This is a genomic window from Rhodococcus sp. IEGM 1318 (assembly GCF_033142465.1).
In the GTDB taxonomy this organism is placed as follows: Bacteria; Actinomycetota; Actinomycetes; order Mycobacteriales; family Mycobacteriaceae; genus Rhodococcus_F; species Rhodococcus_F qingshengii_B.
The window spans coordinates 112765-292517 of sequence record NZ_JAWLSC010000010.1 but is presented as its reverse complement, the minus strand read 5'-3'; the positions used below and the strand labels follow the sequence as shown (position 1 = coordinate 292517).

Sequence of the window (179753 nt, the reverse complement as noted above, 5' to 3'; positions counted from 1 at the left end):
GCGGCGACGGCGGCTTGGCGGGCGGGCATCTGGCCGGCGCCGGCGGTGAGGACCTGTCCCATGATGACGTAGTCGACTTGTTCGGGTGCGACTCCGGATTTGTCGAGGGCGCCTTTGATGGCGATGCCGCCGAGGTCGGACCCGGAGAGGTCTTTCAACGATCCGAGGAGTCGACCCATCGGGGTACGAGCTCCCGCAACAATCACTGTGGTCGTGTCGGTCATGCCAGTTCTACTTTCAGTTCGGTGCCGGTTGCGGCGACTACGTCTTCGACGCTGACATCGGGGGCGAGTTCACGCAAGACGAGGGGGCCTTCTTCGCTCACGTCGATGACGGCGAGGTTGGTGATGATCCGATTCACCACGCCCTGGCCGGTGAGCGGCAGGGTGCAGGCGTCGACGATCTTGGGGTTGCCGTCGCGGTCGTTGTGCTCCATGACGACGATGACGCGGCGGGCACCGTGGACGAGGTCCATCGCGCCGCCCATGCCCTTGACCATCTTGCCTGGCACCATCCAGTTGGCGAGGTCACCGGTCTTCGACACCTGCATGCCGCCGAGGACTGCGGTGTCGATGTGGCCGCCGCGGATCATCCCGAACGAGAGGGCCGAATCAAAATATGCCGCACCGGGATTGACGGTGACGGTCTCCTTGCCGGCATTGATGAGATCAGGATCGACGTTGTCTTCGGTGGGATACGGTCCCGTGCCGAGAATTCCGTTCTCCGAGTGCAGGACAACACGAACGTCCGAGCCCAGGTATCCGGGAATCAGTGTGGGAAGGCCGATTCCGAGATTGACGTACTCGCCGTCGATCATCTCTGCGGCCGCCCGTACTGCCATCTGCTGACGCGTCCAACCCGTCACTGTCACTGGTGCGGTCATCGTGATGTTCCTTCCGAAGCGCTGACGGTTCGCTTTTCGATTCGCTTGTTCTGAGGTCCGGTGTGGACAACGCGCTGAACGAAGACCCCGGGCAGATGCACTGACGCCGGATCGATTTCACCGGGCTCGACCAGGCGCTCCACCTGCGCGATGGTGATGCGACCGGCCATGGCAGCGAGAGGGTTGAAGTTCATCGCGGTCTTGTCGAACACGAGGTTGCCGTCGGTGTCACCGAGAACAGCGTGCACGAGTGCGTAGTCGGCGTTGATCGCCTCTTCCATCACGTAACGCTTGGTTCCGAAAACACGAGTCTCCTTCGGCGGCGATGCAATAGCGATCGAGCCGTCGGAGTCGTATCGCCAGGGCATTCCGCCGTCGGAGATGGGGCTACCCACTCCGGCCGGTGTGAAGAATGCGGGGATTCCGGTTCCGCCGGCGCGCAGACGCTCGGCGAGCGTGCCCTGCGGCGTCAGTTCCACTTCGAGTTCGCCGGCCAGGTATTGCCGGGCGAACTCCTTGTTCTCACCGACGTACGACGCGGTCACCCGTCGGATGCGTCCGGCGCTCAGCAAGATTCCGAGACCGTGATCGTCGACGCCGCAGTTGTTGGAGAACACCTCGAGGTCGGTTGCGCTCGTAGCTGCGATCGCGCCGATCAACACATCGGGGATGCCGCACAAACCGAATCCGCCGACTGCCAGCGTTGCGCCGTCGACGATGTCGGCGACCGCGTCCGCTGCGGACTCGTACACCTTTGCTGTCATGATCTCTCCCTGCCAGGCGTTCATTGAGTAGACACTCACTCACTTCGGTATCCAGTGAACTATCTCCAGTTCACAGGTTCAAGCAATCTCGAATATCGACAGAGAACTGATCGACTACTGACCATCTGAAGGAATTTCGTTCACTGAGTGGACGCTAGGATGAAGTCATGCCAACTCACGAGCAATCGCCGGCCATGGTCGCGCGGGTGGCGGCACTTCTGCGAGCCCTCGGCGCGTCCGAACCAACGGGCACTTCCACCACGGAATTGGGCAAGGCCACTGGCCTCGCTCGACCCACCGCACACCGACTGCTCACGTCCTTGGCTGCCGAAGGTCTGGTCGACCGTGACGCACGAACCGGTCGGTGGTCTCTCGGTCCGGAGTTGTACCTCCTGGGGGCGGCGGCCGGAAATCGGTACGACATCACCGACCGCGCTCGCGACGTCGTCGACGAACTTGCCCGGGTCACGGGGGAGAGCGCATTCCTGTCGGCACGTCGAGGCGACGAGACCGTCTGCATCCTGAGTCAGGAAGGCAGTTTTCCGCTGCGATCTCACGTGCTGCACGAGGGAAAGCGATTCCCGTTGGGAATCGCGTCGGCGGGGCTTGCCATCTTGAGCCACCTACCGGCGCGGGACGTCGACGACTATTTCGCCCGGGTGAATCTGGATTCGGAATGGGGTGAGATCCACAGTGAGACATCGATTCGAGAGCGAATCGAGTCGACGCGGGTCACCGGCTACGCCGTTAATCCAGCCCTCATCGTCGAGGGAAGCTGGGGGATGGGTGCCGCGGTGTTCGACCGCAACGGTCGCCCGGCCTGGGCGCTCAGCCTGACCGGAGTGGAAACTCGCTTCCGGCCCGCGCGTCATGCCGAGTTGGGAACGCTACTCCTCGAGCACGCTCATACACTGTCGAACCGACTGAAAACGCATGCAGTGAACTAACTTTCGGTAACCAGGCCTTGTGTAGTAGTAGTTTTTGCCTTCGTGCGCACATGCGCCTTCTCGCCTTGCGGGCCGAAAAGATGCAAGATTTCCACCACCTGTTCATCGGCAGGCCCGAACCAATGGGGTTCGGTAGTGTCGAACTCCGCGACTTCACCGGGGTGGAGGACAACCTCGTTCGCTCCCAGGATGAGACGCAGATCCCCGGCGAGGACATAGAGCCATTCGTAGCCGGCGTGGGTGACCAGCTTCGGTGGGCGCGGACCGATCACCTGCTTGAAGACCTGCACGCGGCCGGGATAGCGCGTCAGCGGAACGACGGCACTGCCGTTCCTGCGTCGGCTCGGGGTGAGGTGAACCCGGGGATCGCCTGTAGCGGGAGCACCGACGAGTTGGTCCAGCGCGACCCGGTGCGCTCGGGCAAGCGGCAACAGCATATCGAGGGTGGGACGACGCTTCCCCGATTCGAGGCGTGAGAGTGCGCTGACGGAGATGCCGGTGGCCTCGGACAGCGCCTCGAGAGTCAATCCGCGATCGCGTCGAAGCGTGCGCAGCCTCGGTCCGATATCGGTGATCAACTGCTCGAATTCAGCATCCATGCCGTCCATCTTTGCAGTTTCCGCAAAATCTCTACCGGCTTCGGACGCTGGAGAGCAACGATCCTTTCGATAGTCGAGTACGGCAGAGCACTTCGAGAGATGGAGTCCGACCATGAAACCTTCGAGCAGGATCGAACCGCAAGTGATCGGACTTGATGCAGGGAGGCGATGGGGCATCCTGGCGATCTGCTGCACGAGCCTGTTCGTCGTCGGTTTGGACACGACCATCGTCAACGTGGCCCTGCCGACGATCGGTGAGGGATTTCGCGTCGGAACCCGTGGTCTGGAATGGGTCGTCAACGCGTACACACTCGTCCTGGCGAGCTTGCTGATCTCGTCCGGCGCGGTGGCCGATCGTTTCGGCAGGAGACGAGTCTTTCAGATCGGGCTTGTCGTTTTCGGGGTGGCGTCGATTGCCTGCGCACTCGCTCCGTCCGTAGAGGTGCTGATCGCGGCGCGGATCGTCCAAGGCGTCGGCGGGTCGATGCTCAGTCCGGTTGCCTTGGCGATCGTGGTCAACGTGATGACCGACCCGAAAGAGCGGGCCAAGGCGATCGGGGTGTGGGCCGCGGTCTTCGGCCTGAGTATGGCGGCAGGGCCGATCGTCGGCGGCGTCCTCATCGAAAGTTTCGGCTGGCGATCGGTTTTCTGGATCAACGTGCCGGTGATCTTGGCCGTGCTCGCCTTGACTGCTGTGTTTGTACCGGAGTCCCGAGCGCAGCAGTCGCGACGTCTCGACCTCCCCGGTCAGTTGCTACTGGTGATTCTTGTCGGCGGGGCGGTCGCCCTTCTGATCGAGGGTCCGCGAATCGGATGGTTCTCTGCCGCGGCGACGGCCGGGTACGTGGTTGTTGCTGCAGCGTTGGCCGCATTCATCCGCGTCGAATCACGCAAGCGCGAGCCACTGATGGATCTCGCGCTCTTTCGCCGCAGACCGTTCTCGTCGGCTGTGATCGGCGCTGTCGTGGTGTTCGTAGCGTTGAACGCGACGCTACTGCTCGGCACGTTCTACTTGCAGCACTCCCGAGGTATGAGTCCAGCCCTGGCCGGCGCGATCACCCTTCCGATGGCTGTTGCGGCAACGGTCTGCGCGCCGTTGTCCGGAACACTCGTCGGACGCTTCGGCCCGCGGCTGCCGCTGCTGATCGCCGGTAGCTTCACGACGCTCGGCGGGCTGTGCCTGGTCTCGCTCGACAACAACACGGCGATTCCGATGCTGTTGGCCGCTTACCTGTTTCTCGGTATCGGATTCGGGTTCTCGAATGCCCCCATCACCAACACCGCCGTCAACGGGTTGCCGAGATCGCAGGCGGGGCTTGCCGGTGGAATAACTTCCAGTGCACGCCAATTCGGTGCTGCTCTCGGTGTGGCGCTGGCCGGTGGCATTATCGGCGGCAGTGCACCGGTAGACGTCGCACAGGCATCGAGGCTGGGATGGATCCTGGTTGCCGGATGTGGGATCGCAGTCCTGGCAATTGCACTCGTATCTCGGAATTCGGAGGAACTCCCCGGCTGATCACCCTCGCCAACCATCTCGCGTGGTCGTGTGAGCTTCACCCTGCGCGGGTGATTCCAAGCGCGTGCTCAACCGATAGAGATGGGGTGGTAAAGCTGCACTGGTGGCGGCGCTCCAGCAATCGAGCGCGGCCGCTGAACTGGCCAAGGCCGGGAAGGTCTCGCTGGACGGTGACGAATCAGTGCTGGAGACGCTGGGCGGGTTTGGACACCTTCGACCCCAGTTTCAATATCGTCACGCCCTAACGGAAGGGATAGTTATCGATGTGTACACGCTTGGTCTACTTGGGGCCCAACGACACTGTGATCACTGCTCGATCGATGGATTGGAAGGTCGACCTCGGAACAAACCTCTGGGCATTCCCGCGCGGGATGACCAGGGAGGGCTGCGCGGGTCCGAACTCGATACAGTGGACCTCGAAATACGGAAGCGTTGTCGCGACGGCCTACGACATGTGCACGACCGACGGGGTCAACGAGGCTGGGCTGTCTGCCAATCTCTTGTGGTTGGTCGAGTCCGAGTACCCGACCTACGACGGTTCGAGCCCGGGATTGTCGATCGCGGCGTGGGCACAATACGTCCTGGACAGCTTTGCGACAGTTCGGGAAGCGGTCGACGTATTGGCGTCAGAACCGTTCACTGTGGTGACCGCCGCCGTTCCCGGCGAAGACCGCCTCGCAACGCTGCACATGTCGCTCTCGGACGCTGGAGGAGACAGCGCGATCATCGAGTACGTCGGTGGGCACCCGACGATTCATCACAGCCGCGAGTACCAGGTGATGACCAATTCGCCGATCTTCGATCAGCAACTCGCCGTCAACGAGTACTGGAAGCAGATCAACGGAACCGTCATGCTGCCCGGAACCAACCGTGCCGCTGACCGATTCGCGCGGGCATCGTTCTATGTGGATGCGATACCGCAGACGGACGATCCGCGGTCGGCATTGGCATCCACCTTCAGCGTTATTCGGAATGTATCGGTGCCCCTAGGTATTTCGACTCCCGACGAGCCCAACATCTCGTCGACCCGTTGGCGCACGGTCGTCGATCACAAACGCACGCTCTATTTCTTCGAGTCGGCGATGACACCGAATACTTTCTGGGTGGACGTGGCTTCGATGGATCTCGCGGAAGGGGCGCCCGTCCGAAAGCTGGGGCTCGGTCCGAACGAGAGCACCGTCTATTCCGGTGATTCCACTGGCCGGTTCGAACAGGCGGAGGCATTCACGTTCGCGGGAGCATAGGGATTCCGCGGCCACAAAAATCCAATTATGAAACTTCTTGACATTTATGCTCTGTTCAGATGAAACTTTGTTGCATATTCGGGTTTCGTCAACGGAGGACGGCATGGGCATCACAGTGCAGACACGGAACGATGGTGCGCAGCTCAAACGGCGCAGGGCGCTCGTCGCCGGCTCCGTCGGAAATTTCATCGAGTGGTACGAGTTCGGTGTGTACGGGTTCTTCGCGACGATCATCGCGTCGAACTTCTTCAGCGCCGACGGCTCCGGCGACCTCGAAAGTCTGATCAAGACCTACGCGTCGTTTGCGCTGGCCTTCTTCTTCCGCCCAGTGGGGGCCGCGCTGTTCGGTCGACTCGGTGACCGCATCGGCCGACGCCCCACCTTGGTGATCGTTCTTCTGCTGATGTCGGGTGCGACGACGCTGATCGGTGTGCTCCCCACCTACGAGAGCGTCGGAATTCTGGCACCGCTGCTCTTGACGGTCCTTCGAATTCTGCAGGGATTGTCGGCCGGCGGTGAATTCGGCGGTGCAGTGTCGGTGATGACCGAGTTTGCTCCGCCCGGACGACGCGGGCTGTACGGCTCGTGGCAGTCGTTCACCGTCGCACTCGGACTGCTCGCCGGTGCGGGTATCGCAGCACTCCTCGCTACTGTCCTCGACTCGGGACAGCTCAGTGACTGGGGCTGGCGCATCCCGTTCCTCCTTGCGCTTCCGATGGGTCTGGTTGCCCTGTGGCTCAGGCTCCGCCTCGAAGAAACGCCGTCGTTCGAGCGTGCTCGATCAGTCCAGTCCGAACCGACAGCTGATGCAGCGGCGCCTGTAGTGCAGCCGACTGTCGGAGAGACAGCCAAGGCGATTCTGCTCGGAATCGGGCGGTTGATGGGGTGGTCTGCTGCCGGCTACACGTTCCTCGTCGTGATGCCGACTTATCTTCAGAGTTCGCTCAACGCGACTTTCCATCAGGCCCTTGTTGCTTCCGTGCTCGCCAATGCGGGCTTCGCGGTGACCATTCCGATCGCGGGTGGACTCAGCGATCGCATCGGACGACGCGCGGTCATGCTCACCGGCACCGTGATAATTCTGGTCTTGGCTCTGCCGCTGCTCAACGTCCTGCAGAACGAGCAGACGTCTCTGACAGCCAAGGGATTTGCAGTGTTTGCCGCCGGCGCCGCAGTGGGACTTGTTGCCGGACCCGGACCCGCCATGCTCTCCGAGATGTTCCCCACCTCGGTCCGGTACACCGGATTGGGACTCGCATACTCCCTGTCCAACGCGGTCTTTTCGGGCTGCGCCGGTCTGATCATCACGTGGCTGATCAAGGAAACTTCCAATCTCGACATTCCGGCCTACTTCGTGATGGCAACGTGCGCCGTCAGCGCGATCGCTTTGAGTACCTTGCGAGGAAATGCCCACAAGCGGGCACTCGTCGACTGACCGCAGCTTTTCCGAATGCCGAAACGATCCGAGTAAGGGATATTTCATGAGAGTCATCGGTCTGATGTCCGGTACTTCGTACGACGCTATCGACGCTGCCGCAGCAGATATCCGGATCGATGGGGACACTCTTGTGCTGACTCCACTGGGGATGGTCAGCGAACCATATTCCGGTGAGTTGCGGGCAGCCGTGGCTGCTGCGGTACCGCCAGCGTCCACCACTGTCGGTCAGATCTGCCAACTCGACACCGAGATCGGGCAGGCATTCGCGGCCGTGGCTGCGCGGGCGAACGCGGAACTGTGCGGCGGCAGCGCGGAATTGATCTCCTCACATGGGCAGACGATGTTCCACTGGGTCGAAGGAGCGCAAGTAAAGGGCACTCTCCAACTCGGGCAGCCGGCCTGGATAGCCGAGAAGACCGGATGCACCGTCGTGTCGGACCTGCGCTCTCGCGACGTGGCGACGGGTGGTCAGGGTGCACCATTGGTCAGCGCGTTCGACGTATTGTGGCTCAACGGAAGAACTTCGGGTTCCGTCGCGCTCAATCTGGGTGGCATCGCGAACGTCACTGCTCCGGGAGGCGTCCCGACATCGACGGCAGATGGTGCCGCAGTGTCGATTGCCTTCGACACCGGCCCGGCAAATGCGTTGATCGACGCTGCGGTAAGCGAATTCACGGCGGGGGCGCAATGGTTCGATCTCGGTGGGGCTCTGGGCGCAGCCGGCACACCGAACGTCGATCTGCTCGCACAACTACTGAGCGAACCGTATTACGCGCAGCCCGCTCCCAAGAGCACGGGCAAGGAATTGTTCCATCGGGACTATCTACTCGCCGCTCTGCGGGGCTACGAATCCTTGTCTCTGGCCGACATCGTCGCGACACTGACTGCACTGACCGCCCGGACCGTCGCCGATTCCGTAAGAGGACTGGCAGCCACCGAAGTGGTGGTGTCAGGCGGTGGTACCAAGAACCCGACGTTGATGGCGATGCTCCGTGACGAATTGGGCGACATCGCGCTTGTGTCTTCGGACGAACTCGGCGTCACCTCCGACATCAAAGAAGCATTGGCTTTCGCGGTTCTCGGCTTCCTCACCGCACACGGATTGCCCGGAAGCATTGCTTCGTGCACCGGTGCACGTCACGCCAGTGTGCTCGGATCTCTGACGCCAGGAAGCCGTGGGCTGCCTAGAATCACATCGGTGCCGTCAGCTCCGAAAACGATGCGAATCGAGGCGTTATGACTTTGGACCGGAGTGCTCCGGCGTCAGTCGACCTGCTTGCTCGTATTCGTGCATCACTGAGTAGCCTGTCGCCTGCCGAGCTGCGGATCGCCGAAATCATCGAAGCCTATCCCAGTCTGGCCTCCACCCTGACGGTCAACGATCTCGCCGAGCGAGCGTCGACAAGCACGGCAACAGTGGTCCGCACAGCCAAAAGGCTCGGCTTCGAGGGCTATCCACAGCTTCGTCTCGCGCTGGCGGCCATCAGCGGGTCCGGCGCCGGGGACACGATCCCGCTCGGTGTGGACATCGTTGCTGCCGACTCGGCCGGCGAGGTGATGGCCAAGCTCGCCGAGTTCGAATCCGAACAACTCAAGGGCACGGCGCAATTGACCGATCCTGCTGCGCTCGAAGAAGTTGTTTCCCGCATTCGATCCGCCCGCCGGGTCGAGGTGTACGGCATCGGCGCGTCAGGCATCGTCGCGCAAGACCTCACGTTGAAGCTCTCTCGCATCGACGTCAACTGCCGGGTTCATCTCGACCGAGACGCGGCCATGGTCAGCGCCAGCTTGCTCGGACCGGACGACATCGCAGTGGGGATCTCACATTCGGGTGAGACTTCGGATGTCGTCGAACCACTTGCCCTTGCCCGTCGTACCGGGGCGTCGACGGCTGCGATCACCGGTGGGGCACGATCGACGCTCGCCGTGCAGTCACACCACGTTCTACTCACTGCCGGTAGAGAATTCGGTTTCCGATCGGCTGCGATGGCAAGCCGCACCGGTCAGCTGTTGGTAGTCGACACAATTTTCGCAATGGTGGCGCATTCGCTGCCCAGCGCACTCTCTGCTCTACAACGAAGCCATGACGCCATCGCTTCGAAGCGGCACTGACGAGGAGTCGTCACTGTGAGATTTGATCTAGGAGGACTCGTCACAATGCAATTGGAAATGCTCTCCACCGAGCGACCCAACCCTCTCACCCGCGATCTCGACGTCATGTCGGTGTCGGGTCTGCTGACGGTGATGAATCAGCAGGACGCAATCGTGGCCGACGCGGTCGCGGCGGTGTTACCCGCCATCGAAGCCGCAGTCGACTTGATCGTCGCCGCTCGGGCACAAGGTGGTCGACTGATCTACCTGGGAGCGGGGACAAGTGGGCGTCTGGGAGTTCTCGACGCAGTGGAATGCCCTCCGACGTTCGGTACAGATCCGGGCGAGGTGATCGGCATCATCGCCGGTGGCCCGGGAGCGTTTTTGAACGCTGTCGAGGGGGCAGAAGACGATCCGCGGGCGGCTGGGGTCGATCTCGACGCAATCTCGTTGAACGCCACGGACGTCGTGGTGGGTCTGGCGGCCAGCGGTCGTACCCCCTACGTCATCGGGGGACTGGATCACGCCCGCGAACTCGGCGCTGCAACAGTGGCAGTCTCGTGCAACCGGAACGCGGCAATGAGTTCTCATGCCGGCGTGGCCATCGAAGTGGAGACCGGCCCCGAAATCCTCACCGGATCGACGAGGCTCAAGGCCGGAACTGCGCAGAAGATGGTGTGCAACATGCTCTCCACGGCCAGTATGGTTCGCTCCGGGAAGGCATTCCACAATCTGATGGTCGATCTTCGGCCGACCAATGCCAAACTTGTCGATCGTGCGAACCGGATCGTCGCGGCAGCCACCGGAGTCGATACCGAGATCGCTGCGGAGACCATCGACAATGCCGATGGTCATGTGAAGGCAGCGGTCGTCATGTTGTTGGCCGAATGCGACTTCGCCGAAGCAACCGAACTGTTGGACCGCGCTTCGGGTTCCGTACGCGAGGCCATCGTCGGAGCAGGCAAGAGCAGTGAGGAAGTCTGAATGGAAATCGTCATAGTTCCCAGTCCGGAAGACGGCGGGCGAATCGCTGCCGATATCGTTTGCGCCGCCATCGAAAACGGAGCGCGGATGCTCGGCCTCGCGACCGGATCGTCACCGCTGCACACGTATCGAGAGCTGATCAGGCGGCATCGAGAATCGGGAGTGTCGTTCGCGGCCGTGAGCGCGTATCTTCTCGACGAGTACGTAGGTCTCACGTCCGATCAGCCACAGTCCTACGCGCACACCATCCGCACAGAACTCGTGGATCACCTCGACATCGACAATTCGCGAGTGTTCAGCCCCGACGGCGGAGCCGCGGATCCCAGTGAAGCCGCCCGGCGCTACGACGCAGCCATTGCCGAAAACGGTCCCATCGACGTGCAGATCCTCGGAATCGGCCTCAACGGGCACATCGGTTTCAACGAGCCCTCCTCCTCGCTCGCCTCGCGCACCCGAGTGAAGACCTTGACCGAGAGAACCCGCGCCGACAACGCACGGTTCTTCGCGGACCCGGCCGACGTGCCGCATCATGTGATCACGCAAGGACTCGGAACCATCAGTGATGCACGGCATCTCGTCCTGATCGCGGATGGCGCACGCAAAGCGCCCGCGGTCCGGGCGGCGGTCGAAGGTCCGGTCTCGGCGTTCTGCCCGGCGTCAGTGCTTCAGCTGCACCCACACGTGACCGTCATCGTCGACGAGGCAGCTGCCGGTGAACTCGAACTCGCGGAGTTCTACCGCTACACAACCGAGCACAAGCCTGCTGAGCAGAGCTACTGAAAAGCGGGCTACTGAAAAGCGGGCTACTGAAAAGCGGGGGACTTGATCTCTAGCGCAGTTGAGCTCCTAGCCTCAGTGCATGATCAGTGTGAGAGCGATATCCCCGCTTGCGTCGCCCCCGGTTTTCTCACCTCCGCGCAGTGTTGCAGTCGTCGGAGCGGGGCCGGCGGGAATCCACGCTGCGAGCGCTCTCGCTGAACTGGCGCCCGGCACCAAGACAGACGTGTTCGAGCGTCTACCCACGCCGTACGGACTGGTGCGTTACGGTCTCGCGCCAGGGCACCCCGAGTCCGAGAAGTTCGTCCATTCTCTGCACACCGCGCTCGGCGCCAGTGTCTTCCGGCTGTTCTGCAACGTAGAGATCGGAAAGGACCTTTCCGTCGAGGCACTAGTTTCTTCCTACGACGCCGTGATCATTGCAACCGGCGCGCCAAAGGATGTGCCACTCGACATTCCCGGCGTCGACCTTCCAGGCTCTTTCGGTGGCGCCGATTTTGTCGGTTGGTACAACGATCACCCGGACAGTTCGCCGCGGTGGCCGCTGAACGCCGAATCGGTCGCCGTGATCGGGGGTGGCAACGTCGCACTCGACGTCGCGCGCATGCTCCTCTCCGAGGCTCAATCGCTACAGTCCACGGACGTATCCGCCGAAGTTCAGAAAGGTATCGCCGAAAGCTTCGTTCGAGAGGTGCACATCTTCGTCCGGCGCGGACCCGCCGACGCTCGATTCTCCCCGAACGAGTTGCGCGCTCTCGGTGAACTGCCCGGTGTCGATGTTGTCGTCGACGCTGCCGATGTCGCACCGGATCGGCATATCGAGCGAGTGACCAAACAGTTGGTGCATACCCGACTGGCTGTCGAGACGCTCCGAACTTTCGCGGGCGCTGCTTCTACCGACCGAATCGCCCAGCGCCGGGTTCACCTGCACTTTTACCGACAGCCGGTGGAGATTCTCGGTAACGGGAAAGTCGAAGCACTGCGCGTCGAGCGCACAGATCCTGACGGCTACGGTCACATCACCTCTTCGGGGGCCTGTACCGACTATCCGGTTCAAGCTGTGTACCGGGCAATCGGATTTCGCGGCACTCCGCTTGCCGGGGTGCCATTCGATCACGGACGCGGCACGGTTCCGCACCGGAGCGGTGCGGTGGTCGACGAGAGCGGTCTTCCCGTCACCGGCCTGTTCGTGACCGGATGGATGAAGCGAGGTGCCGTCGGGCTGATCGGTGCGGCGCGTCCCGATGCTCGCCAAACCGTCGAAACTATGCTGCGGCAGCTGGATTCGAATGTCGAACGTCGATCGGACCGCAGCCGGATCGCTGCATTACTCGCGGCCGGAAAATTGCTGCCCGTCGATTGGGACGGATGGCTTCGCATCGATGCCGCCGAACGTGACCTCGGTGCGGGGCTCGGGCGTGATCGCGTCAAGATCAAAGATCGCGAAGACCTTGTCCGCATCGGCGCGAAGCTGCCCGTTCACCCCGCATAGATTCGCTGGGGTCTGGGGTACTACCGGGGTTACGCTGAAGTGAGTCACCTCGATTCATCGTGCTCGAGGTGCGGAGCAGAAGTGTCATGAATGAACGTGGTGCGCAGGCCAGTGACGCGACAGTCGCGAGCGGGCCCCTGACCGAACGGGGCACCGTTACCGAGTTGCGCCCGTCCGCACTGCCAGTGGGGCATGACGGGCGCAACGGTGCCGACGGGCTCGGGCGCCTGGTCGGAGACTGGGAGGCGGGAACCCCGTCCGAGCTGAGCGACTATCTGCCCGATCCAGCCAAGATTCGCCGGGCCGCGCTGATCGAACTGGTCGGAATCGACATGGAGTACCGCTGGCTGAAAAGTGATCGCCTGAAGCGGCTCACCGAATATTGCGCCGAGTATCCGGAATTACTCGAAGAACCACTACCGGCCGAGCTGCTGTACGAGGAGTTCCGGCTACGGAAGCAGAGCGGCGAGGACGTCGTGGCGGCCGAGTACGTCACCGAGTTCCCTTTGCAGGCAGAGAGTTTCGAGCAGATGTTCGACCGCGATTCGATGGCCGGTCGCGAAGAGGTCATGATGTTGGGTCTCTCGGGTTTCGACGAGTTCGAAATCGGGCAGCACCTGGACGATTTCGAACTCGTATTGGAACTCGGGCACGGCGCATTTGCCCGAGTGTTCCTCGCCCGACAACTGTCGATGCAGCGGTGGGTTGCGTTGAAGATCTCACGCAACGTCGGAGTCGAGCCGCAGACCCTCGCCCAGCTCGACCATCCCAACATCGTCCGCGTCTTCGATCAGCGACTGCTCGAGGAACGCGCACTGCGAGTCCTGTTCATGGAATACATGCCAGGTGGGACTCTGCTCGACGTGGTCAAACTTGTGCGTGTGACACCGCAGGCCCAGCGGTCCGGACAACTTCTTCTCGACGCCATCGATCAAACTCTGGCGAAGAAGGGCGAGATGAAGCCGAGCGAGACGAGCTTGCGGAGCGAGATCGCTGCGATGTCGTGGCCGGAGACCGTGGCCTGGATGGGAATGAGACTGGCCGACGCCCTGGAGTACGCACGTGAACACGGCGTTCTGCATCGGGACATCAAGCCGGCGAACGTACTGCTCAGTGTCGAAGGAATCCCCAAACTCGCCGACTTCAATGTCAGCTCGAGCGAGGAGGTCTCGACCGAGGACGCAGCTTGTTTTGTCGGAGGCTCGCTTGCCTACATGTCTCCGGAGCAGTTGGAGGCCTGTGCCGTCGGGGTGCCCGGCACCCTCGACACCCGCAGCGACATCTATGCACTGGGCGTGATGCTCTGGGAACTCCTCACCGGGAGTAGGCCTTTCACAGACGACGGAACGGGGGAGAACCCACCGTCGCCCAAGAAGGCGCTCGAGGCCCGCCGGCGCGGAGTGGATCCCGCGGACGAGGCCCGGTTGCCGGACGACTGTCCGCCGGCGTTGCGTCGAGTTCTGGTGAAGTCTCTCGCGCCGGAGAGAGACGGAAGGTGGTCTGGCGGCCGAAAGCTGGCCCGTCAGTTCGCTCTGTGTCTGGACCGGTCTGCCCGCAATCTGGTGGACCCACCGGAAGGGAGCCCGCGTTCGACGTTGTGGAAATGGGCACTGCCGATTCTGCTGGCCGCGATCGGAATTCCGAATCTCCTGGCGGCGGGCTACAACTACTACTACAACAAGATGTTGATTATCTCGGGGCTCTCGCCGCAGGCTCAGCAGCATCTCGAGCAGGTTCATCTGGTCATCGGGGTGGCCGCGTTCTCCCTCGGCGCCGCAGCGGTCCTGTATTGGTGTCGGCTCGCGCTCACCGTGCCTCACGGACTGCGTAACGGTCAGACGTACAGCGCGGAGGTCTTGAACAAGGCGCGTACCGCTACGTTGAACGTCGGACACCGCGCAGTGGTGATCGCTTTCGGTCTGTGGGTCCTGGCCGGTATCGCATATCCAGTTGCGTTGCAGATTGCGGCCGGCGGTATTCCGCAGCGAGCCTACGTGCACCTGATGTCGTCGCTGGCCGTGTGCGGAGCCGTCGCAGTCGCCTATCCGTTCTTCATCCTGACCTTCTACTCGGTTCGATGTCTGTATCCGATCTTGTTGTCACACGGCGAGTTACGAAGCGACGACGGCCGCGATATACGTTCACTGGGTCGAAGCAGCACGAGGTACCTCGCGGTGGCGGCGTCGGTTCCCCTGGTGGGAATCGCGGGGCTCAGTTTTGTCGGTTCTGGTGCCGGTGAGGAACTCAACGCAACCGTCCGTGCGCTGTGTTTGGGCGGGATCGCCGGATTCATCGTTGTCTACCAACTGTTTCGACGAATCGAAAGGGATCTCCGAGCTCTGCTGCGCGTAGTGTCTCTCGAGGTGTCGGCGTCTCCTTAATTGCCCGACAACCGTGTTCGAGTTCGACCTATTTGGCAGTGCTCTTGCGTGGTCGGCTGCGACGAACTGCTTTGGCAAGAGGCGGAGACTTCTCTTCCGCTTCTTCCTGAGGGTCGTCGCGCCAGTGGATCTCGATTTCTATCTCGACTTCATTGCCGTCGACTTCGATCTCGAGTTCCCACCGAACCTGTTCCGGAACACTGATTTCGATCGAGTCCCCGCCCGATCCCAGTTCCACTTCCGATCCACTGGCGAGTGCTTGGCCGAGGGCGATGAGTCGGTCGGCGACTTCCTGCCGCGAGAGTTCTGACTTCCTCTTGATCTCCAATTTGGGCACGATCACTCCTGACCTCGGCGGATTCTCCCTTCACGGTAGTTGGAACAAACGGAAGATTGTTACCTTTTGACGATGTCGACCCGCTACCACGTCACCTCCGTCTTGAACCGTGCGTCGATCCAGCGGTACGGATTGGACTGGCGCCGAATGGGCGCAGCTCGCGGAATAGCAGGAAGTCTACGAGCAGAGCAGGAGGGATGCTTCCTCGCCGGTGACGAGGGCGAACGGGACTGGTTTGTCAGAATGAACAACACCGGCGGCCCGGTTGACGTATGGGAAGTCCACGGTATCGACGCTGCATCTCTTGTTCAGTCGCCGGAGGGGCACTACTACTTCCCTGGCGTCATCGCGGCCGCTGAACTGCGACTGGCACAACAAGACTTACCCCCAATTCATCTCCCATGATTCCCAGGCCCGTTCGTCCTGTTCGGAGCACAGACGAATCGGTCGGTAAATCCGTGTAGACGAGGATTTTTCGCGAAAGTCTGGGTTCAGTCCAGAAGATTGCGCAATAGTGGAAAGGTGCCTTCGACGCCGGATTACGCAGCCCGACTGCGTAACGCTGAGCTTCGCGTGACTCGTCCTAGAGTCACGGTGCTCGAGGTTGTGCATGCACGCCCACATGCAGCCACCGAGACGATTTTCGATGCTGTGCGGGCAGTTCTGCCGGCGGTGTCACGGCAGGCGGTCTACGACGTGTTGCACGCTCTCACCGACGCCGGATTGATACGGCGGATACAACCATCCGGATCGGTGGCGCTGTACGAGTCTCGCGTCGGTGACAACCACCATCACGTGGTCTGCAGGTCGTGTGGCGTCGTCGAGGACGTCGACTGTGCCGTAGGCGAAGCGCCGTGTTTGACGCCGTCGGCGCACAACGGCTTCGTGCTCGACGAAGCCGAGGTCATTTATTGGGGCCTGTGTGCCGACTGTTCGACAACTCAGAGTTTGCGATCACACCCGTGATCGAAGTCTGTTCTACTCGCTCATGGAGGGATTACCGTGTCCGATAGTTGCCCGGTTGCTCACGATGGAAACACCGAGAGCACCAGCGAAAGTGAAAACCCCGCAATCTCGTCTCCGACACCTACCGGGAACCGTCCGAGAACGAACAGCGACTGGTGGCCGAATCAGCCGGATCTGTCGGTCCTCCAGACTCATTCGTCGAAGTCGAACCCGATGGGAGCCGATTTCGACTACGCCCAGGAATTCGCCAAACTCGACGTCGAGGCACTCAAGCGCGACGTCATCGCGTTGATGACGGCGTCGCAGGATTGGTGGCCGGCCGACTACGGTCACTACGGCGGACTCTTCGTGCGTATGAGCTGGCATGCTGCCGGCACCTATCGCATTGCAGACGGTCGCGGCGGCGGCGGTCAAGGCGCTCAGCGTTTCGCCCCGCTCAACAGTTGGCCGGACAACGCCAGCCTCGACAAGGCACGGCGCCTGCTCTGGCCCGTGAAGCAGAAGTACGGAAAGCAGGTTTCCTGGGCCGACCTGCTGGTGTTCGCGGGCAACTGCGCCCTGGAGTCGATGGGGTTCAAGACCTTCGGCTTCGGCTTCGGTCGAGAAGACATCTGGGAACCCGAGGAGATCTACTGGGGTCCTGAGGACACCTGGCTCGGCGACGAGCGCTACAGCGGAGACCGCGAGCTGTCCGGGCCGCTGGGCGCAGTTCAGATGGGCCTGATCTACGTCAATCCCGAAGGGCCCAACGGCCAACCGGACCCAGTAGCAGCTGCCCGCGACATTCGAGAAACTTTTGCTCGCATGGCGATGAACGACGTGGAGACAGCCGCGCTGATCGCCGGCGGCCACACCTTCGGCAAGACGCACGGCGCCGGCCCGGCCGACCTCGTCGGACCGGAACCGGAAGGCGCACCCGTCGAGCAGCAGGGGCTGGGCTGGAAGAGTGCCTTCGGCACGGGTGTGGGTAAGGACGCGATCACCAGTGGTCTCGAGGTCGTGTGGACTCCCACTCCGACGAAGTGGGACAACACCTTCTTGGAGATTCTGTACGGCTACGACTGGGAGCTGACCAAGAGCCCGGCGGGGGCGTGGCAGTGGATTCCGAAGGACGGCGCGGGGGCGGGCACGATCCCGGACCCGTTCGATTCGTCGGTCGGACGTACTCCGACGATGCTGACGACCGACCTCTCCCTACGCCTGGATCCGACGTACGAGAAGATCACCCGGCGCTGGCTCGATCATCCGGAAGAATTCGCTGAAGAGTTCGCCAAGGCTTGGTACAAGCTCCTGCACCGCGACATGGGACCGGTCACGCGCTACCTGGGGCCGTGGGTTCCCGAACCGCAGTTGTGGCAGGACCCTGTTCCCTCGGCCGATGATCAACTGATCGGGGACGCAGACATTGCGATCCTCAAGAGTCGGCTTCTCGACTCCGGGCTGTCCGTCTCGCAATTGGTGTCGACCGCGTGGGCGTCGGCTGCGAGCTTCCGCAGCACCGACATGCGCGGCGGCGCCAACGGTGCGCGAATCCGACTGGAGCCGCAGAAGAACTGGGAAGTCAACGAGCCCGCAGCTCTCTCCGCGGTGCTTCAGACTCTCGAGCGGGTTCAGCAGGACTTCAACCAGGCAGGTGGAGCCAAGGTTTCGCTCGCCGACCTGATCGTTCTGGGTGGTACAGCGGCCGTTGAACAGGCTGCGAAGAACGCCGGACAGGACATCACGGTCTCGTTCACTCCGGGACGTACGGACGCAACGCAGGAGCAGACAGACGTCGACTCGTTCGAGGTACTCGAACCCCGGGCCGACGGATTCCGTAACTACCTCAAGGGTGGGGAGAAGATTCCGGCAGAGATTCTGTTGGTCGACCGCGCATACATGCTGTCGCTGACCCCGCCCGAGGTGACAGTGCTGGTCGGCGGACTTCGCGCGCTGAACGCGAACTTCGGCAAGACCGGCCACGGGGTGTTCACCGACCGTCCCGAGACGTTGACCAACGATTTCTTCGTCAACCTTCTCGACATGGGTACCGAGTGGAAGCCGTCGAAGACGGACGAAAACGTCTACGACGGGGTTGATCGTGCGACGGGCGACCCGAAGTACACGGCAACTGCAGTGGACCTCGTCTTCGGATCGAATTCGCAACTGCGCGCACTCTCCGAGGTGTACGCCAGCGAAGACGCCAAGCAGAAGTTCGCCGAGGACTTCGCCGCCGCCTGGACCAAGGTGATGGACCTCGACCGGTTCGACGTCAACTGATCCAGCAGATCGTCGACGGCGCCCCGCGAGCTCGTTCTCGCGGGGCGCCGTCATTTCACGCGCACGATAGCGTGGTCGTGTGGCCGATCAATTTGCGCTGGTACCAGCGGTGTACGTGATGTTCTGTCGAAGCAACCCGCTTCAACGCCCGGAGGTGCTGTTGCAATTACGCGAGGGCACGGGATTCATGGACGGATACTGGGCTCACGGTGCTGCGGGACACGTCGAAATGGGGGAGCCGGCACTCGACGCTGCCGTTCGGGAGGCTGCGGAAGAACTTGGCGTCGAGTTGCTCTCCTCGGAACTGAAGCCGCTGACCGTGTTGCATCGCTGCCACGCGGAAGGGATCGAACCGGTGGATCATCGAGTGGACTTCTTCTACGAATGCCGTACGTGGTCGGGTGAACCACGCCGGATGGAGCCGTTGAAATCTGCAGATCTGCGGTGGTGGCCGGTTGACGAACTCCCGGAGAAGCTGGTCGACCACGAGCGTTTCGTGATCGAAGCCCATCACGCCGGTCAGCTCGCACCCATCCACAGCTACGGTTTCTGAGCGAGTGAGGAACGAATTCAGGCTTCGCTCGCAACGATGACCGGGCACTGAGCTTTTCGAATCATCGCACTGCTCGTCGTGCCGAGACCGGCGTCGTCGAACGAGCCTCGCCCACGCCGTCCTACGACGAGAAGCCTTGCCTCGGTGGAGAGTTGTTCCAGAATGGCCTCCGAGGGGCCGTCGAACTCGATCTGACGGATGGCGACGCCAGGGTAGAGTGTGGCCCAACCCGACAGTTGCCACGTCAGCGGGGTCGGGTGCTGGGGCGCGTGCCCGGATGCGAAGTCTCGACGCAACTCGGCCTCGGGCGAGGCAGCATGTACGACGACAAGTTCGGTGTTCACTGCGTCGGCTTCCTTGAATGCAATTGCCAAAGCGCTTTCACTGTGGGCGCTTCCGTCCAAACCGACAACAACGGGCAAGGCTGCCGCAGCGATGCTTTCACGCGGTGTTCCGACTTTTGCGAACGAACATGTCGGGCCAGGTGCGGCGAGATCGCCCTGTGGGTTGACGATCAAGGCGGCCTCAGCTGTAAGCGCGGTGAGGATTGCAGTGTTCTCCCCGGAGATCAGATCGGTCCGGATCCGAAGATCTGGCGACACCGACTCGGCGATCTGAATGGCCTCCATGAACAGGCCGGTCGGCGACGCCGAGGTGTTCGGATCACAAGGGTTCGGAGCTACGAAAACGATTCGCATCCAGAGACTGTGGCGATGCGCAAATTCTGCCGCCCACGTGATCACGCCGGGGCGCAGCGGGGATCCGTCGATGCACACGACGACCGCTCCGTCTGCGGACCACTCCGAGGTGATGAGGTCAGTCGATAATTCGGGCTTCATCGTGAACTCCTCGAGTTGTGTCTGTCGAATGCGAACTTGCTTGCAGGACAGTGCCGAACAACAATCCTGCGACGACTATCGAGCACACGGCAGTCGTCAGGGGCAACCACACGAGCGTCGTGACCGCGAACATGAGGGCGATCAACGGCGCGAGAAGATGGCCGGGTTTCGCTCGGCATTCGTGTTGCTGATTTTCTGCCCAGGCTCGGTACTTCGTGCCGTCATTCATGTTGTTTCACTTCAGTGCTTACCCCGGTAACCGACTTGTGTCCAAGCAGTCCGACGTGCGCCTCGTCGCGCATTCTCTCGACCATGTGTGGGTAGTGCAATTCGAACGCGGGCCGCTCACTGCGGATTCGGGGGAGTTCGGTGAAGTTGTGTCGCGGTGGCGGGCAGGACGTCGCCCATTCGAGCGAGTTTCCGAATCCCCAGGGATCGTCGACGGTCACAATTCGGCCGTACCGATAGCTCTTGAAAACGTTCCAGATGAACGGAATCGTCGAGGCTCCGAGCACAAACGCGCCGATGGTCGAGATCGTGTTGAGAAGAGTGAAATTGTCCGACGGCAGGTAGTCCGCGTACCGCCGAGGCATACCCTGAGCGCCGAGCCAATGCTGGACGAGAAATGTTGCGTGAAAGCCGATCAGGGTCAACCAGAAGTGAATCTTGGCGAGCTTCTCGTCCAACATCCGGCCGGTCATTTTCGGGAACCAGAAATAGATTCCGGCGTATGTCGCGAAGGCGATCGTTCCGAAGAGGACGTAATGGAAGTGTGCGACGACGAAGTACGTGTCGGTGACATGAAAGTCCAAGGGCGGGCTGGCAAGAATGACGCCGGAGAGTCCGCCGAACAAGAATGTGACCAGGAAGCCGACGGAGAACAACATGGGCGATTCGAAGGTCAACTGCCCCTTCCACATCGTTCCGATCCAGTTGAAGAACTTGACTCCGGTGGGAACTGCGATCAGGAAGGTCATGAACGAGAAGTAGGGGAGGAGAACGGCGCCGGTTGCGTACATGTGGTGTGCCCACACCGCGATCGACAGTGCCGCAATTCCCAGCGTTGCGTAGACCAATCCGGTGTACCCGAAGATCGGCTTGCGGCTGAAGACGGGAAAGATCTCCGAGACTATGCCGAAGAACGGTAACGCCAGAATGTAGACCTCGGGATGGCCGAAGAACCAGAACAGGTGCTGCCACAACATGACTCCACCGGTGGCGGGGTCGAACAGGTGCGCTCCCAGGTGCCGGTCCACCCACAGTCCGATCAAGGCAGCAGCGAGCAGCGGAAAAACGAGGAGAATCAGCATGCTGGCGACCAGCGCATTCCACGTGAAGATCGGCATGCGGAACATCGTCATCCCAGGGGCGCGCAGGCAGACGATCGTCGAAACGATGTTGACTGCGCCGAGGATGGTGCCGACGCCGCCGAGCGTGAGACCGATGATCCACAGGTCGGCGCCCATGCCGGGGGAGTGGAGTTCGCTGGTGAGCGGCACGTAAGCGGTCCAGCCGAAATCTGCCGCACCACCGGGTGTTACGAATCCGGCGGAGGCGATCAGGCCGCCGAAGAGGTACAACCAGTAGCTGAATGCATTGAGTCGCGGGAAACACACGTCCGGCGACCCGATCTGCAGTGGCATGAGGTAGTTGGCGAATCCGAAGAAGACCGGGGTCGCGTACAGCAGGAGCATGATCGTTCCGTGCATGGTGAACAACTGGTTGTACTGCTCGTTGGACAGGAATTGCATTCCCGGAACGGTCAATTCCATGCGCATGAGCAGCGCCATCAGTCCGCCGATCAGGAAGAAGGCAAACGATGTCACGATGTACATCAGGCCGATCATCTTGTGATCGGTAGTCCTGAGGATCTCGACCAGTTTCGAACCCTTCGGAGCGGTTCGGGGAGTTGCGCCGACGTGGATATCGACCTCGTTGACCGGCCGGGGTGCTAGATCAACCACGACGGCCGCCTACGCGAATCGACGCGACGAAATACCGAGAATGCCTGGGACTGTGGAACATAACGCAATGATCGTGGCGACTGGGAACTCGGACGAGGGGAAAAGGTCCCTAGGATCGGAACAGAGGCATGGCGTAGATCACGTGGTCCGGTACGGTCGAGAGAGTTGTCTTCACGGGCGGAAAGAAAGCGAGATTGTCATGGCATGCCGTATCAGTGAACTGGTGCTCGGTTGCCGGGAACCCGAGGTGCTGGGCCGGTTCTGGTGCGAGGTCCTGGACTTCGTCGTGCTCGATCGAATGGACGACGGTTCGTTGGAGATCGGCCCTCGCGAAGGCTTTGGCGGTCCACAGCCGACGATCATCCTCAGTCGCAGAGATGAACCGGAGAAGGGCAAGCCTCGCCTGCATATCGACGTCAACACTACTGATCGCGATCAGGAGGCCGAACTCGAACGCCTACTGGGTCTCGGTGCGCGCCCGGCTGACATCGGCCAGACAGGGCAGGAACAGTGGCATGTTCTCGCGGACCCCGAGGGTAATGAGTTCTGCCTGCTGAAGGCTCAACTCGATCCACTCTGATGCTCAACGGCCATGGATCGGTATCGGACTTCGCCTGGGGCTCAGCGGAACACGCCAGACCAATTCGGTGACACCGTTCTCGCTGGTGATGTTGCTCGAGCCTCCACATTGACGAGCGCGGGTCGCAAGGTTGTCGAGACCGTGGATTCTGGTCGCTTGGTCGATACCCACACCGTCGTCGACGATGCTGATGACAAGCTCCTCGGTGGCCCGGATTGTGACGTCGATGGCGTCGGCATGCGCATGTCGTAGAGCGTTGCTCAGGCCTTCGCGCACAACGGCTTCGGCGTGCGGGGCAAGTCGAGCCGGGACGGAACTGTCGATGGTTCCCTCGAAAGTGACGCTGGGAGTGATCGACGAGTGGCCGGACAGACCGTTGACGGCGTCGAGTAGTCGCCGCCGCAGACTTGTGGGCGTGGACATCTCGCTCGTGTGGAGGTCGAAGACTGCGGTGCGAATTTCGCGGACTGTCCGGTCGAGTTGATCGACAGAGGTGTCCAATACGGTTCGAACTGTGTCCTCGTCGCCTGGGCGCTGCAATACCCCCTGCAAGCTCAATCCAGTGGCGAACAGCTGTTGGATGACGTGGTCATGGAGATCACGCGCGATTCGGTCGCGATCTTCGAGGACGTCCACCAGTCTTTCTTTCCGTTGCTGTTCTGCGAATTCGACAGTGACAGAAGCGATGTCTGCCATTGCCGTCAGCTGCTCGATCTCCTCTGTACCCCACGGGCGGTCGCTGCGGCGTGACGCGAAGAGAACTCCGCCGCCGAACGAGGTTCCGGAGAGGGGGAGTGCGATCACCGATTCGTCGCCGGAAACATTCAGTGCCGGAACGGAACTGCCATGTGGTGCAGAGATCGGCCGACGACTGCGCGCAGCGTCGTCGATCACGGTCCCGGACAGATCGACGGCTGAGCCGATCGCGGGGACAGGCTGGGAATCGGCAGCATCGGCGACGTGGACTACCGGCTCTCTGCCGAGGTCGTAGCGAACCACGCACACAAGATTTCCATCCGTGAGATGCCGCGTCGTCCGAACCACCTCCGCTAGCGTCTCGTCGCGGGATCCGCCGCTGAGCAGACGTGCATTGACGGCGGCGACGGCCTTGAGCCAGGCTTCTCGCGTCCGGGATTCCTCGAACAGACGCGCATTGTCGATTGCGATACTCGCAGCATTTGCCAGGATCTGGAGTACGGCCTCGTCACGGTCGTCGAATGCGGTCCGGTCCGAGCTGTCCGCGAGGTAGATGCTCCCGAACACCTCGCCCCTGACGAAGATCGGAACACCGAGAAACGTGTCCATCGGCGGGTGATTGGTTGGAAACCCTGCCGAGGACGGATGCGAGGAGATGCGGTCGGTTCGAACTGGGCAGGGTTCTCGAACAACCAGGCCCAATAGCCCGTGACCTTCGGGAAGACGCCCGATCTCGGCAACCTGACCCTGATCCAAACCGGAGTGGATGAATCGCGACAAGCGGCCGTCAGGGGACTTCACCCCGAGCGCGCCGTAATCCGCCTCGAGGAGATGCCGCGCAACGTCGACTATCTGTTGCAGGGTTTCGTCGAGTTGGAGCGTGGACCCGACAGTCAACACGGCACTGAGCAGCTTGGGAATCGCAGTCGGGTTCAGAGCAGCCACTTCGGCGCTTGCGGCGATGTCGCCGAAAAGGCTGAGTATGAGCGCGTCGCGGCTACCTGGCATGGTGCGTGCCCGTGGTGGCGGAGAAGGGCGAGCCGGACGGCGTCAGCAGGTGAGTAGTCGCCAGGCCCGAAGGATCCGGGTGAGAAGTGCCCGCACGAAGCTTTGTTGCCAGAACTGCAGCCTGCGTTCGACGTTCGAGACCCAGTTTCTCGAGGATGCGTGAAACGTAGTTCTTGACTGTTTTTTCCGAGAGTTCTGCGTGCGTGCTGATCTCTCGATTGCTCAGTCCCTTGCCGATCAACTCGAAGATCAAGAGTTCCTGATCGGTCAACAGGGTTGCCGCAGTCCCCGACTCCTGCTCGGATCGGATGCGCCGCACTAAACCGATCACCGCCTGGGTGTTCAACAGCGATTTGCCGGAAGCAACCGTACGGATCGCTGAAACCAGGTCGTGGCCGCGAATGTTCTTGAGGACGAATCCACGCGCGCCGGCGATCAGGGCGTCGAGCAGTGCGTCGTCGTCGGAGTACGACGTGAGCATTAAGGTGGCTGCGTCCGGGTAGGTCGACGCCAGTTCTCGGCACAGTTCCACACCGTTGCCGTCGGGAAGTCTGACGTCCATGACAACCACGTCGGGTCGGCATTCGGGTATTCCGACCGAGGCTTCGCTAACACACGACGCCTCGCCCACAACATTGAATCCCGATACCTGATTCAACAGGTCTGCCAATCCACGACGGACGATCTCGTGGTCGTCGACCAGATAGATGCCGATCGTCACGGTGGTCACCTCTTCCAGCTCACGCCTGCCATCGATGTTACCGGACGGTAATGTCCCGACAGGATCGGGTTGTCCGACCGATGTTCGACAAAAAACCCGCGTCGAAGGGTGCGAGACCGAGTGTCGATTGCACAGGGTCAAAGGTCCCGACCGTCACGAGATCTGAATCACCACGATCTCGCGAGGCGGCGGGCGAGAGCTGAATATGATTGCGCCGGTGTCTGTTCGAGCCCGTCAGTCGACGGGAGCGAGTTCGACGGAGACGTAGACACCCTTGCCTTTTCGGTGTGCGAGTGCCTCGCCGGGGCGATCGATACCGTCCAGTTGGAGAACGATCGGACCTTGTTCCGGATAGAAATTGCGCCACCAACTCTTTTTGTCCGGCATGGCAACGCCGATTGTCACATGGTCACCTTTTCGTTTGTAGGACACGGGCGCGCTGAAGGTGCGACCGGACTTGCGTCCGACGTAGGTGATGACGGTCATCGAACGGCCCAGTAGTTTGCCTACGATCGGAGCACCGATCAGTGGTTGGACCACTACGTTCACGGCGGCGGATACACGTTGGAAAGTGTTCACGAGAAGCCCTTTCACGACGAATGCTGCACGAATTCGAATCCTGCACGGAAATGGTGTGTGCAGTAGTTCTATCCTGCTCGACCGGGATTGTCGCGTGGGCAGAAATTGGTACAAACCGGTGTGCCGAAGCGAGTAGCGTGGGGTACGTCGAGGGTCATTCGAATATGCGCGGTCAAGCCATGTCGTCCTCGACGCCAACCCGGTCTGTGGTCGAACGGCCGAGAACTGGAGCGCCTGTATGGCGTCGAACCCGTCCGATCTGTCGAATGCACGAGGGCAATCCGAGTCGACTGACGAGGATCAGAAAACACCGTCGATCTGCCCGGCGTGTCAGCACAGTATGGAATCCCACGATCCGCTCGGGGTTCGCTTCTGCGCAGTGACTGCCGACCGCGGTCTCGATCGAAAGTGCATCTGCGCTGCAGATCGCGAGGAAATTCAGCACTACTCGCGATACTGATCCGTCTGGGCATCACGTCCATTCCTTCTCAAGATTCGACTGTCACCTCGACGACACTGCCTGCGCCACTGAAACGCGCCGCGGGTGAACCGCACTGAGGGACAGATTCAGCGTCGTCGCGACCACTTGCCGCGCAGAAGCATCAGGGCGGTAAGGGTGAGGCCCCATCCGATTGTGGACAGTGCGACGCCCACGCCTGCCTGTCCGGTGACATCGGTACTGGCGTCGATACTGAACGCTGTGGTGAATCCTGCAGCAGTGCCGGCAGCTGCAGTCAGACCGCCCGCCTTCATCCATCGCGAGCAATGTGCGGAACCGAAACACACCAGAATCACTGTCAGTCCACAGGCAACGACCTGCCAGGTGGGGAACTGTGTCGGGGCAGGCAGGCCGGGGCCGCGGACTCCGCCTTTGTAGTCGGCTGACCAGCTGAGCCAGCCCACGCAAGACAGACCGCCCAGTGCAAAGGCCAATAGGCCGGTGCGCCACAGTCCTAGTGGGCCCGATCCCGTGTGCCCGGCGCCGAGGGCGGTCGTGGAGTGCTCCGGGCCAGTTCGTTCGGAACGCCAGATTGTCCAGATGATGCTCGCGCCGATGATTGTGGGCACGCCGACGAAGATGAATACAATCCAGAGAAACTGTGGCCAGGAAAACTCGAGATCGACAGTCATGATCGGAGTATGCGCGTACTTCGAATCCCGCGCGCTCATCTATCAATCTGGCGAGTTGCGAGTCAACCTTCCTCGACCTTCTCCACGTGTGTACTTGTAGGGTCCAGGTCGATATTCCGCGCGTTGATCAGTCGAAGCCTGGGAACCGGATCGCCCGTGGTGTCGTCGATCAAGATCGAGTGTGGCTCACCGTCATCGAAGGCGTGGCGCTCTCCCCACTGTCGCAGGCTAGTGATCACGATGAACAGATCCATACCGCGTTCGGTCAGGATGTACTCGTTGCGGGTACCTTGCGCGTTCGGTTGGACTTCGAAGATTCCCTGCTCGACAAGGACTTTGAGCCTGTCCGTGAGAATGTTCTTTGCGATGCCCAGGTTTCGTTGAAACTGACTGAATCTCGATGACCCGTCGAAGGCGTCACGCACGATCAACAGCGACCATCTGTCGCCGATGATGTCGGCCGCTCGGGCCGTCGGGCAGTGCGGGTCCGTCCATTGTGTGCGATCCGGCATCGAGTTCCTCATTGGTTGCGTTTTGAAACTGTATTGACGTAGCCTTCAAATGGTATCAAAACGCAACCAAGTTGAGGTGGAAGTGACTGCACGTCATGCTGTCGAGAACGCACGGGGCAGGTTGAAAATGCCTCGCGGACTTCGCCTGTTGCTCGCAGTGCTCTGCGGGGTCTCGGTAGCCAATATCTACTACGCACAGCCGCTCCTCGGGCAAATCGGCTCGGATCTTTCCATTCCTCCGGCCGGCCTCGGTTTCGTAGTCGCACTCGCCCAACTCGGTTATGTGGTGGGGTTGATCGTGTTGGTGCCACTGAGCGATCTCGTGAATCGAAAGAAATTGATCGCAATCCAGATCGTCTCTGCTGCAACGGGAACGATGCTTGTTGCTCTGGCCACCACGAATCTGCAGCTGTTGATCGGGATGGCGGTCGCAGGCACGTTCTCGGTAGTTGTTCAAGTCATAGTTGCCTACGCTGCGGCAATCAGTGACCCGGACGAGCGGGGCGCAAACATCGGTGTCATCACCAGCGGCGTTGTCGTCGGAATCATCCTCGCTCGGACTGTCGCCGGCGCAGTTGCGGATCTGGCAGGCTGGCGGGCGGTCTACGCGGGATCCACTTTCATTTCGGTACTGGTCGCGGCCGTCGCGTTGACGATGCTGCCGAAAGATCCTCGTTCGCAACCCGATAGGCGTTCGTACGTGCGCGCAATGGGGTCTGTCGTGACATTGACTCTTACGAACCGACTGTTTCGCACCCGGGCACTGATCGCCTTGTTCCTTTTCGCGTCCTTTGGTGCTTTGTGGAGCGGAATGGCCCTGCCGTTGAGTGAGGAACCATGGCGGTTGTCGACCACGCAGATCGGGCTCTTCGGAATCGCAGGATTGGTCGGAGCATTGGGCGCGGTCGGTGCCGGCCGGTGGGCCGATCAAGGCAAAGCGCAACGCGTCACCGGGGCGTCGTTGGTCGTTCTCTTGCTGTCGTGGGTATTCAACGCGCAGGCGACGCACTCGCTGGTGTTACTCGTAGTCGGTGTTGTTGCGTTGGACTTTGCCGTGCAGGCTGTTCATGTCACGAGCCAGAATCTGATCGTCGCGAACACGCCGGAATCGTCGGGGCAGATCATCGGTAGTTACATGGTGTTCTATTCGTTGGGCAGCGCGGCTGGGGCGGTTTCCACCACTATGGTTTTCGACGCGGCAGGGTGGGGCGCTGCAAGTTTTCTCGGCGGCGCCTACGCGTTTGCGGCCTTGATCGCATGGACGGTCGATCGCTTGCGGACTCGCATTACCCTAGGGAGTTGGGAGCCACGTCCTGGCCGCGACGACCAAGGCGTTCACACCGATTGTCAGGGTCGGCTCGATCACGGGGGCGTAGTGCGGAGAGTGATTCGACGGCACGGTTCGCAAAGCCGGATCGGTCATGTCACCTGTCGTGAACAGTGAAGGGTCAGTACCACCCAACAGCCAGTACGACAGTGGCGCACCGGCATTGGTCGCGAGGACACCGACGTCTTCACTACCTGCGCCCGCGCCGGGGTCGAGAATCTTGTTCGTTCCCAACCATTCGGCAAAAGCATCGAGGGTCTTGTCCAGCGCTGCCGGATCATTGACGACGATCGGAAAGCGCTCAGTCTCGGTGATGGTCGGTGGGGTGGGTGCACCGGCGGTGGCCGCTTCGCCCCGGACGATGCGGTCGACGCTGTCGAGGATGCGTTGACGCACACCGGCGTTGTAGCTACGGATGTTGAGTTGGAGTTCCGCTTCACCGGGAATGACGTTGGCGGCATCTCCAGCATGAATGGAGCCGACGGTGAGGACCGCCGTCGCAGTGCTCGGCACTTCGCGTGAAATGACAGTTTGTAGGCGGAGCACGGTTTCGGCTGCCATGACCACGGGATCGACGGAGTTCTCCGGCATCGATCCGTGCGCGCCTTTTCCGACCAGTCGCACACGCAACGAGTCCGATCCCGCATACGAGGGGCCGGCGTGCCCGGCGATCGTGCCCGCCGGTAGCGGCGATACGTGTTGTCCGAGAACGATGTCGGGCCTCGGGAATCGCTCGAACAGTCCGTCGTCGACCATGGCTTGCGCACCCGCGCCAAGTTCCTCAGCCGGTTGGAAGACGAGGACAAGAGTGCCAGACCAGGTCCTCGTATCCTGCGAGAGGATCCGGGCCGCACCGAGTAAGCAGGTCGTATGCAGGTCATGGCCGCACGCGTGGCTGACCGAGACGGTCTTTCCCTGATCGTCGGCCGTTGTCACGGTGCTGGCATAGTCCAATCCGGTTTCTTCCCGAACCGGGAGGGCGTCCATGTCCGCACGCAGCAGCGCTGTGGGGCCCGCTCCGTTCTTCAGGACTCCGACGACTCCGGTAGTCCCGACGCCGGTAGTCGTGTCGAATCCCAGTGCTGTCAAATGTCCTTCCACCAGCCTGGATGTTCGATGCTCGTGAAATCCAAGTTCCGGGTTGCCGTGGAGGTCTTTGTACAGGTCGATCAAATCCAGATCGACTGCGATTGTTTCGTGCAATGACGAGGTCATGGGCGTCCTCTCGGTAGCGTCTTTTCAGGCTAACCGGGATGACGGGTCGGTAAACAGGAGCTTAGGCACCACCGCGTCCGTGATGCGGAGTTCTGGTGCTACGGCACGTAGAACGATGTGACACCTGGGGTGATGATGGATCCGGCAACAGACATCACGGCGACAGCGACTTGACCGGTCCCGGTCTGCACGATCGCCTCTGCCGGGACTCCGTTCAGACCGTCCGAGAGCCGAGCGGATCCCGAGGCCCCGGTCGAAAGGTTCAGCCAGCGTACTTCGGACGAGAGCAGGCATCCCCAGCGGTCTTCCTTGCCGCCGGTGATCGTCACCGTGCCGGGTTGTTCGTCGACTACAGCTACGCAGCGGACGGCGGGCGCGTCGAAGCTGCCGTTCGGGTTGCCGTACGGCGCAGGGTTGATCTGAAACGGAATGGTCACCGAAGCGGATGCGAGGGCTACCGGCGTCAGAGCCGAAACGATCACGACGGATGCGCAGACGCTCAGTCGGCGAACGAGATTCATCACGGAAGCCTCCAGCCATATCCAGGTGATTTGCTTGTATTCCCCGACATAACGTCTTGGTCGTAACTTCCCTTCTTGCACCGCTGTATTGAAGACGACAGCCTCACCATATCCGGTTGCACAGAAGAATTCAGGTACTCGTCGCTATTCGATACAGTAGCGGCCTCAGATGCCGTCCGTCGAGCCGATCGAGGGGATCAGAACGCGCGGGTTCAAGATGTTGTTGGGGTCGACAGCATTCTTGATGGTCCTGTTCAGTTTGCTGACGACGTGATCGAGCGAATTCGAAAGAGTATCTCGTTTATCCTGTCCTACACCATATTCTGCCGTTGCAGAACCTCCCAAGTTTCTCGTCAGTTCATAGATCTCTTGTCGTGCTGCAGAGGCGGCTTCCGCGGCGGCCTCGTCTCCGATGGGGTAGTTGAGGACTGGGTGCGTGAGCTCGTCAGCGGCGTGGGTGTAGCTGACGATGGTGGTGCTGTAGCGCTTTGCGATGTCGGCTATACCGTCGGTGAGCTCGGGGAGTCTGTCGATGGGTACCGCGACGTCGTCGCCGATGACCACCCCTTTCTTCTCGAAGGCTTCGTAAACGGCATAGCGGGGGCGGATGAACAGTTCGCCTTCGTGAGGGTCGTCGGTAGCGTATGTAGCTGTGGCTCGATGCTTTTCGCAGAGAGTGCTCATCAATTTCATCTCTGTCTCTGCGCCGTTACCGGCGTCGGATCGCCCGATCAGTAGTGCTCCGGCATCGGTGTCCAGTTCCATGTTGAGGAAGTCTTCCGCCACCTTGATGGCTGCGTTGTCGAGGATTTCGAGTTCTGAAGGGCGTATGGAACTTGTGATATCTCGGGCAGCGGCGACTGCGTCGGCCATGAGTGGAAAGAAGGCCACCAATGTGTGGGGAGTCGGAGGCTGGGGGATGAGTCGCAGCGTCAGTTCGGTTATCACACCGAGCGTTCCTTCACTGCCGACGAATAGCTTGGTCAATGCAAGCCCTGGGCTGTCTTTGATCCGTTTTCCGCCCAGGTCGGCGACGGATCCGTCAGGCAGCACAACCGTCATACCCAGGATGTAATCACTGGTGACGCCGTATTTTATGCAGCACGGTCCGCCTGCGTTGGTGGCGGCATTACCGCCGATGGAACAGATTTCATAAGACGACGGGTCTGGTGGATAGTACAAACCTTCGCGCGCGGCAACAGCCTTGACGTCATTGGTGATTGCCCCTGGTTCGACGATCGCGGTTCGTGACGAGACGTCCACTCGAATAGATTTCATTCGCTCGAGGCTGAGGGTGATAGCGCCGTCGACGGCGGTGGATCCGCCGACGACGCTCGTGCCGGCGCCCCGTGGAATGACCGGGACATTGTGACTGTTGGCGAAGCGCAAGGTCTCCTGGACGTCGGCTGTCGTCGAAGCACGTATGACGGCGATCGGCGTGCCGGCTGCGGGATCGAAACTCCAGTCCTGCCGATAGGACTGGAGTAGATCTGGATCTGTGATCATCGCACCCGGCGACAATCGCTGGGCGAGCGTGTTCAAAGCGTCGACATTGACCATGATCTGGCTTCAGCCTTCCGATCCGAGATGTGAAACTCATTGTGTCCAAGGCATGTCCGTGGACCTAAGAGTTGAAAGTTAGTATCTCGAGTGCGGTTGAGATCCACCGAATGTGGCGCACGTCATATGTTGCTGAGGTCGGTCAGTACCTGATCGAAGGCGCCGGCACGTCCAGGTGTCACTACCTTCTGAAACAGTGTCAGGACACATTCGTCAAGGGTGTCCGTTGCCGTGAGGGTTCTTCTGGTGACGATACTTCTACCGGACCATCGCCCACGTTCCATGTGAGCCAATGCGATTCCGTCACGCCGGGCTGTTGCCTTTCGGCCCGATGAATGAACGAAGAGGTATCTTCTGCCCGCGATATCGACTTCGCACAGCTTGTTCTTGCGGCGCATGGCCTTTGGCTTCTGGTCGATCAGGGTCCCGATCGTTCCGTCGGACAATCGAAGTGATGCAGGTCGGCCTTTGCGGAATGTGAGCCTGGGTCGATCCTGCTCGGCTGTTGACGGTTTCCTCTTCCGCCCGTCGGCAACGCTCTCCAATCCGTCGTCGGGTGCGGGAATCAGTTCGCCTTGGATGCTCCCCGACGGATCGAATATCGATACGGCCGAACTACCTTCGGCAAGGTTCACGAACCAGCCGGTCTCGGTAGGGGAGTTCCATTTCATGCAGATGATTATCCTTCATCAGTGCCGAGGAACATCCGCAGATAGTCTGAGACGCGAATCGCGGTCAGGATTCGACAGTCACTTCGACGACGCCATCGTCGCTGTTGAAACGAACCGCCGGCCAGTACCCGTCCATGAAATGCAAACCGCACGAGTCTGTCAGACCAAGGACGACGTGGTTGTCGGGAAAGACCTCGACGGACTCGAACACCAAATCGCGCAGTGCATCGATCACTTCGTCCTGTGACGGAGCTTCTTCGCTGAATTCGCTGACAATCGCTTCGACAGCCAGACGATGAAGAGCCTGGTGCTGCTCGAAGACGTGGCGTAGGCGGGGAAGCATGCCGCGTACGGCGTCAGGCTCGAGTGAGTGGGCGATAAATCCGACGTCCCGCCCGTCGAGGCTGCAGGTCAGGCTGTAGTAGTCGTCGTCCAATCGCTCACCGTCGGACAAGATGTAGTGCCCGCGGACAAGGGTGCCGAGCGTTTCGTCAACGATGCCGGAGTCTGTCGTCACGAGAGCAGCCTAAAGGTCGACGAGGGCAAGGCGTAGTTCTGCTGAGACGGCCACAACGCCCGAACCGTGGCAAGAGCTGTTTTCGCCAATCCACTCGCAATGTCCCGCTGACTGGGCATCCGGAACCTTCTGCGCCGCGACTGCCTTAGCGTTCTACGTCGATAACCACGTGAAGGGATTTGTTCAATGGCTAAGAATCAGGCACCCCCCGCGACACAAGCCAAGGACATCGTTGTCGATCTATTGGTCATCGGGTCCGGTACCGGCATGGCTGCCGCCCTCACCGCGAACGAACTCGGCTTGTCCACGCTGATCGTGGAGAAGACGCAGTACGTCGGCGGTTCGACGGCGCGGTCCGGTGGGGCGTTCTGGATGCCTGCCAACCCGATCTTGGCGAAAGCCGGTGCGGGCGACACCGTTGAGCGCGCGAAGACATACGTGCGTTCGGTGGTCGGTGATACTGCGCCTGCCCAACGAGGAGAAGCCTTCGTCGACAACGGTGCGGCCACCGTCGACATGCTCTACCGCACGACGCCCATGAAGTTCTTCTGGGCCAAGGAATACTCCGATTACCACCCCGAACTGCCGGGCGGTAGCGCCGCCGGACGTACTTGCGAGTGCCTGCCGTTCGACGCGTCGGTACTGGGAGCGGAACGCGGTCGCCTGCGCCCCGGTTTGATGGAAGCCGGACTGCCGATGCCGGTGACGGGTGCGGATTACAAGTGGATGAACCTGATGGTGAAGAAGCCGAGCAAGGCTTTCCCTCGCATCATCCGCCGCCTGGCGCAGGGCGTTTACGGCAAGTACGTACTCAAACGTGAATACATCGCGGGCGGTCAGGCGCTCGCCGCCGGCCTGTTCGCCGGTGTGGTCCAGGCCGGTATCCCGGTGTGGACGGAAACGTCGTTGGTTCGGCTCACCACCGAAGATGGCCGCGTAACGGGTGCAGTTGTGGTGCAAGACGGACGTGAAGTGACGGTGACCGCTCGGCGCGGTGTCGTCCTGGCAGCCGGCGGGTTCGACCACAACATGGAGTGGCGCCACAAGTACCAGTCCGAGAGCCTCGGTGAGCATGAGAGCCTGGGCGCAGAGGGCAACACCGGCGAAGCGATCGAGGCAGCACAAGAGCTCGGCGCAGGTATCGGATCGATGGATCAGTCCTGGTGGTTCCCCGCGGTGGCAAGCATCAAGGGCCGCCCGCCGATGGTGATGCTCGCAGAGCGTGCGCTGCCCGGCTCTTTCATCGTCGACCAGACCGGTCGTCGATTCGTGAACGAGGCGACGGACTACATGTCGTTCGGCCAGCGCGTGCTCGAACGGGAAAAGGCTGGCGATCCGGCCGAGTCGATGTGGTTTGTTTTCGACCAGGAGTACCGCAACAGCTATGTGTTCGCAGGCGGTATCTTCCCCCGTCAGCCGCTTCCGCAGGCGTTCTTCGAGTCGGGCATCGCGCACCAGGCGAGCAGTCCGGCCGAACTTGCCCGCAAGGTCGGTCTCCCCGAGAATGCGTTTACCGAGTCCTTCCAGAAGTTCAACGAGGCCGCTGCTGCGGGTAGCGATGCGGAGTTCGGTCGCGGCGGCAGTGCATACGATCGGTACTACGGCGACCCGACGGTGTCTCCGAACCCGAATCTCCGGCAGCTCGACAAGAGCGCCCTCTACGCGGTGAAGATGACGCTCAGCGATCTGGGCACCTGCGGCGGTGTGCAGGCGGACGAGCATGCACGCGTGCTTCGTGAGGACGGCAGCGTCATCGACGGCCTGTACGCGATCGGCAATACCGCGGCCAACGTATTCGGTCACACCTACCCGGGCGCCGGCGCGACGATCGGCCAGGGACTGGTGTACGGATACATCGCGGCCCATCACGCAGCAGAGAAGTAGCTCAAACTATAGATGCACTAGCTAGTAGATCGACCTGACGGGAGATCAGCGCGCGTTTCGATGCCGGAACGTGCACTGGTCTCCCGTTCGGCGTGTAGCAGCATTGCCAGCTGTATGTCCCATCTCGATAACGCTGACGTGCCGGGTGGCCGAGGCGCGGTATCGTCTCCAGAAGTGATGTGAGGCACTGGGACTCTTTCACCAGATGCCGTGGAATGAAGTGGCGCCTGATATCGACCGGTCGGGTCGAAAACGCAAAAACAGGTATGTACCCAGGTAATTCAACCGTGGTGTGGAGCGTCGTGAAGCGACAGCGTATGAGGTGATTCCTCATCCGCAACGCAAGGATCTCCATGTTCCACCCCATTTCCGACCAACCGGGTAGACACCCACCCTGTCGATCTTCGAACAACATGCCCTCAGTTCGGTCCGGCATTCGTCGTCCTCGATCAACGATCGATTCAGGCACTGCCTCGATGTAGAACCCGTATCTCCTGTGCTGTCACCAGGAGATACAGACCTGCGGGTCTATGCGCGCGATCGCGTTCGAGAGTGGTCACCGTACTTCTCTCCATGGCGCAATCCGAAAATCTCACTCCAACGGAGTCTTGGTGCGATGCACCGCGTAGCTCAGCACGTACTGAGTGCTGTCTGGCGGTGGAACCTGCGCCGGCTCCGAGCACATCAGTCAAGGAAATTATGAGTAAGCACAGAAAACACAAGCCTTCCAGCACAAAACGATTCATCGCCGTAACTGCAGGACTGGGCGCCCTTGTGGGGGCCGGAGCAGTTGTCAATGCAGGTACCGCCGGTGCGCAAGGCTGGTCGGCGAGTTGCAGTTGGGAGTGGCCGGTAAGCGGATCACTTTCGCAGGGGTACCACGCAGGACATGACGGAGTCGACTTCGCTGTCAACGTCGGCACCGCGCTCCACGCGCCCACATCGGGCACAATTTCTGTTGCCGGACCCAATGATCCGGGTGGATACGGAACGTACATCCAGTTGGAAGCGGACAGTGGCGAGCAGATTCAGATGGGCCACCTCTCCGAAACATGGGTCGGTGTGGGGCAACACGTCGAGGTAGGCGACCAGATCGGGGCAACGGGTAACACCGGTAGCTCCACCGGTCCACATCTGCATCTCCGCATTCACAGTGGAGGCGCAGTCGATCCCATGTCCTTCCTGGGTTCGATCGGCGCGTGCGATACCGGGTCGAGTATTGTTCCCGCGCCCGCGCCCGCGCCCGCGCCCGTGCCGGCACAGGACGTAGCACCCGAATTTGCACCGGAACCGGCGCCTGCGCCCGTTGTCTACTCTGAGGCATCCGAATCTGCACCGGTAGAAAGCATTCCGGAGTCGGAGACTCCAGCGTCCGGCTCAGAGGTAGTCGTTGCAGCCGGTGATACATTGTTCGACCTCGCGGCAGAACGAGGTCTCACCTGGCAGCAGGTGTGGGACATCAATCCACAGATCGCCGATCCCGATCAGATCTTTGTGGGCGACGTAATCAACTTGTGAGAGTGAATAATTCGATACTGATCCTGGGATGAGTCAACGATTCGTATACGACCGGTTCCAGTACCCGAGTTAACTCCGAGTTCCAGTTGGTGCGCGTGAGCGCTGCAGCCGGGCCGTGCATTTCACGGTCCGGCTGTTTGCGCGCTCCGAGAAGTGATTCCCACCGAAGTGCTGATGCGTGGTGGTTCGCTTCTTGGACAGCCGCAGCCAATCGCTGGGGATTTTGCCGATTCTATTGAATCCGTGAACCGGTCCACGATCACCTCCCTACGTCGACGTTGGTCAGATGAGGACGTCGATAATTTACGGGCGCAATTGCTCGATCAGTCGCAGATCGTCAAGCCGCCCCACACTCTCGTCTCCCCACGGGCGGGGACCGACGATGGTCTGGTAGATGTGCGCGGCCTGTCTGCGGGTAGCGGTGGATTGGACATCCGGTATCTCACGTTGGAAGGGATTGATCTCAGTTTTGCTCGGGGTGTGATCTCCGTCTTTGAATCCGAATTATCCGACTGCCGTTTCGATTTCGTGGCACTGACCGGACAATCCAGGTTCAGCCAGGGCAGTATCCGAAAATTCCGAGGAGACTGACGATCTCCTACGGCTCGGCCTGCATCGGCTTCCGCTCGCCGAGTTTCCGAGGTTACGGTCGATGGCTACGATCATGGCTCACTGCGACGGGCAGGACGAACTCGAGCGCGGCCTGGCAATCCTTCTGGAGGGTCTGGCGACGGCTTCGCCGCCGTCGAGTGCAGAAGCCTGACCACTGCCACGTTGGGTGGCGACATGAGACGACCTCGACGGCCACACAATTCAGGGGACCGACGAGGCCGGTGAACGCCAGTGAGGTCACTGACGTTTACATATTAACCGTACGTGTCACGGTTGGAGGGCGGCGGCGAGCTTCGTCCTGGGTGTGTGAGTGTTTCGTCCTGCTTCGCCCATTTCGGGCGGTTCTTCTCTCGAGTGCCGGCTGGTATGCGCAGATTGCACGGTGAACGACCTGCAAGCTGCGCGTGTGCAAAGACGCCTGAACGGCGCCTTCCGTCCGCCAGGATGAACGGACGGAAGGCGCCGTATCAGATGCGGGTGCCCGCATCCGTCGAGATCGGTCTGGGCCTGTCAGGGTTGAAATTCTTCATTGTGGGGATTCTCCGGCGGGCTGGTTGCGAGTATGCGTTTCCACCACTTTTGCCGCTGCGGGTCTTCGTTCCAGACGACCGGTTCGGCCAGGGTGGTGGCGGGGGCCATGGTTGTCGCGGACATAGTGGACCTCCTGGGATGAACGGTTCTTGTGCAGGCGATTTCGCACAATGCGCTGCAGAATCCTGCGGTGCGATCCCGATGTATGGGTAGCGCTACAGGCCGAACAGGTCAGGCCTCGATCTGACCCTGAGCTTCTGACTCGGAGTTCGCAGTGCGGGACGGCGGCCCCGACGAGATTTCGATCCGCCTCGGTTTTGCCTTCTCGGCGATCGGCAAGGTCACGGTCAATACGCCGTTGTCGTACGAGGCGACGATTCGCTCGGAATCGATGTCCTCACTGATGGACAGCTGCCTTCTGTACGTACCCGTGAAACGTTCGCCGGCCAACCACGTCACTCCCTCTTCGGAGAGGGCACTGCGGTGCGCGGTCAAGGTCAGGGTCGAGCCGTCTACCTGTACGTCCACCGATCCTGGGTCGACGCCGGGAAGATCGGCGTGCAGAACGTAGTGGTCATCGATCTTGTAGAGGTCCATTGGCATGAAGCGTGGACTTCGGTTACTACCGGTTCCGGTAGCAAGCAAGGATTTGGTGATCGCGTCGATGTCGGTGAAAGGATCGAAACGAAGCACAGCAACACACCTCCCGTAACGTCGAAGAAAGGTCACCGTCACCTCGACGGCGACCGAACTCACTGTGCGAGAACATGATAACCAACGAATCTGGCACTCTGCAACCTTGAGTGCCAGATCTTTTTCGGTGAACTTCGGTCCGATTTTCGGAAGTATCCGAAAGGGCGCGATCAGTTCGCCAGGGATGTCAGAGGGTCCGGCGAAACACCTTGTTTTCGTCTACTGTGACGGCACCGGATGCGATGAGTCGTTCGAGGTGTAGCTGAGCTGTCCGTCGTTCGACGGCGTCGACGTACGGGGCCGATACGTGGGGGCGGTAGACGAGTCGATGAGCGACTATGTCTTCCAAGAGTTTTGGTTCGCCGAGGAATTGGAGGAGACGGTCTTCGCGGCTCAGTAGTTTGTCGCGGTAGGCAGACAACCGGCGACGGAACGCGTCGCTGCCCTCGACCACGCCTTTCTGGTGGAAGGTTCCGTACCAGCGTGCGTCGATCGTTGCGACGTGGTCGATGGAGTCGAGGAAGTCGTTGACGCTGCTACCCAGGTCGCCGTACATCGGGCCGAAGGAGGTGAGGTCGATGTCGGCGACGTAGAAGAAGCCGTCGGGTTCGACGAGGACCCCGCAGTGTCCGCGGGTGTGCCCTGGCAAATGAATGACTGTCGCAGTGCGGTCACCGAGGTCGAAGACGTGGCCGCCCGCGATCCCCGACACGTTCTCGTGGGTCGGGGGTATGCCGTATTGCGTAGCAATCGACTGCTGGACCTCGACTCGTTCGTTCGGAGGAAGGCCGTAATTGGCGAGCATCGTGTCGAGGGATGCGACTGCGGGTGCGTCGAGGTGGTGCGCATAGGCCGGGGTGTCGAAATGGCGTAGTCCGGCGATGTGGTCCTCGTGGCCGTGGCTGACGAATACGAGATCTGCACCTACGGGATCTCGGTCGAGGGATAGCGAGGGGTCGATGACGAGCGTGCTTTCAGATCCGTGCACTACCACGGTGTTTCCGTAGGGGACGGCACCACCGTTCTCAGGAACCAGTACCGAGACCTTGCCGAATTCTGCAGGTGTGAACATCTTTCGCCTTCCTCGTGACGATCGTGTCGTGACGACACCGGCTTGTAGGCTCGAATCAGTGGAGATGTTGTCGAGACGTCTCGACAGTATCCGTTGCCCAAGCGGCGAGGTGCATCGGATAGTGGCAGTAGATCCAGTCAGTGTGCAGTGCTGGCTATTTCGTCGAGAGTCCGTTCGACGGCTCGGGCGATCTTGCTTGCAGGTGGGAGATGCTCGGCATCGGCCTGAATTCCGATCCAGAATGTGTCGTTGTAGGACGCTGCGGTGAAGCCGACGCGGACATTGCCCGCCAACGGGCCCAGAGGCCAGAGTTCGACGAGCGCTGCCCCGTCGAGCGTGAGCGGGCCGCTCGGTCCATGGACGTTGGACACGACTGCACCGATCATGTGCTGCCGCTTTGCGAGCTTGTCGAAAATGCCGGCGATACGCGGTGACCGAAAGGTTGTTCCCGCAGCGCGTGCGGAAGGTTTGGCCGCAGCGGTTTGCTTCGCGACGATCGCGACTGTGCGTTGTGGGTCGGTTTCGCGAAGTGGGAGGTCGATGATCATGAACCCGACGGCATTGCGTGCGCTACCGATCGCTGTGACTGCGACGGGTACCGATACCGCAATCGACGTGGGGATGGGCTCGCCGCACTCTTGGAGGATGAATCGCAGTCCGCCGCCCACCGCAACGAGATAGGCATCGTTCAAAGTTCCTCCCGCTTGCTGCGCGGCATGCTCGATCAGAGAGGTGTCGACGTTGACGAACGAGATCGATCTCGTGGGACCAATGGCGCCCAGCAACACCCGTGATCGGATTGGCCGGTGCAGGAAAGTACCGATTCGAAATCGGAGGAGGTCGAGGGAACCGGCGGCCTTCGGAGGGATGTTTGGCACGGGAGCGCCCGGGTCGATTCTTCTCGAATCAGGCGAGGCGAACAAGCGCTCGAAAAGGTCGCTGGCTCTGGCGCCGTCGAGAACCGCGTGATGCACTCGGATGACGATGCCGCACAGACCCGGTCGAGCTGCAGGAACGAAGGCGATGTGCCACAACGGTCGGGTGGTGTCGAGGGGTTGCATCACGAGTCGACCACAGACGGCTTCGAAGTCGGGTTCTATAGGCCCGCGTTCGTCAAGCGAGAGATGGAGGTCGAAGTCGATGTCGTTTTCCGTCCACCACCATGACCCGTTCCGCATAACCGGTCGTTGCCGCAGTAGTGGCTCCTGCGCGATGTGAGCGGCGAGTGTGCGGTGAAGTCGCACTAGATCAGGTCGACCGTCTCGATCGACGAAGCCACCCGGAGAGAGCAGTCCGGCAATAGTGACCAGGTACGGCTGGACATCCACACCGAGCTGGAAGCTCGCAGCGTCGACGGGTGATATCGGCACGTCGGGTGTGGTGTCGACCATCTGCTGAGCCTAATCGAGGTGACACGGTGGACGGCGCTGGTTTCGGCTAGCGGATCACCAAGTCGTGGTCGGTGGCGCTGAGCGTGATCGCGGCAATGTGGTTTCCGCGCATCCAGTCCTGCACGAACGCGTCCAGAGCGGGGTTCGATGCCCGATCCGCGTACGCGTCCGACGGGATCTCGATTGCCCCGACGAGGTGGCGCGGATCGGCATCGAGGCCGGATGCGCGGGGAGCCATCCGTAGTCCGTCGGCGGTGTGCAGGACGACCGGAAGAACCGTGCCATCCGGTGCAGTCACGGTCGCGGTCCGGGTGGTGGCGACCGGGTCGAAATGGTCCACGTCCAGTCGGTATCCGGACGGTTGTGCGTGCTGGCCGATCGCGTCGAGCATGCGCGGATCCACCACAGAGTACGGAAACCCGATGTCGATCAGAGCCTGACCGTCGATGGCACCGTCGCGGGCGGGCAAGGTCGTGGACAAGTGCCAGGGGGCAGCGGGGGACAGAGTATCCGTCGACCGGTCTGTCGGCCCGTTTTCGATCAGTGTGCCGAGGAGGGACGCGCCGGTCGGCGTGAACTCCCAAGCATCCCCGACGAGATCCTTGTGCCAGAAACCGGATTCGGCGCCGCGGCGGCCCTCGACACGCAACTCACGCCGGTTCGGGCCGGGACCGAGTGAGTGCACACTGATCGCGGATGTGACTTCACCGGGAATCTTGGGCTGGTGCACCCAGTCGGGCGCCGGAAGTTGGATCGCGGCGGTGCTGCGGTCCAGAGTTTCGGCCACGAGGTTGGGTGCCGACGGCTTGTCCGACTGATCTTCCCAGCTGTAGCGGAAGAAGATCGAGTCCGATCCCGAAGAATCGAAATCAAATGTGCGGGTGTATATGTCGCCGTACTTGTTCATCACGAAAGTGGTTGATCCGGCCGCCGACAGCGAGTCCGCCTGGAATCGCCCGCCGAGCGGGCCGCCGATCTCGTAGCTGTCGTCGTTGGGCAGCCACGGGTCTGCGTAGGTTATTCGGCTGCCGTCCGCGGTCAGCGTGGGGATCATCGTCATCTTAGCGAGCCCGACGAAGTGAATCCGTCCTGCGATGTCGGTGAAAGTTTGATTGTCCCAAGGCGACGAGACGCTCAGTGCCCACCCGTTCGGCCGGTCTCCTGGAAGTTGTCGACCTGTGCCGCTCCACAGGGGCGCACCCCACGCTGAGGTCCAGTTCCATACCAGCGGATCCTGGGAGGCGTTGTCCATCGTGTAGATCCAGCCGTTGTCGTCGACCGCGACGAGTTCGTCGTCGTCCAGTGATATCCCGACCAGTCGTCCACGCAGGCACTCGGGCATCGGCACGAAACGCCACGGTTCAGCCGTTGATGCGCCTGGCTCTCGTGGCCGAGCGAGTAAGTCGTGGTCGACGAGCGCGAAGTCCCAGAAACGATTGAATTGGGTAGTTGGCGTGCGGATCTCGACCGAGCCGGGGGCGGTTGAACTGGTGAATGTCGGTAGGTTTGCCAACCCGACTCGACCTCCACCGGAGGGCGCACCTGGTGGCAGTTGGGCGGTTCCGAATGGTATGCAACTGGCTGGCCCGGGTTCGGTGGGCGCGGCGGCGGCGAGGGGAGTGGACCACAGGAGGGCGGCGGAGAGGAGGACGCCGACGCTCAGTAGTCGCGGTCGGCACGGGTGCGAAACTCCACTCGCGGTCTCGTTCACCGTCCGATTGTCGCACGATTCGCGTTGTTTGTACGGATTGTGCAGATTGTCTATGTGTGCCGGTTGTGGCGCAGAGTGCCGATCGCTGTGGTGGATGTTGTGGGTGGAACGAGAGTGCTTGTACTGCAAAGGCGTTCGTCATGTAACTGAGTTTGCCATGACCTGCAGATACGGTGGGGTGATGAGAAGGCCGAAGTCGTTGGGTGAATGGTGGTAGCTGATCCTCCGGCGTCCGCCAAGCCCCCTGGGCCGATTCTTCTTGCCTTCACCGTTATTCCGCTTGTTGCGTTGATCCGCGAGCATTACGGTTGGTGGCCTTCGCCGTTCGGGGAGTTCAGATGGTTGGATCCCATCCTCGTCAGCGCTGTGGCTCTGCTCATCTCGAGCGTGGTCGGTCTGGTGTGGGCAATCCGTACCCTCTATGTCCTCGGCCAGGACCGACGGTGGTCGTGGTGGATCCTGCCCTCTCCGGTTGCCATTATCGCCGTGGTCGCTGCGGTGTTGTTGATGCCACCAGCAACTTTCCTCGACAAGAGCGGCGAGTTCGAGACCATCGCGATTGCTCTGCTGGAGCAGCCTGGATCGACTCTCGAAGAGCTCGAGATCGGCCAGTTCGATATCAGTAGTGCCCATGTCGTACGTCCCGGTGAGGTCTACTTCATCGACAACGACAGCATGTTCATCACCTCGAGTGGGCGGGCGTACGCGCCCAGCGGCCCACCATCGGGGTTCGATGATTTCTCCGCAACTCACCTCGGCGGACCTTGGTACGAGTTCACTGCGGTGTGGCGTGACTGATAAATCGAGTGGCCGGTGACGCTTGCCTCTAGCTACCATCGCGGTGTGGTTACGTACACGGTGAAGCCCCATGGGTGTGAGGGGGTTGTCGGCGTCGTCTTCGCCGGCGACAGATAGCGCACTTCGGACCCGACAGCACTTGGTGCTGATCGGGCCATGAGCTGTACCCACCTTCACCGAGCCACGATTGGTATACACCCATGATCATTTTGACCGATACATCTATCCGTGCCAGCCTCGTCAACGCGAGTCGCAAGGAGAAGTCCGATCTCACCTTGCCAGACGGCTTCGGCACCATCGACTTCGACGCTCTCGACTATCTGGGCTGGCGAGATCCCAAGATGGGCCGACGCGCCTACGCGATCGTCCCGACACTCGACGGGGAGACCATCGGAGTCTTGCTCGTTCAAGCGGAGGCCACTCCGCGGTCGCGCGCCCAGTGTTCTTGGTGCCGAGACACGCGACTTCCCAACGAGGTCGTCTTCTACGGCGCCAAGTTGGCCGGGCCCGCTGGTCGACGTGGCAGCACGGTCGGAACACTGATCTGCCGAGACTTCCAGTGCTCGGACAACGTTCGTAACGACCCCCCGCTCCCTTATGCCGGCTACGATGCCGCCGCTGCGCGCCAGGATCGGAAAGATGAACTGGTGCTGCGGGCTTCGAGTTTTGTAGAGCGGGTGGCTCGGCAGTAGAGCGGACAAATCGGGGTCTGGATAGCACCCTGTTGCGACGCTCGTCCCCCTTCCTGGCTCAGGGAGGGGGACGAGCTGTCTAGACGGCTTTGATCCGAGGAGCACTCCGAGACGGCGCGACATGTGACGTCGCACATGATTGCGCGGTCACGGCGTTGCGCGACGCAATGTTGCCCAGGCTCCGGCGATGCAGGCGATGGCAAGAGCCAGGGGGAGTAGTGCCATCGGTACAACTCGGGTGGTGTCGGCGAACCACGAACCGATCGCCGGCCACCATCCAGCCCACGTGATCAGGATCGCTGACAGGCCGAGCAAGCCGAAAAGTCCGGTGAGGGAGGCGAGTAGGCCGGTGGTCCTCCACCGCTGGTAGATCGCACCTGTCAGCATTGCGATCGAACTGGTCAGCAGCAGCGTCGCGAACAGCGCGAGCAACTGTACGGCGGTGTTGTCGGTGAAATAGCGTGCGATGCCGAACATGCGCATGTGCACACCCCAGCCGTGGGTGGCGGACTCCACCACGGACAGCAGTTGCAGCGCAATTGCGAAGACTGCGGACTGTGCCAGCGCCATTACCGCTGTGGCAGTGAAGAACTCGCGTCGAGTCACGCTCAGTCCGAGCGCGAATGGGAACGTCTGCGTCATCGACTGGAGGTAGAACGCCAGCACGAAACCGTAAACCGAGAACACACTGCCGGTGAATCCTTCACCCTCATCGTTCCCGACGATCGCGTAGATAGTGAAGCTGATCAGGAACGAGATCAACAGGATGCCCACCGGCCAGGCGATCAGCAACGGCCACGCGACTGTGTGCAGTTGTAGGACGGAACCGATCCTGGACCGAGTGGGCGCCTTCGGGACCGTCCGTGGCTCTGTCGTTGTGATGCTCATGCGGTGATCTCCTTGCGCTGCGTCGAAGTCGCGATGACAAGTTCCTGCAAAGATGCCGGTTCCACTTGGACTCCCGCCTCCCGCAGTCGGATTCGCTCGGTCTCTGTCACATCGGCCTGCAACATGATTCGGCTGTGGGCGCCTAGTGTCTCCCGGCGCAGGACCCTGCCGGACGCGGCAACGGCATCCACCGCATCAATGGGACCGGACATCACTACGGCGCGGCTACGCAGTGCATCCGCGTCCTCGTCGACGACAATCCGGCCGCCGTCGACGACAATCACGTGCTCGAGCAGATTGGCTACCTCGTCGATCAGGTGAGTCGAAAGCACCACAGTGCGAGGATGTTCGGCGTAATCGGCAAGCAGACGATCGTAGAACAGTTGGCGTGCAACGGCATCGAGGCCGAGATACGGCTCGTCGAAGAGCGTGAGCGGTGCACGGGAAGCAAGCCCGATGATCACGCCCAATGCTGACCGCATGCCGCGCGAAAGCTTCTTCACCTTGCGGCAGAGGGGAAGTTGAAAATCGTCGAGCAGTGTCTCGGCGAACGCGTGGTCCCAATTCGGGAGTAGATGGCCGGCGGCGACGAGTACGTGCTTGACCTTGAGGTCTTCGGGGTACGTCTGGCTTTCCTTGACGAAGCACACGTTCGCCAGTACGTCGGCATTCTCGAAAGGGGCAGCCCCGAATATCTCGACGTCGCCGCTGGTGTGCAGGTCCTGCCCGGTCAGTATCTGCATGATCGTGGTCTTGCCTGCGCCGTTGCGGCCGAGCAGGCCGTAGATCTTGTTGCGGCTGATCTCGAACGAGACGTCCGCGAGCGCGTCGACGTCCCCGTACTTTCTGCCCACCGAGCGCATCGAGGCGACGAGTTGAGTTTCGTCGAAACGCCTGACGTGGGACTCGCTCGTTGTCGTGCTTGCGTTCATCAGTCCGCCTTCCGGTCGTCCAGCATGGATTTGAGTTCGTCGAGGGAAATCTGGAGGCGGTCGGCCTCCGTGACCAGCGGCTCGATGTACTGGCGTGCGAACGCTTCTCGGCGTCTGAACCTGAGTGCATCGCGGGCGCCGACAGTGACAAACATTCCGATTCCGCGTTTCTTGTAGAGAATCCCCTCGCCCACGAGTTGATTGAGGCCCTTGGCTGCAGTGGCCGGATTGATCCGGTGGAACGCCGCCAGTTCGTTGGTCGACGGCACCTGCCCGTCTTCGGGTAGTGAGCCGTCGATGATCGAACTCTCGATCTGCTCGGCGATCTGCTGGAACAGTGGTCGTCCGTCGTCGATCACGATGATCGGCGCTCGGTGTTCACTGGTTCATTACTCATGTAATGAACCATAGAACGTCGTGGGGCATGTTGGCAATGAGATCGCGGAAACTGGCATCGATGACTTGGGTCTCCGAGCGCTACCCATCGGGACATTCATCGCAGAGGCTGATGGAACAGGCTGGTTGCAGACCAGCTACGACTTCCAGATCCCCGACCACGCGGTCGAAAGCGCAACCTCGAGTACGCCACCGTCAAGGTCAACAAAGCCAACCGAGGCAACAGCGGTGGACAGTTCCGCCAGTGGTCGCAGGGGCGACGACCCCGCGGGGCCTTGCACCACAGGCATTGAACTTCTGCGGAACCGTGGAACGCCCGTTGTAGGTGGTCGACCGCGGGACGGGGCACCTTCGGGTGGCCGGTGGCTATCGCCTCAAAGAATTCGGCTACTGCATCGAAGACGGCAACTATGTCGTGGGGTCATTCTGCATGGACGTTGTAGATGGGGAGTTCACTACGCGTTGACGCAAACACCCGTCAGCATCGGCAACCCGCCATCCAACGTGAAGCAGGCGAAACCAGCGGCCTCGGCTTCGGGTCGTAACCCGCAGTCGTAGAACAGAAGCCGGACCGCATGCCGCGGTCGGGCTGTTTTTCGTCAACCCAAAGACGGAGTCGTATCCACCGCAAGTAGGGACTTAGCGCCCCTTTTTGGTGTTTCTGTACTGATTCGCAATCCCGATACGTACGCTTCCGGCCAGGGAATCGGACACTCGACCAACAGGGGTATCTATGCCGAATGTGACAGTGAAGTTCGGGGGTTCAGACCCGGAAACAGCAGACCTCGCACGCCGGGCACTGCAACCAGTACTCGACAGCATCTACCGCACATACCGCAGGAAACCACTCCCATTCGTCGAAGCCGCACTGAAACGCGCAGGCCGAGGGAGCTTCTCACAAGCAGGAATTGAGCGATTCGCCAATTACATTTCAAGAGGCGACCGACCGATCCTCACCAAATAGTGCGGCCGCCAAAGTCCGCAGCGCTTCCACCGGCTACCTGTTCGACGACCTAAATTGGTCGGTGCCAACTAGGTACAGGTCCATCGTGGTCAACATCGGAGACAGCTCCCGCCCGCGTCCGGGATCGGTAGCTGCCTCAACGTGGCAAGGGCACTCGAGCCAACAGACGTATTCGATCAATCGGAGCTGAGAAGGCTGATTGAGCAGATGCACATTAATCGACCTCTGTCGTGATTCCCCTTCCTTCGGTCTTGGTAGTTGTGTCTTTCGGTCAAAACCCCTGAGTCCTTCGTTGTCCAGAGACTGTTGGAGAACTGCGCAGCCGTCAACGCTGGGAATGCTCGGGGGTAGTACCGCGTGCGCCAAGCAGGAAACGTGATGTCGGACACGGGGTGACAAAGGTCCTTTATGCAGGTCGGACGTCTTTCGTGATGTGTCTGTTATTGGAGTTTCGAGGTATTTCGGCTCCGGGGTATTCGGAGGTGTGGCGGCCAAACGGGACGATTGGTACTGTCCGGTAACTTGTTCAGTTAGTTATCGGTTACCGTCAGGTTGCCGTTCGAAGCTCGGGAGCAGTCCATGGGAATCGGTCAATCGAATCGCGCAGCACGTCCCTGTGTGAAGTCTTTGGTTGGGGCTGTAAGTGTTTGTGCTGCAAGCGGTGTCGTAGCGGGGATCGTCTTCGGTGGAACCGCCTCGGCGGCCCCGACGGCGTTGGCAGACAAGTATGCGAGCACGGTCACCGATGACGGCTGGTCGTTGGATCTTGCTGCTACCAAACTGTCGGCGAATCCGGTGCCGAATCTGGCGACGACGGCGTTCACCCGTGAGGGGTTCGTGTCGGCGAAGGTGACCGGCACGATCGGTGGTGCGGGCGATTCGGCGGTGAAGACCGGTTATGTCGAGCAGGGGTTGCAGATCGGCTGCCAGATCGATGTTTCCTCTGGACTTGGATTGGGGCTTGGTTTTTCGCTCGGCCCGTCTGTCGGTGTGAGTATCTCCGGGGTTCCGTCGGCGAACGTGGGTGTGAATGCGTCGGTGAATCCGAGTATTCAGTCGACGATTGCGCCGGGCACGATCACGACGATTCCGTTGGGGAAGAAGGATCTCGAGTCGTCGAAGGCGTCGATCACGGCAGAGAACGTGCACGTGAAGGTTGATGCGTGCATGGGGCCGGTGACGATCCGCTCGTACGCGCAACTCTCGGTGTCGACGGCGACGTCGGACAACACGTTGTTCGTGTACTCCGATCCCACCTGGCTCTGACCTCTGATCCCGGGGCGGTCACGCGGGGATATCTGCTCGACAGCCGCGCCTCAACTGACTGTTTTCTGACTTCGTTGTGCGCCTTGACATCGACTTAGCGCGCCATTCGATCTTGTCGCATTCAGATCCTCTCTGAATTCATCTGTCCTGCTGCCGTTCTCGTTTATTATCTGGAGTTCATGTGATGGCTGTCCGTAGTGCTGATCATTCTCGGCCTGATCCGATAGCTGATCAACGAGCTGCTGTCGGTCGCGACCGCAACGCTGGCGATGACGACTGGGATCCGAACAGATGTGTACAGATGAGCGATGACAAGCCTAAGCCTCCGAAATCGGTCAGTGAGGTGCTCGAGTCCCTAGGAATGGACCGGGATCAGTTGCGGGAGATGGCGAAAGATGCGATCGCGGATCTGACTCCGAAGAAAGGAAGAGGCGCTGCGTGGGAGAAGGTGCTGGGCGCGGCGGTGCAGAAGCTCGGGCCCAACTGGACGATCATCGGTAGCGGTTTGCGAGCGGAACTGCTGCACACGCCAGTTCGGTGGTGGTTCGACACCGTCGGGATCGATCCGATCCCCAACAGAGAACAACTGACCATCGGCCATGTCCGGCTCTTCGAACCGCTCATTCCTCGTGCCATCACTCTGAGGCAGGACATTCCCGACAGTAGGCTTCAGGACCAGGAGTTCCGCCGACTGCAGATCGACATCTTCGACACCGTCTCCGCTGCGGCAATAGTGACGCAGTGGGCTCAGGGCCCGGCAATGCAACTATTCGACACCAAGCCGGCTGAGCTTTTCTCGGCATTTCTGGAGGAGAAGTATCTGGTCCGAGACCAGTCGCGTAGTACCAGCTGGAGGTTTCTGGCGGCGTATCGCGTGATCACCGACACCGGGTCACCGCTCGAGGTCGTCGACAGCCAACTCGACTATCTCCGCAGCCGGGCTGCCGACCCGGCAGGTCCACTTGTCATGTTCTGGGAACAGTTTCGTGAGGTGGCTACTGCCGGTGATCGAGAGAGGACACTGCGGTGGCTCGACGAGCATCGACGTGCCACGGTGCGTGAGCACTACCCGTTACCGGATTCGGTGTTCGCCGACGTTCTCGAAGACCTGGGCGACGGCTAGCCATGTGAGTGCAAGAATCTCGAATTTGCTTCGACCACAACACTTCAAGGGGAGAAATTAATGGACCGCTGGGTCGTCGTCCCGGAAGAGCCAGGGTTTGTCGGGGATCGCACAGTTATCGACACCGCAACCTTGCCGCCGACCGTGGAGAGGGCGCACTTCGTGTTCACGCGGCAACCTACCGACGGACTGATCGGTGCGGGCCCGCTGGTGTTGGTGGACCGTGAGACCGCGGAAGCGCTTGAGGACAACGTCTTCGGTGAAGTGTCCCTTCATCCGGCGGACCTCGATACGGACCCGGCGTCGGGGCTGTTGCAGGTTCCCGACTTCGTGTGGTGCCAGGTCCAAGGGCAAGCGGGGATGCTCGATATCGGCCTCGCCGAGGACGGCCGCCTGGTGATGTCGGGGCAAGCGTTGCTGGTGTTCCACTCTTTCGGTGGCGGCATCGACAACGCCACCATCTCCGAATGGCTCGGCTGAACCACTCGCCTGACGAAAACACGAACGAAGCGCACCTTTGCGGTACTGGCGGGGGCTCCGGAGCAGAACGAAACCTGTGTGGTGGCAGTGCGTCGTGAATTCGATTTCGTTGCGCACGAACTCTTTGTACGGGCTCGCGCAAGAATACTGCGGTCACCGCTCGATGCAGGCACGATCTAGCACTCGTCGGCTGGACGGGAACTGTGAGAGGCGAAGGCCATCGTGAACGTCGAGAAGGAATTGAGTAGCTTGATGTCCGAATGTGATTTCGGTGCAACGTATTCTGCCACTTGCGATTCTGCTCAGGACCCGCGGCAGGACCGGCATGGCATGCAATCGCGAGGAGAACCGAAGCATGGATGACCAATACCTCGATTTCCACTTCCTTGCTGATGTGAGAGATTCACCGATCATTGATTGGTTCATCGGCAAGTTCATCATTCTGCTGGCGATCGTGATGTTCTGGCTTCTCATTTGGTTGATCCAGAACGGATGGATCCGTCTTCGTGGGCAGAGGTCCAATCTGAAGACGAGGAAACTGCTGGTCGCGATCGGGGTTGTCACTGCACTGTTTGCCATCACCGTGGTGGCGGACAAGTCACGAGCGCGAATGGACCCAGAGGAAGCCGAGAGACAGGCTCGGTCCGAACTGGTTGGACAGGTCGAACAGAAGTGGGACGTGAGGTTACTTGATCCTTCTTCTGAATCAATCCCAGGTCGCCCTGACAGTTTCGGCAGAGTTTCTGTGAATGCGGCTGTGGGGTCGGACCAGTCTCCAAAGAAGTGCGAGATGACCAATCTGTATTGGCGCAGTGGAGCAAAACAGAGCCTTGGCGATTTCGACCTGAGGGTCACTCTCACCTGTGATGGATTGCCCGCACCTTTGAGAGATCCATCATGACGTGGCAGCGAAGTTGCACAGGACGGATTGTCGTCGGGGGTGGAATGTGCAGGTACTTCCACCGATGAGAAGACATGACCAGGAACCCTTTCCGCGAGGCGGAAGAGAACAACCTTTACGGCGCAGGAGCTTTTGACGGATGCCGAGTTCACCGAGTTCCCGCGACTGTCGTTTACGTGCGTTCTGTCATCCCAGATGCCCTTTGCCACGAGCCAAGCCGAGCAACTGCTGATGTGAGAGCCGAGGAACTGCCACCAATGCGCGAGGGGCAATTGGTGACGAACACCTGCTGAGGGCCCTGCGTCATGACTCGTATCGGACCCTGATGCTGCGGCGCCAGCACAGCAATGGACACCGATTTAGGCCGGGTGACGACCTGTCGGACGGCATCAATGAACTGCAGAATTCAGAGACGCGGTCCTCTAGCACCCCCATTGGCGTTGGATTCAGATTGACTGATCACTGAATGGAGGAGGTTGTGTACCTGCGGTGTACCTGTCACAGGATTTGGGACCCAAACAAGCGAAGTGCGCTGCCCCGAAAAAGGGCTCTGAACTGCGGAGAATCTGTGGAGCCGATGACGGGAATCGAACCCGCGTATTCAGCTTGGGAAGTCGGCCAGGAACGTGCGCAGCGGTTCGCTGAAGTTCGCTGCAGCCCATTTGAACTGGGAAAAGTGTTCACCGACGTTCATGACTGTTCAAGCAAGTTCGCCACCCTTAGTGACACGGCTGTGACATCGCTTTCGCTATGCGCGGGGGAGTATGCCGCCGAGCTGCGGGCAGTAGCTCTCGATCGACGCTCGGACGAATCTCTCGGTAGTGGGTCGGTCCTCGAATAGGTCGATTCCTTGAATCTCGCCGAGATCCATTGATGCGGTGACTAATTGATCAAATTTCTGGCTGTCTGGAAGGTTCAGCATTGGCACCTGATCGCAGTAACCGCTTGCGGCAGGCGTTAGCAGCTGCACCTTGTCCGGCGCGGGGAACATTCCATTCGCCTGCAGGCGGAGCATGAACTTCTCGTCACTCGTCAGAATCTTGACGCTTGTGGGCGCCGCAGCCGAAGTGCTCGTCACCGCACCAGGCTGGAGTCCCTCGTGATCGCTCCCACATCCCGTGAGCAGTAGAGCGCCGGCACCGAGTACAGCCACGAGTATCTTGTTCATCAGCAATGCATACCAGACCGGTCAGACTGTAACGGCGGCATGGCGAGATTGACGTCGGCGGGCACACCTAGCATCGCCAGTCATGGAAATGCCATGAGTGATGACAGTCAGCGAAGTGCAGAAGGCCTCGCGCCGCGGCGAGAACTGGGTACGCGGAGCCGCGAACACTGGAGCCCTGAAGGCGCTACCCAGACAAACGGGCCAGTGGTTCCGATTCCTCGAACAGGATGTCATCGACTGGATCCTGCGAGGAAGTCCCGAGTTCCCGCCGCACACTCGCAAAAGGCGGTAGGCCTTTTCCGCGGCGCCACGAAAAAGGGTGCGCACTAGTGCGCGCCCAAGGGTGGTCACTAGTGACACCCCTGACCGTGGTTGAAATACGGCCAGATGGGCGGAGGGGTACTCGCTAGTGAGTATCCTCGGCATTTTTGTGGGAGCGCGCAAAAAGGGATGTGTCGAGATTCGACACAACTGGCGTGTCGAGATTCGTCACACACGGCCCGTCTCAACCGTGGTGATACGACCACAGTCGGACCTGAGGTCAGTTGAACTGAGAGCAGGGGGTTGTCACGATGGCTACCCCTGTCGGATCGGAAGCCTTATGGGGTGTGTGGAGCTTTTCTCTATACCTGGTGTCGGTTGAACCGAGGTCAGGCAAGGTTGCCGAGATGGGCAGAGAAAACTGGACCGCAGACGATCACGAGCAGTTCGCCAAGTTCATGGCTGCCGCCCCAGAGGAATTGAGTGCGTATCAGCTCGAAGTGTTGCGCCGGAACTTTGCCATAGCAGCGAAGCGGATTGCGGAGCGAGAACATCGACTCTCCGCCCAGTAGGCGGAGAGTTACCCGAAGCAACTCACCTTGCCTGGCACGTTCTTCTTGCGCGGGAGTCCTTCACGATGAAGGTCTCCTATGAGGGGACTTACCAACTGCCCGAGCGTGACACGATGTCACTCGCAAATTAGTCGTGTTGATACCAACACGACTCAGCTCACTTCGCCACGGAGGAACCGATCGCAGTCGTCGCGATGGATTCGCCAGTGACCATTCGGTGCCTTGCGCTGATACCCGAGAAGGCGCTCGGACTCAAGATCCTTGCGGACGGTGACAGGATGCCGGCGCATGTACGCCGCGGCCTGGGAGACGTTCATCCAAGGGGTGTCGATGTTCTCAGTCATGCTTATGCACTTTATGGTCACTTTGACTGCCGAGATTCTGTTTCCTCACTACCTCCTTAGCCTCGATCCGGGCCTGCGCTGCCCCGAAAGTCCTTCGAGCCACTGCGATCTGATCGGCGTTCCAGGGAGGGAAGGTCGCTAGCACCATCTCGAGATGTGCCGCGTCTTCTTCGGTCCATGGGGCACGCTTCGGCAGTGATGGAGTCCTCATACGCAAAGAGCATGCTCTTCCAATGCAGCCGGCGAGTGGGTATGACGCAAGAGAAGTTTTCCGAGCTTCCTCGGAAAAGGCCGGAGAGCGGCCACTCGCTGCTGCCCTCAGCAACGCGTCAGGCGCGCGAAATGAGCGAGGGGTACATATAGACTGTCTTCGTTCCCAGCGCCGAGGCGTAGCGATCCGCCACTAATCAGTTCTTCCGGCACGTCCAGGGTTATGAGCTGTGAGCAGGAATTACACAGATGTTGTTGCGTGCTCCAGCGTCTCGGTTCGAGTGATCATTAGGTCTACAACGAAGTTGGTGAGACCTTGAGTTGGACGAACCGCTTCATAGGGCGTGCCAATCCGCACCTCTAAATCCACAGCCTCCGCCGCATCCCACATTGACTCGGAGAATGACGGCTCATCACCCCGTTTGGGGATCCTGAACGGACGAGCGCCGAACCGCTTATCGTCTTTGCGCCACACATAAGCGTTGCGATCGCGGAGGTTTGATCTAATCCCCTCAATCAGCCCATGATCGTTGGGCGTCTCGAAGACCTTCTGCGCTTCGTCGTCAGTGAGGTGGATAAACACGCCCAACTGGTCAGGAAAATCCTCATGGAACATCCACAGCAGCCGTGCCCCCGTGGCGATCCTCGAAAGTGTGATCGACGGCATGCCGTCCCAATGCTGGATGATGGTCGGTTGCTGGGGAGGCACTTCACTGACCCAGCGCGGAGCACTACTCGTCATCTCGGCACCTCCGTTCAATCTCAAGCGTACTCAGTTTGACACGCTCTGGGTGTGTCCACCAGGCGCGATGCGCGTCCTCGGAGATAAGCACTGGCTGGCCCGCCGGAATTGCGGCATCGATTTCCTCCATGTTCCCGTACACGCTCACATGGTCGGGATTATGCGGCGACGGTGTTTGAAGTACGTAGTAGCCGTTCTCGAGGAGTTTTCCCGTGATGAAATAGCGAACCGCCTGTTTGCGTTTCTCCCTGTCTGGCACCGACATTCGGCGTATTCGCATTGACGCTTCATCGATAGTGAGCTTGCCGAGCAGCATGGAAACATCGACTTCGACATATGGATCATTCGAGGCCGACCGCCACTTGGGCATATCGATGAATTTCCAAGTGCCGTCCTTCAATCGACTGCCGAAATGGGTCAGGGGTGATTCTGGATCGGGCACATCGAAGTGCCGCGTTTGAGGTGCATCCCAGCGCGTGCCCTCAGTCATTTCCATCCTCACTGTCGATGTCGTAACCCTTCTCATACCCAGGAGGAGTCTCTCGGGTCTGGTTTCACGTCAACATCCCGCGTCGAGATAGTGGGTTCAGTGGCATAACAAGATGATCCCACTCAGTGGCGAGGAGGTAGTGAATTGGGTCTCTTTTAACCACGCTCCTGTGAGGTGTGGAGAGAAGTGACTAGGTCGGCATATGGCGTAGGCGCCTCGATCCGCGTGTTCGTTCGGTGATTCCGAGAGCCCGTAAACGGACATGGTCGATACTGCCGGGCCAGCGAGAGGACTCGATTCCTTGGCCCAGTGCCCACTGATGCACCGCGTAGTCCCGTCGACCAGGCGGGTTGTCCCGGCCGTATGCATCGGGCATGGGCCACGGCTTGAGGTGGTGTCGTGTGAACCATCGCAGAGACGCTTCTCGGTCGAACCAGACCTCATGCTCTTCGAATGTTCCGAGCAGTTCGGGAGGAACAGCTCCCGCGGCCCCAACTGCATGGGCGCCGGCCCGGGCTCGGCGACGCTCACTCATGACTGCCCCCGGACTGCTCGACAGCCCAGCCGAGCGCGGCCATAGCTTTGGGAGTCAACCCGAGTGCATCGGATGCATGTCTGGCCTCTTGGGCGATCCAGGCAGTGCCCTCGCCTTTGAGCAGCATTGACTCGTACGCAACGAGCAGGGCGACAGTTCCGGTTGCAGTCTCGTCCCACTGGGTCGCCTGAGGAGACTCCCAGAGCTCCGTCCACCGAGTCTTCTCGTTGTCGGACCACTCACGGCCGGCGGGAATGGTCGGTACCGGGAGCTCGCACCCCTGGCTTGGTAGCACCACCAGAGCGGCACGCTGAGCGCCTGTATTGGGTCGACGGTGCGCTCGACTGTTGGGCTTGGTCCAGTTCTTCTGAGGAGGCATCAGGGGCCCTTTCTCGTGGGTTCGTTCGAGTTGTTCGGTACACAAACCTGCTTCTCACCTCCCCCGCGGCGGGACGGTTTTCCCCGTTTGGGGATGACCCCCCACCCCGTGCGTTTGCGCAGGTCAGAGGGATCGTTCGCAGGTCGAACGAGTTGCATCGCCGCAGGTCAGGGCATTGACTGACATTGAATGAAAGGGGACTTTGGAGTTGAAAGTCTCGTCGTCTCGGATTGGCTTGCGGCCGACCGCCGGTGCCCCACTGTCGGTTGGCCGGCACCCGAATCGTGTGAGGTCATTTTGACCATGCACCCGATTGCATCGCAGTGAACGAGGAGACCATCCCAGATGCCCTTCGTCACTCGTCGGTCGTGATCGACAACCACCCTCCGGGTTCGCGGAGAGTGGCTGTCCATGGTCACGCAGGACCTTGAGGCGCATGATCAGAACCGAGACCCTGCACCGAGTGCTCTGGTGTTCTCGATCTGACGGATGCGGCGTGCGTTCTCTTCAACGTCGCGGGTGGTGATGTTGTAGACGCTGGATGGTTTGCTGGCCACAGTCATCAGCCGATCAACCTGAGCAGTCAAGGCACTGATGTCCGCACTACCGCCATCGCCACCCTTGGTGCCGCGCATCAGCGCGAAGTCGCGACTGAGATTCAGCCGCTCGTCCGCGGTGAGCATCCACTCCTCGGCGCCCGACAGGTTCAGTGCCGCAGTGCCGTGAGGAACCGGTCCACCGCCGTCGCGTAGGACAGTCGGCAACCGAAGTGCTTCGGCCACTCGCTTCTGCCAATCATCTCCGCCGATTTTAGAAATCATGGATTCCCAATTAGGAATTCCCGGAGTCACGGGAAGTTGTGCCTGAATCTCCGCAGTGCTGAAGGTCGGAGTCGCGGCGGCAGCGATGGGTGTCGTCTTCGTTCCCATCAACCCTTCCCAGTCGGTGGTGAACCAGTGGGAGTTCGAGATGGACTCGGGTAGCTGTTCGACCAGGGCGCCGGCGATGATGCCACCGACGTCGGAACCGAACTGCTTGAAGCGATCATTGAGCGAGAACGTCTTACCGTCCTTGGCTTCGGTCGCATCCTTGCGCGCCTGTTCGAGTCGGTTCTGTGCCGAGTACACGGCGATGTCGGCCTTCTCCTTGTCCAGTGATGTGGACGTGGTGTCGGCGTACGTCTTGTCTCGGGACAGCTGGGCGTCGAGTACAGCGATCTCCGCATTGCGGATGCCGATCGCATCCTCGGTCATAGCTCCAGTGAGAGCGGGAGCCGCAGTGATCGACGTTGCCGATCCGGCACCGTCTCGCTTCTGTTCGAGTTCCTTGACCTTCAGTTCTGCGCGTTGAACTTTCAGGTCCGCCTGTTGCCGATCGGCCTCAGTCTTCTTGTCATTGGCGTAGACGGCATCTCGATCTTCCTGAGCCTGGATGATTGACACGCGTGCGGACTCGAGAGCGAGGGCATCTTTCTCAGTCCAGGGATCCTTCGCGACTCCAGCCGAGTACGACGCTCCGGAACCGCCAGAACCTCCAGTGAGTGCCATCTGCAGCGCCGGCGAGAGTGCGGCGTCGGGAAGATGGAACTGCGCAGGGAACTGACTGTCGTCATAGCCAGCCGCATTGCCGCCGAATGTCGATCCGGAGTTACTGCCACCGTTCTCGACATCAACCCGAGAGCCGTCCTTCAAGAACAAGGTGCCGGCCATATGCTCCTGGCTGACACCGATCCGGAAGTGACCTTCACTGCCACCGGGCTGCATGCCCTGCAGGTCGCCGCCCAGGATCGAGTACGTCGTCCACAGTCGGCGAGGCTGCTGCCCCATGCCCGTTGCGGCGATGTGGGACATATACATCGAGCAATCCCACGGCCCGTAGTTGTAGCCGATCCCAGCCTTGGCCCGGGCGAAGTTGATCATGTTGTCGAGACCGTCAGAGCCGATAGCTCCACCGTCTGCGAACTTCCCAACCTTGCCCTGCGCCAGTGCGGCACGGAATCGGAACACTCCGTCTTGGCCGCCCAGGCTGTCGACATCTTCGGTGGTGAGCATGTGCTCGCCGGGCATTGCCAGGATGGGAACGGAGTCCTTACCTGGAACGCCGCCCTCGATAGGCCCACCGAGTGCTCGCCCAGCTGCACCGAAGACCCCGAACGGGAGTGGAGTTGAGTAGGCCGGTGTCGACGGGAGTCCGATTGGGACCTGAAGGTTGTTGATACCCGTCTGCAGAGCGTTGATCTTGTTCCAGGCGTCACCGTCATTGATCTGGATGTACGTGCTTTTGTTCGGGGGAATCAGGTTGAACTGCGTGATCAATGCCGCTACTGCTTGCTCGGAGTATCCGGCGTGTAGCAACGTCTGGGTGAAGGCATCGATTTCGCGTTGCGCTGCCGCTTCCGCAGCCGCTGCCGCATCCTCGTGAGACTGACCCTGCTGGATGGCCGATTGGTAAGCGGCGTTGGCTACCCCGTCGAAACCCGACATGACATTCTTAAGCTCGGAATAGAGTCGCGACCCCGCTGCCGTCGAGGTGTCGATGTTGCCGGCCGCGTCGACAACCCCGGTACCAGCTTCGCGCGCTGCCTCGCCGAATCCACGCATTGCATCATTCATCTGCTGCTGCGCGTCCTTCATGGACAGCTGATCCCCACGAAGCTTGGCCAGGCCGCCATTGAGAATGTCGATCTTCGAGGCCGCCCCGCCTGTCGATTCGCCGAAGGCTCGCATCGTGCTCGACATCGTGCCGAGAGCTGTGGCTGTACCTGATGCGTCGATGAACCCCGCGGATAAATCGAGACGTCGCTGAGACTCGGCCAGCTTGCGGGCTTCCTCGTCGAGCTTCTTGTAGTCCGCCAACGCGTTTGCCGCTTCGTTGGCCTTGTCCTTCGCGCCGCCGATGTTGAAGAGAGATCCCAGGGCTGAGGATGCGAATCCTTCGGATCCCTTGCCTACGCGCTGCTTGTTCACCTCGGCTTCGATCCGAGCCTGATCCTCGAGAACTCGGAGAGTGGCCTGCATTTCGGAGCGAGATCCTGCGAGGCCCTTCGCCGCTACACCGCCGGATACTCCAACCGCTTCGAGGTACTCGACCAGCGAGCGTCCGGTACCTGCGAGCTTCGAACTCTCCAAGGCGTTGGCCGCTGCCCGTTGCGTAGTGGCATTGAGAGCACCGTTGGATTCGTAGAGCGCCTTGCCGAGCTCCTCAGCAGACTGCTTGAGCATCCGGTTGTGTTCCGCTGCCTTGCGTTGCGCCGCTGAATAGACGGAGAACGCCGCGATCGCTGCACCGATACCGATCATCCATGGACCACCAACGGCGCTCATCAGATTCGAGCCCATGGTTTTGAGGCCGGTTCCCGCCGCAGCCAACGTGCCGATGGCGGTACCGAATCGCTGAGCTCCCGTCGAGGCCGTCACGAACGACTGTCCGATACGCGAGAGGCTTCCCGATCCGGTCGAAAGCACCTGCATCGAACCGGCAAACCGCCCAACCCCAGCACCCGCCTGACCCGATAGCGTGGTGAAGGCTCGGAAGTTTCCACCCGCAGTCTGCAGTGAGGTGCCCAGATTTCGAACCGTGCCGGGAAGTCCTTGGATTCGAGTTCCGAGTCCGTGTGCGGCGGTTGCCATCCGGCCCATGTCGCCGACGCCTCGGGCCATGAATGCACTCGTAGCCATTGAGGCAACCTTGAGGGCAACGAGTCCGACCGCAACGGATTGGATAGGGCCTGGGAGAGCTCCGAACGCACCTGCCGCGGTGCTGACAACACTGACCAGAGGCTGGATGGCGTTGAACGTGGTTGAGATGACCCCCGTTGTGAGGCTGAGGGTTCCCTGCAGGGTGTCGACGACGCTGCCCGATTCCATTGCGCCTTCGGCGATGGACTTGAGTCCGTTGCCGACACTGACACCCATCTCGGCCAGCGAACGCCCCGTGCTGACGACGTTGTTGAATGCGCCCTGAAGCATCGGAAGGTCTGTCAGGGATCCACTGATAACTTCGTTGAATCCGGCCATCAGGCCGTTGGAGTTGTGCATTGCCGCGTCGAACTTGTCGAGTCCGCCGTCGACCAGGTTGACCACAGCAGTTCCGAATCCTGCGAGTGGTCCGTCGATCAAGTCGTAGAGCTGAAGCTGGAGACGCTCGGACGTGTTCTGGATACGCTCGAAAACGCCCGGCAAGCCCTGATTCTGGGCAGCGGCAAGCTCAGCGGCAGCGCCTTGGCGGCCGATTGCTTCGCGCATGACGTTCCAGCCCTCAGAGCCCTGCTCTGCAGCAACGCCTGAGAGGCGCATCGCGTCAGACCCGAACAGAGTCGCCGATGCCTGCTGATAGATCTCTGGCGTCAATTCGCCAGACGCTTCCTTGAGCTGGCCGAACAGCGACTCCATGCCGACGAAATTGCCCTGGGCGTCATACACGCTCAGGCCGAGAGTTTCCATCGCGGCCTGAGCAGGCTTGCTCGTATCCGTCAAGGACAGCAGGGTCGACTTCAGCAGCGTGCCGGCGTCAGAACCGGTGATACCGGCATTCGCGAGAACGCCGAGAGTCGCCGCAGTCTCCTCGATCGAGAGCCCGAACTGATTGGCCACCGCACCGGACTGCTGAAGTCCGGCAGCGATATCCGTGATCTCAGCACTCGACGCATTGGCCGCGTTCGCCAACACGTCAGCAGCAGTCGCCGCATAGTCAGCATCGAGGCCGAACGCCTGAAGGGCCTGGGACTGAATTGTCGCAGCCTCGGCCGCATCAATCTGTGCGGCAGCCGCCAACTGCAGCGTTCCCTTGGCTGCCTCCATCGACTGATCGACCGAGAAGCCACCCTTGGCAAGCTCCGTCATCGCCGCAGCAGCATCATTCGCCGACGTAGCCGACAGCTCGACATCATTGCCGAGTTCCATCGCCTTCTGTTTGACGACGTCCATCTGTGCCGCGGTCGCACCCGAGACGCCCGACATCGAATTGAGCGTGCGAGTGAACTCGTTACCCAAGTCGATGACGGACGCGAAACTTACAGCCGCACCGGTTAACGCAAGGGCGCCGGCGATCTTTCCGGCAAAGTTGGATGCAGCATCACCGGCACCCTCCAAGCCCTCTTCGAACTGGGAGTTGAACTCCGATAGATCGGCTGCAACCTCGACATCAATTCTTCCGCCTGCCATGGCATTACCTCGCAAACGTCAGGGGTTGATTCTGATGAGAGTTCATGTCAGAACCCCCGCCGGCGGAGGTAGCCCTCAGCCGAGGGCTGGGGAGCAGATGAAGCTCCAGAGCTGTTGTCGCCGAATATCGCGTTCCAGGTGTCTTCGCCATCCGACTCCGAGGGAGCCGCAGACTTTGGCGGGCTGCTGAGCCACGATTGAACTCGGCCGACAGCTTCTCGTAGGCCGGGGCATTCGAGCGTGGCATCCGGCCAGTCCGCGTAGGTTTCGAACAAGCGTTGCACCGAGCTACGGTCAGGGTCCGCCGCCGCAGCGTGCCGGACGCGGTATGGGAGTTTGAGCAACGATTCCGGCGCGATCCCGGATGCTGTGAACTCGGGCAACGAGGACGTTCCGGCGAGAAACATCTTCGGCGCGGGTCCGACGTCGCGAAGGGCGAGCGAGTACACATTCGGATTGATCGACTTGTACTCGTCTTCGAGCGCAGTCGGTGAGTAAGGATCGATTTCAGCGACCTGGCCGGGCTGGACCAGTGAGCCGATCGTGATGAGAGCCATGTCGCGGTTCCTTCGAGTCAGAGTTCTGCGCCGACGCGAAGCGCGTCGGTCGTTGAGTCGTCATCGGCGCCACCCGCTCCAGCCATGGAGAGGAGCTCCACAACTGGAGCGGGGGCGAAATTCGATCGCTCAACGAGCTCGTTCTCGATGAAGTGGTCCACCAGGTCGGGTGGGCACCACTGCGGCACAGGGGATCCGCGGTACAACATCGCGCCGTCACGTGTCCGAGTTGCGGAGATGTAGACACATGCTGACTTGACGTTGTACTGGTTCATTACGCTGCCCTTCCGGATTCCCTCTGCGCCTGCTGGTATGCGAGGACTGCAGTGCGATCGAACATCCATTGACGCGAGGCGAGTTGGCGGGCGTCGAGCGTTGCAGACAAGCGTTGAGCCTGTCGCTGCGATATCCGCAAGATCTTCGCCACCTCTCGTGTCCCGATGTTGTCTAGATCCGAGTGTGGTTGAACCGCTATCGATGTCGTGTCGCGTTGTCCGGTTCCGGACAACGCGAGGAGCTCTCGTGCAGCGTCGTCACACGCCCTGAGAAGTGCCGCGATCTCAGGAGGCGGCGCAATCCCTTCCCTCCGATGTGCCGCGATCAGAGACCGGACGGCACGCTGAGTATTCATCACGGCAGAACCTCGCAGAAGGAGACTTGCACCGAGCACCTGGACCGCAGGGGCAGCCTGCGGTCCAGGAGGATTCATCGCTGGGCCTCCCGATCGGTGACGTCTCGGCGCATGTAGTCGAAGGCGGCGGCTTTCACGTTCGAGTCGATAACGTCGACAATTTGGCTCGGAGACTGACCCATGTCGTTCAACTTCCGGACAAGAGGGTCGAAGCCGAAGTGCATTATCAACGCGATCACGTGACTTGCGGTCGCGCTCCACTGCACAGTGCCGACCTTCTTCTCGGCCGCATTCAGGTGCGCGGCCACCTTGTTCGGGTTTTGTGTCGCGTCGAGGATGTCCTGAAACAACTCCCATGCATCGGCCCGAACCTGGTCGAAGTCAGTCACACCATCGGGGAGCCCTTGGTCGTTGAGATGGAATCGTGTGTCGGGTGTCTTGTCGGTCATTTTTCCTGCTTTCGGGTGAGTTGCTCTGCAACGTCGACTAATTGATTGGCCAGTGCTATCGCTTGTCGCGGTGTCACGACGACGCCGATGCCCGTGTGTCCAAGGGTGATTCGCAGCCGGTTCTTGTTATTCCGAGCGACAGTGACGGGGCCGTCGACGTCAAGGTGCATGCGTGGCACTACAACGTCTTTCGCGCATTCGCGGCCGCATCGGACAAGCTCTGTCGGAGATTGACCCCTACGCCGTCGCAGACTTCGAGGGTGGGCTCGAGCACGTAGGAAGTCATCATCTTGAGCGCAGCGGCGGTCACATACCCGAAGAGGTCCGCCCCAACCTCGTCGAGGTATCGAGCACTGATCTCGGCAAGTGCTTCTTGATCTGAGCTATTGGATGCCATGTCGTACATCAGCTGGATCGCAGATTGAGTGACCACGTCGAAATCCATGATCGCCGTGGGGATGCCGTCGTCTCCGATAATCATGGCGCTCTTGGGCATAGGTCCGGTGGGGTTGATGTTGTCAGCCATTGACGTCGCCCTTCTGGTCGAGTGCGTTCGCCAGCGTGGTGAGGGAGAGTGCGAGGAGTCTGGCTTCGTCGGGCTCCAACGTCCAGGGGCCGAACTCGATGCAATTACCCGTCAATCCATCGGAGACGAAGACCGCGGTGATTGGGATGGTCTGCCATTCCTCCAATTGGGGTTGATACAGGCTGTGGTGATGTCGTTCGACGAACAATCGAGGTGCATCTTCGAACGTCGGGTGTGCCGGGTCTGAGGGCAGTTCAGTCCATGGAGCGATTGGCTCTTCGACTGGTGGGCGTGGCCGGAAATGGAACGATTCGGTCATGACGCTGCCTTTCGTGGGGTGGTTGGCATATGGAGAGTTCCTGCCCAGATACCTGTTGCTTCGGGGCCTTGTTCGCGTGCGGCGGTATCGCACGAATCTCGGACCGAACAGCGGTGACAGATGCTGCGAGCCTTGTGATGACGGGCTTCCCTTTGGTCGGCGCTTTCGCTGGCGTCGTCCGGGAAGTCATCAAAGAGTGGTGCCAATCCGACGCATGCGGCGCCTTCGAGCCTTGGATCTACGAGAGCTTGAAGAAGTTCTGGGATGTGCGACTGCCGGCGTCGACTCATGCGGACCGAACCTTGTTCAGGACACATTCGAGGTGTCTGACGATGCCCGCGGGGAGTCGTTCATTGCACTCGGGGCAGAGCCTGATCAATGACGGGGTCCCGGTCCTCAAGTGGGGAATTTCCACAGTCGGCTCATTCACGGGAGCGTGAGCCGACTGTAATTTCGTTCCAGTTGGCTCATCGAGTTTGCGCAGGTCAGCCCCAGTTGGCTCAGTTGGCTCAGTCAGCTCATGTGAGAGAGTTGAGTGATCCGGTTGAGCCGACTGCACGGGCAGCGACCAGACCGACGTTCGAGGGAATCCCTCGAAGGCGTAAACCACCCCAAGCTTCTTCGCCGCGCGCTTGATGGTCGGTTCCGAGATGCCCTTCTTTCGGGCGTCATCCTTGACCTGTTTTGCGGTGGGCTTACCTTGCTCGGTCAGGTAGTCCTCGAGCCATGCTTCGGCTTCGGATCGGTCGTCTCGGTCGCTATCGTCGGCGCCTTGAAGTAACTCTCGGGCATCGCGAGTGGACTCTCCGAGCCATTCGATCCGGCCGACTTCTGCGTCACCGTCTTCAGTTGGAATCGTTGTGGATACGATCTGCGCTTCCATCGACCGTGTTCTCGGTGCGAGATTGCCTTTGGTGTTGGTGACCACCAAGTGCCCGCTGTCCTCGTCGAGCGCTACGGAAAGAACCGAACGCGCAACTTGGGACCATGCGATCGAGCCGAGGATCAACTTGCCCGTATCCGCTCCGTCGCGCTTTCCGAAGTGACACAGGCCGAAGACGACACAGTCACGTCGTGCGGCCAACTGAGCCAGCGGCTCCAGATACTGACGGACCGCTCGATCGTCTTTCCCTGAGAGCTCGGCCGACATGCTTGACGTGGCCGCATCGAGGACCACCATGGCCATGTCGTATTTCGTAACCAAGTCTTCGAGGGCGAGCGTGTCAAGCGGCAAGATCAATGTTCCGGAGTCACTCATCTCCGTCTGCACATCGACGAAGAACACCCGATCCATGTCTGCCCCGGCTGCTTTCAGCCGCGGTGCGACAGTGAACTCCCTGGAGTCCTCGGTGTGGACGTAGAGGACATTCCGGGGTGCGCCGAACAGTTCCCCTTCGAGCGCGCCGCGAGTGATCGCCGCGCAGATGCTGCCCGCAATCGTCGACTTGCCCAACCCTTCACGCCCCGCCAGCAGGGTCAGCGAGCCTGTCGGGATCCAGTCCGGCATGATCCAGGTGACTCGTCGAGTCTGAACCTCCGATCCTCGTGTGACTTTGAGTCTGCGACCGCGACCGCCGCCCATATCTATCGGCTGAAACTCGTCGAGTCCGCACCCTGCAGCTATATGATCGGCAGCATCCTTGCCCTGTGCTGCGTGAACGACGACGACCCCGTCTGCGAGAGGTTCGAGAATGTCGTAGACCTGCTGAGCATGCTTGTCGCCCGGAGCATCATTGTCGGCCACGATGATCACCACGTGACCGGTCAATGGAGTCCAGTCGAATCGATTCGCCTTGCCGGCGCCCATCGCGGAGCACACCGCGACTGCACCTATCGATTCGAGTGCATGGACGTCCTTCTCGCCTTCGACCACATAGACCGGTGATCCAGTCTGATGCTGGTCGAGTCGCTCGACACGGTAGAGCGCAGTGCCGGAAGTGTTCCCAGCCTGCCGAAACTTCTTAGCAGGTGACCGATGAACAGTCCGGCCGTCACCATAGGAGTACGTCACTCCCTTCGGATCGTCGAACAGGGCAGCTGTGGTCAGCCCAAGCGCCGCAAGGACCTGCTCTTTGTCGTCGGCGTGGCTGTTCATTAGGACTTGGCCGGAGATCTGCCGGAAAGTGACGGAGCGATCACTGTCGGAGTGTCCGGGAGCCTGCGCTGATGCGCTGTCACCGTTGTCTTTCCAGGCAAGCCCATTCTCTTGCCAGCGCGCACGAAGTACGTCGAGGGCTGTCATGCAGCACCACCCTGGATGACTGGTTTCGCGGTGCGCCGCCAGACCCGGGCTGGCGAATCCCAATCGCCCGGGATCGCCCTTGGCCCGTAGCTGTAGAACTCGATGTACCCGTGCCGGTTAAGTTCTCGGATCACTGCCCCGAGCCGGGATGGCTTGTCGTCGACATATCCGGGTAGATCCTCCGCGAATTGCGCGGCCGTAAACTCTGCACCAGTGGAGAATCCAGAGAGCCGTTGTAGTGCCAGCGGCATGAGGTCCGGGTGGGAATTGAGCAACGCGTGAGCGATGCCACTTCGAGTAGAATTGTCTTCAGGCATGAGGCATGCCTTTCTTGTGAGGCGGGAGAGCTCGACTTCCTTTGGGTGGGGAGGTCGAGCTCTCCCGAATTTCGTCAACAGTGATGCCGCGCCAGGCGTTGACTAACTAATGCAGATCTCAGGGACCTTGTGCCGAATTCTGTTCCATCAGAGTCCTTCTCGAATCTCGGCCGCAGTGCGGATCTCGGACTCATCCCGGACGAGAGTGCGGATCTCTTCGCCTTCTGCTTCGCCAAGGACGAGAGCGAGTTCGGTGATGAGGTCTACCGACTCCGCGATCGTGAGTGTGAGGTTCATGTGCTGCGCGAATTGGATGTTGATCCGATTGCGTTCAGTGAGAGTGACTTCCAGCGGTTCGATCGTCGTGGCACTGTGGTTCACGTGAGCCATGTCAGGCCACCTCCCCGATATCGTCCTTGGCGCCCGTGGCGAGGTCAGCCAACAAGAGCAGTCCCCGTGCCATCCACACCGCTTCCTCGACCGTCAGGGAGTACTTCCACCGACGCTCAGGGTGGACAGGTTCTCCGTTACGGCCCCATCCGTGGCGTTCAAAGCTAATCCGGGGTGCACTCTGCTCGGGCTGCTGACTGACGTTCATTGCGATGTATGCCAGTCGCCATGTTTCAGTCTTCTCTTCAAGTTTTGCCAGCTGCAGCGAGCGAGGAATCGTCAACGGGCTTGAACGCCACTCGGACTGGCTCGGTTGTGCGACGTCCCCCTCGTAGCAATCAATGGCGTCATGGTCAGGGTCGGACCAAGCCGGCCTGTCGCGATCAAAGGCTGCAGTCGGGACGTAGCCCTGAAACTCCCTGTGCCGTTCCATTTCCTGTTGAAACTGCGCGCACTCCGCCTTGGCGGCATCAAAATTCTGGTTGCTCATCACGCCACCTCCGCAAAACCGGCACCGTGCGAGAACCGCACAATGAGGGCCGAATCACCGAGAACGGCTGCCAACTCCTCAGCCTCGTCGAAAGACAAACGGAGCGAGCAATTCCCGGCTCCGGGAAGCGTTACTTCGATGCCACCATTTTCGGTGACACCAACGCCAACGCGCTGCTTATTGCCGAGCGAGTCGCGGTGTGACCCGACTCTCACTTCACTTTCGAAGACATTGGGCACTACAATGGTGGACATAGATACTCCTTCGTAAGGGTTGGGGTTCTGAACGGCATCGGCTGCAAATGGGAACGCAACTCCCCGGCGGCCGATGCCGTTTCTTTTTGCTTCGACGAGGCTCAAGACGCAACGCTCGCGTCTGACTGAGATTCCAAGTAGGCGATGAGCTCTTCGATTGCAGTCTCTGCGACAAGTCGTCGCCGCCCTACCTTGATTGATTTGAGTTTGCCGGCCGCGATGTACCCGTAGATGGAAGTGCGCCCAAGGCCGGTTCTGCCGCACACATAGGGGATGGGATGTAGCTGTGCCATGACTTCTCCAGTCTTCGCAGTGCGCAGAATATTTGGAAGGATCTGCGCTGAACGCAAGCGTACGCGCCCGGTTCCCCACGCGCAAGAAGTCGTCTAGAATCTTCGTATGGCGAATACTGGCGGAGGGCAAAGTCGTGAGGTTCTGTGGACCGAGGAATTCGTGCGACGGTTCGGCGCTGCCGCGAAAGAGGTGCGCGGAAAGCGGAGCGCGCAATGGCTTTCGGACCGCACAGCGGAACTGGGGCAACGAATTTCGCCCACAGTGATCGCCAAGTTGGATTCGGGCCATCGGGGGAATGTCTTGCATATATGGGAGGTGGTCCTGATTGCGCAGGCGCTTAATGTGCCCCCGGTAGCGTTGATTTACCCGGACTTGATTGACGGCCCAGTGGAGATTGTCCCAGGGGCCGAAGTGCCCACAAATGATGCGATCCAGTGGTTTACCGGAGAGCGTCCCATGATGCTCGGTGGAGATCTAGAAAAAATGGATCGAGAGGAACTTCGGAGCGCGCGAGCCGCGATCGAAGAACTTCGAAGCAATGCGGCGGGGCTGGGCGTCATGCGCGAATTGCGAGCTGCTCAAAAGGCTCGTGACGAAGCAATGGAGCGGTTGTCGTTTGCCATCGAGCGAAGCAAGAAGGGGTACACGGAGGGTTTAGACACTCGGCGTGACATTGCCAAGGATGCAGAAGCTCGCGTCGAGGCGGCTCTTGCGTTGGTTCGGGAGCGTGGCCTCCGATTCGATGGGGAGTCTGGGGGTGGTGATGAGTAGTCGCAAGCGGCTCCCTCCGGGAATGAAGAAGGTGACCTTGGCGAGTGGAGCAATACGCTATGAAGTCATCCTCGACGCCGGGATCGACCCCGTCACGGAAAAGCGTCGACAGACCCGTAAGCGCTATGTCAGCCTTGATGAAGCGAACGATGCATACGCAAAGATTGCTACCCAGGTCAATGAGGGCACGTACGTAGCTCGATCGTCGGTCACGGTCGAAAAGGCTTGTGCTGACTACGTTGCCGGGCGTCACAAGCTTCGGCCGACGTCGTTGTCGAAGCTCGAATACGATCTAGGGCCATTGCGTGAGCGACACAGCGAAATGTTGTTGCAGTCGCTCACCAAGCGGCACATTGACGACCTCGTTAAGGACTTGGTGGCAGGGGGCACTAAGACAGCAAAGGGTCGCATTCGGAAGCCGTGGTCGCCAGCAGCGGTAAATAAGGTGACTGCGACCGTCGCGCAAATGCTCGAGGACGCGCTCGCGCAAGGGCTCGTGGCTCGCAATGTCGCGGCGAAGGTGGATCGCATTCCGGCCGCGCACAAGGAAATGGACACTTATTCACCGGCGGAGGTAAAGCAACTCCTTGCTCAGGCGGATCAAGATCGTAACGGCCAAGCCTGGCATCTCGCGCTCTCCGGACTGCGGCGCGGTGAAATCGCGGGTTTGCGATGGACCGATATCGATTTCGTCAACAACACGCTCTCGATCGCTAACAATCGAACGAGCGCAGGTGGGAAGACGGTCGAGGGTAATCCGAAGTCGAACAGTTCACGTCGCACGCTCCCGCTGACCGGGACGCTCAAAACCGCTTTGGAGGCTGCGAAGCTCCGGCAGAAGCGCGAACGGCTCGCGTTGGGGCCCGATTATGGTTCAGGCGATTACGTAATGAGTAACGAGGCGGGGGAGCCGTACAACCCAGCTGTGCTGTCGAGGTACTGGGCTCAGGCTGCAAAGGCAGCCGGAGTCCGGCACATACGATTGCACGATGCTCGGCACACTGCGGCGACGACACTGCATCTCCAGGGCGTCCCAGTCGCAGTCATTGCTGCATGGATCGGACACTCGGATGCGAGCTTCACAATGAAGGTCTACGCGCACTCACAGAACGACGCGCTGAAGGATGCAGCGAAGGTTCTCGGAGGCGCAGTGACATCGCTGTGACATTTCGTAGCGATCGAACAACTGTGTGACATGAAGAAAGCGGCTCCAACACTGGTCAGAACCGCTTTTCTGTGGAGCCGATGACGGGAATCGAACCCGCGTATTCAGCTTGGGAAGCTGATGTTCTACCATTGAACTACATCGGCGTCGCAGCGACCGGGCGTGTTTTCACCGCCGACCAACGTGCGTTCCGAACATTATCAGACGAGCTCTCAAGCAGCGTGTCCCTGGCTGTCATTGATCAGATGGCGCGTGTCGAAGTCGGTACGATTGGTGGATGTTTTGTCCACAAGTTCTGCGCGGGAGAGCCTTTCGGTATGGATAGCTCGAGGCAATGTGAGGCAGGGGCACGGCGGGGGAGTCCCGAACTCACCCATCGCGCTTCGTCACCGCAATGTGATCGCCCCGGCGATGGGTCGGCACTGCCCGCGGAACCGGTAACCTCTACCTGTGCTGCTCTCCGATCGTGACATCCGTGCCGAAATCTCCGTTGGACGTCTGGGTATCGACCCTTTCGACGATTCCATGGTGCAACCGTCGAGCGTCGACGTGCGCCTGGACGGTCTGTTTCGGGTTTTCAACAACACGCGGTACACGCACATCGACCCGGCACTTCGCCAGGACGAGTTGACCAGCCTGGTCGAACCGGCAGAGGGCGAGCCGTTTGTGCTTCATCCCGGCGAGTTCGTTCTCGGTTCGACTCTCGAAGTGTGCTCACTGCCGAACGACCTGGCCGGTCGCCTCGAAGGTAAGTCGAGCCTCGGGCGCCTCGGCCTGTTGACGCACTCGACCGCCGGTTTCATCGACCCGGGATTCAGCGGCCACATCACACTCGAGCTGTCCAATGTCGCAAACCTGCCGATCACGCTCTGGCCGGGAATGAAGATCGGACAGCTCTGCCTGCTCAAGCTCTCGAGCGCTGCAGAGTTCCCGTACGGAAGCTCCGAGGCCGGATCCAAGTACCAGGGCCAGCGCGGCCCGACACCGTCGAAGGCGTACCTGAACTTCAACCGCAGCTGAACGAACGAGCTTTGGGGGGAGTCGCATGATCGGAATTTTCTACGGTCTGGTTTTCATGAACTTGTTGTTCGTGACCAGCACCGTGTGTTTGATGAAGCCGTCGAAAGCCAGTGTTGTTGCGACCGCCTGTGCAGGGGTGGCGTGGCTGTTCTTCAATGGACCGATGGAAGGTCAGGTCTTGTGGTCGTTGAACAGGGAACACGGTTTGACGGTCTCGGATCTGATGTCGCTTGTTGCCTTCGGCATCGCCGTCCGGGGATGGAATCAGGTTCGTAAAGTCCGTGAAACCGTCGACGCAGACCGTTTCTGACCTGCACGCTCATCTGGATTGACCGCCACGATTCGGACAGATGTTTCGACCTGGAGCACAACAGTCGTCGAATCGGGCACAATTACTGGTTATGTGGTGGATTGTCGGTGGCGTACTACTCGTATGGGTCGTGTGTTCCATTCCGATTGCCATCCTGGTCGGACGCGGTATCGCGCGGCGGGACCGCGCAGAGTTCGACGGGCGAAATCAACAGTGGGCCGACGAGGTTGTCAGGTCGATCGAGAAGCAATCGGATCAGGCCAACGCCGATCGGCGTAAGCCACCACTGATCAGCTGACCAGCTGGACTTTTCCGGAGGTGAGTTGGGCATGGAACTTCCATCCGATACTCCCGACGACGTCGTGGCCGCGGCCGCCGGCGGACCCAGGGTTCCGCAGTTCGATCCCACGGTGGGGATTTCGGTAGTTCCGCCTGGGGGCGATGCTCCCCACCGGTTGGTAGTCATCGGCGATTCGCTGTCGCAGGGATTTCAAAGCGGGGCGATCTTCAATACCGATCTGTCGTATCCGGCGATCATTGCTCACCAGTTGGGCCGGCTCGACCAGTTCCGCTTTCCCCGTTACGGCGGCCCGGGCGGGCTTCCGCTCAACATCGAACTGTTGCTCCGCACCCTCGAGGAGCGCTTCGGCCCACGGCTCGACCTCTGGGAGGTTCCGCTCGCACTCTTCGCTGCACGTGCGTTCACGGACCAGGTGGAGGACTACTGGGAACGCGGACCGGGCAGCGAAGCCCCGACGTTCTCGGCAATCAACCACAACCTCTCGGTGTACGGGTGGGATCTTCGTGACGCTCTGACCAAGACGGCGCAGGGCTGTGAGGATGCTCTTCGCCAACCGCACGACGATTTGATCAGCCAGATCGTCGAGAACAACGGTGAGCGCGCCGCACTGCGAGTTCTGCCGCGAGGCTCCGACGCCGAGAAGCGCATGACGGTGTTCGACGCAGCAGCGGAGTTGGGCAAGGAGGGCATCGAAACTCTGATCGTCTTCCTTGGTGCCAACAACGCGCTCCGCACCGTCACCGAACTCCGAGTCGAGTGGAGCGGCAACAACTTCCGTGACCCGGACGGTAAGCGCGACTACACGGTGTGGCAGCCCGAGCACTTCGCGTCGGAGTATGCCGAGGTGCTCGCCGCGATCCGGAAGATCAACGCGCAGCACGTCATCCTCTGCACCGTCCCACACGTGACCATCGCACCGATCGCTCACGGGCTCGGCGGAAAGATCGAAATCGGATCACGGTATTTCCCGTATTACGCGCGACCGTGGGTGCGTGACACAGACTTCGACCCACAGCACGATCAACACATCACCGGCGCGCAGGCGTGGGCCGTCGATACCGCAATCGACATGTACAACGACGGTATCGAGCAGGCAGTCGCAAACGCCCGTCGAGTAGGGAAGGACTGGTACCTCTGCGACATCGCCGGGTTGCTCGAGCGCGTGGCTTCACGGCGCTACGTCACCGACGTCAATGCGCGGCCGTCATGGTGGACGCCGTACCCCCTCCCCAAAGCGTTGACCGACCTGCAACCCGTGCCGGACTCGCTGTTCCTCTCCGCCGACGGTCACGGTGGTCGCGCTTCGGGCGGACTCTTCTCGCTCGACGGCGTTCATCCCACGACAGTCGCGTACGGGGTGATGGCGCAAGAACTGGCGAACATCATGGTCACGGCCGGAGTCCAGTTCGACCGCGTGCAGGTCGATTTCGACCGTCTCGTCCGACGCGACACCTTGGTGCGCACTCCGCCGCAGAATCTCGATTCCACGCTCGGCGTCATCGGCTGGGCTGACGAGCATCTCGGCTTCGCCAAACGTGTGTTCGGCCTCTGATTTTCAGCTTGCCTTCGACATCGTCGGTGCAACGATGCGTTCCGCGTACTCCCGCAAGAGCGCCACAAGTTCTGCGTCGTCGACGGAAAGTCTGCCGGTCGGACCTATCGCAGCCAAGGCGCCGACCACACACCTTTCCGCGTCGTGGATCGGGACGGCGACGGCGGAGCGTCCGACACGAATCTCGTCGACCTCACGGGCAGGCTCGCCGCGCCGGATCCGAGAGAGTTCGAGTTCCAACTGGTCGCCGTCGGTGATGGTGTGTGCGGTGACCTTTCGCAATGGGGCCTCGGCCAATTCGGGTCGGCTGGCGAGGAGCAGCTTCCCGATAGCCGACGCGTGAACGGCTGTGACCAGCGTCCGTTCGCCGCTGAGCTCATGGTCGGGATCGCGATCGACCAGTCGAATTCTGTTCTCTGCAAACGACGCGAGGTAGACGCCGAACCGTAGCTGCTCGCGAAGTTCTTCGAGGAGCACCGAATTGTCGACGGGGGTGGGTTCGGCGGCAGCCCCGGCCAATTCACGGGTGCGTCGGCCCAGCGCGAAGCCGGAGAGGTCGGCGATCCGAACCAGGTAACCGTCGGCGACAAGGATGTTGAGCAACCGATACGCAGTGGCAGGTGGGATGTCGGCCAGGGCGGCAATGTCCTTGGCGGTGGCTCCCGATCCGAGCCTGGCCGCCGACTCGAGGAGGGCAAGGGCGCGCTGAACCGCTCGGGGTTCGTGCCCACCGAGGTCGCGTGGTCGGCCCACCATCAGCGAGCGCCGGCAGTCGGCTCGCCCACCAGCACGATGTTTCCGGCTGCGTCGGTGGCGAACACCCCAGCTCCTGGTAGTACGTCCTCGGTTTCGGGACTGTCGAAAGCTCCGACATGCAGCAGACTTTTGGGGCTTCGGCGTCGCAGGTAGAACTGCCAGAGCGTGCCCGAGGTCAGGATCACGAGCACAGCGATCGGTGCAACGTACGCATGGTCGATCGTGTTGGCGTAAACGAGGTAACCGAGAACTATCGCACCGGCACCACTTCCACACGACGCGGCTGTGAGAACACCGGGAGTGTGCTCTCCGATACGCGTCAGGAAGACAACCGATGCGATCGCCACCAGTGCATAGGCAACGATGACGGCACCGCGAACCGTCAGTCGAACGTCGTCGAAAATCTCTCCGCGTCCAAGGATGGCAAAGGCTCCGCCGCCCACCAGAACTGTGCAGACGACGACGGTCAGCGCGAAGTAGGGCGTGCGAAATGCGCTGTGAACCGAGGCGAACCGGCGGGGGAGTAGGCGTTCGACGCCGAACGAGTAGACCAGACGCGACGCAGCATTGGACGACGCCATCGACGACGCCAGCCACGAGCACCCCAGACCGACGTTGAGCGCGATGACGACACCTGGACTCACACCCGTCGCTGTTCCGTGGAGATAGGCGTTGACGAGGGTGTCGCTACGTCCCGACCAAGCGGCCCAGCCCGCAAAGATGAAGAGCGATCCACAGATGATTGGTGTGAGAAGGACTGTGCGGGTGACGGTTACCAGCGGACGACGAGCTTCGGGGCCGAAGAAGGCCGCGCTCTCGAATCCGGCGAGAGCGAACACGGCAGCCAGGGCGGTGAGTAACAGCCCGTGGCCGGAGGTGGGCGGAACGATCTGTGCTTGTTGACTTCCGGAACCGCCCAGAATCATGAGCCCGACGATGAACAGAAGTGAACAGCTTTCGACGACGAGGATCGCGAGAGCGGCAAATCTGACACTTCGAACGAGGGCGCCGAGAATCAGCAGGGCTATCCCCAGATAGAGCGCGATGACGTGAAAAGTCTTGTCCACGTGCACACCCGCGAAGCCGAGCAATGCGATTGCGGCCTGTCCTCCGTGATAGAGCGTCATCGCCGCGCTGCCGACGTACTTGACCAGCATGGCGGTGCCGGTGGTCAATGCTGCCCGGGTGCCCAGGCCACGAAAGACGAAGCTGTGCAATCCGCCCGACGCAGCCATTCGGCGGGTGAACTGCGAAACGCAGAAGGCTATGAGCGTCACCAGCACGGTGGCCGCGATGATGGTGATCATCCCGCTCAACAATCGGCCGTGTGTCAGCATGGTGACGGGCAGAACGACCATCGACACAGCGGGGGCGGTGGTTGCCACCGACTGGGCCAGCACTTCGGCGCCCGAGAGTTGCCGACGGCCCAACGCGCGCAGCGGTGATCGCGCCGGGGGTTGCTTCTCGCGCGTGGTGAAGGACCGCGCGATGGCTTCGGTGAGAGCGGACATGTCGCGTCACGCTAGTCCGGTCCTGTAACGCCGATATTGCGGACATGCTTCCGCTGATCGCACTCGGGTGAGAGAGCCCGATGCTGATGCTCGCAGGTTTCTCACTCGACCCCCACTGACTGTTTCCTGTGCGTCAAGTTCCGGACCCAACGCTCCTGAAGTCTGTGTTCAACACCAACCACCCGGGTCACCGGGAGCACACTGGGGAGCTCGAATGCCATACACACGTAGATCTTTCATGCGCAGTCTGGGAATCACCGGCGGCGCGGGCCTGGCACTCGGTGCTATGTCGTCCATCGGCCTGGCGCCGGCGGTGGCGTCGACGCCGAGGCGATTTCAGGCACCTGCCGCGGGTGACCTGATCGGAAAGGTCAAGGGAAATCACTCCGTCGTGATCCTCGGCGGCGGACCGTCCGGTCTGTGCTCCGCCTACGAACTGCAGAAGGCCGGATACAAGGTCACTGTCCTCGAAGCGCGCAACCGGCCGGGTGGTCGGGTGTGGTCGATCCGCAACGGCACCGAAGAAACCGACCTGAACGGCGAGACACAGACCTGTACGTTCTCCGAGGGACACTTCTACAACCTCGGTGCGACGCGTATTCCGCAAAATCACAACACCATCGACTACTGCCGCGAACTGGGCGTCGAACTGCAGATGTTCGGAAACCAGAATGCGAACACCTTCGTCAACTACACCGGCAACAAGCCGCTGGCCAATCAGTCGATCACCTACCGAGCAGCCAAGGCCGACACCTACGGATACATGTCCGAGCTGCTGCAGAAGGCCACCAATCAGGGCGCTCTCGACCAGGTCTTGAGCAAGGAAGACAAGGAAGCACTCTCGTCCTTCCTCACCGACTTCGGTGATCTCTCCAGCGACGGCCGCTACGTCGGATCCTCGCGTCGAGGGCACGCCGTGGAGCCGGGCGCCGGCCTCAACTTCGGAACCGAGATCGAACCATTCGGGATGAGCGAGGTGATCCAGGGCGGCATCGGGCGTGCATTCTCCTTCGAGTTCGGTTACGACCAGGCCATGACGATGATGACCCCCGTCGGCGGCATGGACCGGATTTACTACAAGTTCCAGGACGCGATCGGCATGGACAACATCGAGTTCGGCGCCGAGGTCAGCGGCATGAAGAACGTGCCGGAAGGCGTCACCGTCGACTACGTCGTCGACGGCAAGACCAAGTCGATCACCGCCGACTACGCAATCTGCACGATCCCGCCGCACCTGATCAAGCGGCTGAACAACAACCTGCCCTCCGACATCCTGCTCGCGTTGGATGCAGCCAAGCCGTCGTCGTCGGGCAAGCTCGGTATCGAATACTCGCGTCGGTGGTGGGAGACCGAGGACCGCATCTACGGCGGCGCGTCCAACACCGACCGCGACATCTCCCAGATCATGTTCCCCTACGACCACTACAACTCCGACCGCGGCGTCGTCGTCGCGTACTACAGCTCGGGTAAGCGTCAACAGGCTTTCGAATCGCTCACTCACCGTCAGCGGCTGGCGAAGGCCATCGCCGAAGGCGCAGAAATCCACGGCGACAAATACACTCGCGACATCTCGTCGTCCTTCTCCGGAAGCTGGCGCCGCACCAAGTATTCGGAATCCGCCTGGGCGTCGTGGGCCGGCGCGGGAGATTCCCACGGCGGCATGGCAACTCCCGAGTACACCAAGCTGCTCGAACCCGTCGACCGGATCTACTTCGCCGGCGATCACCTCTCCAACGCCATCGCCTGGCAGCACGGGGCCTTCACGTCCGCGCAGGACGTCGTGACCCACCTGCATCAGCGTGTTGCGCAAACTGCCTGACGTGCTTCGTTTTCCATCACTTTTTCTGGAGGTCCAATCATGAATTCTCGCAGCACCAAGGTCCTTGCAGCGGCATTTGCCGCCACTGCGCTACTGGGGTTCGCCACGGCCTGCTCGTCTGACGAGGCGGACGCAGAGACCACATCGAGTTCGTTCGTCTCGAAATCGATTCTCGAAGCGGGGCAGGCAAACCCGATGATCGCTCAGGGTGTCGCGATCGGCGGCGACACCGCGATCTACAAGACCAGCGGCATCGGCCCGTCGGCAGGAAACAAGGCGGCGCCGGAAGGTTCGCCGGAGTCGTACATCGACGGTCAGTTCTCCGGCGGTGTTCTGCCGGCCGGTGTCACCGTCACCGAGGCGCAGGGCATCAACGTACTCAAGAAGATCCGCGACAACCTCGAAGCACAGGGATTGAGTCTAGAAGACGTCGTGACGATGCGCGTCTTCCTCGACAACGCGCCGGGATCGGACAAGGCCGACTACACCGGATGGAATCGCGCGTACCGCCAGTTCTTCGCCAATACCAATCTTGACACGGGTGACACGGAGTTGGTGCCGATGGGCACTGCCGAGCCGATCGCTCCGATCGAACGCAACAGTGCCCGGCCGACCCGCTTCGCGCTGGAGGTTGCGGGACTGCCGGTGGCCGGTTGGCTCGTCGAGGTAGAGGTCGACGCGGTGTACCCCGAGGGCAAGGAACCCGCCTGATGGGCGCGCTCAGCCCGACCCACTGGGCGATCGTCGCAGTAGTGCTCGTGGTGCTGTTCGGTTCGAAGAAGCTGCCGGACGCCGCCCGCGGCCTCGGTCGGTCGATGCGGATCCTCAAGACCGAAGTCGGTGAACTGCACTCGGATACGGACCTCGCGTTGGAGAAGCGAGACTGACCTCCGTGCGTGGTTGAGGAGTCCCCGCACTCCTCAACCGCGCACAGGTGTTCTAGATCAGACCTTCGGAACGAGCTACCGACGGTGGTGACGGCGGACCCTTCACGAAGACGTCGATCAGCACGTCCTCGTCCTGGTACGACGCGAACTGCGCCAACCCCGGCGTCTGGCGCACAGCCGAATGAACGGCGTCACCGTTCTGCGGATACTCCGGTACGACGTGACGCCAGTGGGCACACAGCAGAGTGCCGCCAGGCTCGAGATGCTCGACGACCTGCAGCATTGCGTCGACGAGTTTGTCGAAGGTCAGGTAATAGCCGACCTCGCTGATGACGACGAGGTCGAAGGTCTCGCCGGGCCAGTCGTCACCCAAAGCCCAGAGGCGGAATTCGGCGTCGCGACCGGCAAGCCGCGCACGAGCACTCTCGAGTGCGGCCGGGACGATGTCGGTGGCGAGAACGCTGTCGCAGCGCTCGGCCAATTTCTCGGTGAGGACCCCGATCGAGCACCCAGGTTCGAACGCGCGACGGTATCGGGGTTTCGGGAGCATCGCGATACTGAGCGCGTATTTTCGCTGCTCGTACCAACGAGATTCGAAGTCCCATGGATCGGATTGTGCGGCATACATCTTGGCGAAGTAGTCCGCGGGAAGTTCACGATCGGTCATACGAACACCGTTTCGTACGGTCGCAGTAAGCGTTCCATCACGTGTCGGGGGAGTATGGGTGCATCCGCAGGGTGATCGGAGAGTGGTGCGATCTGTGATGTGAACTCTTGGGCAGCAGCAGATTTTGCAGCCTGAACATCAGACGGCAAGGTCACTCTTCTGACTCGTTCCCACGGGACTGCCGCATGATCCGGCGCGGCCCAATGCCACGCCCAGATGGGGTACTCGATCAATCGTGCTCCAGTATCCGCGCACGCCCTTGCCGCAGCGTCCCCGGTAGCTTCATGATCCGGGTGGCCGTCCCCGCGCCACGTCGAGGCGCACCAAGTATCGGCCGAGGAATCACCGAGAATCGAGCTGAGGCGGTCGGTCAACTCTCGCCGGTTCTCGCCAATCCTCCCGTCCGGGATGCTCAATCGAACCGGTGTGGGAATTCCGAGCACACGCGCTGCTCGATCCGACTCGGACCGTCGAAGTTGTTCCATCTCGGGCTGAGTCACCGTAGGTGAGTCGGGATGTGAAGCGCCGCCGTCGGTAACGGACACCACTTGAACATTGATGCCGGAAAGTGTTGCCAGGAGCGCGGTTCCACCCAGTCCGAGGATTTCGTCGTCAGGATGGGGAGCGACGACGATCAATCGCGAGCACCCGCTGAGGTCCAGTTCCGGAAAACTGCGTCCCCACGCCTGCCATGTCGATTCGGGGGTGCCGCCGTCGTCGACGGGCTTCTGCGCGAACAGTTTCGAGTTCACCACGGCCGTTTCCCCTTAGCCGCAATCCGGCCCAGTTCTGCGTGATCCTTCTCGGCGTGGCTCTGCCGCAAGTAGACGGTGAGGTCGGCGACGCGGGCGGCATGCTCGGCGTCCATGCAGAGCGGTGCGGCCCCGAGAGCGCGTCCCACCCGATCCAGGGTCTCGGTGGCGGCGCGTTCGACGATTGCCCGCACACGCAGTGCCCGTTGCATGGCCTCGGCGTCTTCGTTGAAAGGGTCGGCGTCGATCTCCGCCGCCGCGACTGCGAGCGCGTTGCGCGCTGCGGCCAGCGCCGCGTCGACCGCACCGAGGTGCGCGAGTACATAGGGATCTTCGCTGCTTGCGGCCTTGTCGTACAACGGATCTGCAACTCCACACGCACCGCCGTACCAGCATGCGGCCACCCCTATCGCGCCGTGCCAGAACCCCGGCCGGCTCAGATAGTCCCCTGCCGTGCCAACCGGTATTGCCGGAACCATGTCGAAGTCGACCGCGCTGGAGTCGCTTTCGGCCATACCAACGGCCTTCCATGAATCGGGAACGGGATGTACCCCAGGTAGTCCGAGCTCAACCGCGAAGAGCGAGGGGACACCGTCGACCAACGCGGTGATCAGTGCATGTGTGCAGGTGTTAGCGCCCGAACACCACAACTTGCGACCGGTGAGCGTCCAGATCCCCACGTGCTCAGATGCATTCACGACTGGTTCGGGTGGCTCGGCTGCCCACACGCCCCACAGCTGTCCCGGTTCGGGATCGGGGCCGTCGAGTTCGGTGAGTATCGCGACGGCGTCGGTGTGAGCCTCGGCCATTCGGCCGAGGACCACGTTCTCTCGAGTGAGTTCTGCCAGGGAGGTCCATCGTGCGGCCGTCGCGCCGCCGCCGGGCAACGGCAAGTACAGTCCACCTGCGTCCAGGAGTGTGTGTAGTCGTTTCATCGTGCCAACTCCGCTTCTTCGTTATCGGCGGTCATATCACCCAGGTTACGGATATGTCCGGCAAAACCGCCCGGAGTTCGGCCGTCGAGACGTGCAGACGTGGTGACCGCAATATCTTCTGCCCACGCGATACAGGCACCCGCCTCGCTCAACCGCCGGACGAGATCGACGTCCTCGTCTTCTTCGAGATCGGAGAATCCTCCGACGCTCCAGTACATGTCGGCGCGGACACCGAGGTTGGCACCGTGGACGTGACCGTGTCGACCGTACGGATGCTCGTGATACATACGTTCGTATCGTTCGCGGACAGAGTGTGGATGACCTTCCCAGTCGGCGATGCGCACGGTTCCCGCGACGACGTCCGCAGTACGCGCATACTCCAGTTGGCGCGCAATCCACGTGGGGCCGACCACCGAATCGGCATCGGTGGTGGTGAACCACGCTGAGGCACCCAAATCTAAGCCGAACGCGGAGAAGCCCGTCGCTCGCGAACGTCCGACGTTCTGATGCTCGACGCGGAGTACTTCCACCCCGTCGGGTATGACCCCCGCGGTTCCGTCCGAACAGTTGTCGAGGACGGCAACAAGTCGGACGGGGACAACGCAAGCCGATGCCGCTGTTGCGAGTGCACGAAGGCAATTAGGAAGGTCTTCGGCTTCGTTGTGGGCGGGAACTACGACAAGAACCTGGTCGATTGGCACAGTGACGATCCTTTCCTCACCCTGGTACGGTCGGGTCTTCTTTCGTCCCGGTTCTCAACAGATAACCACATTTCAGACGAGTGCCGCCGCTCGACCGCCAGCAGTCGCGCAGGTCGAAACCTGTTTCGGTGAAACATCTCTGGATACGTTTGGGAGCGGTACCTTCGGGGTACCAAACGGGGTTTTGCGACTGAAGAATCTTCAGAAACTGCGGTGGCGCACCGAATCGATGAGCATCCGTGCAACGTCGTGCAGCTTGACGTTGGTGTGCTGTGATTGCTGCACGAGGCGCCTGAATGCTTCCTCGGCGTCGATACCGTGGACGGCGATCAGGACGCCCTTGGCCTGCTCGATCTCGGCCCGAGACTCCATGGCGTAGTGCAATTGTTCGATGTGTTCGTGTGCCTGACGCCAGCGTCGTGAATCTGCGATCGCCGCGCCCGCACCGGCGGTGAACAATTTCATCAACTCTTCGTCGAAGGCCTTGAACTCGGTCGATGCGAATCCGTAGACGTTGAAAGCGCCGAGAAGTTCGGCGCTCCCTTCGCCCATGGTGATCGGCACGGACAAGTAGGACCGGACGCCTTGTTTGCGGGCCTCGACGGTGAATTCCGGCCATTCGGCTTCGTGATCACCCACCTTTGCCCGGACCGACGAGACTGATCGCGCGGCGTCCACACACGGACCACGATCGGCGGAGTGCTGGGCGTCGTCTATCCCGGAGAGATAGTCCGCGGTAGATGCAGCAGTTCGCGGGCCATCGGCCGACAACACGGTCACGCTGACTGCGTCGGCGTCCGGCAGTGCTTTGACCGCCGTCTCGGCCAGACGTTGGAGCATGGAGTCCAGGTGCTCGTCCGTGTTCAGATTGGACCGGAGTCCGGCAATCGCCTCGGCGAGGGTGTCGAGCGAATCTGCTGCGGAAGCAAACGCCGCGGCTCCCTGTGGAGTGTCCGCATTGCCTGTCATGACTCAGGTCTACTCCGCAAACTGCGGCGATGTGACCGTTCCAGGCGGTCGATACTCCAATGTTGCATGAAATTCGAGGTTCCTGGGTAGCCGCATGCAGCGATGTGCGATGTCGCCCGAAAAAGAGGAGCCGATGATGATCCTGCGTTTACCTGGTGTGTATCCACCGCAACACGACACGTCGTTACTCGCGGATGCACTGCTGTTCGAGCACCTCACCGCTCGCAGTCGGGTGTTGGATCTGTGCACGGGGACCGGCGCCCTCGCCGTCGCGGCATCTGCGGCAGGTGCAGGCCACGTTGTCGCAGTCGACATATCTCGCCGAGCGTGCGCCAACGCTCGTCTCAACGGAATCCTCAACGGAACCTTCATCGATTCCCGTCGTGGCGATCTCACCGAGGCCGTGCACGGCGAACTCTTCGATCTGGTGATCTCCAACCCGCCGTACGTCCCTGCAATTGCAGATGATCTCCCTACCGCTGGAATCGAACGTGCTTGGGACGCAGGCAAGGACGGACGCGCCCTCATCGACAGGATCGCGGCCACCGTTCACGACGTACTCGTCCCCGGCGGCACACTTCTTCTCCTGCAGTCGGTACTGTGCGGGGTCGACAAGACCGAGGCGATACTCGAGGAACACGGTATGGCGGTGGAGATTTCGGCTCGGAAGTACATTCCTTTCGGGCCCGTGATGCGTGAGAGACGCACGATGCTCGAGGCGCGAGGGTTGATCACCACCGGTCAGGAAATCGAACAACTGGTGGTCATTCGCGCAACGAAGTCTCACCCTTCTCCCAACTCGATGTGAGATGTTCACCGAGAAGATCGTCGAACGCGAGGCAAGTTGCGGCGCCGAACAAGATGTCGCCGGCGCGGTGTGGCTGTGAAGAAGCAAGACCGCCGGCAAGCTCCCGAACGGCGATCTGTTCATGGACGGAATCCGCTTCTACATGCTCGTCGTAGAACAGGGTCGCGTCCGAACCGAATCCGAGTCGGCGCAGGCCGGCGCTGTACCGCTTACTCGGCAGCGCCGACGTGGTCTCGACGGCGCACAGGTGCCCGACCAGGGTGCCGAGATGTCGGCGATGAAAACCGAAGAGCGAGAGAGCATTCAACGACGCCAAGGTCACTGCGGGAACGGCATCGATGTAGTGACCGTAGCGGTCCGAAAGACCGACGGCCCGCATCGTGTCGGCAAACAGACGCGAATGCATACGCTCTGCGCGGCCGCCTCCGTACTCGTCGCTCTGCACCTCGACGAGGGCTGCCTTGACGGCACCGGAGAGCCGCGAAATTCCAAGGGTGTGCACATCCGCTTCACGGAGCTGATTGAGCGAACGGTGAATCAGCACCTCCGCGAACTGATCGACCGTGGCGTCCTTCGCCATGAAGGCCGCAAGACCGGGTCCGGCACTGGGCGCCGTCATCGCCCACAGGTCGGCCACCACGTCGCCAGACGACGGTACAGTCCCCACGAGTTGCGCGATGGCGGACTCGAAGTGCGTTTCGAGACGAGACCGCACCGCGAGCAGGTCCGGATTCCACTCCCACTCGTCCGCGACGTTCTCGATTCCCTGCAGATGAAGCTCGTAGAGGAGCGCCAGCGTCAACTGGGCGTCATCGTCTCGAAGAATGTCGTAGGTGAGGTCGGTGGATCGTGCGTCTTCGTACGCGTCAGCGGCAGCCTTCAGCTCCCTCGGATCGGCGGAGGAGAGCAGAATGGAAACGAGAGTGGCGCTCAGTGGGCCGCGAGCCTGCGGAACGGGCATGGAAGTAGGCACGCCAGTGGCCGAATCGAGAAGTGAAGAGGACATATGACCGCGTTTCCCGAATCGTCATCTGCCGAAACACCGGATAGTTCCGGGTGCAACACCACCATAACCGCCTGCTCGGACGGACCGCTGCTGGTACGTGGTGACTTCGAGTTGCTCCGCGACGACGGCACTCCGATAGAGAACAAGCGCTCTACGGTCGCTTTGTGCCGATGTGGACGGACCGCCATTGCGCCGTTCTGCGACAGCTCCCACAAGAAGAAGCGGGCGCGAGCGAGTTAACCGGTACCGAACTCGGCACGCGTCCGACCTGGAAACCAAGTAGACCCAGAAACCAAGAAAAGGCTGGATGCCGGCACCGTGCGGTGCAGCGTCCAGCCTTTTCAGTCTGAATTCAGACTGGGATCGAGCTCAGATGGCGCGAACATTCTGAGCCTGGGGGCCCTTCTGGCCCTGTCCGATCTCGAACTCGACCTTCTGGCCCTCGTCGAGGGACTTGTAGCCGCTGCCCTGGATCTCCGAGTAGTGAACGAACACATCCGGTCCGCCACCTTCCTGCTCGATGAATCCGAAGCCCTTTTCACCGTTGAACCACTTGACACTGCCCTGAGCCATAACCAAATTCTCCTGGATCCATCGAGCCGAGCCCTCCCATCGAGAGTCCGGTCTCACACCTGATCCTGCCATGCTCTTCTTTTTCTGTCTCCAATTACATGCATGGCGAGTTGCAGTATTTGGCGGGTTTGTCCCGTCGTGGGGCCGCGCCGGAAGCAGGTGATTGTTCAACTATGCGCGTCTACCTGCTGTGATGTATTCGTCGCTTCGATACTGCGCGAAATGACAACACCTGTGTTAAATCTGGATTCGCGGCGCAGAATGTCACCCCGATGCTCAGGACGGGACCAAATACCCAACTCGATCGGGGTCGAGATCAGTCCGATTCGTCGGATTTGGTGTGCCCGTCGAATGTCACGTGGATGTTCTCGTGCGGAACCGCGCGTTGCGCTTTTGCTTGATCGGCGAAGGTGCGCCGATCGCCTTCGATGAGCTCGGTATTGTCGGTGAACGGAGCCAGCAACGCCCGCGGATGGAGTTTGTCGACTCGCACGACGTTGATTTCCGCGCACATGACGATCGAGGCGGCAGCCAGGAACAAGAAGGCCAACAAACCCAGAACAATGGCAAAGACGCCATTGGTGGTGGAAGCACCCCGCACCACGGACGTCACGTAGAGGGCACCGAAGGACTGAAGTGCTTGCCAGAGAACAGCAGCGGCGATCGCTCCGGGTGCCACATCGGCCACAGACAGCGGCCTCGCGCAGGTGAGCCGGAAAGCGACGATGAAGATACCCGCGTTCAAGACGACTGCCGCGAGGGTCAGTAAGAAGCTGAACGAACCGCCCAGATGAAGCGCGCCACCGATGCTGGAGACAGCTGTGGTCCCCAAGATCGCGAGACCGATGGTGCCGAGCAGCAGTAACCCTTGAAGCCGCCCGCGGATGGGATCCGGTCGCATGTTTCGGGGCACAGACCACACCGTGTTCATCGCATTCTGGCAAGCCAGAGCGACACCGAGGCCACCGTAGAGGCCGCCGACGATTCCGATCACCAGACCCGTGACGCCGCCACCGATCTGTTGCGCGTTGCCCAGGTCGTCACCGATAACCGGGAACTGATGCAGTGCCGAGTCCAAGATCTGTTGCTGAAGTTCGGGGTTGTCCGACAGCACGAAGCCGAGAATCGTCGAGAGCAGGAGAAGCAGCGGAAACAGCGAGACAAATCCGTAGTAAGCGATCAGCGCGGCGAGATAAACACCTTGATCGTCGAGGAACTTGTAGAGGACCGCTATCGGGAACCCCAGTGCCGGATGCTTCTGTTGCAAGGCATCGAGGCGCTTGGCGATTGTCATTCTCGGTCTCTCTCAGCTCGTCGGACAGCCCGACGAACCTTAGTCGCTGCGAGCGCTCAGCGCTCAGCGCTCGACGTCGGTGCCGGGCGTGCCGTCAGGAGACTTCGAGCGACTTCTCGGCTTCGCGGAGCGCGCGCATGGCGGCCTCGACAGAGTTCGTAACCGGAAATTCTTCTTCCGCCCGCGCTGCCCGAAGCAAGCGTCGAAGTGGGTGTGACCCGATAACGGACCACTGGAAGTCATGGGTTCGCGAACGGGAGTTCAGCTCGGCGAACAGTTCGAGGCATACCGCACCGACGAACAGTGAATTGGACAGGTCGAAGATGACGCGAGTCCACTCCGCAGCGTACGAGCTGAGAAGTTCTTGTACTTCGGGCGCGGAGAGTCTGTCGAGATCGACATTGACCTGGATCAGGACTGTCGAGGGTGCTACCCGCCAGGCAGCGAAGCCTTGTGTTTCCAAGATCGGCCCCAATTGTGTTGAGGGATCGATGGAATCAATCGAAGTGTGGTCGAGTTCATTCAGATTCATGGCAGATCCGGTCTGTGTGCTTTCATCGAAAGGCTGACGACCGATCTGGCGGCGCGGAAAGTGAACGCGTCCAGCTGTGGAAAGCTCTAGAGCTCAATGGATATGCGCAGGACGGATACGCGCAGAACGTACTCACCTGATCCAGAGCCTTGATGCGAACCGAGCGCCAGTGGCTTCAACCCCGGCTGTATTCTCAACCTCGGTACCGCTCAGTGTAGCTCGAGGGTGAAAAACGGTCCAGGCGTGGAGTCGAACATTAAGCGGTGCAATGTTTTTGGCTATACGCTTCGGTAGGGTGGGGGTCAGTGTCACCGGACGAAGGGATTCAGATGAACGACCGCGATGCACTTACGGCTATCTCGACCAAGCTCGACACGCTGATCGGAGCAGAGACCAACGGTCTGCGGGACGAGGTTCCGCCCGGTTCCAGTCTGCAGCGCACCGAGCAGGACGGTGAGCACGGAAGGTGGGGTCACGATTATCGCCTCGCCAACAAGTATCTCGAGGCTCTCGACATCGGCCAGCCCGGGCTCATCGACCGAGACGAGATGGAACGTCTTGCACAGGAGTACATCTGATCCTCGAGACATACCGTCAGAAGATTTCGCCCATCTCGGTGCGTAGCTGCTTCAGCGTCTGAGTGAGGATTCTGGACACATGCATCTGGGAAAGACCGACCTTCTCGGCAATCTGAGACTGGGTGAGATGACCGAAAAATCTCAGAACGACGATCGTGCGCTCCCGCTCCGGTAATGCCAGGAGCGCGGGCCGCAATGTCTCGTGATTGTCGATCCGACTGATCGCTTCGTCGTACTGACCCAAGGTGTCGATCAGAGTCAGTCCGTTCCCGTCGCCGGCGGATGCGGTGTCGAGCGGTGCGGTCCGATACGAGTTGCCGGCTGTGAGCCCCTGTTCGACCTCGTCCGGCTCGATGTCGAGTTCTTTCGCGAGTTCCGCGACGGTCGGAGCACGCCCGAGAGTCTGGGACAGCGACGTGAGCGCCCGGTTCAGGGCAAGGTGTCGTTCCTGAAGACTTCGCGGGACGCGAACGGACCAGCCATGATCGCGAAAATGCTTGCGTACCTCACCCATTACCGTCGGGACGGCGAATGACAGGAAATCCGATCCCTTTTCCACATCGAATCGCTGCACGGCCTGTACCAACCCGACGCGCGCAACTTGCTCCAAGTCCTCGAAAGGCTGGCCTCGCCCCTGGTAGCGGCGTGCGACGTGGGTGGCGAGCGGTAGGCACAATTCGATGATCGAGTTGGTGATCTTTTCTCGGGTCGGATCATCAGGCGGAAGCGAAGCCATCGAGACGAATAGTTCGACAGCTAGTTCGTACTGGTCCTTCTTGTCCGGTGGGACAGCGGTCACGCACGCTCCTGGATCAAGCCCTTTTCAAGCGTCATCGTCAGGGTAATGTGACCGTCCGCGTCGATCTCCGATTGTTCCAAACGGACGGAGTCGACCAGTGCTTCGAGAACGAACCATCCGAAGCTGTGCGACTTGTCGGGAATTTCGGAGTGCGCAATCACTGAAACGACGGTCCGAAGTGTGCGACCGAATGTCTCGAAACGGCAGGTCAAATCGCTGGACGGTATCGCATGGCCGATGAGGATACTTGCGACTTCGTCCATCGCCAGAGCGAGATCGGCTGTCCCATCGACATCCAATCCGGTGTTGTTGGCGACCGTGCGGGTGATTCCACGCAGAGTCGGAAGTTGAGAGTACGACGCCCGGACACGGAGCGAGGCGATGGAGTCGTGAGTAAGTTCGGCTTCGGTCGAACTCGACAGAGGGATCAAGGGACTTCCTGTGGGTAGATGTGGCGGTATTCCGGCAGAACGAGGCAAGGACCGGTAGCGGCCATGCGTGCCGACCATCTCGACCCCAGAGGTGTTCATAGCCTTCGATTACCCTTCGCCCGGCGAACTAACCCTCATTATCGAACTCGAAGATGAATTGTGAGACACATCACCTGTGGTGCACTCGTACCTGATCCCATCTTTCATGTGCGGCTCGTTCGGGTACTTCCGCATCATGGACACCCATGCAGAAAGACAGATCCCTGTGCACGTTCGACCGGAAGGCGTCACGGACGAGGGAGTGAAAGCGGCCGGTGTGTTGCCGAACGCCCTCGAAACGGTGGAGCGTGCGCGCGGTGCTCTGTACGACTTCCATCAGCTGATCGGGCACGCGGATTTGATGCTCGACGAGGTCGTCGAGCTACTGCGCACCAGCGGCAACGACGAACTGGCAGGTCAAGTCGAGGACGAGCTGATGGGCCGGAACGTGGTCGAGGGGCGTTGGACTTTCCAGCTGGTCGAGGAGTTTGACGAGAACTACTGGTCGTTCTTCCGCGAATGCGAGAAGGTGGTGCGCGACCGACTGGCCGGTGGAGTGCCGCATCTCTTCGAATCCGAGATGAAGGAGCGTCGACGCACGCATGGGCGTCGACACCACGAGGCGCGGCCCTGAGTTTCCGCACCACCAGTTCCTGCCCCAGAAATTATTGCTCGGTCGAGCTCGACACAGCACTGACCAGTGGTGCAGTTCGCGCTTTACGCAACGATTCTCGCTCGGTGGCCGTCATCCCGCCCCAGATGCCGTGAGGTTCCCCGGTCTGGATGGCGTGCACCAGGCATCTCTGCACGACGGGGCATCTGGCACACACCAGCTTCGCCGAACTCTCGCGCTTCGCCCGCCTCGATCCGCGCTCGTTCGTGTCGTCGTAGAACAGAGCAGGGTCGGTGTCGCGGCAGGTGCCGGACAGTTGCCAGTCCCACTCGTCGGCAAGGGGCCTGGGAGATGTGTAGGAGCGCATGAACATGGACGTTCCCTTCGCTGCGTGACGAACTCGACTCGGATCGAGGCCCGGGTCGGGCGTTAGTGCAAAGCTCGGTCCCGCCGGTGCATGGTCTGCGCCGGCGGGACCTTCGAGGCTCCTCCCTCGAGAGGGAGGATTTCGGGGGTACCTCTGGTCGGTCATTACCCAGCCGTACAAATTTTGAATCCCGGTCGTCAGGAATTCTTTTGATCCACGGCTCGTCTTTCTGCTGCGGCGACAAGACCGCCGGATCGTCTCTCTGCTGCGGCGACAAGACCGCCGGCGATGTCGCGCACCTTGACGTTCCACTCTTGCGACATCTCCACCAGTAGGTCGAAAGCTTGGTCCGCTGAACACTCACGCTCGGCCATCAGCAATCCCTTGGCCTGCTCGATCACGGGCCGAGAATCCAAAGCTCTTCTCAGTTCGTCATTTTCCGCGCGAAGGCGGGCGAGTACGTCTGGCGCAGAACTGGACTGCTGAGCCTGCGGTCGTGAAACCTCGTACACACGATGAAGCACCCCGATCACCCGGCCGTCGTCATCGGTGACCGAGGAATTCACCGTGTTCCAATAGCGCGTGACAAACAGCCCGGAACCGCGCTCGTCGCGCACGTCGTACCGTTGAGTTGGCAGCGCATCACGAGATTTGGTTCGCATCACCCGGTCGAACGACATTGTCAACGAGGAGATTCCGTCGGCAAAAGAGTCGGCGGGGTTGTCTGGAAAGGCCTCGAACACTTCCACTCCGTGCAGCTGATCCAAACTGCGATCGGACATGGCAAGGTATTCCTCGTTTGCTCCCCGGACACGAAAATCGCTGTCCACGAGGAGAAGAGAAGAAGTGCTTGCCGCAAACCGATCGCTGCGGGCGATCGAGCGGAGAGTGCTCGAACTCATGATTGTGTCGTTTCTGTCCTGTCTTCGACGGCTGCGGCGCCTGGTGGTTCATAAGTAGTTGATTGCGAGGACCCCAAGCGCAGTGCCTGCCACGATCGATCCGAACAACAAGCGCTGCTGCAGTACGAACATCTGATACTCGCGACGGGTTTGTGCTGACGTGCCGCGCGAGTCCGCAGACATGCTCCTACCCTTTCCGGTTCTGGGGGCGCGATTTCGGCCGACCCCCGATCGGCCGAAATCGAGGACGGTGAATCAGTTCTGGCGTGCCTCATTTGCGGCATCCTGCTCGGTGGACGCGCCTTCGTGTACGAGGCTGCCACCGGAGTTCTCGAGGTGCGCGCGAACGAACCACTGGAACTTTTCCAACTGTGCGGTCTGGCCGATCAGCATGTCTTCGGTGATCGGGTCGATCTTTCCGACGCTTTCGATTGCGGCGCGACTGTCTGTGATGACCCCGGTGTAGACGAGGTCGAGCGCCGCGAGGTGAGCGCGGGCATCGTCGCGGCCGACGGAGTAGTCGTCCCACGTCCGGTCGCGTTCGATCGCTCCTGCGGTGCCCTTGGGCGAGTTGCCAAGTGCCGCGATACGTTCCGCCACATCGTCGGCGTAACCGCGAACCAGCTCCACCTGCGGGTCGATCATCTCGTGCACGCCGATGAAGTTGGGTCCAACGACGTTCCAGTGGACGTGCTTGAGCGTGAGGTGCAGGTCGTTGTAGGCGCTGAGGCGTTCCTGCAGGGTGTCGGCGACGGTCGAGCCGTCTGCGCTGCTCAGCCCCGGTACGGTGAACTCGGACATATGTTTTCCTCTCGTCATGATGGGGATCGCCCTCCAATGGGGCGGTCGCGCGCCATCGTCAATCGGATCGCGGGTCGGTCAGGTTCAGTGCGCGAGTGCGACTGGTTCCTCTGTCACCGGGTCGCCGAACATCATCGCGATTCGGCGCTTGACCTCTACGGTCGTCAAAGTCGCGCTTGCGGCAGTGATTCCGATGCCGGTGTTGCTCTCGCCCTGTGTTGGCGGGATGTCGATCGTCGTCATCTTGCTCCCGGTGAAGAGTGTGCCGTGTGGGAGTCAGCTGAACCACCAACTCCGACGTCTGGGTGTTCTGCAGCTTCGAGTGCCGGTTATGGCGCTTTCAGGTGCTACAAAATCTATATCAGCCAATGTAGATAATTGGCAAGGTTGCGTCGTTCCAACTGTAGAAGCAAGTTGTGTGCCGATTCTCGACGAAAATGCGCTTCACCTGCCCTTACATGCTCTGTCGGCTCCGCGATTTTTGCCGCAAGTGGTCCTGGACACCTTTGAATCTATGTCGTCCGCGTCAGATTCACTGCGCGATGGTGCTAAGGTCGGATAACGCCGACGAAGGCAGCCGACACCGAACTAGGAGGTTCCAGTGACGTCGGAATCTCAGACCCGGGCGCTGCGTGGCGTGTACGGGATCTCAGTGATGTCAGAACTGTCCGGAGTGGGACCTCAAACGCTGCGCCTCTACGAGCGAAGGGGCCTGCTCACACCGACGCGCACGGATGGCGGTACGCGTCGGTACAGCGAGGCTGATCTGGATACGCTCGGACGAATCACCGCGCTGATCGACGACGGAGTCAATCTTGTCGGAATTCGTTTGATCTTGTCTCTCGAAGCCGAGAACGCCGTTCTGGCGGCTCGGATCAGTCAGTTGACTGCGGAAGCCGATTAGTTTCCGTGGGGTGCGACGGTGCGTCGGTGCGCGCAGGGTCGCCGAAATCTGCATCTGCGACGATCTTGTTGCCGGCACGTTCGATCTGCTCCAGCGCTGTGTCCAGGGCATCGACCAGCCATTGATGCGACGCCTCTGCGAGCAGTTGATCGGGAGTGTCGGCCAATTCGGACTGAAAGAATCTCACCAGCCACAAGTCGCCCAGATCAGGCTGATCTGAAAGCCCGGCAACGGTATTGGTGGCGAGTAGGTATCGGTTGTACTCGAGATCAACACGAATAGCGTACTCGCCGAACAGATTCACCACATTGGCCGGCCGATGAGTGGCGGCGGCGAGCGCAATGAGAGCGTCGTTGTAGGTCTCTGAGTACTTCATCGTGAGGGGCATGGTCGGCCTGTCTTTCTGGGCCGATGCAGCATTGCACGGCTATGGCGAGGAGATCAGTTCGCAGCCGCTGCTTGACGATGAACTGAAACCAATCCTAGCTCGAGTATCTGCACACCCTTGACTCAAGCCCTCGGTGGTCAGTTGTTGCGCGCAAAGTCCGACTCGCGCTCCGTGACGAACTGATCTTCCGGGCGCGGTTCAGTCGGGGCAAGTGCGGTCAGGAACGATTCGGCCCACTGATGCACGTCGTGCGACATGACCTGGCGATGCAGGGCAGCCATGCGGTGACGGCCCTCTTTCGGATCCTGATGAACTGCGGTCAGGATTGTATTCTTCACGCCGTCCAGATCATGCGGGTTGACCAGATATGACTGTCGTAATTCCATTGCAGCGCCGGTGAACTCGCTGAGAACGAGAGCGCCACCGAGGTCGCCGCGGCACGCTACGTACTCTTTGGCCACGAGATTCATCCCGTCGCGCATCGGAGTCACGAGCATGACGTCGGCAGCGACGAACAGCGCGATCAGTTCTTCTCGGTCGACCGGCTGATACAGGTAGTGAACGACGGGGCGGCCGATCTGACTGTGGTCGCCGTTGATGCGACCCACCTGTTCCTCGATGACACTGCGTAGATCGATATAGTGCTGCACGCGTTCACGACTGGGCGTAGCGAGCTGCACCATCGTGTACTTCTCCGGGTCCAAGCGGCCCTCGTCGAGAAGTTCCTTCAGGGCCTGCAGCCGCAGGTCTATGCCCTTGGTGTAGTCGAGGCGATCGACTCCCAGCAGGATCTTCTCGGGATTGCCGAGCTCTTCCTTCAATTCGCGTGCGCGGCGCAACACCGATTCGCTCTTCGACTGGCGCTCGAGTTCGGCGGAATCGACGGAGATGGGAAATGCTCCCACCTTGACCACGCGAGAATCGAAATCGACATGCCCCAGCGCACTTCGCACACCGACGCCTGCGGTTGTCGTCTTCAAGCCGAGTAGTTTGCGGGCCAAGAACAGGAAATTGTTTGCGCCACCGGGTAAGTGGAAGCCGATCAGGTCGGCGCCCAGCATCCCCTTGACGATCTCCTTGCGCCACGGCAGCTGCATGAAGAGCTCGACGGGAGGAAATGGAATGTGAAGAAAGAACCCGATAGTCAGGTCCGGCCGCAGCTCACGAAGCATCGCCGGCACGAGTTGCAATTGGTAGTCCTGCACCCAGACGGTAGCTCCGTCCGCGGCGCAACGTGCGGTTTCCTCGGCGAACCGCTGGTTGACCGCGACGTATGTGTGCCACCACGATCGCTCGAACGTCGGAGCCACCAGAACATCGTGGTAGAGCGGCCACAACGTGTCGTTGGAGAACCCCTCGTAGTACTCGGCGAGGTCCTGAGAGGTCAGTTCGACGGGAAAGAGGCGGAGGCCGTCCACAACTATGGGATCGACCTTCTCGTCTGCGACGCCCGGCCAGCCGACCCAAGCGCCGTCTCGCTGCCGCAGGATGGGTTCGAGCGCGGTGACGAGTCCACCCGGACTTCGCTTCCAGTTCTTGCTTCCGTCCTCGTCGGCTGCAGTGTCGTCGTCGGCTGCAGTGTCGTCGATTTCCAGATCGACGGGCAGTCGGTTGGCGACAACGACGAATTCGGAGAGCCTTTCGAGATCGTTACTCACGCCGACATCGGCTCCGCCAGGGTCTCGTCCATGATGGCGGTAGCGGACAGGTAGGCGACCGCCTCGGCCACCGAGTCGGTGAACACGATGTCGGCATCCATCTTCAACAGGGACAGCGGGCGCCTGACGGGGTGCGCTGCGATCAGTGTCCACGGGACGCCGAGCCTTCGAGCCTTGGCCGACAGAGTTTCGATGATGGAAAGACCTCCGACGGAGATGAACTGGACGTCCGAGCAGTCGACTACGAACGGGTGACGCTCGCTGATCAGATCATCGACGCAGGCAGCAAAATCAGCTCGGGACTGGATGTCGATCTCGCCGCTGACCACCAGTGACTGAATGCTTTCCGCGGACGTGACGGTGAAAATCGGGGGACTGTCGGCACGCTCATCTGTAGTTCTCGAAAACTCGTTCATCGAAACTCCTGACGGATTGCTCGAAACGGTTCGTTCGAATCGGTCTGGTTCGAAACGGCCTAGTTCGAAACGGTTTCTTGCGAAACCGGGAAACGGCACGGGAAGCAACACGCGAACCGTGCACGTCTTCAACGGCTGGGTGCTCAACCGTGCTGAGTGCCTACCTTACCGCATCACGAAACCGCAGGTGAAAAGCGTTAGATCCGTGAGGATTTCAAGGCCCCGTGAGCGCGGGCTCACGGGACCTTGGTCCCGATGATTCGGGCCGGGCGAGATCAGGCGGTGTCAGTCGCCGGACCGGTGGTTGTCGCCCCGCCCTCGTCGGCCCACGTAGGCTCGCCCGACGGATCGGTCTGAACGTCCTTGTGTGCGGTGTCGGGACTGGTGCCGGGATCGTGGTCGGTGCCGGTGGTCCGCGGCTCGTCCGTCTGATCGGTGTGGTCGGTGGGATTCTGTTCGCTCATGGTGTCTGCGTTCCCTTCGGGAAGTAGTTGTTCATGTACTCGTCGTTTCCTGCTCACCCGCGGGGGGTACTCAGTAGGGGGTAGTGCGTCAGGTCGAATCGACAACCAGCGAAGTCAGCTGTCACCGAAGCAGGAGATTTCACGTGAACCATATGACCGTGACGACCGAACACCTGCGTGCACTGCTGGGTAGCGGCCCCCATTCGGAATTGGTAGCGGTCGGGGGCGAGATCGAGATCTACGTCCCCGATGAAGAAGGGTTCGGCCTCGAGGGTATCTCGCTTGTCACTCGCGAGCAGTTGGCCGAACGCCTGCCTTCCTCGCCCGACAATCCCGACGAAGGCGAACTGCGTATCGCCGCAGAATCGTTGAGCGAGATGATCGCCGAACTCGGCGGCTGAACTCCCTGCGGCAGCCGACTTCAGATCTGCGGGATCGGATCCGGGGGATACGGGTTCGGTGGCGTTGGAGTGGGCGGCACGGGTGGCGGATTCAGCGGATCGGGTGGTGTCGGCGACCCGGGGTCGGGAACAGGGCCCGGATCCGGGGGTGGGGGAGTGGTCATGAGTGCCGGGTTCCCAAACACGTGCTGAACAAACACCTAGTGTTCGGAACGGCTTTTGGTGTTTTCCTCGGCAAGTAGATCGTCCACGATGTCGGTCACGGCGATGTGGACGCTCTCTGCAGAGAACGGTAGTTCCATATTGCCGAGGATCATGTGAACGACATCGACGACCGTGAATCGCACCCGATCCGACAGCTCGGCCAGATCAACTCCGTAGGGCGCAGCCAGTTCGATACGTAGTGAACGTATTTCGTGGCCGTCGACAAAGAATTCGATGCTGCTCGGTGAGCAGTGGTGTCGAGAACGTATCTCTGCGGCGAGGTGGGTGCGGAGTACGTGATCGCTTACCGACACCGTGCCGAGACGTGGACCCTCGGACGCGTGTGCGTTCAGTGGCCAGCCCGATGCCGAGGTCGATCGGAGCGCCCGGATCACCTTGTCGCTGATTCGATCCCAGCCTGGCTCCGGGGCATTTCGCAGGGCCTCGGATGCGTGGGCCATCAATGCGTCGGTTCGTGATTCGGTCATCGCCACCTCGTCATTCGTTCACTCAGGTTAGCCCGTGCACGGTGGTGATGCCCACGCACCGCATCCGGAGTGAGTCTTAGAATCTTTCCGATTTGAACGAACGTGAGCATCTCCACCTCTCGCAGCGTCCAGGCCGCACGCTGGCGATAAGGCAATTCCCCCAACGCTTCCTCCAGCGCCTCCAGGAAGGCGGAGTTCGAGGTCGTGTCGAATGGACCGGCTTCGGGAGACGGTACAAGAGGGTCGAGCAGCTTGTCGTCGATCGGTTGAGCTCTCTTGATTCGGTAGCTGTCCACGATCTTTCGGGAACAGATCGCGAAAAGCCATGTTCGCATCGACGATTCACCACGAAACGAATCGAGTTGACGCCACGCGGCCACGAAGGTGTCCTGAACTACTTCGAGAATGTCGCCTTCGTCCGCGAGCATTCGACGTGCATAGCGGTGGAGCGCTGGTCCGTAGTGGTGCACCAGTGACTCGAATGCTTTTCGGTCGCCGAGTATCGCAGCGTCCACTGTCGCGGTGTCCAGGCCGTCAGGCGCTCCCGTGAGCCCCTGTGTGTGCGGTAACGCCACAGTCGCTCCTCTCACAGAAATGCGGAAACTCGGCTGCGTTCGAGGATTGTTCGTCCAGCCGGGGCGTTGGATGTTACGGACCGTAACTAATAAATGTCAGTGACGCACGTCACCCGACTGGGACATTCGGTTTCGCCTTCGAGTCACGACTACACAGGTAGATCGATCAACAGGAGGAGATGACAATGGTCAGCACGCAGGTTGCGACAGCATCTACGAAGGATGTTGCATCATCGAATGACTCGGCTCTGGTGAGCTCGCAAGGAAAGACGTCGATCGCCGACACCGTTGTCTCGAAGATTGCCGGCATCGCCACCAGAGAGGTGAGCGGTGTGTACGACGTCGGCGGCGGAGCATCCCGGGTCGTCGGGGCACTGCGCGAGCGGATTCCCGGCGCGAGTGTCAACCACTCCCAGGGAGTATCGGTCGAGGTCGGCGAAAAGCAGGCAGCGGTGGACATCGACATCGTGGCCGAGTACGGCGTATCACTCGCGGACCTGGCCACCGGCATTCGCCGCAACGTCATCGCAGCGCTCGAACGGATGACAGGTCTCGAAGTGACCGAGGTGAACATTACGGTTCACGACGTTCACCTCGACGAGGGCAGCGACGACGAAGCAGGCGAGCCCAAGACCACCCGGGTGCAGTGAGTTCCGAAATCGCTGACACCGTCGCTGAGGCCGTGACGGCTGTACCCGGCGTCGCATCACTTCATGCCGGAATGTTCGGCGAGGTCGGCACCTACCTTCCCGGTCGTCGTGTCGTCGGCGTGCGGGTGACGGAGTCGTCGACCGACGTCCACGTCTGCATCTTCGCCGACGCCGCCGTTCGAGAGACCGCTTTACGCATCCGCCAAGCCATTTCGGGACTCATTTCCGGCCCCGTGAATGTGACAGTGGAAGACGTAGTAGGCCGCCCGCACAATGCCTGAGCGTTCCCGCGGTACAGAGCCTGATCGACGTTCTGCACGACGAGCGGCGATCAGGAAGCACCACCCCGATGCTGGGGGATCAGCCGACGCGCTCAATAGAGCGCTCGAACGCATCGACCGGGACTTCGCATCCCCGATCGATGTGGGTGTCCGTCCGACGCTGCGCGGCACGATGCGACAGATAGTCAGACCCGTTCGGGCCCAGTACACCCGGGTGCGCGCTCGGCTACCGGGCGCCAAGACCTATACCGAGATCTGACTCGCACATTTGAACATCATCCACAACGGAGGATTCACATGACCACCTCGACTGTCGGCCTTCTGGCAGGACTACTTCTCGGAGTCGCAGCTGCTGCAGGCGGTTTCACCGGATTCCTCATCGCGCTGGTTCTCGGCGTGGTCGGTTACCTCGTCGGTGGTCAGCGTGACGGTGAGTTCGATCTCGGTGTGATGCTGAAGGGTCGCGGTCGTGGCTGAGACAGCTCTGCCGGAGTCTGTGCTTGGCGAGCCGGGCGAACGCGGATCACTGACGATTCGAGACAGAGTCGCGCAGAAGTTGGTGCTCGAGGCGACTCGCGGAACGCCGGGGGTGCGTCACCACGCCGGCGGCATGGACAAACTGACCGGGCGTGAATTGCCGAGGGCGCGAGTGCTGGTGTCCGGCAGGCGGGTACGAGCCAAGGTGGACATCGCGATCGAGTGGCCCGGATCCTTGTCGGTCATCGGCACCGCGGTGCGAGACAATGTGAGGGCCCAGTTGGAATCGGTCTCGGGATTGGACGTAGACGGCGTGGACGTCTCGATCGTGAGCGTTCTCCCGGCATCGACCAAGGGTGATGCGGGAAGGAAAGTGCAATGACTTCGGACAAGGTCGTACTACCTACCGCCTCGAGGGTTGCGGCTCCGGTTCCTTTGGCGACGCCAGGGTCGGCGTTCACCGGATTTCTGATCGCAGCGGCGGTACTTGCGCTCGGCGTGGTCGGGATTCGAGACGCCCTTGTGGACCTAGGCGCGATCACTGGGTCGCATTGGATATCAGGGGCTTTCGAATATGTGGACGGGCTCGCCTACCAGGGCTGGATGTTGCCGGCCGGAATCGCAGCCGTCGTCCTCGGCCTGTGGTTCGTGATCCTCGGACTCAAACCGCGGCGAAAAACTGCCAATGCCTTGGTCGGAGTCGTTGACACGTGGATCGATCCCGCCGATGTAGCAGCGATAGCGTCGGTACGCGTCGAGTCGCTGACTAATGTTCGCTCCGCTTCGTCACACGCGACTCGGCGCAAGCTCGAAGTGAAGGCCTCGGTCACGCCCGATGGTGCCGCGACCGCGGAATCGGAAATCCGTGCCGTGCTGGGGAACTTGGCCCAGACGTTGTCACCGTCCCCTCGAATCAGGATTCGCATCCAGACGGGGGAAAGATCATGACCCGAACGGCGACGGTGATAGATCGCGTGGCGACGTGCATCGCAGGACTACTCGCGATAGCGCTGGGAGTCGCAGCGATCCTCTGGAATCTCGACGTGATCAAGGATCTGCCGGAGCGAATCGACATCCCGTGGGCTGAAGATCTCGGCGACCGCTCGTGGTGGCCGTGGGCCGTCGGGGTAGGGGGAGTTCTGCTTGCCCTCCTCGCGTTGCGGTGGTTGATCTCTCACGTGCCGCTTCGGCGGGCGAAGGAGATCACGGTTCCGGGGTCGAACTCTCACAATTCGATCACCGCGGATCTGGGTGCGGTCGCCGAAGGAGTGACTGCATCATTGGAGGACTTCGACGAAGTATCGGGTGTCCGAGGAAAAGCGTTGGTCGACCGCGGAGTTCGAACAATCGATTTGCGGGTGACCTTGAGACGGAGCGTCGTATCCGGATCGGAAACGCTGCCCGAGTTGGTTTCTCGGGTTGCCAACACAGGCGATCAAGTCCAGGCGGTAGTCGGCGATTCGTCCGTCGCGACCAGAATTCGCATCGCCGTGAAAAGTACGAAACACGATGAGCCGAGAACTCTCTGATCAGTCGAGGTTTGAGCCACGTGACGACCGGGTATTGGTAGACCTCCCGATCGTGCACAGAGCCATGGATGTTGCTGTGGCACTGTGTGTCACGGTGCTCCTTGCGAGCGTCACTTCGATGGCGATCGCGATCGTAGTGACGCTGATCATGTGTGCGTCGGTGAGTGTCGTTTCTCGTATGTGGTGAATCGCCAGCCATTTTGGTTCTGTCGTGAACACCTGATAGAAAGGTAAGCAGACAATGTGGCTGCTACTGAGTGCACGATCCCCCGCGTCGTGCGGCGGAGAGTCCGGTTGTGTGCAAACACAACCCGCGATCACGGTCTAGTTGCGCGGGCCGATCGCTCGGAACCCTCCCTTCACCGGCAGTCTCTCATTGCGCCGTCCCTCATTACTCTAAGGAGTTCAAATGCTTCCTCTTGGTATCATCGCCTGGATCATCATCGGTGGGCTGGCGGGTTGGATCGGCAGTAAGATCATGAAAACCGATGCGCAGCAGGGGATCTTCCTCAACATCGTTGTCGGTGTGATCGGCGGCCTGATCGGTGGTTTCCTGCTTCGAGTCTTCGGCGTCGATGTCGAGGGTGCAGGCTGGATCTTCAGCTTCCTCACTTGCCTTCTCGGTGCAGTCATCTTGCTGTTCCTGGTCAAGGCAGTCACCGGAAAGCGCTGACACATTTGTCCACGCAGTTCGAGTTCGACTGAATCCACGGCCGAATCCCACGGCCGAACGCACGACCGAATCCACACCGAATTCAAGAAGGAGAAACACATGTCTGACTTCATCGACAAGGCAAAGCACCGCGCTGAGGATCTCATCGGCGAGGCGAAGGAAAAGTTCGGGAATGCCACGGGCAACGATGATCTGGCGGCCGAAGGTGTTGCCGATCAGGGCGAGGCAAAGGTCAAGAAGGCCGGAGACGCTGTCAGTGACAAGGTCTCGGATATCAAGGACAAGTTCACCAGCTGAGTGAGCTTCGGCGCGGTTGATCGGCAAGTTCGGTCAACCGCGCTTTTTTGTGTCTCCTCGACCGTTACGGCTACCGCGATACGCGAACTTCCGCGTTTCCGCGAGCCACGCCGGAAGCATGCGCATGTGGGTCGGCCTGTTCAGAATCGGATCGAAGGAAGGCTGGAGGCAATCCGGGTGGTCCGCGACTTCGTCGAGGCAGAGGTGTCCGATCGGAATCAACTGACGTTGAATTCTCGCTAGGTAGACGGAGAAGTGCAGAGGGGAATGATCGACGGCCGCCTTCAGTGCGGGCAGTGAAGTGCCGGTCGGGTGGACGCCGCGCGGTGTCACGATCAGCCACGCTGCGGCGCCGCCCGCGCGTGAGTAAGGAACCAGTGTGCTGTATCTCGCGCCGTTCCATGAGAATGCCGGAGCGGGAAACATTTTCGAGAAGGTAGAAAGTCCTGATGTTGCGAGAAGAATGTCCCACGGGATTTCATCGGCGCCGACATCATGCAATCGAAGAGCTAGGCCGAGTACGTCTGGTAGGTCCCCCGGTGTTCCGAGTGCCTTCGACATTCGAGCGCTGACGGTAATCGTCGACGATTCCGATACCGGCCACCAGGGAGTGGCCGGTTTCAATGTTCCCTTCAGTTCGAGCCCGTAAGGGTGGAAAGCCCTGGCCATGCGCAGCGATGATGCGAATTGGAACGGTGCGCCGATCAGTGTTCCGATCGCGTTCTTGCCGACGGGAATGATCGAATTAATCGTCACGGCATCCTTATCTGAGAACTTTCCACCTGCGAATCGCTTAAACTGGACGTACGTTCAGGCGTATGGACGGGCTTTCGTGCGGATTCTTTCGGCTTCCCAGTGGCGGTGATTGCTAATCATGTGACGCGCCGTAACAAAAGTCTCGCCCGACGGGATAATTAGCCAAACACATAAATTGGTCGTTATGGTTTGTTTGTCCGTAACGGTGCGATCGGACCTGGGACCGTAGCGAACTGGCGAGATTGCTACTCATGATTTGTGTTTGGTGATTGCGCGGAAACAAAAGATGTCGAGGAGACACACTGATGGGCCACACTCGAACCTGGCTGACGCGCGCGCTGGCAATGCCGGTGGCTGTCGCGGTGGCTGTATTACTTCCGCTCGGCAGTGTGGCCTCGGCCCAGGATTTCGAGGACGACTCCGACACTTCGGTGGCCGCTGGCGCGACAACCCCGATCTCCTTCACTGAACTCGGGCGGGGCACAGACATCGTGTTCTCCTCCGATGACGCGCCCGTGTTGGTGACCGTGCCGGTGCCGGACGGACTGACCGCAACTGCCGTGACCGGTATCCTGACCGCTCCGACCGACTTCAGTCGGGGTTGGCTCGAAGTGACTGCCGACGGCCGGCTGGTGAGCCGCGTCGATTTCGACGCAGGTCAAGCCGGAACCGGTCTACCGATTTCGGTTCCGTTGCAAGGGCTCGAAGTAGTCGACCGTAGCGTGACCGTGTCGATGATCGCTCACCTCGTTCCCGTCGACGACCGTTGCTACGACCGAACGAGATACCAGCCCCTCGCGCTGAGGGATGCCTTTGTCGCCTACGACGGTACCGAGCAGCAGCCGAGAACTGTGGCGACGTTCTTTCCTCCGATTTTGAGGAAGGCAACCATCTACGTTACGGACGGCTCGTCGGGGTCGCAGCAGAGTGCGGCTTTGCAACTGAGTGCAGCGATTGTCAACAAGTACGGAAGTCAGCCCCACGCCGTGGTGGTGGAACAGCTGCCGAACGGCCAGAGCCTACCGTCCGCCGAGCCGGGACTGTTCGAGCGAGCTGTCGTGCTCGGCAACAGCGGGGACGCCGGAATCGATCTTGCGGCGACTCCCAATGGTTCACCCGTGCTGCGGATTTCGGGGGACGACAAGACCCTCGTCCCTCAGGTCAGTCTCTTGGCGGCGAACTTCGACGGCTACTGGGCGGCCAGCAGAGCGCTGGCGTCGCCGGACAACACAGTCGCACAGATTTCCCAGGACGCGATCACCGTCGGTCAACTGAAGCTCGGAACGTTGACGGCCTCCGGTCTCAATCACATCGAGGTCGACGTTCCGTTCAGTCAATCGCAGTTGGGGCGTCCGATGAAAGACGTGTCGGTACGAATGATCGGTTCCTATGTGCCGCTGCCTAATTCGCGAAACGGAGAGCTTTCGATCTCGCTCGGGGATACGAGACTTGCCTCGCAAACGGTGAACGAGACCGGGCGCTTCGACATCGGGGTCGATGTTCCGAACGAACTCCTGCGGCGCGATTTGACGTTCGAGGTCTCGATGGACGTGACTGGCGACTTTCAGTGCGGCACGAGTAGTCCTTCTTCCCTCACCGTCGATCCGGCAAGCACCATCACCTCCTCTACCGGATTTCCGCCGACGCCAGGAGGATTCCAGGCCTTGCCGCAGTCGATGCTGCCCACGCTCGACGTCGGTTTGAGTCGAGGTGATTTTGCAGATCTCATTCGGGCTCAGCGCCTCGTTGTCGCGATGCAGCGGTTGAGCTACCTGCCGATGCAACCGCGTGTACTCCCGTTCGGCGACGCCGCGACCAGTTCGCTGCCGGCGTTGTTGATCGCGGCGGACGGAACCCTGCCCACTCCGGTTGCTCTCCCCATGGACACGGCAGATCAAGGGCTCCTGCGCTTGCAAGGCCTGGAATTCGGTGGGCAATACGGTGCCTTGCAGGTGGTTTCGGGTTCGCATAACGAAGTGGTAGCACTGACGTCTGAAGGTAATGCGGCCGACGCCGACGCTCTGCTCAACTGGTTGGAAGGTGGGAAGGACAGATTCGCAGAACTGACGGGCGATCTACTGGTGGCGCCTGCGGGCGGCGAGCCGTTCGACATCGGAGTCAACGTCTCACCGTTGGGCACTGCGACATCCGCCGAAGAAGAGACCGGCCCGAGTGCAGTCACGATCGGCTGGATCGGATTCGGGACCGTGGTTCTGATCGCTGTGGCCGTCGGCGGTGTGCTCGTGACGAGGCGTAGAGGACAGTGACCGTCACCGATCGCCCGGCCCCGTCCGTCGCGGTCCACGACCTGCCGGGCCGCAAGCCCTGGCGGATGTTTGTTGTCCTCTTCGCGATCTACACCGCGTTGGGTGTGTGGATGAACGCCGGCATCGGCTTCATCTTCACCGACTCGCTCAGCCGTGTTGCCGCGGTGTCGGCAATGCTGCTCAGCCGTGATCCGCACTTCGCGGCGATCGGATTCGTGTTCACCCCGTTGACGGCGGCCGTCCAGATTCCGATGGGCCTGATGGGCCACTGGTGGCCGGACCTGCTGCGGTGGAACATCACTGCGGTCGTGATGTCCGCGGCGTTCATGGCTGGTGCGGTGATTCAGATACGCGGGATCAGTCGCGACCGTGGGTGTGCGCGATGGGTCACCGTCGTCCTTACCGTGCTGTTCGCTGTCAATCCGATGATCGTCATGTACGCGGCGAGCGGAATGAGCGAAGCCCCGTTCCTGTTCTTCGTTCTGTGGGCGACACGTCGTTTGATTCGGTGGATTCGCAGCGACGACGTACACGACCTCATCGGTGCCGGCCTCGCATTTGCACTGGCGTACCTCACCCGATACGACGCATTGGCACCGCTGTTCGTCGCGGTTGTGCTGGTGACTGTGGTGAGTTGGCTTCGTTTTCAACCGACCGAGGAGGAACGGGGCGAGGGCGCGGGACCTGGCTTGCGGCTCTGGGCAGCGGCACTCGACGGTGTCGTCGTGATGATGCCGGGATTCCTGGCGTTCGTCTTGTGGTCGTTTGCCAGCTGGCTCATCACGGGTCAAGCGTTCCAACAGTTCTCGTCGGTGTACGGGAACAGTTCCATCCTCGAGCAGGCTGGGGCCGGAACCGACCCGCCGATTACACGCCTTGCTTTCTCTATTACCGAAATGGCCGTACTCGGGCCGGCGTTCCCGGTGTTCGCGGTCCTGGCAATCATCTACGCACTCCGGCGGCGGGACGCCGAAGTGGTCGTGCCTCTTGTGCTGTTCGGCGCGATCCTCGGCGCTCAGACACTGCTCTACGTGATGGGTTCGACGTTTCCCCTTCTGCGCTTCTACATTTCGATCATTCCGCTGTGCTTCGTGCTGGTCGTGCTGATCGCTCCGCGCGGCGTTCCGGTTGTCACGCGCCGACCGGGGTCTGCTGCGTCACGCTCGGTGACGACGTACCCTGAGCAGTCGGGACCCTCTCTGCCCCTTGTGATCTCTCTGTGTTTGCTGGTCGGGTCGACATTGGTCACGTTTGTCGCGATGGGTAATGCCCGGCTCGCAGTGCTCGAGCATTCCATTGCCAGCGCGATCATTCCGGGCCGGAAGAACCTCGAGGAGCAGACGAATCTCCGCACGTTTGCGGCCGAGCGTCGCATCGCCAAGTATTTGGACGACTTGGATCTGCCGGAGGGTTCGGTTCTGCTCGACACCGTGGAGAGCTATGCCGTCGTGGCGTCCTCGAACAACCCTCGGCAGTTTGTCGTGCCTTCCGATGCGGACTTCGTGCGCGTACTTAACAACCCCGCCGAACATCACGTCGAGTACATCCTGTCGGTTCCGAATACCGGTCGTGGCGTTTCGGACGCCGTCAATCGGCGCTATCCGACGATGTACGACACCGGCGCCGGAGGGGTCGGAGCGCTGGCGCTCGAAGTATCCAACGACGGCGGCATGGACCCGTCGGCCTGGCGTTTGTATCGCATCACCGGTGAACGCCAGACGGGTCGATGAGGCAATTCGTATGGGAGGATTGTCCGTATGACGTGGATGGTTGCAGATGTCTTCTGAAGAAGTGCGTCCGCGTGAGCGTGGCACAGTCCGGCGCCGTGTCGCTTCCGCTGTAGCCGGTGTTGTGGCCGTCGCGGCGGTGGTGGGGATGTTCGTGATGCCCGCGGGAGCCGATTCTCCCAAGCAGGTTCGGGTCGGAGCGTCGTCGAACGGACTGACACTGGACGGACAGCCGTGGTGGCCTACCGGGCTCAATGCCTATCAGCTGGCCACTGATTGGTCGGTGAACTTCGGCTGTGGCGCCATGGTCGACCTCGACGCGTACTTCGGTTCGCTGCCACCGAACTCCGTCACACGCTTCAACGCCTTCCAAGCTCTTGCGGTGAACAAATTCTCCGGAGAGACGGATTTCGGCCCGATGGACGCGGTGTTCGACGCTGCGGCGCGGCACAACCAGTTCACGATTCCGGTGCTCTCACCCCAGGACAGTGGGTGCGATGACGGGCAATTCAAATCCAGGGATTGGTACACCGACGACTGGAAGGTCGCGAACCTGATCCCGGGTCGAGCCACCATGAGCTTCCAGGACTGGATGCACACCGCCGTCGACCGCTGGAAGAACGAACCTTCCGTCGCGGCGTGGGAATTGGTGGGGGAGCCGGAGCCAAGTCTGTGTACCGACGCGGCCTGCAATTGGTGGACGAGAACGTGTCCGTCTGATTCCGCGCAGGTGTTGCGGGAGTTCTTCGACACGGCAGGCGCCGAGCTTCGCGCGATTGATCCGAACACTCCGATCACGGCGGGATACGTCGGGGGCGGTCAGTGCGGCACTGCTGGTGACGACTACCAATACGTGAGCGAGTCCGACTTCGTCGACGTTCTGCAGTATCACGACTACGGAGCGGACGGGGTACCGCTTCCGGGCGATCAGTGGAACGGACTGGCGCGTCGCATCGAACAGGCGACGACCGTCGGGAAGCCGTTGTTGGTCGCTGAGACAGGCGAATTGGCGGGCAGTTGCGAATCACTGGCGACCAGAGCCACGAATATCGAGACGAAGCTGACGGGGCAGAAGGCGGCCGGCACGGCGGGAGCCCTCCTGTGGGCCTTCGTTCCGGATCCACGTCCGAACGAGTGCACGATGGACATCGGGCCTGACGATCCACTCTTCGACGTGATCACCTCACTGGCAGGTTAGCGCGGTCTCCGGTCGACCTCTCGCAACGATGCCATCCAGTGGGAATGTTGTCACGATTTGATAACAACCTGAACCTGGCATTGTGACGTGATAACCGTATTTCGTTCGTATTCAGTGGCATTCACCTGCGGATAACCGAACTTCAAGGCCGGTGGAGTCGCACGGGACCATTTGCGCGGCCCCTCCAGGACCTACGTCCGGGTCGACTGGGGACGGTCCGGTCGAGGTGCTGAGCTCGTAAGTTGCGTCGTACCTGTCTCTTTGGCCAGTAGCTATGTCCCACCGTGGTCAACGTCGAAAAAGGGACACAACCGTTCGCCGCGGTAACGGGTAGTGAGCGGAGCGCGGTGTGCACCTCGTAGAAGTGACAACGAGGGGTGGTGTGTAGCTCTCGCGCGCAACGAATTCCGAGTTCGAGTCAACTTGCGACGGCATCGGTCGCCCGGTAGACCTTGTGCGCAGGCTGTACATGCGGTGTGAGCCTCGGTCGTCTAAATGAGGGGACGACCGCTGCATGCGCGTAACGGTAAGTGTGTGAAACATCGCGTGAGCGGAGAGGTGAACGATGACAGGGTGCGCTGAACGGTCTTTCAAGACTGCGGTGGTGCCGGCTGCTGGGATGGGGACTCGTTTCCTCCCGGCCACCAAGACGGTTCCGAAAGAGTTGCTCCCCGTGGTCGATACACCCGGGATCGAGCTGGTCGCAAGCGAAGCGGCGCAGGCAGGCGCGGAACGTCTGGTGATCGTCACTGCGCCGGGCAAGGCATCGGTCGTCGGGCATTTTGTCGAGGATCTGGTGTTGGAAGGCAAGCTTGCGGCCAGCGGAAAGCATCATCTGCTCGAGCGCGTGCGGCGTGCTCCGGGCCTGATCTCGGTGGAGCCGGTTGTGCAGGAGTCTCCGCTGGGATTGGGACACGCTGTCGGTCTTGTCGAATCGGTGCTGGATGCGGACGAGGACTCGTTCGCGGTGCTGCTTCCCGACGACCTGGTTCACCCCTGCGGCGTTCTCGACACGATGGCGAAGGTGCGTGCCGAGCGCGGCGGTTCCGTGCTGTGCGCGTTCGACGTCGCACCGGATCTTGTTGGCGCATACGGAGTGTTCGACGTACGAGCACCGGCAGAAGGCGATGACCCAGACGTGCTCGCAGTCGTCGGCATGGTCGAGAAGCCGGACCCTGCGGATGCCCCGTCGACACTCGCGGCGGCCGGACGCTATCTCCTCGATCGAGCCGTGTTCGATGCACTCCGGCGAATCTTGCCAGGTCAAGGTGGAGAGCTACAACTGACGGATGCGATAGCGCTGTTGATCGCGGAGGGCCATCCGGTTCACGTCGTCGTCCATCACGGTACCCGCCACGATCTGGGTAACCCGGGCGGTTTTCTGCGAGCTTCTCTCGACCATGCGCTCAGCCGCACCGAGTACGGACCGGAATTGAGAGTCTGGCTCAAGGAACGATTGGATCAGCCCGATCCGCAGCTGACCTACTGAAGAATCCCGCCCATGACACCAGAGGTCGAAATATGTTTTGGTGCAAGAGAATCCGCACCATTTCTGCGTGCGTGCATGTGAACGTCGGTAGCCCGGGCTCATTCGGGCACACTCGCGATCATCTCCTGCTCCAAGCTAGATGCGATTCTGGCAGCTCAGTGTTGATCGATACCGCTGTGTTGATCGATACCGCGGCGGGCGAGTTCGTCCACCAGGGCTTGCGTCGCGATCGAATTCAGAACCGACGGTGGGGTCGTTCCCGGCCGCGCTTCTTCAGGAGTCAGATAACCGGCGGCTACGAGCACCTCTGTAATCGGAGCACCGAAGACCTGACATGCCGTCCGCATCGTGTCCTGCGTGGGAGGGCGCTTGGCCGAAAGCCATCGACTCAGTTCGGAAGGTCGAATCTTCAGCGCACGCGCAGCTTCCTGGATGTCGCTGAACGAGCGAAGTTCCAGTTGATGCTCGACCCATGCGGAGAAACCACTCATAGCGGTCATATTGCCTGAGCCGAGAGGTATATGCCACTTCCTTTCGGCTACAAGTCGAGGACATTCGGATATCTGTCATGTCGTGGCAAAGTTTTTCGCCGGCGATTCGCTTATTTGCAGTTACGCGACGGCGCTGACGGGGACTGACTTCTTCTCTGAGCGGGGATTATTCAGTCGGCCGTTGGTGAAGGGTGAAATTGAGGGTGAAATGCAAAAAATTCGATTGTCGGAAGCAGGAACTCAATGACAACGCCGAGTCAGGTCAGACTTGAAGGCCTTCGTGATGGTGTCGCTCCGACGGCAAGGCGAACAGCCAGAGTTCCATTTTCGCCGACCACCGTCATTTGGATGGCGATTGCGATCGTAGTTCCGATATACCGCTCGTTGCCCGGCACCGTCACACAGCTATGGGCGATGGCGGTGCTTGTGGTCATCGTGGCCTCAGTAGCGCTGGGACGAGTCGCTCGGCCGCAGTTTGTCAGCATCTGGTTGATGGCCGGCTACGCAGCCCTCGTCGCGACGGTAACGGCGACGCGTGGCAGTGATGTCACCGGAAATCTCTATGTTGGAGTCCAACTTTTCATTGTTCTCGGGCTCGGGATATTTGTGATGGTCGCCAATGTCCAGCGTGATCCGGCTTTTGTCAGGCGTGTCTGTATTGCGTTCATCGCAAGCCAATCGGTTTCTGCTCTGGTCGCCGCCATCCAACTGGCTGGTTCATCCGTCTTCGGATTCGGTGTTGTGAACGGTCGTGCTCCAGGGCTGGCAGGTCATCCGAACGTTCTGGGCATCATGTCCTCACTTGCATTGATTCTCTGCCTGGGGGCTGCGGTGCGAAAGGTAGAGAATCGGCTCGTTCTGGTGCTGATCTCGATCGTGAACGCGGTGGGACTGCTGGCGACCGGTAGTTTGAGTTCGTTGTCGGCCTGCGCGATCGGATTGATCGTCGTGGCGATTTCTTCGCGAGTGAAGATCACCACCATCGCCAAGAGTTTTGTCGGTGCCGCCATTCTTTTCTGGATCGCAATCACCTACACCGAGTTCGGTAAGCACCTGGAGACGCCGGCCGATCGATACCTCCAGGTCACCGGCCAGACCAAGGCTGTCAGCACGCTCGAGATCCGCAACGACACTTACGGATTCGCGTGGGACGCGATTCGTGCGCATCCGCTGTCCGGAGTCGGTTTGAACTCGGCGAATGCTGCCTCGTTCGACAATGTCACAGTCGTTCACAATGTTTTCCTACGATCCTGGTACCAAGGCGGGGTGGTGCTTGCCCTTGCCGTGGCACTGATCATCTGCGCGACGGCACTGGTCGCGTTCAGATCGATGAAGTCCGGCAAGAACGCTGCCGCGGCCGGCGTGCTGGTCTCGATGATGACATTCGCTCTGACATCGGCGTTCTTCGAGCAGGCGTATTACTGGCTACCAGTCGTTCTCGCCTTTGCATGTTTGTCGACGGAGAGTGATCGGACAGCAAGCTCCAAAGCTCAACCCGCGCAACAAGTATTGATCGGGAATTGAGGTTACGTGTTCAAGCCATGGAAGGTCTTCTCCCAGTAAGACGGGTTGCGTATCAACTGATATGTGCCTTTGATGGCTGCGATGCTCATCAATACCCAGTAAAGCGGAGCGGTCAGGCAAGCTATCAGCAGCATAGGATTTCGCGTCTCTCGGCATGCCACCAAGTTCATGTAAAGGACTGCGGCGTTACCGAACACGAGTGACACGAGGGCGGGAAAATAGACGTAGTTGGGAAACACGTCGTGGATGACCTCGGGTTGGCCGAGGATCCAACCCAGACTGATCAGCCAGAACGCCATGTTCAGTGTCGCCACAATGGGCGTCCCCGCCATCAAGATGGTGAAGCGTAGAAATCCGACCGTGCCGAGTCCGCGCCACAGTTTCAACGGTTGACGCATATGAACCAACCAAGTCTGCAGGTAACCCTTGTACCAGCGTGAGCGTTGGCGGATCCAGTTGATCGTGTCGCTGTTGGCCTCTTCCAGCGTCGTCGAGTTCAGAACTGCGGTCCGGTAACCGCTCTCGGCGATGCGGACTCCGAGGTCTGCATCCTCGGTGACGTTGAAGGGATCCCAGGCGCCGATCTCGTCGAGCACACTTCGGCGAAGATGATTGGACGTGCCTCCCAAAGGAATTGGTGATTGACTCCGCATCAGTCCCGGGAGGATGAAATTGAACCAGAGTGCGTAGTCGGCCGTAAACCATGCAGTCAATAGATTCTGAGTTCCATTGTGAAACGCTAGTTTCGCCTGCACACACGCAGTATTCGCTGGAAGCTTCGCGAAAGTCGCTATTACGCGGCGTAACTGAAGAGGATCCGGAGAGTCTTCGGCGTCATAGATGGTGATTATCTCGCCGGTTGAGAAGTGCAATCCGTAGTTGCAGGCTTTGGGTTTGGTACGTGGATCTGCAGCGGGAACCTTCAAGATGCTCACCACTTCATCGACTCCGGCGGCAGTTGCAGCGTCGATCGTGACAGCGTCATCCTCTTCGAGGAGCAACAGCACTTGCAATTTGGCCGAGGGGTAGTCGATCGCGCGCATGGCGGAAATCAGGTCCCCGACTACTTCCGGTTCGTTGTACGCCGGAACAAGGATTGTGTAGTGCGGGAGATCTTCATCCGAAAGTGCGCTTGCCTCTTGATCGCTGATCGTCACGATCGAGGAAGCATCCAAACCTCGTGTGAACAACACAAGTCGATCCACCATCGCCCACACGTACCCGAGCGTGCACACCAATGTGAGAACGATGAGCGTGGGAGTCAGGAAGAAGACAAGACACGCGATTGTGATCGCGAGAATCGCGAGCAGGATGTTGCGCTGCCATGGATAGAACGCAACTGATGCCGATGAAATCGGTTTGCGCTCACGCAGTCCGTTCACAGCGTCGTGGAGTGCGGCTCGTTTGAATTGCTCGGAGCTTTCGTCCTCAACCGAGAGATTGGGAATTACCACTTCTGTGCCTCCACGACAAGCCTTCCGAGTGACTGGAGCATACCGAGGTCCTTGTACTGAGATTCACTGTCCACCGTCGATATCCGGCCTCTGAGTAGAACGGCCAAGGTGTTGCTTCCATTCGACGCCATCGATGGTTTCGGTTCGGGGAACAAGGCATTCGGTTCATGATTGTCCACTGTCAAGAGTGTGACGCGCTGTGCGGCACCGTCGCCACGTGTCCACACGAAATTGAGGTTGCTCCAGGTGAGGAGGAGGGAGTCGTCGACAACGGTGTACATTTCTGCGACCACCCCACGGCTCAACTCAACTCGTACCGGCGGGCTGACACGTGCATTCTGGAGATCATAGGTTGTGTTGCTCGGATAGACAGCCAAAGTGGATGGGCGACGCACTTGAACAACGTCCATTTGGACGGTGCGTGGGCGCATCTGGCTGTCCCATGCAGGGTTGGGTGTGTCGGCACGAATCGACTGGCGAGTGAGTGCCGAAGTGGAACCGAAGTACTTTCTCGGCCAGTCGTATTCGTTGGTCGAGATTTCACGCCAACCAGCGGGGACGACGAGTCGTGGGTCGGATGTCGCAGGCGGCCCTACCGAGACCGGAACGTTCTGTGCGGTGGGCACTGGCGTAAAGAACATCACAATCGCTGCGGCGAACACCACCAGGATCGTCCAGTTACTGGTTGACGTCGAAGGATTCCGGAGCGGACGCTCGAACGGCTTCCAAGACTTTCCGCGTCGCTCGTACAGGTAGAAGAATCCGCCTACCAGCAATGCGCTACCTAATGCCGGTAGCAGCTGGATGCTGAACAACGGCGCAGTCGGGTACTGACGGGACAGGTAGTAGACCAAGCCTGCACCCAAGACGGACGAGCCGACGAACCCGGCGAATCCCCTCTTCCACGTTCGACTGACGGCGATCGTCGTGGCGGCCGAAGCGACCAGCACCATGATGATGCTGTAGTCGAAGCGTGTGCCGCCGAGTTCAGTCGCCAACGTGCGGTAGATGAGCGGAGCCAGAAGGATCGGGACAACCCATACTGCCCAGTAACGATTCACTGGACGTAACCCGAACATGAGAACCGCTGCGCTCCAGACAAATACCCAAGCCGCGATTACATCGATATGCATCAATTCGTAGTTCTCGGCAAAACGTGGCATGAGGAGTGCCTGCAACCCCAGCGACACCAGTAAGCCGATACCGCCGACAATCTTGTCCGTCTCACGATCATGGATCGGGAGGTCCGGGCCTCGTCGTAAATCTGTTCCGACGGCAGCTATCAGGCACAGCAGGGGGAGGACGAAAACGTATCCGATGGCGGTGCCACTCGCAGTGCTCCTCCACAAATTGGTCCAGGTAGGCCAGAAAGCAAAGATTGTCGCGGCTGCAATCATCAGCCAACGGACAGTGAGGCGGGGGACAATTCCCGACTGCGTGCGTAGGTCGCGAATCTTCAAGATATGTAGTCCTATTCGAACTGGTCGTCTACTCGGGCTGCGCCGGACGTGTCGGCCGGCGTGAGCATGTGTCAACGAACCCGACTTTTGTCGACCTTACGTGATCGGTTACAAGGTGCGAATTCCTAACACCCCGATGTGGACGGCTGGAGCCGGGTAGAAATCTCACATAGTGAGACGAATGAAAAATTCATTTCAGCGGTCGGTTTGTCGTGAACTGGACAGACGACCTGATCTTGTTTCGGGGGCGCTACCTGTATCAGCAAGGGCTGTATGGCTATTCGCCTTCGAATTGCACATCGAATCGGCAGTAGGGACCAAGATCCCTGCCGGGGACGTAGGTCCCCAACAGCGGAGGCACCTTCTGTCGGCGAAAGTCATTGCGTCGGTTACCGATGGAAATGATCCTCTATTCAGGCGGTATCGGTGAGGCGGTGCGCTGTGGCAACCGCCTACTGACGAGTAAGGTCCTTCTGTTTGCTGCACTTTCGACGAAGTAACGCGAAAGTTGCTTCTGAATCGATCTTTCGCCCCGTTGTTCCGATCGAGCGGCGCCCGAAAGGCAAGTCGCAAAGCGGTTGCGCTGCGGTCAGATTGGAATGCGCGGGGGCGTGCGCGGCTACGGGCCTGAACTGGGGCGACTTTGCGTTTGATCCTGCGCGCAGACAGTGCTGAAATGTAATCCACTCGGAGCGTGAGAGCGTTCCGATTCTCGAGGAATTGCACTTAACGGATCGAAGCGAGCGATTTGCTGTTTCAGCGTATTGCTCGATCTGACGAATCACGCTCAACACCTGTCAACGACGTACGAATTCAATGACGCACGGATTCCACGAATGAGGAAGGGACTGATCACGTGACGGCGCTCGACGTGTCCACGCTGGGCAAGAACAAGCACACGCTTCCCCGTGCAGTGCCCGACCTCCGCCGCGGATCGACTTCACGGCGGGAATGGGAAACGGCATACCGCAGGAGACTGTTCCTGGGCGACTCGGTGATCATCGTGGGGACAGTTTTCCTGGCTCAGTGGCTACGGTTCGGCGGGGACGGCCGTGCGGTGAGCTCCGGCATCCTCGGGCAACTGAGTTACACCGGTGTGTCAATTGCGTTGGCGGCAATGTGGTTATCGTCTCTGGGCATCTTCCGCACTCGATCGATCCGTGTGATCGGCAGCGGCCCCGAAGAGTACAGGCGAATTTTCGTAGCGACAGTTCGCCTCTTCGGACTCATCGCGATTGTCAGTCTTCTGCTGCAGTTGGACATCGCGCGACTCTATCTGGCCTTTGCATTCCCGGTTGGGCTGACGGCGCTGATGGCAAGCCGCTGGATCTGGCGAAAGGTCATCGCGCGGAAGCGGTCTCGAGGCGACTTCCAGACATCCGTGTTGGTTGTAGGAAGCCCCGTTGCAGTCAAGAAACTGGCCCAAACCTTCGAACGAGCTCCCGGCGACGGTTATCGGGTAGTGGGCGTTTGCCAACCGAGTCAACTAGGTCGTCGGGACAGAGTCATAGTCGTCGACGGCAACGAAATACCGGTCCTCGGGGACGAGCACGACGTGACTGACGCGCTCGACTTGGTCGGTGCCGATGCTGTGGCGGTCACTGCGACGGAACACCTCGGGTACGACGGTATGCGGAAACTGGCCTGGGATCTGGAGTGCAAGGACGTTGATCTTGTTGTGGCACCTGGAATCCTGGACGTTTCCGGTCCCCGGCTTTCGATGCGGCCGGTGGCCGGTCTTCCACTGATTCACGTCGAACGTCCGCGCTACCACGGTGCGCAACGGTTCGCCAAGACGGCATTCGACGTCGTCTTCGCGTCTGTCATTCTCATCCTGATCAGTCCGGTGTTGATCGCGACGGCGTTGGCAGTTAAGTTCACCAGTCGGGGTCCTGTGCTCTATCGGTCAGAGCGAATGGGATTGGACGGGGTTCCTTTCCCGATGCTGAAGTTCCGATCTATGGTTCAAAATGCCGACGCGCAGGTCGACAGTCTCCTGTCGGACAACGAGGGCGCCGGCGTTCTGTTCAAGATGCGTGACGATCCTCGGGTTACCAAGGTAGGACGCGTCATTCGAAAGTTTTCAATAGACGAGTTGCCCCAGTTCGTCAACGTGCTCCGTCGCGAGATGAGTGTGGTTGGTCCCAGGCCGCCGTTGAGGCGTGAGGTAGAGGCGTACGACGGGGCCGTGAAAAGGAGACTGCTGGTCAAACCAGGGATCACCGGTTTGTGGCAGGTGAGTGGGCGCTCGGATCTTTCGTGGGAAGAAACCGTTCGACTGGATCTGTCCTATGTCGACAACTGGTCGATGGTTGGGGACGTCATGATCGTCGTGAAAACGCTCAAAGCCGTAATGGCAAGTGACGGCGCTTACTGATCGGTTCTGTCATTCTTTTGTATTCAAATCGCGAATCCGATTGACTATTCCCGGTGAATGCAGCCTGGGATCCGATGTAGAGGGAATTGCGCAATGCACACTGGCCAATCGGTCGTACTCGATGAGAACTTTGGGGGAACCGTTTCGATGTCATCGTCGAAATATTCGATGTACTTGGCGGTAATTCCAACGTATCGGAATCCGTGCATCGAAGTGTTGCGCGAGATGGAAAATGGTAATCTCCGCATTCTTGCCTCGGACTACGGACTGGATCCTACGGTTCGAACTGGTATCGACAAGGATTTCTATGAGCGAGTTCGACGGATCGGAATCTTCGGTGGCAAGGTTCTTCTTCAGGTTGGCTCCTGGAGAAATCCGCTTTCTGCTTCTGTGACCATCCTGGATTTGAACCCTCGGAGTCTCACGGCGTGGGGTATTCTAGCCCTTCGGCGAATTATGCGACGCCGTACTTTGGTTTGGGGTCACCTTCATCCCAGAGAAGGGTCTTCATCGAAGACGGCTTTTCTTCGACGGACGATGCGCCGGTTGTCTCAGGGAACTATTCTCTACGGATACGCCAGCGTAGTCCCGGCCAGGCGCGAGATACCGGACCAGCCAGTGTGGGTAGCGCCGAATTCTTTGTACAAGCGTGCTCATATCAACGTCGAGAACGCCACTGAATCACGTAAATCAATAGTCTATGTCGGTCGATTGGTTGCCGAGAAGAACGTGGATCAATTGATTCCGGCTTTCCATCGATCGGGCCTCAAAGACAAGGGTGCCGTCTTGGAAATCGTAGGTTTCGGAAATGCTACGGAAACGATAGAGAAGCAAATTTCAGATTTCGGTCTCGAAGAATCCGTTGTTCTACACGGACGTATCGAAAGCCCCGTCGAGCTTGCCGAAATCTACGCACGATCAATCATGTCGGTCTCTCCAGGATACGTCGGATTGAGTGTCACTCAGAGCCTGGGATTCGGAGTTCCGATGCTGTATCCCGAGGATGCCCCGCACGCCCCTGAGATCGAGCTTGCCGTAGTCGGTCCGATGCAGAGCTACTCGCCGACAACCGAGGAATCGCTGGCCGTGGCACTACGCGATTACTTTCTGTATCTGGACTCCAATCCCGTATCGGCAAGGGAAATATCAACGAAGGTTGGAGAACTCTATTCCGCTGAGTCGATGGCATCGGGTATCTCTGCCGCGTTGAGAGGGCAGGTCGTTGAATTCGACAAAGACGGATGGCCCAAGGAGATGGTCGCACGATGAGTAACCGATCCCGCCTCCCGTCAGGGGTTAGGCGAGCCCTTCGAGGATTCATGAACGGGCTGGCAATATCGAACGGCAATGTTTCAGTAGGACGTGACTTCAACGCCGGCCGTGGGGCAATCATCAGTGCGCCTCACGGATTGAATATCGGCGATAATGTCAGTGTCGGGCCTCGGACTGTTATCCAGGTAGACGGTTCGATCGGATCCCACGTCATGATCGGAATGAATGTCTACATCGTAGGGCGTGAAGACCACGCGATCGACGAAGTGGGTATTCCGATGCTCGCCTCGACGTGGGTGGGGGACCGAGAGCCTGGCGCTCGTGATTCTGTCGAAATTGGAACAGATGTATGGATAGGCGCTTGTTCGGTGATATTGAGCGGTGTGACGATAGGCGACGGTGCCGTGATCGGAGCAGGTTCGGTCGTGACGAGTGACGTCGAGAGTTTCTCTGTGAATGTCGGAGTTCCCGCACGGAAAGTCGGCGAAAGATTCGAGAGTGATACGCAGAGAAGTGCACACCTGCAAGCTGTGCACGGACTGTCGTCCTGAGTGAGCTGAAAAGGGAAATGAGCACGATGGATAATCGGGGAAACAAAATCCTGATCGTGGGAATCAACTATTCCCCTGAGCCAACCGGTATCGCTCCTTACACTGAGGGCTTGGTAAATGCGATAGCGGATGCTGGTGCTGACGTCAGGATGGTGACGGGGTATCCGCACTATCCATTCTGGAAAAAGATGGATGGTTTCTCGGGACTGTCTTCGGTCGAGAAGTCAGAGAATCTGACAGTGCACAGACTCCGTCACTACATCCCTCGGAATCCCAGTTTCCTGCGAAGAATCCTGATGGAGGCAAGCTTCGCTCTGCGGGCGTCCTGGGCGACTCTTTTCCACCGGGCAGACCTCGTTCTGTGTGTAAGCCCAACACTTTTGTCCTCAGCGGCCTTTGTCATCAGGACCAGGCTCTTTCGGTCGCGCACACCCGTGGTGCTGTGGGTGCAGGACTTCTACGGACTGGGCGCTTCCGAGACCGGCCAACTAAGCGGTGGATTGTCGTCTCTCGTCGATCGAGTCGAGTCTTGGATCTTGCGAAAGTCCGATCAGGTTGTCGTGATCCATCCGCGGTTCGCGAAGCATGCCCAGGAGAACCTCGGCGTCGATTCGAGCAGCATTACGGTAATCAGGAACTGGACCCACCTCGACCTCACCCAGTCTGCTTGCGCCCGAGAGGATTCGCGAAGACGATTAGGATGGGGGCCGGACCAGAAGATAGTTCTGCACGCCGGAAACATGGGTGCAAAGCAAGGTCTCGAAAACGTGGTGGACGCCGCGCGTTTGCTCGATGCACGGCAGTCCGATATCAAATTCGTGCTGATGGGAGACGGGAATCAGCGAGCCCATCTCGAAGAGTTGTCCAAGGGATGCGCGGGGATCGAATTCATGGATCCTGTTGGCAGCGAAACCTTCACCGACGTGCTACGTGCAGCGGATGCGCTACTTCTCAACGAGTTGGCCGATCTTCGCAGTATGGCTGTTCCGAGCAAACTCACTTCGTATTTCGCCTCAGGGGTGCCAGTCGTCGCGGCTACGTCTGCGGATAGTGCGTCAGGCGAAGAGATCGCCCTGTCAGGGGCGGGAGTGCGCGTCGACGCCGGCAATCCGGAGGCATTGGTTCGTGAAATCGAGATGTTGGTGGCTGACCCCGCCCGTTCGGAGCAACTCGCGCGAAACGGGAGGGAGTACGTGCACGAAGTACTGTCTCCCGGTTCTGCCACTATCGCGTTCGGCGAACTGTTCGACCGACTTGTCAACCGAGCGAGTTCGCCGACTCGACTGACGGAAGCCCGAGCGCGGTGACCCATCCACAGCTCTCCCTCGGCGAATTCACCGGGGCAGGATATGACAAGGGACGTCCGGCGTCAGTGCAGATCGCCTGGCTCGCGGTGGCACCGCTCTTTCGGGCTTGGTTCGTGCCGGCACGCATGAGGGTCGCCATTCTCAGACTGTTCGGCGCTCAGATCGGTGAAGCAGTCCTGATACGGCACAACGTGAAGATCCATTGGCCGTGGAAGCTCTCGATCGGCGACAACACCTGGGTGGGTGAGGGAGCGTGGATCCTCAATCTCGAACCGGTGAGCATCGGGTCGAACAGTTGCGTCTCGCAGGACGTTTTCCTGTGCTCGGGCAGTCATAGCAGGAAATCACGGACTTTCGAGTTCGACAATGGACCGATCGTCATCGGCGATGGCGTATGGATTGCGGCCAGATCCACCGTCCTCCGTGGTACGTCGATTGGTGACCACTCGGTGATTGGCGCGAATTGCCTTGTCATATCGGATGTTCCGGCGAGTGCAATTGTCCGTGCCCCGGTCGCGGTGATCGGACGAGCATGAGAAGCACACGGCCGCTTTGCGCTGGAGTCGTACAGTCGTTCCACCACTTGGTTGGTGCCACGTGAAGGTGATGACGAACCCCCTGGTGGTGCAGTTCACCGGAATCGCCGGCGGACGTCTTGTCGGCGCGTTGATTCAGGCACTGAGCATGGTTCTCCTCGCTCGCATCTCCGGGCCGTCCGGCTTTGGAATCTTCGCTGCGGCTTATGGCGTCGGACTGGTGCTTCAAACCGTTCTGAACTTCGGCTTCACCCCATTTCTGGTTCGAATCCGTGCGTTGGGTGACCAGGAACCTCTCATAGCTTCGACTTTGGAGTTCTCGCGCCGCGCCAATCTGGCCGTTGGGGCGTTGCTGGTAATGATCGCGGCTGTGGCCTCGGCGTTCGAGCCGAGGCTTTGGTTCGTTGTGCCATTGGCAGTGTGGGTTGTCCTGGACAATTACGTCGAGACGCTGCTTTCGCTACCACTCGCTGACGGGGATACCTGGCAGAACGCCGTATCATTGCTCCTTCGACGAGCACTTGCCCTCGTCTTCGTCGCGGCCGCTTGGCTCTCGGGTGTCGATGCAGTGTTCTGGTATTCAGTGGGTCTCGCGTTCTCCTCGATGATCGCTGTCTTCGTGGCCATTCGGCTCGGACCGGTAATCACTCGTATCAGATCGAGGCGATCGTATACGTCGATTCTTCGTAAGTCATCGCACTTCTGGTTGAATTCCGTTGCCACTCAGACGCGTAACTTCGACGTACTGCTGGTTGGACTCGTGACATCCCCGGCAGTCTCCGGAATCTACGGCGTGACGAGTCGTATCACCACTCCGCTGCGGCTGATTCCCACTTCATTTGCGGCAGTTCTCATGCCTGCAGCGGCGCGCTCGACGACTGGGCGAATCACCCAGAGCATTCTGCGACCCGCGATGTATGTGTGTCTTGCCAGCGCGGTGATCTTCGGTGTGATCGCGGCAGTCATACCTGTAGTCGTGCCACCGGTATTGGGCGCTGCATATGTAGACGCGGTACCGGTAATGCAGGTCGTCTGCTTCAGTTTGATCTTCGCAGCGATCTCGTCGCAGTTGAACGCAATTCTGCAAGGCACGGGCAGAGTTGAAGTTGTCTCCTACATAACTGTTTTGAGCACGTTGATCTGCCTAGTCGGAATCGTGGTGGCGGCTCCCTGTTACGGGGCGCTCGGAGCTGGATGGTCGCTCTCGCTCAGCTACGTACTTCAAACCGTATTCCTGACCTGCGTCGTTGTCGTTGCAATGAGGAGGGATCCCCATGCGTAGGTTCTTCATGAGTATTGCGGCAGCCCAGGGGAATCTGGGAGACATCGAGATACGCCGAGCAGCAGTCGATTACATGCGCGGCCTGGGATTGAGCCCCGTAGTTTTTTCGGGCAGTATGAGCGCGGAGTACGTCGATGCCTTCGATTGGGAACCAACCGACGAGGTCATGAACTCGGGCTTTCGTTTCTGGCGAGCAGTATTGGCCGATACGGTGCGCCGCAAGCGGGCAGTGATCGTCATGGCGCCAGGGCCTGCAGTTCTGGGAGCTTCGGTCGCGAGCGTCGTTAAACACTCGTTACTGGTGACAGTCTTTGCGGTGCTTCGCATATTCGGTACACGAATCCTCGTTTTGGGGCGATCGATCGAGGTGCGAAGCTCCGTCGCGGCAATACCCGAGAAGATTCTCGTCGGCGTCGCCGACGTCTACGCGGCACGTGATAAACGGACGTGCGAATATCTGCGAGGTAAGAGCCGGTTCTATCCCGATCTCGCGTTCCGGGGCAGCGCATCTGGCGTAGCGAAGTCGGCGGGCCAAGGATCTGCGGCCCGAGAAATAGCCTTGCTTTCGCTTCGGCATGACCGACCGGTGAACTACGCGAACCTTCGGTCGATCCACAATCAGGTGTCGGCAAATGGTTTGGATCTGATGGCCTGTTGCCAGGTTGCCGAGGACGACAACCACAACCGTGAAGTTGCTGCGACGCTCGGAATTCCCTACGTGGGGTGGGACGATGACGTGACCCATCGGCAACAGGAGTTCACTCTCCGTGCCCTGTACGAGCGCGCGGCTGTGACCATCAGTGACCGACTCCATGTTTTGATCCTGAGCGCTCGCGGTGGATCGATACCGGTGATGTCGGGCAGCAGTTCGGTACCGAAGCTGAGGGATTCGCTGGAACCGGTACTCGCGCCGCAGGCATTGTGGATGGACGACTCGACGGGTGGCAGCTTGAATCTCGGGCACGACGAATCTGCCCGAATCTTCCACGGAATGGATTCCGCTGCCGCGGAACTGGAGGATTTGAGATCGCGGATCAAGGAGGCAGTAATGCCGTGAGGGTTTCTCAGTTCTGGTTGTGGGGTCGGTACTCCCACACAACACAATTCGGCCGATGACTATCCGCAGACGAGTATCTGCTTCGAGGACGGGGTTTCAAGTGAAACGCGCACTGATTACCGGAATTACAGGCCAAGACGGTTCCTACCTGGCCGAGCTGTTGTTGAGCAAGGGATACGAGGTCCACGGACTTATTCGTAGGTCGTCCACGTTCAATACATCTCGCATCGATCATATGTATGTAGATCCCCACACCCCGGATGCAAAGCTGTTCCTCCATTACGGAGATCTCAGCGACGGGGCGCGTTTGGTCACCCTTCTCGCACAGATACGGCCGGACGAGGTCTACAACCTCGCGGCGCAGTCCCACGTACGGGTGAGCTTCGACGAGCCTGAACATACCGGCGACACGACGGGAATCGGGTCGATCAGGTTGCTCGAAGCTGTTCGAATGGCAGGGCTCGAATGCAGGTTCTACCAGGCGTCCAGCTCCGAGATGTTCGGTGCAACACCACCTCCGCAGGACGAGCAGACCCCCTTCTACCCTCGGTCGCCGTACGGCGCTGCGAAGGTCTATTCGTATTGGATCACGAAGAACTATCGTGAGGCATACGGGATCTTTGCCGTGAATGGAATTCTGTTCAACCACGAATCCCCCCGCCGTGGTGAGACGTTCGTGACCCGCAAGATCACGCGAGCAGTCGCTCGAATCAAAGCTGGCCTTGAAAGTAATTTGTACATGGGCAATCTCGATGCAATTCGTGACTGGGGATACGCGCCGGAGTACGTAGAGGGAATGTGGAGGATGCTTCAGGCTGACGAACCGGACGATTATGTTCTCGCGACTGGCGGCAACTATTCGGTCAAGGACTTCCTGACGGTGGCCTTCGAGCATGCCGGCCTGAACTGGGAAGATCATGTGCGCTTCGACGAGCGCTATCTCCGTCCGACGGAAGTCGATGCGTTGATCGGGGACGCCGGAAAGGCCGAGCAGAAGCTCGGTTGGAAAGCGACAGTGCATACCCCCGAACTGGCTCGAATCATGGTCGACGCGGACATCGAGGCGTTGACATGTGAGGGCAAGCCTTGGATCGATCGTCCGAACTTGGTGGATTGGGAGCACGCTCGATGACAGGAGGTTACGTGCAGCGGCCGCTCGATCGGAGCGAGAGTGTGTTCGTCGCGGGCCATCGTGGGCTCGTCGGTTCAGCGATATGGCGCCGTTTGGAAGCCGACGGTTTCGATCGCCTTGTCGGTCGCACGTCTTCCGAGCTCGATCTTCGCGACCGCGGTGCAGTATTCGACTTCTTCGCCGAGGAGAGGCCGAAGAACGTGGTTCTCGCGGCAGCCAAAGTGGGCGGGATCTTGGCGAACAGCACACTGCCGGTGGACTTCATCTCCGATAACCTTCGCATTCAGGTGAACGTGATGGATGCGGCGGCCGAGTTCGATGTCGAGCGCCTGCTATTCCTCGGGTCATCCTGCATCTACCCGAAGTTCGCTCCTCAACCGATTCGCGAAGAGTATCTGCTGACCGGTCACTTGGAGTCGACCAACGATGCGTATGCGATCGCAAAGATCGCCGGAATCCTGCAGGTGCAGGCTGTTCGCAAGCAGTTCGGGCGTCCGTGGATTTCCGCGATGCCGACCAATCTCTACGGTCCCGGTGACAACTTCTCTACCAAGGGCTCTCATGTGCTGCCGGCACTCATCAGGCGCTTCGACGACGCGCGCCGTGAGGGAGCGGCATCAGTTGTGAACTGGGGCAGCGGGACCCCACGGCGTGAGTTTCTCCATGTCGACGACATGGCGGATGCCTGCCTTCATCTGCTCGACCACTATGACGGAGTTGAGCACGTCAACGTGGGTACAGGCGAGGACCAGAGCATCGCGGAGATCTCCGCGATCGTGGCGGACGAGGTCGGGTTCGGCGGCGAGATCGAATGGGACCACACGAAACCTGATGGAACGCCGCGGAAGCTGCTCGACATCGGGAAGCTTCGAGATTTGGGTTGGCAGCCCAGGATTGACTTGTCTGAGGGGATCGCATCGACCGTGGAGTGGTATCGACAGAACGTCGATTCGATCAGGACATGAAGTACTACAGGATTATTCGACGTAAACCCGACTTCGACAGGCAGACATCGTTATGACTTCTCGTATTGCGGTATTCGGCACCGGCTATCTGGGGGCGACACACGCAGCATGCATGGCCGAGTTGGGTCACGAGGTTCTCGGGGTCGATGTCGATCCGAACAAGCTCGCTATGCTCGAAGCTGGGGAGGTTCCTTTCTACGAGCCAGGGCTCGAGGAAGTGTTGCGCCGCAACATAGCCGCGGGACGTCTTCGGTTCACGTCTTCCTACGAGGAGGCTGCAGAGTTCGCGGACATCCATTTCCTCGGTGTGGGTACGCCTCAGAAGAAGGGGGAGTTCGCGGCCGACATGCGTTTTGTCGATTCGGTGATCGAGACCCTCGCACCGCTCTTGACCAGGCCGGCTGTCATTTTCGGGAAATCGACTGTGCCCGTGGGTACTGCCGAGCGATTGGGTGCGCGGGCGCGTGAGCTGGCGCCTGCAGGACGAGATGTCGAGGTGGCGTGGAACCCGGAGTTCCTCCGGGAAGGCTACGCGGTGAAGGACACGCTTCACCCGGACCGGCTTGTACTAGGGGTAGACCGCAATCGACCTGGACGTGCAGAATCGGTTGCACGTGAAGTGTACGAGCAGCTCTTGAACGAAGGTATTCCCTTTGTCGTCACCGACCTTGCCACTTCGGAGTTGGTCAAAGCATCAGCCAATGCCTTTCTGGCGACCAAGATCTCGTTCATCAATGCGATCTCGGAGGTGTGCGAGGCCTCGGGTGCAGATGTCACGGTACTTGCCGATGCCATCGGTCACGACGAGAGAATAGGCCGGCGATTCCTCAATGCCGGGATCGGTTTCGGTGGTGGCTGTTTACCGAAGGACATCCGTGCTTTCATGGCACGCGCGGGTGAACTTGGAGCAGATCAAGCACTGACCTTCCTGCGTGAAGTCGACAATATCAACATGCGCCGTCGTACACGGATGGTCGAACTGGCCCGTGAAGCGTGTGGCTCGCTGCTCGGAGCCCGTGTGGCGGTTCTCGGTGCCGCGTTCAAACCTGACTCCGACGACGTTCGTGACTCGCCGGCTCTCAACGTCGCGGGTCAGATTCAGCTGCAAGGCGCTGCCGTCAATGTCTACGACCCAAAGGCAATGGGAAATTCGAAGGCTTTGTTCCCCACTCTCACCTATACGTCGAGCGCACTTGAAGCGTGTGCAGGGGCTGACGTCGTCTTGGTCCTGACCGAATGGACCGAATTTCGAAAATTGCTGCCGTCGGACCTCGAAACGATCGTGCGCAAGAAGGTGATCATTGACGGGCGAAATTGCCTGGAACCGAGCACCTGGCGCGACGCCGGGTGGACCTATCGAGGGCTCGGAAGGCCGTAAATCTTTGAAACCAGCCGTAAATCGTCGCAACCGTCAGTGGTCTGCGCCTGGTGCGAATCCGCCTTCGGGTGGATTCGCCAAAGCTCGGGACCAAGGTCCGTCAACAGATTCGCTGCGGCGGCGCGGCGCGGCGGTCTCGTCCCGCCGATGGTGTCGCGGTGTGGAATAGTGCCTTGTTCTGCTGGTGTGCAGCAGCTTTCGGCCCAGTGATCCGTGAATGCATCTGGATGGACTTTGGTCCTCGTCGCCAATTGGCCGTGGGTGATCCTCGCTCGGACGGCGGGATCGAATGTTGCTGCACAGCTGCGCCGAATTGTTGTTGCGGTGGTGAAAAGGTTAATGACACAGTAGAGTTCAGTCCAGCTGTTCGTAGTATTTGCTCCCAATTCGGACTGAATGCATGCGCTGGGGTAGCCGCAGGGCGGTCTCGGCAAGCAAGGCCGGAACTGGAAACGTGGGAGAGGGCCCTGATGTCCACTACCTCGAGCCCGTCGCTACGCCTTCATGTATCGGCTGCGTCATGACGTGCCATGTGCGAACGCGAACCTGCTCGTTCCGGACACGAAATCACACTATGTGTTTGCGATAGAAGATTGGCTGCCTCGTTCAGCCTGGATTGAGTGCAGCGGCTCGACAAGCGGCTGTCGATTACTACTCGAAGACGTGATTCGTGTTCGAGCCGAAGGAGATTCGACGATGGATGTACGGGACTACCTGAAGATTCTGCAGGCACGGTGGAAGATAATCGCTGTCGTCACTGTAGTCGTGATCTTGGGTGCATTGGGCGCCTCGTTGATTGCCACGCCGATCTACCAGGCTTCCACGCGCCTGTTCGTGTCGACCTCTACCGGAACAACCGTGAACGAGGCTTATCAAGGCAACCAACTCTCGCAGCAGTTGGTCACTTCCTACGCGAAGCTCCTTACCGGCGAGACGCTGGCACAGAGGACTATCGATTCAGTCGGGCCGGATCGGCTCGGCGGGCTATCTGCTGCGGAGATTTCATCGAAGGTGACCGCCACATCGGCACCGGAGACAGTACTTCTCGACTTGAGCGTGAAAGATGCGTCGCCTGACCTGGCTCGAGAAATTGCAAATGCGCTGTCGGACGAATTTGTCGTCATGGTCAAAGATCTGGGTACACCGGCCAACGGGGGCACGGCGCCGGCGCGCGTCGTTGTGGAGCAGCGAGCACAAACTCCGGCGGAACCGGTCTCGCCGAAGACGTCGCGGAACGTGGCACTGGGCGCCGCGATCGGGCTTCTGTTGGGGATCGGGTTAGCGGTGGTGCGTGACCGCTTGGACAACACTGTCAAAGAACGAAAGACAGTCGAGGACATCGTTGGTGCGGCGATGGTGGGAACAATTCCGTTCGACAAGGAACGTGAAGTTCATCAAGCGATCAACTTCCACGAAGGCAACTCCGCCAGTGCCGAGGCATACCGTGAACTACGTACCAATTTGCAGTTCCTGGCAGTGGATCGCCCCCCGAGTGTCATCGTCGTCACGAGTTCGCTTCCGTCGGAGGGTAAGACCACGACCGCCGTCAACATCGCACTCGTGCTGGCCGAGGCGGGCAAGAAGGTATGTCTCGTTGAAGGTGACCTGCGTAAGCCGCGGGTGTCGAAGTACCTCGGACTGATCGGAAGCGTCGGGCTCAGTTCGGTCCTGGCCGGGCAAGCAGATCTGGACGACGTGCTTCAGGTTACGAGCAATGCGGACCTGACAGTTCTTGCCTCGGGTCCGATTCCTCCGAACCCGAGCGAATTGCTGGGGACTGACACTGCCCAGGCAGTTTTCGCTGATCTACGCAGAAGGTTCGACTACGTCATCATCGACGCCTCGCCGTTGCTTCCGGTTACGGATGCTGCAGTTCTGTCTGCTCTGGCTGACGGCGCACTCGTCATTGCTCGTCATGGTTCGACGAAGAGGGAACAGTTGAGCAGGGCGGTGGGCAACCTCCACAGCGTGGGTGCGACGGTTCTTGGCACTGTCATAACGATGACCCCACTGAACGGTCGCGGGGTTTACGAGTACAAGTACTACTACGACTCCGATCCTGTTGTCGCTGACGTACCTCTGGGAAATTCGGCCAGCGCCGGTGCCAGTGCAGTGCGGGCTCCGTCGACAGTCAACTGATCGGATCCAGTACTGACCTTTTGGTTTCACCCGCGTCCGCGCTAATGGGCCCCCGAGCATTGCTCGGGGGCCCGTTAGCTTTGCAGCGGTTCTGCTAGCCCCGGATGTGTGGACTTCACACACTGCCGAGAAAGCAGATCCCGACCACAGTTGATCGCGGTGACGTCGCTCAGCCCTCACCGAAGCGAAGTCGGCTGAGCAGCGGGCCCACGAGATCGGCGATCTGAAGTCCGATCTCGTGAAAGAGGCTCTCTTCCTTGCCCATCGGATCCGTGACGTCCTCGGGCTCGGTGGCACGAAAACGCGGTCTGGCGGCGGCGAGATCGTCAACACTGCCGGCGTCCGCGAGCGAGGCCAACCGTGCGGCCTCTCGAAGGGTGAAGGTGCGCTTCAGTCGCGTTGGAGCCATCGCCAGGACTTTGTCCCGGTGACCTTCGGTCATCGTGAGAATGAGATCTGCATCCGCAGCCAGCGCCGTCGTCAGTCGGCGGGCTTGAAAATTTCCGGGGTCGCCGCCGAGACCCGCGAGCACCCGTGCCGCAGTCGGCTCGATCGGGTGTCCGACCATCGCCCGGGTGCCGGCACTCGAAGCGGTGAATCCGGTGGCCCCGGCTTCGGCGGCGTAGGCACGCGCGAGGCGTTCACCGGTAGGTGATCGGCAGATGTTTCCCGTACAGACAAAGAGAACGTGCATGGCAGAAGCATAGGTCGCAGGCGCGACGCACTCGTCGTACGCCCGATGTTGGTTTCGCGCCCACCTGGCGTACGTGTGTCGGAAAGTTCGGGCGCATACCAACAACACATGAAAATGACCGTGTTCGGAACGGGATACCTGGGGGCGACCCACGCAGTGTGTATGGCCGAACTGGGTCACGACGTGTTGGGCGTCGACATCGACCAGTCCAAGGTCGACAAGTTGTCTCGGGGGGAGGTCCCGTTCTTCGAGCCGGGTCTGACCGAAATGCTCGAGAAGAATCTGGAGTCGGGTCGGCTCCGGTTCACGACGTCCTATGCCGACGCCGCGGATTTTGCCGACATCCATTTTGTCGGGGTGGGGACTCCGCAGAAGAAGGGGGAGTACGCCGCGGATCTGAGTCACGTTCATTCGGTGATCGACATGTTGGCGCCGTTCCTTCGACGGCCTTCGCTGATCGTCGGCAAGTCGACCGTTCCGGTGGGCACGGCTGCGGCTCTCGGCGAGCGACTGCGGGCCACTGCGCCCGCGGGTGGCGCCGTCGAGGTGGCCTGGAATCCGGAGTTTCTGCGTGAGGGGCACGCCATCGCGGACACCCTGAGCCCTGATCGGTTGGTTCTGGGGGTTGATCGTGATCGACCGGGAAATGCCGAAGGTGTTCTTCGTGAGGTGTACGCCGAGATGTTAGGTGTGGGGGTGCCGTTCCTCGTGACCGATCTGGCGACATCCGAGTTGGTCAAGGGGTCTGCGAATGCGTTTCTCGCGACCAAGGTGTCCTTCATCAACGCGATTGCGGAGGTGTGTGAGGCCACCGGTGCCGATGTCACGATTTTGGCCGACGCTCTCGGGTACGACGCTCGGATCGGCAGGCGGTTTCTGAATGCCGGGTTGGGGTTCGGCGGTGGTTGCCTGCCGAAGGACATTCGGGCTTTCATGGCACGCGCCGGAGAGTTGGGCGTAGACCAAGCGCTGTACTTCCTTCGTGAGGTCGACAGCATCAACATGCGACGACGTACAAAAGCAGTGGAACTGGTGACGGCAGCCTGCGATGGTGGTTTGCTGGGAGCTAACGTGTCGGTGCTCGGGGCCGCATTCAAGCCTGAATCCGACGATGTGCGCGATTCGCCTGCGCTGAACGTTGCGGGAATGATGCAGCTGCACGGGGCGGCAGTTACCGTCTTCGATCCGAAGGCGATGGACAATTCTCGCCGACTGTTTCCCACCCTGCACTACGCAACCTCCACGTCAGACGCTTGCATGAATGCCGATGTCGTTTTGATCGCGACCGAATGGGACGAGTTTGCCTCACTGAAGCCTGCCGATCTGGAACCCCTCGTTCGTCGACGCGTGATCGTCGACGCCAGAAATTGCCTCGATCCGGAACTCTGGCGTGCTGCAGGTTGGAACTATCGCGGCTTAGGTCGATAGGTCGAACGTCCAGGTAGCGAAATAGTAGCTGCGATTGGGCGTGGGATGCGATGCGCGAACCTCGTAGCCCATCCCTAGTGGGTAGACTTCCGGCCGGGGAATGACGGGGTCTGCTGACAAGACCCGTCCACGGTCGACGAAGGTGGATCATGAACTTGGTTTTGGGCGTGACGGTGGGAGCCAGCGCTGTGCGTTTGGCGCGCCCGGGGACGCCCGACCACAGCGGTCCGGTGTTTCGATCGAGATCGGTTGATCGGGGGCGGGACGTCCCGGAGGACATCGCTGCAGAAGCGACCCGAGTGGCGTTGTCCGAGAACGCCGAACTCAGCAGCCATACGGTCGTCGTCTACCGCGATCAAGCGCAAGCCGGTGCACTCCAGTCCGCGTTCGAACAGAAAGGCATCGACAACTTCGAGCTGGTTCCCGAAGTATCAGCGACGCTCCGGATGCTCGAGGAACCCGGCGCATTGACCGATCAGAGCACGCTGGTCGTCGTCGACATGGGTAGTTCGGGATCGACGATCAGTGTTGTGGACAGGCATACGAGATCGACCGTGGTGACCGCTCGGTCGACTCGGGTCAGTGGAGACCACTTCGACGACCTCGTCTACTCCGATCAGACCGTGCGTCGCCGAATTGCGACGCCGGCCGACCCGGGCGGCGACTCCGAACTGCAGGCGCGATGCCGACTTGCCAAGGAACAGCTGTCCACACGGAGCGCGGTGTGCCTGCCCGGACCCGGTGGACTTCTCTTGTTGTCGCGGGAAGTTTTCGATTCATTGGTCGTCACGTCGGTGGAGGCTTTCGCGCGAGAGATACGAGAGGTTATCGCAACGTCCGGCCGTAACCCGGACGCGATTGTCCTTATCGGCGGCGGCGCGCGCATCCCGATCGTGCGAGCGATTCTCGCGGCGTGGCTGGATTGCCCCGTCATCGCGCCCGAGCAGCCTGAACTGGTGACAGCGCAAGGCGCTGCGCTGATCGCGGAGTTGTCCATGGCGCCGTCGTCACGCCCTGTCGCCGCGCCGGTTCAGGTCCCCGCGATGGCGCCGATCTTCGCACCTTATCCGATTCACACACCGGCAGAGGTGCCCCTCCCGGTACAGGCGTTCAGCCATGGGGGAGTCGCGACGCTCCCCGAATTGGGACGACCGAAATCTGTGCCTGAGGTTGCTGTCGAGGCGAAGTCTGTTCCGCAGGAACAGATCTCGAGTCCGTACGCTGCGGAACTGCCGCAGCCGCGACCGAACCGGCACGAGCAACGATTCGACCAGAGTGCAGATTTTGTCGTCGCAGACGGTGAACCGTCCACGGACGGGTTCGGGGCCGAACGGGACGCCGATACCGAGGCCGTGATGGTTGACGCCCAGGCGTACTCGGCAGTGCGCGAAGACGAGGGAGTCGGAGCGGGAACCGCACACCCGTCGTGGCTCTCCGGAACCCAGACTGTGGAATCCACGTCCACCGAACCGAGGAATTCACTGCGTTTTGCAGGCCTCGGCGCCGGTGTGATCGCGGCAGTCGTCATCGTCGGGTTGGGGTTGGGCTATGGAGGAAAGGTCTTCGGAGACTCCGAGGAAGCTGGACCTGTGGCAACCGAGGTGACCACGCCGGCCCCGACGACCACGACTACGCCGCCGCCGTCCACAACGACTCCGCCTCCGACTACGACTGAGGAAGCCCCACCCGTCGTCGAGGCACCGCCGGTTGTGCAGGACACCTACGTGCCGCCCGCACCCGCGCCCGCGCCTGCGCCTCCGCCGCCCGCGATCTACATTCCCGGGCTTCCGCCGATTCTGTTGCCGGTTCTTCCTCCGATTCCTGGACTCTGAGGCCCGGTTCTCAGCGTTTGGAGTGGCGTCCACCCGAAGTCGAACCGGCTTGGACCGCACTGCCGGGGGGACGTGCGAGAATCACGGCGATGGCAGTGGTGAGCGGAACCGAAAGAGCCAGAGCTATTCCGCCGACCGCGGACCGTACGATCTCGATCGCGACGGCATCACCGACCAAAACGTCCTGAAGCGGGCGCCCGCTGACACTGAAGAGCAGCAGCAGTGGCAGCGCCCCGCCTGCGTACGCGAGAACCAAGGTGTAGACCGTGCTGGCGATGTGATCGCGTCCGACCCGCATCGCACCACTGAAGACTTTTCGGCGGGACGCATGCTTGTCGAGTTCGGCCAACTCGAATGCCGAGGACGCCTGGGTGATGGTGACGTCGTTGAGAACGCCCAGTGAGCCGATGATGAATCCCGCCAACAGCAGGCCGGTGATGTCTATGTGCTCGATGTACGTCTGAACATTGGTGTTCTGCTCTTCGGACAGTCCGGTGAGATGCGTCAGTTCGATACAGAGGTAGGAGAGAACGGCAGCGAGCACCATCGCGGCGAGGGTGCCCAGCAATGCCGAACTGGTTTTCAATGAGACGCCATGCGCCAGATAGAGAACCGCGTACAAGATCACCGCCCCGGCGACCAGTGCAACGGGTATTGCAGGCTTGCCGTCCAGTAGGGCGGGGAGGAGAAATCCGACGACAACGCCGAAGGCGATCACCAAGCCGACGAGTGCGCGCAATCCGCGCCACCGCGCAACGGCGATGATGACCACGGCAAACGCGACGACGATCAGCGCCAGCGGGAGTCCCCGCGAATAGTCCTCGAAGGAGTACTGCGTATTGCCGTTCGGGTCCGTCTGACGCACGAGGCGAATGTGATCACCCACGCGAAGGTCCGGCTGACCGGCGCCCGGAATGACCTCGAGTAAGGTCTTTGTGCCGGCATTCGGCCCGGATTCGATATCGACGATGCTCCGCTGGCATTGATAAGCCGAGGTGGGCGGCGGCTGCGGTGCGCCGACGAATACCCTTCCAGCGGAAGAACTTCCGCAGTCGCCGAGGTCTTGCATGGTGACCGTGCCCGCCTCGGTTTCCACCGAGCTGCCGTCGGCATTCTGAAACGGGAGCGGGACCGGAAAAGAGTTTTTGTCGGGCCACAGCGCGATTGCTGCCGCGACGACGACCATGCCGATGACGACGAGCAAGCCGATGACGACGCGGGATGCGGTGGGCCCGATCTGAATGGGTCCGCCGTGGCCGTGGCCGTGACTCATCGGAAACGGAGTGTCGGACTGGGGATTTGCACCGGTGCAATGTTATCGGCTCCGAAGCGAATGGTCAGCTTCTGAGGACAGTGTCGATCAACGGCAGTGTCGATCAACGGCAGTGTTGATTAACGGCAGTGTCGGCACAGACAATATCCGGGATAGAAGTACCGGAGAGTGAAACTAGGATTGGTCGAGCTGGGTGGCGGGGAACAGGGGGGGTTGTCCCCGCCACCAACCTGGTATCCACAGGGGGGGAGGGATACCAGGTGCTCGCGGCACCGAAGTGCTGATATCTAATCTACCCAATTTCAAACCGATTTGGCGTGTTGTCCAACTACCAATTTCACAACGAATCACGTACCGGTTGGACCGTTTTCACATCAGGGCAGGTCACTAAATAGTTCAAGTGTCAATCAAACCGCGTGGTTTGCGAAATATGTGACCAAGGTCGCACAAATGCCCCGCCGTTTTACGTTTACGGGGCATTTGTACAACGAATTGTTTACTCGATTTCGCCCGGATTCGGCCGGAGAATCTACTGCTTGTAGCTGGTGAGGAAGTTGCCGAATCGCTCGATGGCCACGGCAAGATCTCGGGCCCACGGAAGCGTAACGATGCGAAGGTGATCGTGGTTCGGCCAATTGAACCCGGTGCCCTGAACCATCAGGATCTTCTCCTGGAGAAGTAGGTCCTGAACCAACTTCTCGTCGTCGTGGATCTCGTAGACGTTCGGATCCAGGCGAGGGAACGCGTAGAGGGCGCCGCGAGGTTTCACGCACGAGACACCAGGAATCATGTTCAGCCGCTCCCAAGCGACGTCGCGCTGCTCGAGCAGGCGGCCGCCGGGCAGGATCAGATCCTCGATGCTCTGGTGTCCGCCGAGGGCGACCTGAATGGCGTGCTGTCCGGGAACGTTGGGGCACAGCCGCGTCGACGCCAAGAGATCGAGCCCCTCGAGGAAACCGGCCGCATGATCCTTCGGCCCGGTGATCGCCACCCAGCCGGAGCGGTATCCCGCGACACGGTAGGCCTTCGAGAGGCCGTTGAAAGTCAGGCACAGCAGATCAGGGGCAAGCGTCGCCAGCGAGATGTGCTTTGCGTCGTCGTAGAGGATCTTGTCGTAGATCTCGTCGGCGAGGAGCAGAAGCTGATGCTTGCGCGCCAGATCGACCAACTGCTGCAGAACCTCCATCGAGTACACCGCACCCGTGGGGTTGTTCGGGTTGATGACGAGGAGAGCCTTGGTCTTGTCGGTGATCTTGGATTCGATATCGGCGATATCGGGATTCCAATCGTTCGCCTCGTCGCAGAGGTAGTGGACGGGTGTGCCGCCGGACAAGCTCGTCATCGCGGTCCACAACGGGTAGTCCGGTGCTGGGATCAGCACCTCGTCGCCGTTGTTGAGGAGGGCCTGCATGGTCATCGTGATCAGCTCGGAAACACCGTTGCCGAGGTAGATGTTGTCGACGTCGAGCTCGGGGAAGCCGGGAACCAGCTCGTATCGCGTCACGATCGCGCGCCGCGCCGACAGAATGCCCTTGGATTCCGAATAGCCCTGCGCGTAGGGCAGAGCAGCAATCATGTCCCGCATGATCACATCGGGAGCATCGAATCCGAACGGTGCCGGGTTGCCGATGTTGAGCTTGAGGATCCGGTGCCCTTCCGCCTCCAACCGGGCGGCGTGCGCGTGCACCGGTCCACGGATTTCGTACAGGACGTTCTGGAGCTTCGACGACTGCTCCAGCTCGCGCTGCGGCTGACGATGGCGGACGGGTTCTGGTGTGCTCACGAGTTACATGATCCCACCACTGTGCAAGTGCATTGTCGGGGACTGTGCAGTGCATTGTCGGGGACCGCGTCGCACGACCCGTTGGCTATTGTCGAGCGATGACCCCGAGCGAGCAGATTGCAGCCCCGTACGGATCGTGGACGTCGCCGATCACAGCAGCTGATCTCGCTGCAGGTGGGCACCCCGTCGAGGGCGGACGATACGTCGGCGACGAGATCTGGTGGGCCGAACTCCGGCCGACCGAGAGCGGTCGGACGTCGATTCGTCGGTCTGGTCTCGACAACCAACCCGTCGACATTCTCCCCGCGCCGTGGAACGCGCGGACCAGGGTTCACGAGTACGGCGGTGGCGCCTGGACCGTCACGGAGTCCGGGAAACTGGTCTTCAGTGAATTCTCCGATCAGCGCGTGTACGTCCTCGACGGCCTCACTCCGCGGGCTCTGACGCCAGAGCCGGCGTCGCCGGCCGCGCTGCGGTACGCGGACCTGCAGATCGTGAACGGCGAAGTCTGGGCGGTTCGGGAATCGCACGCTGTTGACGGGACGATCACGCGCGACATCTGTGCGATTCCGCTGGATGGCCCCGGTGAGATTCGCTCGATCGTCGGCGGATCCGATTTCCTCTCCTCGCCGAGGCTTTCGCCGAGTGGAACCAAGATCGCCTGGATCGCGTGGAATCATCCCCAAATGCCCTGGGACGGTACCGAACTACGGGTCGCTTCACTCGTCGACGGCGTCGCGCAGGCGTACTCCGTGCTGGTCGGTGGACCCGAAGAGTCTGTCCTGCAACCGGAGTGGATCACCGACGACGAGCTCTACGCAATCAGCGATCGCAGCGGCTGGTGGAACATTTACCGAGTCGGCGCGGAGATCACCCCGATCTGCCCGGTGAATGCGGATTTCGGTGGGCCGCAATGGCGATTCGGCGCGCGCTGGTTCGTCGAACTCGACAACGGACACCTTCTCACCGCACGCACCGTGGGAACCGACACACTGGCGGTACTCGACCCGGCGTCGGGAGAACTGCGCGACATCGCGATCGCCGGCGTCACCAGCATCGGCCTCATGCAGGTCCGTGGAGACCGGCTGCTGCTCACCTCGGGCGGAGCAAAGCTGGCGGGTGCGCTACGTGAATTGAACCTCGGTACCGGCGAACTCGAAGAAATTCGTTCGTCGGTCGAAGGATTGCCCGAGTCCGCCTATCTTCCGGAAGCGCGAGCCGTCGTCGCCCACGGACAGGGACGAGAAGTGCATGCCGTCGCGTATCCGCCGCGCAGTCCGCGGTACAAAGGTCTCGACGGTGAACTGCCGCCGTACGTCGCGTTTGTTCACGGTGGCCCGACGGCACACGTTGCACCGGCACTGAACCTCGTCTACGCCTTCTTCACCAGCCGCGGAATCGGCGTCGTCGACGTAAATTACGGAGGGTCGACCGGTTACGGACGTGAGTATCGCAACCGACTGCGCGGAGAGTGGGGCGTCGTCGACGTGCAGGATGTCGTCACCGCCGTCACCGGGTTGGCCGAGCAGGGGCTTGCCGATCCGGCCCGCCTTGCCATCGAGGGCGGATCTGCGGGTGGATGGACCGTGCTGGCCGCACTGACGACGTCCGACGTGTTCGCTTGTGGTGCTTCCTATTTCGGCGTAGCCGAACTGGACCTTTTTGTGCAGGAAACTCACGATTTCGAATCGCGCTACGTCGACGGTTTGATCGGCCCGCTGCCGGAATCTGCCGACCTGTATGCGGAACGTGCTCCGCTCAACAACGTCGACGGGTTGAACTGCCCGGTGTTGCTGCTCCAGGGTCTCGACGATCCGATCGTGCCACCCTCGCAGGCGGAGCGATTCCGGGATGCTCTGGTGGCCAAGGGCATCCCGCACGCGTACCTGGCCTATGAGGGTGAATCTCACGGATTCCGCAAGCAGTCGACCATCATCAGCTCACGTAACGCCGAGTTGTCCTTCTACGGACAGGTGCTCGGATTCACCCCACCCGGCATTCCGGCGCTGGAGCTGTGGGAGCCGGCTAGTACCTGACCGGCCCGCGCGAGAAGGCCGCCGTGATCCGACCTGTCACGAGCGACGGAGTCGACAGGTCGGACCAGTTCCACCTCGCGACCTGCCAACCTGCGTCACGGAGCCGGTCTTCGCGGAGTTTCTCCTTCCAGCGCACGTCCTCGGCGCTGCGACCGGCGGGCACCAGTAGGCCGTACTTGATGCGGCCGTCGAACTCTCCGACAGTGCGCTGTTCACGCCACAGGAAGTCGACGCGACCGACCAGCCCGCGAGCGTCGTGGATTCGACCTGTGACTCGGGGAGCGGGCTTTCGGCCACCACCTCGCCGACTCCGGGACAGGTGGACGACATCGAGCGGAGTGCTCCAGAGTTCGAAACCGTGCAGCACCGCAGCCGAGATGTGGCTGACAGCGGCACCGGGTGATGCTGCACCGGCCACGGCCTCGACTTGCAATCGATGTCGTCCGTTGGCATCGAGGCGGGACAGTTGGTCCGGCCTGCGGATGATATGTGTCTGTTCCCCCATGTCGATCGGTCACCACTTGTCCACAGTGCGAACTGGTTTCACCTCACTGGAGGGGGTGTTTTGTTAACGGAAACGGTGGCCGGTTCTCGACGTTGCGCCCGGGCATTCCTTGCGTTCGGAGCGTTTGCGTGCCACGCTGTAGAACTATGACTACAGGAAAGGCGGACACCGCCACCGTCGCGTGAGCGCCGCACCGATTCGCTCGTCGGCATCACGTCGAGCGACATTGCCCGAGAACTTCAATCTCTTCGATGAAGACAGTCAGGCCCTGGAAAAGATCCGCGACGTTTGGCTCGAACGCGGATTGTGTACTCGTCCCGCCGATCGATCGACCGCGGAATCTTCTGTCGTGCAACTGTATCGGCGATCCGGGCTCTCAAAACCGGAGTTTGTCTGGGTCCCGTCTCCCCGTGCCGGTTCGGACCTGATTGCGACCGAAGAGCTGTTGACCAAGATGTCTGTGGACGGCACCGGACTCGACTGCCCATCTGGGTATATCGCGAGCATGTTTGCGGCATCGCGCCGACGCATGGACGCGCGAATCGAACGTCGGAGAACTGACTGGCAGATAGAACGCCGGCAGAGGGAACGCCTGATCAGGGCATCCGTTTGGGAATCGTTGCACACCACGCTGTTCGACGGCGTCGCAGCTGCGATACGAACGACGTTGACCCCGGTGGCCGGCAGGGTGACCTGGTACGGACAGCAAGAAGCCCATCGAATCGCGTACTACGAGACGTTCCGTCGATATGGTCTTGCGACATTCGATTCGGAAGATCGTGAGCTCCTGGACGTGCAAACGGCGCTGGCTGACTCGACCGGGTGGTGGTGGGCGTTCGACAATGTGTGCATCATGGCTGAACGACCCACCGCCTTGAATGCCGAACCGATTCCGGGCAGCGTGCAGGGAGCGCGGCGGTTGCACCATTCCGATTCCCCTGCAATCGAATTCGGCGACGGCACAAACGCGTTCGTTCTGCACGGGGCGATCGTTCCCGACTGGGTGGTGCTCGACCCGACCGCCGAACGGATCGCGCAGGAGCGCAATGTCGAGATCCGCCGATGTGCGATCGAGCGCATCGGCTGGGATACCTACATTGATAGTGCCGGACTGACGCTGGTCGACGAAACTGACGATCCCGGCAATGCAGGTTGTCTCCTGCAGCTCTATGCGTCGCCGGAAGGCTGGGGCCGAAGTGGGCGAATCCTACTCGCGGTCAACGGCTCTCTCGAACGCGATGGGCATCGGCGGCGATACGGACTTCACGTGCCGGGATGGTTCACGTCCGCGATGGATGCCGCCGGCTGGACCTACGGTATCACCGGTGCCGACTATGCATGCCTCGTTCGCCGAACCTGAACGTCAAACCCCCCTCAACCTCAAACCCCAGGTGATACATATGAACTCGAACATGACCTTGTCCGCTCTTACCACCCTTACCGGCCTCGATGTCTTCGACTATCTCGAGAAGGAAGTGTCCATTCCTGTGGTCGACGGTCTTCAGGCACAGGGCGATCTCATCGTGATCCCGTTCTCGCTGCTTGCGAACATCGTCGCGCCGTTGCCGTGGACTCGATCCGTGACTGTTCCGCTCTCCGGAGTGGAACTGCTGCGGAGCGCGGCGGGCGGCAACCCTCACAGCTTGGTTGCAGACGCAGGGGAGTGCACCTGGTCGACACCGGTGAAAGATGCTCGGGGCCTTGCGCTCGGCGTGCTCGACACCCGAGTGACCGCGTACCTCATCCATCCGGAGCACGGCGCGACCGGTATCGGCCCGGGGCGTTATGTCATCGGACGGCAGCAGGAAAGGGGAGTCGGGCGTGCGCGCGGTGCGGTGATGCTTGTCGCTGATTGACACGCCGGCCTCGAGTTTGGCGGGGGAGTGAGCACCACTTGCATAGGGCGAGCACCGGTTTCCGCGTGCTGCACTGTGTGCTGGGTCGAGGGAAAGGGTGCTCGGTCGGCTAGGGGCTCCCATACAAACGCGAATGCCCCCACCATGACGGTGAGGGCATTCGCGTGTGGTGCGTCTACTTCTTGCGGCCGGGAGCCTTTGCGCCGGCCTTGAATCCGAGCCCGCCTGCCTTGGGAGCGGGTGGCGCGGCAGCAGGAGCCGGAGCTTCTGCGGGTGCGGACGCCTCAGGTGCTTCGGCGGGTGCTTCCGCCTTGACGGGTTCGGCCTCCGCGGCCGGTGCCGGGGCCGCAGCGGGAGCTGCCTTCCGGGCACCGGGGGCCTTTGCGCCCGACTTGAATCCGAGTCCGCCGGCCTTGGCAACCGGTGGAGCCTTCGGGGCTTCCGCCTCGGCGGCCGGAGCCTCTGCAGGTGCAGCAGGTGCAGCAGGTGCAGCAGGTGTAGCGGCGGGTGCTTCGGGTGCAGCGGCAGGTGCTTCAGAAGCAGGGGCTGTCTTCGCTCCAGGCGCCTTGGCTCCGCCCTTCATCTGCAGTCCCTTGCCGCCGGGAGCCTTGGCGCCGGAGGCCAGGCCAAGGCCCTTCGGCTTGGCGACGGGTACAGCAGCTTCGGGTGCTGCAACCTCAGCAGTGGGAGTTTCCGCTGCCGGTGTGGCCGCAGCCTTCGCTCCGGGTGCCTTGGCAGCGCCCTTCATCTGCAGTCCCTTGCCGCCGGGTGCCTTGGCTCCGCCCGCAAGACCGAGGCCCTTGGGCTTCGCCGCAGGTGCGGCGGGTGCTGTGGCTTCGGCAGCGGGAGCTGCGTCGGCTGCAGCGGGAGCAGCCTTCTTGGCGCCGGGAGCCTTTGCTCCGCCTGCCATTCCGAGTCCCTTGCCGGGTGCCTTGGCCCCGGGAGCTTTCGCGCCGGGTGCCTTGGCAAGGCCCTTCATGGCCAGGCCCTTGCCGGCGGGTGCGGCCTTGGCCTCCGGAGTCGCGGCTGCTTCCTCGACTTCGGCGACCCGATCCTGCTCGACAGTTTCGGCCTTTGCCTCAGCAGCGACCGGTGCCTTCTCCCGCGGGATCACCTTGATGTTCTCGGTGAGCTTGGTGGGTTCGAGGCGGGTGACGGAGTTGAGCATCAGCTGTGCGACGTCGACAACCTCGACGCCTTCGCCCTGGCCTTGCTCCTGACGGGCAGTGACGCCGTCGGTGAGCATGACGCGGCAGAACGGGCAACCGGTGGCGATCTTCTTGGGGTTGGTGGAGAGCGCTTCGTCGACGCGGTCGACGTTGATGCGCTTGCCGATGTTCTCTTCCATCCACATGCGGGCGCCACCGGCACCACAGCACATGGAACGTTCACCGTGACGCGGCATTTCGACGAGCTTGGCGCCGGAGGCTTCCATGAGTTCACGGGGAGCGTCGTAGACCTTGTTGTGGCGTCCGAGGAAGCACGGGTCGTGGTAGGTGACGTCTTCGCTCACGGATGCAACGGGGATCAGCTTCTTCTGGCGCACCAGACGGTTGAGCAGCTGGGTGTGGTGCACGACCTCGTAGTCGCCGCCCACCTCCGGGTACTCGTTGCCGAGCGCGTTGAAGCAGTGCGCACAGGTGACGACGATCTTGCGCTTGCGCTGCTCGATACCGTCGAAGACCGAGTTGAGCATCTCGATGTTCTGCATTGCGAGCTGCTGGAACAAGAACTCGTTGCCGGCACGACGCGCGGAGTCGCCGGTGCAGGTTTCGTCGGCGCCGAGAACCATGAACTTCACTCCCGCGGTGGCGAGGAGTTCAGCGACGGCCTTGGTGGTCTTCTTGGCACGGTCTTCGTAGGCGCCAGCGCAGCCGACCCAGAAGAGGTACTCGTAGTCCTCGAAGCTGTCGGCGTCCTTGCCGAAGACGGGGATCTCGAAGTCCATCTCGTTTATCCAGTTGAGACGGTCTTTGGAGTTCTGGCCCCAGGGGTTGCCCTTGTTCTCGAGGTTCTTGAACAGTCCGGCGAGCTCGGAGGGGAATTCCGATTCGATCAGGACCTGGTAGCGGCGCATGTCGATGATGTGGTCGACGTGTTCGATGTCGACGGGGCACTGTTCGACGCAGGCGCCGCAGTTGGTGCAGCTCCACAAGGTTTCGGCGTCGATGACCGGGGCCATCTCACCTTCGACGGTTTCACCGACGAGCTTGCGGTCGGCCTCGAGGCGTGCGGCCTCCGGGATCGCGGCGAGGGCGGCTTCCTTGACGTTGCCTTCGCTGTCGACGAGACCGATCTCGTCGCCGCCCATGTCCTTACGTCCACCAGCGAGCAGGTACGGGGCCTTGGCGTAGCCGTGATCACGGAGCGACATGATGAGCAGCTTGGGGGAGAGCGGCTTTCCGGTGTTCCACGCGGGGCACTGGGACTGGCAGCGGCCGCACTCGGTGCAGGTGGTGAAGTCGAGCCAGCCCTTCCAGGAGAAGTCTTCGATGTTTCCGGCGCCGAGGGTGTCGGTGTCGGGGTCGACGTTGTCCATGGTGAGGGCTTTGCCCTTGGACATCATGGGCTTCGCGGCGCCGAGGGCGACGGTGCCGTCGTCTTCACGCTTGAAGTAGATGTTGAAGAACGCCGAGAAGCGGTGCCACGCGACGCCCCACGTGATGTTGCGGCCCACGATCGCCAGCCAGATCATGCCGGTCATCAGTTTGACGAACGCGAACACCGAGATCATGACGGGGCTGGCGGGAAGCAGTTTCGCGACCTGCATGGTGAAGAAGTCGGTCCACGGGTTGGCGTGGCCGTAAGTCGCGATCTTGCCGGCCTTGACCATGATCATGCCCAGGCCCTCGAGCAGGACGATGCCTTCGATGACGTAGGCAGCCTTGAAGTTGGAGCCGCCGAATCGGGACAGGCGCGCCGGCAGACGCGGGTGGTTGAGCTGACGGATCACGATCAGCGTGGTGATACCGATGACGGTGCCAAGGCCGAGGATCTCGTCCCACAGGTGCCACGCCCACGTGTTACCGAAGATAGGCCAGTGGAACTCCGGGTTGAACGTCTGGCCGTAAGCCTCGAACCAGAGCAGGAATCCGCCGAGGAAGCCGACCATGACGAGCCAGTGGGCCCAGCCGACGCTGCGGAACTTGTTCATGCGCGTGTGCGCGATGAACTCGATGATCATCTGCTTGAAGCGAGGGAAGAACGGGCGCCATCGATCGGGTGCCGACTGGCCGATGCGCACGGTGTTGAACATCCTCAATGCACCTGAGAGGAAGATGTACCAACACACCAAGCTCAGCAGTGCACCAATCGTGCCCAACGTAATCGTCAGGGCATTCATGTCGCGGCCTTTCGTTTCAGGGCGACGCGTCGGCCACCTCGGGACAGCCCACTGATACTAACCTGCGTTATGTTACCCGCCAGTAACTAGCATTACCAGCCTGTAGGTACCGGCTGGTAACCGCTCGTGGCCTGGAGAGATCGATCTTCTGCGTCGGACGGGCTTGGTCAGACGCAGACATGTCTGGTCGTCACGTTAGGCGGTGCCCATCAGGTGTCCATCTGTCAGGCAGCCCTAACTCGGGTTCCGAGCAGGTGAGGACAACCGACCGACTGTTATCGTTACGCCCGTCACGCACAGGGGAAACGGGTGGCGTGAGTCATCGACTTGCGCCCGCCCGATCCCGGGGAGGATTGAAAATGTTCATTCGTAAAGCTGCGGCCGTCGCAGCGATGACCATTGCCGCTATGGGCATCGCTGCAGGTACTTCTTATGCAGCTCCGGAGACGTCACCCGACGTTTCGTACACCGCCGAGGTCGTCGACCAGGCTGTCGTCACCACCATCGACGCTGGGGCATTCCGAGTATCGGGTGACGGAACACACGTCGATCTGCAGAACAGTCAGGGCGCAACTCTCGTGAGCCTGCCGCTCGCGTTCAACCTCGGCGACGTTCAGTTCCCGTTCGACGAAACCGTCAGCGAGGACGGCAAGACCCTCACCCTCAAGCCGAACCTGGATCCGGCCAGCTCCAAGCCGAAGCCGGTCGCTGCCGAGTTCACTCCGGTGGCTTCGCCTGACGAGGATCAGAAGGCCATCGAGAAGTTCCAGTCGCAGCTCGGGCTTGCCACGCAGATCGGTAGTCTCACCGGCACGATCGTCGGTGCAGTCATCGGTTGCATCGTGGGTCTGGCCGGCCTGATCGTCGGCTGCTTGCCCGGAATAGTCACCGGCGCCGGTATCGGTGGAGTCGCCGGTACGATCCTCGCCGGCGGCGGAACCGCCATCGTCGCGGGTATGGACCTGATCAAGGTCCTGAACGCTCCCGCGGGAACGACGCTCTTCCAGTAAGCAACTCTTCCAGTAAGCAGCTGTTCCAGTAGAACGTCACAAACGCGGAAACGGGCGCCACACCTTCTGAAGGTGTGGCGCCCGTTTTGCTACCTCAGTTAAAGCATGCGATCAGTAGTCGCGAACCTTCAGGCCTGGATTGGCCGCGAGGATGTCGTTGATCGGCGTCGCGTACTGCGTCGGTGCTTCCTGTCCGAACAATGTCTCGACCTGTGCGATCTCGCACAGGGGGGAGGTGGCGACGTTGGAGGCACTCGTGATGCCCACTGCCAATGTTCCGGAGACGATGGGGCCACCGCTGTCACCCTGCAGGACGCAGATGTTGGTGGTGAAACCGTTGTCGAGCGTGTGATCCAAAACCTTGGCGACGCGGTTGACGCCGGTGACAACGCCGCAGCTGAAGCCGGTGGTCGACCCTGCCTTGCAGACCGGGGCTCCCACAACAGGATCGGCTGTACCGGTGATGTTGACCGAACGGTTGAACGGGACCCGCACGCTGTTGTTCTCGAAGCGGTACTTCGCGTTGTCGTCGATGTTGATGATCGAGTAGTCGCGCCCGTCGAAGCTGCTCTTGGCGAAGTATCCGACGCGGGGCCCGGTCTGGTTGTTCACCATAGGGAAGACCTGGCTGGAGTTCGAGGTGCCGGCAGCGGCGCGGTTGGGATCACAGTGGCCGGCGCTGATGTTGACCGTGCGTCCTGAACCGTCGGTGCCGTTGAAGCCGAACGAACAACGAAGTCCGGTGTTGCCGGAGGTTGCGCCGAAGGCGTCTCCGCCCAGTGCGGCGTCGCCGGTGGCGGATCCGGTTGCGGGGATGAGGTCCGCGACGATCGGGGGAACCAGCAGCGGAGCAGCGGTGTGTACAACTGTCCGCTTCAGGAATTCAGGCAATTCGATGCCGGCGGCAGGATCGGCTGTAAGGGCAACTCCGTTGCCGACTACATCGACGGCAATGCCACGCACGAGGTCAGCGACCTCGGCAGGCTGCGAATCGAGCCACGTGTTGAGCGCGGAGAGCTGACCCTGCAGAGCCTGCTCGCTCTGAGCGACGTCCTTGACCTCGAAGCCTGCCTTTTCGGCGGCCTCGCGGGCAGCGTCCTTGTCGCGACCATCAGCGAGAGCGACGACTCCCTTGCCGAGGTCGTCGAGCCACACGCCGGCAAAGGAGTCGGGGAACTGGACGCGCGCGATGGCGGCGAACTCCGCGAGCTTCTGCGCGAGTTCGGAACGCGAGACGAACTGGTCGGGCGTCAGTGCCAAGTCATGCTGTAGAGCTTCGGCGAGTTCGACGGGCAGATGGGCTGCCTGATCGGATACCCCGGATTCGTTCGGTTCTGCGTTCGCGACCGCGGTAATCGGTCCGAGGAGCAGCAGCGCGGCCGAACCGAACACTGCGGCACGACGTGCGATGGAGCTTCGCATGAGGGCCTTTCCACTTCGTTGACCGCGTACCACCCCCCTGGGAGCACACGGATACGGCTCACGGACTTGTGGTGAGCCGATCACAGTCGACCATGACTATATGGGTTCGAACGCACTAATCCCACCCGTTACAGGAGCACACGGCGCTGACCCCGGCCGACGACAGCACTGTGCCCGCCGATCGAGAAACGGATCGGCGGGCACAGTGAGTGGATCAGGGTTGGTCAACCCGCAGTGCGAACGCGGATTCCGGAACCGACGCCGCCACCGGATGCGCGATCTGCCGCGTCGAGAATATCTCCGACCGGAATACCGAGATTCGAGGTTCCACCCGAGGTCGCCAGTACCAGGTTCGCTTCGTTGCAACTGGGGGCGCCGCTGCTGTTCGAGCCGCTGGTGATGCCCAGCGCCAAGGTTCCGGAGACGATGGCGCCGCCGCTGTCGCCGGCGAGGGTGCACGCGGTACCGGCGAATCCGCGGACGGTTCGCGAATCACTGTCGGCCATGACTAATTGTGTTTCGACTCGATCCGCCGCCACGACGCCACAGGTGAAGGAGGACGTCTGGCCCGACTTGCAGATGGGGGCGCCGATCACGGGACGTGCTGTTCCGGTGATCGCCAGGGTGGTGCCGTTGGCGCCGCGGACGGCAGCGCGATCGAGGCCGGCGTCGATGCCCGACTGGTCGAACTTGATGACCGAGTAATCGAGATCGCCGGCGTTGTTGCCGACGGAAGACTGTGAGAAGGCGCCGATCAATTGACTGTCGTCGACGTTCGCGTGATTCGGCAGGTAGACCGGCGACTTCGAACCCTCAGCCGGATTGCAGTGTCCAGCACTGATATTGAGTGCGTTGTTCTGATTGTCGACGGCGTTGAACCCGAACGAGCAGACCGAGATGTTCTCGGTCGGCGTCTCGCGAATGGGGCCCGTCGACGTGATGTAGGTGTCGCCGCCGAGCGCTCGGGGGTCAACCGATCCGCCACCGTCCGGGCTGAGAACGATTTTGGTGTTTTCGAGCAGGGTCGGAAGATTGAGTGCCTGCCCGACGGGGCTGTTCGCGACGTCGATGACGACCTGGTTGTTCAGGACGTCGATAGTCGCCGAATTGACTGCGCGTGAGATTTCCTTGGGCAGCCCGGCAATCCATCCGTTGACGTCGGCCAGTGTCTTCTCGAGAGTATCGGCGGAGACGGGGGCGACGTGCGTGCGGTAACCGTCGTCGGCGGCGATGCGTGCAGCTTCGGTAGTGGTGACGGCTACGACGGGTTGACCGTCGAGTCCCATCCACGAGCCGGCGTAGTCGCCGGGGCGCTCGGACTTGAAATCCTGGGCGTACGCACCGAGCTCCTGAGCTTTGGCAGCGCGGTCCAGGTACTCCTGCGGGGAGATCTTCAGATCGCGTGTGATTGCCTCGACCAGCTCAGCCGGAAGCTGGTCGGCTTCGAGCTGTTCGACATGCGTGTCGGAGGCGGGCTCTGCCGATGCAATCGTGATGAATGGAGCTGCGAGCAGTAGTGCCGAGGCGCCGACCACAGCAGTACGGATCGCCAACGAGTTACGCATGAAATCCCTTCAAGTCCCCGGCACCAAGCCGGTAGGTACCGCACCCACCATAGGGGAAAAATTTTGACGAGGAATATGTGCCTTCCCTCGAACAGTTGAATCCTTCTGTTTAACTTCGCATTCCGGGTCTCGGGCCACTGGCATTGCGGGCATGTCGGGATTCGGGACCACCAGGTCGGGTACTTCCGACGGGAGCGAGGTCGCTGATTGCGAAACCGCTCCGGACGGACTCGCCGCGGTGGCGGGCGTGGTGCCGGGGGACATGGAGCTTGTGCGTCGAGAATTTTCGGGTGCCGGAACCGCTCGGCATGCGTGCTCCATTTCGTGTGAAAACTCTCCTTGAGAGGAGATGCGCAGGCCTTTGCGCAACATGCAGCTGACTATTTGTTCGTCGGTGTCATGCTTCGAAGGATGGTGAGCAATTCCGAACGAGACTGTGCCCCGACGCGTCGCTTGATGCGTGCGACATGGTGCTCGACGGTTTTGGCGGAGATGTAGAGACGTTCGCCGATTTCCCGATACGTCAGGCCGACGACGACGAGTTCGGCAACTTCTTGTTCGCGCTCGGTGAGAACCGACGGTGGTGTCGCGCTGTCGGCCGAATCGGTTGCATTCGTCTCGGCCGTCGACGTTGTGCGTAGCGAGCGCGCGACGTGGAGCAAGGCCGTCGCCGATTTGGTGTCCGGGGTGCGCAGCGCTGCTTCGCCGGCGAGGCGGGCCGCGTCCCAGGGGAGTCCGATTCGGCTGAGCGTTCGCGCAGCGGCTTCGACTTCGTCTGCGTTCACCGTGCCCTGCATGAGTAGGAGCCACTGGCGTCCGGCGGTCGCCAAACCGGATGCGTAAGTGTGGGTTTTTGCTGATTCCGCGAGTACATGCGCGTGTGGAAGAAGGTCGGCCGGCGACTGCGCGAGGATCGATGCCTGGACGCCGTACCAATGAAGCGGCGAAGACCACAGCGGCGGCTCGCCGAGGGCACGGAGGAGTGAGCGCGCGTCGTCGACAAGATGCTCGACCTGCTCGGCCTCGTCGAGTCGTACTGCAGCAAGCCACAGTTCGCCGATGGGAAGCAAATTGAAGAGATCCACGCTGCAGGACGAGAGGGCGCCTGCCGCGCCGGACCAAGCCCGACGCAATTGAGCGAGATCGCCGGAGCGCCGAGCGAGACCCACGATCAGAGCATGCAGAAACAGTGCGTCACGTTCGCGGAGGGGACCGCGGACTACCTCTTCCGGTAAGTCTTCGACAGCAGTGTCGTTCCCACGGATCATCGCGATCCAGGCACCGAGAATGTGAAGTCGTGCCCACGTGTGACTGCTTGCGTCGTCGGCGGTGATCGCGGCGGTGACAACAGCGGCGGCGCGTTCGTGGGCACCGTTGTGCAGGAGCGCCAGCGCGACGAGTGCCGGGGCGGAATCAGGCTGGAATTGCGAGGTGTCGGCGCCGCCGGGGAGGGAGAGCGCGCGTGACATTGTGTTGAGCGCACCCGGTGCACTCACCGTTACCGATTGCATCAATCCGTTGGCCAGAGTGGCAGCGCCGACCGTGGTGCTCGACGGTGATCCGGTGTGCCCGGTGAGCGCCGCGTTCGCGTCGTCGACCTTGCCGATGCCTAGGAAGGTGATTGCGGCGAAGGGGGATTCGCTTCTGGTGCGCTCTGGCCCGAGCCAGGCGTAGAGATCTGCAGCAGCGCCGAGTTGACCACAGCTAGCGGATGAAGCTGCGCGGATCCGCACTGCCGTCGCCAGTTTCGCGGTGTCGAGATCGGGTTCGGCGATGACGGAATCTGCCAGGCGGCACGCAGTGTCGAGGTCACCACTCCGAGCCGAGACCTGGGCGTACAGCAGCGTGTCGGCCAGGTCGAGAGGCTCGATCGAATGCACACGACGAAAGAGATCTGCCGCGACCGCCGGCATGCTGGCGTCGATTGCGTCTCGTAGTACGGCCGTGAGATCACGGTGGCGGATGCCGGAGTCGAAAAGTCTTCGTGCTGTGTCGATGTCGAGAGTTCGCGCGTGCGCGCGTGATTCGACGATTCTGATCAGCTCGCTGCGGATACGCCCTGTGCTGGTCGACTCCGCCAAAACGCTCGCGACGAGAGGAGATCGCGACCCGAACAGTCCGGTCGCCAGTGCACGGTCGAATGCGGCTGTGAGGCTGAACTTCTCCTGTCCCAGATCGAGTTCGAAAGAGTCGATGTCCGGGACGGCGAGTGAAACCTCCAGGATCTCCCGCTCGATCGGATGCAGAGCGGTGACCTGATGGAGAAAATGTGTGCGTATGGCCGGCGCCATTTCCGGGCGGCCCGCCGAGGCGGCGGCGAAGTACGCTTCGACGGCCCCGAGGGAGCCCCCGGCAAGGTGCTCGAGCGTCAGCACGGCACGGTCGTCGAGTGGGACCCTTCGCTCTGCGGCGATCTTCCGAATATCGGATCGGTTCAACGGGTTCAGGTGAAGGACGGTACCGAAACTCGAGATGTTCGCGTAGATCGGTGCAAGTGGAGGATCGATCCGATCGGAGGCGATGACAACTCCGAGGTCGTCGCGTTGAACAAGCTCGTTCAGGGCTCGGATTTCATCGGAGGTCAGAGCCTGCGCGTCCGCGATCACCACAATCGCATCGGCCGGGGCATCATGTGCGAGCGTGGTGACCACGGGCTTGTCACCCGATTCGATTCTTTTCCGCACTGCCCTCGACACTTGGGGCCGAGCGCTGGCGTCGGTCCCGGTGAGGAACAGGCGCAGTGGCGATGCAGTCAGATCAATGCCGCGCAAAAGTCCTGCGATGTAAGACGATTCGGTGCCGCTGTCACGGTTCATCGAAAGCCTGCCGGTCAGCGGATCGGCGCGGTGACGCCGCCGACGACACCACCGACCACGTTTCCGACACCACCGACGACGTTTCCGAGACCTCCGACCACGCCGCCCACGCCGTTCCCGACGCCGTCGACCAAACCGCCGACTCCGTTGCCGATGCCGGTCGCAGCATCACCGATGCCGGTTCCGACGCCAGCTCCAGGTGCGGGCGCGGGCGCTGGTGCCGGGGCGGGAACCGGTGCGGGCGCCGGGGCGCCGGGTGCGGCAGGTGCAGGCGCCGACTGGGCGGTCTCGCCCGGTGCGGGCGCAGATCCAGCTGGTGCGCCGGCAACCGGAACTGCCCCTGGTGCCGTCGTGGAGCCGCCTGCGGCGGCAGGAGAACCCGGCTGATTGTTCTGACTTCCGTTGTTCGCAGTCGTGGATCCGGTGCCTGCCGCTTCGGCTGCCGTGGTGCTGCCGGGAGTAGAGCCTGGGGTGGTCGAAGCAGTCGAGGAGGTGGACTCGTTGGTGGTGTTCGCCGAACTGGACGGGACGTTGATCTTGTCCATGGCTGTTCCGATTCCGAGCCCGCCTGCGGCGAGCACGATGAATGCACCAACCACCGCAGCAACGACGCCCACCCTCGACGAGCGTCGAGTCGCCGTGTTCTCTTCCTCGGTCGGCTCGGCAAGGAGCGGAGTGGAGAAGGCCGGAACCGGCGCGGGCTTGCGGGTGGGCTCGGCGGGGACAACAGGGACAGCGAGTGCCGTGGTGGCTGTCAATTCCGCAGCCAGCGTCGCTGCGCCGGACGCCGCGCACGACGCCGGATCGGCGTCGGCGATCACCGGAACACGAAGCTCCGCAGACAGTAGTTCGGCGACAAGGGGAATGGACGAGCTTCCGCCCGCCAGAACAACCTGATTGACATCGCTGGACTCGACGCCTGCAGATCGCAGGCTTTCGCGAACCAAGGCCACCGATTCGGTGAGGGCGGGGCGAATCAGATCCTCGAGCTCGGAACGAACGAGACGAACGTCGCTGACGGCGCCGGGAAGTGCCACGGGGGCAACGGTTTCCGTCTCGGTGGAAAGTTCCTCCTTGGCTGCGCGAGCATGCTCGCGCAGAGTTTCCAGCGCTTCAATCGTCTGAGGAGCAAAGGGATCAAGGGCTGCGAAGTGATCCGACACCGCATCGAGCAGGTGCACGGTGACGAGATGATCGAATTCGTCGCCGCCGATGTCCTCGCTGCGCAGAGGCTTTCCGAAGATCTCGCTTCGTCCGCCGGTGGTGGACATCATCGTGACGTCGAGCGAACGGGCGCCGAGGTCGTAGACGACGGTCAGACCGTCGTTGACAACAGTTCCGGAAGCGGCGAGCCACGCCATGACGGCCGCGGGTTCGGTGACGAGAGTCGCCCCGTGAACCCCGGCGTCATCCAGCGCGGACTCCATGGTGCGTGCTGTGTGGCGGTTCCACCCCACAGGGTGAGCCAGGACGACCGTTGGCCCTTCGTCGCCGCCCGCCTGGCCGACGAGCGCGCCTACCGCTGTTGCCGCGAGATCCTCGCCGCGGTACTCGGTGCCGTCGGCGGCAAGTATCGGAATCGGGTCTCCGACGCGCTCGACAAATCCGGTGATGACGGATCCGTCGTCCAATTGCAGTGCACTGGGTAAGCGGACCTGTTGCGCTTCACCGGTCGAGCCGTCGCTGACAGCTACGAGAGTGGCCGAACCGATGCTGATGCCGAGCCCTGCCGCCATGAACGAACTCCCCTGGTCGTGGGCGACAGAAGGACTGTCGCGGTTGTCTGCGATGTCGGTTTCAGGACCAAGATCGTTACCGGATTGGAGGCGCCCCGACGAAGTAGGGGGCCGATCCCCTAATCGGGGCAAATCCCCTAACCAGGCCAGTCGTGGCCCGTAGGGGACTTCCCCCTCCGCCCCCGTAGAAGAGGGGGATGCTCCCCGTTGGCCCCGGTCACAAAAGTTCTTAGCGTTGATTCCACTCGCTACCTCTGGCAGCGCACCAGTTTCCGGAGCACCGGCAACATCACGGTCAACGAACTTCAGGAGAACCCGCCATGGCAACGAACGCCGTACTCGAATTCATCCTCGGGCTACTTCGCGACGACGAGGCAGCTGCCAACTACTGCGCCAACCCGACCGAGGCTCTCAACGCTGCAGGTTTGTGCGACGTCAGCCCCGCCGACATCGTCGCTGTTGCTCCGCTGGTCGCCGAGTCCGGACTCTTTGCCGGTGGCGGCGCCGACCTGTCCGCGATCGTCAACGCCGGCGCGTCCGCTGCCGGTGCGATCGGCGGCGGACTCGGAATCGGTGGTGGACTCACCGGTGGTCTCGGTGGCGGTCTGGGGGGCAGCCTGGGTCTCGGCGCCGGCGCGGGCCTCGGAGTCGGCGGCGCCCTCGGCGGCCAGTTCGATCTGGTCGGCGACTTCGCGGCAGCCCTCAGTGCTGCGCTTGCCCTCGGCGGCGAGATCAGTGCCGACCTCGGTGCAGCCTTCGGCGCCGTGATCGAAGCCGGCCTCGGTCTCGGTGGCGCACTCGATCTCGGCGGCGCACTCGACCTCGGTGCACAGCTCAGCGCGGCTCTGGGCGGCGCGCTCGGAGTGACCGGCGACCTGACCGCGGAACTGGGAGCAGCGCTCGACGCAGCAATCGGCGCAGTCGGCGGACTCGACCTGACGGCAGGGCTCAGCGGAGCCCTCGCACCCGTCTTCGCCGTCGGTGGCGACCTCGGAGCCGACCTCGGACTGGCTCTCGGTGGACTCCTCGGCGGCGCAGCGGACCTCAGTGGTCTTCTCGACATCGGCGGCGAATTGGGTGCAAGCCTGACCGGCGCACTGGAATCCGCCCTTGCCCTCGGCGGCGGCCTGGACCTGGCCGGCGCTCTGACGGCTGACCTCAGCACGGCATTGTCCGGCGCGCTCTCCGGTGTCCTGGGAGCAGGCGGCACGATCGGCGCCGATCTGGGTGCATCGCTCGGCGGCGTTCTCGGCGCGATCACCGACGTCAGTGTCCTCACAGATATCGCGGGCGGGCTCGATCTCGGTGCTGCACTCAGCGGCGCCCTCGGCGGAGCACTCGGCGTCGGTGGAGACTTGGAAACTGCACTCGGCGGAGCACTCGACGCAGCAATGGGCCTCGGCGGCGGACTTGACCTCGACGCAGTGCTCGGCGGCGGCGCAGACCTCGGCGCGCAACTCAGCGCGGCACTCTCCGGCGCTCTCGGTGCCGGCGGAACGGTCGGAGCCGACCTGGGCGGCGCACTCGGCGGACTGCTCGGGGGAGCACTCGACACCGAAGGTGGACTCGGCGCCGACCTCGCGGCGGCTCTGGGCGGCGGCGCGAATCTGTCGACGGCCCTCGAAGGCGTCCTCGGTTCGGCACTCGGCGTTGATGCCGGGCTCGCGGGCGGCCTCGGCGGCGCACTCGACGCAGCACTGGGCGCAGGCGGACTTACCGGAATCGACCTCGGTGGTGCACTCGGCCTGGGCGGCGAAGCAGGCTTGGCTGCCGGTGTGGCGGCGGCTCTCGACACCGCTCTCGCAGGTGCAGGCGGCCTGGGTGCTGTCGGTTCGGTGGGTACAGACCTCACCAGCGCGCTCGACGGTGCACTGGGCGCAGGCCTCGGGGCCGGATTGGGCGGCTCTCTCGACAGCATTGTCGGTGCCGAAGGGGCCCTCGGTGGAGCGCTGGACACGGCACTGAACATCGGCGGAATCGGTACCGGTGCGATCGGCGCCGATATGCCTTCCGTCGACCTCGGCGCAGTGAACCTCGGCCCGATCTCCGCTGAACTGCCTTCAGTCGACCTCGGAAGCATCGCGGCGGACGGCCTGAACCTCGGCGCTGTGACCGGCGATCTCGGAGCAACTGTGGGCGGCGCTCTGGACGCAACAGCAGGTCTGGACGCAACCGCAGGTCTCGATGCAGCCACGAACGCGGCGGCCGGCTTGGGTGGGTCGCTCGGCGGTGCACTGAACGGTGTCGCTGACCTCGGTGGATCCCTCGGCGGAGCCGTCGGAGCCGTCGGAGCCGGCGGAGCCGTCGGGGCAGTCACCGACGTGACCGGTTCGATCGGAGCAGACGCAACCGCCGCTGCCGGTGGCACCGTCGACGGTGGCGGTACCGTTGGCGGCGGTGGAGTCGCTGACCTGGGTGGATCTCTCGGTGGAGCGGTCAGCGGAGTGTCCGACCTGACGAGCTCGTTGACCGGTGCGTTGAACCCGTGGTCGTCGATCGATGCGACCGACGCTTTCGGTTCGGGTTCCGCTTCGGGCCTGAGCGCCGATACCGAACACTCGCTCTTCGCCGAGGATTCGGTTGCAGCACCGGTCGATCACATCGACCCGGTTGCGGTTGTCGATCACCTGCATCCCTGATCTGCTGACGCAGGAACTGAAGTCGGTCAAAATGACCTGATGTAACAAATCCGGCCCTGCGTGCGCTATGCGTTCGCAGGGCCGGATATTCGAGTCGGGAAGAATTGCGGGTCAACGTAGCTCATGAGTGATTCAGCGAGTCAGGTAAGCCACCGGAAGGCGCGCGTCGCGTCGTCGACGGCGTCGTTGCTCGAACGAACAGCTGTAGTGGCGAAGGATTTCGGGCGCACGGATCTGGTGCGGCGACTCGAGAACGCCCAGGTCAGAGTCAACGACCCGCGTATTCGTATCGTGGTGGTCGGCCCCCTCAAACAGGGCAAGAGCCAGTTCGTCAATTCGCTGCTCGGCATCGACGTCTGCTCGGTCGGTGACGACGAGACCACTGCCGTGGCGACGGTCGTGCAGTACGCGGAGACCGCGGTTGCCGAACTGATTCTCGCCGATCCGGGCGCGGCGCCCATCCGGGTACCACTCCCGCTCGAAGAACTCATGGGGATCACCCCGGCCACACCTCGCGCCGAAGGGCGTGAGGTCTTGCGCGTCGAGGTCGGTGTTCCCAGTCCGCTGTTGGCCGACGGTTTGGTGCTGATCGACACCCCCGGCGTGGGTGGTCATGGAAATCCGCATGCTGCAGGAACATTGGGGTTGATCACCGCGGCCGATGCCGTGTTGATTTTGTCGGACTCCAGCCAGGAGTTCACCGAACCCGAGCTTGGATTCATCCGCCAGGTCGTCAATCTGTGTCCTGCGGTGGCCGGGCTGATCAGCAAGACCGATCTGTACCCGCACTGGCGGCAGATCCTCGACGCCGACCGCGGACACCTCCAGCGCGCCGGGTTGGACCTGCCACTCATTCCGATCTCTTCGGTACTGCGCTCGCACGCGCTGAGGCTGGGGGACAAAGAACTCGAAGCGGAATCAGGCTTCCTGGACCTCTATCAGTTCCTGCGGGACAACGTCGTTGCGCGTGCCGAATCGAACACTCGACGCGCGGTAGCGATGGACGTGCGTTCTGCGGCAGCGCATCTGACGTTGGAGATGGGCAGTGAGCTTGCGGCGCTGAAGGATCCGTCGACGGCACAGGCGGCGGTCGCGGGTCTGCAGCGCGCCCGGGCAGCGGCCGAGGAACTGCACAAGAAGACCTCACTCTGGCAACAGAGCCTCGGCGACGGCATTGCAGACCTCGCCGCCGACATCGATCACGACCTCCGGGACCGGTTGCGCCGGGTCACCCGCCAGGCCGAGGAGACTGTCGACGAAGGCGATCCCGGTAAGGACTGGGACGTAGTAGGGGAGTGGCTCGAACAGGAGATTGCCACCGCTATCGGAGACAACTTCGTGTGGGCTCACGATCGAGCTCAATGGTTGGCAGAGGTTGTGGCGCAGCACTTTGCGGAGACCGGCGACGTCGCGCTCCCGCATCTCGACGTTGCCGACACCGACGGTTTCCTGGAACCGGTTGGCGCGTTGGCGGACCTCGAATCCGGACGAATCGGCATCACTCAAAAGGTCCTGGTCGGTATGCGCGGCTCGTACGGAGGCGTTCTGATGTTCGGCTTGATCACCACGATGATGGGCATGGCTCTGGTCAACCCGATCTCCATCGGCGCCGGGGTCCTGCTGGGTACCAAGGCTTATCGTGAAGACAAGCAGGCCCAGGTGCTCAAGCGTCGGGCTGAGGCGAAAGCGGCTATCCGACGGTTCGCCGACGACGTCAGTTTCCAGGTGGGCAAGGAGTCGAAGGATCGCCTCCGCCTGGTGCAGCGGCTGTTGCGTGATCACTTCACCGACATCGCCGAGCAGGCGCTGCGCTCGATCAACGAATCCCTTCGCGCCACGCAGGAAGCCGCGCAGTTGGAGTCGAGCGAACATGCCGCTCGTATCAAGCGTCTGGAGACCGATATGCGCGTCGTCGCGGAACTCGACGCCGTTGCCGGAACGCTGATCGGCGAAACTCCCGCTTCGGCAAAGGTGACCAACGCATGAATGCCGTGACCGCCGTGACCGCTGTGGAGTCGGCACACGCACTGATCGATCACGCCAGACGGGTCTACGCCGATCAACCACAGACGCGCGCCCAGTTGGAAGAATGTGCGGCCAGGCTCGACGAGCCACTCCGGGTGGCGCTCGCCGGTTCCCTCAAGGCGGGTAAGTCGACGCTGCTCAATTCGCTCGTCGGACAGGATATAGCGCCAACCGACGCGACCGAGTGCACGCGCGTCGTCACCTGGTATCGGAACGGGACAACGCCGCAGGTGACCGCGACGGCCGAGAACGGCGCCGAGTTCAACGTGCCGGTGACGCGCCGCGACGGCAGGCTCACCTTCGATCTGGGCGAGTACACCGCAGGCTCGGTGGACCGCATCGACGTCGACTGGCCGTCTTCGGCTTTGGCTCGTACGACGATCATCGACACACCGGGTACCTCTTCGCTCTCGACCGAGGTTTCGGCCCGCACCTGGGACATGCTTGTTCCTGACGGCGGGGCACCGGGCGCGGATGCAGTGGTCTATCTTCTTCGGGCCCTGAACGCCAGTGACATGCAGTTTCTCGGGAAGATCGCGGATCACGTGGGCGGAGAATCCGGGCCGCTCGGAGTGATCGGTGTTCTCTCGCGTGCCGACGAGGTCGGCGCAGGCAGGCTCGACGCGTTGTCTTCGGCGAAGGACGTCGCGGCACGATTCGCCGAGGAGTTGGAGCGAACGGGCCTGTGCCAGTCGGTGGTTCCGGTGGCAGGTCTGCTCGCGCTCGCTGCTCGGACGATGAGGCAGAGCGAGTTCGCGGCCTTCTCGGCGCTCGCGCAGGTTCCATCCGAGGATCTGAGCCTGGCACTGCTCTCCGCGGATCGTTTTGCCAGGCAGGACAGTCCACTCCCGGTCGATGCGGCGATGCGGGCGCAGTTGGCCGATCGGTTCGGGCTCTTCGGAATTCGCCTCGCCGTGACATCGATCAAGCTGGGGGCCACTGATTCACCGTCTCTGGCCGCCGAATTGCTGGAGCGAAGCGGCCTCGATGAACTGCGTCAGGTGATCGACGTTCAATTCGGGCAGCGGGCAGATCAACTGAAATCGCACACTGCGCTGGTGACGCTGGGCAGGATACTCGAGGCCGATCCGAGTGAGGAAGGCGATCAGATCGCGGCGGAGGCGCAACGGTTGCTTGCCGATGTTCACGGCTTCCACGAACTTCGCCTGCTCGGGCGACTTCGTTCGGTACACACAGATCTGCCACCCGACGACCTGGCACAACTGCAAAGGCTGATCGGTGGCTACGGAATCCGGGCCAGCGACCGACTGGGCTGCGAACCGGAAGAATCGCCGGAGGTGCAGCGTGCGCGGGCTACCGCGGCCGTCCGGCGATGGCGCGAGTTGTCCAGACATCCGCTATTCGACAGATTCACCTCGCGCGCCTGCCTGGTTGCTGCCCGCAGCGCCGAGGGCGCCTTGGCTGAAATTGTGCCCGAATAGGGACCCGTTCACTATGCGAGCGCCGGACGAGGGTTCTATCTTGAGTTCGGGATGATCCGGACATAACTCCCAGGTTCGGGTCCCACCTCGATGGGAGCACGCGCATGGCGAGTGACATCAAGTCCGCATCACCGGATCGAGCCACCTTCGTCCTGGGGACGCTCATCCTGGTGGCTGCGGTCGCGAACCTCAATCTCTCGGTCGCGAACGTCGCGCTACCCGACATCGGGCGGGCTTTCGACGCCAGTCAGACGCAACTGAATCTGATCGCGGTCGGCTACTCGCTGGGCCTGGCCGGAACGGTGCTCTACCTGGGGGCCTTGGGAGACCGATACGGTCGCAAGATGCTGCTGGTCACCGGCATGGCGCTGTCCATTCCGGCGTCGATCGTGGCTGGATTCGCCGGGAACTTCGAAGTGCTGTTCCTCGCTCGGATAGTCGGAGGCGTCTCGGCAGGTCTTGCATTCCCGACCACGCTGGCGATCATCACGGCGCTGTGGGCCGGACCGGCACGGACCAAGGCGATTGCCATGTGGTCGGCAATCGGTGGCGCGATTTCAGCACTCGGTCCGATCGTCTCGGGCGCGTTGCTCGAGCAGTTTCACTGGGGATCGGTCTTCTTCGTCACCCTTCCGTTGGCTCTTGTGGCACTGATCTGCTCACTGATGTTGGTGCCTGCTCACGTCAACGAGACGACCGAGCGAGTCGATCATCTCGGCGGCATAGTTTCGATCGTCTTCATCGGGGCGCTGGTGCTGTCCATCAACTTCGCGCCGGTCAAGGGTTCGGGCACGATGGCACTGGTGCTCGGGGCGATAGCGGTCGTCGCGGGTATCGGGTTCTTCCTGCAACAGCGACGCGCGGTCAATCCACTGTTCGACCTTCACGTAGCTGCGCGCCCAACTTTCTGGGTCGCAGCCGTGGGTGGGTTGGTGGTGTTCGGTTCGCTCATGGGCGCGATGTTCATCGGCCAGCAGTTCCTGCAGAACGTACTGAGTTACTCGACGCTGGCAGCCGGTGCGGCCATCATTCCGGCGGCCTTGGCGATGGTGATCGTTGCGCCGCGTTCGGCGACCATGATCGAAAGGTACGGCGCCCGCGTCACGCTGCTCTCCGGCTACCTGTTCGTGGTTCTCGGGTTGTTTGTCGCGCTTTTCCTGTGGAACGAAAGCACACAGTATTGGCAGGTCGCGCTGGCCTATGCGCTTGTCGGGATCGGCGTCGGCCTGGCTGGCACACCGGCATCGCGTTCGCTGACCGGATCCGTTCCCGTGCACCGCGCGGGTATGGCGTCGGGAACCTCGGACCTGCAACGAGACCTGGGCGGCGCCATCATGCAGTCGATTCTCGGCGGGATACTCACGGCCGGGTACGCAAAATCGTTGGGGAATGCGATCTCGTCCTCGCCGAACGCATCCGAGGTGACTCCCGAAACTCAAGCCGCGCTCACCAAATCTTTCTCCAGCGCTGAAGTTCTCGCGGAACGCTACCCGCAATACGCAGACCAAATCATGACCGCCGCCAAAAATGCCTTCCTGGACGGGGATACACATGCCTACGTCGCGGCAATCATCATCGTGTGCGCCGGTGCCGCAGTGGTGACCTTCTTCTATCCGCATCGCGAGCGTGAGCGTGTCCTGCTGGCGCAGTACGCGGCCGAATCCGATCTCGCCGCGGAGAAGAGTTGAGCACGCTCTGGTACTGATGAGGGATGCCACGACTACTTCACATCGATTCGTCTGCCGAACTCCGCAACTCGACCTCGCGTGACCTGACCGCACTGTTCGCTGCGCAGTGGTCGGAGATCAGCCCGAATCACACGACGGTTACGTTGGACCTGCACCGAGATCCCTTGCCGCACCTCGCGGACGCGGCCCTGCACTACGCACCACGCTTGCGCGTCGACGGAGAGAGGCCGGACGCCGACGCAGAAGCACTGCAGGCTCGGGTCATCGAGCAACTCGCCGCGGCGGACGTAGTCGTGATCGGTGCACCGATGTACAACTGGTCGATCCCGTCCACGTTGAAAGCGTGGATCGATTACGTACACGTCCTGGGTACAACGGTGCCTTTCGACACTCGCACTCAGCCCATGGCAGGCAAGCCAGTGGTGATCGTGTCCAGCCGCGGAAACACCTATGCGCCGGGTTCGGGGAACGAGGCAAACGATCACACCGTCCCGCCGCTCGTTCAGGTACTGGGGGTGTCGATGGGAATGGATGTCTCCGTCATCAATGCGGAACTGACTTTGGCGCAGCGTATTCCGGCGATGGCACCGCTGATCGAGCAGGGTGAGGCGAGCCTGCGCGCTGCCCGGGAATCGCTCGTCGAGTTGGCCCGTACCTTAGGGGTTTGATCAGGGCGCCTGACCAGGTTCAGGCGAGAGTCGAGATCATCGACGCCACGTCTTCCGGCTCTGCGTCGTAACCGGGGAAGTAGCAACACACTTCGTCGGCATGCTCGCCGAACCGCCGCCGAATCTCGGTCGCACATTCTTCCGGGGTGCCGACGACTGCGAGTGTGGTCAGCATCGGATCGGTGATCAACGAGGCCATGTCGGCATAGCCGCCTCGCTTCGACAGGGCGTTGAGTTCCGGCTGGACCTCGCCCCACCCTTCGACGTCGAGCACCGGACGGTATGCGGGCGTCGATCCGTAGAACGAGAGCAGTGCCCGGACGCCTCGGGCGGCCGCGGCGAGTTGATCGTCGCTGCGGCCGACGCCGACGATGACCTGCGGGATGACCGTGAATTGGTCTCGGGTGCGCCCGGATTCGCGAAGGCCTGTATCGACGGCAGGAAGTGTGCGCTCGAGGAAATGTCGCTCCGAGTGGAACGGCATGACCAGTAGTCCGTCGGCAACCTCCGCGGCGGTACGGGTCATCACCGGCCCGAGTGCCCCCATCAGGATGGGCGGCGGCCCATAGGGATTGGGTCCGGGGTCGAATGTCGGCGGCATCAGAGTGTGGGTGAAGAACTCGCCGCGGAAGTTCAGCGTCGAGGCGTTCTCCCACGCCGTGAAGATCGCTTTGACCGCGGCGACCGTCTCCTTCATGCGGGCCGCTGGACGCGACCACGTTGCGCTGTAGCGTTTTTCGATGTGCGGTTTGATCTGCGATCCGAGTCCCAGCCTAAAGTGGCCGCGACTGAGCAACTGCAGGTCGTTGGCCGAATGAGCCAGATGCATGGGACTGCGGGGGAACGCGATGGCGACGTTGGTCATCAGGTCGAGGTCGACGGCCGAAGCGGCTTCGACGAGTGGGAAGAACACGTCGTGTGGCCCCTCGAACGTGAACAGGCCGCCGGCGCCGGTCTCCGCGAGTTCACGGCTGCGAGCAGCGCCTGCTCCCGGCGCCGAGTCGAGTTGTACGTGAATCTTCATCTGCGTGTTCGCAGCCAATCGCTGACCCCGGGAGCAAATGGCGCGATCGCCGCCACCGCGACAAGGACGCAGTAGAGAATCGGACCCCACGTCAGGACTCCAGCGCCGATATCCGCTGCGCCGTCGACCAGGGACATGAAGCCGAGCCCGGCCGCGACGCTCAGGGCTCCGACGATCGCCGTCATCACCCGCCCGGCGTTATTGCGTGCGCGGAGGAGTTGAAGGCTCAAAAGTGCGAGCAGGACCAAAACGAGAGCGCCGCCGCCGCTGCCTGCCAGCACGACGGTCACGGCGTCGGAGATGTCGGTGGACGAGTATCCGGGGTTGTCGCGCGCAGTCGATTCTTCGAGAGCGGATCGGACGTCGTCGAGGCTGGTGACTACCACTGCGGCGATTCCGGCCAGGACGACGAACGAGCCGATCCAGGCAGAGGTGGACAAGGTCACGGCCTTGGGTATCTCGTCGTTCGCTGCAGGTCGGAGCGGCCGAACCGAGACGTCGGGTCGCTCGGGTGCCGGGCGCGCCGGCGCCGGTCGAGCAGGTCGAACGGGAGAATTGTCGGGATCGGTCACCGGCCGATCGTAGCCATTCGGAGAGATTCGGAAGTGATGTGGCGCACTTTTTCGGCTTTTCGGGGAAGGCGGGAACAAATCTACGTGGGCTGTAGTTGACTATTTCGACAAGCTTGAGCGCCCTCGGCTCAACTTCAAGTTGACTCCCGGCCACGGTCGGAGGCAAACTTGAGCGGAGGACGCTCACCAAGCGAAAAACTCGCGGTCATGTTCGAGATCAACCACTCGGGCAGAGAACCGCAGAACGAAAGGTAGGAACACTATGGCTCGTGCAGTCGGTATCGATCTCGGTACGACCAACTCGGTAGTTGCAGTGCTGGAGGGCGGCGAGCCCGTAGTGGTCGCCAACGCCGAAGGCTCACGTACCACCCCCTCGGTGGTCGCATTTGCCAAGAACGGCGAGGTTCTCGTCGGTCAGCCCGCGAAGAACCAGGCAGTCACGAACGTCGACCGCACCCTCCGCTCCGTCAAGCGCCACATCGGCACTGACTGGAACGTGGAAATCGACGGCAAGAAGTACACGCCGCAGGAAATCAGCGCCCGCACGCTCATGAAGCTCAAGCGTGACGCGGAGGCTTACCTCGGCGAAGACATCACCGACGCCGTCATCACCGTCCCCGCATACTTCGAGGACGCACAGCGTCAGGCAACCAAGGAAGCCGGCCAGATCGCCGGCCTAAACGTCCTTCGTATCGTCAACGAGCCCACCGCGGCTGCACTGGCATACGGACTGGACAAGGGTGACACCGAGCAGACCATTCTGGTCTTCGACCTCGGTGGCGGCACCTTCGACGTCTCCCTGCTCGAAATCGGTGACGGCGTCGTCGAGGTTCGCGCAACCTCCGGTGACAACCACCTCGGTGGCGACGACTGGGACGAGCGCGTCGTCGCTTGGCTGGTCGACAAGTTCAAGGCTCAGAACGGCATCGATCTGACCAAGGACAAGATGGCCCTGCAGCGTCTGCGTGAGGCTGCGGAGAAGGCGAAGATCGAGCTCTCCAGCTCGCAGAGCACCTCCATCAACCTCCCGTACATCACGGTCGACGCGGACAAGAACCCGCTCTTCCTGGACGAGCAGCTCTCCCGCAGCGAGTTCCAGAAGATCACCTCGGACCTGCTCGATCGCACCCGTGCGCCGTTCCAGGCAGTGATCAAGGACAGCGGAATCGCCGTCAAGGACATCGACCATGTCGTGCTCGTCGGTGGCTCCACCCGTATGCCGGCAGTCTCCGATCTGGTTCGTGAACTGACCGGTGGCCGTGAGCCCAACAAGGGTGTCAACCCGGACGAGGTCGTCGCCGTCGGCGCCGCACTCCAGGCCGGCGTGCTCAAGGGCGAGGTCAAGGACGTTCTGCTCCTCGACGTCACGCCGCTTTCCCTCGGTATCGAAACCAAGGGTGGCGTGATGACCAAGCTTATCGAGCGCAACACCACCATCCCCACGAAGCGTTCCGAGACCTTCACCACCGCTGACGACAATCAGCCTTCGGTGCAGATCCAGGTCTTCCAAGGTGAGCGCGAAATCGCTTCGCACAACAAGCTGCTCGGCTCCTTCGAGCTCACCGATCTGCCGCCCGCCCCGCGTGGCGTTCCGCAGATCGAGGTCACCTTCGACATCGACGCCAACGGCATCGTGCACGTGACGGCGAAGGACAAGGGCACCGGCAAGGAAAACACGATCAAGATCCAGGACGGCTCCGGTCTGTCCAAGGAAGAGATCGAGCGCATGGTCAAGGACGCCGAGGCTCACGCCGAGGAAGACAAGGCACGTCGCGAAGAGGCAGAGGTCCGCAACCAGGCCGAGTCGCTGGTCCACCAGACGGAGAAGTTCGTCAAGGAGCAGCGTGAAGGTGAGAACGCGGGCAAGGTCTCCGAGGAGATCCTGACCAAGGTCGAGGCAGCGGTCAAGGACGTCAACGACGCCCTGGCAGGCACCGACATCGCTGCAGTGAAGACCGCAGTGGAGAAGCTGGGCACCGAGTCGCAGGCTCTGGGCCAGGCCATCTACGAGGCTTCCGCTGCAAACGAGGCCGGAAACACCGACGGCGCAGGCAATGACGACGACGTCGTCGACGCCGAGGTTGTCGACGAGCCCACCGACTCGGACAAGAAGTGACCTCGGACAACTCCGAGAACAACCCGGTCGACCCCGAGACCGGTGCACAGGGAGAGGCGGCGGGGGAATCCCTGCCGCCGCTCGACTCGGAAGACACAGGGGTAGTTCAGGAAGCAGAGTCGATCGTGGAGGAAGCATCCGCCACCGATCAGCTCGCCGAACGAACTGCGGATCTGCAGCGACTTCAGGCGGAGTTCACCAACTACCGTCGTCGCGTCGAGCGTGACAAGCAGGTCATCAAGGAAACCGCGCGGGCTTCGGTCATCACCGAGCTCATCGGAATTCTCGATGATCTGGATCGTGCTCGGGCACACGGTGATCTGGAAACAGGTCCGTTGCGTGCGCTCGCGGACAAGCTCAACACGACCCTGACGGGTCTGGGTTTGACCGACTTCGGTAACGAGGGTGACGATTTCGATCCCGCGCTCCACGAAGCGGTGCAGCATGAAGGCGAAGGCCACGACCCCGTACTCGGGACGGTCATGCGCAAGGGTTACAAGCTCGGCGACCGGGTCCTTCGGACCGCGATGGTGGCCGTGACGGACCGGGTGGGCGACAAGCCTGCTGACGGTTCAGAGGAAGAAGCGAAGTAAGAGTGAGAGGAGGAGACGCCCAGTGAGTCAACGGGAGTGGATCGAGAAGGACTTCTACAAAGAGCTGGGCGTCTCGTCCACCGCCACGGCCGACGAGATCAAGAAGGCGTATCGCAAGCTGGCCCGGGATCTGCATCCCGATGCCAACCCTGACGACGCGAAGGCCGAAGAGCGTTTCAAGACAGTCAGCGAAGCTCATGCAGTGCTGTCCGATCCGGAAAAGCGCAAGGAGTACGACGAAGCCAGGCGTCTGTTTGCCAGCGGCGGCTTCGGTCCCCGCGCGCAAGGCGGCGGCGGATTCAACCCCGGCGCCGGTGGTTTCGACATCAACGACCTGTTCGGCGGCGGCGCCGGAGGACAGGACTCGGGTCTCGGAGACATCTTCGGCGGATTGTTCAACCGTGGGGGAGCGGGCCAGCGCACAGCTGCGCCCAACCGTCCGCGTCGAGGCAAGGATCTCGAGACCGAGACGACGCTCGCTTTCCGCGAAGCAGCGCTCGGTGTCACCGTCCCACTTCGTCTGACCAGCCCGACGTCGTGCACCACGTGTCACGGCAGCGGCGCAAAGCCAGGCACCAGCCCGCGAGTGTGCCCGCATTGCAACGGAACCGGAGTAGTGAGCCGGAACCAGGGCGCTTTCGGATTCAGTGAGCCGTGTGACGACTGCCGGGGAACCGGCTCGATCATCGACTCGCCTTGCGAGGACTGCCACGGTAGCGGCGTCACCAATCGCACACGGACCATCACGGTCCGGGTGCCTGCGGGTGTCAGCGATGGTCAGAAGATCAGACTCAAGGGCAAGGGCGAAGCGGGACTCCGCGGAGCTCCGGCGGGTGACCTGTTCGTCAACATTCGCGTCAAGCCGGACAGCGTCTTCGGCCGCAACGGTGACGACCTGACACTGACGGTTCCGGTGAGCTACGGCGAGCTGGTACTGGGAACGACACTGTCGGTGCCGACCTTGGACGGCCGTGTCGGAGTGAAGGTTCCGGCCGGAACGGTGGACGGACGCATTCTGCGAGTTCGCGGACGTGGCATCCCCAAGCGTCCCGAGGGAGCCGGTGACCTTCTGGTCACCGTCAAGGTATCCGTCCCGCAGAAGTTGGACGACCCGGCGATCGAAGCGCTGAAAACCTATCTCGAAGCCGAGAAGGCGAGCGGGTTCGATCCACGGGCCGGGTGGGCCGGTGCATGATGACCGAGCGACCGCAGAATCAATGGGATACGACGGTCGATCCTGACGCTCAGATCTTCGTGATCTCGGTGGCAGCCGAGTTGGCCGGGATGCATGCGCAGACTTTGCGTAACTACGACCGACTCGGGTTGGTCACCCCGCACCGAACCACCGGTGGTGGGCGGCGTTACTCTCCGCGTGATGTTGCGCTTCTTCGTGAAGTGCAACGGCTTTCGCAGGACGAGGGCGTCAACCTTGCCGGAATCAAACGGATCATCGAACTGACCAACCAGGTCGAGGCTCTGCAGCATCGCGTCCGCGAATTGGCCGAGGAAATCGCGAAAGTCCATGCGGGCTATCGCCGGGACCTCGTGCCGATCCCGCGCAACAACGCGTTGGTGGTTTGGAAGCCTCGCAACCAACGCTAGTCGGAACTCTGGAAACACGGCCCCATGCCTAGCGGGATTCACCTCACCGAATCCCGCAGGGCGTGGGGCCGTTTTGGTGTTTCCACCCAGCGGGAATCGTGCTGTCGAGACGGCTCGTACGTGCATAGCGTCCGCTTCCATGACTTCTCTTTTGCGCGTTTGACGTTATCCAGATCACATTCTATGCTCCAACCCAAGCAACTGCTTGCTAGATCATCAAGCGGGTGCTTGGTTGGTTGGTGCTTGAAATCAGGCGTGTCCACCAGCCGATCCTTCTTTCGTCAGGTATTCGCCTGACGTTCGGTGCATACATGTGTTCTAGGAGTGCAGACATGAATCGTCGGCCCATTCTTGTTGCGGCAGTAGCCGTGACGGCTCTGGCTCTTGCAGGGTGTAGTGGTTCCTCGGAGTCCGACGGTGGCGCGGACTCGCCTTACCGAGTGCTGCTGACCGGCGGGATCAGTGCGCAGGGAGTCCTCTCGGCGAACTCGCAGACCTCGCTGCTCGCCACCAAGGCGGGCGTTCAGGTCCAGAACGAGGCCGGGGGAATTGGTGGCCGCCAGATCGAGCTCACCACGGTGGACGACGCGGGTGATGCAACGATCGCCGTCACCAAGCTGCGCGAAGCCATCAACTCGGGCAACAAGCCTGACCTCTACCTCAACTCGGGTCCTTCGTCGATCGCTGCTGCGGTTCTCCCGATCCTCAAGCAGAACAACATCCTCTCGTTGAGCATGGCACCCTCGCCTGATTCGACGGACCCTTCGAAGTTCCCGCTGAACTTCGACCTGGCTCCGGGCGCAACCGACACAGCTCGCGGAATTTCCGAGTATGCAAAGACCAAGGGCTACAGCAGCGTCGGAGTGCTGCACGGCAGCACCGCCTACGGTGAACTCTTCGGTGAAGAGATGACCAGTGCACTAGAGAAGGTCGGTCTGAAGGCTGCCGGTAACGAGGAGTACGACGCTGCAGCGCTGGACATGACGGCTCAGTTGCAGTCGCTCAAGAATGCAGGTGCCGCGGCCATCGCCTTGGATGCGTACGGTGCTCCTCTCGGATACGTGTTGCAGAGCCTCGAGCGACTCGGCTGGGATGTGCCGCTGGTCGGAAACACCTCGGTGTCTGCCACCAACCTGATCGCGAACGATCCGCCGGCCGGTGTGCTTGGTACGCCCCAGGTGAAGCAGAACCTTGTGACGCAGGTGTTCACCAGCACGGTGTTCGATCCGAACAATGCGCTCGTCACCACGATGGTGGACACGATGGCGTCGCTGGGCTCCATCCCGTCGACACTCATCCTCGCGGACAACTACGACGCCTTCCCTCTCGTCGCGGCAGCCGCGGAGAAGGTCGGCAGTTCGACCGATCCGAAGAAGCTCGCCGAGGCGCTGGAAACCTCGGAGGTCCAGGAGAATGCCAAGACTGCCTTCCTCTCGCGCTACAACTTCAGCTCCGACAACCACGGCCCGAACCCGGACACCAGTGAGTTGAAGTTCATCAGTCCGACGAAGATCCTCAACGGTCAGTTCGGAAACCCGGCTGCGTCATGACCATTCTGTGGTCCGGTTTGGCGCTCGGCGCGGTCTATGTGTTGGTTGCCATCGGGTACAACATCGTTTTCGTTTCCTCCAACACTTTCAACTTCGCTCAAGCTCAGCTGATGATGGTGGGCACCTTTGTCGCCTACACCGGTCTGGTGACTCTGAAACTCCCCGTTCTCGTGGTGGCCGTCATGGCTACCGTGACCGTGATGCTCCTCGCCTCGGTCGAGGAGATAGTCGCGATCAGACCGGTGGCTGATCACCAGAACCAATTGGTGACGACGTTGGGCGTTGCGACTCTGCTCAACGGCGCCACCCAATTGATCTGGGGTAGTGAACCTCTCACCGTTCCGTTCTTCGGATCGAACGAACCGATCACCTTGCTCGGCGGCCGTACCTACCCGGTCGAGATCGCACTGCTGGTTGCTGCGATCGCATTGGTCATCGGGTTGAGTTACGTCTCGAAGAAAACGATGACGGGTCTGGCTCTGATCGGTATCTCCGAGGATCGTGAAGCGGCGATGCTGCGCGGAGTCAACGTACGACGGTTGGCGCTGGGTGCTTTTGCCTTCTCGGGTGCATTGGCCGGTGTCCTCGGACTGTTGGTCGGTCCCAAGACGTTTGCGGTTGCGACGTTGGGTGCCGCACTGGCGCTCAAGGGGTTCGTGGCGTTGGCGATCGGCGGGTTCGGCTCTCTGCCAGGCGCTTTGATCGGCGGGTTGACCGTCGGTCTGGTGGAATCGTTCACTGCCCTGTGGGCGGGAAGTCAGTACAGCAATATCGCCGTATTCACGGTGCTGATCGTCATCTTGATGGTCAAACCTGCCGGCTTGTTCGGCAATGTCCGAGAACGGGTGGTGTGAGATGGTAAGTGCGTGGCGGACTTTCCGTTCCCTTCCAAGCTGGATCATCCCGCTGGTCCTGGCCGTGGTGATCTTGCTGCTCCCGGTCCTCGGACTCGATCTGTCGACATCACGGCAGATTCAATTGGCCTGCATCCTGGCGCTTGTCGTCAGTGGTCTGAACCTGAGCCTCGGCTTTGCCGGTGAACTGGCTCTCGGTCAGGCCGCGATGTACGCGGCGGGTGCCTACACCGCAGGTCTGATGTCCCAGGCCGGTCACACCGACATCCTGCTCCAGCTTGCTGCTTCCGGAGCTGTGGCACTGGCTGTCGGCATCTTGACCGGTGTTCCCGGTCTGCGCCTGGGCAACTGGTCCCTGGCGATGACGTCGTTCTTCCTGGTGCTGCTGGTACCGGACGTACTGGCAATCTTCGGCGGCAAGACCGGCGGCCGAAACGGCCTCACCGGTATGGAGCCGCCGACGCTCTTCGGTTCCGAACTCGACACCCAGCAGTACTACATGGTGGTAGTCGTGGTGACCGTCCTCTGGTTCGCGGTGATGCGCAACCTGGTGGTCTCGCGCCACGGCATCGCGTTCCGCACACTCAAGCAGTCGCCGGTTCTGGCGTCGTCGCAGGGTGTATCGGTGTTCCGGATGAAGCTGCTCGGTTATGCCATCGGTGCGTTCCCGGCCGGTCTGGCGGGTGCGCTGTTCGCCAACACCGACCTGTTCATCTCGCCGGAGGCCTTCGGGTTCACCTTTGCCACAGCAGTTCTGGCGGCGTCGATCCTCGGCGGTGCGGCAAGTGTGTACGGCGCCGTAGTCGGTGCCGCGATCATGCAGCTCGGTCCCAACCAGTCGACGGCATTCCAGGAGTATTCGCTGATCTTCTACGGCGGCTTCCTGATCATCGGCGGTGTGCTGCTCTCCGGTGGTTTGACCAAGGTCGGGCGAGCGATCGTCTCGAAACTCGATCGCAAGGCCGGCTTGGGCGTTGTCGCTGTGAAGGGAAACAGCGGTGGAACACCGGAACTGCCGCCGATCAACGGTGCACGGTTGGTGGTCGACGGAGTGTCCAAAGCGTTCGGTGGCAACCAGGCACTCAATGCGGCAACTCTGACTGCAGAAGCCGGTAAGGTCACTGCGTTGATCGGGCCGAACGGTTCAGGCAAGACGACCATGCTCAACATGATCTGCGGGTTCTACACCGCGGATGCGGGCGTGATCACGATCGGTGGCACGGTCGTCTCGCAGTCGTCGCCGCACAAGGTGGCGCGTGTGGGTGTGGCGCGGACGTTCCAAACTCCGACGATTCCGGAGAACATCACGGTTCTGGAAGCTGTTGCATCCGGACGCTATTCGGTGCACTACGCGTCGATGGCGTCGGCCGTGCTTCGCCTGCCCAGCTTCCGCAGGATCGCGAAGGCCGACATCGTCGAGGCCGAGCGTGTCCTCGAACTCGTGGGGATGTCGCACCTACGCAACGAGATCGCGACGTCGCTGCCCCTGGGGATGCGTCGCATGCTCGAGGTTGCTCGCGCCGTCATCGCCGAGCCGAGGGTCGTCCTCTTCGACGAGGTGGCATCCGGACTCGACGAGGACGAACTCGAACGCCTGGCAGACCTGATCCGGGTGCTGCGTGATGCCGGGGCCACAGTGGTGTTGGTGGAGCACAACTTCCGCCTCGTGCTCTCGTTGGCCGATGAGATCGTGGTGTTGGCTCAGGGACAGGTGATCGCTACCGGTGACGCCGCGACGATCGAACATCACCCCCGCGTGTTGAGCGAGTACCTCGGAGTGAAGTCCGGCGATGAGGAAGCGCTTCTCGAAGAAATCGGCGCAGTAGACCATCAGACCAGTGAGGTGAAGTGATGGAACCGATTCTCAAGGTCCGGAACCTGCAGACAGGGTACGGCGATCTGCGCGTCGTCTGGGATGTGTCGTTCGACGTCTATCCCGGTCAGGTGACCGCTTTGCTCGGACGCAACGGAGCCGGCAAGACGAGTACGCTCCGCGCCCTGTCCGGACTCAACAAAGTGGCCTCGGGGACCGTCGAGATGGACGGCGCCGACATCACCGGAGTTCCCGCGCACAAGCGGGTGCGGCAGGGGATGGCGTACGTGCAGGAGGGCAAGCGGGTCTTTCACAAGCAGACCGTCGAGCAGAACCTCCTGCTCGGCGGCTACACCCGCAAGGTGAAGCGCAGCGAACTCATGGAGTCCGTCGAGTCCATGTACGAGATGTTCCCGATCCTGGGGGAGAAGCGCTCGCTTCCCGCCGGTTCCATGTCGGGCGGTCAGCAGCAGATGCTCGCAATCGGCGCAGCGCTGATGGCGCAGCCGAGGTTGCTCCTTCTCGACGAACCTTCGGGCGGTCTCGCTCCCGTGATCGTCGGTGAGGTGATGGACCGCGTCCAACAACTCAAGGAAACAGGGCTGGCTGTCCTACTGGTCGAGCAGGCAGTCGAGGCCGCGATGAGCGTCGCCGATCACGTGACGGTCCTCGACATCGGCAAGGTGGTTCTCGACGCCGACGCCAAGGACATCGACGACCTGGCAGTTCTCAAGGACGCGTACTTCGGACGCGTCTGAACAGCAGTGAGGTACTTCAGCCCGGCCGCCTCGGCCGGGCTGAAGTCGTTTCCCGCTCCGTGGCACAGGTACTAGCCGGCTCGGGGCCCTCGATTTACCGTCCTGCAAACAACTCCCGCGAGAGGCAAACTCGATGACCACTGCTCCCGACGTGCTTGCCCCGGCAAAGCTCGGCCCGGTGTCCCTTCGAAATCGAATCATCAAGTCCGCGACATTCGAAGGCAAAACTCCCGACGCCCTGGTCACCGACGAGCTGATCGAGTTCCATCGTCGCCCAGCCGCCGGCGGAGTCGGGATGTCCACCGTCGCGTACTGCGCCGTCGCACCGGAGGGGCGGACCGAATACGGCCAGCTGTGGATGCGGCCCGAAGCCCTCCCCGGACTGCGACGACTCACCGATGCCATTCACGCCGAAGGGGCAGCAGCGTCGGCGCAGCTGGGGCATGCCGGTCCGGTGGCAAATCAGAAGTCGACCGGTTTGCCTGCGCTGGCGCCGTCGAGTTCGTTCAATCCGTTGAGCATGAGGATGATTCGCAGCGCCAGTACAGCGGACATCGCCAGAATTGCTGCGGCACATGGCAGCGCCGCGCAACTTGCCGTCGAGGCAGGGTTCGACGCCGTCGAGATTCACTTCGGTCACAACTATTTTGCGAGTTCGTTCCTGAGTCCGAAACTCAACCGTCGTAAGGATTCTTACGGCGGATCACTGGAGAACCGGGCTCGCGTCGTACTGGAAACTGCGCGCAGTGTGCGCGATGCCGTCGGCGACAAGATCGCGATCTTGGCCAAGCTGAACATGGATGACGGTGTGCCAGGCGGATTCTGGGTGGACGAAGCAATCCAGGTGGCGCAGTGGCTCGAAGCATCCGGAAGCGTCGATGCGCTCGAGTTGACGATGGGTAGCTCACTGCTCAACCCGATGTACCTGTTCAAGGGCGATGCGCCGATCCGCGAGTTTGCCGCCGCGATGCCGCAACCAGTTCGACTCGGTGTGCAGTTGGTTGGCAAGAGCATGTTGCATACCTATCCGTACAAGCCGCTGTTCATGCTGGAAGAGGCTCGACAGATCCGTGCTGCGGTGAAGTTACCGCTCGTGCTCCTCGGCGGTGTCACGGACAAAGCGGGTATGGATACGGCGATGGCGGGGGGATTCGAGTTTGTCGCCATGGCGCGGGCGCTGCTCAGAGAACCCGATCTGATCAATCGGATCGCAGCCGAATCCGATACTCATTCACTGTGCATCCACTGCAACAAGTGCATGCCTACGATCTTCAGTGGCGCCCGCTGCGTGTTGGTCGAGCGGGTCTAGGGGCCGGCACACACCACGTCCCGACATCCATGTGGATACCGGGTCGTGGGCCGTAGCGGATCAAGTTCGTGGTTGCATCAACGCTTGGTTCAGTTCTGGGTGAAGACGTCGTAGGAGGCGTTCATCGTGGGGTAGCCGGTGGCCATGTAGTCGGTGAGGATGACGTGCGTCGGGTCGCCGATGATGCGAGTCCCGTCGAGGGTGGGGTTGCCGGCGTAGTTGTTGGCAGCCATGACCGTCTGTACGCCGTCTGCGATGTTGTAGGTGACGTCGACACCGACGCCTCGGGGATCGCTGCTGTACGCGGTGACGATCTCGGTGGTGTGCGGGGCCAGGTAGGAGCGGGGGCCGTTGATCCACTGTCCGTAGGGGTTGGACGCGCTGTCCAGCAGCATCGGGTTGTCGGTGTTGTTGGTGATGGTCATGGCAACCGTCGGTCCGTCGGTGGGCATGGTGCCGGCGTTGGCGACCGCTGCGGTTCCCAGTGCGGTTCCGCCGACAGCGAGGGCGATTGCGGTGACTGCTACGAAGCGAGTGGTGTTGGTACGCATGATGTCTGCTCCTGGGATGGTGTGTGGTTGCCGTTCTCGGCGATGAACCAATCTTGTCGCGAATGAGTGCTGTTGTATGTCCGCCGACGGGGCCTCGGCGGGGTTGAACCGTCTGTCCCCCGATCGGGGGAGGCGTAAGTGCTCGCATTGCTGGTACGGGCGTGAGAAAGTGAGAAATGCGCGAAGGCACGAAGCCGCTGGCCGGCCAGGTTTCCGTGGTGGTCGGCGACGATCACCCGTTGTTCCGTGAGGGCGTGGTTCGGGCTCTGACCGGCAATGACAGCATCAACGTCCTGGGCGAGGCCGACGACGGCGCGGCAGCGCTCGCAATGATCCGCGAACTACGCCCGCAGGTCGCACTGCTCGACTTCCGGATGCCGCACCTGGACGGAACTCAGGTCGCCGCCGCCGTGGTTCGAGACGAGCTTCCGACGCGGGTGCTACTGCTCAGCGCTCACGACGAGTCGTCCGTCGTCTATCAGGCTCTGCAAGCGGGTGCTGCCGGATTCCTGCCGAAGGAATCCACTCGCGCCGAGATCGTGAGCGCCGTGCTCGACTGTGCTGCGGGCCGAGATGTGTTGCCGCCCAGTATCGCCGCCGGATTGATCGGGGAGGTTCGGCGTCGAAGTGAACCGTCCGGCCCGACGCTCAGCGCCCGCGAACGTGAAGTCCTCGGATTGATCGCGCAGGGCGCCAGCATCCCCGCCATCGCCTCTCAGCTCTTTCTAGCGCCCTCCACCGTCAAAACCCACGTGCAGCGCCTCTACGAGAAACTCGGAGTCAACGATCGAGGCGCCGCCGTCGCCGCCGCGATGCGGCAGGGTTTGTTGGAGTGAGCAGGCGTCACCGGAGGACGTACGTGACGTTCATGGCCGGGTAACCCGAGGTCATCGTCACCGTGACGTCGTGGCTGTCGGGGGCGTACGTACCGCCGGCATCCGCCCTGGTCTTCGAGTTGGTGGCGCTGAAGACAAACACTCCACCGTCGTCGGAGCGGTACGTGAGCACGATGGGGAAGTCGTTCTGGTTCTTGCTCGTGGCGACCACGTTTACGTTCATGTTCGGGAGGATGTAGTCGGCCGGCGGGACGATCCAGTCACCGTTCGGGTTGGACGCGTCGACCAGATGCAGGGCACCGAAGCCCGCATTGCTGATCATCGCCGTCGTGACGGAAGTGTCGGTTATCGACTTCACAGCGTTCGCACCGGCGGCGCGGGCAACCAGAGCTGCCATGCTGAGGCCGGAGAAGGAAATTGCTTCGGGTCGAATTGTGTTGGTACTCATGATGTTTCTCCTCGATTTGTCGGTCTCGGTGACCGTGTGTTTCGGTGATGAGACAACTATGGCCCCGAAACCCCTTCGGGTCTGTCCACCTACGGGTCCGAGTGCTGGACGACATCGATGTCCCCCGATCGGTGGACAAACCCGTCCCGCCCGCCCACCCAGTGTCATGGGGTGGAGGCTCCGCCCACCCAGTGTCATGGGGTGGAGGCTTCGCCCACCCAGTGTCATGGGGTGGAGGCTTCGCCCACCCAGCGGGAGAACCTGTTCCTCTACCATTCAACCCACTCGTAGCGTGGCCACCATGACCGATCCTGACTTCTCCACCGCACCACTCGACGTCGTAGTCATCGGCGCCGGCGTCGCCGGCATGTACGCCATGCACCGACTTCGCGAGCAGGGGCTGCGTGTCCACGGCTTCGAGGCGGGCTCCGGAGTGGGCGGCACGTGGTACTTCAACCGCTACCCGGGCGCACGCTGCGATGTCGAGAGTTTCGACTACTCCTACTCGTTCTCCGAAGAGTTGCAACAGGATTGGGACTGGAGCGAGAAGTACGCCGCGCAGCCGGAGATCCTGTCCTACCTCGATCACGTCGCCGATCGCTTCGACCTACGCAGTGGGTTCACTTTCGATACCCGTGTCCTGAGCGCACAGTTCGACGAGGACTCGTCGACGTGGCGAGTGCACACCGACGGTGGTCATGACGTCACCTCACGCTTCGTCGTGTGTGCTACCGGTAGCTTGTCGACCGCGAACGTTCCGAACATTGCAGGTCGCGAGACTTTCGGCGGTGAGGTCTTCCACACCGGCTTCTGGCCGCACGAGGGCGTCGATTTCACCGGCAAGCGAGTGGGAGTGATCGGCACCGGATCGTCGGGCATCCAGTCCGTTCCGTTGATCGCCGAGCAGGCCGATCACCTCTTCGTGTTCCAGCGGTCCGCGAATTACAGTGTGCCGGCGGGAAACACGCCTCTCGATGACAAACGACGCGCAGAGATCAAGGCCGACTACGCCGAGCGTCGAGCGCTGTCCAAGCGCAGCGGCGGTGGATCACCGTTCGTCTCGGACCCTCGCAGTGCGCTCGAGGTATCCGAGGCCGAGAGAAACGCGGCCTACGAAGAGCGGTGGAAGCTCGGCGGTGTCCTGTTCGCCAAAACCTTCGCCGACCAGACCAGCAACATCGACGCCAACGCGACGGCGGCCGCATTTGCCGAGGCCAAGATCAGATCGGTGGTCGAAGATCAGGCCATCGCCGACCTGCTGATCCCGAACGACCACCCCATCGGGACCAAGCGGATCGTGACGGACACCGACTACTACCAGAGCTACAACCGTGACAACGTGAGCCTGGTCGATCTCAAGAGCGCACCGATCGAGGCAATCGACGAGGCCGGGATCAAGACGACCGACTCGCACTACGAACTCGACGCATTGGTGTTCGCCACCGGTTTCGATGCGATGACCGGGGCACTCGATCGCATCGAGATCCGTGGCCGCAACGGCGAGACCTTGCGAGAGAACTGGCATGCGGGTCCGAGAACCTATCTTGGTTTGGGAGTGCACGGCTTCCCGAACCTGTTCATCGTCACCGGGCCGGGTAGCCCGAGTGTGCTGTCCAACATGATTCTCGCTGCCGAACAGCACGTCGACTGGATCGCCGACGCGATCAACCACCTCGATTCGGCGGGGATCGACACCATCGAGCCGAGTGCCGAAGCCGTGGACAACTGGCTCGAGGAGTGCTCACGCCGGGCGTCGGCAACATTGTTCCCATCCGCGAACTCCTGGTACATGGGAGCCAACATCCCGGGAAAGCCGAGGATATTCATGCCCTTCATCGGAGGCTTCGGTGTCTACTCCGACATCTGTGCAGACGTGGCAGCAGCGGGATACCGAGGCTTCGAACTGAACAGCGCGGTGCACGCATGAGCCGGCTGGAGGGCAAACGGGTGCTCGTAACGGGTGCGGCCGGCGGAATGGGACGCTCACACTGTGAGCGGCTCGCCGAAGAAGGCGCGTCCGTGATCGCGTTGGATGTCGAACAGGCGCAATCGGGGTTGGCGGAAACCGCTCAGGCAGTGCGTGATCGAGGCGGTGTCGCGGTCACCGGTGTGGCGGATATTCGGGACTTCGACGGTCTGGCCGCCGTCGTGGCCGAGTGCGTTACCGAACTCGGCGGGTTGGACGTCGTGGTCGCGAATGCAGGCGTCTACGACACGCCGGGACCGTCGTGGACCATCGATCCTGCAGTGTGGAACCGCTCGCTGGACGTCAATCTGACCGGGGCGTGGCACACCGTCAAGGCCTGCGTTCCGCACTTCGGCGACGGTGGATCCGTCGTTCTGGTCAGCTCGACAGCGGGAATCAAAGGTATTGCCGGAGCAAGTCATTACAGCGCAGCCAAGCATGCCGTGGTGGGCCTGGCCAGAACGCTGGCCAACGAGTTGGGGGCGCTGAGTATCCGCGTCAACTCCGTGCATCCGGGTTCGGTACGTACCCCGATGATCATCAACGAGCGAGTGTTCGCGAACCTGTGCCCGGACATCGAGAATCCCACCGAAGCAGACGCTGCTGCAGTGCTCAGCGCTCGCAACTTGCTGCCCGTTCCCTGGGTCGATCCAGTGGACGTCAGTAATGCGGTCCTGTTTCTCGCATCCGCGGAGTCCCGCTACATGACCGGCTGTCAGTTGGTTGTCGACGCCGGCCTGACCCAGAAAGTGTGAATTGATGACTTCTCGATTGGAAGGCAAGATCGCGCTGATCACGGGTGCGGCACGAGGAATCGGGCGGGCTCAGGCCGTGCGTTTTGCCGAAGAGGGCGCGGACATCATCGCGGTCGACGTGTGCACCTCGGTGGAAACCACAGTCACGCCGCCCGCGACGGAGGCCGATCTCGATGAGACAGTGGCGCAGATCCGGGCGCTGGGGCGAAAGGTCGAATCTGCGGTAGTGGACGTTCGGGATCTCGAGGCACTACGCAGTGCCGTGGACTCGGCCGTCGGAACGCTCGGTGGTCTCGACATCGTCTGCGCTACAGCCGGTATCACGTCCTCTGACGGGGCGCTGACCATGTCGGAAACGATGTGGCAGACAATGCTGGACGTGAACCTGACCGGCGTGTGGCACACCACCACCGTTGCAGCTCCGCATTTGATCGAGCGAGGTGGGGGATCGATGACGCTCACCAGTTCCATCGCCGGACAGCGGGGGTTGGTCGGAGTTGCGCACTACACCGCAGCCAAGCATGGAGTCGTTGGTCTGATGCGCTCGCTGGCAAAGGAACTGGCTCCGCACAACGTACGCGTCAATACGGTCCATCCCACCAACGTCGACACCCTCATGATTCAGAACCCGTTGGTGCGCGGCAAGTTCCGCCCCGATCTCGAGAACCCGACGCGCGAAGAATTTGCTGCCGCAGCGATGACGATGAACATGCTCGCCATTCCGTGGATCGAACCGGTGGACGTAGCGAACGCTGCTCTGTTCCTGTCTTCCGACGAGGCTCGCTACATCACGTCGGTCGCCCTGCCGGTGGATGCAGGAAGTTCGTCCCGCTGAGGTTTCGAACAGCTGAAATCTTGAACAGCTGAGGTTTTGACACGCTGAGTTCAGCCACGGTGTGTAGCGTCGGTTTCACCTAACCGAAAGGCGTACACCGTGGCGGAACGGCGCTATCTGGAAGTCACCGTCGGGACCAACATCGTGATGGTCCTCGACCACCGCACGGTGGAGGTCTTCGACCGCACCGCCGCGAGCACGAGCGAAGTGGCTCGTTGGCATGTCGAATACATTGCAGTGAAGGCAAAACCGTCGAAGTCGGGACTGAAACTCACCATCGGGAACAGGCTCGCGGACGACTCCATCGCGGTAGCGGGGCCACGAGCATCGCTCACCGTTCCGCCGGAGAACGAAGCCGCCGTCGTCGCGTTCTTCGACGAGGTCAAGGCCGCTCGTACATGACTCGGTCGCCCGCTGTCGCTCGCGCGGCAGCATGCGCGCCGGCAACCCGGCCGAACGCCAAGGCATCGGCGATATGGAATCCACCGTCTTTCGCCGCGCTGTACGTGGAACTGACGGCGCCCGCCGCATACAGTCCTGGAATCGGATTGCCGGCAGTATCGAGAACGCGGGAATGACCGTCGCGGCGCGGTCCGCCGTTACTCCAACCCAGCAGTGGCGGTGCGGCGACAGCGTAGAACGGAGCCGTGGCTACTGCGGCCAAAGTTTCCGGATTGCGGCCGAAGGAATGGTCGACGCCGTCCGCGCACGCCTCGTTGTAGCGGTGCATACTGGTTTCCACGACGGCGGGGTCCAAGCCGAGCTGCTCGGCGAGTTCGGCAAGCGTGTCCGCTTTGACGATCCAACCCTTGTCGATCTCGGCTTGATTGTCCGAACTCCACTCGTACCCTTCGTCGAGAACCCTGTGGCCGACAGGTAATGCGTCACGACCGGGACTCAGTTGTCCGGCCACTCTCATCGTCTCGTCGAACACGATGTTCATCGGTTGCACCGGAAAGTGTTGGTAGGAACCCTCTCTGAACACATGACCGTGCCGCATTTCGGCTGACTCGTCGGTGAACCGTCTACCTTCCCGGCTGAGGAACACATAGTTGTGTGCGTTCCACAGAGCGAGAAAGAATCCCGTCGGGTTTTCGAGGTCGCCGGGAATTCCCGTAATGGTCATCATGTTGTTCATGTGCCATAGATCGGCGCCCACTGCCTGTGCCATCCGGTGGCCGTCGCCCGTTGCCGAAGGTGAGCCCCAGATCTTCGGATTCTCCAAGCGTAAGTAATCGCGCACCATGGCCGGATTCGCTTCGAAACCTCCGGTGGCAAGGATGACACCTCGGCGCGCTTGGATCTGCGAAATTTTTCCACCTGAACGAATCTCGACTCCGGTCACCGCTCCGGATTCATCCGTCAGGAGTCTGGTCGCTTCGGTATCGAAGAGAGTTGTGATGCCGCGTTCAGTGAGCAGAGACGAGGAACCGGTAGAGAAGTTCATTGTCCATCTTCCCTTCGACGGTGTCCATCCCTGCGTAACAAGAACTTCCGTCGAGTTCGGCGAACTCTGCCGTGGAATGGAAATCGCCGGTCATCGCTACAGTTGCACCCAGACTGCGGAGCCAGTCGGACAGTCCGTAGGTGTTCTCGGCCCAGGCATCGATGACGTCGTCGGCAACGGGGAACGATCCGTTCAATGAACGCAGGAATGTGCGGGCGGCGGCAGGGTCCTGGTTGACGAACCATCCGCTGCCGGACAGTCGAGTGTTGCCGCCCGCGGAATCAGGTCCACACTTTTCCAGAATGACGACCGATGCGCCGTCGGCGTGCGCTTTCAGCGCTGCGGCCTATCCAGCAGCGCCCGATCCGATGACAAGTACGTCGACAATGTTGTCCATGTCACAGAAGGTATTGCGGCAGCGCGGTGGGTCGAACACACCTTCCCAGTCAGCGAGAAAGGTAGTGGTCAACACCGCATAGATGCCGACTCGCAGGTGCGTCGGGGACCAGGCGCGGGCTTGTGCGTTCTAGGCGTCGGGGGGGCGGTATCTGACGAGCGATATCGCGCTGTGACGTTTTCGAGACCCTAGCGTTATAGATGTGGAGGTGTCAGCGAAACCTGCCGATGGCAGAGTTCGTCTGGAACGCAGTGACCGACACGGATATCCGACGCACAGTGATTCATCGCTGATTCCGGCGGTGGGGCACGACGAGTCCAGACAAGAGGCTTTCATGACTACGATCAACGAACGTTCTTCAGCTGCAAATGTTCTCGATCTCTTTGACAGCGCCGGTCGAGAAGGGCATCGGTACAGTATCGAGGTGGAAAGCTATACCCCTGCGTATGCGGTGCTGAGGCTGGCCGGAGAATTGGATATGGGTCAGCGTGTCGAATTGGTGCATGCGCTCGACCGACTTCTCTTGGTCGACACCGATATTCACGTCGATCTCTCCGGCGTGACCTTCATGTCGTCCGGAGTGGCAAATGCCGTTGTCGATGCTGCGGGGCGTGGCCGCAACCGTATTCGCTTGTTTGCCCCCACGCGAGCGGTCTCCATGATCTTTCAGGCTCTCGGCGCTTCCGAACTTTTTGCGGGCGACGCCACGTCGACCGTTGACGCTCTCGGTGCTTGAGCCGGAAACAACTCCCACGAACGATGTGAAGTGCGCAGCGCTCGATATGCGTTGACTTCGATCCTGGTCTGATCTGCGTGCGGATGTGCACTTTGTGGTGCGGGATCAGGTTGTCGTCACCGGGTCGCGCCGAGATTTGCGGTAGCCTCGTTCTGTGTCGAGCAGCCGGCGCCGCCATCGATGCGTCCGGCCGCATGAACGCTTGGTGGTCCCGACTCGTACGGAAGAACCACACCATGGCGTATGACACCAGCAGCAGTTCGACAGCGTCGAACCCTCCGATCACCCTGTTCTCCGATGTGATTGGCCTGGAAGTAAGCATGCAGTTCGCACCGATTCGCCGGCTCGACGACCACGCACTTGCAGGCGCTGAGCTGCAATTGCGTGGGCCTGGCAATTCCTCTCTGAGTTCGGCTCATGCCCTCCGCCGCGCCTCGCAGTTGATGCAGCAACGGTCGGAGTTCGACAGTCACAAACTGGCCATGTCTCGTACTGCACTCGCAAGCGCCGTCGCGGATCGTCTGCCGTTACTGGTGGCCGTCGACTCGGCGTCCCGGAGAGCTCTCAACGCTCCTGGTATCGAAGGAGTTACGAGAAATCTGCAACGGATCGTCGTAACGGTCGACGCCACGGCGGTGCTCGCCGATCCTCACAACTCGCTGGCAGTGATCAGAGAAGCCCGCGCGGGCGGGCGTCTGATTGCACTCGACAGTGTCGGCATCGACAGGCACTCCGCGACACTGCTGTCCTTGGTCGAACCCGACATCATTATCACCTCCGCTGAATTACTTACCAAGGCAGCATATTTCGAAATCGGAACGACGGTGCACGCGCTCAGCGCCTACGTCGAGCGATCGAATGCGATTATCGTGGCCGAGGGTGTCGACTCGGAATCCGCCCGTCTCGCCGCACTCACCATCGGAGCCACTTACGGAACGGGTGAGTTGTATCCCGCAGTCGATGATCCGAGTTCACTGTTGTCCGAACCGGTCGTCGCGATGCCCGCTACGCCGGTGTGGAGTGATCCCATCCCCGACGTGGGCACTCCCTACTCGATCGTGTCGGCTCACAGCCAGATTCGGCGCGGTACCAAGCGTCTGTTGATCCAACTGAGTAAGTCCCTCGAAGCACAAGCCTCCACATCGGGTTCCTCGATGCTTGTTCTGGGCACCTTTCAACACGCCGAACATTTCACTGCATCCACAACAGCGCGGTGGCGTCATCTCGCCGATACCGTAGGGTTTGCCGGTGTCTACGGTGTCGGACTGTCTGTGATGCTCGACGGTAAAGTGCAACACGCACCGCTCGACCCGAGTGACGATCTCGTCAACGAGTGGACGGTAGTCACTCTGGGGCCACACCATGCGGCGATGCTGTCGGCGCGAGATCTTCATGACAACGGTCCAGATCTCGAGCGGACCTTCGACTTCGTGCAAACCTACGATCGCACCACTGTCACCCAGGCAGCACACTCTATTCTTCGTCGTTACCCCACGACGACTTCGTGACCCCAGTGCCGGTGTGCTCGAAGTTCGCGAGCGTTGCCCAACCGGCGATCGTGGCTAAGGATTGGACGGGCGCCGCGCAGCACGTCTTTTTGCTGCAGCGTTGAGTAGATACCTTTCGGCGACCGTGTAGTCCGTGACGGTTGCGCCATCCGGCGCTGTGGTGTGGGTGAGCAGTTCGAGATAGCGGCGACGGAAGATATGGGCGTCGGATTCTGCGAGTAAGAATTCCGCCGCGGCGACGACCTCTGGTTTCGGAGCAGCGCGTGCGTGCCGGTTTCGGGCGGGCCGAGTGCTCATGTTTTCCTCTTGATTTCGAAAGCCTCTGTGCCGGTAGTCATGTGCGAGTAGATCTTGTCGTCGGTTCGGTCACTACCGGTCATGAGAAGTGGTGAGTAGTTTCAGATCGATCGGCTGTCCGTCGGAGGGGAACGGCAAGGACG

179 protein-coding genes, 1 tRNA gene and 4 pseudogenes (1 of these 184 running past the window's edge) are annotated in these 179753 nt (G+C 61.2%); 94 read left to right on the top strand and 90 right to left on the bottom strand.

Going from position 1 to position 179753, the window contains the following annotated elements:
* The 3 genes and pseudogenes from R4P65_RS23385 to R4P65_RS23375 all read right to left on the bottom strand — a co-directional run.
* Window positions 1–224 (bottom strand): annotated as a pseudogene (locus R4P65_RS23385) (acetyl-CoA C-acyltransferase); the annotation flags it as partial.
* Window positions 221–883, bottom strand: a complete 663-nt coding sequence (locus tag R4P65_RS23380) for a 3-oxoacid CoA-transferase subunit B (protein ID WP_317828303.1) — start codon at window positions 881–883, stop codon at window positions 221–223. The pseudogene R4P65_RS23385 and the gene R4P65_RS23380, both read right to left, overlap by 4 nt.
* Entirely contained in the window at window positions 880–1647 is a 768-nt protein-coding gene (locus R4P65_RS23375) for a CoA transferase subunit A (RefSeq protein WP_230816475.1), read from the bottom strand. Before R4P65_RS23375 ends, R4P65_RS23380 begins: the two co-directional genes overlap by 4 nt.
* Window positions 1648–1814: 167 nt before the next feature.
* Here R4P65_RS23375 and R4P65_RS23370 point away from each other — a divergent pair, with 167 nt between their 5' ends.
* Window positions 1815–2594 carry an IclR family transcriptional regulator gene (locus tag R4P65_RS23370; protein ID WP_230816474.1) on the top strand — a complete coding sequence of 260 codons (780 nt, stop codon included), beginning with the start codon at window positions 1815–1817 and terminating at the stop codon, window positions 2592–2594.
* On the opposite strand, the gene R4P65_RS23365 is transcribed toward R4P65_RS23370, so the two are convergent.
* Window positions 2591–3193, bottom strand: coding sequence for a helix-turn-helix domain-containing protein (locus R4P65_RS23365; protein ID WP_411742583.1), 603 nt, complete (start codon window positions 3191–3193; stop codon window positions 2591–2593). The two genes, R4P65_RS23370 and R4P65_RS23365, sit on opposite strands and share 4 nt — an antisense overlap.
* Window positions 3194–3305: 112 nt before the next feature.
* Here R4P65_RS23365 and R4P65_RS23360 point away from each other — a divergent pair, with 112 nt between their 5' ends.
* The 9 genes from R4P65_RS23360 to R4P65_RS23320 all read left to right on the top strand — a co-directional run bounded on the left by R4P65_RS23360 (window position 3306) and on the right by R4P65_RS23320 (window position 15116).
* A complete protein-coding gene (locus R4P65_RS23360; RefSeq protein ID WP_317828301.1) occupies window positions 3306–4709 on the top strand; it encodes an MFS transporter in 1404 nt (467 codons plus the stop codon).
* A gap of 263 nt (window positions 4710–4972) precedes the next feature.
* Complete coding sequence (locus tag R4P65_RS23355) at window positions 4973–5953, top strand: linear amide C-N hydrolase (protein ID WP_317828300.1); 981 nt, start codon at window positions 4973–4975, stop codon at window positions 5951–5953.
* A gap of 103 nt (window positions 5954–6056) precedes the next feature.
* Window positions 6057–7388: an MFS transporter gene (locus R4P65_RS23350; RefSeq protein ID WP_050655637.1), complete on the top strand. Its 1332-nt coding sequence runs from the start codon at window positions 6057–6059 to the stop codon at window positions 7386–7388.
* 46 nt (window positions 7389–7434) lie between these two features.
* Window positions 7435–8631 (top strand): anhydro-N-acetylmuramic acid kinase, encoded by a 1197-nt coding sequence (locus R4P65_RS23345; protein ID WP_317828299.1) that lies wholly within the window; start codon window positions 7435–7437, stop codon window positions 8629–8631.
* Entirely contained in the window at window positions 8628–9503 is an 876-nt protein-coding gene (locus R4P65_RS23340) for a MurR/RpiR family transcriptional regulator (RefSeq protein WP_317828298.1), read from the top strand. The genes R4P65_RS23345 and R4P65_RS23340 overlap by 4 nt, the downstream gene beginning before the upstream one ends.
* A gap of 45 nt (window positions 9504–9548) precedes the next feature.
* On the top strand, window positions 9549–10466 hold the full coding sequence (murQ, locus tag R4P65_RS23335; RefSeq protein ID WP_317828297.1) for an N-acetylmuramic acid 6-phosphate etherase: 918 nt from the start codon (window positions 9549–9551) through the stop codon (window positions 10464–10466).
* A complete protein-coding gene (gene nagB, locus R4P65_RS23330; protein WP_317828296.1) occupies window positions 10467–11246 on the top strand; it encodes a glucosamine-6-phosphate deaminase in 780 nt (259 codons plus the stop codon).
* A gap of 79 nt (window positions 11247–11325) precedes the next feature.
* Window positions 11326–12735, top strand: coding sequence for an FAD-dependent oxidoreductase (locus R4P65_RS23325; protein ID WP_317828295.1), 1410 nt, complete (start codon window positions 11326–11328; stop codon window positions 12733–12735).
* An 86-nt stretch (window positions 12736–12821) separates the two neighbouring features.
* On the top strand, window positions 12822–15116 hold the full coding sequence (locus R4P65_RS23320; protein WP_317828294.1) for a serine/threonine-protein kinase: 2295 nt from the start codon (window positions 12822–12824) through the stop codon (window positions 15114–15116).
* A 28-nt stretch (window positions 15117–15144) separates the two neighbouring features.
* Here R4P65_RS23320 and R4P65_RS23315 read toward each other — a convergent pair whose 3' ends face one another.
* Window positions 15145–15453, bottom strand: coding sequence for an amphi-Trp domain-containing protein (locus R4P65_RS23315; RefSeq protein ID WP_317828293.1), 309 nt, complete (start codon window positions 15451–15453; stop codon window positions 15145–15147).
* A gap of 72 nt (window positions 15454–15525) precedes the next feature.
* Here R4P65_RS23315 and R4P65_RS23310 point away from each other — a divergent pair, with 72 nt between their 5' ends.
* The 4 genes from R4P65_RS23310 to R4P65_RS23295 all read left to right on the top strand — a co-directional run bounded on the left by R4P65_RS23310 (window position 15526) and on the right by R4P65_RS23295 (window position 19231).
* Window positions 15526–15858: a hypothetical protein gene (locus tag R4P65_RS23310; RefSeq protein ID WP_317828292.1), complete on the top strand. Its 333-nt coding sequence runs from the start codon at window positions 15526–15528 to the stop codon at window positions 15856–15858.
* Window positions 15859–15975: 117 nt separating this feature from the next.
* Window positions 15976–16419, top strand: coding sequence for a Fur family transcriptional regulator (locus R4P65_RS23305; protein WP_317828291.1), 444 nt, complete (start codon window positions 15976–15978; stop codon window positions 16417–16419).
* Between the two features lie 36 nt (window positions 16420–16455).
* Window positions 16456–18678: a catalase/peroxidase HPI gene (gene katG / locus R4P65_RS23300; RefSeq protein ID WP_230816461.1), complete on the top strand. Its 2223-nt coding sequence runs from the start codon at window positions 16456–16458 to the stop codon at window positions 18676–18678.
* 79 nt (window positions 18679–18757) lie between these two features.
* Window positions 18758–19231, top strand: coding sequence for an NUDIX domain-containing protein (locus tag R4P65_RS23295; RefSeq protein ID WP_230816460.1), 474 nt, complete (start codon window positions 18758–18760; stop codon window positions 19229–19231).
* 17 nt (window positions 19232–19248) lie between these two features.
* Here the strand turns inward: R4P65_RS23295 and R4P65_RS23290 are convergent, their stop codons facing one another.
* From R4P65_RS23290 to ctaD, 3 genes are read right to left on the bottom strand one after another with little or no spacing between them, the layout of a single operon-like run.
* A complete protein-coding gene (locus R4P65_RS23290) occupies window positions 19249–20070 on the bottom strand; it encodes a universal stress protein (protein ID WP_317828290.1) in 822 nt (273 codons plus the stop codon).
* The gene (locus R4P65_RS23285; RefSeq protein WP_317828289.1) at window positions 20048–20299 is read right to left on the bottom strand and encodes a hypothetical protein; all 252 of its coding nucleotides are present in this window, start codon (window positions 20297–20299) and stop codon (window positions 20048–20050) included. The genes R4P65_RS23290 and R4P65_RS23285 overlap by 23 nt, the downstream gene beginning before the upstream one ends.
* A complete protein-coding gene (gene ctaD, locus R4P65_RS23280; RefSeq protein ID WP_317828288.1) occupies window positions 20292–22034 on the bottom strand; it encodes a cytochrome c oxidase subunit I in 1743 nt (580 codons plus the stop codon). Before ctaD ends, R4P65_RS23285 begins: the two co-directional genes overlap by 8 nt.
* A 199-nt stretch (window positions 22035–22233) precedes the next feature.
* Between ctaD and R4P65_RS23275 the strand changes: the two genes are divergently transcribed.
* Window positions 22234–22614 (top strand): VOC family protein, encoded by a 381-nt coding sequence (locus R4P65_RS23275; protein ID WP_317828287.1) that lies wholly within the window; start codon window positions 22234–22236, stop codon window positions 22612–22614.
* A gap of 3 nt (window positions 22615–22617) precedes the next feature.
* Here R4P65_RS23275 and R4P65_RS23270 read toward each other — a convergent pair whose 3' ends face one another.
* From R4P65_RS23270 to R4P65_RS23260, 3 genes are all read right to left on the bottom strand, one after another.
* Window positions 22618–24318 carry a GAF domain-containing protein gene (locus R4P65_RS23270; protein WP_317828286.1) on the bottom strand — a complete coding sequence of 567 codons (1701 nt, stop codon included), beginning with the start codon at window positions 24316–24318 and terminating at the stop codon, window positions 22618–22620.
* Window positions 24308–25039, bottom strand: coding sequence for a response regulator transcription factor (locus R4P65_RS23265; protein ID WP_317828285.1), 732 nt, complete (start codon window positions 25037–25039; stop codon window positions 24308–24310). Before R4P65_RS23265 ends, R4P65_RS23270 begins: the two co-directional genes overlap by 11 nt.
* 234 nt (window positions 25040–25273) lie before the next feature.
* Complete coding sequence (locus R4P65_RS23260) at window positions 25274–25618, bottom strand: nitroreductase/quinone reductase family protein (RefSeq protein WP_037129595.1); 345 nt, start codon at window positions 25616–25618, stop codon at window positions 25274–25276.
* Window positions 25619–25856: 238 nt separating this feature from the next.
* Between R4P65_RS23260 and R4P65_RS23255 the strand changes: the two genes are divergently transcribed.
* Window positions 25857–26078, top strand: a complete 222-nt coding sequence (locus R4P65_RS23255) for an RGCVC family protein (RefSeq protein ID WP_317828284.1) — start codon at window positions 25857–25859, stop codon at window positions 26076–26078.
* 107 nt (window positions 26079–26185) lie between these two features.
* Here R4P65_RS23255 and R4P65_RS23250 read toward each other — a convergent pair whose 3' ends face one another.
* Both R4P65_RS23250 and R4P65_RS23245 read right to left on the bottom strand, forming a co-directional pair.
* Window positions 26186–26788 carry a hypothetical protein gene (locus tag R4P65_RS23250; protein WP_317828283.1) on the bottom strand — a complete coding sequence of 201 codons (603 nt, stop codon included), beginning with the start codon at window positions 26786–26788 and terminating at the stop codon, window positions 26186–26188.
* Between the two features lie 23 nt (window positions 26789–26811).
* On the bottom strand, window positions 26812–27261 hold the full coding sequence (locus R4P65_RS23245; protein ID WP_230816452.1) for a winged helix-turn-helix transcriptional regulator: 450 nt from the start codon (window positions 27259–27261) through the stop codon (window positions 26812–26814).
* A 49-nt stretch (window positions 27262–27310) separates the two neighbouring features.
* Here R4P65_RS23245 and R4P65_RS23240 point away from each other — a divergent pair.
* Window positions 27311–28531: pseudogene (locus R4P65_RS23240) on the top strand (MFS transporter); the annotation flags it as partial.
* A 21-nt stretch (window positions 28532–28552) separates the two neighbouring features.
* Here R4P65_RS23240 and R4P65_RS23235 read toward each other — a convergent pair.
* The 5 genes from R4P65_RS23235 to R4P65_RS23215 form a co-directional block, all read right to left on the bottom strand.
* The gene (locus tag R4P65_RS23235) at window positions 28553–29803 is read right to left on the bottom strand and encodes an amidohydrolase (RefSeq protein ID WP_317828282.1); all 1251 of its coding nucleotides are present in this window, start codon (window positions 29801–29803) and stop codon (window positions 28553–28555) included.
* A 98-nt stretch (window positions 29804–29901) separates the two neighbouring features.
* Complete coding sequence (locus tag R4P65_RS23230; protein WP_317828281.1) at window positions 29902–30324, bottom strand: hypothetical protein; 423 nt, start codon at window positions 30322–30324, stop codon at window positions 29902–29904.
* A 165-nt stretch (window positions 30325–30489) separates the two neighbouring features.
* On the bottom strand, window positions 30490–31884 hold the full coding sequence (locus R4P65_RS23225) for an FAD-binding oxidoreductase (protein ID WP_317828280.1): 1395 nt from the start codon (window positions 31882–31884) through the stop codon (window positions 30490–30492).
* 122 nt (window positions 31885–32006) lie between these two features.
* Window positions 32007–32555: a hypothetical protein gene (locus tag R4P65_RS23220; protein ID WP_317828279.1), complete on the bottom strand. Its 549-nt coding sequence runs from the start codon at window positions 32553–32555 to the stop codon at window positions 32007–32009.
* A 64-nt stretch (window positions 32556–32619) separates the two neighbouring features.
* A complete protein-coding gene (locus tag R4P65_RS23215; RefSeq protein ID WP_317828278.1) occupies window positions 32620–33072 on the bottom strand; it encodes a hypothetical protein in 453 nt (150 codons plus the stop codon).
* Between the two features lie 186 nt (window positions 33073–33258).
* On the opposite strand from R4P65_RS23215, the gene R4P65_RS23210 reads away from it, so the two are divergent.
* From R4P65_RS23210 to R4P65_RS23200, 3 genes are all read left to right on the top strand, one after another.
* Complete coding sequence (locus R4P65_RS23210; RefSeq protein ID WP_317828277.1) at window positions 33259–34956, top strand: 3-ketosteroid-delta-1-dehydrogenase; 1698 nt, start codon at window positions 33259–33261, stop codon at window positions 34954–34956.
* Between the two features lie 699 nt (window positions 34957–35655).
* Window positions 35656–36474 carry a peptidoglycan DD-metalloendopeptidase family protein gene (locus tag R4P65_RS23205; protein WP_317828276.1) on the top strand — a complete coding sequence of 273 codons (819 nt, stop codon included), beginning with the start codon at window positions 35656–35658 and terminating at the stop codon, window positions 36472–36474.
* A 153-nt stretch (window positions 36475–36627) separates the two neighbouring features.
* On the top strand, window positions 36628–37065 hold the full coding sequence (locus R4P65_RS23200) for a hypothetical protein (protein WP_317828275.1): 438 nt from the start codon (window positions 36628–36630) through the stop codon (window positions 37063–37065).
* Between the two features lie 531 nt (window positions 37066–37596).
* On the opposite strand, the gene R4P65_RS23190 is transcribed toward R4P65_RS23200, so the two are convergent.
* From R4P65_RS23190 to R4P65_RS23170, 5 genes are all read right to left on the bottom strand, one after another.
* Window positions 37597–37740, bottom strand: a complete 144-nt coding sequence (locus tag R4P65_RS23190; protein WP_317828274.1) for a hypothetical protein — start codon at window positions 37738–37740, stop codon at window positions 37597–37599.
* Window positions 37741–37848: 108 nt separating this feature from the next.
* Complete coding sequence (locus R4P65_RS23185; RefSeq protein ID WP_230816445.1) at window positions 37849–38310, bottom strand: Hsp20/alpha crystallin family protein; 462 nt, start codon at window positions 38308–38310, stop codon at window positions 37849–37851.
* A gap of 187 nt (window positions 38311–38497) precedes the next feature.
* Window positions 38498–39382 (bottom strand): MBL fold metallo-hydrolase, encoded by an 885-nt coding sequence (locus R4P65_RS23180; protein ID WP_317828273.1) that lies wholly within the window; start codon window positions 39380–39382, stop codon window positions 38498–38500.
* Between the two features lie 137 nt (window positions 39383–39519).
* Window positions 39520–40773, bottom strand: a complete 1254-nt coding sequence (locus R4P65_RS23175) for a wax ester/triacylglycerol synthase domain-containing protein (RefSeq protein ID WP_317828272.1) — start codon at window positions 40771–40773, stop codon at window positions 39520–39522.
* Between the two features lie 46 nt (window positions 40774–40819).
* Window positions 40820–42484: a hypothetical protein gene (locus R4P65_RS23170; RefSeq protein ID WP_317828271.1), complete on the bottom strand. Its 1665-nt coding sequence runs from the start codon at window positions 42482–42484 to the stop codon at window positions 40820–40822.
* A 207-nt stretch (window positions 42485–42691) separates the two neighbouring features.
* Between R4P65_RS23170 and R4P65_RS23165 the strand changes: the two genes are divergently transcribed.
* Both R4P65_RS23165 and R4P65_RS23160 read left to right on the top strand, forming a co-directional pair.
* The gene (locus R4P65_RS23165) at window positions 42692–43282 is read left to right on the top strand and encodes a DUF1109 domain-containing protein (RefSeq protein ID WP_317828270.1); all 591 of its coding nucleotides are present in this window, start codon (window positions 42692–42694) and stop codon (window positions 43280–43282) included.
* Between the two features lie 200 nt (window positions 43283–43482).
* Entirely contained in the window at window positions 43483–43974 is a 492-nt protein-coding gene (locus R4P65_RS23160) for an FBP domain-containing protein (protein ID WP_317828269.1), read from the top strand.
* 147 nt (window positions 43975–44121) lie between these two features.
* Here the strand turns inward: R4P65_RS23160 and R4P65_RS23155 are convergent, their stop codons facing one another.
* The 3 genes from R4P65_RS23155 to R4P65_RS23145 are packed head-to-tail and all read right to left on the bottom strand — an operon-like array spanning window position 44122 to window position 46153.
* Window positions 44122–44862: an ABC transporter permease gene (locus R4P65_RS23155; protein ID WP_317828268.1), complete on the bottom strand. Its 741-nt coding sequence runs from the start codon at window positions 44860–44862 to the stop codon at window positions 44122–44124.
* Entirely contained in the window at window positions 44859–45794 is a 936-nt protein-coding gene (locus tag R4P65_RS23150) for an ABC transporter ATP-binding protein (protein WP_317828267.1), read from the bottom strand. The genes R4P65_RS23155 and R4P65_RS23150 overlap by 4 nt, the downstream gene beginning before the upstream one ends.
* Window positions 45794–46153, bottom strand: coding sequence for a GntR family transcriptional regulator (locus tag R4P65_RS23145; protein WP_317828266.1), 360 nt, complete (start codon window positions 46151–46153; stop codon window positions 45794–45796). Before R4P65_RS23145 ends, R4P65_RS23150 begins: the two co-directional genes overlap by 1 nt.
* Window positions 46154–47733: 1580 nt before the next feature.
* Between R4P65_RS23145 and R4P65_RS23140 the strand changes: the two genes are divergently transcribed.
* The 4 genes from R4P65_RS23140 to R4P65_RS23125 all read left to right on the top strand — a co-directional run bounded on the left by R4P65_RS23140 (window position 47734) and on the right by R4P65_RS23125 (window position 50924).
* Entirely contained in the window at window positions 47734–48420 is a 687-nt protein-coding gene (locus tag R4P65_RS23140; RefSeq protein WP_411742581.1) for an MspA family porin, read from the top strand.
* Window positions 48421–48721: 301 nt separating this feature from the next.
* Window positions 48722–49543: a hypothetical protein gene (locus R4P65_RS23135; RefSeq protein ID WP_317828264.1), complete on the top strand. Its 822-nt coding sequence runs from the start codon at window positions 48722–48724 to the stop codon at window positions 49541–49543.
* Window positions 49544–49603: 60 nt separating this feature from the next.
* Complete coding sequence (locus R4P65_RS23130) at window positions 49604–50023, top strand: hypothetical protein (protein ID WP_317828263.1); 420 nt, start codon at window positions 49604–49606, stop codon at window positions 50021–50023.
* 355 nt (window positions 50024–50378) lie between these two features.
* Window positions 50379–50924: a hypothetical protein gene (locus tag R4P65_RS23125; RefSeq protein ID WP_230816432.1), complete on the top strand. Its 546-nt coding sequence runs from the start codon at window positions 50379–50381 to the stop codon at window positions 50922–50924.
* A 748-nt stretch (window positions 50925–51672) separates the two neighbouring features.
* Here the strand turns inward: R4P65_RS23125 and R4P65_RS23120 are convergent.
* Window positions 51673–52092, bottom strand: coding sequence for a hypothetical protein (locus R4P65_RS23120; protein ID WP_317828262.1), 420 nt, complete (start codon window positions 52090–52092; stop codon window positions 51673–51675).
* A gap of 668 nt (window positions 52093–52760) precedes the next feature.
* Here R4P65_RS23120 and R4P65_RS23115 point away from each other — a divergent pair.
* Complete coding sequence (locus R4P65_RS23115) at window positions 52761–52925, top strand: hypothetical protein (RefSeq protein WP_317828261.1); 165 nt, start codon at window positions 52761–52763, stop codon at window positions 52923–52925.
* A 152-nt stretch (window positions 52926–53077) separates the two neighbouring features.
* Here the strand turns inward: R4P65_RS23115 and R4P65_RS23110 are convergent, their stop codons facing one another.
* From R4P65_RS23110 to R4P65_RS23025, 18 genes are all read right to left on the bottom strand, one after another.
* On the bottom strand, window positions 53078–53269 hold the full coding sequence (locus tag R4P65_RS23110; protein WP_283384971.1) for a helix-turn-helix domain-containing protein: 192 nt from the start codon (window positions 53267–53269) through the stop codon (window positions 53078–53080).
* A gap of 451 nt (window positions 53270–53720) precedes the next feature.
* Window positions 53721–54221 carry a hypothetical protein gene (locus R4P65_RS23105; RefSeq protein WP_317828260.1) on the bottom strand — a complete coding sequence of 167 codons (501 nt, stop codon included), beginning with the start codon at window positions 54219–54221 and terminating at the stop codon, window positions 53721–53723.
* Window positions 54211–54711: a hypothetical protein gene (locus R4P65_RS23100; RefSeq protein WP_317828259.1), complete on the bottom strand. Its 501-nt coding sequence runs from the start codon at window positions 54709–54711 to the stop codon at window positions 54211–54213. Before R4P65_RS23100 ends, R4P65_RS23105 begins: the two co-directional genes overlap by 11 nt.
* A gap of 190 nt (window positions 54712–54901) precedes the next feature.
* Window positions 54902–55246 (bottom strand): hypothetical protein, encoded by a 345-nt coding sequence (locus tag R4P65_RS23095; RefSeq protein WP_317828258.1) that lies wholly within the window; start codon window positions 55244–55246, stop codon window positions 54902–54904.
* Entirely contained in the window at window positions 55239–55625 is a 387-nt protein-coding gene (locus R4P65_RS23090) for a hypothetical protein (protein ID WP_317828257.1), read from the bottom strand. Before R4P65_RS23090 ends, R4P65_RS23095 begins: the two co-directional genes overlap by 8 nt.
* A gap of 440 nt (window positions 55626–56065) precedes the next feature.
* Window positions 56066–60787, bottom strand: coding sequence for a phage tail tape measure protein (locus R4P65_RS23085; protein ID WP_317828256.1), 4722 nt, complete (start codon window positions 60785–60787; stop codon window positions 56066–56068).
* A 47-nt stretch (window positions 60788–60834) separates the two neighbouring features.
* Window positions 60835–61344: a hypothetical protein gene (locus R4P65_RS23080; protein WP_317828255.1), complete on the bottom strand. Its 510-nt coding sequence runs from the start codon at window positions 61342–61344 to the stop codon at window positions 60835–60837.
* A gap of 17 nt (window positions 61345–61361) precedes the next feature.
* Window positions 61362–61619 (bottom strand): hypothetical protein, encoded by a 258-nt coding sequence (locus tag R4P65_RS23075; protein ID WP_317828254.1) that lies wholly within the window; start codon window positions 61617–61619, stop codon window positions 61362–61364.
* Complete coding sequence (locus R4P65_RS23070; RefSeq protein WP_317828253.1) at window positions 61619–62053, bottom strand: helix-turn-helix domain-containing protein; 435 nt, start codon at window positions 62051–62053, stop codon at window positions 61619–61621. Before R4P65_RS23070 ends, R4P65_RS23075 begins: the two co-directional genes overlap by 1 nt.
* Complete coding sequence (locus R4P65_RS23065) at window positions 62050–62424, bottom strand: hypothetical protein (RefSeq protein WP_317828252.1); 375 nt, start codon at window positions 62422–62424, stop codon at window positions 62050–62052. Before R4P65_RS23065 ends, R4P65_RS23070 begins: the two co-directional genes overlap by 4 nt.
* Window positions 62425–62602: 178 nt before the next feature.
* Window positions 62603–62950, bottom strand: a complete 348-nt coding sequence (locus R4P65_RS23060) for a hypothetical protein (protein ID WP_317828251.1) — start codon at window positions 62948–62950, stop codon at window positions 62603–62605.
* Window positions 62943–63269 (bottom strand): hypothetical protein, encoded by a 327-nt coding sequence (locus tag R4P65_RS23055; protein WP_317828250.1) that lies wholly within the window; start codon window positions 63267–63269, stop codon window positions 62943–62945. The genes R4P65_RS23060 and R4P65_RS23055 overlap by 8 nt, the downstream gene beginning before the upstream one ends.
* Window positions 63266–63559, bottom strand: a complete 294-nt coding sequence (locus R4P65_RS23050) for a WhiB family transcriptional regulator (protein ID WP_317828249.1) — start codon at window positions 63557–63559, stop codon at window positions 63266–63268. Before R4P65_RS23050 ends, R4P65_RS23055 begins: the two co-directional genes overlap by 4 nt.
* Window positions 63556–65511 (bottom strand): AAA family ATPase, encoded by a 1956-nt coding sequence (locus R4P65_RS23045; RefSeq protein WP_317828248.1) that lies wholly within the window; start codon window positions 65509–65511, stop codon window positions 63556–63558. The genes R4P65_RS23050 and R4P65_RS23045 overlap by 4 nt, the downstream gene beginning before the upstream one ends.
* Before the next feature lie 464 nt (window positions 65512–65975).
* Complete coding sequence (locus R4P65_RS23040; protein ID WP_317828247.1) at window positions 65976–66218, bottom strand: hypothetical protein; 243 nt, start codon at window positions 66216–66218, stop codon at window positions 65976–65978.
* 1 nt (window position 66219) lies between these two features.
* Window positions 66220–66708: a hypothetical protein gene (locus tag R4P65_RS23035; protein WP_317828246.1), complete on the bottom strand. Its 489-nt coding sequence runs from the start codon at window positions 66706–66708 to the stop codon at window positions 66220–66222.
* Complete coding sequence (locus R4P65_RS23030; RefSeq protein ID WP_317828245.1) at window positions 66708–67067, bottom strand: hypothetical protein; 360 nt, start codon at window positions 67065–67067, stop codon at window positions 66708–66710. The genes R4P65_RS23035 and R4P65_RS23030 overlap by 1 nt, the downstream gene beginning before the upstream one ends.
* On the bottom strand, window positions 67064–67255 hold the full coding sequence (locus R4P65_RS23025) for a helix-turn-helix domain-containing protein (RefSeq protein WP_317828244.1): 192 nt from the start codon (window positions 67253–67255) through the stop codon (window positions 67064–67066). The genes R4P65_RS23030 and R4P65_RS23025 overlap by 4 nt, the downstream gene beginning before the upstream one ends.
* A gap of 106 nt (window positions 67256–67361) precedes the next feature.
* Here R4P65_RS23025 and R4P65_RS23020 point away from each other — a divergent pair, with 106 nt between their 5' ends.
* Together R4P65_RS23020 and R4P65_RS23015 are read left to right on the top strand one after the other, a co-directional pair.
* Window positions 67362–68027 (top strand): DNA-binding protein, encoded by a 666-nt coding sequence (locus tag R4P65_RS23020; protein WP_317828243.1) that lies wholly within the window; start codon window positions 67362–67364, stop codon window positions 68025–68027.
* Window positions 68020–69192, top strand: a complete 1173-nt coding sequence (locus R4P65_RS23015; RefSeq protein WP_317828242.1) for a site-specific integrase — start codon at window positions 68020–68022, stop codon at window positions 69190–69192. The genes R4P65_RS23020 and R4P65_RS23015 overlap by 8 nt, the downstream gene beginning before the upstream one ends.
* A 72-nt stretch (window positions 69193–69264) precedes the next feature.
* Here the strand turns inward: R4P65_RS23015 and R4P65_RS23010 are convergent.
* Window positions 69265–69338 (bottom strand) — tRNA-Gly (locus R4P65_RS23010).
* A gap of 304 nt (window positions 69339–69642) precedes the next feature.
* Here R4P65_RS23010 and dcd point away from each other — a divergent pair.
* The 4 genes from dcd to R4P65_RS22990 all read left to right on the top strand — a co-directional run bounded on the left by dcd (window position 69643) and on the right by R4P65_RS22990 (window position 72375).
* Window positions 69643–70212: a dCTP deaminase gene (gene dcd, locus R4P65_RS23005; protein ID WP_019747488.1), complete on the top strand. Its 570-nt coding sequence runs from the start codon at window positions 69643–69645 to the stop codon at window positions 70210–70212.
* A gap of 25 nt (window positions 70213–70237) precedes the next feature.
* Window positions 70238–70522: a hypothetical protein gene (locus R4P65_RS23000; RefSeq protein WP_230816431.1), complete on the top strand. Its 285-nt coding sequence runs from the start codon at window positions 70238–70240 to the stop codon at window positions 70520–70522.
* 91 nt (window positions 70523–70613) lie between these two features.
* Window positions 70614–70820, top strand: coding sequence for a hypothetical protein (locus R4P65_RS22995; protein WP_230816430.1), 207 nt, complete (start codon window positions 70614–70616; stop codon window positions 70818–70820).
* Window positions 70821–70851: 31 nt separating this feature from the next.
* On the top strand, window positions 70852–72375 hold the full coding sequence (locus R4P65_RS22990; RefSeq protein ID WP_317828241.1) for a hypothetical protein: 1524 nt from the start codon (window positions 70852–70854) through the stop codon (window positions 72373–72375).
* A gap of 3 nt (window positions 72376–72378) precedes the next feature.
* Here R4P65_RS22990 and R4P65_RS22985 read toward each other — a convergent pair whose 3' ends face one another.
* Window positions 72379–73131, bottom strand: a complete 753-nt coding sequence (locus R4P65_RS22985; RefSeq protein ID WP_230816428.1) for an IclR family transcriptional regulator — start codon at window positions 73129–73131, stop codon at window positions 72379–72381.
* Complete coding sequence (locus R4P65_RS22980; protein ID WP_317828240.1) at window positions 73131–74642, bottom strand: APC family permease; 1512 nt, start codon at window positions 74640–74642, stop codon at window positions 73131–73133. The genes R4P65_RS22985 and R4P65_RS22980 overlap by 1 nt, the downstream gene beginning before the upstream one ends.
* A 238-nt stretch (window positions 74643–74880) precedes the next feature.
* Here R4P65_RS22980 and R4P65_RS22975 point away from each other — a divergent pair, with 238 nt between their 5' ends.
* The 3 genes from R4P65_RS22975 to tatA are packed head-to-tail and all read left to right on the top strand — an operon-like array spanning window position 74881 to window position 77348.
* Window positions 74881–76461, top strand: coding sequence for a flavin monoamine oxidase family protein (locus tag R4P65_RS22975; RefSeq protein WP_317828311.1), 1581 nt, complete (start codon window positions 74881–74883; stop codon window positions 76459–76461).
* Between the two features lie 39 nt (window positions 76462–76500).
* Entirely contained in the window at window positions 76501–77172 is a 672-nt protein-coding gene (locus R4P65_RS22970) for a Rid family hydrolase (RefSeq protein ID WP_230816426.1), read from the top strand.
* Window positions 77172–77348, top strand: a complete 177-nt coding sequence (tatA, locus tag R4P65_RS22965) for a Sec-independent protein translocase subunit TatA (RefSeq protein ID WP_019747480.1) — start codon at window positions 77172–77174, stop codon at window positions 77346–77348. The genes R4P65_RS22970 and tatA overlap by 1 nt, the downstream gene beginning before the upstream one ends.
* Before the next feature lie 52 nt (window positions 77349–77400).
* On the opposite strand, the gene R4P65_RS22960 is transcribed toward tatA, so the two are convergent.
* The 5 genes from R4P65_RS22960 to R4P65_RS22940 form a co-directional block, all read right to left on the bottom strand.
* The gene (locus R4P65_RS22960) at window positions 77401–78015 is read right to left on the bottom strand and encodes a class I SAM-dependent methyltransferase (RefSeq protein WP_317828239.1); all 615 of its coding nucleotides are present in this window, start codon (window positions 78013–78015) and stop codon (window positions 77401–77403) included.
* Window positions 78012–78770: a PIG-L family deacetylase gene (locus R4P65_RS22955; protein ID WP_317828238.1), complete on the bottom strand. Its 759-nt coding sequence runs from the start codon at window positions 78768–78770 to the stop codon at window positions 78012–78014. Before R4P65_RS22955 ends, R4P65_RS22960 begins: the two co-directional genes overlap by 4 nt.
* Window positions 78764–79702, bottom strand: coding sequence for an acyl-CoA dehydrogenase (locus R4P65_RS22950; protein ID WP_317828237.1), 939 nt, complete (start codon window positions 79700–79702; stop codon window positions 78764–78766). The genes R4P65_RS22955 and R4P65_RS22950 overlap by 7 nt, the downstream gene beginning before the upstream one ends.
* Window positions 79699–80403, bottom strand: coding sequence for a glycosyltransferase (locus R4P65_RS22945; protein WP_317828236.1), 705 nt, complete (start codon window positions 80401–80403; stop codon window positions 79699–79701). The genes R4P65_RS22950 and R4P65_RS22945 overlap by 4 nt, the downstream gene beginning before the upstream one ends.
* Before the next feature lie 201 nt (window positions 80404–80604).
* Window positions 80605–81372, bottom strand: a complete 768-nt coding sequence (locus R4P65_RS22940) for a GAF and ANTAR domain-containing protein (protein ID WP_317828235.1) — start codon at window positions 81370–81372, stop codon at window positions 80605–80607.
* Window positions 81373–81481: 109 nt separating this feature from the next.
* Here R4P65_RS22940 and R4P65_RS22935 point away from each other — a divergent pair, with 109 nt between their 5' ends.
* Window positions 81482–82180 carry a HemK2/MTQ2 family protein methyltransferase gene (locus R4P65_RS22935; RefSeq protein WP_317828234.1) on the top strand — a complete coding sequence of 233 codons (699 nt, stop codon included), beginning with the start codon at window positions 81482–81484 and terminating at the stop codon, window positions 82178–82180.
* On the opposite strand, the gene R4P65_RS22930 is transcribed toward R4P65_RS22935, so the two are convergent.
* Entirely contained in the window at window positions 82137–83186 is a 1050-nt protein-coding gene (locus R4P65_RS22930) for an iron-containing redox enzyme family protein (RefSeq protein ID WP_317828233.1), read from the bottom strand. The two genes, R4P65_RS22935 and R4P65_RS22930, sit on opposite strands and share 44 nt — an antisense overlap.
* Between R4P65_RS22930 and R4P65_RS22925 the strand changes: the two genes are divergently transcribed.
* Window positions 83187–83426 (top strand): CDGSH iron-sulfur domain-containing protein, encoded by a 240-nt coding sequence (locus tag R4P65_RS22925; protein WP_230816418.1) that lies wholly within the window; start codon window positions 83187–83189, stop codon window positions 83424–83426.
* A gap of 129 nt (window positions 83427–83555) precedes the next feature.
* Here the strand turns inward: R4P65_RS22925 and R4P65_RS22920 are convergent, their stop codons facing one another.
* The 3 genes from R4P65_RS22920 to R4P65_RS22910 form a co-directional block, all read right to left on the bottom strand.
* Window positions 83556–83759 carry a cold-shock protein gene (locus tag R4P65_RS22920; protein WP_003943666.1) on the bottom strand — a complete coding sequence of 68 codons (204 nt, stop codon included), beginning with the start codon at window positions 83757–83759 and terminating at the stop codon, window positions 83556–83558.
* 316 nt (window positions 83760–84075) lie between these two features.
* The gene (locus R4P65_RS22915) at window positions 84076–85053 is read right to left on the bottom strand and encodes a YihY/virulence factor BrkB family protein (RefSeq protein ID WP_230816417.1); all 978 of its coding nucleotides are present in this window, start codon (window positions 85051–85053) and stop codon (window positions 84076–84078) included.
* Window positions 85054–85147: 94 nt separating this feature from the next.
* A complete protein-coding gene (locus tag R4P65_RS22910; RefSeq protein ID WP_230816416.1) occupies window positions 85148–85585 on the bottom strand; it encodes an STAS domain-containing protein in 438 nt (145 codons plus the stop codon).
* 329 nt (window positions 85586–85914) lie between these two features.
* Here R4P65_RS22910 and R4P65_RS22905 point away from each other — a divergent pair, with 329 nt between their 5' ends.
* A complete protein-coding gene (locus R4P65_RS22905) occupies window positions 85915–86163 on the top strand; it encodes a modification methylase HgiDII (RefSeq protein WP_317828231.1) in 249 nt (82 codons plus the stop codon).
* 16 nt (window positions 86164–86179) lie between these two features.
* On the opposite strand, the gene R4P65_RS22900 is transcribed toward R4P65_RS22905, so the two are convergent.
* Together R4P65_RS22900 and R4P65_RS22895 are read right to left on the bottom strand one after the other, a co-directional pair.
* The gene (locus R4P65_RS22900) at window positions 86180–86962 is read right to left on the bottom strand and encodes a SigB/SigF/SigG family RNA polymerase sigma factor (protein ID WP_411742580.1); all 783 of its coding nucleotides are present in this window, start codon (window positions 86960–86962) and stop codon (window positions 86180–86182) included.
* Window positions 86959–87492 (bottom strand): anti-sigma factor, encoded by a 534-nt coding sequence (locus R4P65_RS22895; RefSeq protein WP_317828230.1) that lies wholly within the window; start codon window positions 87490–87492, stop codon window positions 86959–86961. Before R4P65_RS22895 ends, R4P65_RS22900 begins: the two co-directional genes overlap by 4 nt.
* A gap of 136 nt (window positions 87493–87628) precedes the next feature.
* Here R4P65_RS22895 and R4P65_RS22890 point away from each other — a divergent pair, with 136 nt between their 5' ends.
* Complete coding sequence (locus R4P65_RS22890; protein ID WP_317828229.1) at window positions 87629–88066, top strand: hypothetical protein; 438 nt, start codon at window positions 87629–87631, stop codon at window positions 88064–88066.
* A 31-nt stretch (window positions 88067–88097) separates the two neighbouring features.
* Here the strand turns inward: R4P65_RS22890 and R4P65_RS22885 are convergent, their stop codons facing one another.
* From R4P65_RS22885 to R4P65_RS22865, 5 genes are all read right to left on the bottom strand, one after another.
* Entirely contained in the window at window positions 88098–88412 is a 315-nt protein-coding gene (locus R4P65_RS22885) for a WhiB family transcriptional regulator (RefSeq protein ID WP_411742579.1), read from the bottom strand.
* 197 nt (window positions 88413–88609) lie between these two features.
* Window positions 88610–89314: an ANTAR domain-containing protein gene (locus tag R4P65_RS22880; RefSeq protein ID WP_317828228.1), complete on the bottom strand. Its 705-nt coding sequence runs from the start codon at window positions 89312–89314 to the stop codon at window positions 88610–88612.
* A gap of 48 nt (window positions 89315–89362) precedes the next feature.
* The gene (locus R4P65_RS22875) at window positions 89363–89497 is read right to left on the bottom strand and encodes a hypothetical protein (protein WP_269068515.1); all 135 of its coding nucleotides are present in this window, start codon (window positions 89495–89497) and stop codon (window positions 89363–89365) included.
* A gap of 72 nt (window positions 89498–89569) precedes the next feature.
* Window positions 89570–90115 (bottom strand): Dps family protein, encoded by a 546-nt coding sequence (locus R4P65_RS22870; protein ID WP_230816410.1) that lies wholly within the window; start codon window positions 90113–90115, stop codon window positions 89570–89572.
* Between the two features lie 84 nt (window positions 90116–90199).
* Window positions 90200–90358 (bottom strand): hypothetical protein, encoded by a 159-nt coding sequence (locus tag R4P65_RS22865; RefSeq protein WP_317828227.1) that lies wholly within the window; start codon window positions 90356–90358, stop codon window positions 90200–90202.
* A gap of 358 nt (window positions 90359–90716) precedes the next feature.
* On the opposite strand from R4P65_RS22865, the gene R4P65_RS22860 reads away from it, so the two are divergent.
* The gene (locus tag R4P65_RS22860) at window positions 90717–91019 is read left to right on the top strand and encodes a MerR family transcriptional regulator (RefSeq protein WP_230816408.1); all 303 of its coding nucleotides are present in this window, start codon (window positions 90717–90719) and stop codon (window positions 91017–91019) included.
* On the opposite strand, the gene R4P65_RS22855 is transcribed toward R4P65_RS22860, so the two are convergent.
* From R4P65_RS22855 to R4P65_RS22840, 4 genes are all read right to left on the bottom strand, one after another.
* Window positions 90991–91407: a hypothetical protein gene (locus tag R4P65_RS22855; RefSeq protein WP_317828226.1), complete on the bottom strand. Its 417-nt coding sequence runs from the start codon at window positions 91405–91407 to the stop codon at window positions 90991–90993. The two genes, R4P65_RS22860 and R4P65_RS22855, sit on opposite strands and share 29 nt — an antisense overlap.
* A gap of 137 nt (window positions 91408–91544) precedes the next feature.
* Window positions 91545–93065: a trehalose-6-phosphate synthase gene (locus R4P65_RS22850; protein ID WP_317828225.1), complete on the bottom strand. Its 1521-nt coding sequence runs from the start codon at window positions 93063–93065 to the stop codon at window positions 91545–91547.
* Window positions 93062–93481 carry an STAS domain-containing protein gene (locus R4P65_RS22845; protein WP_317828224.1) on the bottom strand — a complete coding sequence of 140 codons (420 nt, stop codon included), beginning with the start codon at window positions 93479–93481 and terminating at the stop codon, window positions 93062–93064. The genes R4P65_RS22850 and R4P65_RS22845 overlap by 4 nt, the downstream gene beginning before the upstream one ends.
* A gap of 275 nt (window positions 93482–93756) precedes the next feature.
* Window positions 93757–93945, bottom strand: coding sequence for a PI-type proteinase (locus tag R4P65_RS22840; protein WP_317828223.1), 189 nt, complete (start codon window positions 93943–93945; stop codon window positions 93757–93759).
* 152 nt (window positions 93946–94097) lie between these two features.
* Between R4P65_RS22840 and R4P65_RS22835 the strand changes: the two genes are divergently transcribed.
* Window positions 94098–94346, top strand: a complete 249-nt coding sequence (locus tag R4P65_RS22835) for a hypothetical protein (RefSeq protein ID WP_007726566.1) — start codon at window positions 94098–94100, stop codon at window positions 94344–94346.
* A gap of 200 nt (window positions 94347–94546) precedes the next feature.
* Here the strand turns inward: R4P65_RS22835 and R4P65_RS22830 are convergent, their stop codons facing one another.
* On the bottom strand, window positions 94547–95038 hold the full coding sequence (locus tag R4P65_RS22830) for a hypothetical protein (protein ID WP_317828222.1): 492 nt from the start codon (window positions 95036–95038) through the stop codon (window positions 94547–94549).
* Entirely contained in the window at window positions 95035–95613 is a 579-nt protein-coding gene (locus R4P65_RS22825) for an RNA polymerase sigma factor (protein WP_317828221.1), read from the bottom strand. Before R4P65_RS22825 ends, R4P65_RS22830 begins: the two co-directional genes overlap by 4 nt.
* A gap of 185 nt (window positions 95614–95798) precedes the next feature.
* On the opposite strand from R4P65_RS22825, the gene R4P65_RS22820 reads away from it, so the two are divergent.
* From R4P65_RS22820 to R4P65_RS22780, 9 genes are all read left to right on the top strand, one after another.
* Window positions 95799–96263 (top strand): Asp23/Gls24 family envelope stress response protein, encoded by a 465-nt coding sequence (locus R4P65_RS22820; RefSeq protein WP_230816401.1) that lies wholly within the window; start codon window positions 95799–95801, stop codon window positions 96261–96263.
* Window positions 96260–96544 (top strand): hypothetical protein, encoded by a 285-nt coding sequence (locus tag R4P65_RS22815; RefSeq protein WP_317828220.1) that lies wholly within the window; start codon window positions 96260–96262, stop codon window positions 96542–96544. Before R4P65_RS22820 ends, R4P65_RS22815 begins: the two co-directional genes overlap by 4 nt.
* A complete protein-coding gene (locus tag R4P65_RS22810; RefSeq protein ID WP_317828218.1) occupies window positions 96537–96803 on the top strand; it encodes a hypothetical protein in 267 nt (88 codons plus the stop codon). The genes R4P65_RS22815 and R4P65_RS22810 overlap by 8 nt, the downstream gene beginning before the upstream one ends.
* Before the next feature lie 38 nt (window positions 96804–96841).
* Window positions 96842–97021 (top strand): hypothetical protein, encoded by a 180-nt coding sequence (locus R4P65_RS22805; protein ID WP_230816399.1) that lies wholly within the window; start codon window positions 96842–96844, stop codon window positions 97019–97021.
* Window positions 97014–97403, top strand: coding sequence for an Asp23/Gls24 family envelope stress response protein (locus R4P65_RS22800; protein WP_230816398.1), 390 nt, complete (start codon window positions 97014–97016; stop codon window positions 97401–97403). Before R4P65_RS22805 ends, R4P65_RS22800 begins: the two co-directional genes overlap by 8 nt.
* Entirely contained in the window at window positions 97400–97969 is a 570-nt protein-coding gene (locus R4P65_RS22795; protein WP_317828217.1) for a DUF6286 domain-containing protein, read from the top strand. Before R4P65_RS22800 ends, R4P65_RS22795 begins: the two co-directional genes overlap by 4 nt.
* Window positions 97966–98550, top strand: coding sequence for a hypothetical protein (locus R4P65_RS22790; protein WP_317828216.1), 585 nt, complete (start codon window positions 97966–97968; stop codon window positions 98548–98550). The genes R4P65_RS22795 and R4P65_RS22790 overlap by 4 nt, the downstream gene beginning before the upstream one ends.
* Before the next feature lie 409 nt (window positions 98551–98959).
* Window positions 98960–99223, top strand: a complete 264-nt coding sequence (locus R4P65_RS22785; RefSeq protein WP_003943661.1) for a GlsB/YeaQ/YmgE family stress response membrane protein — start codon at window positions 98960–98962, stop codon at window positions 99221–99223.
* A gap of 99 nt (window positions 99224–99322) precedes the next feature.
* Window positions 99323–99520, top strand: coding sequence for a CsbD family protein (locus R4P65_RS22780; RefSeq protein WP_230816394.1), 198 nt, complete (start codon window positions 99323–99325; stop codon window positions 99518–99520).
* A 33-nt stretch (window positions 99521–99553) separates the two neighbouring features.
* On the opposite strand, the gene R4P65_RS22775 is transcribed toward R4P65_RS22780, so the two are convergent.
* The gene (locus R4P65_RS22775) at window positions 99554–100276 is read right to left on the bottom strand and encodes a hypothetical protein (RefSeq protein WP_317828215.1); all 723 of its coding nucleotides are present in this window, start codon (window positions 100274–100276) and stop codon (window positions 99554–99556) included.
* Window positions 100277–100581: 305 nt separating this feature from the next.
* Here R4P65_RS22775 and R4P65_RS22770 point away from each other — a divergent pair, with 305 nt between their 5' ends.
* The 4 genes from R4P65_RS22770 to R4P65_RS22755 all read left to right on the top strand — a co-directional run bounded on the left by R4P65_RS22770 (window position 100582) and on the right by R4P65_RS22755 (window position 106957).
* A complete protein-coding gene (locus tag R4P65_RS22770; protein ID WP_317828214.1) occupies window positions 100582–102543 on the top strand; it encodes a hypothetical protein in 1962 nt (653 codons plus the stop codon).
* Complete coding sequence (locus R4P65_RS22765; protein WP_317828213.1) at window positions 102540–104273, top strand: ABC transporter; 1734 nt, start codon at window positions 102540–102542, stop codon at window positions 104271–104273. The genes R4P65_RS22770 and R4P65_RS22765 overlap by 4 nt, the downstream gene beginning before the upstream one ends.
* 46 nt (window positions 104274–104319) lie before the next feature.
* Window positions 104320–105468, top strand: a complete 1149-nt coding sequence (locus R4P65_RS22760; RefSeq protein WP_317828212.1) for a beta-mannosidase — start codon at window positions 104320–104322, stop codon at window positions 105466–105468.
* Between the two features lie 565 nt (window positions 105469–106033).
* Complete coding sequence (locus R4P65_RS22755) at window positions 106034–106957, top strand: UTP--glucose-1-phosphate uridylyltransferase (RefSeq protein ID WP_317828211.1); 924 nt, start codon at window positions 106034–106036, stop codon at window positions 106955–106957.
* Between the two features lie 155 nt (window positions 106958–107112).
* Here R4P65_RS22755 and R4P65_RS22750 read toward each other — a convergent pair whose 3' ends face one another.
* A complete protein-coding gene (locus R4P65_RS22750) occupies window positions 107113–107448 on the bottom strand; it encodes a helix-turn-helix transcriptional regulator (protein ID WP_317828210.1) in 336 nt (111 codons plus the stop codon).
* A 348-nt stretch (window positions 107449–107796) separates the two neighbouring features.
* On the opposite strand from R4P65_RS22750, the gene R4P65_RS22745 reads away from it, so the two are divergent.
* On the top strand, window positions 107797–108972 hold the full coding sequence (locus R4P65_RS22745) for an O-antigen ligase family protein (protein ID WP_317828209.1): 1176 nt from the start codon (window positions 107797–107799) through the stop codon (window positions 108970–108972).
* A gap of 2 nt (window positions 108973–108974) precedes the next feature.
* On the opposite strand, the gene R4P65_RS22740 is transcribed toward R4P65_RS22745, so the two are convergent.
* Window positions 108975–110426, bottom strand: coding sequence for a glycosyltransferase (locus R4P65_RS22740; RefSeq protein WP_230816386.1), 1452 nt, complete (start codon window positions 110424–110426; stop codon window positions 108975–108977).
* Window positions 110420–111886 (bottom strand): hypothetical protein, encoded by a 1467-nt coding sequence (locus R4P65_RS22735; protein WP_317828208.1) that lies wholly within the window; start codon window positions 111884–111886, stop codon window positions 110420–110422. The genes R4P65_RS22740 and R4P65_RS22735 overlap by 7 nt, the downstream gene beginning before the upstream one ends.
* An 856-nt stretch (window positions 111887–112742) precedes the next feature.
* Here R4P65_RS22735 and R4P65_RS22730 point away from each other — a divergent pair.
* The 11 genes from R4P65_RS22730 (at window position 112743) to R4P65_RS22680 (ending at window position 125882) form a co-directional block, all read left to right on the top strand.
* The gene (locus R4P65_RS22730; protein WP_374228080.1) at window positions 112743–114263 is read left to right on the top strand and encodes a sugar transferase; all 1521 of its coding nucleotides are present in this window, start codon (window positions 112743–112745) and stop codon (window positions 114261–114263) included.
* Between the two features lie 93 nt (window positions 114264–114356).
* Window positions 114357–115532 (top strand): glycosyltransferase, encoded by a 1176-nt coding sequence (locus R4P65_RS22725; protein WP_317828207.1) that lies wholly within the window; start codon window positions 114357–114359, stop codon window positions 115530–115532.
* Window positions 115505–116086 (top strand): acyltransferase, encoded by a 582-nt coding sequence (locus R4P65_RS22720; RefSeq protein WP_308251491.1) that lies wholly within the window; start codon window positions 115505–115507, stop codon window positions 116084–116086. The genes R4P65_RS22725 and R4P65_RS22720 overlap by 28 nt, the downstream gene beginning before the upstream one ends.
* Before the next feature lie 17 nt (window positions 116087–116103).
* On the top strand, window positions 116104–117393 hold the full coding sequence (locus R4P65_RS22715) for a WcaI family glycosyltransferase (RefSeq protein ID WP_317828206.1): 1290 nt from the start codon (window positions 116104–116106) through the stop codon (window positions 117391–117393).
* The gene (locus tag R4P65_RS22710) at window positions 117390–117929 is read left to right on the top strand and encodes a DapH/DapD/GlmU-related protein (RefSeq protein ID WP_317828205.1); all 540 of its coding nucleotides are present in this window, start codon (window positions 117390–117392) and stop codon (window positions 117927–117929) included. The genes R4P65_RS22715 and R4P65_RS22710 overlap by 4 nt, the downstream gene beginning before the upstream one ends.
* 70 nt (window positions 117930–117999) lie before the next feature.
* Window positions 118000–119211, top strand: coding sequence for a lipopolysaccharide biosynthesis protein (locus tag R4P65_RS22705; protein WP_317828204.1), 1212 nt, complete (start codon window positions 118000–118002; stop codon window positions 119209–119211).
* On the top strand, window positions 119204–120268 hold the full coding sequence (locus R4P65_RS22700) for a polysaccharide pyruvyl transferase family protein (RefSeq protein ID WP_317828203.1): 1065 nt from the start codon (window positions 119204–119206) through the stop codon (window positions 120266–120268). The genes R4P65_RS22705 and R4P65_RS22700 overlap by 8 nt, the downstream gene beginning before the upstream one ends.
* A 100-nt stretch (window positions 120269–120368) precedes the next feature.
* Window positions 120369–121400, top strand: a complete 1032-nt coding sequence (gmd, locus tag R4P65_RS22695) for a GDP-mannose 4,6-dehydratase (RefSeq protein WP_317828202.1) — start codon at window positions 120369–120371, stop codon at window positions 121398–121400.
* Window positions 121397–122365, top strand: a complete 969-nt coding sequence (locus tag R4P65_RS22690; protein ID WP_317828201.1) for a GDP-L-fucose synthase — start codon at window positions 121397–121399, stop codon at window positions 122363–122365. The genes gmd and R4P65_RS22690 overlap by 4 nt, the downstream gene beginning before the upstream one ends.
* A gap of 52 nt (window positions 122366–122417) precedes the next feature.
* Complete coding sequence (locus R4P65_RS22685) at window positions 122418–123743, top strand: UDP-glucose dehydrogenase family protein (RefSeq protein WP_230816377.1); 1326 nt, start codon at window positions 122418–122420, stop codon at window positions 123741–123743.
* A 696-nt stretch (window positions 123744–124439) separates the two neighbouring features.
* Window positions 124440–125882: a polysaccharide biosynthesis tyrosine autokinase gene (locus R4P65_RS22680; protein ID WP_317828200.1), complete on the top strand. Its 1443-nt coding sequence runs from the start codon at window positions 124440–124442 to the stop codon at window positions 125880–125882.
* A gap of 169 nt (window positions 125883–126051) precedes the next feature.
* Here the strand turns inward: R4P65_RS22680 and R4P65_RS22675 are convergent, their stop codons facing one another.
* Window positions 126052–126576, bottom strand: coding sequence for a low molecular weight phosphatase family protein (locus R4P65_RS22675; RefSeq protein ID WP_317828199.1), 525 nt, complete (start codon window positions 126574–126576; stop codon window positions 126052–126054).
* Between the two features lie 108 nt (window positions 126577–126684).
* Here R4P65_RS22675 and R4P65_RS22670 point away from each other — a divergent pair, with 108 nt between their 5' ends.
* Together R4P65_RS22670 and R4P65_RS22665 are read left to right on the top strand one after the other, a co-directional pair.
* Window positions 126685–128004 carry a UDP-glucose/GDP-mannose dehydrogenase family protein gene (locus R4P65_RS22670; RefSeq protein ID WP_317828198.1) on the top strand — a complete coding sequence of 440 codons (1320 nt, stop codon included), beginning with the start codon at window positions 126685–126687 and terminating at the stop codon, window positions 128002–128004.
* Window positions 128005–128153: 149 nt separating this feature from the next.
* Complete coding sequence (locus R4P65_RS22665; RefSeq protein ID WP_317828197.1) at window positions 128154–129836, top strand: Hsp70 family protein; 1683 nt, start codon at window positions 128154–128156, stop codon at window positions 129834–129836.
* Between the two features lie 10 nt (window positions 129837–129846).
* Here the strand turns inward: R4P65_RS22665 and R4P65_RS22660 are convergent, their stop codons facing one another.
* The gene (locus R4P65_RS22660; protein ID WP_283305974.1) at window positions 129847–131109 is read right to left on the bottom strand and encodes a YibE/F family protein; all 1263 of its coding nucleotides are present in this window, start codon (window positions 131107–131109) and stop codon (window positions 129847–129849) included.
* A gap of 529 nt (window positions 131110–131638) precedes the next feature.
* Window positions 131639–132892 carry a pyridoxal phosphate-dependent aminotransferase gene (locus tag R4P65_RS22655; RefSeq protein WP_019747413.1) on the bottom strand — a complete coding sequence of 418 codons (1254 nt, stop codon included), beginning with the start codon at window positions 132890–132892 and terminating at the stop codon, window positions 131639–131641.
* Between the two features lie 98 nt (window positions 132893–132990).
* Here R4P65_RS22655 and R4P65_RS22650 point away from each other — a divergent pair, with 98 nt between their 5' ends.
* Window positions 132991–134928: a prolyl oligopeptidase family serine peptidase gene (locus R4P65_RS22650; protein WP_317828196.1), complete on the top strand. Its 1938-nt coding sequence runs from the start codon at window positions 132991–132993 to the stop codon at window positions 134926–134928.
* Here R4P65_RS22650 and R4P65_RS22645 read toward each other — a convergent pair.
* Window positions 134918–135433, bottom strand: a complete 516-nt coding sequence (locus R4P65_RS22645; protein ID WP_317828195.1) for a hypothetical protein — start codon at window positions 135431–135433, stop codon at window positions 134918–134920. The genes R4P65_RS22650 and R4P65_RS22645 overlap by 11 nt on opposite strands.
* Window positions 135434–135614: 181 nt before the next feature.
* Here R4P65_RS22645 and R4P65_RS22640 point away from each other — a divergent pair, with 181 nt between their 5' ends.
* Complete coding sequence (locus R4P65_RS22640; protein ID WP_317828194.1) at window positions 135615–136793, top strand: DUF6745 domain-containing protein; 1179 nt, start codon at window positions 135615–135617, stop codon at window positions 136791–136793.
* 40 nt (window positions 136794–136833) lie between these two features.
* A complete protein-coding gene (locus tag R4P65_RS22635; RefSeq protein WP_317828193.1) occupies window positions 136834–137289 on the top strand; it encodes a hypothetical protein in 456 nt (151 codons plus the stop codon).
* 175 nt (window positions 137290–137464) lie between these two features.
* On the opposite strand, the gene R4P65_RS22630 is transcribed toward R4P65_RS22635, so the two are convergent.
* Window positions 137465–140632: a (Fe-S)-binding protein gene (locus tag R4P65_RS22630; RefSeq protein ID WP_317828192.1), complete on the bottom strand. Its 3168-nt coding sequence runs from the start codon at window positions 140630–140632 to the stop codon at window positions 137465–137467.
* A 359-nt stretch (window positions 140633–140991) separates the two neighbouring features.
* On the opposite strand from R4P65_RS22630, the gene R4P65_RS22625 reads away from it, so the two are divergent.
* Window positions 140992–141642 (top strand): ammonium transporter, encoded by a 651-nt coding sequence (locus R4P65_RS22625; protein WP_317828191.1) that lies wholly within the window; start codon window positions 140992–140994, stop codon window positions 141640–141642.
* A 111-nt stretch (window positions 141643–141753) separates the two neighbouring features.
* Here the strand turns inward: R4P65_RS22625 and R4P65_RS22620 are convergent, their stop codons facing one another.
* From R4P65_RS22620 to R4P65_RS22605, 4 genes are all read right to left on the bottom strand, one after another.
* Window positions 141754–143064, bottom strand: coding sequence for a S1 family peptidase (locus tag R4P65_RS22620; protein WP_317828190.1), 1311 nt, complete (start codon window positions 143062–143064; stop codon window positions 141754–141756).
* Between the two features lie 224 nt (window positions 143065–143288).
* Entirely contained in the window at window positions 143289–144629 is a 1341-nt protein-coding gene (locus R4P65_RS22615) for a S1 family peptidase (RefSeq protein ID WP_317828189.1), read from the bottom strand.
* A 380-nt stretch (window positions 144630–145009) separates the two neighbouring features.
* Entirely contained in the window at window positions 145010–147445 is a 2436-nt protein-coding gene (locus R4P65_RS22610) for a LuxR C-terminal-related transcriptional regulator (RefSeq protein ID WP_317828188.1), read from the bottom strand.
* A 14-nt stretch (window positions 147446–147459) separates the two neighbouring features.
* Window positions 147460–149181, bottom strand: a complete 1722-nt coding sequence (locus tag R4P65_RS22605; RefSeq protein WP_317828187.1) for an Hsp70 family protein — start codon at window positions 149179–149181, stop codon at window positions 147460–147462.
* A 320-nt stretch (window positions 149182–149501) separates the two neighbouring features.
* Between R4P65_RS22605 and R4P65_RS22600 the strand changes: the two genes are divergently transcribed.
* From R4P65_RS22600 to R4P65_RS22580, 5 genes are all read left to right on the top strand, one after another.
* Window positions 149502–151820 carry an IniB N-terminal domain-containing protein gene (locus tag R4P65_RS22600; RefSeq protein WP_317828186.1) on the top strand — a complete coding sequence of 773 codons (2319 nt, stop codon included), beginning with the start codon at window positions 149502–149504 and terminating at the stop codon, window positions 151818–151820.
* 123 nt (window positions 151821–151943) lie between these two features.
* Complete coding sequence (locus R4P65_RS22595; RefSeq protein ID WP_317828185.1) at window positions 151944–153806, top strand: dynamin family protein; 1863 nt, start codon at window positions 151944–151946, stop codon at window positions 153804–153806.
* Window positions 153803–155287 carry a dynamin family protein gene (locus R4P65_RS22590; protein WP_317828184.1) on the top strand — a complete coding sequence of 495 codons (1485 nt, stop codon included), beginning with the start codon at window positions 153803–153805 and terminating at the stop codon, window positions 155285–155287. Before R4P65_RS22595 ends, R4P65_RS22590 begins: the two co-directional genes overlap by 4 nt.
* Before the next feature lie 104 nt (window positions 155288–155391).
* Entirely contained in the window at window positions 155392–156975 is a 1584-nt protein-coding gene (locus R4P65_RS22585; RefSeq protein ID WP_317828183.1) for an MFS transporter, read from the top strand.
* 23 nt (window positions 156976–156998) lie between these two features.
* Window positions 156999–157643 carry an FMN-dependent NADH-azoreductase gene (locus R4P65_RS22580; RefSeq protein ID WP_317828182.1) on the top strand — a complete coding sequence of 215 codons (645 nt, stop codon included), beginning with the start codon at window positions 156999–157001 and terminating at the stop codon, window positions 157641–157643.
* A 19-nt stretch (window positions 157644–157662) separates the two neighbouring features.
* Here R4P65_RS22580 and R4P65_RS22575 read toward each other — a convergent pair whose 3' ends face one another.
* Both R4P65_RS22575 and R4P65_RS22570 read right to left on the bottom strand, forming a co-directional pair.
* Window positions 157663–158667 carry a TIGR03617 family F420-dependent LLM class oxidoreductase gene (locus R4P65_RS22575; RefSeq protein WP_317828181.1) on the bottom strand — a complete coding sequence of 335 codons (1005 nt, stop codon included), beginning with the start codon at window positions 158665–158667 and terminating at the stop codon, window positions 157663–157665.
* On the bottom strand, window positions 158664–159239 hold the full coding sequence (locus R4P65_RS22570) for a hypothetical protein (RefSeq protein WP_317828180.1): 576 nt from the start codon (window positions 159237–159239) through the stop codon (window positions 158664–158666). Before R4P65_RS22570 ends, R4P65_RS22575 begins: the two co-directional genes overlap by 4 nt.
* Window positions 159240–159501: 262 nt before the next feature.
* Between R4P65_RS22570 and dnaK the strand changes: the two genes are divergently transcribed.
* The 9 genes from dnaK (at window position 159502) to R4P65_RS22525 (ending at window position 169834) form a co-directional block, all read left to right on the top strand.
* On the top strand, window positions 159502–161355 hold the full coding sequence (dnaK, locus tag R4P65_RS22565; RefSeq protein WP_019749384.1) for a molecular chaperone DnaK: 1854 nt from the start codon (window positions 159502–159504) through the stop codon (window positions 161353–161355).
* On the top strand, window positions 161352–161948 hold the full coding sequence (grpE, locus tag R4P65_RS22560; RefSeq protein ID WP_249037189.1) for a nucleotide exchange factor GrpE: 597 nt from the start codon (window positions 161352–161354) through the stop codon (window positions 161946–161948). Before dnaK ends, grpE begins: the two co-directional genes overlap by 4 nt.
* 22 nt (window positions 161949–161970) lie before the next feature.
* Window positions 161971–163143: a molecular chaperone DnaJ gene (gene dnaJ, locus R4P65_RS22555; RefSeq protein WP_050656306.1), complete on the top strand. Its 1173-nt coding sequence runs from the start codon at window positions 161971–161973 to the stop codon at window positions 163141–163143.
* The gene (locus tag R4P65_RS22550; RefSeq protein ID WP_411742578.1) at window positions 163140–163550 is read left to right on the top strand and encodes a heat shock protein transcriptional repressor HspR; all 411 of its coding nucleotides are present in this window, start codon (window positions 163140–163142) and stop codon (window positions 163548–163550) included. Before dnaJ ends, R4P65_RS22550 begins: the two co-directional genes overlap by 4 nt.
* A gap of 332 nt (window positions 163551–163882) precedes the next feature.
* Window positions 163883–165100: an ABC transporter substrate-binding protein gene (locus R4P65_RS22545; RefSeq protein ID WP_317828179.1), complete on the top strand. Its 1218-nt coding sequence runs from the start codon at window positions 163883–163885 to the stop codon at window positions 165098–165100.
* Complete coding sequence (locus tag R4P65_RS22540) at window positions 165097–165954, top strand: branched-chain amino acid ABC transporter permease (protein WP_020906602.1); 858 nt, start codon at window positions 165097–165099, stop codon at window positions 165952–165954. The genes R4P65_RS22545 and R4P65_RS22540 overlap by 4 nt, the downstream gene beginning before the upstream one ends.
* 1 nt (window position 165955) lies before the next feature.
* Entirely contained in the window at window positions 165956–167806 is a 1851-nt protein-coding gene (locus R4P65_RS22535) for a branched-chain amino acid ABC transporter ATP-binding protein/permease (protein WP_317828178.1), read from the top strand.
* Window positions 167806–168525, top strand: coding sequence for an ABC transporter ATP-binding protein (locus R4P65_RS22530; RefSeq protein WP_050656301.1), 720 nt, complete (start codon window positions 167806–167808; stop codon window positions 168523–168525). The genes R4P65_RS22535 and R4P65_RS22530 overlap by 1 nt, the downstream gene beginning before the upstream one ends.
* Before the next feature lie 133 nt (window positions 168526–168658).
* Entirely contained in the window at window positions 168659–169834 is a 1176-nt protein-coding gene (locus R4P65_RS22525) for an NADH:flavin oxidoreductase (protein ID WP_317828177.1), read from the top strand.
* Between the two features lie 89 nt (window positions 169835–169923).
* Here the strand turns inward: R4P65_RS22525 and R4P65_RS22520 are convergent, their stop codons facing one another.
* Window positions 169924–170385 (bottom strand): hypothetical protein, encoded by a 462-nt coding sequence (locus R4P65_RS22520; protein WP_317828176.1) that lies wholly within the window; start codon window positions 170383–170385, stop codon window positions 169924–169926.
* Window positions 170386–170561: 176 nt separating this feature from the next.
* Here R4P65_RS22520 and R4P65_RS22515 point away from each other — a divergent pair, with 176 nt between their 5' ends.
* A complete protein-coding gene (locus tag R4P65_RS22515; RefSeq protein ID WP_317828175.1) occupies window positions 170562–171221 on the top strand; it encodes a response regulator transcription factor in 660 nt (219 codons plus the stop codon).
* A gap of 7 nt (window positions 171222–171228) precedes the next feature.
* Here the strand turns inward: R4P65_RS22515 and R4P65_RS22510 are convergent, their stop codons facing one another.
* The gene (locus R4P65_RS22510) at window positions 171229–171669 is read right to left on the bottom strand and encodes a hypothetical protein (protein WP_317828174.1); all 441 of its coding nucleotides are present in this window, start codon (window positions 171667–171669) and stop codon (window positions 171229–171231) included.
* Between the two features lie 301 nt (window positions 171670–171970).
* On the opposite strand from R4P65_RS22510, the gene R4P65_RS22505 reads away from it, so the two are divergent.
* From R4P65_RS22505 to R4P65_RS22490, 4 genes are all read left to right on the top strand, one after another.
* On the top strand, window positions 171971–173596 hold the full coding sequence (locus tag R4P65_RS22505) for a flavin-containing monooxygenase (protein ID WP_007726712.1): 1626 nt from the start codon (window positions 171971–171973) through the stop codon (window positions 173594–173596).
* The gene (locus tag R4P65_RS22500; RefSeq protein WP_317828173.1) at window positions 173593–174390 is read left to right on the top strand and encodes a mycofactocin-coupled SDR family oxidoreductase; all 798 of its coding nucleotides are present in this window, start codon (window positions 173593–173595) and stop codon (window positions 174388–174390) included. Before R4P65_RS22505 ends, R4P65_RS22500 begins: the two co-directional genes overlap by 4 nt.
* Window positions 174391–174394: 4 nt before the next feature.
* Entirely contained in the window at window positions 174395–175225 is an 831-nt protein-coding gene (locus R4P65_RS22495) for a mycofactocin-coupled SDR family oxidoreductase (protein ID WP_317828172.1), read from the top strand.
* A gap of 99 nt (window positions 175226–175324) precedes the next feature.
* Window positions 175325–175627, top strand: a complete 303-nt coding sequence (locus R4P65_RS22490; protein ID WP_317828171.1) for a hypothetical protein — start codon at window positions 175325–175327, stop codon at window positions 175625–175627.
* On the opposite strand, the pseudogene R4P65_RS22485 reads toward R4P65_RS22490, so the two are convergent.
* Window positions 175608–177009: pseudogene (locus tag R4P65_RS22485) on the bottom strand (FAD-binding protein). The gene R4P65_RS22490 and the pseudogene R4P65_RS22485 sit on opposite strands and share 20 nt — an antisense overlap.
* A gap of 484 nt (window positions 177010–177493) precedes the next feature.
* On the opposite strand from R4P65_RS22485, the gene R4P65_RS22480 reads away from it, so the two are divergent.
* Complete coding sequence (locus R4P65_RS22480) at window positions 177494–177805, top strand: STAS domain-containing protein (protein ID WP_317828170.1); 312 nt, start codon at window positions 177494–177496, stop codon at window positions 177803–177805.
* Between the two features lie 236 nt (window positions 177806–178041).
* Window positions 178042–179313: an EAL domain-containing protein gene (locus tag R4P65_RS22475; RefSeq protein ID WP_317828169.1), complete on the top strand. Its 1272-nt coding sequence runs from the start codon at window positions 178042–178044 to the stop codon at window positions 179311–179313.
* Between the two features lie 54 nt (window positions 179314–179367).
* On the opposite strand, the gene R4P65_RS22470 is transcribed toward R4P65_RS22475, so the two are convergent.
* Both R4P65_RS22470 and R4P65_RS22465 read right to left on the bottom strand, forming a co-directional pair.
* A complete protein-coding gene (locus tag R4P65_RS22470; protein ID WP_317828168.1) occupies window positions 179368–179610 on the bottom strand; it encodes a hypothetical protein in 243 nt (80 codons plus the stop codon).
* A 72-nt stretch (window positions 179611–179682) separates the two neighbouring features.
* Window positions 179683–179753, bottom strand: a pseudogene (locus tag R4P65_RS22465) (cytochrome P450); it runs 734 nt beyond the window's last position.

What these genes read in the sequence shown, in the direction of transcription:
- R4P65_RS23380 (WP_317828303.1), bottom strand. Translation starts at nt 883, where the DNA reads ATGACCGCACCAGTGACAGTGACGGGTTGGACGCGTCAGCAGATGGCA.
- R4P65_RS23375 (WP_230816475.1), bottom strand. Translation starts at nt 1,647, where the DNA reads ATGACAGCAAAGGTGTACGAGTCCGCAGCGGACGCGGTCGCCGACATC.
- R4P65_RS23370 (WP_230816474.1), top strand. Translation starts at nt 1,815, where the DNA reads ATGCCAACTCACGAGCAATCGCCGGCCATGGTCGCGCGGGTGGCGGCA.
- R4P65_RS23365 (WP_411742583.1), bottom strand. Translation starts at nt 3,193, where the DNA reads ATGGATGCTGAATTCGAGCAGTTGATCACCGATATCGGACCGAGGCTG.
- R4P65_RS23360 (WP_317828301.1), top strand. Translation starts at nt 3,306, where the DNA reads ATGAAACCTTCGAGCAGGATCGAACCGCAAGTGATCGGACTTGATGCA.
- R4P65_RS23355 (WP_317828300.1), top strand. Translation starts at nt 4,973, where the DNA reads ATGTGTACACGCTTGGTCTACTTGGGGCCCAACGACACTGTGATCACT.
- R4P65_RS23350 (WP_050655637.1), top strand. Translation starts at nt 6,057, where the DNA reads ATGGGCATCACAGTGCAGACACGGAACGATGGTGCGCAGCTCAAACGG.
- R4P65_RS23345 (WP_317828299.1), top strand. Translation starts at nt 7,435, where the DNA reads ATGAGAGTCATCGGTCTGATGTCCGGTACTTCGTACGACGCTATCGAC.
- R4P65_RS23340 (WP_317828298.1), top strand. Translation starts at nt 8,628, where the DNA reads ATGACTTTGGACCGGAGTGCTCCGGCGTCAGTCGACCTGCTTGCTCGT.
- murQ (WP_317828297.1), top strand. Translation starts at nt 9,549, where the DNA reads ATGCAATTGGAAATGCTCTCCACCGAGCGACCCAACCCTCTCACCCGC.
- nagB (WP_317828296.1), top strand. Translation starts at nt 10,467, where the DNA reads ATGGAAATCGTCATAGTTCCCAGTCCGGAAGACGGCGGGCGAATCGCT.
- R4P65_RS23325 (WP_317828295.1), top strand. Translation starts at nt 11,326, where the DNA reads ATGATCAGTGTGAGAGCGATATCCCCGCTTGCGTCGCCCCCGGTTTTC.
- R4P65_RS23320 (WP_317828294.1), top strand. Translation starts at nt 12,822, where the DNA reads ATGAATGAACGTGGTGCGCAGGCCAGTGACGCGACAGTCGCGAGCGGG.
- R4P65_RS23310 (WP_317828292.1), top strand. Translation starts at nt 15,526, where the DNA reads ATGTCGACCCGCTACCACGTCACCTCCGTCTTGAACCGTGCGTCGATC.
- R4P65_RS23290 (WP_317828290.1), bottom strand. Translation starts at nt 20,070, where the DNA reads ATGAAGCCCGAATTATCGACTGACCTCATCACCTCGGAGTGGTCCGCA.
- R4P65_RS23285 (WP_317828289.1), bottom strand. Translation starts at nt 20,299, where the DNA reads ATGAATGACGGCACGAAGTACCGAGCCTGGGCAGAAAATCAGCAACAC.
- R4P65_RS23275 (WP_317828287.1), top strand. Translation starts at nt 22,234, where the DNA reads ATGGCATGCCGTATCAGTGAACTGGTGCTCGGTTGCCGGGAACCCGAG.
- R4P65_RS23270 (WP_317828286.1), bottom strand. Translation starts at nt 24,318, where the DNA reads ATGCCAGGTAGCCGCGACGCGCTCATACTCAGCCTTTTCGGCGACATC.
- R4P65_RS23255 (WP_317828284.1), top strand. Translation starts at nt 25,857, where the DNA reads ATGGCGTCGAACCCGTCCGATCTGTCGAATGCACGAGGGCAATCCGAG.
- R4P65_RS23250 (WP_317828283.1), bottom strand. Translation starts at nt 26,788, where the DNA reads ATGAGCGCGCGGGATTCGAAGTACGCGCATACTCCGATCATGACTGTC.
- R4P65_RS23245 (WP_230816452.1), bottom strand. Translation starts at nt 27,261, where the DNA reads ATGCCGGATCGCACACAATGGACGGACCCGCACTGCCCGACGGCCCGA.
- R4P65_RS23235 (WP_317828282.1), bottom strand. Translation starts at nt 29,803, where the DNA reads ATGACCTCGTCATTGCACGAAACAATCGCAGTCGATCTGGATTTGATC.
- R4P65_RS23230 (WP_317828281.1), bottom strand. Translation starts at nt 30,324, where the DNA reads ATGAATCTCGTTCGCCGACTGAGCGTCTGCGCATCCGTCGTGATCGTT.
- R4P65_RS23225 (WP_317828280.1), bottom strand. Translation starts at nt 31,884, where the DNA reads ATGGTCAATGTCGACGCTTTGAACACGCTCGCCCAGCGATTGTCGCCG.
- R4P65_RS23220 (WP_317828279.1), bottom strand. Translation starts at nt 32,555, where the DNA reads ATGAAATGGAACTCCCCTACCGAGACCGGCTGGTTCGTGAACCTTGCC.
- R4P65_RS23210 (WP_317828277.1), top strand. Translation starts at nt 33,259, where the DNA reads ATGGCTAAGAATCAGGCACCCCCCGCGACACAAGCCAAGGACATCGTT.
- R4P65_RS23205 (WP_317828276.1), top strand. Translation starts at nt 35,656, where the DNA reads ATGAGTAAGCACAGAAAACACAAGCCTTCCAGCACAAAACGATTCATC.
- R4P65_RS23190 (WP_317828274.1), bottom strand. Translation starts at nt 37,740, where the DNA reads ATGTCCGCGACAACCATGGCCCCCGCCACCACCCTGGCCGAACCGGTC.
- R4P65_RS23180 (WP_317828273.1), bottom strand. Translation starts at nt 39,382, where the DNA reads ATGTTCACACCTGCAGAATTCGGCAAGGTCTCGGTACTGGTTCCTGAG.
- R4P65_RS23175 (WP_317828272.1), bottom strand. Translation starts at nt 40,773, where the DNA reads ATGGTCGACACCACACCCGACGTGCCGATATCACCCGTCGACGCTGCG.
- R4P65_RS23165 (WP_317828270.1), top strand. Translation starts at nt 42,692, where the DNA reads ATGGTGGTAGCTGATCCTCCGGCGTCCGCCAAGCCCCCTGGGCCGATT.
- R4P65_RS23160 (WP_317828269.1), top strand. Translation starts at nt 43,483, where the DNA reads ATGATCATTTTGACCGATACATCTATCCGTGCCAGCCTCGTCAACGCG.
- R4P65_RS23155 (WP_317828268.1), bottom strand. Translation starts at nt 44,862, where the DNA reads ATGAGCATCACAACGACAGAGCCACGGACGGTCCCGAAGGCGCCCACT.
- R4P65_RS23150 (WP_317828267.1), bottom strand. Translation starts at nt 45,794, where the DNA reads ATGAACGCAAGCACGACAACGAGCGAGTCCCACGTCAGGCGTTTCGAC.
- R4P65_RS23140 (WP_411742581.1), top strand. Translation starts at nt 47,734, where the DNA reads ATGGGAATCGGTCAATCGAATCGCGCAGCACGTCCCTGTGTGAAGTCT.
- R4P65_RS23135 (WP_317828264.1), top strand. Translation starts at nt 48,722, where the DNA reads ATGAGCGATGACAAGCCTAAGCCTCCGAAATCGGTCAGTGAGGTGCTC.
- R4P65_RS23130 (WP_317828263.1), top strand. Translation starts at nt 49,604, where the DNA reads ATGGACCGCTGGGTCGTCGTCCCGGAAGAGCCAGGGTTTGTCGGGGAT.
- R4P65_RS23125 (WP_230816432.1), top strand. Translation starts at nt 50,379, where the DNA reads ATGGATGACCAATACCTCGATTTCCACTTCCTTGCTGATGTGAGAGAT.
- R4P65_RS23120 (WP_317828262.1), bottom strand. Translation starts at nt 52,092, where the DNA reads ATGAACAAGATACTCGTGGCTGTACTCGGTGCCGGCGCTCTACTGCTC.
- R4P65_RS23115 (WP_317828261.1), top strand. Translation starts at nt 52,761, where the DNA reads ATGGGCAGAGAAAACTGGACCGCAGACGATCACGAGCAGTTCGCCAAG.
- R4P65_RS23110 (WP_283384971.1), bottom strand. Translation starts at nt 53,269, where the DNA reads ATGACTGAGAACATCGACACCCCTTGGATGAACGTCTCCCAGGCCGCG.
- R4P65_RS23105 (WP_317828260.1), bottom strand. Translation starts at nt 54,221, where the DNA reads ATGACGAGTAGTGCTCCGCGCTGGGTCAGTGAAGTGCCTCCCCAGCAA.
- R4P65_RS23100 (WP_317828259.1), bottom strand. Translation starts at nt 54,711, where the DNA reads ATGACTGAGGGCACGCGCTGGGATGCACCTCAAACGCGGCACTTCGAT.
- R4P65_RS23095 (WP_317828258.1), bottom strand. Translation starts at nt 55,246, where the DNA reads ATGAGTGAGCGTCGCCGAGCCCGGGCCGGCGCCCATGCAGTTGGGGCC.
- R4P65_RS23090 (WP_317828257.1), bottom strand. Translation starts at nt 55,625, where the DNA reads ATGCCTCCTCAGAAGAACTGGACCAAGCCCAACAGTCGAGCGCACCGT.
- R4P65_RS23085 (WP_317828256.1), bottom strand. Translation starts at nt 60,787, where the DNA reads ATGGCAGGCGGAAGAATTGATGTCGAGGTTGCAGCCGATCTATCGGAG.
- R4P65_RS23080 (WP_317828255.1), bottom strand. Translation starts at nt 61,344, where the DNA reads ATGGCTCTCATCACGATCGGCTCACTGGTCCAGCCCGGCCAGGTCGCT.
- R4P65_RS23075 (WP_317828254.1), bottom strand. Translation starts at nt 61,619, where the DNA reads ATGAACCAGTACAACGTCAAGTCAGCATGTGTCTACATCTCCGCAACT.
- R4P65_RS23070 (WP_317828253.1), bottom strand. Translation starts at nt 62,053, where the DNA reads ATGAATCCTCCTGGACCGCAGGCTGCCCCTGCGGTCCAGGTGCTCGGT.
- R4P65_RS23065 (WP_317828252.1), bottom strand. Translation starts at nt 62,424, where the DNA reads ATGACCGACAAGACACCCGACACACGATTCCATCTCAACGACCAAGGG.
- R4P65_RS23060 (WP_317828251.1), bottom strand. Translation starts at nt 62,950, where the DNA reads ATGGCTGACAACATCAACCCCACCGGACCTATGCCCAAGAGCGCCATG.
- R4P65_RS23055 (WP_317828250.1), bottom strand. Translation starts at nt 63,269, where the DNA reads ATGACCGAATCGTTCCATTTCCGGCCACGCCCACCAGTCGAAGAGCCA.
- R4P65_RS23050 (WP_317828249.1), bottom strand. Translation starts at nt 63,559, where the DNA reads ATGAGTCGACGCCGGCAGTCGCACATCCCAGAACTTCTTCAAGCTCTC.
- R4P65_RS23045 (WP_317828248.1), bottom strand. Translation starts at nt 65,511, where the DNA reads ATGACAGCCCTCGACGTACTTCGTGCGCGCTGGCAAGAGAATGGGCTT.
- R4P65_RS23040 (WP_317828247.1), bottom strand. Translation starts at nt 66,218, where the DNA reads ATGGCTCACGTGAACCACAGTGCCACGACGATCGAACCGCTGGAAGTC.
- R4P65_RS23035 (WP_317828246.1), bottom strand. Translation starts at nt 66,708, where the DNA reads ATGAGCAACCAGAATTTTGATGCCGCCAAGGCGGAGTGCGCGCAGTTT.
- R4P65_RS23025 (WP_317828244.1), bottom strand. Translation starts at nt 67,255, where the DNA reads ATGGCACAGCTACATCCCATCCCCTATGTGTGCGGCAGAACCGGCCTT.
- R4P65_RS23020 (WP_317828243.1), top strand. Translation starts at nt 67,362, where the DNA reads ATGGCGAATACTGGCGGAGGGCAAAGTCGTGAGGTTCTGTGGACCGAG.
- R4P65_RS23015 (WP_317828242.1), top strand. Translation starts at nt 68,020, where the DNA reads ATGAGTAGTCGCAAGCGGCTCCCTCCGGGAATGAAGAAGGTGACCTTG.
- R4P65_RS23000 (WP_230816431.1), top strand. Translation starts at nt 70,238, where the DNA reads ATGATCGGAATTTTCTACGGTCTGGTTTTCATGAACTTGTTGTTCGTG.
- R4P65_RS22995 (WP_230816430.1), top strand. Translation starts at nt 70,614, where the DNA reads ATGTGGTGGATTGTCGGTGGCGTACTACTCGTATGGGTCGTGTGTTCC.
- R4P65_RS22990 (WP_317828241.1), top strand. Translation starts at nt 70,852, where the DNA reads ATGGAACTTCCATCCGATACTCCCGACGACGTCGTGGCCGCGGCCGCC.
- R4P65_RS22985 (WP_230816428.1), bottom strand. Translation starts at nt 73,131, where the DNA reads ATGGTGGGCCGACCACGCGACCTCGGTGGGCACGAACCCCGAGCGGTT.
- R4P65_RS22980 (WP_317828240.1), bottom strand. Translation starts at nt 74,642, where the DNA reads ATGTCCGCTCTCACCGAAGCCATCGCGCGGTCCTTCACCACGCGCGAG.
- R4P65_RS22975 (WP_317828311.1), top strand. Translation starts at nt 74,881, where the DNA reads ATGCGCAGTCTGGGAATCACCGGCGGCGCGGGCCTGGCACTCGGTGCT.
- R4P65_RS22970 (WP_230816426.1), top strand. Translation starts at nt 76,501, where the DNA reads ATGAATTCTCGCAGCACCAAGGTCCTTGCAGCGGCATTTGCCGCCACT.
- tatA (WP_019747480.1), top strand. Translation starts at nt 77,172, where the DNA reads ATGGGCGCGCTCAGCCCGACCCACTGGGCGATCGTCGCAGTAGTGCTC.
- R4P65_RS22960 (WP_317828239.1), bottom strand. Translation starts at nt 78,015, where the DNA reads ATGACCGATCGTGAACTTCCCGCGGACTACTTCGCCAAGATGTATGCC.
- R4P65_RS22950 (WP_317828237.1), bottom strand. Translation starts at nt 79,702, where the DNA reads ATGAAACGACTACACACACTCCTGGACGCAGGTGGACTGTACTTGCCG.
- R4P65_RS22940 (WP_317828235.1), bottom strand. Translation starts at nt 81,372, where the DNA reads ATGACAGGCAATGCGGACACTCCACAGGGAGCCGCGGCGTTTGCTTCC.
- R4P65_RS22935 (WP_317828234.1), top strand. Translation starts at nt 81,482, where the DNA reads ATGTCGCCCGAAAAAGAGGAGCCGATGATGATCCTGCGTTTACCTGGT.
- R4P65_RS22930 (WP_317828233.1), bottom strand. Translation starts at nt 83,186, where the DNA reads ATGTCCTCTTCACTTCTCGATTCGGCCACTGGCGTGCCTACTTCCATG.
- R4P65_RS22925 (WP_230816418.1), top strand. Translation starts at nt 83,187, where the DNA reads ATGACCGCGTTTCCCGAATCGTCATCTGCCGAAACACCGGATAGTTCC.
- R4P65_RS22920 (WP_003943666.1), bottom strand. Translation starts at nt 83,759, where the DNA reads ATGGCTCAGGGCAGTGTCAAGTGGTTCAACGGTGAAAAGGGCTTCGGA.
- R4P65_RS22915 (WP_230816417.1), bottom strand. Translation starts at nt 85,053, where the DNA reads ATGACAATCGCCAAGCGCCTCGATGCCTTGCAACAGAAGCATCCGGCA.
- R4P65_RS22910 (WP_230816416.1), bottom strand. Translation starts at nt 85,585, where the DNA reads ATGAATCTGAATGAACTCGACCACACTTCGATTGATTCCATCGATCCC.
- R4P65_RS22905 (WP_317828231.1), top strand. Translation starts at nt 85,915, where the DNA reads ATGAACGACCGCGATGCACTTACGGCTATCTCGACCAAGCTCGACACG.
- R4P65_RS22895 (WP_317828230.1), bottom strand. Translation starts at nt 87,492, where the DNA reads ATGAACACCTCTGGGGTCGAGATGGTCGGCACGCATGGCCGCTACCGG.
- R4P65_RS22890 (WP_317828229.1), top strand. Translation starts at nt 87,629, where the DNA reads ATGGACACCCATGCAGAAAGACAGATCCCTGTGCACGTTCGACCGGAA.
- R4P65_RS22885 (WP_411742579.1), bottom strand. Translation starts at nt 88,412, where the DNA reads ATGCGCTCCTACACATCTCCCAGGCCCCTTGCCGACGAGTGGGACTGG.
- R4P65_RS22880 (WP_317828228.1), bottom strand. Translation starts at nt 89,314, where the DNA reads ATGAGTTCGAGCACTCTCCGCTCGATCGCCCGCAGCGATCGGTTTGCG.
- R4P65_RS22875 (WP_269068515.1), bottom strand. Translation starts at nt 89,497, where the DNA reads ATGTCTGCGGACTCGCGCGGCACGTCAGCACAAACCCGTCGCGAGTAT.
- R4P65_RS22870 (WP_230816410.1), bottom strand. Translation starts at nt 90,115, where the DNA reads ATGTCCGAGTTCACCGTACCGGGGCTGAGCAGCGCAGACGGCTCGACC.
- R4P65_RS22865 (WP_317828227.1), bottom strand. Translation starts at nt 90,358, where the DNA reads ATGACGACGATCGACATCCCGCCAACACAGGGCGAGAGCAACACCGGC.
- R4P65_RS22855 (WP_317828226.1), bottom strand. Translation starts at nt 91,407, where the DNA reads ATGCCCCTCACGATGAAGTACTCAGAGACCTACAACGACGCTCTCATT.
- R4P65_RS22845 (WP_317828224.1), bottom strand. Translation starts at nt 93,481, where the DNA reads ATGAACGAGTTTTCGAGAACTACAGATGAGCGTGCCGACAGTCCCCCG.
- R4P65_RS22840 (WP_317828223.1), bottom strand. Translation starts at nt 93,945, where the DNA reads ATGAGCGAACAGAATCCCACCGACCACACCGATCAGACGGACGAGCCG.
- R4P65_RS22835 (WP_007726566.1), top strand. Translation starts at nt 94,098, where the DNA reads ATGACCGTGACGACCGAACACCTGCGTGCACTGCTGGGTAGCGGCCCC.
- R4P65_RS22830 (WP_317828222.1), bottom strand. Translation starts at nt 95,038, where the DNA reads ATGACCGAATCACGAACCGACGCATTGATGGCCCACGCATCCGAGGCC.
- R4P65_RS22820 (WP_230816401.1), top strand. Translation starts at nt 95,799, where the DNA reads ATGGTCAGCACGCAGGTTGCGACAGCATCTACGAAGGATGTTGCATCA.
- R4P65_RS22810 (WP_317828218.1), top strand. Translation starts at nt 96,537, where the DNA reads ATGCCTGAGCGTTCCCGCGGTACAGAGCCTGATCGACGTTCTGCACGA.
- R4P65_RS22805 (WP_230816399.1), top strand. Translation starts at nt 96,842, where the DNA reads ATGACCACCTCGACTGTCGGCCTTCTGGCAGGACTACTTCTCGGAGTC.
- R4P65_RS22795 (WP_317828217.1), top strand. Translation starts at nt 97,400, where the DNA reads ATGACTTCGGACAAGGTCGTACTACCTACCGCCTCGAGGGTTGCGGCT.
- R4P65_RS22790 (WP_317828216.1), top strand. Translation starts at nt 97,966, where the DNA reads ATGACCCGAACGGCGACGGTGATAGATCGCGTGGCGACGTGCATCGCA.
- R4P65_RS22785 (WP_003943661.1), top strand. Translation starts at nt 98,960, where the DNA reads ATGCTTCCTCTTGGTATCATCGCCTGGATCATCATCGGTGGGCTGGCG.
- R4P65_RS22780 (WP_230816394.1), top strand. Translation starts at nt 99,323, where the DNA reads ATGTCTGACTTCATCGACAAGGCAAAGCACCGCGCTGAGGATCTCATC.
- R4P65_RS22770 (WP_317828214.1), top strand. Translation starts at nt 100,582, where the DNA reads ATGGGCCACACTCGAACCTGGCTGACGCGCGCGCTGGCAATGCCGGTG.
- R4P65_RS22760 (WP_317828212.1), top strand. Translation starts at nt 104,320, where the DNA reads ATGTCTTCTGAAGAAGTGCGTCCGCGTGAGCGTGGCACAGTCCGGCGC.
- R4P65_RS22755 (WP_317828211.1), top strand. Translation starts at nt 106,034, where the DNA reads ATGACAGGGTGCGCTGAACGGTCTTTCAAGACTGCGGTGGTGCCGGCT.
- R4P65_RS22750 (WP_317828210.1), bottom strand. Translation starts at nt 107,448, where the DNA reads ATGAGTGGTTTCTCCGCATGGGTCGAGCATCAACTGGAACTTCGCTCG.
- R4P65_RS22745 (WP_317828209.1), top strand. Translation starts at nt 107,797, where the DNA reads ATGGCGATTGCGATCGTAGTTCCGATATACCGCTCGTTGCCCGGCACC.
- R4P65_RS22725 (WP_317828207.1), top strand. Translation starts at nt 114,357, where the DNA reads ATGCACACTGGCCAATCGGTCGTACTCGATGAGAACTTTGGGGGAACC.
- R4P65_RS22720 (WP_308251491.1), top strand. Translation starts at nt 115,505, where the DNA reads ATGGCCCAAGGAGATGGTCGCACGATGAGTAACCGATCCCGCCTCCCG.
- R4P65_RS22715 (WP_317828206.1), top strand. Translation starts at nt 116,104, where the DNA reads ATGAGCACGATGGATAATCGGGGAAACAAAATCCTGATCGTGGGAATC.
- R4P65_RS22705 (WP_317828204.1), top strand. Translation starts at nt 118,000, where the DNA reads ATGACGAACCCCCTGGTGGTGCAGTTCACCGGAATCGCCGGCGGACGT.
- R4P65_RS22700 (WP_317828203.1), top strand. Translation starts at nt 119,204, where the DNA reads ATGCGTAGGTTCTTCATGAGTATTGCGGCAGCCCAGGGGAATCTGGGA.
- R4P65_RS22690 (WP_317828201.1), top strand. Translation starts at nt 121,397, where the DNA reads ATGACAGGAGGTTACGTGCAGCGGCCGCTCGATCGGAGCGAGAGTGTG.
- R4P65_RS22685 (WP_230816377.1), top strand. Translation starts at nt 122,418, where the DNA reads ATGACTTCTCGTATTGCGGTATTCGGCACCGGCTATCTGGGGGCGACA.
- R4P65_RS22680 (WP_317828200.1), top strand. Translation starts at nt 124,440, where the DNA reads ATGGATGTACGGGACTACCTGAAGATTCTGCAGGCACGGTGGAAGATA.
- R4P65_RS22675 (WP_317828199.1), bottom strand. Translation starts at nt 126,576, where the DNA reads ATGCACGTTCTCTTTGTCTGTACGGGAAACATCTGCCGATCACCTACC.
- R4P65_RS22670 (WP_317828198.1), top strand. Translation starts at nt 126,685, where the DNA reads ATGAAAATGACCGTGTTCGGAACGGGATACCTGGGGGCGACCCACGCA.
- R4P65_RS22665 (WP_317828197.1), top strand. Translation starts at nt 128,154, where the DNA reads ATGAACTTGGTTTTGGGCGTGACGGTGGGAGCCAGCGCTGTGCGTTTG.
- R4P65_RS22660 (WP_283305974.1), bottom strand. Translation starts at nt 131,109, where the DNA reads ATGAGTCACGGCCACGGCCACGGCGGACCCATTCAGATCGGGCCCACC.
- R4P65_RS22650 (WP_317828196.1), top strand. Translation starts at nt 132,991, where the DNA reads ATGACCCCGAGCGAGCAGATTGCAGCCCCGTACGGATCGTGGACGTCG.
- R4P65_RS22645 (WP_317828195.1), bottom strand. Translation starts at nt 135,433, where the DNA reads ATGGGGGAACAGACACATATCATCCGCAGGCCGGACCAACTGTCCCGC.
- R4P65_RS22635 (WP_317828193.1), top strand. Translation starts at nt 136,834, where the DNA reads ATGAACTCGAACATGACCTTGTCCGCTCTTACCACCCTTACCGGCCTC.
- R4P65_RS22630 (WP_317828192.1), bottom strand. Translation starts at nt 140,632, where the DNA reads ATGAATGCCCTGACGATTACGTTGGGCACGATTGGTGCACTGCTGAGC.
- R4P65_RS22625 (WP_317828191.1), top strand. Translation starts at nt 140,992, where the DNA reads ATGTTCATTCGTAAAGCTGCGGCCGTCGCAGCGATGACCATTGCCGCT.
- R4P65_RS22620 (WP_317828190.1), bottom strand. Translation starts at nt 143,064, where the DNA reads ATGCGAAGCTCCATCGCACGTCGTGCCGCAGTGTTCGGTTCGGCCGCG.
- R4P65_RS22615 (WP_317828189.1), bottom strand. Translation starts at nt 144,629, where the DNA reads ATGCGTAACTCGTTGGCGATCCGTACTGCTGTGGTCGGCGCCTCGGCA.
- R4P65_RS22610 (WP_317828188.1), bottom strand. Translation starts at nt 147,445, where the DNA reads ATGAACCGTGACAGCGGCACCGAATCGTCTTACATCGCAGGACTTTTG.
- R4P65_RS22605 (WP_317828187.1), bottom strand. Translation starts at nt 149,181, where the DNA reads ATGGCGGCAGGGCTCGGCATCAGCATCGGTTCGGCCACTCTCGTAGCT.
- R4P65_RS22600 (WP_317828186.1), top strand. Translation starts at nt 149,502, where the DNA reads ATGGCAACGAACGCCGTACTCGAATTCATCCTCGGGCTACTTCGCGAC.
- R4P65_RS22595 (WP_317828185.1), top strand. Translation starts at nt 151,944, where the DNA reads ATGAGTGATTCAGCGAGTCAGGTAAGCCACCGGAAGGCGCGCGTCGCG.
- R4P65_RS22590 (WP_317828184.1), top strand. Translation starts at nt 153,803, where the DNA reads ATGAATGCCGTGACCGCCGTGACCGCTGTGGAGTCGGCACACGCACTG.
- R4P65_RS22585 (WP_317828183.1), top strand. Translation starts at nt 155,392, where the DNA reads ATGGCGAGTGACATCAAGTCCGCATCACCGGATCGAGCCACCTTCGTC.
- R4P65_RS22580 (WP_317828182.1), top strand. Translation starts at nt 156,999, where the DNA reads ATGCCACGACTACTTCACATCGATTCGTCTGCCGAACTCCGCAACTCG.
- R4P65_RS22575 (WP_317828181.1), bottom strand. Translation starts at nt 158,667, where the DNA reads ATGAAGATTCACGTACAACTCGACTCGGCGCCGGGAGCAGGCGCTGCT.
- dnaK (WP_019749384.1), top strand. Translation starts at nt 159,502, where the DNA reads ATGGCTCGTGCAGTCGGTATCGATCTCGGTACGACCAACTCGGTAGTT.
- R4P65_RS22550 (WP_411742578.1), top strand. Translation starts at nt 163,140, where the DNA reads ATGATGACCGAGCGACCGCAGAATCAATGGGATACGACGGTCGATCCT.
- R4P65_RS22545 (WP_317828179.1), top strand. Translation starts at nt 163,883, where the DNA reads ATGAATCGTCGGCCCATTCTTGTTGCGGCAGTAGCCGTGACGGCTCTG.
- R4P65_RS22540 (WP_020906602.1), top strand. Translation starts at nt 165,097, where the DNA reads ATGACCATTCTGTGGTCCGGTTTGGCGCTCGGCGCGGTCTATGTGTTG.
- R4P65_RS22535 (WP_317828178.1), top strand. Translation starts at nt 165,956, where the DNA reads ATGGTAAGTGCGTGGCGGACTTTCCGTTCCCTTCCAAGCTGGATCATC.
- R4P65_RS22530 (WP_050656301.1), top strand. Translation starts at nt 167,806, where the DNA reads ATGGAACCGATTCTCAAGGTCCGGAACCTGCAGACAGGGTACGGCGAT.
- R4P65_RS22525 (WP_317828177.1), top strand. Translation starts at nt 168,659, where the DNA reads ATGACCACTGCTCCCGACGTGCTTGCCCCGGCAAAGCTCGGCCCGGTG.
- R4P65_RS22520 (WP_317828176.1), bottom strand. Translation starts at nt 170,385, where the DNA reads ATGCGTACCAACACCACTCGCTTCGTAGCAGTCACCGCAATCGCCCTC.
- R4P65_RS22515 (WP_317828175.1), top strand. Translation starts at nt 170,562, where the DNA reads ATGCGCGAAGGCACGAAGCCGCTGGCCGGCCAGGTTTCCGTGGTGGTC.
- R4P65_RS22510 (WP_317828174.1), bottom strand. Translation starts at nt 171,669, where the DNA reads ATGAGTACCAACACAATTCGACCCGAAGCAATTTCCTTCTCCGGCCTC.
- R4P65_RS22505 (WP_007726712.1), top strand. Translation starts at nt 171,971, where the DNA reads ATGACCGATCCTGACTTCTCCACCGCACCACTCGACGTCGTAGTCATC.
- R4P65_RS22500 (WP_317828173.1), top strand. Translation starts at nt 173,593, where the DNA reads ATGAGCCGGCTGGAGGGCAAACGGGTGCTCGTAACGGGTGCGGCCGGC.
- R4P65_RS22495 (WP_317828172.1), top strand. Translation starts at nt 174,395, where the DNA reads ATGACTTCTCGATTGGAAGGCAAGATCGCGCTGATCACGGGTGCGGCA.
- R4P65_RS22475 (WP_317828169.1), top strand. Translation starts at nt 178,042, where the DNA reads ATGGCGTATGACACCAGCAGCAGTTCGACAGCGTCGAACCCTCCGATC.
- R4P65_RS22470 (WP_317828168.1), bottom strand. Translation starts at nt 179,610, where the DNA reads ATGAGCACTCGGCCCGCCCGAAACCGGCACGCACGCGCTGCTCCGAAA.